The 224,713-nt window shown below is 58.5% G+C and carries 216 protein-coding genes, 1 tRNA gene, 1 pseudogene and 1 riboswitch (2 of these 219 only partly in view); of the genes and pseudogenes, 104 read left to right on the forward strand and 114 right to left on the reverse strand.

Annotated features, from left to right (window positions below):
• A protein-coding gene (locus tag ACZ5C3_RS19625; RefSeq protein WP_464032283.1) for a bifunctional acetate--CoA ligase family protein/GNAT family N-acetyltransferase crosses the window boundary here: on the forward strand, positions 1 to 1,543 show its 3' portion. Its footprint begins 1,151 nt before the window's first position; the window shows 1,543 of its 2,694 coding nt (coding positions 1,152-2,694); its start codon lies beyond the left edge, outside the window; the stop codon is at positions 1,541 to 1,543.
• Between the two features lie 129 nt (positions 1,544 to 1,672).
• On the opposite strand, the gene ACZ5C3_RS19630 is transcribed toward ACZ5C3_RS19625, so the two are convergent.
• Positions 1,673 to 2,725 carry an alcohol dehydrogenase gene (locus ACZ5C3_RS19630; protein ID WP_464032285.1) on the reverse strand — a complete coding sequence of 351 codons (1,053 nt, stop codon included), beginning with the start codon at positions 2,723 to 2,725 and terminating at the stop codon, positions 1,673 to 1,675.
• Between the two features lie 224 nt (positions 2,726 to 2,949).
• On the opposite strand from ACZ5C3_RS19630, the gene ACZ5C3_RS19635 reads away from it, so the two are divergent.
• Complete coding sequence (locus ACZ5C3_RS19635; RefSeq protein ID WP_464032287.1) at positions 2,950 to 3,858, forward strand: LysR family transcriptional regulator; 909 nt, start codon at positions 2,950 to 2,952, stop codon at positions 3,856 to 3,858.
• A gap of 13 nt (positions 3,859 to 3,871) precedes the next feature.
• Here ACZ5C3_RS19635 and ACZ5C3_RS19640 read toward each other — a convergent pair whose 3' ends face one another.
• Together ACZ5C3_RS19640 and ACZ5C3_RS19645 are read right to left on the reverse strand one after the other, a co-directional pair.
• On the reverse strand, positions 3,872 to 4,846 hold the full coding sequence (locus ACZ5C3_RS19640; protein WP_464032289.1) for a FecR family protein: 975 nt from the start codon (positions 4,844 to 4,846) through the stop codon (positions 3,872 to 3,874).
• A 10-nt stretch (positions 4,847 to 4,856) separates the two neighbouring features.
• Positions 4,857 to 6,221 carry a tetratricopeptide repeat protein gene (locus ACZ5C3_RS19645; RefSeq protein WP_464038381.1) on the reverse strand — a complete coding sequence of 455 codons (1,365 nt, stop codon included), beginning with the start codon at positions 6,219 to 6,221 and terminating at the stop codon, positions 4,857 to 4,859.
• A gap of 486 nt (positions 6,222 to 6,707) precedes the next feature.
• Between ACZ5C3_RS19645 and ACZ5C3_RS19650 the strand changes: the two genes are divergently transcribed.
• From ACZ5C3_RS19650 to ACZ5C3_RS19660, 3 genes are read left to right on the forward strand one after another with little or no spacing between them, the layout of a single operon-like run.
• On the forward strand, positions 6,708 to 7,118 hold the full coding sequence (locus tag ACZ5C3_RS19650) for a Zn-ribbon domain-containing OB-fold protein (protein ID WP_464032291.1): 411 nt from the start codon (positions 6,708 to 6,710) through the stop codon (positions 7,116 to 7,118).
• Between the two features lie 5 nt (positions 7,119 to 7,123).
• Entirely contained in the window at positions 7,124 to 8,263 is a 1,140-nt protein-coding gene (locus ACZ5C3_RS19655; RefSeq protein WP_464032292.1) for a thiolase C-terminal domain-containing protein, read from the forward strand.
• A 20-nt stretch (positions 8,264 to 8,283) separates the two neighbouring features.
• On the forward strand, positions 8,284 to 9,204 hold the full coding sequence (locus ACZ5C3_RS19660) for an SDR family NAD(P)-dependent oxidoreductase (RefSeq protein ID WP_464032294.1): 921 nt from the start codon (positions 8,284 to 8,286) through the stop codon (positions 9,202 to 9,204).
• A 33-nt stretch (positions 9,205 to 9,237) separates the two neighbouring features.
• Here ACZ5C3_RS19660 and ACZ5C3_RS19665 read toward each other — a convergent pair whose 3' ends face one another.
• The gene (locus ACZ5C3_RS19665; protein ID WP_464032296.1) at positions 9,238 to 10,032 is read right to left on the reverse strand and encodes a crotonase/enoyl-CoA hydratase family protein; all 795 of its coding nucleotides are present in this window, start codon (positions 10,030 to 10,032) and stop codon (positions 9,238 to 9,240) included.
• A 192-nt stretch (positions 10,033 to 10,224) separates the two neighbouring features.
• Between ACZ5C3_RS19665 and ACZ5C3_RS19670 the strand changes: the two genes are divergently transcribed.
• Entirely contained in the window at positions 10,225 to 11,520 is a 1,296-nt protein-coding gene (locus ACZ5C3_RS19670) for an O-acetylhomoserine aminocarboxypropyltransferase (RefSeq protein WP_464032297.1), read from the forward strand.
• A 3-nt stretch (positions 11,521 to 11,523) separates the two neighbouring features.
• Positions 11,524 to 12,318 (forward strand): alpha/beta fold hydrolase, encoded by a 795-nt coding sequence (locus ACZ5C3_RS19675; RefSeq protein ID WP_464032299.1) that lies wholly within the window; start codon positions 11,524 to 11,526, stop codon positions 12,316 to 12,318.
• Between the two features lie 5 nt (positions 12,319 to 12,323).
• On the opposite strand, the gene ACZ5C3_RS19680 is transcribed toward ACZ5C3_RS19675, so the two are convergent.
• A complete protein-coding gene (locus ACZ5C3_RS19680; protein WP_464032300.1) occupies positions 12,324 to 12,578 on the reverse strand; it encodes a DUF6894 family protein in 255 nt (84 codons plus the stop codon).
• Between the two features lie 154 nt (positions 12,579 to 12,732).
• Here ACZ5C3_RS19680 and ACZ5C3_RS19685 point away from each other — a divergent pair, with 154 nt between their 5' ends.
• Positions 12,733 to 13,491 carry a sulfite exporter TauE/SafE family protein gene (locus ACZ5C3_RS19685; RefSeq protein ID WP_464032302.1) on the forward strand — a complete coding sequence of 253 codons (759 nt, stop codon included), beginning with the start codon at positions 12,733 to 12,735 and terminating at the stop codon, positions 13,489 to 13,491.
• Between the two features lie 11 nt (positions 13,492 to 13,502).
• Here ACZ5C3_RS19685 and ACZ5C3_RS19690 read toward each other — a convergent pair whose 3' ends face one another.
• The 7 genes from ACZ5C3_RS19690 to ACZ5C3_RS19720 form a co-directional block, all read right to left on the reverse strand.
• Positions 13,503 to 14,342, reverse strand: coding sequence for an aldo/keto reductase (locus ACZ5C3_RS19690; protein WP_464032304.1), 840 nt, complete (start codon positions 14,340 to 14,342; stop codon positions 13,503 to 13,505).
• Positions 14,343 to 14,370: 28 nt separating this feature from the next.
• Positions 14,371 to 15,459, reverse strand: a complete 1,089-nt coding sequence (locus ACZ5C3_RS19695; RefSeq protein ID WP_464032306.1) for a lipocalin-like domain-containing protein — start codon at positions 15,457 to 15,459, stop codon at positions 14,371 to 14,373.
• Positions 15,449 to 17,908: an ABC transporter permease gene (locus ACZ5C3_RS19700; protein ID WP_464032307.1), complete on the reverse strand. Its 2,460-nt coding sequence runs from the start codon at positions 17,906 to 17,908 to the stop codon at positions 15,449 to 15,451. Before ACZ5C3_RS19700 ends, ACZ5C3_RS19695 begins: the two co-directional genes overlap by 11 nt.
• Positions 17,905 to 18,558 carry an ABC transporter ATP-binding protein gene (locus ACZ5C3_RS19705; protein WP_464032308.1) on the reverse strand — a complete coding sequence of 218 codons (654 nt, stop codon included), beginning with the start codon at positions 18,556 to 18,558 and terminating at the stop codon, positions 17,905 to 17,907. The genes ACZ5C3_RS19700 and ACZ5C3_RS19705 overlap by 4 nt, the downstream gene beginning before the upstream one ends.
• An 88-nt stretch (positions 18,559 to 18,646) precedes the next feature.
• Positions 18,647 to 21,730: a MexW/MexI family multidrug efflux RND transporter permease subunit gene (locus ACZ5C3_RS19710; RefSeq protein WP_464044231.1), complete on the reverse strand. Its 3,084-nt coding sequence runs from the start codon at positions 21,728 to 21,730 to the stop codon at positions 18,647 to 18,649.
• A gap of 22 nt (positions 21,731 to 21,752) precedes the next feature.
• A complete protein-coding gene (locus tag ACZ5C3_RS19715) occupies positions 21,753 to 22,946 on the reverse strand; it encodes an efflux RND transporter periplasmic adaptor subunit (RefSeq protein ID WP_464032309.1) in 1,194 nt (397 codons plus the stop codon).
• A gap of 1 nt (position 22,947) precedes the next feature.
• Positions 22,948 to 23,649, reverse strand: a complete 702-nt coding sequence (locus tag ACZ5C3_RS19720; protein ID WP_464032311.1) for a TetR/AcrR family transcriptional regulator — start codon at positions 23,647 to 23,649, stop codon at positions 22,948 to 22,950.
• Positions 23,650 to 23,983: 334 nt separating this feature from the next.
• Between ACZ5C3_RS19720 and ACZ5C3_RS19725 the strand changes: the two genes are divergently transcribed.
• Complete coding sequence (locus tag ACZ5C3_RS19725) at positions 23,984 to 25,999, forward strand: TRAP transporter permease (protein WP_464032313.1); 2,016 nt, start codon at positions 23,984 to 23,986, stop codon at positions 25,997 to 25,999.
• A 25-nt stretch (positions 26,000 to 26,024) separates the two neighbouring features.
• Complete coding sequence (locus ACZ5C3_RS19730; RefSeq protein ID WP_464032315.1) at positions 26,025 to 26,993, forward strand: TAXI family TRAP transporter solute-binding subunit; 969 nt, start codon at positions 26,025 to 26,027, stop codon at positions 26,991 to 26,993.
• A gap of 83 nt (positions 26,994 to 27,076) precedes the next feature.
• Here the strand turns inward: ACZ5C3_RS19730 and ACZ5C3_RS19735 are convergent, their stop codons facing one another.
• The 6 genes from ACZ5C3_RS19735 to ACZ5C3_RS19760 all read right to left on the reverse strand — a co-directional run bounded on the left by ACZ5C3_RS19735 (position 27,077) and on the right by ACZ5C3_RS19760 (position 34,727).
• A complete protein-coding gene (locus ACZ5C3_RS19735; RefSeq protein WP_464032316.1) occupies positions 27,077 to 28,333 on the reverse strand; it encodes an NAD(P)/FAD-dependent oxidoreductase in 1,257 nt (418 codons plus the stop codon).
• Positions 28,334 to 28,435: 102 nt separating this feature from the next.
• Positions 28,436 to 29,944 (reverse strand): tripartite tricarboxylate transporter permease, encoded by a 1,509-nt coding sequence (locus ACZ5C3_RS19740; RefSeq protein ID WP_464032318.1) that lies wholly within the window; start codon positions 29,942 to 29,944, stop codon positions 28,436 to 28,438.
• Positions 29,945 to 29,954: 10 nt separating this feature from the next.
• On the reverse strand, positions 29,955 to 30,440 hold the full coding sequence (locus ACZ5C3_RS19745) for a tripartite tricarboxylate transporter TctB family protein (RefSeq protein ID WP_464032320.1): 486 nt from the start codon (positions 30,438 to 30,440) through the stop codon (positions 29,955 to 29,957).
• Between the two features lie 78 nt (positions 30,441 to 30,518).
• Positions 30,519 to 31,493 (reverse strand): Bug family tripartite tricarboxylate transporter substrate binding protein, encoded by a 975-nt coding sequence (locus ACZ5C3_RS19750; RefSeq protein WP_464044232.1) that lies wholly within the window; start codon positions 31,491 to 31,493, stop codon positions 30,519 to 30,521.
• A 181-nt stretch (positions 31,494 to 31,674) separates the two neighbouring features.
• Positions 31,675 to 32,370: a sulfite exporter TauE/SafE family protein gene (locus tag ACZ5C3_RS19755; protein ID WP_464032322.1), complete on the reverse strand. Its 696-nt coding sequence runs from the start codon at positions 32,368 to 32,370 to the stop codon at positions 31,675 to 31,677.
• A gap of 62 nt (positions 32,371 to 32,432) precedes the next feature.
• Positions 32,433 to 34,727 (reverse strand): TonB-dependent receptor, encoded by a 2,295-nt coding sequence (locus tag ACZ5C3_RS19760; RefSeq protein WP_464044233.1) that lies wholly within the window; start codon positions 34,725 to 34,727, stop codon positions 32,433 to 32,435.
• A gap of 136 nt (positions 34,728 to 34,863) precedes the next feature.
• Here ACZ5C3_RS19760 and nikR point away from each other — a divergent pair, with 136 nt between their 5' ends.
• Genes nikR through ACZ5C3_RS19775 form a run of 3 tightly spaced genes read left to right on the forward strand, consistent with a single transcriptional unit; the run spans position 34,864 to position 38,774 of the window.
• Positions 34,864 to 35,316 carry a nickel-responsive transcriptional regulator NikR gene (gene nikR / locus ACZ5C3_RS19765; RefSeq protein ID WP_464044793.1) on the forward strand — a complete coding sequence of 151 codons (453 nt, stop codon included), beginning with the start codon at positions 34,864 to 34,866 and terminating at the stop codon, positions 35,314 to 35,316.
• Positions 35,317 to 35,367: 51 nt separating this feature from the next.
• Positions 35,368 to 36,636, forward strand: a complete 1,269-nt coding sequence (locus ACZ5C3_RS19770; RefSeq protein ID WP_464032324.1) for an allantoate amidohydrolase — start codon at positions 35,368 to 35,370, stop codon at positions 36,634 to 36,636.
• Positions 36,637 to 36,671: 35 nt separating this feature from the next.
• Complete coding sequence (locus ACZ5C3_RS19775; RefSeq protein ID WP_464032325.1) at positions 36,672 to 38,774, forward strand: S9 family peptidase; 2,103 nt, start codon at positions 36,672 to 36,674, stop codon at positions 38,772 to 38,774.
• Here the strand turns inward: ACZ5C3_RS19775 and ACZ5C3_RS19780 are convergent.
• Both ACZ5C3_RS19780 and ACZ5C3_RS19785 read right to left on the reverse strand, forming a co-directional pair.
• Positions 38,758 to 39,411, reverse strand: coding sequence for a hypothetical protein (locus tag ACZ5C3_RS19780; protein WP_464032327.1), 654 nt, complete (start codon positions 39,409 to 39,411; stop codon positions 38,758 to 38,760). The two genes, ACZ5C3_RS19775 and ACZ5C3_RS19780, sit on opposite strands and share 17 nt — an antisense overlap.
• 21 nt (positions 39,412 to 39,432) lie before the next feature.
• Positions 39,433 to 40,422, reverse strand: coding sequence for a hydroxyacid dehydrogenase (locus ACZ5C3_RS19785; RefSeq protein ID WP_464032329.1), 990 nt, complete (start codon positions 40,420 to 40,422; stop codon positions 39,433 to 39,435).
• Positions 40,423 to 40,629: 207 nt separating this feature from the next.
• Here ACZ5C3_RS19785 and ACZ5C3_RS19790 point away from each other — a divergent pair, with 207 nt between their 5' ends.
• On the forward strand, positions 40,630 to 41,346 hold the full coding sequence (locus ACZ5C3_RS19790; RefSeq protein WP_464032331.1) for an RraA family protein: 717 nt from the start codon (positions 40,630 to 40,632) through the stop codon (positions 41,344 to 41,346).
• A gap of 178 nt (positions 41,347 to 41,524) precedes the next feature.
• Here ACZ5C3_RS19790 and ACZ5C3_RS19795 read toward each other — a convergent pair whose 3' ends face one another.
• Complete coding sequence (locus tag ACZ5C3_RS19795; protein ID WP_464032333.1) at positions 41,525 to 41,854, reverse strand: hypothetical protein; 330 nt, start codon at positions 41,852 to 41,854, stop codon at positions 41,525 to 41,527.
• Positions 41,855 to 41,933: 79 nt separating this feature from the next.
• Between ACZ5C3_RS19795 and ACZ5C3_RS19800 the strand changes: the two genes are divergently transcribed.
• On the forward strand, positions 41,934 to 43,352 hold the full coding sequence (locus ACZ5C3_RS19800; protein WP_464032335.1) for a protein adenylyltransferase SelO: 1,419 nt from the start codon (positions 41,934 to 41,936) through the stop codon (positions 43,350 to 43,352).
• A gap of 50 nt (positions 43,353 to 43,402) precedes the next feature.
• Here ACZ5C3_RS19800 and ACZ5C3_RS19805 read toward each other — a convergent pair whose 3' ends face one another.
• The gene (locus ACZ5C3_RS19805) at positions 43,403 to 44,407 is read right to left on the reverse strand and encodes an NAD(P)H-dependent flavin oxidoreductase (RefSeq protein WP_464032337.1); all 1,005 of its coding nucleotides are present in this window, start codon (positions 44,405 to 44,407) and stop codon (positions 43,403 to 43,405) included.
• A 354-nt stretch (positions 44,408 to 44,761) separates the two neighbouring features.
• On the opposite strand from ACZ5C3_RS19805, the gene hemE reads away from it, so the two are divergent.
• Positions 44,762 to 45,805, forward strand: coding sequence for a uroporphyrinogen decarboxylase (hemE, locus tag ACZ5C3_RS19810; RefSeq protein ID WP_464032339.1), 1,044 nt, complete (start codon positions 44,762 to 44,764; stop codon positions 45,803 to 45,805).
• A gap of 61 nt (positions 45,806 to 45,866) precedes the next feature.
• On the opposite strand, the gene hemC is transcribed toward hemE, so the two are convergent.
• The 6 genes from hemC to ACZ5C3_RS19840 all read right to left on the reverse strand — a co-directional run bounded on the left by hemC (position 45,867) and on the right by ACZ5C3_RS19840 (position 53,695).
• Complete coding sequence (hemC, locus tag ACZ5C3_RS19815) at positions 45,867 to 46,835, reverse strand: hydroxymethylbilane synthase (RefSeq protein ID WP_464038382.1); 969 nt, start codon at positions 46,833 to 46,835, stop codon at positions 45,867 to 45,869.
• Between the two features lie 169 nt (positions 46,836 to 47,004).
• Positions 47,005 to 47,928: a 3,5-dioxohexanoate:acetyl-CoA acetone transferase gene (gene kce, locus ACZ5C3_RS19820; RefSeq protein ID WP_464044234.1), complete on the reverse strand. Its 924-nt coding sequence runs from the start codon at positions 47,926 to 47,928 to the stop codon at positions 47,005 to 47,007.
• A gap of 30 nt (positions 47,929 to 47,958) precedes the next feature.
• The gene (locus tag ACZ5C3_RS19825) at positions 47,959 to 48,900 is read right to left on the reverse strand and encodes a 3-hydroxyacyl-CoA dehydrogenase (protein ID WP_464032340.1); all 942 of its coding nucleotides are present in this window, start codon (positions 48,898 to 48,900) and stop codon (positions 47,959 to 47,961) included.
• Between the two features lie 17 nt (positions 48,901 to 48,917).
• Positions 48,918 to 51,437 (reverse strand): branched-chain amino acid ABC transporter ATP-binding protein/permease, encoded by a 2,520-nt coding sequence (locus tag ACZ5C3_RS19830; RefSeq protein ID WP_464032342.1) that lies wholly within the window; start codon positions 51,435 to 51,437, stop codon positions 48,918 to 48,920.
• Positions 51,438 to 51,445: 8 nt separating this feature from the next.
• Positions 51,446 to 52,324, reverse strand: coding sequence for a branched-chain amino acid ABC transporter permease (locus ACZ5C3_RS19835; RefSeq protein WP_464032343.1), 879 nt, complete (start codon positions 52,322 to 52,324; stop codon positions 51,446 to 51,448).
• Between the two features lie 114 nt (positions 52,325 to 52,438).
• Complete coding sequence (locus tag ACZ5C3_RS19840; protein WP_464032345.1) at positions 52,439 to 53,695, reverse strand: ABC transporter substrate-binding protein; 1,257 nt, start codon at positions 53,693 to 53,695, stop codon at positions 52,439 to 52,441.
• Positions 53,696 to 53,874: 179 nt separating this feature from the next.
• Here ACZ5C3_RS19840 and ACZ5C3_RS19845 point away from each other — a divergent pair, with 179 nt between their 5' ends.
• Both ACZ5C3_RS19845 and ACZ5C3_RS19850 read left to right on the forward strand, forming a co-directional pair.
• On the forward strand, positions 53,875 to 54,573 hold the full coding sequence (locus ACZ5C3_RS19845) for a GntR family transcriptional regulator (RefSeq protein WP_464032347.1): 699 nt from the start codon (positions 53,875 to 53,877) through the stop codon (positions 54,571 to 54,573).
• Between the two features lie 26 nt (positions 54,574 to 54,599).
• On the forward strand, positions 54,600 to 55,376 hold the full coding sequence (locus tag ACZ5C3_RS19850; protein WP_464032349.1) for an SDR family oxidoreductase: 777 nt from the start codon (positions 54,600 to 54,602) through the stop codon (positions 55,374 to 55,376).
• Between the two features lie 60 nt (positions 55,377 to 55,436).
• On the opposite strand, the gene ACZ5C3_RS19855 is transcribed toward ACZ5C3_RS19850, so the two are convergent.
• Positions 55,437 to 56,033: a TetR/AcrR family transcriptional regulator gene (locus tag ACZ5C3_RS19855; RefSeq protein WP_464032351.1), complete on the reverse strand. Its 597-nt coding sequence runs from the start codon at positions 56,031 to 56,033 to the stop codon at positions 55,437 to 55,439.
• A gap of 220 nt (positions 56,034 to 56,253) precedes the next feature.
• On the opposite strand from ACZ5C3_RS19855, the gene ACZ5C3_RS19860 reads away from it, so the two are divergent.
• The gene (locus ACZ5C3_RS19860; RefSeq protein ID WP_464032353.1) at positions 56,254 to 57,432 is read left to right on the forward strand and encodes an efflux RND transporter periplasmic adaptor subunit; all 1,179 of its coding nucleotides are present in this window, start codon (positions 56,254 to 56,256) and stop codon (positions 57,430 to 57,432) included.
• A gap of 82 nt (positions 57,433 to 57,514) precedes the next feature.
• Positions 57,515 to 60,715, forward strand: coding sequence for an efflux RND transporter permease subunit (locus ACZ5C3_RS19865; protein WP_464032354.1), 3,201 nt, complete (start codon positions 57,515 to 57,517; stop codon positions 60,713 to 60,715).
• Positions 60,716 to 60,850: 135 nt separating this feature from the next.
• Here the strand turns inward: ACZ5C3_RS19865 and ACZ5C3_RS19870 are convergent, their stop codons facing one another.
• Complete coding sequence (locus ACZ5C3_RS19870; RefSeq protein ID WP_464038383.1) at positions 60,851 to 61,981, reverse strand: iron-containing alcohol dehydrogenase; 1,131 nt, start codon at positions 61,979 to 61,981, stop codon at positions 60,851 to 60,853.
• A gap of 183 nt (positions 61,982 to 62,164) precedes the next feature.
• On the opposite strand from ACZ5C3_RS19870, the gene ACZ5C3_RS19875 reads away from it, so the two are divergent.
• The 8 genes from ACZ5C3_RS19875 to ACZ5C3_RS19910 all read left to right on the forward strand — a co-directional run bounded on the left by ACZ5C3_RS19875 (position 62,165) and on the right by ACZ5C3_RS19910 (position 68,126).
• Complete coding sequence (locus tag ACZ5C3_RS19875) at positions 62,165 to 62,974, forward strand: FadR/GntR family transcriptional regulator (RefSeq protein ID WP_464032356.1); 810 nt, start codon at positions 62,165 to 62,167, stop codon at positions 62,972 to 62,974.
• Positions 62,964 to 63,461: a 2,4'-dihydroxyacetophenone dioxygenase family protein gene (locus tag ACZ5C3_RS19880; RefSeq protein ID WP_464032357.1), complete on the forward strand. Its 498-nt coding sequence runs from the start codon at positions 62,964 to 62,966 to the stop codon at positions 63,459 to 63,461. The genes ACZ5C3_RS19875 and ACZ5C3_RS19880 overlap by 11 nt, the downstream gene beginning before the upstream one ends.
• The gene (locus tag ACZ5C3_RS19885) at positions 63,461 to 64,231 is read left to right on the forward strand and encodes an SDR family NAD(P)-dependent oxidoreductase (RefSeq protein ID WP_464032359.1); all 771 of its coding nucleotides are present in this window, start codon (positions 63,461 to 63,463) and stop codon (positions 64,229 to 64,231) included. The genes ACZ5C3_RS19880 and ACZ5C3_RS19885 overlap by 1 nt, the downstream gene beginning before the upstream one ends.
• 137 nt (positions 64,232 to 64,368) lie before the next feature.
• Positions 64,369 to 65,181: an ABC transporter permease gene (locus ACZ5C3_RS19890; protein ID WP_464044235.1), complete on the forward strand. Its 813-nt coding sequence runs from the start codon at positions 64,369 to 64,371 to the stop codon at positions 65,179 to 65,181.
• The gene (locus tag ACZ5C3_RS19895) at positions 65,178 to 65,984 is read left to right on the forward strand and encodes an ABC transporter permease (RefSeq protein WP_464032362.1); all 807 of its coding nucleotides are present in this window, start codon (positions 65,178 to 65,180) and stop codon (positions 65,982 to 65,984) included. The genes ACZ5C3_RS19890 and ACZ5C3_RS19895 overlap by 4 nt, the downstream gene beginning before the upstream one ends.
• Entirely contained in the window at positions 65,981 to 66,739 is a 759-nt protein-coding gene (locus ACZ5C3_RS19900; protein ID WP_464032364.1) for an ABC transporter ATP-binding protein, read from the forward strand. The genes ACZ5C3_RS19895 and ACZ5C3_RS19900 overlap by 4 nt, the downstream gene beginning before the upstream one ends.
• Entirely contained in the window at positions 66,736 to 67,068 is a 333-nt protein-coding gene (locus tag ACZ5C3_RS19905) for a hypothetical protein (protein WP_464032365.1), read from the forward strand. The genes ACZ5C3_RS19900 and ACZ5C3_RS19905 overlap by 4 nt, the downstream gene beginning before the upstream one ends.
• Positions 67,069 to 67,070: 2 nt before the next feature.
• Positions 67,071 to 68,126 (forward strand): ABC transporter substrate-binding protein, encoded by a 1,056-nt coding sequence (locus ACZ5C3_RS19910; RefSeq protein WP_464032367.1) that lies wholly within the window; start codon positions 67,071 to 67,073, stop codon positions 68,124 to 68,126.
• Positions 68,127 to 68,218: 92 nt separating this feature from the next.
• Here the strand turns inward: ACZ5C3_RS19910 and ACZ5C3_RS19915 are convergent, their stop codons facing one another.
• Positions 68,219 to 68,605 carry a c-type cytochrome gene (locus ACZ5C3_RS19915; RefSeq protein ID WP_464032369.1) on the reverse strand — a complete coding sequence of 129 codons (387 nt, stop codon included), beginning with the start codon at positions 68,603 to 68,605 and terminating at the stop codon, positions 68,219 to 68,221.
• A 321-nt stretch (positions 68,606 to 68,926) separates the two neighbouring features.
• Between ACZ5C3_RS19915 and ACZ5C3_RS19920 the strand changes: the two genes are divergently transcribed.
• The 6 genes from ACZ5C3_RS19920 to ACZ5C3_RS19945 all read left to right on the forward strand — a co-directional run bounded on the left by ACZ5C3_RS19920 (position 68,927) and on the right by ACZ5C3_RS19945 (position 75,285).
• Positions 68,927 to 70,237, forward strand: a complete 1,311-nt coding sequence (locus ACZ5C3_RS19920; protein WP_464032371.1) for an ABC transporter substrate-binding protein — start codon at positions 68,927 to 68,929, stop codon at positions 70,235 to 70,237.
• Between the two features lie 136 nt (positions 70,238 to 70,373).
• A complete protein-coding gene (locus tag ACZ5C3_RS19925; RefSeq protein ID WP_464032372.1) occupies positions 70,374 to 71,270 on the forward strand; it encodes a branched-chain amino acid ABC transporter permease in 897 nt (298 codons plus the stop codon).
• A complete protein-coding gene (locus tag ACZ5C3_RS19930; RefSeq protein WP_464044236.1) occupies positions 71,267 to 72,262 on the forward strand; it encodes a branched-chain amino acid ABC transporter permease in 996 nt (331 codons plus the stop codon). The genes ACZ5C3_RS19925 and ACZ5C3_RS19930 overlap by 4 nt, the downstream gene beginning before the upstream one ends.
• A complete protein-coding gene (locus ACZ5C3_RS19935; protein WP_464032375.1) occupies positions 72,259 to 73,011 on the forward strand; it encodes an ABC transporter ATP-binding protein in 753 nt (250 codons plus the stop codon). Before ACZ5C3_RS19930 ends, ACZ5C3_RS19935 begins: the two co-directional genes overlap by 4 nt.
• Positions 73,008 to 73,664, forward strand: coding sequence for an ATP-binding cassette domain-containing protein (locus ACZ5C3_RS19940; protein WP_464032376.1), 657 nt, complete (start codon positions 73,008 to 73,010; stop codon positions 73,662 to 73,664). Before ACZ5C3_RS19935 ends, ACZ5C3_RS19940 begins: the two co-directional genes overlap by 4 nt.
• A gap of 25 nt (positions 73,665 to 73,689) precedes the next feature.
• On the forward strand, positions 73,690 to 75,285 hold the full coding sequence (locus tag ACZ5C3_RS19945; protein ID WP_464032378.1) for a class I adenylate-forming enzyme family protein: 1,596 nt from the start codon (positions 73,690 to 73,692) through the stop codon (positions 75,283 to 75,285).
• A gap of 21 nt (positions 75,286 to 75,306) precedes the next feature.
• Here ACZ5C3_RS19945 and ACZ5C3_RS19950 read toward each other — a convergent pair whose 3' ends face one another.
• The 5 genes from ACZ5C3_RS19950 to ACZ5C3_RS19970 are packed head-to-tail and all read right to left on the reverse strand — an operon-like array spanning position 75,307 to position 79,868.
• A complete protein-coding gene (locus tag ACZ5C3_RS19950; RefSeq protein ID WP_464032380.1) occupies positions 75,307 to 76,146 on the reverse strand; it encodes a phosphodiesterase in 840 nt (279 codons plus the stop codon).
• 14 nt (positions 76,147 to 76,160) lie between these two features.
• Positions 76,161 to 77,222 carry an ABC transporter ATP-binding protein gene (locus ACZ5C3_RS19955; RefSeq protein WP_464032382.1) on the reverse strand — a complete coding sequence of 354 codons (1,062 nt, stop codon included), beginning with the start codon at positions 77,220 to 77,222 and terminating at the stop codon, positions 76,161 to 76,163.
• Complete coding sequence (locus ACZ5C3_RS19960) at positions 77,219 to 78,004, reverse strand: ABC transporter permease (RefSeq protein ID WP_464032384.1); 786 nt, start codon at positions 78,002 to 78,004, stop codon at positions 77,219 to 77,221. The genes ACZ5C3_RS19955 and ACZ5C3_RS19960 overlap by 4 nt, the downstream gene beginning before the upstream one ends.
• Positions 78,005 to 78,008: 4 nt before the next feature.
• Complete coding sequence (locus ACZ5C3_RS19965; RefSeq protein ID WP_464032386.1) at positions 78,009 to 78,824, reverse strand: ABC transporter permease; 816 nt, start codon at positions 78,822 to 78,824, stop codon at positions 78,009 to 78,011.
• Between the two features lie 36 nt (positions 78,825 to 78,860).
• A complete protein-coding gene (locus ACZ5C3_RS19970) occupies positions 78,861 to 79,868 on the reverse strand; it encodes an ABC transporter substrate-binding protein (protein ID WP_464032388.1) in 1,008 nt (335 codons plus the stop codon).
• Positions 79,869 to 80,246: 378 nt separating this feature from the next.
• Here ACZ5C3_RS19970 and ACZ5C3_RS19975 point away from each other — a divergent pair, with 378 nt between their 5' ends.
• A complete protein-coding gene (locus ACZ5C3_RS19975; RefSeq protein WP_464032390.1) occupies positions 80,247 to 81,254 on the forward strand; it encodes a hypothetical protein in 1,008 nt (335 codons plus the stop codon).
• A gap of 76 nt (positions 81,255 to 81,330) precedes the next feature.
• Here ACZ5C3_RS19975 and hisI read toward each other — a convergent pair whose 3' ends face one another.
• Both hisI and folE read right to left on the reverse strand, forming a co-directional pair.
• The gene (gene hisI, locus ACZ5C3_RS19980) at positions 81,331 to 81,765 is read right to left on the reverse strand and encodes a phosphoribosyl-AMP cyclohydrolase (RefSeq protein WP_464032392.1); all 435 of its coding nucleotides are present in this window, start codon (positions 81,763 to 81,765) and stop codon (positions 81,331 to 81,333) included.
• A 116-nt stretch (positions 81,766 to 81,881) separates the two neighbouring features.
• Positions 81,882 to 82,550, reverse strand: a complete 669-nt coding sequence (gene folE / locus ACZ5C3_RS19985) for a GTP cyclohydrolase I FolE (protein WP_464032394.1) — start codon at positions 82,548 to 82,550, stop codon at positions 81,882 to 81,884.
• Between the two features lie 265 nt (positions 82,551 to 82,815).
• Between folE and ACZ5C3_RS19990 the strand changes: the two genes are divergently transcribed.
• Positions 82,816 to 83,316 (forward strand): iron-sulfur cluster assembly scaffold protein, encoded by a 501-nt coding sequence (locus ACZ5C3_RS19990; RefSeq protein ID WP_464032396.1) that lies wholly within the window; start codon positions 82,816 to 82,818, stop codon positions 83,314 to 83,316.
• 4 nt (positions 83,317 to 83,320) lie between these two features.
• Here ACZ5C3_RS19990 and ACZ5C3_RS19995 read toward each other — a convergent pair whose 3' ends face one another.
• Complete coding sequence (locus ACZ5C3_RS19995; RefSeq protein WP_464032397.1) at positions 83,321 to 84,250, reverse strand: COG3904 family protein; 930 nt, start codon at positions 84,248 to 84,250, stop codon at positions 83,321 to 83,323.
• Positions 84,251 to 84,505: 255 nt separating this feature from the next.
• On the opposite strand from ACZ5C3_RS19995, the gene yidD reads away from it, so the two are divergent.
• Positions 84,506 to 84,844: a membrane protein insertion efficiency factor YidD gene (gene yidD / locus ACZ5C3_RS20000; RefSeq protein ID WP_464032398.1), complete on the forward strand. Its 339-nt coding sequence runs from the start codon at positions 84,506 to 84,508 to the stop codon at positions 84,842 to 84,844.
• Here yidD and ACZ5C3_RS20005 read toward each other — a convergent pair.
• Positions 84,841 to 85,989 (reverse strand): MFS transporter, encoded by a 1,149-nt coding sequence (locus ACZ5C3_RS20005; protein WP_464032400.1) that lies wholly within the window; start codon positions 85,987 to 85,989, stop codon positions 84,841 to 84,843. The two genes, yidD and ACZ5C3_RS20005, sit on opposite strands and share 4 nt — an antisense overlap.
• A 220-nt stretch (positions 85,990 to 86,209) precedes the next feature.
• On the opposite strand from ACZ5C3_RS20005, the gene thrS reads away from it, so the two are divergent.
• Entirely contained in the window at positions 86,210 to 88,207 is a 1,998-nt protein-coding gene (gene thrS / locus ACZ5C3_RS20010) for a threonine--tRNA ligase (protein ID WP_464032401.1), read from the forward strand.
• A 217-nt stretch (positions 88,208 to 88,424) separates the two neighbouring features.
• A complete protein-coding gene (locus tag ACZ5C3_RS20015; protein WP_464032403.1) occupies positions 88,425 to 88,994 on the forward strand; it encodes a nitroreductase family protein in 570 nt (189 codons plus the stop codon).
• A gap of 2 nt (positions 88,995 to 88,996) precedes the next feature.
• Here the strand turns inward: ACZ5C3_RS20015 and ACZ5C3_RS20020 are convergent, their stop codons facing one another.
• Positions 88,997 to 91,342 carry a sensor domain-containing protein gene (locus tag ACZ5C3_RS20020; protein WP_464032404.1) on the reverse strand — a complete coding sequence of 782 codons (2,346 nt, stop codon included), beginning with the start codon at positions 91,340 to 91,342 and terminating at the stop codon, positions 88,997 to 88,999.
• 311 nt (positions 91,343 to 91,653) lie between these two features.
• Positions 91,654 to 92,709 (reverse strand): hypothetical protein, encoded by a 1,056-nt coding sequence (locus ACZ5C3_RS20025; RefSeq protein ID WP_464044237.1) that lies wholly within the window; start codon positions 92,707 to 92,709, stop codon positions 91,654 to 91,656.
• 237 nt (positions 92,710 to 92,946) lie between these two features.
• On the opposite strand from ACZ5C3_RS20025, the gene ACZ5C3_RS20030 reads away from it, so the two are divergent.
• The gene (locus tag ACZ5C3_RS20030; protein WP_464032406.1) at positions 92,947 to 93,984 is read left to right on the forward strand and encodes a patatin-like phospholipase family protein; all 1,038 of its coding nucleotides are present in this window, start codon (positions 92,947 to 92,949) and stop codon (positions 93,982 to 93,984) included.
• Positions 93,985 to 94,015: 31 nt separating this feature from the next.
• Here the strand turns inward: ACZ5C3_RS20030 and ACZ5C3_RS20035 are convergent, their stop codons facing one another.
• A complete protein-coding gene (locus tag ACZ5C3_RS20035; protein WP_464032408.1) occupies positions 94,016 to 94,444 on the reverse strand; it encodes a CBS domain-containing protein in 429 nt (142 codons plus the stop codon).
• 175 nt (positions 94,445 to 94,619) lie between these two features.
• Positions 94,620 to 95,348, reverse strand: a complete 729-nt coding sequence (locus ACZ5C3_RS20040; protein WP_464038384.1) for a rhomboid family intramembrane serine protease — start codon at positions 95,346 to 95,348, stop codon at positions 94,620 to 94,622.
• 558 nt (positions 95,349 to 95,906) lie between these two features.
• On the opposite strand from ACZ5C3_RS20040, the gene ACZ5C3_RS20045 reads away from it, so the two are divergent.
• From ACZ5C3_RS20045 to ACZ5C3_RS20055, 3 genes are all read left to right on the forward strand, one after another.
• A complete protein-coding gene (locus tag ACZ5C3_RS20045) occupies positions 95,907 to 96,470 on the forward strand; it encodes a PAS domain-containing protein (protein ID WP_464032410.1) in 564 nt (187 codons plus the stop codon).
• 261 nt (positions 96,471 to 96,731) lie between these two features.
• On the forward strand, positions 96,732 to 97,346 hold the full coding sequence (locus tag ACZ5C3_RS20050; protein WP_464032412.1) for a PilZ domain-containing protein: 615 nt from the start codon (positions 96,732 to 96,734) through the stop codon (positions 97,344 to 97,346).
• 332 nt (positions 97,347 to 97,678) lie between these two features.
• Positions 97,679 to 98,299 (forward strand): transglutaminase-like cysteine peptidase, encoded by a 621-nt coding sequence (locus ACZ5C3_RS20055; protein WP_464032414.1) that lies wholly within the window; start codon positions 97,679 to 97,681, stop codon positions 98,297 to 98,299.
• 155 nt (positions 98,300 to 98,454) lie between these two features.
• On the opposite strand, the gene ACZ5C3_RS20060 is transcribed toward ACZ5C3_RS20055, so the two are convergent.
• Both ACZ5C3_RS20060 and ACZ5C3_RS20065 read right to left on the reverse strand, forming a co-directional pair.
• Positions 98,455 to 98,985 (reverse strand): gamma carbonic anhydrase family protein, encoded by a 531-nt coding sequence (locus ACZ5C3_RS20060; protein ID WP_464032416.1) that lies wholly within the window; start codon positions 98,983 to 98,985, stop codon positions 98,455 to 98,457.
• Positions 98,986 to 99,367: 382 nt separating this feature from the next.
• Positions 99,368 to 99,697, reverse strand: a complete 330-nt coding sequence (locus ACZ5C3_RS20065) for a DUF6949 family protein (protein ID WP_464032417.1) — start codon at positions 99,695 to 99,697, stop codon at positions 99,368 to 99,370.
• A 256-nt stretch (positions 99,698 to 99,953) separates the two neighbouring features.
• On the opposite strand from ACZ5C3_RS20065, the gene ACZ5C3_RS20070 reads away from it, so the two are divergent.
• Positions 99,954 to 100,667 (forward strand): hypothetical protein, encoded by a 714-nt coding sequence (locus ACZ5C3_RS20070; protein WP_464032418.1) that lies wholly within the window; start codon positions 99,954 to 99,956, stop codon positions 100,665 to 100,667.
• An 87-nt stretch (positions 100,668 to 100,754) separates the two neighbouring features.
• Here ACZ5C3_RS20070 and ACZ5C3_RS20075 read toward each other — a convergent pair whose 3' ends face one another.
• The 4 genes from ACZ5C3_RS20075 to ACZ5C3_RS20090 form a co-directional block, all read right to left on the reverse strand.
• Positions 100,755 to 100,973: a DUF3126 family protein gene (locus tag ACZ5C3_RS20075; RefSeq protein ID WP_464032420.1), complete on the reverse strand. Its 219-nt coding sequence runs from the start codon at positions 100,971 to 100,973 to the stop codon at positions 100,755 to 100,757.
• A 270-nt stretch (positions 100,974 to 101,243) separates the two neighbouring features.
• The gene (cysE, locus tag ACZ5C3_RS20080) at positions 101,244 to 102,068 is read right to left on the reverse strand and encodes a serine O-acetyltransferase (RefSeq protein ID WP_464032421.1); all 825 of its coding nucleotides are present in this window, start codon (positions 102,066 to 102,068) and stop codon (positions 101,244 to 101,246) included.
• A gap of 107 nt (positions 102,069 to 102,175) precedes the next feature.
• Positions 102,176 to 102,928: an alpha/beta fold hydrolase gene (locus ACZ5C3_RS20085; RefSeq protein WP_464044238.1), complete on the reverse strand. Its 753-nt coding sequence runs from the start codon at positions 102,926 to 102,928 to the stop codon at positions 102,176 to 102,178.
• A gap of 97 nt (positions 102,929 to 103,025) precedes the next feature.
• Complete coding sequence (locus ACZ5C3_RS20090) at positions 103,026 to 104,159, reverse strand: hypothetical protein (RefSeq protein ID WP_464038385.1); 1,134 nt, start codon at positions 104,157 to 104,159, stop codon at positions 103,026 to 103,028.
• Between the two features lie 284 nt (positions 104,160 to 104,443).
• On the opposite strand from ACZ5C3_RS20090, the gene ACZ5C3_RS20095 reads away from it, so the two are divergent.
• Together ACZ5C3_RS20095 and ACZ5C3_RS20100 are read left to right on the forward strand one after the other, a co-directional pair.
• On the forward strand, positions 104,444 to 104,689 hold the full coding sequence (locus tag ACZ5C3_RS20095; RefSeq protein WP_464032422.1) for a zinc-finger domain-containing protein: 246 nt from the start codon (positions 104,444 to 104,446) through the stop codon (positions 104,687 to 104,689).
• A 7-nt stretch (positions 104,690 to 104,696) separates the two neighbouring features.
• Positions 104,697 to 105,890, forward strand: a complete 1,194-nt coding sequence (locus ACZ5C3_RS20100; RefSeq protein ID WP_464032423.1) for an FAD-dependent monooxygenase — start codon at positions 104,697 to 104,699, stop codon at positions 105,888 to 105,890.
• 7 nt (positions 105,891 to 105,897) lie between these two features.
• Here ACZ5C3_RS20100 and ACZ5C3_RS20105 read toward each other — a convergent pair whose 3' ends face one another.
• On the reverse strand, positions 105,898 to 106,326 hold the full coding sequence (locus ACZ5C3_RS20105) for a hypothetical protein (RefSeq protein ID WP_464032424.1): 429 nt from the start codon (positions 106,324 to 106,326) through the stop codon (positions 105,898 to 105,900).
• Positions 106,327 to 106,780: 454 nt separating this feature from the next.
• Between ACZ5C3_RS20105 and ACZ5C3_RS20110 the strand changes: the two genes are divergently transcribed.
• On the forward strand, positions 106,781 to 107,542 hold the full coding sequence (locus tag ACZ5C3_RS20110; RefSeq protein ID WP_464032426.1) for a hypothetical protein: 762 nt from the start codon (positions 106,781 to 106,783) through the stop codon (positions 107,540 to 107,542).
• Positions 107,543 to 107,558: 16 nt separating this feature from the next.
• Here ACZ5C3_RS20110 and ACZ5C3_RS20115 read toward each other — a convergent pair whose 3' ends face one another.
• Entirely contained in the window at positions 107,559 to 108,377 is an 819-nt protein-coding gene (locus tag ACZ5C3_RS20115; RefSeq protein ID WP_464032428.1) for a hypothetical protein, read from the reverse strand.
• A 432-nt stretch (positions 108,378 to 108,809) separates the two neighbouring features.
• Here ACZ5C3_RS20115 and ACZ5C3_RS20120 point away from each other — a divergent pair, with 432 nt between their 5' ends.
• Entirely contained in the window at positions 108,810 to 109,013 is a 204-nt protein-coding gene (locus ACZ5C3_RS20120; RefSeq protein ID WP_464032430.1) for a hypothetical protein, read from the forward strand.
• A 65-nt stretch (positions 109,014 to 109,078) separates the two neighbouring features.
• Here the strand turns inward: ACZ5C3_RS20120 and ACZ5C3_RS20125 are convergent, their stop codons facing one another.
• The 4 genes from ACZ5C3_RS20125 to ACZ5C3_RS20140 all read right to left on the reverse strand — a co-directional run bounded on the left by ACZ5C3_RS20125 (position 109,079) and on the right by ACZ5C3_RS20140 (position 110,657).
• Positions 109,079 to 109,636 (reverse strand): hypothetical protein, encoded by a 558-nt coding sequence (locus ACZ5C3_RS20125; RefSeq protein WP_464032431.1) that lies wholly within the window; start codon positions 109,634 to 109,636, stop codon positions 109,079 to 109,081.
• Between the two features lie 104 nt (positions 109,637 to 109,740).
• Entirely contained in the window at positions 109,741 to 110,121 is a 381-nt protein-coding gene (locus tag ACZ5C3_RS20130) for a hypothetical protein (protein ID WP_464044239.1), read from the reverse strand.
• A gap of 57 nt (positions 110,122 to 110,178) precedes the next feature.
• Positions 110,179 to 110,385 carry a hypothetical protein gene (locus ACZ5C3_RS20135; protein ID WP_464032435.1) on the reverse strand — a complete coding sequence of 69 codons (207 nt, stop codon included), beginning with the start codon at positions 110,383 to 110,385 and terminating at the stop codon, positions 110,179 to 110,181.
• A 185-nt stretch (positions 110,386 to 110,570) separates the two neighbouring features.
• Positions 110,571 to 110,657 (reverse strand) — tRNA-Leu (locus ACZ5C3_RS20140).
• A 216-nt stretch (positions 110,658 to 110,873) separates the two neighbouring features.
• Between ACZ5C3_RS20140 and ACZ5C3_RS20145 the strand changes: the two genes are divergently transcribed.
• Positions 110,874 to 111,701 (forward strand): metallophosphoesterase family protein, encoded by an 828-nt coding sequence (locus ACZ5C3_RS20145; RefSeq protein WP_464038386.1) that lies wholly within the window; start codon positions 110,874 to 110,876, stop codon positions 111,699 to 111,701.
• Here the strand turns inward: ACZ5C3_RS20145 and ACZ5C3_RS20150 are convergent.
• Entirely contained in the window at positions 111,640 to 112,125 is a 486-nt protein-coding gene (locus tag ACZ5C3_RS20150; RefSeq protein WP_464032436.1) for a Crp/Fnr family transcriptional regulator, read from the reverse strand. The genes ACZ5C3_RS20145 and ACZ5C3_RS20150 overlap by 62 nt on opposite strands.
• Positions 112,126 to 112,288: 163 nt before the next feature.
• Here ACZ5C3_RS20150 and ACZ5C3_RS20155 point away from each other — a divergent pair, with 163 nt between their 5' ends.
• The gene (locus ACZ5C3_RS20155; RefSeq protein WP_464032438.1) at positions 112,289 to 113,200 is read left to right on the forward strand and encodes a crotonase/enoyl-CoA hydratase family protein; all 912 of its coding nucleotides are present in this window, start codon (positions 112,289 to 112,291) and stop codon (positions 113,198 to 113,200) included.
• Positions 113,201 to 113,210: 10 nt separating this feature from the next.
• Positions 113,211 to 113,897, forward strand: a complete 687-nt coding sequence (locus ACZ5C3_RS20160) for an alpha/beta hydrolase (protein WP_464032440.1) — start codon at positions 113,211 to 113,213, stop codon at positions 113,895 to 113,897.
• On the opposite strand, the gene ACZ5C3_RS20165 is transcribed toward ACZ5C3_RS20160, so the two are convergent.
• From ACZ5C3_RS20165 to ACZ5C3_RS20175, 3 genes are read right to left on the reverse strand one after another with little or no spacing between them, the layout of a single operon-like run.
• Complete coding sequence (locus ACZ5C3_RS20165; protein WP_464032442.1) at positions 113,898 to 114,869, reverse strand: NADPH:quinone oxidoreductase family protein; 972 nt, start codon at positions 114,867 to 114,869, stop codon at positions 113,898 to 113,900.
• A complete protein-coding gene (locus tag ACZ5C3_RS20170; protein WP_464032444.1) occupies positions 114,869 to 115,480 on the reverse strand; it encodes a DsbA family protein in 612 nt (203 codons plus the stop codon). The genes ACZ5C3_RS20165 and ACZ5C3_RS20170 overlap by 1 nt, the downstream gene beginning before the upstream one ends.
• Positions 115,477 to 116,184 (reverse strand): glutathione S-transferase N-terminal domain-containing protein, encoded by a 708-nt coding sequence (locus ACZ5C3_RS20175; protein ID WP_464032446.1) that lies wholly within the window; start codon positions 116,182 to 116,184, stop codon positions 115,477 to 115,479. The genes ACZ5C3_RS20170 and ACZ5C3_RS20175 overlap by 4 nt, the downstream gene beginning before the upstream one ends.
• A 139-nt stretch (positions 116,185 to 116,323) precedes the next feature.
• Between ACZ5C3_RS20175 and ACZ5C3_RS20180 the strand changes: the two genes are divergently transcribed.
• Together ACZ5C3_RS20180 and ACZ5C3_RS20185 are read left to right on the forward strand one after the other, a co-directional pair.
• Positions 116,324 to 117,346 (forward strand): methionine synthase, encoded by a 1,023-nt coding sequence (locus ACZ5C3_RS20180; protein WP_464032447.1) that lies wholly within the window; start codon positions 116,324 to 116,326, stop codon positions 117,344 to 117,346.
• 96 nt (positions 117,347 to 117,442) lie between these two features.
• Positions 117,443 to 118,384 (forward strand): YiiG family protein, encoded by a 942-nt coding sequence (locus ACZ5C3_RS20185; protein WP_464032449.1) that lies wholly within the window; start codon positions 117,443 to 117,445, stop codon positions 118,382 to 118,384.
• A 41-nt stretch (positions 118,385 to 118,425) separates the two neighbouring features.
• Here ACZ5C3_RS20185 and gpt read toward each other — a convergent pair whose 3' ends face one another.
• From gpt to ACZ5C3_RS20200, 3 genes are read right to left on the reverse strand one after another with little or no spacing between them, the layout of a single operon-like run.
• A complete protein-coding gene (gene gpt / locus ACZ5C3_RS20190; RefSeq protein WP_464032451.1) occupies positions 118,426 to 118,929 on the reverse strand; it encodes a xanthine phosphoribosyltransferase in 504 nt (167 codons plus the stop codon).
• A gap of 13 nt (positions 118,930 to 118,942) precedes the next feature.
• Positions 118,943 to 119,305, reverse strand: coding sequence for a hypothetical protein (locus ACZ5C3_RS20195; protein WP_464032452.1), 363 nt, complete (start codon positions 119,303 to 119,305; stop codon positions 118,943 to 118,945).
• A gap of 2 nt (positions 119,306 to 119,307) precedes the next feature.
• On the reverse strand, positions 119,308 to 120,042 hold the full coding sequence (locus ACZ5C3_RS20200) for a competence/damage-inducible protein A (RefSeq protein ID WP_464032454.1): 735 nt from the start codon (positions 120,040 to 120,042) through the stop codon (positions 119,308 to 119,310).
• Between the two features lie 225 nt (positions 120,043 to 120,267).
• Between ACZ5C3_RS20200 and ACZ5C3_RS20205 the strand changes: the two genes are divergently transcribed.
• The 7 genes from ACZ5C3_RS20205 (at position 120,268) to ACZ5C3_RS20235 (ending at position 127,475) form a co-directional block, all read left to right on the forward strand.
• The gene (locus ACZ5C3_RS20205) at positions 120,268 to 121,686 is read left to right on the forward strand and encodes a circularly permuted type 2 ATP-grasp protein (RefSeq protein ID WP_464032456.1); all 1,419 of its coding nucleotides are present in this window, start codon (positions 120,268 to 120,270) and stop codon (positions 121,684 to 121,686) included.
• Between the two features lie 3 nt (positions 121,687 to 121,689).
• A complete protein-coding gene (locus ACZ5C3_RS20210; protein ID WP_464032458.1) occupies positions 121,690 to 122,634 on the forward strand; it encodes an alpha-E domain-containing protein in 945 nt (314 codons plus the stop codon).
• A 41-nt stretch (positions 122,635 to 122,675) separates the two neighbouring features.
• Positions 122,676 to 123,500 carry a transglutaminase family protein gene (locus ACZ5C3_RS20215; RefSeq protein WP_464032460.1) on the forward strand — a complete coding sequence of 275 codons (825 nt, stop codon included), beginning with the start codon at positions 122,676 to 122,678 and terminating at the stop codon, positions 123,498 to 123,500.
• A 77-nt stretch (positions 123,501 to 123,577) separates the two neighbouring features.
• Positions 123,578 to 124,324, forward strand: coding sequence for a proteasome-type protease (locus ACZ5C3_RS20220; RefSeq protein WP_464032462.1), 747 nt, complete (start codon positions 123,578 to 123,580; stop codon positions 124,322 to 124,324).
• Complete coding sequence (locus ACZ5C3_RS20225; protein ID WP_464032464.1) at positions 124,324 to 124,860, forward strand: hypothetical protein; 537 nt, start codon at positions 124,324 to 124,326, stop codon at positions 124,858 to 124,860. The genes ACZ5C3_RS20220 and ACZ5C3_RS20225 overlap by 1 nt, the downstream gene beginning before the upstream one ends.
• A gap of 24 nt (positions 124,861 to 124,884) precedes the next feature.
• The gene (locus ACZ5C3_RS20230) at positions 124,885 to 125,637 is read left to right on the forward strand and encodes an SDR family oxidoreductase (protein ID WP_464032466.1); all 753 of its coding nucleotides are present in this window, start codon (positions 124,885 to 124,887) and stop codon (positions 125,635 to 125,637) included.
• Positions 125,638 to 125,891: 254 nt separating this feature from the next.
• Positions 125,892 to 127,475 (forward strand): EAL domain-containing protein, encoded by a 1,584-nt coding sequence (locus ACZ5C3_RS20235; protein ID WP_464032468.1) that lies wholly within the window; start codon positions 125,892 to 125,894, stop codon positions 127,473 to 127,475.
• Positions 127,476 to 127,544: 69 nt separating this feature from the next.
• On the opposite strand, the gene ACZ5C3_RS20240 is transcribed toward ACZ5C3_RS20235, so the two are convergent.
• Positions 127,545 to 127,844 carry an usg protein gene (locus ACZ5C3_RS20240; protein ID WP_464032470.1) on the reverse strand — a complete coding sequence of 100 codons (300 nt, stop codon included), beginning with the start codon at positions 127,842 to 127,844 and terminating at the stop codon, positions 127,545 to 127,547.
• A 794-nt stretch (positions 127,845 to 128,638) separates the two neighbouring features.
• Between ACZ5C3_RS20240 and ACZ5C3_RS20245 the strand changes: the two genes are divergently transcribed.
• The 4 genes from ACZ5C3_RS20245 to groL all read left to right on the forward strand — a co-directional run bounded on the left by ACZ5C3_RS20245 (position 128,639) and on the right by groL (position 134,012).
• A complete protein-coding gene (locus ACZ5C3_RS20245) occupies positions 128,639 to 130,477 on the forward strand; it encodes an arylsulfatase (RefSeq protein ID WP_464044240.1) in 1,839 nt (612 codons plus the stop codon).
• Between the two features lie 309 nt (positions 130,478 to 130,786).
• A complete protein-coding gene (locus tag ACZ5C3_RS20250) occupies positions 130,787 to 131,824 on the forward strand; it encodes an HAD family hydrolase (protein WP_464032472.1) in 1,038 nt (345 codons plus the stop codon).
• A gap of 172 nt (positions 131,825 to 131,996) precedes the next feature.
• Positions 131,997 to 132,314, forward strand: a complete 318-nt coding sequence (locus ACZ5C3_RS20255; protein ID WP_464032474.1) for a co-chaperone GroES — start codon at positions 131,997 to 131,999, stop codon at positions 132,312 to 132,314.
• Positions 132,315 to 132,371: 57 nt separating this feature from the next.
• Positions 132,372 to 134,012: a chaperonin GroEL gene (gene groL, locus ACZ5C3_RS20260; protein WP_464032475.1), complete on the forward strand. Its 1,641-nt coding sequence runs from the start codon at positions 132,372 to 132,374 to the stop codon at positions 134,010 to 134,012.
• A 168-nt stretch (positions 134,013 to 134,180) separates the two neighbouring features.
• Here the strand turns inward: groL and ACZ5C3_RS20265 are convergent, their stop codons facing one another.
• The 7 genes from ACZ5C3_RS20265 to ACZ5C3_RS20295 form a co-directional block, all read right to left on the reverse strand.
• Positions 134,181 to 135,521, reverse strand: coding sequence for an RtcB family protein (locus ACZ5C3_RS20265; RefSeq protein WP_464032477.1), 1,341 nt, complete (start codon positions 135,519 to 135,521; stop codon positions 134,181 to 134,183).
• A gap of 440 nt (positions 135,522 to 135,961) precedes the next feature.
• The gene (locus tag ACZ5C3_RS20270) at positions 135,962 to 136,993 is read right to left on the reverse strand and encodes a tetratricopeptide repeat protein (protein ID WP_464032479.1); all 1,032 of its coding nucleotides are present in this window, start codon (positions 136,991 to 136,993) and stop codon (positions 135,962 to 135,964) included.
• Positions 136,994 to 137,669: 676 nt separating this feature from the next.
• Positions 137,670 to 137,960, reverse strand: a complete 291-nt coding sequence (locus ACZ5C3_RS20275; RefSeq protein WP_464032482.1) for a hypothetical protein — start codon at positions 137,958 to 137,960, stop codon at positions 137,670 to 137,672.
• A gap of 652 nt (positions 137,961 to 138,612) precedes the next feature.
• Positions 138,613 to 139,068 (reverse strand): VOC family protein, encoded by a 456-nt coding sequence (locus ACZ5C3_RS20280; protein ID WP_464032483.1) that lies wholly within the window; start codon positions 139,066 to 139,068, stop codon positions 138,613 to 138,615.
• Positions 139,069 to 139,095: 27 nt separating this feature from the next.
• Positions 139,096 to 139,782, reverse strand: a complete 687-nt coding sequence (locus tag ACZ5C3_RS20285; protein ID WP_464032485.1) for a DUF899 family protein — start codon at positions 139,780 to 139,782, stop codon at positions 139,096 to 139,098.
• A gap of 142 nt (positions 139,783 to 139,924) precedes the next feature.
• Positions 139,925 to 141,448 carry a glycosyltransferase family 39 protein gene (locus tag ACZ5C3_RS20290; RefSeq protein WP_464032487.1) on the reverse strand — a complete coding sequence of 508 codons (1,524 nt, stop codon included), beginning with the start codon at positions 141,446 to 141,448 and terminating at the stop codon, positions 139,925 to 139,927.
• Positions 141,445 to 142,557, reverse strand: a complete 1,113-nt coding sequence (locus ACZ5C3_RS20295) for a glycosyltransferase (protein ID WP_464032489.1) — start codon at positions 142,555 to 142,557, stop codon at positions 141,445 to 141,447. The genes ACZ5C3_RS20290 and ACZ5C3_RS20295 overlap by 4 nt, the downstream gene beginning before the upstream one ends.
• Positions 142,558 to 142,849: 292 nt before the next feature.
• On the opposite strand from ACZ5C3_RS20295, the gene ACZ5C3_RS20300 reads away from it, so the two are divergent.
• The 3 genes from ACZ5C3_RS20300 (at position 142,850) to ACZ5C3_RS20310 (ending at position 145,676) form a co-directional block, all read left to right on the forward strand.
• Positions 142,850 to 143,653 carry a DUF72 domain-containing protein gene (locus tag ACZ5C3_RS20300; RefSeq protein WP_464032491.1) on the forward strand — a complete coding sequence of 268 codons (804 nt, stop codon included), beginning with the start codon at positions 142,850 to 142,852 and terminating at the stop codon, positions 143,651 to 143,653.
• Between the two features lie 45 nt (positions 143,654 to 143,698).
• Entirely contained in the window at positions 143,699 to 144,175 is a 477-nt protein-coding gene (locus tag ACZ5C3_RS20305; RefSeq protein ID WP_464032492.1) for a DUF488 domain-containing protein, read from the forward strand.
• Positions 144,176 to 144,386: 211 nt separating this feature from the next.
• Positions 144,387 to 145,676 (forward strand): MFS transporter, encoded by a 1,290-nt coding sequence (locus tag ACZ5C3_RS20310; protein WP_464032494.1) that lies wholly within the window; start codon positions 144,387 to 144,389, stop codon positions 145,674 to 145,676.
• Between the two features lie 16 nt (positions 145,677 to 145,692).
• On the opposite strand, the gene ACZ5C3_RS20315 is transcribed toward ACZ5C3_RS20310, so the two are convergent.
• From ACZ5C3_RS20315 to ACZ5C3_RS20375, 13 genes are all read right to left on the reverse strand, one after another.
• Complete coding sequence (locus ACZ5C3_RS20315; protein ID WP_464032495.1) at positions 145,693 to 146,841, reverse strand: ABC transporter permease; 1,149 nt, start codon at positions 146,839 to 146,841, stop codon at positions 145,693 to 145,695.
• On the reverse strand, positions 146,838 to 147,776 hold the full coding sequence (locus tag ACZ5C3_RS20320) for an ABC transporter ATP-binding protein (RefSeq protein ID WP_464032497.1): 939 nt from the start codon (positions 147,774 to 147,776) through the stop codon (positions 146,838 to 146,840). Before ACZ5C3_RS20320 ends, ACZ5C3_RS20315 begins: the two co-directional genes overlap by 4 nt.
• Positions 147,773 to 148,546, reverse strand: coding sequence for an HlyD family secretion protein (locus ACZ5C3_RS20325; protein ID WP_464032499.1), 774 nt, complete (start codon positions 148,544 to 148,546; stop codon positions 147,773 to 147,775). Before ACZ5C3_RS20325 ends, ACZ5C3_RS20320 begins: the two co-directional genes overlap by 4 nt.
• Complete coding sequence (locus ACZ5C3_RS20330; RefSeq protein ID WP_464032500.1) at positions 148,543 to 149,250, reverse strand: TetR/AcrR family transcriptional regulator; 708 nt, start codon at positions 149,248 to 149,250, stop codon at positions 148,543 to 148,545. The genes ACZ5C3_RS20325 and ACZ5C3_RS20330 overlap by 4 nt, the downstream gene beginning before the upstream one ends.
• Before the next feature lie 112 nt (positions 149,251 to 149,362).
• On the reverse strand, positions 149,363 to 149,758 hold the full coding sequence (locus ACZ5C3_RS20335) for a DUF4189 domain-containing protein (protein WP_464032501.1): 396 nt from the start codon (positions 149,756 to 149,758) through the stop codon (positions 149,363 to 149,365).
• Positions 149,759 to 149,880: 122 nt separating this feature from the next.
• A complete protein-coding gene (locus ACZ5C3_RS20340; RefSeq protein WP_464032503.1) occupies positions 149,881 to 151,485 on the reverse strand; it encodes an NTP transferase domain-containing protein in 1,605 nt (534 codons plus the stop codon).
• Positions 151,482 to 152,192, reverse strand: a complete 711-nt coding sequence (locus ACZ5C3_RS20345) for an XdhC family protein (protein WP_464032505.1) — start codon at positions 152,190 to 152,192, stop codon at positions 151,482 to 151,484. Before ACZ5C3_RS20345 ends, ACZ5C3_RS20340 begins: the two co-directional genes overlap by 4 nt.
• Positions 152,189 to 152,518 carry an XdhC family protein gene (locus ACZ5C3_RS20350; protein ID WP_464032507.1) on the reverse strand — a complete coding sequence of 110 codons (330 nt, stop codon included), beginning with the start codon at positions 152,516 to 152,518 and terminating at the stop codon, positions 152,189 to 152,191. The genes ACZ5C3_RS20345 and ACZ5C3_RS20350 overlap by 4 nt, the downstream gene beginning before the upstream one ends.
• Positions 152,519 to 152,529: 11 nt before the next feature.
• Positions 152,530 to 153,726: a vWA domain-containing protein gene (locus ACZ5C3_RS20355; protein ID WP_464032509.1), complete on the reverse strand. Its 1,197-nt coding sequence runs from the start codon at positions 153,724 to 153,726 to the stop codon at positions 152,530 to 152,532.
• A 21-nt stretch (positions 153,727 to 153,747) separates the two neighbouring features.
• Entirely contained in the window at positions 153,748 to 154,665 is a 918-nt protein-coding gene (locus ACZ5C3_RS20360; protein ID WP_464032511.1) for an AAA family ATPase, read from the reverse strand.
• 24 nt (positions 154,666 to 154,689) lie between these two features.
• A complete protein-coding gene (locus tag ACZ5C3_RS20365; protein WP_464032512.1) occupies positions 154,690 to 155,496 on the reverse strand; it encodes an FAD binding domain-containing protein in 807 nt (268 codons plus the stop codon).
• 23 nt (positions 155,497 to 155,519) lie between these two features.
• Complete coding sequence (locus ACZ5C3_RS20370; RefSeq protein WP_464032514.1) at positions 155,520 to 156,005, reverse strand: (2Fe-2S)-binding protein; 486 nt, start codon at positions 156,003 to 156,005, stop codon at positions 155,520 to 155,522.
• A gap of 183 nt (positions 156,006 to 156,188) precedes the next feature.
• Complete coding sequence (locus ACZ5C3_RS20375; RefSeq protein WP_464032516.1) at positions 156,189 to 156,638, reverse strand: SRPBCC family protein; 450 nt, start codon at positions 156,636 to 156,638, stop codon at positions 156,189 to 156,191.
• A gap of 144 nt (positions 156,639 to 156,782) precedes the next feature.
• Between ACZ5C3_RS20375 and ACZ5C3_RS20380 the strand changes: the two genes are divergently transcribed.
• The 3 genes from ACZ5C3_RS20380 to ACZ5C3_RS20390 are packed head-to-tail and all read left to right on the forward strand — an operon-like array spanning position 156,783 to position 159,341.
• Positions 156,783 to 158,135 carry a 3-carboxy-cis,cis-muconate cycloisomerase gene (locus tag ACZ5C3_RS20380; protein ID WP_464032517.1) on the forward strand — a complete coding sequence of 451 codons (1,353 nt, stop codon included), beginning with the start codon at positions 156,783 to 156,785 and terminating at the stop codon, positions 158,133 to 158,135.
• A gap of 19 nt (positions 158,136 to 158,154) precedes the next feature.
• Positions 158,155 to 158,937 (forward strand): 3-oxoadipate enol-lactonase, encoded by a 783-nt coding sequence (gene pcaD, locus ACZ5C3_RS20385; protein WP_464032519.1) that lies wholly within the window; start codon positions 158,155 to 158,157, stop codon positions 158,935 to 158,937.
• A gap of 11 nt (positions 158,938 to 158,948) precedes the next feature.
• Entirely contained in the window at positions 158,949 to 159,341 is a 393-nt protein-coding gene (locus ACZ5C3_RS20390; protein WP_464032520.1) for a carboxymuconolactone decarboxylase family protein, read from the forward strand.
• Here the strand turns inward: ACZ5C3_RS20390 and ACZ5C3_RS20395 are convergent.
• Together ACZ5C3_RS20395 and ACZ5C3_RS20400 are read right to left on the reverse strand one after the other, a co-directional pair.
• Positions 159,314 to 159,847 carry a hypothetical protein gene (locus tag ACZ5C3_RS20395; RefSeq protein WP_464032521.1) on the reverse strand — a complete coding sequence of 178 codons (534 nt, stop codon included), beginning with the start codon at positions 159,845 to 159,847 and terminating at the stop codon, positions 159,314 to 159,316. The two genes, ACZ5C3_RS20390 and ACZ5C3_RS20395, sit on opposite strands and share 28 nt — an antisense overlap.
• 191 nt (positions 159,848 to 160,038) lie before the next feature.
• Positions 160,039 to 160,212 (reverse strand): hypothetical protein, encoded by a 174-nt coding sequence (locus ACZ5C3_RS20400; protein ID WP_464032523.1) that lies wholly within the window; start codon positions 160,210 to 160,212, stop codon positions 160,039 to 160,041.
• A gap of 352 nt (positions 160,213 to 160,564) precedes the next feature.
• Here ACZ5C3_RS20400 and ACZ5C3_RS20405 point away from each other — a divergent pair, with 352 nt between their 5' ends.
• The 6 genes from ACZ5C3_RS20405 to ACZ5C3_RS20430 all read left to right on the forward strand — a co-directional run bounded on the left by ACZ5C3_RS20405 (position 160,565) and on the right by ACZ5C3_RS20430 (position 166,054).
• Positions 160,565 to 161,479, forward strand: a complete 915-nt coding sequence (locus tag ACZ5C3_RS20405; protein WP_464032525.1) for an ABC transporter permease subunit — start codon at positions 160,565 to 160,567, stop codon at positions 161,477 to 161,479.
• Positions 161,480 to 161,613: 134 nt separating this feature from the next.
• The gene (locus tag ACZ5C3_RS20410) at positions 161,614 to 162,891 is read left to right on the forward strand and encodes an ABC transporter permease subunit (RefSeq protein ID WP_464038388.1); all 1,278 of its coding nucleotides are present in this window, start codon (positions 161,614 to 161,616) and stop codon (positions 162,889 to 162,891) included.
• A complete protein-coding gene (locus ACZ5C3_RS20415; protein ID WP_464032527.1) occupies positions 162,888 to 163,736 on the forward strand; it encodes an ABC transporter ATP-binding protein in 849 nt (282 codons plus the stop codon). The genes ACZ5C3_RS20410 and ACZ5C3_RS20415 overlap by 4 nt, the downstream gene beginning before the upstream one ends.
• Complete coding sequence (locus tag ACZ5C3_RS20420; RefSeq protein ID WP_464032529.1) at positions 163,733 to 164,467, forward strand: ABC transporter ATP-binding protein; 735 nt, start codon at positions 163,733 to 163,735, stop codon at positions 164,465 to 164,467. Before ACZ5C3_RS20415 ends, ACZ5C3_RS20420 begins: the two co-directional genes overlap by 4 nt.
• The gene (locus ACZ5C3_RS20425) at positions 164,464 to 164,826 is read left to right on the forward strand and encodes a DUF6867 family protein (protein WP_464032530.1); all 363 of its coding nucleotides are present in this window, start codon (positions 164,464 to 164,466) and stop codon (positions 164,824 to 164,826) included. Before ACZ5C3_RS20420 ends, ACZ5C3_RS20425 begins: the two co-directional genes overlap by 4 nt.
• A 112-nt stretch (positions 164,827 to 164,938) precedes the next feature.
• Entirely contained in the window at positions 164,939 to 166,054 is a 1,116-nt protein-coding gene (locus ACZ5C3_RS20430; RefSeq protein ID WP_464032532.1) for a branched-chain amino acid ABC transporter substrate-binding protein, read from the forward strand.
• A gap of 67 nt (positions 166,055 to 166,121) precedes the next feature.
• Here the strand turns inward: ACZ5C3_RS20430 and ACZ5C3_RS20435 are convergent, their stop codons facing one another.
• Positions 166,122 to 166,856 carry a cytochrome c biogenesis CcdA family protein gene (locus ACZ5C3_RS20435; RefSeq protein WP_464032534.1) on the reverse strand — a complete coding sequence of 245 codons (735 nt, stop codon included), beginning with the start codon at positions 166,854 to 166,856 and terminating at the stop codon, positions 166,122 to 166,124.
• A 109-nt stretch (positions 166,857 to 166,965) separates the two neighbouring features.
• Between ACZ5C3_RS20435 and ACZ5C3_RS20440 the strand changes: the two genes are divergently transcribed.
• Positions 166,966 to 167,964 (forward strand): P1 family peptidase, encoded by a 999-nt coding sequence (locus ACZ5C3_RS20440; protein WP_464032536.1) that lies wholly within the window; start codon positions 166,966 to 166,968, stop codon positions 167,962 to 167,964.
• A 39-nt stretch (positions 167,965 to 168,003) separates the two neighbouring features.
• Here ACZ5C3_RS20440 and ACZ5C3_RS20445 read toward each other — a convergent pair whose 3' ends face one another.
• Complete coding sequence (locus ACZ5C3_RS20445; protein ID WP_464032538.1) at positions 168,004 to 168,759, reverse strand: EF-hand domain-containing protein; 756 nt, start codon at positions 168,757 to 168,759, stop codon at positions 168,004 to 168,006.
• A gap of 438 nt (positions 168,760 to 169,197) precedes the next feature.
• On the opposite strand from ACZ5C3_RS20445, the gene rpe reads away from it, so the two are divergent.
• The gene (rpe, locus tag ACZ5C3_RS20450) at positions 169,198 to 169,899 is read left to right on the forward strand and encodes a ribulose-phosphate 3-epimerase (protein WP_464032539.1); all 702 of its coding nucleotides are present in this window, start codon (positions 169,198 to 169,200) and stop codon (positions 169,897 to 169,899) included.
• A 47-nt stretch (positions 169,900 to 169,946) separates the two neighbouring features.
• Here rpe and ACZ5C3_RS20455 read toward each other — a convergent pair whose 3' ends face one another.
• Positions 169,947 to 171,893 (reverse strand): alpha/beta hydrolase domain-containing protein, encoded by a 1,947-nt coding sequence (locus ACZ5C3_RS20455; RefSeq protein WP_464032541.1) that lies wholly within the window; start codon positions 171,891 to 171,893, stop codon positions 169,947 to 169,949.
• A gap of 239 nt (positions 171,894 to 172,132) precedes the next feature.
• Here ACZ5C3_RS20455 and purB point away from each other — a divergent pair, with 239 nt between their 5' ends.
• The 5 genes and pseudogenes from purB (at position 172,133) to rpsD (ending at position 176,640) form a co-directional block, all read left to right on the forward strand.
• Positions 172,133 to 173,440 (forward strand): adenylosuccinate lyase, encoded by a 1,308-nt coding sequence (gene purB / locus ACZ5C3_RS20460; RefSeq protein WP_464032542.1) that lies wholly within the window; start codon positions 172,133 to 172,135, stop codon positions 173,438 to 173,440.
• Positions 173,441 to 173,444: 4 nt separating this feature from the next.
• A pseudogene (locus ACZ5C3_RS20465) lies at positions 173,445 to 173,983 on the forward strand (MOSC domain-containing protein).
• Between the two features lie 242 nt (positions 173,984 to 174,225).
• Entirely contained in the window at positions 174,226 to 175,017 is a 792-nt protein-coding gene (gene murI, locus ACZ5C3_RS20470) for a glutamate racemase (RefSeq protein ID WP_464044241.1), read from the forward strand.
• Between the two features lie 414 nt (positions 175,018 to 175,431).
• Positions 175,432 to 175,833: a cupin domain-containing protein gene (locus tag ACZ5C3_RS20475; RefSeq protein ID WP_464038389.1), complete on the forward strand. Its 402-nt coding sequence runs from the start codon at positions 175,432 to 175,434 to the stop codon at positions 175,831 to 175,833.
• Positions 175,834 to 176,022: 189 nt separating this feature from the next.
• Entirely contained in the window at positions 176,023 to 176,640 is a 618-nt protein-coding gene (gene rpsD / locus ACZ5C3_RS20480; protein WP_464032545.1) for a 30S ribosomal protein S4, read from the forward strand.
• A 75-nt stretch (positions 176,641 to 176,715) separates the two neighbouring features.
• On the opposite strand, the gene ACZ5C3_RS20485 is transcribed toward rpsD, so the two are convergent.
• Positions 176,716 to 177,960, reverse strand: coding sequence for a serine hydrolase domain-containing protein (locus tag ACZ5C3_RS20485; RefSeq protein ID WP_464038390.1), 1,245 nt, complete (start codon positions 177,958 to 177,960; stop codon positions 176,716 to 176,718).
• Positions 177,961 to 178,170: 210 nt separating this feature from the next.
• Here ACZ5C3_RS20485 and ACZ5C3_RS20490 point away from each other — a divergent pair, with 210 nt between their 5' ends.
• A complete protein-coding gene (locus ACZ5C3_RS20490; RefSeq protein ID WP_464032547.1) occupies positions 178,171 to 179,244 on the forward strand; it encodes a threonine aldolase family protein in 1,074 nt (357 codons plus the stop codon).
• 58 nt (positions 179,245 to 179,302) lie between these two features.
• Here ACZ5C3_RS20490 and grxD read toward each other — a convergent pair whose 3' ends face one another.
• Positions 179,303 to 179,638, reverse strand: coding sequence for a Grx4 family monothiol glutaredoxin (grxD, locus tag ACZ5C3_RS20495; RefSeq protein WP_464032549.1), 336 nt, complete (start codon positions 179,636 to 179,638; stop codon positions 179,303 to 179,305).
• Between the two features lie 302 nt (positions 179,639 to 179,940).
• On the opposite strand from grxD, the gene egtB reads away from it, so the two are divergent.
• Positions 179,941 to 181,194 (forward strand): ergothioneine biosynthesis protein EgtB, encoded by a 1,254-nt coding sequence (gene egtB, locus ACZ5C3_RS20500; RefSeq protein WP_464032551.1) that lies wholly within the window; start codon positions 179,941 to 179,943, stop codon positions 181,192 to 181,194.
• A 37-nt stretch (positions 181,195 to 181,231) separates the two neighbouring features.
• Positions 181,232 to 182,206: an L-histidine N(alpha)-methyltransferase gene (gene egtD / locus ACZ5C3_RS20505; RefSeq protein WP_464032552.1), complete on the forward strand. Its 975-nt coding sequence runs from the start codon at positions 181,232 to 181,234 to the stop codon at positions 182,204 to 182,206.
• A 123-nt stretch (positions 182,207 to 182,329) separates the two neighbouring features.
• Here egtD and ACZ5C3_RS20510 read toward each other — a convergent pair whose 3' ends face one another.
• Positions 182,330 to 182,566, reverse strand: a complete 237-nt coding sequence (locus tag ACZ5C3_RS20510; protein WP_424627287.1) for a BolA family protein — start codon at positions 182,564 to 182,566, stop codon at positions 182,330 to 182,332.
• A 135-nt stretch (positions 182,567 to 182,701) separates the two neighbouring features.
• Between ACZ5C3_RS20510 and ACZ5C3_RS20515 the strand changes: the two genes are divergently transcribed.
• Positions 182,702 to 183,070: a DUF427 domain-containing protein gene (locus tag ACZ5C3_RS20515; RefSeq protein ID WP_464032554.1), complete on the forward strand. Its 369-nt coding sequence runs from the start codon at positions 182,702 to 182,704 to the stop codon at positions 183,068 to 183,070.
• 173 nt (positions 183,071 to 183,243) lie between these two features.
• Here ACZ5C3_RS20515 and purL read toward each other — a convergent pair whose 3' ends face one another.
• Positions 183,244 to 185,454 carry a phosphoribosylformylglycinamidine synthase subunit PurL gene (purL, locus tag ACZ5C3_RS20520; protein WP_464032555.1) on the reverse strand — a complete coding sequence of 737 codons (2,211 nt, stop codon included), beginning with the start codon at positions 185,452 to 185,454 and terminating at the stop codon, positions 183,244 to 183,246.
• A gap of 320 nt (positions 185,455 to 185,774) precedes the next feature.
• On the opposite strand from purL, the gene ACZ5C3_RS20525 reads away from it, so the two are divergent.
• On the forward strand, positions 185,775 to 187,124 hold the full coding sequence (locus tag ACZ5C3_RS20525) for a protoglobin domain-containing protein (protein ID WP_464032557.1): 1,350 nt from the start codon (positions 185,775 to 185,777) through the stop codon (positions 187,122 to 187,124).
• Positions 187,125 to 187,233: 109 nt separating this feature from the next.
• On the opposite strand, the gene ACZ5C3_RS20530 is transcribed toward ACZ5C3_RS20525, so the two are convergent.
• The 3 genes from ACZ5C3_RS20530 to purQ form a co-directional block, all read right to left on the reverse strand.
• Positions 187,234 to 188,841, reverse strand: a complete 1,608-nt coding sequence (locus ACZ5C3_RS20530) for an ABC transporter substrate-binding protein (protein ID WP_464032559.1) — start codon at positions 188,839 to 188,841, stop codon at positions 187,234 to 187,236.
• Between the two features lie 287 nt (positions 188,842 to 189,128).
• Complete coding sequence (locus ACZ5C3_RS20535) at positions 189,129 to 189,866, reverse strand: hypothetical protein (RefSeq protein ID WP_464032560.1); 738 nt, start codon at positions 189,864 to 189,866, stop codon at positions 189,129 to 189,131.
• Between the two features lie 96 nt (positions 189,867 to 189,962).
• Entirely contained in the window at positions 189,963 to 190,664 is a 702-nt protein-coding gene (gene purQ, locus ACZ5C3_RS20540) for a phosphoribosylformylglycinamidine synthase subunit PurQ (protein WP_464032562.1), read from the reverse strand.
• 142 nt (positions 190,665 to 190,806) lie between these two features.
• Here purQ and ACZ5C3_RS20545 point away from each other — a divergent pair, with 142 nt between their 5' ends.
• Positions 190,807 to 191,838, forward strand: coding sequence for a fumarylacetoacetate hydrolase family protein (locus tag ACZ5C3_RS20545; RefSeq protein WP_464032564.1), 1,032 nt, complete (start codon positions 190,807 to 190,809; stop codon positions 191,836 to 191,838).
• 63 nt (positions 191,839 to 191,901) lie between these two features.
• On the opposite strand, the gene purS is transcribed toward ACZ5C3_RS20545, so the two are convergent.
• On the reverse strand, positions 191,902 to 192,141 hold the full coding sequence (purS, locus tag ACZ5C3_RS20550) for a phosphoribosylformylglycinamidine synthase subunit PurS (protein WP_464032565.1): 240 nt from the start codon (positions 192,139 to 192,141) through the stop codon (positions 191,902 to 191,904).
• Between the two features lie 3 nt (positions 192,142 to 192,144).
• Positions 192,145 to 192,912 carry a phosphoribosylaminoimidazolesuccinocarboxamide synthase gene (gene purC, locus ACZ5C3_RS20555; RefSeq protein ID WP_424627293.1) on the reverse strand — a complete coding sequence of 256 codons (768 nt, stop codon included), beginning with the start codon at positions 192,910 to 192,912 and terminating at the stop codon, positions 192,145 to 192,147.
• A gap of 290 nt (positions 192,913 to 193,202) precedes the next feature.
• Between purC and ACZ5C3_RS20560 the strand changes: the two genes are divergently transcribed.
• Complete coding sequence (locus tag ACZ5C3_RS20560) at positions 193,203 to 193,520, forward strand: DUF1476 domain-containing protein (protein ID WP_464032567.1); 318 nt, start codon at positions 193,203 to 193,205, stop codon at positions 193,518 to 193,520.
• 67 nt (positions 193,521 to 193,587) lie between these two features.
• Here ACZ5C3_RS20560 and cynS read toward each other — a convergent pair whose 3' ends face one another.
• The 3 genes from cynS to ACZ5C3_RS20575 form a co-directional block, all read right to left on the reverse strand.
• Positions 193,588 to 194,070: a cyanase gene (gene cynS / locus ACZ5C3_RS20565; protein WP_464032568.1), complete on the reverse strand. Its 483-nt coding sequence runs from the start codon at positions 194,068 to 194,070 to the stop codon at positions 193,588 to 193,590.
• A gap of 218 nt (positions 194,071 to 194,288) precedes the next feature.
• On the reverse strand, positions 194,289 to 194,780 hold the full coding sequence (locus ACZ5C3_RS20570) for a GlcG/HbpS family heme-binding protein (RefSeq protein WP_464032570.1): 492 nt from the start codon (positions 194,778 to 194,780) through the stop codon (positions 194,289 to 194,291).
• 208 nt (positions 194,781 to 194,988) lie between these two features.
• On the reverse strand, positions 194,989 to 196,197 hold the full coding sequence (locus ACZ5C3_RS20575; RefSeq protein WP_464032572.1) for a TrmJ/YjtD family RNA methyltransferase: 1,209 nt from the start codon (positions 196,195 to 196,197) through the stop codon (positions 194,989 to 194,991).
• Between the two features lie 53 nt (positions 196,198 to 196,250).
• On the opposite strand from ACZ5C3_RS20575, the gene ACZ5C3_RS20580 reads away from it, so the two are divergent.
• Positions 196,251 to 196,625, forward strand: coding sequence for a hypothetical protein (locus ACZ5C3_RS20580; protein ID WP_464032574.1), 375 nt, complete (start codon positions 196,251 to 196,253; stop codon positions 196,623 to 196,625).
• A gap of 57 nt (positions 196,626 to 196,682) precedes the next feature.
• Positions 196,683 to 197,897: an NADP-dependent isocitrate dehydrogenase gene (locus ACZ5C3_RS20585; protein WP_464032575.1), complete on the forward strand. Its 1,215-nt coding sequence runs from the start codon at positions 196,683 to 196,685 to the stop codon at positions 197,895 to 197,897.
• A gap of 118 nt (positions 197,898 to 198,015) precedes the next feature.
• On the opposite strand, the gene ybaL is transcribed toward ACZ5C3_RS20585, so the two are convergent.
• Entirely contained in the window at positions 198,016 to 199,689 is a 1,674-nt protein-coding gene (gene ybaL, locus ACZ5C3_RS20590) for a YbaL family putative K(+) efflux transporter (RefSeq protein ID WP_464032576.1), read from the reverse strand.
• A gap of 148 nt (positions 199,690 to 199,837) precedes the next feature.
• Here ybaL and ACZ5C3_RS20595 point away from each other — a divergent pair, with 148 nt between their 5' ends.
• On the forward strand, positions 199,838 to 200,815 hold the full coding sequence (locus ACZ5C3_RS20595; protein WP_464032577.1) for a glycerophosphodiester phosphodiesterase family protein: 978 nt from the start codon (positions 199,838 to 199,840) through the stop codon (positions 200,813 to 200,815).
• Positions 200,816 to 200,825: 10 nt separating this feature from the next.
• Here ACZ5C3_RS20595 and alaS read toward each other — a convergent pair whose 3' ends face one another.
• Positions 200,826 to 203,483 carry an alanine--tRNA ligase gene (alaS, locus tag ACZ5C3_RS20600; RefSeq protein WP_464044242.1) on the reverse strand — a complete coding sequence of 886 codons (2,658 nt, stop codon included), beginning with the start codon at positions 203,481 to 203,483 and terminating at the stop codon, positions 200,826 to 200,828.
• 207 nt (positions 203,484 to 203,690) lie between these two features.
• Positions 203,691 to 203,780: riboswitch (glycine riboswitch) on the forward strand.
• 135 nt (positions 203,781 to 203,915) lie between these two features.
• Between alaS and gcvT the strand changes: the two genes are divergently transcribed.
• From gcvT to gcvP, 3 genes are all read left to right on the forward strand, one after another.
• On the forward strand, positions 203,916 to 205,076 hold the full coding sequence (gene gcvT / locus ACZ5C3_RS20605; RefSeq protein WP_464032581.1) for a glycine cleavage system aminomethyltransferase GcvT: 1,161 nt from the start codon (positions 203,916 to 203,918) through the stop codon (positions 205,074 to 205,076).
• 9 nt (positions 205,077 to 205,085) lie between these two features.
• Positions 205,086 to 205,451: a glycine cleavage system protein GcvH gene (gcvH, locus tag ACZ5C3_RS20610; RefSeq protein ID WP_464032582.1), complete on the forward strand. Its 366-nt coding sequence runs from the start codon at positions 205,086 to 205,088 to the stop codon at positions 205,449 to 205,451.
• Positions 205,452 to 205,623: 172 nt separating this feature from the next.
• The gene (gene gcvP, locus ACZ5C3_RS20615; protein WP_464032584.1) at positions 205,624 to 208,488 is read left to right on the forward strand and encodes an aminomethyl-transferring glycine dehydrogenase; all 2,865 of its coding nucleotides are present in this window, start codon (positions 205,624 to 205,626) and stop codon (positions 208,486 to 208,488) included.
• A 221-nt stretch (positions 208,489 to 208,709) separates the two neighbouring features.
• Here gcvP and recA read toward each other — a convergent pair whose 3' ends face one another.
• Together recA and ACZ5C3_RS20625 are read right to left on the reverse strand one after the other, a co-directional pair.
• On the reverse strand, positions 208,710 to 209,798 hold the full coding sequence (recA, locus tag ACZ5C3_RS20620) for a recombinase RecA (RefSeq protein ID WP_464032585.1): 1,089 nt from the start codon (positions 209,796 to 209,798) through the stop codon (positions 208,710 to 208,712).
• Positions 209,799 to 210,028: 230 nt separating this feature from the next.
• Entirely contained in the window at positions 210,029 to 210,181 is a 153-nt protein-coding gene (locus ACZ5C3_RS20625) for a hypothetical protein (protein ID WP_464032586.1), read from the reverse strand.
• Between the two features lie 192 nt (positions 210,182 to 210,373).
• Here ACZ5C3_RS20625 and ACZ5C3_RS20630 point away from each other — a divergent pair, with 192 nt between their 5' ends.
• Positions 210,374 to 210,529: a hypothetical protein gene (locus tag ACZ5C3_RS20630; RefSeq protein ID WP_464032588.1), complete on the forward strand. Its 156-nt coding sequence runs from the start codon at positions 210,374 to 210,376 to the stop codon at positions 210,527 to 210,529.
• A gap of 230 nt (positions 210,530 to 210,759) precedes the next feature.
• Here ACZ5C3_RS20630 and ACZ5C3_RS20635 read toward each other — a convergent pair whose 3' ends face one another.
• Positions 210,760 to 211,485 (reverse strand): outer membrane protein, encoded by a 726-nt coding sequence (locus ACZ5C3_RS20635; protein WP_464032589.1) that lies wholly within the window; start codon positions 211,483 to 211,485, stop codon positions 210,760 to 210,762.
• 705 nt (positions 211,486 to 212,190) lie between these two features.
• Between ACZ5C3_RS20635 and ACZ5C3_RS20640 the strand changes: the two genes are divergently transcribed.
• Positions 212,191 to 212,385: a hypothetical protein gene (locus tag ACZ5C3_RS20640; protein ID WP_464032591.1), complete on the forward strand. Its 195-nt coding sequence runs from the start codon at positions 212,191 to 212,193 to the stop codon at positions 212,383 to 212,385.
• 106 nt (positions 212,386 to 212,491) lie between these two features.
• On the opposite strand, the gene ACZ5C3_RS20645 is transcribed toward ACZ5C3_RS20640, so the two are convergent.
• Positions 212,492 to 212,899, reverse strand: coding sequence for a YkvA family protein (locus ACZ5C3_RS20645; RefSeq protein WP_464032593.1), 408 nt, complete (start codon positions 212,897 to 212,899; stop codon positions 212,492 to 212,494).
• A gap of 716 nt (positions 212,900 to 213,615) precedes the next feature.
• On the opposite strand from ACZ5C3_RS20645, the gene oxlT reads away from it, so the two are divergent.
• Positions 213,616 to 214,947: an oxalate/formate MFS antiporter gene (oxlT, locus tag ACZ5C3_RS20650; RefSeq protein WP_464032595.1), complete on the forward strand. Its 1,332-nt coding sequence runs from the start codon at positions 213,616 to 213,618 to the stop codon at positions 214,945 to 214,947.
• 547 nt (positions 214,948 to 215,494) lie between these two features.
• On the opposite strand, the gene ACZ5C3_RS20655 is transcribed toward oxlT, so the two are convergent.
• Positions 215,495 to 215,749, reverse strand: coding sequence for a hypothetical protein (locus ACZ5C3_RS20655; protein WP_464032596.1), 255 nt, complete (start codon positions 215,747 to 215,749; stop codon positions 215,495 to 215,497).
• A 269-nt stretch (positions 215,750 to 216,018) separates the two neighbouring features.
• Between ACZ5C3_RS20655 and ACZ5C3_RS20660 the strand changes: the two genes are divergently transcribed.
• The 3 genes from ACZ5C3_RS20660 (at position 216,019) to ACZ5C3_RS20670 (ending at position 218,697) form a co-directional block, all read left to right on the forward strand.
• Entirely contained in the window at positions 216,019 to 216,258 is a 240-nt protein-coding gene (locus tag ACZ5C3_RS20660) for a PilZ domain-containing protein (RefSeq protein WP_464032598.1), read from the forward strand.
• A 274-nt stretch (positions 216,259 to 216,532) separates the two neighbouring features.
• On the forward strand, positions 216,533 to 217,756 hold the full coding sequence (locus tag ACZ5C3_RS20665; RefSeq protein ID WP_464032600.1) for a GNAT family N-acetyltransferase: 1,224 nt from the start codon (positions 216,533 to 216,535) through the stop codon (positions 217,754 to 217,756).
• A complete protein-coding gene (locus tag ACZ5C3_RS20670; protein ID WP_464032602.1) occupies positions 217,753 to 218,697 on the forward strand; it encodes a cupin-like domain-containing protein in 945 nt (314 codons plus the stop codon). Before ACZ5C3_RS20665 ends, ACZ5C3_RS20670 begins: the two co-directional genes overlap by 4 nt.
• A gap of 4 nt (positions 218,698 to 218,701) precedes the next feature.
• Here ACZ5C3_RS20670 and ACZ5C3_RS20675 read toward each other — a convergent pair whose 3' ends face one another.
• The 3 genes from ACZ5C3_RS20675 to ACZ5C3_RS20685 form a co-directional block, all read right to left on the reverse strand.
• Complete coding sequence (locus ACZ5C3_RS20675) at positions 218,702 to 219,361, reverse strand: DsbA family oxidoreductase (protein WP_464032604.1); 660 nt, start codon at positions 219,359 to 219,361, stop codon at positions 218,702 to 218,704.
• A gap of 78 nt (positions 219,362 to 219,439) precedes the next feature.
• Positions 219,440 to 219,997: a hypothetical protein gene (locus ACZ5C3_RS20680; protein ID WP_464032606.1), complete on the reverse strand. Its 558-nt coding sequence runs from the start codon at positions 219,995 to 219,997 to the stop codon at positions 219,440 to 219,442.
• An 80-nt stretch (positions 219,998 to 220,077) separates the two neighbouring features.
• Positions 220,078 to 220,899, reverse strand: a complete 822-nt coding sequence (locus ACZ5C3_RS20685; RefSeq protein WP_464032607.1) for a helix-turn-helix domain-containing protein — start codon at positions 220,897 to 220,899, stop codon at positions 220,078 to 220,080.
• A 112-nt stretch (positions 220,900 to 221,011) separates the two neighbouring features.
• Here ACZ5C3_RS20685 and ACZ5C3_RS20690 point away from each other — a divergent pair, with 112 nt between their 5' ends.
• Positions 221,012 to 221,413: a hypothetical protein gene (locus ACZ5C3_RS20690; protein WP_464032608.1), complete on the forward strand. Its 402-nt coding sequence runs from the start codon at positions 221,012 to 221,014 to the stop codon at positions 221,411 to 221,413.
• Positions 221,414 to 221,490: 77 nt separating this feature from the next.
• On the opposite strand, the gene ACZ5C3_RS20695 is transcribed toward ACZ5C3_RS20690, so the two are convergent.
• On the reverse strand, positions 221,491 to 222,156 hold the full coding sequence (locus ACZ5C3_RS20695; RefSeq protein WP_464032610.1) for an SET domain-containing protein: 666 nt from the start codon (positions 222,154 to 222,156) through the stop codon (positions 221,491 to 221,493).
• A 182-nt stretch (positions 222,157 to 222,338) separates the two neighbouring features.
• Between ACZ5C3_RS20695 and ACZ5C3_RS20700 the strand changes: the two genes are divergently transcribed.
• Positions 222,339 to 222,944 (forward strand): hypothetical protein, encoded by a 606-nt coding sequence (locus ACZ5C3_RS20700; protein ID WP_464038391.1) that lies wholly within the window; start codon positions 222,339 to 222,341, stop codon positions 222,942 to 222,944.
• Positions 222,945 to 223,515: 571 nt separating this feature from the next.
• Here ACZ5C3_RS20700 and ACZ5C3_RS20705 read toward each other — a convergent pair.
• The gene (locus ACZ5C3_RS20705; protein WP_464032612.1) at positions 223,516 to 224,151 is read right to left on the reverse strand and encodes a DUF6321 domain-containing protein; all 636 of its coding nucleotides are present in this window, start codon (positions 224,149 to 224,151) and stop codon (positions 223,516 to 223,518) included.
• Between the two features lie 35 nt (positions 224,152 to 224,186).
• Positions 224,187 to 224,713, reverse strand: partial view of a TetR/AcrR family transcriptional regulator gene (locus tag ACZ5C3_RS20710; RefSeq protein WP_464038392.1) — the 3' portion only. 232 nt of this gene lie beyond the right edge of the window; the window shows 527 of its 759 coding nt (coding positions 233-759); the start codon falls outside the window, past its right edge; its stop codon occupies positions 224,187 to 224,189.

The raw sequence follows: 224,713 nt of genomic DNA on the forward strand, positions 1-224,713 counted from the left end.
GGCGTCTCCAATTGAAAACGCGAAGTCCGTCGTGAATGCTGTGCTCAAGCACCGCAAGGAGACCTATTCCCGCAAGCCAGTATTTGCGGCCTGGATTGGTGATGATGGCGAAGCAGCGGCCGTGTTCGGCGCGGCTGGTATTCCTCACTTCTCCAGCGAAGCCGATGCTGTTCGCGGTTTCATGCACATCGTGCGTTACCGCGAAGGTTTGGATGTCGCCATGCAGACGCCACCCAGCCTGCCGGAAGACTTCGCACCTGACGTGATCGCGGGACGCGCCATTATCCGGGAAGCGCTGAGAGACAATCGGACCTGGCTAAGCCCGATCGAGATCACCGACCTGTTCGCGGCCTATGCCATCCCGATCGCATCCGCCATTCTGGCTCGCGACGCGCAGCAAGCTGTTCACGCGGCAGCGCCGCTCCTGGCGGAAGGCAAGACTGTTGTCGTAAAAATCAGCTCGCCCGATATTCCGACAAAGTCCGATGTTGGTGGCGTTCGGTTGAATCTCACCAGTGAGCGCGCCGTCCACGACGCGACCGCCGAAATCCTTGAGCGAGCACGCGCCATGAAGCCCGACGCTCGCATCGATGGCGTCACCGTCCATCCAATGATCCTGCGGCCTCGCGCTCGTGAGCTGATTGCAGGATTAGCCGATGACCCGACCTTCGGTCCGGTGGTGGTGTTCGGCCGCGGGGGCACCGCCGTCGAGGTCATCAACGACAAGGCACTTGCATTGCCGCCCCTCGATATGAACCTCGCGAAGGATCTGATTTCGCGGACCCGCGTGTCACGCATTCTCAAAAGCTACCGCGACGTCCCTGCCGCGAATGAGAACGCCGTCGCACTGCTGCTGGTCAAGCTGGCGCAGATGGCTTCTGATATCCCTGAGATCCGGGAGATGGATATCAACCCGCTGCTGGCCGACAGAGACGGTGTCATCGCTGCCGATGCCCGCGTTGTCATCGCACCACTAACCGAGTCCGTCCACGGATCGGGGCAATATCGTTTTTCGATCCGACCTTATCCCAAAGAATGGGAGCGGCATCAAACGCTCAAGGATGGCAGAAGGATTTTTGTGCGACCTGTTCGTCCCGAAGACGAGCATCTCTATCCTGAATTCTTTGAGCACGTCAGCCGCGAAGATGTTCGGTTGCGTTTCTTTTCCGCCATCAAGGAGCTGACTCATCCCTTCATCGCCCGCCTCACCCAACTTGATTATGCACGCGCAATGGCGTTCATTGCGATCGAGGAAACAACCGGAAAGATGCTTGGAGTAGTTCGCCTGCATACCGACGCGGATTTCGCGAGCGCCGAATATGCGGTTCTCGTGCGGTCAGACCTAAAGGGCTTGGGTCTCGGATGGATGCTGATGCAGATGATCATCGAGTACGCCCGTGTGGAAGGCGTCCGCACGATCCGCGGTCAGGTGCTGAACCACAACCACGCCATGCTCGACATGTGCAAAAAGCTCGGCTTTACCGTTGGCCCGGATCCACAGAACGGCGACGTCTCCCTCGTCGTTCTCCCCATCGTCAAATAAGTGTATAGACCTGTGCGGACCGTAGCGGAGATCCCATGTCGAGAATCATCATTTCAGCCGTGATTGCAGCAGCCCTCATTATTTGGGTCTATTTCGGCGTGTTTATGCACCAATAGCAGTTAGGTCCCATTACGGGACCAGCACCGCGCGCCCGACGAGCTTGCCCTGTTGCAAATCACGAAGCGACTCATCCGCCTGTGAGAGTGAACGACGCGTCACAGGGATCGGCGGAAGCTTCTTCTCGCGGACGAGATCAAGCAGTTCCTGCGTTTCTCGCAAATTTCCGACATAGCTGCCTTGGATCGTGACGGCCTTTATCGGGATCAGCGGCAAAGCCCAGGGAGCCCCACCACCGAACAGGCCAACAATGACAAGCTTGCCGCCCTTGGTGAGACAGTCGAATCCCAACGTCGCGGTCGCGGAATTACCGACAAGGTCAATTGCACCGCGAATGGGGCCACCGGCCTTTGCCATGATCTGTTGAAGGGCGTCAGGAGCTGCGCCATCCACAGTCGCCAACGCCCCCTCCTTCTCAGCGGCCGCGCGTTTGTTCGCATCGATATCGACCATGATGGCACCCTTGCCGCCCATCGCCTTCAGCAACGACAGTGCCATCAGGCCGAGACCACCGGCTCCGAAGATCACAATGGGCTGGTGGAAGTAAGCTTCGACCTTCTTGATCGCGCTGTAGGTCGTCACGCCCGAACAGGCATACGGTGCAGCCGTTACCGGATCGAGCCCCTTCAGATCGAGCAGATAACGTGAATGCGGCACCGTGATGTGGTCGGAATATCCGCCATCACAATAGACGCCGAGCGAACGCGGCTTGGTACACATATTCTCATCGCCAGCCTGGCAGACGTCGCACTTACCGCAACCAATCCACGGATAGATCAGCCGTACATCGCCGACGGACACACCACTCACCTCCGGGCCCCAAGCGACAACCTCGCCCACGGTCTCATGCCCCATGGTGAGCGGCAGATTCACGCCACGATCCTTGAGCGACAACGGCTTGCGGCCGTGCCCGAGATCGTAGCCGCCCTCCCAGATGTGTAGATCGCTGTGGCAGACGCCGGCGGCCTTTACTTTCAAAAGGACCTGCGAACCTGTCGGTTGCGGGGTCGCGATGTCGACCTCCTTCAACGGCCCCTTGAATTCGGTGACCTGAAAACTCCTCATCGCGTTTCTCCCTGATGTCTTCAGAATGTTTTTACGCAGCTCATTTGCAACAAGGCTGCGAATATCTGGTGGAATAGATGCGCGCAACGCTCCCACTGTCAATACGGGTGCGTCGAATGGCAGGCATCGACGGGACGTGAAACCTGACCGAAGATGCCGTATGGATGATCTAAGGATTGTCGCCGGCGCCAGCCCCCGCGGCAAAGGAAACTGAAAGCCGTGAGATGAGCGACCAATTTGACTGGAATCTTGTTAGATCGTTTTTGGCGATCACGCGTTCCGGCAGCATGACCGCAGCCGCGAAACGGTTGAAAGTCGACTATTCGACACTCAGCCGCCGCATAGCCGCGCTTGAAGCCTCCCTCGGGGCTCAGTTGTTTGATCGGCGGACAAGTGGTTCATCCCTCACCGAAGCCGGCGAACGCCTGCTGGAGATGGCCGAGCAGATGGATCAACTCGCCACATCGGTCGAACAATCCATCGGAACTGCAACGTTGCAGGCAACCGGCGCCGTACGGATCGGGACACCGGACGGCTTTGGCACGCGCTTTCTCGCCCCCCGCCTCGGCATTCTGTGCGACCGCCATCCCGACCTCACTGTTGAGCTGGTCGCGATGCCGCGCGAATATAATCTCTCGCGGCGCGAGGCAGACATTGCGGTGACGGTGACGCAGCCGAGCGAAGGCCGGCTCCATGCCCGCAAGCTGACAGACTACGAGCTGGGCCTCTATGCATCGCGCACTTATCTTGCCCATCATCCGGCGATCGACAGCACCGGCGATGTGCCGTCGCATCGCTTTATCTCGTACATCGAAGACCTAATCTTCTCGCCGGGGCTCGAATACACCCACTTCGTATCGCCAGACCTGCGTCCAGCGATCAAGAGCTCGAACCTTATCGCGCAGCTCAATTCCACCATTGCCGGCGCCGGGCTTTGCGTGCTGCCATGCTTCATCGCCAAGCACGAGCCGGAACTCGTCCGCGTTCTGCCGGGACGTTTCAAACTCATCAGATCATTTTGGCTGATGTTGCACAGCGATTTGCGAAATATCGCGCGCGTCCGCGTGACCGCGGACTTCATTGCCGAGCAGGCCGCAAAGGCACAGGCAGAGTTTCTGCCACCTGAATCGTGAGAATGAAACTCGGTCAGTGACCCACGTAGTTGTTTGTGTAGGTGTTCGTATAACCGTTGCTGTAATTATTCCCGTTGGTATTGCAACTGCCGCAGCCTGTTGGTGGTGGCTGTGTTGAAGGCGGCGGAGGCCGAACAACCTGCTGGGTCTGGTTGGCCTGCGATTTGTTCTTCGCGACCGCGTTGCCGCCGTCAAAGATTGAGAAATATCCGAGCGGATCGGTCCCCGGCGGTTTTGCCGGATCAGTCACAATCGTTCTGCCCAATCCAATACGTGCAGCCATTGCGTCGGTGGGCAGATCCTTGACGCCACCTGTCTGGCCCGGCCCGCTGGTCAGCGACGCCATGACCTGCTGAAGCAGGAAATCAGGTACGGGGAACGGCTCTGGAATTGGATCATTCGGCCCACTGACCCACGTCATATAGCCCGGCCTGACGATCGCCTGCCCTGCACCGTTCTTGATCGTAATCGTTCCGACGTGGCCGATGACAATTTCCCCATTGGCTTGCATCAGCTTCGGATCCGAGCCCGCAAATTCGGGCGGAATGGGATAGATGACGGTCGCAACACCACCGCGGATACCCAACGTTGCCACAGGCGTGTTGACGGTGACGCCCGCGGTATGACTAATCTGTCCGCCGACAAAGCGCATAATACCCTTGCTCACCGTGGCAACCATGTTTCCGGTGCCGGCCTTGGGATCATAGACGTATTCATCGATCACGATGTTGCTGTTTCGTCCGACATTTAGCGTGGAGGTGTCGGGAAACAGAATCTGCGTCGAGCCTTGCGCTGACGTCTGTACCCGTTCCTTGTAGATGATATTCGTTCCGATCGTCAGGGTTCGCGATGCCGCCCCCGGCGGCGTCCCTGTCGCCTCGATGTTGACGGCACCAACACGGCCGGAATCTTGCGCTTGAACCGGCGAGATCAACGCCCCAGCAACGCACAGGATCGTCGAGAACCAAATCTGCTTCTGAAGACTCATGCAGCTCTCCTCAGAATCGGGCCGTTGGCCCAAACATCACCGAGAAATTATCCAAGCGATAGTTCGGCAGCGTTGAATCGGTGCGATCGTATTGGATGGCGGTCGACAGACCGAAAGTCCTTGTCAGCGGCATATCGAACAATGCGCCGACTGACCAGGTGCCATCACGGCGGATCGTGAGAGGATCAATGAAAGGATTGGCCGCGTCGAAGCGCGTTTCGACATACCGGGCAAACGGCGCCACGCTCCAGTTTCGAGATATACTCTCAAACGGCGGCGCGAAGTCGAACGTCAGCGCAGCCTCGGCTCCCCACTGATCGAACGACTGAAACGCAAATGCAGACTCGCCGCGCCGATACAGGCCGCGCATGTCGAGCTTGATCTGCTGCGCGATCAACAGGCTGCCGGACATACCAACGGTGAACCAGTCACCCGAGTTGAAACCCGAAACCGGCGTCAGATCGCCATTTTTAAAATCGGCGCGGCGCCAGTCAAAATCCGGTCCAAACGAAAAGCGATTGTTGACCGGAAACTGCAGAGCCACGCCGGCGCCGACAGTCGAGAAATAGGATGAACCGCCGAGCCACGTGTTACCGCCCGTAACATACGGCTTGATGGTCGCTCCCGGAAAAAGTTCGGGAGCGAGCGCCAGTCGCGGCCCAAAACTGAGATCAAAGAAGCCGACATTCAAGTCAGATAAACGCGCCTGCTGCGTCAGGTAGCCGACCGCACGCGTCTCCAGAACGTCACCACGCTGATTTTGCAAATCATAGTCATGACTGACGCCGGCCAGGCCAAACCAGTTGACGTCGCTCTTCTGACGCGCTGTCGGAAGCAGTGCGAGATCGTTACCGCCAAGCCGAAGAACTCCGCCAGCCGGCGCAAAGCTCGCATTCGACTGCGACCGAATGCCGGTTTGTACGAATCCAGACAGCCTGCTCGGCTGAAGCTGCTTCTCCGTCTGCGGTAGGTAGGTCTCGATCCGTTCTTTCGTGACCGCATCGAGATCCGGACTGGCGAGAGCCTCGCGGAAATACCGCTGAGCCATCTCGTAAGAACCCAAACGAAAATAAAGCGCCCCCAATTCATACTTCACCCGCGTCAGTCGCGGATTGTAGAACAGCAAACGCTCGAGCGCGCCGATCGCCGCCTCATAATCGCTGCGCGCTGTCGCGACCCTTACGAACTCAAATGTCAGCTCGTGGTTTGCCGGATTTCGCACCATCTGTTGGAATAGCTGGTCCTGCTCCTGCGCGCTTTCGGCCTGCGCGGAATGATGCGCACCGAGAACGACTGCGAAAATTGCCAGGAAACCTGAACGGCAAATGAGCACCGCTCGACCGAAGAGCCGCCCCCGATGCGCAAAAATAAACATCAAGAAACATTCCAAACGCAGAAACTATCCGATCCAGAAACCATAAAATCTCCGCGTATTCAACGCCGTAAAGGCAAATTGCGTGACCGGATTGCTACAGATGTGGAGAAAGATAGCGTCGGATAAAACGACAAATTCAATAAGCCGAACGAGCCTCCATCATGGGTCGCCCGGATTTGTCGTTGCGAAGATGGACTAGGTTCAACTGGAAATGAATTTTGGCCACGGTCGGTAGGCTCCATTGCCGCGCGATCGCGGGGCATTCACTGGCGGCGAGCAGCCATACTGTGCGGCCCCATTGCAACACAGCAAACCTCCCGCAAGGACAAATATCGAGCCCTAAGGACTGCGGCTGTATCACTGCGGTACACCAGCGCCTTTTTCGCAACGCAGCCCTCGGCTTGCCCGCAAGGACGAATAATTGCATTGAGAAGATGCGCCGAAATAAGCAAAAAAGATCCAAGGCTTTCAGGGAGAAAACCGCACATGGCTGAACCCGCGCGTGCCCGCCCATTGCCCACGCCCGAAACCAAACACTTCTGGGACGGAACACAGGCCGGCGAACTGCGGCTTCAACGCTGCGACGATTGCTCCCACGTTTATTTTCCACCCCGTCCCTTCTGCCCGTCCTGTGCATCGCGCAAGGTCAGCATCTTCAACGCCAGCGGCAAGGCAACGCTCTACAGCTACGTCATTCATCATCGGCCCGCTCCTGGCTTCACGCCACCTTACGCCATCGCTGTGGTCGAACTCTCTGAGGGGCCACGCATGATGACCAACATCATCGACTGCCCGCAGACGCCAGAGGCTCTCGAGCTCGACATGAAGCTCGAGGTCGCGTTCGAGAGACTCGACGACAAGGTTACCCTCCCCGTGTTCCGCCCGGCGAAAGGGTAACGCTTATGCGCAGAAATCAAGTTGCCGTTGTTGGTGCGGCAGAGACCACAAAACTGGGCGTCATTCCTGATATGTCGCAGATCCAGCTGCACGCGGACGCCGCGCTGAATGCGCTGGCGGATGCCGGGCTGAAGCTGTCTGACATCGACGGCATTGCCACGGCTGTTGAGACCCCGCAGCAATTGGCCCACTATCTTGGCATTACGCCGACATGGGTGGATGGCACATCGGTCGGTGGCTGTTCGTTCATGCTGCACGTCCGCCACGCCGCCGCGGCCATCGAAGCCGGGCTTTGCAAAACCGTCTTGATCACCCACGCCGAGAGCGGCCGCTCGATGATTGGAAAGCCGCCTCGCCATGTGCCCGCCGACAGCCTGAATGGCCAGTTTGAGCAGCCCTTCGGCGCGTGGGGGCCGCCCAGCCTGTTTCCAATTCCCGTCCTTCGATACATGAAAACCTACGGCATCACCCATGAACAGATCGCGATGGTGTCCGTGGTGCAACGCGAGTGGGCGGCGAAAAATCCGCGCTCGACATACAAGGATCCGATCACCGTTGAGGATGTTCTTAATTCGAAGATGATCGCCTATCCGTTCCGGATCCTGCAGTGTTGCCTCGTGACCGACGGCGGCGGTGCATTGATCCTGACCAGCGCCGATCGCGCGAAGGACTTCCCGCAGAAGCCGGTCTACATTCTTGGCACCGGCGAGAGTGTCGAAACGCCGATGGTCAGCCAGATGGAGACATTTAACTCCTCACGGGCATTCAAGGTCGGGGGACCGACCGCGTTCCGTGAGGCCGGCATCGCGCACAAAGACGTCGATCATCTCATGATCTATGATGCCTTCGCTCATCTCCCATTGTTCGGCCTCGGTGATCTCGGGTTCATGCCGCACGAGGAAACCGGTAAATATATCGCAGATCGCAATACCGCCATCGGCGGCAAGCTGCCGATGAATACCAATGGCGGCGGGCTGAGCTATATGCACTCCGGCATGTACGGCATGTATGCACTTCAGGAGAGCGTGCGGCAGATGCGTGGTATCGCACCGGCCCAGGTGCCAGACGCAAAAATTTCCGTCTGCCATGGCGTCGGCGGCATGTTCGCCGCTTCGGGCACCATCATCTTTACCAATGAACGCTGAGACCAAAGGAAGTAAACGAGATGACAGATCAAAAGTCGCTGGATGGCAAAGTTGTCGTCGTCACTGGCGCGGGCCGCGGTATCGGGCGCGAAATCGCGATGCTCGCGGCAGCCGAAGGCGCGAAGGTCGTGGTCAATGATCCTGGCGTTGCCTCCGACGGATCGGGAACAAACGCGGCTCCTGCAGAAGAAGTGGTCGAGGAGATCCGCAAGCGTGGCGGCACAGCAGTCGCAAACTTCGAAACAGTGGCGGAAGCAATTCCCGCCAGCAAGATCATCAAGACCGCAATCGATTCATTCGGCCGCCTCGACGGTGTCGTGAACAATGCAGGCATCCTGCGTGATGCCATTTTCCACCGTATGAGCGTCGAGGCGTTCGAATCCGTCATTAAGGTGCATCTAATGGGTTCGTTCTACACGTCGCATGCGGCGGCGCGTATCTTCCGCGAGCAGCAGAGCGGCGCGTTCGTGCACTTCACGTCCACGTCCGGCCTCATCGGGAATTTCGGGCAGGCTAATTATTCAGCCGCGAAGCTAGGAATCGTTGGCCTGTCGAAGTCGATCGCTCTCGACATGAACCGCTTCAACGTTCGCTCCAACTGCGTATCGCCGTTCGCCTGGAGCCGTATGATCGGCACCATCCCGACCGAGACCGAAGAAGAGAAAGCCCGCGTCGCGCGCATGCAGCAGATGGGCCCAGAGAAGATCGCACCACTGGTAGTCTTCCTACTGAGCGATGCGGCGAAAGACGTCACCGGACAGATTTTCGCGGCCCGCATGAATGAAATCTTCCTGATGGGTCAGTCGCGCCCCTTACGGTCGATCCATCGCGCCGAGGGCTGGACCTGCCAGACGATCGCGGAGCACGGCATGCCCGCGCTGAAATCGTCGTTCTACAAGCTCGATCGCTCGGCGGACATCTTCGCGTGGGATCCGATCTAGCCCCTCACCGGGCGAGCTGATCGCACCTCGGACTCATTCATCCACGAACTTAGGTGCGCGCTTCTCGATATTGGCGCGCACCGCCTCGCGCTGGTTAGGCGATCCCAACACCTTCATCTGTTCCACGGATTCCGCCAGCAAGGCAGGACCAGGATCGACCGACAGGTTGTTCAGCATCCGCTTGATGGCGCGAATGGCATCCGGGCTCTTATTTGCGATCTCGCACGCAGCCTCCAGCGCAACAGCTCTCGGATCGTCGCAGATCCGCGTGGCGAGACCATAGGACATGGCCTCTTGCGCGGAGAATATCCGGCCGGTGAATGCCAGATCGCGAAGGATGTCGTCGCGAACGAGACGGCTGAGGATCGGCGTTCCGGCCATGTCAGGCACCAGGCCCCATTTTACTTCCATGATAGACATGCGCGCATCCGGTGCGAGAAAGCGCATATCCGCGCCAAGCGCCAGTTGAAACCCACCACCGAACGCAACGCCGTGAACAGCAGCAATCACCGGCACTGGAAGTTGACGCCAGCCCCAGACTGCCTGCTGTGAATGATTGGTCTGGCCATGGGTGCGTGCCGCGAGATCCCGCAGATCGCTTTTGCCTTCTCCCATGGCTGCAAAACGCCCCATATCCAGCCCCGCGCAAAATGCTTTTCCCTCGCCCGAGAGCACCACAGCGCGCAATCCCTTTTGGCTCTTGAGACGATCGGCGGTATCGACAAGCGCCTCGAACATTGCGGCATCGAGCGCATTCATTTTATCGGCGCGGACAAGGCGAACGTTGGCGACACCGTCCAACATCGAAACCGTGACACGATCGTTCATCGAAGAGCTCCCCTTGTCATTTTGATTACTGCTTTACACGCTAAAATCACCCTGCTCTAATCCACACATAAACAGAAGAAAATATCGAGCAACAACGTTCTTTCTCAAAAGATATCAGCCATGACCGCGCCGGGGGATTCGGCGCTCGTCGAAGGCCTCGCTTGAGAATGCAACGTGATGTGTGAGGAATAAATGGCCGCGCCGAAGCCCCCTGCGTTTGAAACACTGAGCCTCCATGCGGGCCAGCACCCCGACCCGGTAACCGGTTCCCGGGCTGTCCCCATTCACCAGACGACATCCTATGTCTTTCAGGACGCCGATCATGCGGCGGCGCTGTTCAATCTTGAGCGCACCGGCCACATCTATACGCGCATCTCGAATCCGACGATCGCGGTTCTTGAGGAGCGTCTCGCCGCACTGGAAGGTGGCGTTGGCGCGGTTTGCACCGCCAGCGGCATGGCGGCAATGCACCTTGCGATTGCGACACTGCTGGATGCCGGTGACCACATCGTCGCTTCGTCTTCGCTATATGGCGGCACGATCAATCTGTTGACCCACACGCTGCCGCGCTTCGGCATCACCACCACCTTCGTCAAGCCGCGCGACCTCGACGGCTTGCGCGCTGCCATCAAGCCGAACACCAAGCTCGTGATCGGTGAGACCATCGGCAATCCCGGTCTCGAAGTTCTCGATATTCCCGCGGTCGCCGATATCGCGCACAACGCAGGCATTCCACTTCTGATCGATAATACGTTTGCGACGCCCTATCTCGCGAAACCGATCGAGCTTGGTGCCGACATCGTCATGAACTCGATCACCAAGTGGATCGGCGGTCATGGCATTGCCATCGGCGGCGTCATCATCGATGGTGGCCGGTTTGATTGGGACAAGTCCGGCAAGTTTCCGACGCTGACAAAGCCCTATGCCGGATACCACGGCATCGTCTTCAGCGAGGAGTTCGGACCCGCTGCTTTTATTATGCGGGCACGTGCAGAAGGTCTCCGTGATTTCGGTGCATGTATCTCTCCGACCAACGCGTTCCAGATTCTGCAGGGCGTTGAGACGTTGCACGTTCGCATGCAGCGGCACATCGAAAATGCCAAGGCCGTGCTGGACTTCCTCGGATCGAACAAGGCCGTCGAGTGGGTGCTGCATCCCTCTCTCGAAAGCCATCCCGATCACGCCCTGGCGCAAAAGCTGCTGCCGCGAGGTGCCGGCTCGATCATCAGCTTCGGCATCAAGGGCGGCCGAAGCGCCGGACGAAGGTTTATCGAAGCACTGAAACTCGTGAGCCACGTTGCCAATGTCGGCGATGCCAAAACGCTCGTGATTCATCCGGCGAGCACCACTCATCAGCAGATGACCGCCGAACAACTTAAGACAGCCGGGATCGGTGAAGAGCTGATCCGGCTATCCATCGGAATCGAAGCCGCTGAGGATATCATCGGCGATCTCGGCCAGGCCCTCCGCTTCTCCCAGAAGGCGTAACCCATGCATTTGAATGTGAACGGAGCCGAGGTCTTCGCAGCCACGGGCGGAAAGACTTTCGATCCGAAATTGCCGCTGGTGATTTTCCTGCACGGTGCGGGCTTCGATCACTCCATGTGGGCGTCGTACAGCCGATGGTTTGCTCACCATGGCTACAGCGTGCTGGCTCCCGACCTTCCCGGGCATGGACGCTCCAAGGGGCAGCCGATTCCGACGATCGCGGGGATGGCGGACTGGGTCATCCGTTTGATGGAGAGCGCCAGAGCTCCCGACGCCAGGCTTGTCGGCCATTCCATGGGAGCACTGGTCGCGCTGGATGCTGCCGCTCGCTATCCTGAAAAGGTGAAAGGTATCGGCCTCATTGGCGTCGGCGCGGCCATGCCGGTCTCTGCAGACTTGCTCGCCGCGGCGCAGGCAAACGACCACGCGGCGATCGATATGGTCTCGATCTGGGGTTTTGGATTTGCCGCAGGTCTCGGTGGCTCACAGGCCCCCGGCCTTTGGATGATGAACGGCGGCCAGCGCGTCCTTGAACGAACCCCGCCGGGTGTGCTGTTCAGCGATCTCTCGGCCTGCAACGATTACAAGGCGGCGCTGGACGCTGCGGTGCGGATCAAGGTCCCTGCTACGCTCATTCTCGGCGAACGGGACATGATGACGCCGATGAAGTCCGGCAAGCAACTCGCTGCTGCGATTGCAGGCTCACAAGAGGTTATTTTGCGCGGGGCCGGACATATGCTGACCGACGAACGCCCTGACGATGTGCTGCTTGCTCTTGGGACGCATATCCCGAGATAGGTCTATCAGTGTCGGGATGGCGGTTCATCGAGAATGTCGAGTGCCTCGGTGAAGGGAAATTCGAGCACGATTTCGCCGTCGGCGTCGGTGACTTCAAGTATGGCTGACAGTAAGTCCGGCGTTTGCTCTTCATCGACGAGCAATTGCCGGATCGTTGCCCGTGCGACGCGCCATGCGTGATCAGGGTCCTGCAATTCCGCTCCCTCCGGGTCCGGAATCAATGTTTCGCCAATGCGCGTATGAAAGAAATATCTGGGCATGACCGGCATCTATAGCTGATTACCGTACAGTACAAGACCGTCCCCATCCTCGATTGGTCAAGCTGCAATATCGGAGGGGTGATCTGCACGAACCCGATTGATCTCGGAGTGCTTTTTAAGGCCTAACTGACCAACTGCCGCTGGAATCAATTTCGTGCCTGCTGTTTTCACTGATCCGTTGTTTTATTGCGCCGCCATTCCCGCCGTGATCCTTTTGGGGCTGGCCAAGGGCGGTTTTTCAGGCATTGGCACCGCGGCCACGCCGCTGGTTGCCCTCTACCTGCCGCCACTCGAAGCCGCAGCACTGTTGTTGCCGATTCTCATTACCCAGGACATCATTTCGGTTTACGTCTATCGGAAAGACTGGGATTCCTGGAATCTCAAAGTCATGCTGCCGGGCGCAGCGACCGGAATGGGCATCGGCTGGCTGCTGGCATCGCATTTGCCGGATTCGGCAGTGCGCATCCTCGTCGGCGCCATCGGCGTCGCGTTCATCATCAACAGTTGGCTCAAGCGCGCCAACGTTGATCCGCAAGAGAAAACCGCTGCAAGCGGATTTGTGTGGGGAAGCGTCTCCGGCTTCACATCGTTCATGACGCAGGGCGGCGCGCCTCCCTTCCAGATCCATGTGTTGCCGCAGCAATTGCCGAAGATGACGTTTGTCGGGACAGCGACGATCTTCTTCGCGATCGTCAACCTGATGAAGATCGTGCCCTACTTTATGCTCGGCCAGTTTTCATCGCAAAATCTGGCAACTTCGCTGGTTTTGCTGCCGCTGGCGATTCTCGCCAACTTTGCCGGCATCTGGCTGGTCAAGCATATGCCGACAAAGCTGTTTTATCAGATCTCCTACGTGCTCCTGCTGGCCGTGTCGCTTGGCTTGCTGTGGCAAGGCCTCACGGATCTCTTTTAAACGCAGCTCAACTAGAGCATCGGCAGGCTGCTCGGCTCCCGGCCGCGCGGAAACGCCTTGTCGATGACTTCGATATCCTGTTCGCTCAAATCGAGTTTGCCAGCACCCGCGTTGTCTGCCGCGTGAACTGCAGATGACGCCTTTGGAATTGTCAAAACGGACGGCTGGCGGGTCAAAAAGCTAAGCGCAATCTGCCGAGGAGTGGCGCCGTGCTTGTCGGCAATTTGCTGCAAGACTTTCCCCTTCGGTGACTGGGCGCTTGGAAAATCATCGTGCCCGAACGGTGAATACGCCACCACTGCGACGCCGTTTTCCTCACACCATGGAATGACGGAGTGTTCGATGGCCCGCTCATTGAGGTGATACAGCACTTGATTGCAGGCGATGCGCTCCTCACCCGCAACATCCAGCATCTCCTCAAGATCCGCTGCATCGAAATTGCTGACACCCCAGGACAGGATCTTTCCAGCTGCGACGAGATCCTCGAACGCCGCCACTGTCTCTTCCAGCGGATATTGTCCACGCCAATGCAGGAGGTAGCAGTCCAGACGATCCGTCTTGAGCCGCTTGAGCGAACGTTCACACGCCTGCATCGTGCCGCGCCGCGACGCATTGCTTGGCAACACCTTGGAAACCAGAAACACCTCGTCCCGCCGCTCGGATATCGCGTCTGCAATGACCAGCTCGGCATCGCCATACATCTCAGCGGTGTCGATATGCGCCATGCCGAGATCGAGCCCCTTGCGCAGCGCTCCAACTGCCGCCGAGCGATCTCCGTGGTCGAGATACCAGGTCCCCTGTCCAATCACGGAGGTCGTGTGTCCGGATTTTCCGAATGGCTTTTGCTTCATCCTTGGTATTCCTCACTCTAATTCTCGATTAATAGCCGGTCATTTCGAGATAGCCCATGCCGCTCTGGCTGCCTCTAAATGTGATGGGCCCTTCCCAATAGGAAAAACGCGTGCCCATCCAACTCTTGGCATTCAGCGGCATGCCCTCAATCTTCAGCCCACGATCCGCGAGAACGATGGCCCACGACGTCGGAAGCTTGCGGCCATCGATGTCCGTGAAACCAGTGGGTGTCATCGCAATCGAGCTCCCGGGAACAACTTCAGAGCGTCCGCCCTGATCAATCCAGTTGCCGGCGAAGTAATTGCCGCCGTCTTTTTGGCGAAGCCGAAACAGCATGACCTTCTCGCCGGTCTCCAAATGTAACGAAAACCAATCCCATCCCGTCTGATCGGATGCGAGCGGTTGGCTGCTCCATTCGCGGTCCATCCACGCCAGTCCTTCGACTTGAACCGTCTTATCATCGAGCGTGACAGAACCTCTGGCTTTGTAATATGGCTGGCTGAAGTAATAGGACGCCTGCCCACGTTCGGATTTCTTGCTGTAGCCGCCTTCCCCCTGCAGCACGAGCGGCTGATCCGCTTCGAGCTTCAGGGCGTAGCTGAAACTGTCTCCCGAAGCAGAGAGCTCGATCGGCGCAGCGGTTTGTGCGGAGAAACCGGCAGCCCCGCCCATTGTCCATGAATCAATCCACGCTCGAAATGAATTGGCTTTCGCCCCTGCCTGGCCTACACCACCGCGCGCAAAGCGCTCGGCGTAGCGATGCGTATGTGCGTTGGTGACGGCAGCATGTCCCATCCAGAGTTGCCGATTGTCCCAGCCGTCCTGCTCCGCTCCCGGAGACATGGCCTGCCGGAACAACGTCCACTGCGCCCCCCATGGCGTGCCGTTGGCTTCCTTTAAATTTGCCGTGAGATACCACCACTCGATGCGATAATCCGGATGCGGACCGAGATCGCGCGGAAACTCCAAAGCCTTGCCGGGCACGACCGCTGCAAACCCATCGCTCGCGCCACCCAACCCGGCGAAACCCTGCGCGCCGGCGAACTTGGTGGCGAACGGGACCAACAAGCTGCCACCCAGAAACGCACGTCGGTTGATGTGAAGGTCAGCGCTCATTGGTGAAAATCTTCACAAGCTCCGCTGGCTGCAACCGAGCCAGTCTGAGAATGGGCAAACACGTCGCTAACAGCGCGGCCAGCATAGCGATCCCGAGCAACTCCAGCAGTTGCACTGGAAATATATAGAGCGGCAGCCGCCAGCCGAAGGCCTTCACGTTCACCACCGCGACCAGACACCATGAAACGAGAATGCCCAACGGCAGCGCAAGCAGCCCGGTCAGGAATGCGACCGACATCGTCTTCAGCAATTCAATGGCTGCAAGCCGTCGTCGGGTGATGCCGAGCGCCCACAGCGGCGCCAGTTGCGGCAATCGGCTGTTGCTCAATGTCAGCAGGCTCGTCAACAATGCAATGCCAGCCACACCAAGTGTAAACGCATTCAGCGCCGAGGTGACAGCGAAGGTGCGATTGAAAATCCTTATCGAATCCGCCTTCAGTGTCGCCTGATCGATCAAACGTGTTGTATCGAGGCCGAACTTGCCGCGAAGCGCATTCACCAGTTCATCCACCTTGGCTGGCGTGACACGCAGGCCGAAGCGCGTATGCGTAACGGCTGGCCAGTGCGCTGCCAGTCTATCGATGTCGACGCCGATCTGGCCTCTTGGATTTCCATAGTCAGCATAGATGCCGACAACCTGCACAGACCAGGGACCCGTCGCGGTCGGGAGACGAACCCTGTCCCCGAGCTTGAGATTCAAGCGTCGCGCCAACTGCTCACTGAACATCGCGCTGTCGGTTTGAAAAATTTTATCCCAAACATCGGGCAAGGATTCCAGCAGAGGCCAGCTTTCCCGATATGTGGCGTGATTGGCGAAGCTCAGAACCTCAACAGGAAGACCATCGAGCGTCACATCCGTTCGCCACGCCGGCAGGATGGCATTCACCTCAGGCCGTTGCCGCAACCACGAGACGATGTCCTCACCCTGCTTGTCGCTAGTTGCATTGATGTAAACTTCCGCTCCCAAGCGGGTATCCAACCAATTTGTAAATGTCCGGCTAAAGCTTTGCACCATGGTGCCAACGCCGACGTTCACCGCAAGTGCAAGCAACAGTGCCATCAGCGCTAGCGAAAGACCGGGAAGCTGTTGCCTTCCGTCCGCCCAGAACCATTTCGCCAACGGCCGACCGCTTCGATGTTGGCCGAGCCACAGAATGGCACCCAAAATCACAGGCAAGATCAAGGCAGCCGCGAGCAGCAACGCCGCCAAAACGAGAAAGCCTGCGATGAGCGAGTCGCCCCAGTATAAGACGCCCGCCGCGACAAGCGCTATCACACCCGCAATGACGCCTTGGCGCATGAGCCAATGCTGCTGTGCCTGTTGCCATGCGTAAGGTTGCGCTGCTGCAAGGATGGGCAACCGATAGACCCGATAAAGGCCAGTTGCCGCTGCAAACAACGCGCCAAGAATGCTCATGCCGAGCCCCGACAGCCACCATTCAGGTTTGAGCGATAGCTCCCCCGGGATTTGTGCGCCGTAAAGCCCGCGCAAGCTTGCGGCAACGTCAGGCAGCAAAAACGCGGCGACGACATAACCGCAGATCAGCCCGATAAAACCCGAGGCAATGGCAAAGCACACCAGTTCAAGGACCAGAACGCCCGTGAGCGTGCGAGCGGACACGCCGCAAGCGCGCAACGTCCTGAGCGTCGGCAATCGTTGTTCGAGTGCAAGGCCGACGGCGGAGTGAACAATGAAAAGCCCGACAAAAAACGACAGCAGCCCAAACGCAGTCAGGTTGAGGTGAAAGCTACTGGTCAGTTGTTCGAGATCGCTTGGTGCCCCTGCCTCCACCAGCCGCAATTGGTCACCGACGACGTTTTCGAGTGGCGGTGTTGTGCCGGCTTGCTTGTCGACCAGCAGCCGCGAGATTTGTCCTGGCATTTTGAGGACGCGTTGCGCGACGCCAATATCGACCACCAGAACGCCGGGCGCGAGATTGTGCTGCAAACTCAGCGGCGGCAGCGGCGTAATCCCGTCGATCAGCGGCACGTCGCCGTCGCGCTGTTTCAGGTCTGCCAAGGTCTCCGGCGCCACCAGCGTTTGCCCGGGCGTGAAGAATTTCTGCAGATCGGCTTTCCCGATGTCAGGTGCAGACCCCGCTCCAGGCGGCAATGTGATCGGCTCGACGCCAATCAATCGATACGCGCGCCCTCCGATCAACACCCGGCCTTCAACGACCGGTGACACCAGCCAGTTAGCGCGGCGCAGATCAACGAATAGCTGTTGCGAAAACGACGGACCATCGCGACTGACCAGCATTGCCGTCTTGCCGCCGCCGAATGTCGCGGCGGCACGATCGTAACTGTTACGGGCCTGCTGATTGAGTGCCTGGACGCCGCTCCACAGCGCCGTTGCGGAGATCAAACCGATCAGCAAGGTCGCAAGCTGCATCCGGTGCCGCTTCCAGTGGCTCAGGAGAGTCACAAGAATCCAGACCGGATGCATCATGTGATCCGCCCCGCGCTCAAGTGCACCTGACGATCCAGCTTGCCGGCAAGCCGAGCGCTGTGCGTCACCATCAAAAACCCGCACCCGGTGCGCGCCACCAGATCGCGCGCGAGCGCGAGAACATCATCGGCGGTGGCCTCATCGAGATTTCCGGTCGGCTCATCGGCGAGCAGCACCAGCGGCTTGATGGCCAGGGCACGGCCGATCGCGACACGCTGCTGCTGACCACCGGATAATTGTTCAGGATAACGATCGAGTAGCGCACTTAGGCCAAGGCGCTCGACCAGTTCGGCCTGCCACTTGGCATCGTGCCGGCCGGCGATCCTCGCCTGAAAAGCGAGATTATCGCCAACCTGCAAGCTGGGAATGAGATTGAATTGCTGGAACACCAGCCCCAGCCGATCGCGTCGCATCGCCGCCCGATCGCTATCGGACAGGCCGGACACCAGCACGCCGTCAAGCCAGACCTCGCCCTCGTCGGCACGATCCAGGCCTGCGATCAGATGGAGCAGCGTACTTTTGCCACTGCCGGATTCGCCGGTGAGCGCAACGCTTTCGCCAGCCGCAAGCGAAAAATCAACGCCCCGCAGAACCGCAATCTGCTCTTCTGAGGTGCGATAGGATTTACGGAGGTTGCGAACGGTCAGCATGCATCCGCCAGCATATACGTTCGCTGCGAATGGGTAAAATGGACGACACCATCTGCTCCCTCCCACAGCGGGAGGGAGCAGATTGAAGTTACGTCAAGCTCAGTTCGTATTTCTCGATGTCCTTGGCGCGTTCGGATTCGGCAGCCGCCCTGTGGTCGGTTGCGAGCGTGGTATAAACCGCCGGCAACACGAACAGGGTGAACAGCGTGCCGATCGACATGCCGGCCACGACGACGATGCCGATGGAGAACCGGCTCGCCGCGCCTGCACCGCTCGCTGTGAGCAACGGCAACAGACCCGCGACCATCGCAGCGGTCGTCATCAGAATCGGACGCAACCGGACGCGGGCAGCCATCTCGATGGCCGAGCGCCGGTCGAGCCCTTCCTTTAACTGAAGTTCATTGGCGAACTCCACCATCAGGATGCCGTGCTTACTGATCAGGCCGATCAGCGTCACGAGACCCACCTGCGTATAGATGTTGATCGTCGCCAGCCCGAAGAACAGCGGAATCAACGCACCACTGATTGCCATCGGCACGCTGATCAGGATCACGAGCGGATCACGCAAGCTTTCAAATTGCGCGGCCAGCACGAGATAGATGATGATCAACGCAAAGATGAACGTAACGGTCAGCTGATTTCCTTCCTGCACATACTGGCGGGAGTCCGCCAGATAATCGTGCGTGAAGCCGGCCGGCAGTTGCTTGGCTTGGCTTTCAAGGAATTCCACCGCCTTGCCGACCGTGACGCCCGGCATCGGCACCGCCTGGAATGTCGCCGAGTTCAACTGGTTGAAGTGCGTCAGTGCGTTCGGGTTGGTCATCGTCTCGACCGACACGACCGTCGACAACGGCACCTGGCGACCGCCATTCGTTGGAACATAATATTTTCCAAGCGCCTCCGGCGACAGGCGCAGTTCACGCGGAACTTGCGGAATGACCTGATACGACCGTCCTTCGAGATTGAACCGATTGACGTAGTTGCCGCCGAGCAAGGTCGAGAGCGTATTGCCGACCGCCGCCATGTTGATGCCGAGATCATTGGCCTTCGACCTGTCGACGGTCACGCGGACCACCGGCTGGTTGAACTGAAGGTCGCTGTCCGCAACGATGAACAGGCCACTTTCGCGCGCAGCCTTTTTCAGCTTCTCCATTTCCTCAAAGACCGACTGGAAGCCGTTCGTGCTACTGATGACCATCTGCACAGGCAAGCCACCCGGCCCGCCTGGAAGCGGCGGCAGGTTGAAGGCGAACGCATTGACACCCTCCACCTTGCTCAGTCCGCCCTGCACAAGTGGCTTCAGAGCCAGTGACGATCGCTTGCGCTCATCCCATGGCTTCAGGATCATGCCGGCGATGCCGTTGGCGGGGCCGTTCGTGCCATTGATGATGAAGCGCAGGTCCGTTTCCGGGAATCCAGCAAACACCTTGTCGAGCTTTTCACCATAGTGATCGCTGTAGTCGATATTGGCGGATTGCGGTGCCTTCGTCACGGCGAACAGAATGCCTTGATCCTCTTCAGGCGCGAGTTCCTTGCTCGTATTCATGTACATGAAAGCGACGAGCCCAAGGATCGTGACCGCAAACAATGATGTGATCGGACGATAGTCCAGCGAGCGATCTAGTTTGCGTCCATACCAGTGCGTCACCCTGGTGAACACACGGTCCACGAGTTGGGCGAAGCGACCGTGATTACCTCCTCCCTTTAACAAGACGGAGCACATCATCGGCGAGAGCGTCAGCGCGATCACGCCTGATACGATCACCGAGCCGGCCAGCGTGAAGGCGAATTCGCGGAATAGCGCACCCGTCAGACCACCCAGGAACCCGATTGGCGCATACACCGCTGCCAGCGTGATGGTCATCGAAATGACCGGACCTACAATTTCGCGCGCCCCGATCAACGAGGCTTCGACGGGAGATTTGCCCTCCTCAAGATGGCGGTGAATATTCTCCACCACCACGATGGCGTCGTCCACCACAAGGCCGATGGCAAGCACCATCGCGAGCAGCGTGAGCAGGTTGAGCGTGAATCCCATCGCAAGCATCAGGATGCAGGCGCCGACCAGCGACAGCGGGATCGTGACTACCGGAATGATGACCGAACGGAACGACGCCAGGAACAAGAAGATCACGACAACGACGATAAGCACTGCTTCGATCAGGGTGTCGCGGACTTCGTCGATCGACGACTGAATGAACTTGGTGGAGTCGTAAGCCACCGTCATTTTCATCGAAGGCGGCAGGTTGCGCTCGATTTCAGGGAACAGCGCGCGTACCCCCTTCACGATGTTGAGCGGGTTGCCTTGCGGTGTCGACTGAACGCCGATGAAGATGGCGTGCTGGCCACTCAGTGACACGCTCGAATCCGTGCTCTGGGCGCCCAGTTCGACGACGGCAATATCCTCAAGCCTGACGAAACCACCGTCCTTGGCCTTCACCGTCATCTTCTTGAACTGATCGATGTTGGTGAGGTCGGTGTTGGTCGTCACGTTCGAGACGATGAAGTACCCCTTCGACTGACCAGCTGCGGCCTGAAAGTTGTTGGCCTGAATCGCTGCCTGCACATCAGCGGGCGATACGTTCCGGCCAGCCATGCGCGCAGGATCAAGCCAGATACGTGTGGCGAGTGTCTGCGCGCCGAGAATGTCGGCGGACGCAACGCCATCCACGGTGGACATAATCGGCTGGATCACGCGCGCCAGATAGTCGGAAATCTGCGGACCGCCGAGTTCATCGCTCGAGAAGCCGAGATACATCACCGCCGTGGTCTGGCCGGTCGATTTGGTGATGACCGGATCGAAAGCCTCCTTCGGGATCAGATACCGTACCGAATTGACCTTCGACATGACTTCCGTCAGCGCGAAGTCAGGCTCGACGTTCAGCTTGATATAGACCGAGATCGTGCTGGTGCCTTGCACCGAGGACGACGTCATGTAGTCGACGCCCTCAGCCGAGGCGACGGCCTGCTCGATCGGCTGCGTGATGAAGCCCTGCATCAGATCCGGCGACGCACCCGGATATGACGTCGTCACTGTAATCACGGTGTTCGACAATTTCGGGTATTGCCGAATGCCCAGACTGGTCACGGCCTTAAGGCCGATCAGCAAAATCAAAAGACTGACGACAACCGACAGCACCGGCCGCTTAATAAAGATATCAGTGAAAGCCATCTGGCTACACTCCGGTACGAGTTCAGTTGCGCGGCGGCTGAGCAGGGATTGCCGGCGGCGGATCATCCGAGATCGCAACCGGCGATCCCGACTGGAGCTTCAACTGCCCCACGGCGATCACACGATCACCCGGCTTCACGCCAGAGGTGATCACCACGCGTCCTTGAATACGCGAACCTGTCTTCACAAAAGTGCGATCCGCCGTCAGGTTGGTCTTGCCGTCTTCCGTCTTGTGCTCCTTAACGAGCCAGACGGAATCTCCATAAAGCGTGTAATCCACGGAAGTTTCCGGCACCGTCACCACGGCAGGCTTCGCCGGCAACTCAACGGTCGTCGTTGCGAACATGCCCGGCTTCAGAATGTGATCCGGATTTTCGAACGTTGCCTGAATGCGGACGTTGCGTGTATCGGCGCTGATCTGAGGCTCGATCGTGGTGATCTTTCCTTCGAATGTCCGTCCCGGATAAGCGTCGACCACAATGCGGACCGACTGTCCGACATTGAGAACTGAACGCTCCTTTTCCGTCGCCGTGAAGTTCAGATAGAGGCGCGACAAATCGGTCAGCGAAACAATCTGGGTGCCGGCACTGAGATACTGGCCGAGTTCAACGCGACGCACGCCGAGTTCGCCATCGAACGGCGCCAGAATGCGCTTTTGTGAGATGATCGCTTCGGTTCTCGACACCGACGCACTGGCTTGATCGAACGCGGCCTGCGCCTGGTCGACAGTCGCCTGCGTACCAGCCTGCTTCGCAACCAGCGCCTTAGCGCGATCGAGCGCAAGCGAAGCAGCAAGGGTCTGCGCCTTGAAGCTTGCAAGATCGCTCTGGTCGGGCGCGTCGAAGATCTGGATCAGCGGATCGCCCTTCTTCATGGAAGTACCGGGCGTGAACAGGATTTCAGTGACGCGGCCACTGACGTCCGTTGTCACGTCCACTTGATGAACAGCGGCAAGATCACCGACGCCGGTCAAGAGGTTCGGCAGCACTTCCGACTTCGCTTCAGCGACGCTGACGGATGTTGGCGGCGGCTTATTGTTCTTGAAGAACTGCGCAATCATGTGATTGCGGAATGCGTTGAAGCCGACGATCGCGCCGACGAGCAAAAGAAGCGCGGCGCCGACGATCATGAACCAGCGCGTCATGCGTACCGGCTTGGTACGCGACGTATCGCCAAGCGGCGGCATCTGTTGCGACGGTGAGGTTTTGGCGTCCATGTCATGCACTTTCCGAAAAACGAACCGACGCATGCGATGACGACGGTCCAGAATCTAAATATTTGGCGATAGCCGCTTCAGTCAGTCCGATTCCCCGAAGAATGAACTGGCAAATCTGTCGTTCGATGTCTGACGCATTGAGATACGCCAGTGAAGGTGTCGCTGGAAGCCGTGTGAGAGCAACCATGTGAACAACCTGATGAGCGAACCAGAAGAGATTGAGTGGTTCGATGTTGACGGGAACCGCGTCCCCAGCCGCAATGGCTTGCTCCAGCGACGCTTTGAAAAACGGACCGATCAGGTCGCCGATTTTTTCGTGGACCAAACGCGCGAACTCGCCATCCCCCAATTGGCTCGAAATCATCAACCGCATTCGCTGCGCGTCTTCCTCATCCGGCGCTTCGCTGGCCCGCATGAAATGCGCGACCATCTCGCGAATCAGGATCGCCAGCGTGGAGGTTGAAGGCTCCAGCTCAAGCAATTGATGCAGCTCTGGATCGGCCTCGCACTCTTCCGCGAGAATCTCCGCATACAGCGCCGCCTTCGTCGGGAAATGCTTGAAGAGCAATCCCTCCGATATTGAAGCTGCAACAGCGATGCTCTTCGTCGTTGTGCCGGCATAGCCGTAGCGCGCGAAACAGCGCTTGGCCGCGTCCAAAATCTGCTCGCGGCGTAAATCGCCGGTCAGTCTCAGGGTGCTCATGGCGTGAGTAAGCACTCACTTTGGGTCAAGTCAATTACCTCGTGCACCGCAACATCAGATTTCGAACCCCGAACCGCTCTTTAGGAAGCCGGTGTAGCGCTCGGACCACAGCATCAGCCCTGGATAAAAGTACGCAGAGCGAACGCAGCATCGAGCACCTACCTCTATCTGCACCGCAGCAAAGCCGCTCAGGGTGTTGATTCTTTTCATCTCGTCCGAATGTAGCCTTGCCTTGGGCGAGCAAACCCGCATGAATGCGCGCCGAACGAATGACCCCGCTTGCGCGGAAAGGTCGCACGCCCCGACATTTTAAAGAGGGGCCCGGAGGAAACGAATGACGACGGTGACGACACCGACCGGCGATGCGCCGATGACTATTTCTGACGAAGCACTCAAAAAGGCTGAAGAGTTCATCGAAGCCGATGAGGGCGCAACCAACCGGCTGGGTGGCTTCGCCGGTCAGGCAGTGACCGTCATTGCAGTGGCAATGACACTGTTCCACCTCTATGCCGCGTATGCCATCGTCCCGACGCAGGAGCTTCGCTACACCCACGTTGCATTCACGCTGGTCCTGAGCTTCCTCCTATTCCCCCTGGCGGCGCGTTTCCGCAATCACGTGCGCTGGTGGGACGTCATTCCCGCTATTCTCGCAGTCGCCACGATCGCTTATGCGCTCTGGGGCGGTGACGATTTCACCGATCGCGCCACGACACCCGATCATCTCGACGTCATCGTCGGTATCGTCTTCATCATTTTGGTGTTGGAAGCCACGCGTCGCACGACGGGCCTGATCATGCCGGTCGTGGCGGTGTTCTTCATCGCCTACGCAATGCTTGGACCGCACCTTCCGGCCCCTTGGACTCATCGCGGCTACGACGTCTCGCGACTCGTGGGCCATCTGTTCATCACGCTTGAAGGTATCTTCGGCGTCGCTGTCGACGTCTCCGCCACTCTGATCATCCTGTTCACGATCTTTGGCGCGTTCCTGCAACAGTCCGGCGCCGGTAAATTCTTCATCGATTTCTCGCTCGCACTGATGGGCGGCAAGACCAACGCCGCAGGACGCACCGTCGTGCTGTCGTCGTTCCTGCTTGGCGGCCCTTCCGGATCAGGCGTCGCCACGACCGTGATGATCGGCACCGTCGCTTATCCTATGATGCAGAAGGCCGGCTTTGAAAAGAATGCCGCCGGCGGCCTGCTCGCGGCCGGTGGCCTCGGTGCAATTCTGTCCCCGCCCGTTCTTGGCGCGGCGGCGTTCCTGATCGCCGAGTTCCTCAAAATCAGCTATCTCGACGTGATCTGGATGGCGACTATCCCGACCTGTCTTTATTATGCGTCGCTCCTCGTCATGGTTGAACTCGATGCCAAGCGCTTCGGCGCTCACAACGTCGACATCAAGCCGGACATGTCGCTCGGCGAGATGACCAAGCGCTACGGCTTCCACTTCATCTCGCTGGTCGCCGTTGTTGTCTTCATGATGCTCGGCTATTCGCCGATGCTTTCGGTCTTCTACGCGGTTATCACCACGTTCGCACTGAGCTTCCTGCGCAAGGAAACGGCGCTCGTTCCGAAAAAGCTCGTTCGCGCGATGGCCGACGGCTCGATCGGCGCACTCAACGCCGCAACCACCTGTGCGTCGGCTGGTATCGTGGTCGGCATCGTGACACTGACCGGACTCGGACTGAAGTTCTCGTCGATCGTGATCACCTATGCCGGTGGCAGCCTGCTGCTGACCGCGATCTACACTTCGCTGATCGTGTGGGTGATCGGCCTCGCTGTCCCTGTCACGGCCTCGTACATCATCTGCGCTGTGATCGCCGCGCCTGCGCTGATCAAGCTCGGTGTTCCCGACTACGCGGCGCACATGTTCATCTTCTACTATGCCGTTCTGTCGGAAGTCTCTCCGCCGACCGCCCTGTCTCCATTCGCAGCAGCGGCGATCACCGGCGGCGATCCCTACAAGACGACATTACAGTCGTGGAAATACACCCTGCCCGCATTCCTCGTTCCGTTCGTATTTGTGCTCGATCCGCAAGGCGTGGGATTGCTGCTCAATATTCCTAAGGGCGGCACGTGGGTCGATATTGTCGAAATCACGATCAAGACCACGCTTGGCTTGATGGCGCTGGCCGGAGCCGCGCAAGGCTGGGCCTTGCGTCGCACCACCGTGATCGAACGCTCTCTGCTGGTGTTGTCGGGCCTGCTTCTTGTCTTCCCGAGCTTGATCGAAGCAGTCCTTGAAGCGGCGATTGGCCGCGACATTAGCTACACGTATGTACCCGGCGTCCTGATCGGGTTAGGGGTATTGTTGTGGCAAGCCAAGGGACCGGCAATCGAACGACCGGCCTAAAATTTAACCAGGAGGAACACTGACAATGCTGAAAAGAACAAAAGTCACCGTGGCACTCGCGTTTGTGCTGTCGGTCGGGCTGGGCCTGGGCGCCTACGCGCAGCAAAAGACGATGTCGATCGGAACGGGTGGCACTGGCGGCGTGTACTACCCGCTCGGCGGCGCGATTGCCAACGTGCTCTCGAAGAACTTGCCGGGCGTGCAGGCAACGGCCGAAGTCACCGGCGGCTCCGTGGACAACCTCAAGCTCATCGGCTCGGGACAAAGCGAACTCGGCTTCGCCATGGCGGACGCTGCGCTGGATGCTTACAAGGGCGAAGACAAGTTCAAGAGCGGCAAGATTCCGCTGCAGGCGCTCCTGGTCGTCTATCCCAACCGCATGCACGTCGTCACTGTCGAAGGGACCGGCATCAACACGATGGCGGATCTCAAAGGCAAGCGCGTATCCACCGGCTCGCCAGGCAGCGCTACGGAAGTCATGGCCTTCCGTGTGATCGAAGCCGCTGGCCTCGATAAAGACAAGGACATGAAGCGCGAGCGTCTCGGCGTCGCCGAGTCAGTCAACGCGATCAAGGACGGCAAAATCGATGCGTTCTTCTGGGTTGGTGGTGTGCCGACGGCATCGGTGACCGATCTCGCAGCAACGCCCGGCGTCAAGATGAAGCTGATTGATCATGCCGATCTCGTCGACAAGATGAACGCCAAGTACGGCAAGCTCTACAGTGCCGGCACCATCAAGGGCGGCATCTATCCCGGCTATGACAAGGATAACAAGAACACCGAAGTCTGGAACATCATCGTGACAGGCAACAAGATGAGTGATGACGATGCCTACAAGATCGTCAAGACACTCGTTGAAAAGAAAGCCGACATTGTCGCCGTGCACAAGGAAGCTGAAAGCTTCTCGTTGGACAACCAGATCCAGGAACGTTCGCCTGTCCCATTCCATCCCGGCGCACTGAAGTATTTCAAGGAACAGGGCATCGGCAAGTAATTGCCGTCAGCCTCTCCTGCGTCAAATGCCCGGCTTTGCCGGGCATTTTTCTTTTCCGCGCGGGCAACACGAGAGCAACGTTCTCAAGATTCTTGAATGACGAACTTTGGCGCGTCCCTGTCGATTGCAAAATCATCAAACCATGACTGGCTGTTACCGGCGATCAACGCCGCGACAATGCGCGACGCCATGTAGCTGAAAGTGATGCCGTTGCCGCCGTAACCGTAAGCCGCATAGATGCGAGGATGTCCGGGAACGCGTCCAATCAGCGGCAAGCCGTCACTGGTCGTTCCAAAAGCGCCTGACCAGACAAAATCCGCAACGTTTATCGCTTTCGGCCACAGAGCGTGCAGCTTGGCGCGTATCGCCTCCGCTTTTGCGGGCATGAGCGCGTCCCGCGCGTCCTGCTCGATGATCTTATCATCGTCCTCCCCGCCCATAACGATCCGGTCGTCAACCGTGCTGCGTGCGTAGCTGTAGTTCTCAGAAGCCTCCCAGATAAGAGCCTCGTCGTGCCAGATTGCACCTGGTGGCTGAGGTGACGTGGCAATTGCCCAGCTTGATGCGACCTTGTGGAGATCCGACGCGACGAAATCCGGCATCACATAGCCGGTTGCCAGCACCACATGAGACGCTTCAATAACGTGTCCATCATCGAGACCGACAACAACGGCGTTGCCGCTGTTCTCGTAGCTTAAAGCCTCAGCATCGAACAAGACGGCGCCCTTTTGGATTGCAGCCGCAAGCAATGCCTTGGACAGAAGCAGCGGGTTTGCATCCGCAGAATTGGGGGAGACAATCGCAGCCTCGCGGAACACGTCGAACGCTTGCCCCAATGCGCGATGATCGAGGAAGTCGCCAGGCAGCCCCGCTCGCTTGCGGAGATTGTGTTCAGCGAGCAATTCACGCTCACCAATTTCGTTTCCTGCCAGATAGAGCGAATGCCTCTGGCGCAAGTCACAGGGTAGCCCTCGTGCCTTCACCATTTCCACAAGGCCGTTCGTCGCTGCCAAGCTGCGACGATAAATGGTCGCTGCCCGTTCAAATCCGTAGATATTCGTGAGGTCATTCAGCGAACGGTCAATCTCCCATAGCAGCATGGCCGTACTTGCTGCAGTGCTGCCCAGGCCGGGACGTTGCCGATCGATAACACAGACGTTGTGCCCTTCGGATATGAGATGTTCAGCCGCCAACGAACCTGTAATTCCCGCGCCGACAACGAGCACTTCGCAACGGAAATCTCTTTCAACTTCCGGTCTGACCAAGAGTTGCGGATAGTCCCCCCATGGCGGCATACCGCCGCGTAAGTCACCATGCCGCGCGCGTTCAGGATCAAACATCATTCGATCTTCGGTAGAGGCCTATCATCGCGGCACATAACCTTTGCTGCGATGACGACTCCGCGGATAACAATAAGTTCCGTTCGGAGTGAAGGAGCCAGGTCACGCTCCTTCATCGAGCGCGACGAGTTCACGCTTCTTGCGCAGCGATGGCAGCAGCGGGCCGATCAGAAGAACTGCGGCAAACGCAAGACAGACTGCGGAAATCGGACGTTGTAAGAACGTCATGAGATCGCCCTGCGACAGAATCAGCGATTTGCGCAGGTTGTTCTCCATCATCGGCCCCAGCACGAATGCCAGAACGAGCGGCGCCGGCTCATAGCCGAACTTGCGCATGAAATATCCGATGACGCCAAACCCAACCATGACATAAACGTCGAAGACATTGTTGCCGCTGCAATAGACCCCGATGATTGTGAACAACAGAATCAAGGGAAACAGTACGTTGTAAGGCAGCTTCAGCAATTGAACCCACATGCCGATCAGAGGCAGGTTCAAGATCAGCAACATGGCGTTGCCGATGTACATGCTGGCGATGATCCCCCAGAACAGCCCAGGATTTTGCGTGATCATCAGCGGCCCCGGTTGCAGACCGTGGATCACGAACGCGCCCAGCAGCAAGGCCATCACCACGTTCGGCGGAATGCCCAGCGTCATCAGCGGAATGAAAGCACCGCCCGCGGCCGCGTTGTTCGCAGCTTCCGGCCCCGCAACCCCCTCGATCGCTCCCTTGCCGAAACGCTCAGGCGTCGGCGACAAGCGCTTCTCAAGCGCATAAGACGCAAAGGCTGCGACCACTGCTCCACCGCCAGGTAAAATCCCGAGAAAGAAGCCAAGCAGCGTTCCGCGGCCAATCGGACCCGTGCTCGCCTTCCAGTCGGCCCTGTTGGGCAATAGCTGCGTGATCTTCGCGTCGATGACATCGCGCTTGATCACCTGCTCGATATTGAGGAGAACTTCGGCAACGCCGAACAACCCCATCACCACGGGCACAAGACCGATGCCGTCAATTAATTCGACGCGGCCGAACGTCAGCCGCGGCATAGCGGTGATGCTGTCGAGCCCGATCAGACCAAGCACCACACCCACACAGGCCATCAGCAACGCCTTGGCCATTGAGCCTTGCGTGAGGAATGTCAACACGACAAGACCCAGCACCATCAGGCTGAAATATTCAGCCGGGCCGAAAGCCACCGCCAGATTAGCGAGCGACGGCGCGATCAGCATCAACGCGACGAGCGCGAAAGTGCCCGCAATGAATGAGCCCAGCGCGGAAATGCCGAGCGCTGGCCCCGCCCTTCCCTGCTTCGCCATCTGGTGACCATCGAGACAGGTCACGACCGATGCGGCCTCACCGGGAATGTTGACGAGGATCGACGTGGTCGATCCGCCATACATCGAGCCATAATAGATACCGGCCATCATAATGATGCCGGACTCCGGACTGCTCGACAGCGTGACCGGCAGCAGCAGCGACATCGCCGAGATCGGACCAATACCCGGCAGCACGCCAACCAGCGTGCCGATAAAGACACCAATGAAACAGTAGAGCAGATTGATCGGCTGCAGCGCGACACCAAATCCATGCCCGACATTGAGAAGAACATCCATGGCGCAGGCCTCAACCGATATCGAACATGCCAACCGGCAATTGGATGAGAAGCCCCCTCTTCAGGATCCACCACATGACAAGCGGTGCGAGAACCGCGAGCGGAACTGCCAGCGTCCAGCGAACCGGGTCAATAATGCGCAACAGCACCAACATCAGCGGGATCGACGTCAGAAGAAAGCCGAGCGGCTCGAGCAGAAACGAGAATGCCGCGAGGCATACGATCACAAGGAGCGGCTTGGTCCACCGGGTGCCAGCCCACAACGATCCAAGCGTCGGTCCGCCCTCAGTAACAGCCGAGACGATGATCGTCCCTGCGAACAGGCACATCAGAATTCCGGTGTAGAATAGCACATAGCCCGATCCAGGATCATGGATGCTGCCGATGTTGAGGCTGTAGCCCGACCGGATCACGAACACACCAAGCGCAAACCCGACCACTCCGCCCCATAGCTCAGAGTTGTTCAGTCCATTTTTCGTATCGCCAGAACCGTTCATAGCGTACCGCCTCCCGCAAACATGCCAAATGCGAGACCCGTGACGGCAATGGCCGCAGGTCTTGCTCTGTGCGTAGGCTCAATTCGTCTTCTTGCTCAGTCCAAGGTTGTCGATCACCTTGCGCTCGGATTCGGTGACTTCGACGACGAACTTTTTATAATCTTCGGTGCTCTTGTAGTTTGGCACCATGTCATACTTCGCAAGTATTGCGATGACGGCAGGATCCTCGATGGCCTTCTTGAAAGCATCATGAAGCTTGGCAACGATCTTCGGATCCATGCCCTTCGGTCCGGCGATCCCGAAAGGTGAATCGTAGACCATCGGATAGCCGAGTTCCTTGAGCGTCGGCGCGTCCGGGAAGTTCGGTGAGCGCTTGTCGGTCCACACCATCAACAGACGAAGCTTGCCGGCATCGACCAACGGCTTCCAACCGGTGGAGTCAGCCTGCAGCATGGTGTGATTGCCCAGCACGGCCGCATTGGTCTCCGCACCGCCCTTGAACGGAACTTGCGTCAGCTTGATGCCAGCCATGCCGGCAATCTGCTCCATACCAATATGCAGCGACGTCCCCGCGCCCGGAGTCGCGTAAGTCACCTTGCCCGGATTTTGCTTGGCGAAATCGACGACGTCCTTCCACGTCTTGAATTGCGAGTCCGCATTGGTCGTCACGCCAAAGGTATAACCGGTCAGATGGACGATGTAAGTGAAGTCTTTGCTGGGATCCCACGACACCTGTTGCATCAGAGGCAGGCGAAATACCGTGATCGGAATCTGAGAGATCGTGTAACCGTCAGGCTTCGCAGCAGCAGCCATTGTCGCCGGGCCAACCGTCCCTCCGCCACCGGCCTTGTTATCCACGGCAATCGGCTGGCCGAGGTGTTTTGATGCCGCATCCGCTATGGCCCGCATCGCAATGTCCGTCGAACCGCCAGCCGGCCACGGCACGATTAGTGTGATCGGCTTGGTCGGATAATCCTGCGCCATCACGGCGCTGCCGAACAGAGCCAGCATTGCTGCCGCAATCGCGGTTTTCACACGTGTCTTGTGAATCATAGAGAGCGCTCCCCTTGCGGTTCGTGATCGATGTCAGAACCTGCCGTTGTTTTTTTGTCGTGGATCGATGATCCACGAAAACGGCGCGAAAGAAAAGCGATGAAACGTCCTGCTGTGTACTGCGGCGCAACGCATTGCCGCATGTGCGGCAATAGGTCTCAATTCTCAGAGAGATAGAGAATTACGAGAGAAGCGTCGCGTGAATCGTCATGGCTCCGATCGATATGGCGACGATCCCTACTACGGCTTGAAGCGCATGATTGGCCCAAGTGAGGAAACGCGCAGACACTGCCAACGGTAATGCGATAACCGTTGATAGTGCGCCCATCCCGATCATCGATCCGATCCCGAACAGCACGATATAGAGAACGCCCTGAAACGGCTTTTCGACCTGCGAAACGGCGAGCACGAGGAGCGCCGCAGATCCTGCCATGCCGTGCATGAGCCCCACAAACAGGGACCGCCAACGGAAACCATGCGCATGCGAATGTGTGCTGCGCGCGTGCGGCACCGTATCCTCGGCGTGGCTGTGTGCATGAAGATGCACCGTCCCATCACCATGACCGTGAGCGTGGAAATGCACGCGATCCCGCCACAGCCGCCAGAGCACATGGGCACCAAGTCCCACCATCATGATGCCGACGGCCCCCTCAAGCGGCTGCGCAAGATGCTCCGGAATTGCATGCCCCAGGAGAATGGCTGCACCAGCGAACAGAGAGAGCGTGATGGTATGGCCAAGCCCCCATGTCAGTCCGTGCCGGACAATGTCTCCAACATTGGTCCTGCGGGCCGCGATGCTGGACACGGCTGCGATGTGATCGGCTTCCAGCGCATGCTGCATCCCCAGCACGAAACCAAGCCCCAGAATTCCAAACATACCCGGCGTTCTCTCTTTGACGGCTGACCATATCCGAAAAGATGGTCTCGCGAAGTCCTTTGTCAGAATTGTCCCGCAAGGGTGAGACGGATTGCCAGCGGCTCGACCGGATGCAGCACGCGGTCCATGACACCGGTTTCACAAACAGCCGTGGGCGGCCGTCCTGCAGCCGGGCCAGTGCACTGAGCGTACAACGCGTCGGTTTTCAGCAAAGAGCCATAGGCATATGTGATCTGGTCGGACTTGCTGTCTGTCAGGTTGAAGGCATCCAATTGAATGCGCCATCCATTTTCGAAACGATAGCCAACTTGTCCATTTAGAAGCCCTGTCGCAGGCGACACGAACGCGCCATCTTCCGTCAGCGGCCGTGGACCGAAATAGCGATAGCGCAAGGCCGCAAACCAGCCGGTTGCTTCGCCTATTCTCATGCCGGCCGAGGCGATCATATTGGGTGCACCAGGGATGAAGTTTCCCGGGGCGTTTCCAATCTGGACCTGCGGATAGCCAGCCAGCTCCGCGTAGGCGGCCGCTTGAGCAGAATCGTCACCCCGGAAACGCGCATGCGTCACAGCGAGATCACCATCGAAACTCAGCCAGGAATATGGCTTGTAACGATTGGTCCACTCGACGCCGTAGCGGCGGCTCGGTCGACTGGGTTCGGTATCCCCCGCGTCGCCGACAAACAAAATTTCTGATGCGGAATCGAGCACAAACATGCTGACCGAGCTATCGAGGTTCGCAATAGCCCGTGTCCTGATCCCGACCTCCGCGCCGCGCGTCTTGACCAGAAACGGCGACGCGTCCACCGGCGACCCATCGGTTGGCGATTCCTTGATGGTCACGCCGCGCGCATCGTTGCTGTGAAAGCCCTCGCCTGCGTTGAAGAAAAACTCTGTCTTGGCAAACGGGCCGAACACGAGCCCAAACTTTGGACTGCCAATGGACGCATTGGCATTACCGGAGTTGACTGGATCGAGCAGCGAATTGACGTTGGCGTTATAGAAGTCGCCGCGATAACCCACATAGCTCCTGAACCAGTCCGTCCAATGGATCGTGTTCTGCACGAACACACCGGCACTTGCCTCTTTCACCTTGTCGCTGCGTGTGCCGGACAGGAACTGTCGCTGAAGCGTGTTGGACAATGACACATTGATATCATCGTAACGGCTCTGAATTCCGATTTCGGTCTGCATCGGAAGTCCAGCAAATAAGCTGTTGAACGTATGAGATGCGTCGACACCCGCGACCACCCGATCGTCGTGCTGGTGAAACTGGTCTCCATTCATCGGATCGCTGAGAAAAAATGTGAAATCGTTATAGAGGTTGAGCGAACTCTTGATTGCGTAAAAGTTGACCTTGGAGGAGCCCTCTTTGTCTGACTGGGCCCACCGACCGGAAATCGAGAAACGGTCGGAGTTGCCGCCATCGGTCGGATCGAGAGCCCCATAGAGCCCAATCAAGCCGGATGTAATGGCACGCAACGGCACTTGATCTGTTGCATTCCAGCGGTTGGAATAAGCCATGCCCGTCAGCGACAAGCCGTTGTCCGCAGTGCCTTCGGTGAAACGAACGACAGCATTCAGCTTTCGAAGCTTGTCGGGATAGTCCCAAGGACCGTTATAAGTGTTGACTTCACCAGCCACGAGCAAATTGCCCTCGCCCGCTTTGGCCGACGTAATTCCGAGAATCCGGCCGTATCCAAAGCTGCCCACGGTGGCCAGAGCCATGGATTTCTTGACGGTGTCGATAAGGCTAACGTTGACCGCGCCGACGGAGGAGAAATCCCCCTCATCCGCGAAGTATGGCCCCTTCTTCACATTCACCGATCCGATCAATTCGGGAATCAGGAAATTGAGGTCGGCGTAACCCTGCCCGTGCCCGTGGGTCCGCATGTTGACGGGCATGCCATCGACAGTAATCGCCAAATCCGTTCCATGATCCAGGTTGAAGCCGCGAAGGAAGTACTGATTGGCTTTGCCGTCACCGCTGTGCTGCGTGATAATCAGCCCCGGGACCACTTCGAGCGCTTCGGCCGGCCGGGAAAACGGCCGATCATTGACCTGCGTACCGGTGAAAGTCTTCTCGCTCGCGGACAAGACGGGGGGATTGGCCGTCGCATCCGTCGAGTCCGCAGGTGCGGACACCCCTTGATCAACTTGCTGGTTGGTGGCGGGCGCCACGCGCTGCCTGCTTGCGACCACATCTACGGTCGGCAGTGCTGTCGCGCCGGTCGAGGAATCCGCATCCTGTGCAGATGCAGAAGGCACGAAGGCGACAAATGAGGCAAGGACTGCAATTCCCGCGGGCCGCCATCGAACTGACGATGAACTATGAGTCGCCACGAGCGACACGCCCATGACTGACCACCTGATCTTTGACCTTGCCCACCACCCACAACGCTTCTTAAAAACAATAGCCCGGCGCGGGCAAGCTGACATGCCATGTATGACAATGTCAACAAATCATCATACTTTTCCAATGCGGAGTTTCTCCATGCAGCGTGTGACGATCACCCTTGACGACGATCTGGTGGAAGAGCTTGATCGCATGATCGAACAGCATGGCTATCAAAATCGCTCGGAGGCTATCCGCGACTTTACCCGCGCCGGCATGCAGCAGGCCGCTCAGGACGCCGGAAAATCCGGCGAATGCGTCGCTGCTCTGGTTTATGTCTACGATCATGCAGCGCGAGATCTCTCAAGCCGCCTGGTCAATAACTTCCATGATCACCACGACCTGTCGCTAGCAACGCTGCATGTCCATCTGGACAATGACAACTGCATGGAGATCACGGCCCTGAAAGGGCCGACATCAGAGGTGCAACATCTCGCCGATCACGTCATTGCAGAGCGTGGCGTTCGCTACGGGCGCGTGGTGATGATTCCTACCGACACCGACGGCAAGGCTGCCAAAGCCCGCAAACGCCCCGCCCACCGGCACACCTGATCCGCCTTTTCGCGGGATGTATTCCATCCAAACCTGGGTTATCGAGGACTCATGAGCAAGACAAAATCCAATCTTCAGATCGATTCCGCGCGCCTGTGGAATGACATTCACGAAACAGCGAAATTCGGTGGCACGCCTAAAGGTGGCGTGCGGCGCCTGACCCTCGGTGCAGAAGACAAGCAGGTGCGTGACTGGTTTCGCGCTGCCTGCGAAGCTGCTGGCTGCGAAGTTCGCGTTGACGCATTGGGCACCATGTTCGCCTTGCGTCCCGGCCGCGACATGTCGAAGGCTCCCATCGGAATCGGCTCGCACCTCGACACCCAGCCGACCGGCGGCAAATATGACGGCATCCTCGGCACATTGGCCGCGCTCGAAGTCGTCCGCGCCATGAATGACGCAGGCATCGAGACCGAAGCGCCCATTTGCGTTTGCAATTGGACCAACGAAGAAGGCTCACGCTACGCGCCAGCCATGATGGCCTCCGCCGCGTATGCTGGCGAGTACACGACCGAAAACATCCTCGGCCGTAAGGATATCGACGGCATCACTGTTGCCGAAGCACTCGACACTATCGGCTATCGCGGGGCCGAGCCGGTTGGGAAACAGAAATTCAGCGCCTTCGTCGAACTGCACATCGAACAGGGACCGATCCTGGAAGCCGAAAACAAAACCATCGGGGTCGTAGACCGTGGCCAGGGCATCATGTGGTACGACGGCGTGATCACCGGTTTCGCAAGCCATGCGGGGACGACGCCTATGCCGTTGCGTCGTGACGCGCTGGCGGCATTTGCGGAATTCGTTCTCACGGTCGAGAGACTGGCGAAGGAGCATGGGCCGAACGCAGCCGGAACCGTCGGTGAAATCATCATCGACAATCCCTCGCGCAACGTGATCCCAGGCGACCTCAAATTTACCGTCGACATCCGCAGCCCTGAAGCAGCGACGCTGGACAAGCTGCACAGCGGATTGCAAGCCGCGATTGAAGAGATTTCGAAGCGGCGCAAGGTGACGATCGACCTCAATCAGGTCTGGCGTAAGGAACCCACGATTTTCGACCCGAAACTTGTTGCCGCCGTCGAAAACGCGACCAAGGAACTAGGCTTCTCCAATCGCCGTATCACGTCTGGCGCGGGACATGACGCCTGTAACCTGGCAACTGTTATGCCCGCAGCCATGATCTTCGTGCCGTGCAAGGATGGCATCAGCCACAACGAGATCGAGGACGCGACACAGGCGGACTGCGCGGCGGGCGCGAATGTGCTGCTGCACACGGTTCTCTCCCTCGCAGGGATTGCATCCTCGGCAAATACGAATAGCTAACCTGTCCCATTGTCCCGGTTCTGAAGGCAGAACGCATGAACATTCGACAACCGGCTGCGGCGCCTACCGCGCCGCGCCGTCCGCACAGCTTCACCCGCCATGGCACCACCGTTACCGACAACTATGCCTGGCTGAAGGATGAGAACTGGCAGGAGGTCCTGCGGGATCCCTCTATTCTAAAGCCAGACATCCGGAGTTATCTGGAAGCAGAGAACGCCTATACTGAATCCGTTCTGGGACACACGGCTGAACTTCAGAAGACGCTGGTCGCTGAAATGCGCGGCCGCATCAAGGAAGACGATTCCAGCGTCCCCTCGCCTGACGGCCCGTTCGCCTATTTCCACAAATATCGAGAAGGCGGCCAGCATGAGATGATCGGCCGCTCGGCGCGCAATGGTGGCGATGAGCGCATCATTCTCGACGGCGACCAACTGGCGTCGCAAAGCGAATATTTTAATTTTGGCGGAGCAAGGCACTCCCCGGATCACAAGCTCGAGGCCTGGAGCGCCGATATTAAGGGCTCGGAATATTTCACCATCCGGGTCCGTGATTGGGAAACAGGCCAGGACAGCGACGACGTCATCGAGGAAACGGACGGCGGCGTGGTGTGGAGCCTCGACTCCAAATCATTCTTCTACGTCATGCTCGACGACAACCATCGTCCGATGCAGGTCTACCTTCATCGGCTCGGCACACTGCAATCGGACGACCTTCTCATCTATGAAGAGAAAGATTCCGGGTGGTTTACCCACATCCACGAGAGTGCCAGTGGCCGGTTCTGCGTCATCGCCGGTGGCGATCACGAAACCTCGGAACAGCGGCTGATAGACCTCGCCTATCCCGACGCGCCGCCGCGGCTGGTCGCGGCGCGCGAGGAAGGCGTGCAGTACTCCGTATCGGATCGCGGTGATGAGCTGTTTATTCTCACCAATGCAGACAGCGCGATCGATTTCAAAATCGTGACCGCACCGCTGAATGCGCCTGAGCGATCGAACTGGCGCGATCTGATCCCGCATCGCACTGGGATCTACGTTATCGACGTAGAACTTTACGCGAACCATTTGATCCGGCTGGAGCGGGCGAATGCTCTTCCCTCCATTGTCATCCGCGATCTCAGAACAAACGATGAGCACGCCATTGCCTTTGATGAGGCAGCGTATTCGCTCGGCACGTTAGGCGGCTACGAGTTCGACACAACGAACTTGCGCTTTTCCTATTCGTCCATGACCACACCGTCGGAAGTCTTCGACTACGACATGGTCAGCCGCGAACGTACCTTGCGTAAGCGCCAGGAAATTCCGTCCGGCCATAACCCAGCGGACTATGTGACCACTCGCATCATGGCGACGTCCCATGATGGCGCGCAGGTGCCGGTGTCCATCCTTCATCGCAAAGGACTGGTTCGTGACGGCAGCGCGCCGTTGCTGCTGTATGGTTACGGGTCGTACGGCCACGCCATTCCTGCGTCGTTCTCGGCAAATCGATTGTCGCTTGTCGATCGCGGATTTGTCTATGCCATCGCGCATATTCGCGGAGGATCGGACAAGGGTTGGGGCTGGTATCTCGACGGCAAGCGCGAGAAAAAGACGAATACGTTCGATGATTTTGCGGCCGCTGGCCGTGCACTGATCGAGCAGAAATACACATCCGCGAAAAAGCTTATCGGCCACGGCGGCAGTGCCGGCGGCATGCTGATGGGCGCCGTTGCCAACCGCGCGGGCGAATTGTTCGCTGGCATCGTCGCAGAGGTGCCGTTCGTCGATGTGCTCAACACGATGCTCGACGATACGTTGCCACTGACGCCGCCGGAGTGGCCTGAATGGGGGAATCCCATTCAGAGCGCGGACGATTTCAAAACTATCCTCTCCTACTCGCCCTACGACAACGTTGCGGCGAAGGACTATCCGGCCATTCTTGCGATGGGTGGTCTCACCGATCCGCGTGTGACTTATTGGGAGCCTGCGAAATGGATCGCGCGATTGCGTCCGACGATGACCGGTGGCGGCCCCGTTCTGTTGCGCACCAATATGGGCGCAGGCCACGGTGGCGCGTCAGGACGCTTCAACCGGCTTGATGAGATCGCGATCGCCTATGCGTTTGCGCTCTGGGCGGTGGGGCTGGCTAGCGGTTCTGCTTGACCGCGAGCGCTTCAGCGCTCGATAGAGCTACACTGGCGTGAATATCAGGACGATATCCCACCCGGAACGCATTCATGATGGATGGCGGCGTCAGCAGCCTTGTGTCATCGAAAGGCTCGGACGCGGGGCTGTAACCGGTAAATGACCACAGCCACGCTTCGCCGTTGGCGATGAGAAAGCTCTTCTCACCCGTGGTGATCATCGTGCCATTAGGCAACTCTCGCGCTGGCATTGGCAAAGGATGGTGACGCTTGACGTGGCGATCCAGCCGTTCACGGTGAAGGATTTCGTCGATCTCTTTGGCATAGGGCTGAGCGTGCCCGTTCCCTTCGCCCCACGCATCCCGAAACGCCACGGCATCCGCACGCCGGCAATAAAAACACGGCCGATGCCCCGCCGCGAACGCGGTTGCCTCATCGAGGAAGAATAATTCGGTCCAGCTTCTTCCACTCATGACCTTGCGTCTGCGGCCTTTGAACTCGCAGACGCAAGTAATCCACGCCTTCGACGACCAACGCCGGTTGAGTAACGTTCGCGTCGCCGGATCATGGATGATCCCGCGATTGCCGGTAAAGCGGCCGCGGTGCGGCGTGGAGACGATCTCGCCGAACGGCGTCACGCGATTTTGCAGCGGCATGTCACACGTCCAGTTAGGACGTCAGTTCAGGACGTCTTGATTGATGACGTTCTCGCGAATGGGAGCGCCATCCAGCGCGCTGATGATGTTGCGTGCAGTTTGCAGACCCATGCGATCAAGCGCTTCGCGCGTCACGCCCGCGAGGTGCGGCGCCGTGATCACGTTAGACAACGTTAGGAGCGGATTATCTGCTGGCGGCGGCTCCTGCTCGAATACATCAAGCCCTGCGCCGGCGATCATGCCTTCAGTCAGCGCGGTGTAGAGCGCCTTCTCGTCAACGATACCGCCACGAGCCGTATTGATCAGATACGCCGTGCGTTTCATCTGCTTAAGCTGGTTGGCGCTAATCAACCCGACCGTCGCCGGAGACTTCGGACAATGAAGCGATACAAAGTCGGCGCGAGACAGCGCGGCGTCCAGATCGGTCACGCATTCCGCGCCAGCGTTCTGGATCTCTTCATTCGTCTTGAACGGGTCATAGACCAGCACGTTCATTTCCATCGCCAGCAGCCGCTTGACCAGCCGGGTGCCGATGCGGCCAAAGCCAACGACGAGTGCCGTCTTGCCGAGAAGGTCGAACGGAATGGCGCCGAGCCGCTTGTTCCATTGATTGGCTTTCACCATCTCGTCGAGTTCGGCGGCACGTTTGGCCAGCGCCATCATCATGAACAAGGCAGCTTCAGCGACCGAGGGAGAGTTGGCAGTGCCCGCCGTCATCAACGGAATATTCTTGGAGCTCAGCGCGGGCACATCGACTGCGTCGTATCCGACACCGATGCGCGCAACCACCATCATTTCGCCTGATGACTCGATCTCATTCGGGCCAAACCGCGTTCCGCCCAGCGCAACGCCGTTGACCGGCGCATGCTGCCGCAGCATCGCATTGAAATCCGGAGCCGAGATGGTGTTGGGAAATTCAATCGCCTCGATGTCGCTGCGCTCCTTGAACAGCGCCCAGCCGCCCGGTGACATCGTCTCCACGATCAAAAGCTTCTTCTTGTTCGTTGCCATTTCATCCCCTGATATTTTTGTCAGTTTTCTATACCGCCGCGCCACCGATCCGGACATCATCGCATCGACGATATTTCACCCTACACAAAACATGGGATGGCGCCCGCGTCCATCCTTTCGAAAGCTTGCTGCCTGACGCGAGGAGCGGCAAACTCGCCCCGCGACCGTTCGTCCGGATCGGGACAGCAAACAAAATCAAACCAGGAGATGAAACCCGTGACCGAACCACTTCCTGCTGCATTGCTCGCAGAACTGGCCCGCTATGACACCCCCACGATTTGCAATGCGATGGAAGTTATCGCCCCTGAGCGCCGCCTGACCGGCTTTACCAGCAAGCCGTTCGTTTGCCCGTTCCCGGACCTGCCCCCGATGGTGGGCTATGCCCGAACCGCGACGATCCGCTCCGCATCGGCGTCCAGCCTGTCCCCGGCCGATGCACGGGCGCAACGGCTGGCCTATTATGAATATGCGGGCACTGGCCCTGGCCCCCGGATCAGCGTGATCCAGGATCTGGACGGCGCGAATATCGGCTTTGGCGCATTCTGGGGCGAGGTCAACAGCTCCGTCCACAAGGCCCTTGGCTGCCTTGGTGTCATCACGGACGGATCGATCCGCGACATCCCGCAATGGGCTCCGGGATTCCAGGCCCTCGCCGGAATGCTCAATCCATCTCACGCCTATGTTCATCTCGACGGTTTCGGCGACGACGTTTCTGTCCACGGCATGACTGTCCGATCAAATGATCTGATTCATGCCGATCAGCACGGAGCCATCGTGATCCCGGCCAATCTTGCAGCGAAACTGCCGGAAGCTGCGGAGCTTTGCGCACGCCGCGAGGAGCCAATTCTTGGTATCGCCCGCAGCCCCGAGTTCTCTCTAGAGAAGCTCAAAGAGGCACTGGCCCGCTCCGCCGAGATTCACTAAAAGCCAGGCGCGGACGAAGCATCGCTCGATCCGCGCCTGCAATGAGAGGATTGTTCGATGAAAGTCGCGCTTGGTGTTCTGGTCGGACTCGTGATCGGCTTTCTTGCCATGTACTACTTCAAGAGCGGCCACCTGCCGTTCTGAACCATTTTCGGCGGTTTAGGTTGCCTCGTGCGATCTAGATCGCCTCATAGGCGAACAGCATTGCGATGATCGTGATGCTGAACAGCCCCGTCAGAAAGAACTGATCGGCCAGCTTTTCGCACCGCGCACCCAGTGGCTTCCTATCTGCAAAGCGGATCGACAAGTACGACGCCGCCGCGCTCACAAGAAACAGTAGCGCAGCGAGCGCGGCATATTCATCGACGTGACTGGGACCGATTCTGGCTTCCACCAGTTTGACCAGACCGATGAACGTCGTGCAGATTCCAATCATGGTTGCCGATGTCGGCAGAATATGCCGTGACAGCTCCTGTGTGACCCGCAATTGCCCCTGATGATCCATCATTCCAGCCTTCTTTTTTGAACCCGAATACGGTTCTATCCGTTATGCTGGGGATTGGTATTGTCCATCATTCGAGCTTTTGATGCCCGCCTCTCCCCTGTATCGTGCCGCGACCAACCATTCCGCTCTCGGTCCCGACTTTTACGACATCGTCGCTCCGGCTTCGTTTCCCCAACACATTCTGCACTATCGCAACCAGCGCGCAGCCAAATCCGTTGGCCTGGACACGCTGACTGATGAAGAATGGATCGCGCATTTTGGCCGTTTCACGCCGCTGCCTGACAGCTTCGCGCAACCGTTGGCGCTACGGTATCACGGCCATCAATTCCGCGTATACAATCCCGAGCTTGGCGACGGACGTGGCTTCCTGTTCGCGCAATTGCGCGATGTGCGCGATGGCCGCCTGCTTGATCTCGCCACCAAAGGAAGCGGCAAGACACCGTGGTCGCGCACGGCCGACGGACGTCTCACACTGAAGGGCGGCGTGCGGGAAGTTCTCGCGACCTCGATGCTGCAGGCCTTGGGCGTGGACACCTCGAAATCGTTCAGCCTCATTGAGACTGGCGAGTCGCTCATTCGCGGCGATGAGCCATCTCCGACACGTTCCTCGGTGCTCGTTCGGCTCAGTCACTCGCATATCCGGATCGGCAGCTTTCAGCGCCAGGCCTTTCTCAAGGATAACGCCAACATCGAGAAACTGCTGGACTACACCATCCGCACCTACATGCCGAATATCTGGAAGGATGATACGTCGGCACGTGCGACAGCGTTTCTTGAAGAGGTCTGTCGTCGCGTGGCGCGAGTTGGCGCACAATGGATGGCAGCAGGCTTCGTTCACGGCGTCTTGAACACCGACAACATCAACGTCACCGGCGAGAGCTTCGACTATGGGCCGTGGCGTTTTCTACCCGTGCTCGATCCGGCCTTCACCGCCGCTTACTTTGACGAGACCGGGCTCTATGCTTATGGACGGCAACCTGACGCGCTGTTCTGGAATCTGACGCGCCTTGCCGAATGCCTGCTTCCACTCGCTGAACGCTCCGGCCTTGAAGAGGCGCTTGGGACGTTCGAACCGGTTCTGCGCCAGGAGTTCACCAGTGCCTTGCTCAAGCGGCTTGGCGTTGAATCAAAAGATCCTCAGCACGACGCGGAACTCGCACGTGCCGTCTGGATATTCCTGTCGGAAACGAAAGCGCCGTTCGAGCAGACGTTCTTCGATTGGTTCGGCGGCCTTGCGAGCGCGGATCGCGCTGCTAAAAGCCCGTCAAAAGATCACTATGCCAGCCCGGCCTTCGCGCCGGTCAAGGACATGCTGCAAAACTTCTCGCCTCGCGCGCACATCGATCTGGGCCATCCGTTCTTCAAGCGATCGGAAGCCTGCACAATGTTGATCGACGAGGTGGAAGCGATCTGGAAGCCGATCGCGGAAACCGATGACTGGTCGGCCTTCCACGCCAAACTCGACACCATCGACCAGATGGAAGAAGCTTATTCTCTCTAAGCAAAAACGAGAATGGCGGGACGCATCCCGCCATTTTGACTATCCGTCCCTCAGGCAACTTTCTGTGCCGCAGCGACGTTCCCATCAAGGAATCCCGTCAGGCGCCCGCGAATAATGCGTTCAGCATCAAGCATGATGCGATCGATCAACTCTTTCACTGTTGGGATATCGTGGATCAATCCAACCACCATGCCGCAGCTCCAGGCGCCTGCATCCATGTCGCCCTCGATCATCACCTTGGGATAGACGCCGGCGACCTCCTCGACAATATCTGCGATCTTGAGGTTCGCACCCTTCTCCCGCTCAATCTCCAGAAGGCGTTCAACATTCTTGTTGTTCAACACCCGCTCGGTGTTGCGAAGTGCGCGCATGATCAGACGCGTGTCGAGTTCAGAGGCCGAAACCAGCGCCTTCTTCACGTTGTCATGGACCGGCGCTTCTTTGGTGGCGATGAAGCGCGTGCCCATGTTCATGCCCTGAGCGCCCATAGCGAGCGCTGCCACAAGGCTGCGTGCATCGGCCATACCGCCTGACGCCACGAACGGAATTTTCAATTCCTCCGCAGCGCGCGGCAGCAAGATCATATTCGGCATATCGTCTTCACCGGGATGCCCGCCGCACTCGAAGCCGTCGACGCTGACTGCATCGCAACCAATCGCCTCGGCTTTCAGCGAATGGCGAACTGATGTGCACTTATGAATGACCTTGATTCCCGCCGCTTTCAGCGCAGGCATATATTGTTCCGGGCTGCGCCCGGCGGTCTCGACAATCTTGACGCCGCCTTCGCGAATGGCGGCGATGTATTCGGGATAAGGGGGCGACGTAAAGGCGGGAAGAAACGTGAGGTTCACGCCAAACGGCTTGTCCGTCATGTCGCGGCATTTCGCGATTTCCTTAGCAAGCAGCTCCGGTGTCCGCTGCGTCAGGCCGGTGATGATCCCGAGGCCGCCCGCATTGGAGACTGCCGAAGCCAGCTCCGCGAAGCCGACATAATGCATCCCACCTTGGATGATGGGATGCTGGATACCGAACAATTCCGTAATCGCCGTTTTCATACGTTCTCCTCCCTAGTGTGGCGGTTCAGAAGTCCGCATCATTCGCGCGGCGAGTCTGGAATGCGGACTTCTGAACCAAAGCCACACTAGGTCAATAACTTGGTAGTGTCCTTCGATTCCGAAGTTCGCAAACAAAGGTGCAGCGAAATGATGCGAACTTCGGAATCGGGACACTAGGTTCTTTCCCTATCGTTAGCGTAGCTTGCACGGGCGCGACAATGGCCAGAAAAGACGCCCCGGCTACGCCAGAACAGTGAAATTCGCCCCAATTTTCCGGTTTCAACTGGTGGCGTAAGCCGGTTTGCCGGTGTATCAGGGCCTCAATAACTCCATCTTCCAGCAGCGGAATTTCGTTTGACCCAGACCCCTTCCAAGCCATTTGTGGATGTTCTCACCGGCCATCGGCAGCCCGGACCTCCCGTCTGGATGATGCGGCAGGCAGGCCGTTACCTGCCCGAATACCGCGAGCTACGCGCGCGGGCGGGAAGCTTTCTCGATCTGTGCTTCACACCGGAGTTTGCGGCCGAGGTTACGCTTCAGCCGATCCGCCGCTTCAACTTCGACGCCGCGATCATTTTCTCGGACATTCTCGTCATCCCCCATGCGCTGGGGCGCGAAGTTCGTTTCGAAGTTGGCGAAGGCCCGCGCCTCGATCCGCTCGACACAATCGAGAAGATCAAGTCGCTCGCAGCAGTTGCCGACTTTGCAAAACTCGAACCGGTGTATGAAGCATTGCGCCGTGTTCGGAGCGAGCTCAGCCCGACAACGGCGTTGATCGGATTTTGTGGCGCTCCGTGGACCGTGGCCACCTACATGGTGGCGGGCAGAGGCACACCAGACCAAGCTCCCGCGCGCATGCTCGCCTATCGCGAGCCTGACGCGTTCACGCGGATCATCGACGTCCTGGTAGAAAATTCGATTAAATACCTGTTGGGACAACTTGCGGCCGGTGCCGACGTGCTGCAGATCTTCGACACTTGGGCGGGTGTGTTGCCGCCGCGCGAATTCGAACGATGGTCCGTCGAACCAACACGCCGCATTGTCGAGGGCGTTCGCAAGAAAGTCCCCGACGCTAAAATCATCGGTTTCCCCCGAGGCGCGGGCGCTCAGCTCCCGTCTTACATCGAGCGCACCGGCGTCAATGGCGTCAGTATCGACTGGACCGCGGAGCCTTCATTTGTTCGAGAACACGTGCAGAGCCGCGTCGCGATTCAGGGCAATCTCGATCCGCTCGTCCTGATCGCTGGGGGAGCTGCGCTGGATCGCGAGGTTGATGACGTGCTGGAAAATTTCGCCGGCGGGCGGTTTATCTTTAATCTCGGCCACGGCATTCAGCCGGAAACGCCGATTGCACATGTCGAACAGATGCTGAAACGAGTGCGCAGCTATAAGGGCTAAAGGCAAAAGCGTTTTCGAGCGAAGTGGCTTTTCCGGTTCGCGTGAAGAAAACGCGTCAACTCTAAGCGAGCCGCGAGCGTTCAATGATCGCTGACGCGCCTTTGTGCAGAAGATCGAATGCGACAGCGCGTCCGAGTTCTCGTGGCTTGTTGGCCGGTCCGCTGCGCGTTGCCTCGATCAGGTGACCGCCCTGCTCATCCAGCACCGACGCCGTGAGTGACATTTCCGAGCCGTTGATCGTCGAGAAGCCTGCAATCGGTGAGTTGCAGTGTCCGTTAAGAATCCAAAGCACCTCGCGCTCGGCATCCGAGCTCAAATGCGCTGCCGGGTCATCAATCAGCGAAAGGTTCAGCCGCGTCTGCCAGTCGTTCGCAGCACATTCCACCGCGACGATGCCCTGTCCCACCGCCGGCAGCATTTCCTGCGGTAAGAAATCATAGGCGATGCGATCCGCAAGACCGACTCGCTCAAGCCCCGACCTTGCCATGATCAGCGCGTCGGCCGGTCCGACTTCGCCACCGCCGACGAGCCGCTGCATCTCACGCCCGTCAAGCTTGCGAACCCGCGTGTCGGCCGCCCCACGAAAGTGAATGACTTCGATCTCCGGAAACAGACGCCGCACATAGGCTGCGCGCCGCACGGCGTTGGTGCCGATCTTGAAGCCCTTGCCCTTCGAGCGCTGCAAATCTTCCAACGACAAGCCCTTGCGCAAAACCAATGCGTCCGTGGCTGGATCGCGCGCCAATGTCGCGCCGATCACCAGGCCGGGCGTGTCTTCATTGCCCGGCATATCCTTCAGGGAATGCATCGCCGCGTGCAATTCGCCCGCGATCACCGCCTGACGGATTTCGGCCACAAACGCCCCGCCCTTGCCGCCATGGGACAGCAATTTGCTGGTCTGATCGGTGTCTCCGCGGGTCTCGAATTTAACGATTTCGACCTGGACGTTGGGGGAAGCAGCCGTCACGCGGCGCGCGATTTCCTCCGTCTGCGCGAGCGCCATGGCGCTCTTGCGCGTGCCGATCCGCATTGAAACTGATGTCACGTCCGCTCCATTCAAAACCGCGCGAAAGGATCCCGACGCGTTGAAGGGCGGAGAATACGGCGAGCCGTGCCGCAGTGCAAATATCTCAGATTAAGCAAGTTCGCCCCCTCTCCTGAAAAGGAGAGAGGGCAAAGTTGCGAAAAAATTCGGCCAATTAGACGTTCAGCGTGTCGCCGCCCTTGAGATCCAGAATTTCGCGGGCCTCGTCCGGCGTTGCGATCTTAAGACCGAGACCCTCGACAATCTGTTTCGCGAGACGAACCTGCTCGGCATTGGATTCCGCCATCCGGCCTGGGGCGGCCCAGAGGGAGTCCTCCAGTCCGACGCGGATATTGCCGCCCATAGCAACCGCCATGGCCGCAATCGGCAACTGGTTGCGTCCGGCACCAAGTACCGACCACTCATATTTATCGCCAAATAGCCGATCCGCCGTCCGCTTCATGTGCATCACGTCTTCTGGATGCGCCCCGGTGCCGCCTTGCAAGCCGAACACCGTCTGAACAAACAGCGGCGCCTTCACGAGCCCCTGATCGAGGAAGTACTTGAGATTGTAGAGATGCGCCGTATCGTAGCACTCGAATTCGAAACGCGTGCCGCTGCCCGACAACGTCGTCAGCACGTACTCGATGTCCTGGAACGTGTTGCGGAAGACGATGTCCTTGTTCTCGACATGCTTGCGCTCCCATTCGTGCTCAAACGTCTTGAAGCGATTGAGCATGCCGAAGAACGCGAAGTTCATCGATCCCATGTTGAGCGATGCCACTTCCGGCTTGTAGACAGCTGCTGGGCGAACGCGCTCATCGACCGTCATAGTCGGCGAACCACCGGTCGTAAGATTGATCACCGCGTTGGTGCGCTGCTTGATCACCTTGAGGAAGGGCGCGAAAGCCTCCGGGCTCTGGTCGGGCTGGCCAGTCTTCGGATTGCGCGCATGAAGATGGACGATCGCTGCTCCAGCTTCTGCCGCACCGATGGCTGCATCGGCGATTTCCTCTGGCGTCACCGGCAAGGCCTTCGACATCGATGGCGTATGGATGGCGCCGGTCACGGCGCAGGTAATGATGACTTTACGGCTCATTTTCTTCTCTCTTCTTTGCGGGCGGTTAAATCAGGACTTCTTCTGTTTGGCCTTGTGTGCGGCCAAAGCCGCAAGACGTTCGTTACGCCACGTCGTCAGCTTGGCAATGCGCTCTGGTGTTGGCTGGTGCGGCCAGGCTTTGATGACGCGATCAGCATTGGGACTTACGTAGACATCAGGTCCGGCGGACGCTGCGGCGAGCTCTTTGTAAAAGCCGGTGTAGCGCGCGCAATAATCGGGAATTCCACCTGGCGCATTGAGTTCAATCGTCTCCAGCGGTCCCATGAACGACCAACGTGTGCCGAGGCCATCCTTCACTGTGTAGTCGAGATCTTCCGCGGAGATGTACCCCTCACCGACGAGACGAAATGCTTCCGCGAGCAAGGCGCCCTGCAGGCGATTGAGAACGAAGCCATTGATCTCGCGATTCACCGTGACGGGCACCTGTCCGATCTCGCGGTAGATTCCGCGGGCGCGCGATACGGCCTCTGGCGAGGTCCATGGCGCGCCGCAAAGCTCGACCAGCGGAATGAGATGGGGCGGATTGACCGGGTGCCCCACCAGGCACCGCGCTCGCCCCTTCAGGTTTTCGGTAAAGCGCGATGCAACGATCGCCGACGTCGAAGACACCAGCAGCGCGTCAGGTCGCGCAAGCTGGTCGAGTTCGGCGAACATCGCGATCTTATCCTCGACCTTCTCTGGGCCGTTCTCCTGCACAAAAGAAACGTCTTTCACCGCCTCTGCCAGACTCCCAGCCACCGTGATACGTGCCGCAGCACCTTCAGGATCATCAGCAAGGCCGTGTCGATTTAGCGCGTGGAGCTCATCGCGGATCAGACCTGGAGCTGCCTTCAAGGTCGGCGCGTGCGGGTCGGTCAGCCGTACATTCCAGCCGGCGCGAGCGAAGATCGCCGACCACGCCCGGCCGATCAGGCCAACACCGACGATCGCTACATTTTTATTATTCGACATGTTTTTCTTCTCTGTTCTTACAACCACAGCACTTTGCGTCGCAAATCGAGATCGTCTCTCAAGGCCTTTGACGGACCTTCATGAATGATCCGACCCCGCTCAAGCGCCACTGTGGTATCCGACAATGCCAGCGCCAAGTCGAGATGATGATCGACGATGATGATCGCAACTTCGTTACGCAAGCGGTCGAAGGTCTCGAACAATTGTTCAACCACCGCAGGCGCTAATCCCTCGAACGGTTCGTCGAGCAGCAGCACACGGACGTCGCCCGAAAGAGCGCGCGCGACGGCGACCATCTGCTGCTCGCCGCCCGAGAGATAATCCGCTGGACTATCGAGGCGCTCTTTAATGCGTGGGAAGTACTCGTAGATGCGCTCCCGCGTCCAATGCACGCCATTTCCGGTCTGCCGCTTCAAGCCGCCAAGTTCGAGATTCTGTTCAACGGTCATGCCGGCGAACAGACCACGCCCCTGCGGCACGTAACCGATCCCGAGGCGCGCGCATTCAGCCGAAGAGCGTCCGACGAGTTCGGAGCCCGCAAGCTTGATCGAACCATGCGACGCGGGCGCGATGCCGACCAGCGTCTTCAGCAACGTTGATTTTCCGGCGCCGTTACGGCCCAGCAGCGCGATGATCTCGTTCTTATGCAGCGTGAAGCTCACGTTGTTGAGAATGTGGCTCTTGCCGTAAAACGTATTGATGCCTTCAACGGTCAGCAGCGCCTCGGCCTTTGCGGACGTCTCTCGCGGACGTGCTGCAACTGCTGCTGCGCCGGAACCGATGTAGATCTCCTGGACCTTCTTGCTGCTGCGCGCATCCTCAACCGTTCCGTCGAGCAGAACGCGCCCCTCGTTCATGACGGTGACGTGATCAGCCAACGCGAACACGCGATCGATATCGTGCTCCACCAGCAGCACCGGCAGGTCAGCAGAAATACGCTTGATGATGGCGCCGATGCGTTCACGCTCCGCTGCTGCAAGTCCCGCAAGCGGCTCATCCAACAGTAGAACGCGTGGCGCAGTAGCAAGAGCCACGCCCATGTCGAGCAGCCGTTGCCCGCCGTAGGACAATGCTCCGGCCTGCGCCTTCTCGATCCCCGCAAGGCCGAGATAGCGAATGACCTCGTCAGTCTCGCGGTTGATCTCTTCGATCGATAGCGCGTTTGTGAACGGATCGAATCTGTGCGGATTGCGCGCCTGGACGGCGAGGCGAATGTTCTCCTCGACGGTCAGCTCAGGAAACAGATTGGTGATCTGAAAAGACCGGCCGATGCCTGCGGTCGCAATCTCTTCCGGTGTATGTCCCGCGATCGGCTTGCCCATCAATGAGGCTTCGCCCTCATCCGGTGGAAACATGCCAGACAGCAAGTTGAAGGCTGTTGTCTTTCCCGCCCCATTCGGACCAATCAAGGCGTGCAGAGTCCGATCTACAATCGAAATATTGACACCCTGCACCGCCTTGATACCGCCGAAGCTTTTCACCATGTCGCGCGCGGCAAGCACCGGACCATTGGCTATAGTTTTTGGCCGTAAAAATTCCGGCAGAGGCAAGGCTTCAACCTTGCGCGCGGACATTGCGGCCTCTTCTGTGACTTTCTTGCGGAATGGCGCCAGCAACTTCTCTCCGACACCGACGAGGCCCGTGGGTGAGAAGACAATGAATCCAACGAATACGAGGCCGAGCCAGAGCAACCAATTCTCGGTGTAGATGCTGAGGAATTCACGGAACAGAATATAGAACAGCGCGCCAAGCGCTGGACCAAGGAAACTGCGCATGCCGCCGATCACGACCATCGCCAGCAATTCACCTGAGAACGCCACCGACACCGGGTCTGCCGAGGTCATCCGATTCTTGTAGAGCAGCAGAATGCCCGCGAGTCCGGTGAGCGCTGCCGACAGCGTGAAAGCGACGAGTTTGTAGCGGTTGGTCGGATAGCCGAGGAAGCGCGCGCGCTGCTCGTTCTCACGAATCGCGACAAGGACGCTGCCGATAGTTGAATTGTGAAAGCGCCATAGCAGGAACAATACTGCGAACGCGATCAACGCGACGAACCAGTAATAGGTCGTTTGCGAGTCGAGATCGAAACCAAGGATTGACGGTCGCGTAATGCCGCCCAGCCCATTCTCGCCACCGGTCACATCCGTCCAGCGGAAAGACACCGTGTAAAGCATTGCGGCCAGCGCAAGCGTCAGCAGCGAGAAGTACACACCTCGCCTGCGGAGGATCAGATAACCGAGGGGAATGGCAACAGCGCTGGTGACCAGAACGCCGAGAATGGCCGGACCGAAAAACGATCCCGGCATCAGTTTGAGCTGGATCAGCGCCGCGGCATAGGCTGCGAACCCGAACCATGCGCCGTGGCCGAACGACACCAGCCCGGTGTGGCCAACGAGAATATTGAGCGCCATGCAGGCGATGCCGAACACCACGACTTCCGTCGCGGACGTCATCGTCAAGCCGAGCGCCAGCAAGATCGGCGGCAGGATCAGAAGACCAACTGCAGCAACCGCCAATTGAACAGGAAAACGCGTGAACATTGCGAGCCTCACTCGAAGCGGGTGATACGCTCGCCGAACAGACCACGCGGCCTGAACAGAAGCACCAGAAGCATGAGAAGGTAGATCGCGGCGGTCGAGGCAGCGGAATAGCCGATGCCGACCATCACGCCCTTGACGACGCCGACGAGGATCGCCGCCGCCACCACCCCCCAGAACGATCCGAGGCCACCGATCACCACCACCACGAAGGCCGGCGTGATGATCTCATTGCCCATCGCAGGATGGATTGCGTAAATCGGCGCGAGCAACACGCCCGCCAGTCCCGCGAGACCGATACCAAGCGCAGCAATACCTGCCATGTATGGCTGGAGCGAAATACCCAGCGCGCCCACCATGTCAGGATTTTGCACGCCTGCGCGAACGACACGACCGAACGGCGTCAGCCGCAACAACACCCACAACCCTGCGATACAGCCCGCCGCAATGCCGAGCAGCACGACGCGGTAGAACGAGTAGATGAAACTCCCAATGAACACTTGTCCGCGCAAGGCCTGCGGGATCGAATATGACAACGGCGGCGCGCCAAAGATCATGCGCAACGCCTGTTCGGCGACCATTGCCAGGCCGAATGTCAACAGCAGCGACAGGATCGGATCAGCCCGATAGAAGCGCTGGAACAGCAAGCGCTCGATGACAATACCAAGCAGTGCGACCACCACGGGCGACAACACCAGCGCACCGCTGAATCCGAGATACGGCGAAATGACCAGCGTGAGGTATGCGCCGATTGCGAAGAAGGCGCCGTGGGCAAGATTGACGATGCCGCCGAGCGAGAAGATCAGCGACAATCCCAGCGCGATCAGCAGATAGTAGACACCGTCAAGCAGTCCGTTGAGGACCTGCTGTGCAAGTAGCATAGCGGACATGGCAATCGCCCCGCGACCAATGGACTTCGCGCCGAGCGCGTGTCGGGAAAATCAATGAACTCGTGAATTAAGGCCGTGGTCTTCAGGAATACTGCTGAAGACCACGGCAATTGCTCACGTCGGGAAGACGCAGGTGTTTTCTTCCTTGGTGGCTGCGATCACTTCGAGGTCCTCATTCGGACCAGGCACCGGTCCACTCGAGGTGAAGATGTCCCACTGGTTCTTGATCTTCTCTGGCGGCAGCGCAGTGATGGCGTACATCTCGTGCATCAGCTGATGGTCTCCCGCGCGGAAATAGCCCTGGCGGGTCTTGAGCACGTCGAACTTCGCGCCCTTCTCGAAGTGTTCAACCACCTTGGTCGAGTCGGACGACTTCAATTCGTTGAACGACTGCGCCACGATCTTGGTCGCAGTGTAGTCACCCCAAGCCTGGTTCTCCGGCGGCTTGGAATACTTCTTGGTGAAGGCCCCAACGAAGGCCTTGGTGCCTGCGGTATCGATCATGTGGTGCCAGACCGACGGCCAGGTGCCGACGAAGTTGCCCTTGCCTGCGGCCCAAGCGAGCGCGGTATCGAAGCCAAAGCCGCCCACAGGGAAGGTCAGACCGAATTCGGCGTACTGCTTCAAGAAGTTGGTGATCTGGTTGCCGGAGAGATTGATGGCAACGAGATCCGGCTTCGCATCGCGGATTTTGAGGAGATAAGCCGAGAAGTCGGTGGCATCCGTCGGCACCAGATCGTCGCCAGCGAACTGACCACCATTTGCTTCCATGAAACGCTTGGCGACACGCAGCAAGTCGTGACCGAACGCATAGTCCGCCGTGAGTGAGTACCACTTCTTGCCCTTGACCAATCCGTCTTGCATGAACGAGCGACCAACGGACTTCACATACATCGAGTTCTGTGATTCGACGTGGAACATGTAACGCTTGCAATCCGAACCACGCAGCGCGTCAGAGTTCGCGCCGGTATTGATGAACAGCGTCTTGTTGCGCTGAGCGACCTGCGCGATGGTCAGCGCCGAAGCCGACGAAATCTCACCGATGATGCATGTCACCTTGTCGCGCTCGATCATGCGCTCGGCCTTGGTCGACGCTGTCTGCGGATTAACCGAGTCTTCCTTCAGCAGCTCAACCTTCCGGCCCATGATGCCGCCCGACGCGTTGATTTCTTCGACCGCAAGATCCGCTGCCATCACACCGTATTCACCCAATGGGCCGAGGAATCCGGTCCGCGGCGTCAAATGCCCGATACGGATCACGTCCGATGACTGCGCCCGCAAAATCGATGGAGCTGACACGCTCGACATCACCGCCAGTCCACCAGCGGTCTTCAGCAAAGCACGTCGCGTGAATTGATTCTTGAAAGACATTGCCTTCTCCCTGTGACGGCCGCATCGCGCGGCGCTTTTTCTTTCCGGTCGAGCGTCGCGCTTCTTTTTGGCGCTTATACCGCTTGCCGTGATCTGTGATCACACTTAAGCTCGCAAACCGTGACGACCTTGTCTAGTCCTTTGTTTCAGTTTTGGTCGTCGGTCAGGATTTGCCGGTGATGAACCGTCCCGCTGCACTCAATCTCGTCGAGCCGCTTGATCGGCAAACGCTGGGTGAGCGCGCTTATGCACAACTATCAGACCTTTTGTTTTCGGGACGCATGGCGCCGGGCGATAAGCTTTCGCTGCGCCAGGCTGCGGATGTCCTTGGTGTGTCCATCATGCCCGTGCGCGAAGCAGTATCGCGCCTCGTCGCCGACAAAGCACTCGAGGTAACCCCCAACCGAGCCATTCGTGTGCCGTTGATGAGCGCGGCACAATTTCGCGACCTGACGCAGGCGCGCATCGAAATCGAAGGGCACGTGGCTGCGATCGCCGCACGCACACGCAGCGATGAAGACCTCAAGTCGATCGCAAAAGCGGAGGCGGCTATGCGCGCCGAGAGCCTCGCCAGTAATCCAAACCTTCCGCAAGCGGTCGAATTCAACAAGACATTTCACTTCGCGGTCTATGAAGCCGCCCACTCCCCGACTTTCGTAGAGATCATTCGCGCGCTGTGGCTCAAAGTGGGCCCCGTCATCAATCTCGACCTGCGTGCAAATCCAGAACGCTTAGCAAAAGGCGACGCAATCCGCTTTCACGCCCAAGTCCTCACCGCCATCAAAGATGGTGACGAGGCTGCAGCAAAAGCCGGCATCAGCGCGGACATCAGCTCCGCTGCGAACGTTATTCTGTCTCGCGGCGGCCTCGCCGAATAACTCTCAAAAGCAAAACTGGAGCCCTTATGGATCTCGACATCAAAGGATTGCGCGTGCTGGTGACCGCAGGCGCCAACGGCATCGGATTGGCCATCGCCCGTGCGTTTGTCGCCGAAGGCGCAAAGGTTCACATCTGCGATGTGGACACTGCCGCTCTCTCCGCGCTTAAGACGAGCGATCCAACATTGACGCAAACCGTTTGCGATGTGTCCGATCGTGCATCCGTCAAAAACCTGTTTGCGGAAGCCACTACTGTGCTCGGCGGTCTCGATGTGCTTGTCAATAATGCCGGCATTGCGGGACCGACCTCGAAGGTCGAGGAAATGAATCCCGAAGACTGGGATCGTTGCCTCGATATTTGCCTGACCGGACAGTTCAACTGCACGCGCCTCGCTGTGCCGCTGCTGCGCCAGAGCAAGAACGCGTCCATCGTCAACATCTCATCTGCTGCAGGACGGCTCGGCTTTGCGATGCGCTCCCCCTATGCGGCAGCCAAGTGGGGCGTCATTGGCTTTACCAAATCATTGTCGATCGAACTTGGCCCCGACAACATTCGTGTCAACGCGATCCTCCCCGGCCTGGTCGCAGGCGATAGACAGCGTCGTGTGCTGGAAGCAAAGGCTCAGCAACGCGGCATCTCGTATAGCGAAATGGAAAAGATCGCGTTTTCTTACACATCGGTCAAAGATTACGTCACGCCGCAGCAGCTCGCCGACCAGATCGTCTTTATGGCGAGCCCCCGCGGCCGCACAATTTCAGGTCAAGCCATCTCGATCTGCGGCGATACGCAGATGCTCGGATAACACTTGCATTGTGAAGTGAACACAAGCGCGTCGCAGAGATATCTGCGGCGCGCCTGACCGTTAGCTCGCGACTGGCGGCCAGGTTATCAGGACCATATCGACGAGCTTACGCAGTTCGACACGCTTGGCGCCGCTAACCGCCTGGACGGCCATTCCCTGCAGGATGGTCTGGACGTAGCGCGCCAACCCTGCGACATCCGCTGTTTCCGGCAAATCACCTTCCGCCTTCGCCTGCTCGAAGCGCTGGCGAAGATCGTCCTCGGCCTTTGCGCGACGCGACATCAGCTCTTGTTTGATGGACTCGGCCGCGTCGCTACAGGTCAGCGCCGCGTTCACCGACAGACATCCCGGCGGATACTCCGGATCGGTGACCGCATCGGCTTCGCCATAAAGAAGGTGCTCAACGACAGCACGCGCGGTCGGTTGCTGGAGCGCGATTTTCACAAAGCCACCAGGGCCATCGACGTAACGATCGAAAGCCTTGCGGAACAACTCTTCCTTGTTGCCAAACGCGGCGTAGAGCGACGGCTTGGTGATGCCCATGCTTTCCGTCAACTCGGCAATGGACGCGCCTTCATATCCCTTGCGCCAAAACACCTCGAGCGCCTGCTCCAGCGCCTGATCGAGGTCGAATTCACGCGGGCGTCCCATACCCATCTCACCGGCCTTTCAGTTTTGTACCTTTCGTTAGATATGTCTCTTGACAGGGGTTGTCCACTTTCTATCTATACCGCTCGTTACAGATTTTTGCGATGCAGCGTAGCGTTAGAGATTTGGAACTGGAGCCGAGATTGCTGGTGGAGCGGATCTCAAATACATCCAAGCCTCTGTTTTGCAAGGCTGAATCGCATTTCTGGCAGATGATTGGGGACACACCATGAAACAGTTTTCACTCAAAACCGGCCTTCTGAGCGCCGCAGCCGGTATCGCCATTCTCGCAGCCGCGGGAACGGCCTTCCTCCCAAGTTCCAACGGAGGCGCTAAGGCCGATGCCGTGGCGGCAGCACCCGCAGCGATTCCTGTTTCGGTCGCCACGGTTGAAGAGCACGACGCCACTGTCTGGGATGAATTCTCCGGCCGCCTCGAAGCTATCGAACAGGTCGAAGTTCGCTCTCGCGTGGCAGGCGCCATTCAGGAAATCCGCTTCCGTGAAGGCGCGATGGTCAAGGAAGGTGATGTTCTCGTCGTCATCGATCCAGATCTCTACGCAGCAGAGGTGGCTCGCGCGGACGCCCAGGTTGCAGCGGCACAGTCACGCCTAGTGTACGCCAAAAGTGATTTCGAGCGTGGCCAGCAACTGACTGGATCGCAAACCATTTCGCAACGCGACCAGGACAATCGCATCAATGCTTATCGCGAGGCGGAAGCCAACCTCAAAGGCGCTCAAGCCGCTCTCAAGACCGCTCAACTCAATCTCGGTTACACCGAAGTCCGCGCACCGGTGACCGGTCGCGTCGGAAAGCGCGAAATCACGGTCGGCAATCTGATTGCAGCGGGTCCAGGCTCGCCGCTTCTGACGACGATCGTTTCAACCTCGCCGATCTACGCCAGCTTCAACGCGGACGAACAGGTCGTCTTGCGTGCGCTCAACTCCTTGGGGAAAGATGATGCGGCGGCGAAAACCGGCCGCATCCCGGTCAAGATGGGAACTGCTACCAGCGAAGGCGCTCCTTTCGAAGGTCAGATGCAGTTGATCGATAATCAGGTTGATCCCCGCACCGGCACTGTCCGCGTGCGCGCCGTGTTCGACAACAGCGATGGCCATCTGATTCCGGGGCAGTTCGTCCGTCTGGCGATGGGCCAACCGAAAACCGCTCGCGTGATGACAATCAATGAGCGCGCCGTCGGCACCGACCAGAACAAGAAATTCGTGATGGTCATCTCCAAAGACAACAAGGCTGAATACCGCGAGGTGACGCTCGGTACGTCGATTGACGGGCAGCGTGCTGTCACGAGCGGCCTCAAAGTCGGCGAACGCATTGTGGTCAAGGGACTGCAACGTATTCGTCCGGGTGCAACCGTTGCACCACAAGTCATCGAGATGAGTGCCAACTAATCGAAATACGACTTCTTCTTTCCGCACCGATTCCGTCGACGCCATTGGTGCGTCGGCATTCAAGACCAAATGAGATAGTGCCATGAATATCTCGAAGTTCTTTATCGACAGGCCAATTTTCGCTGGCGTTTTGTCGACGCTGATCTTCCTCGCCGGACTGTTGTCCCTGCCTGCGCTGCCGATCTCCGAGTACCCGGAAGTCTCTCCGCCGACGGTCGTTGTTCGTGCGACATATCCGGGTGCGAACCCGAAAGTCATCGCGGAAACAGTCGCGACGCCAATCGAAGAGCAGATCAACGGCGTTGAAGACATGCTCTACATGAGCAGTCAGGCGACAACCGACGGCGTGATGACGCTGAACGTCACGTTCCGCCTGGGCACAGACCCTGACAAAGCGCAGCAGCTGGTGCAGAACCGAGTGTCACAGGCCGAGCCTCGCCTGCCGCAGGAAGTCCGCTCGCTCGGCATCACCACCATCAAGAGCGCGCCCGACCTGACCATGGTCGTGCATTTGCTCTCGCCTAACGACCGCTACGACATGACGTATCTGCGCAATTATGCAGTGTTGAACGTCAAGGACAGGCTCGCGCGCATTCAAGGCGTCGGTCAGGTGCAACTGTTCGGCTCCGGCGACTATTCGATGCGCATCTGGCTTGATCCGCAGAAAGTCGCCGAGCGGGGCTTATCCGCCAGCGACGTCGTTCGTGAAATCCAGGCGCAGAACGTGCAAGCCGCCGCCGGCGTGGTGGGCGCGTCGCCCAGCGATAGCGGTCTCGACCTCCAACTGTCGATCAACGCGCAGGGCCGTTTGAAGGACGAGGAGGAATTCGGCGACATCATCGTCAAGACCGGCGCCAACGGCGACGTTACCCGTCTGCGAGACATCGCACGCATTGAGCTCGGCGCCGCTGACTATTCGCTCCGCTCCCTGCTCAACAACAAGTCGGCAGTGGCCATTCCGATCTTCCAGTCGCCCGGATCGAACGCGATCCAGATTTCCGACAACGTCCGCAAGACAATGGCGGAACTGAAGGAGAACATGCCTGACGGCATGGACTACAGCATCGTCTATGACCCGACTCAGTTCGTTCGTGCATCGATCGAGGCGGTCATACATACTCTGCTGGAAGCGGTGGCCCTCGTCGTGCTGGTCGTCATTCTGTTCCTGCAGACATGGCGCGCTTCGATCATCCCATTGATCGCTGTTCCGGTGTCGATCATCGGCACCTTCGCCGTGATGTTCCTGTTCGGATTCTCCATCAACGCGCTGAGCCTGTTCGGACTGGTGCTCGCCATCGGCATCGTGGTCGACGACGCCATCGTCGTGGTGGAGAACGTCGAGCGCAACATCGAGCAAGGCCTGTCGCCTGTCGAGGCGAGCTATCAGGCCATGCGCGAGGTGACCGGACCGATCATCGCCATCGCGCTTGTGCTCGTCGCAGTGTTCGTACCATTGGCATTCATCACCGGCCTCACAGGACAGTTCTACAAGCAGTTCGCCCTCACCGTTGCCATCTCGACTGTGATCTCCGCATTCAACTCGCTGACGCTCTCCCCGGCACTGGCGGCGTTGCTGCTGAAATCGCACGACGCTCCAAAGGATGCCCTGACCAGGGGAATGGAAAAGAGCCTCGGCTGGTTCTTCAAACGTTTCAACCGCGTCTTTCACGTTGCCTCGGAAGGGTACAGTGGCGGGGTCAGGCGAGTCATATCTCGCAAGACAATCGTCATGGGCGTCTATGTGGCCCTGGTTGCGGTGACTTTCGGCTTGTTCAAGACAGTTCCGGGTGGCTTCGTCCCGGGACAGGACAAGCAGTATCTCGTCGGCTTCGCGCAGTTGCCGGACGGCTCAACGCTTGATCGCACCGAGGAAGTCATTCGCCGCATGGGTGACATCGCCCTCAAGCAGCCTGGTGTTGAAAGCGCGGTCGCCTTCCCCGGCCTTTCGATCAATGGCTTCACCAACTCGTCGAACGCTGGCATCGTGTTCGTTACCCTGAAGCCGTTCGAAGAGCGCAAGGACCCGAGCCTCAGCGGCAATGCCATCGCCATGGCGCTTAACGGCAAGTTCGCGACGATCCAGGAGGCGTTCATCGCGATGTTTCCGCCGCCGCCCGTTCCGGGTCTCGGCACCATCGGTGGTTTCAAGTTCCAGATCGAGGATCAGGCGGGGCTTGGCTATGCCGCGCTGAATGATGCCACCAAGGCGTTTCTTACAAAGTCCACCACCGCGCCTGAATTGGCGGGACTGTTCTCCAGCTATCAGATCAACACGCCACAGCTTTATGCCGATATCGATCGCACCAAGGCGCGCCAGTTGAGCGTTCCGGTGACAAGCGTGTTCGATACGATGCAGATCTATCTGGGTTCGTACTACGTCAATGACTTCAATAAATTCGGGCGTACCTATACCGTGCGCGTACAAGCGGATTCCAAATTCCGCGCCCGCGCCGAAGATGTCGGTCTGTTGAAAGTCCGTTCGAGCACCGGCGAAATGGTCCCTCTGTCGGTGTTGCTGAAAGTACAGGCTAGCTCCGGCCCAGAACGCGCCATGCGCTACAACGGCTTCCTGACCGCCGACGTTAACGGTGCGACTGCTCCGGGTTATTCAACCGGACAGTCGCGAGCTGCGGTCGAACGGATCGCCAAAGAGGTCTTCCCGAAAGGCATCGGTTATGAATGGACCGAATTGACCTATCAGGAGATCATTGCCGGCAATTCGTCGCTGTACGTCTTCCCGATCGCGCTGTTCCTGGTGTTCCTGGTGCTGGCAGCTCAGTACGAAAGCCTGACGTTACCGCTGGCGATCATCATGATCGTACCGATGGGCCTGCTGGCCGCGATGTTCGGCGTCTGGTTGACGCGTGGCGACAACAACGTGTTTACGCAGATCGGTCTGATCGTGCTGGTGGGATTATCGGCCAAGAACGCGATTCTGATCGTCGAATTTGCGCGAGAGCTCGAGTTCGCCGGACGAAAGCCGATCGAAGCGGCCATCGAAGCCAGCCGTCTGCGGTTACGCCCCATCCTGATGACGTCGATGGCGTTCATTATGGGCACCGTGCCACTGGTGACGTCGACGGGCGCAGGTTCCGAAATGCGTCATGCGATGGGTGTGGCGGTGTTTTCCGGTATGATCGGCGTCACCGCCTTCGGCATCTTCTTCACGCCGGTGTTCTATGTGCTGCTTCGCGCGCTGGCGGGCAACCGTCCGCTGACGCAGCACGGAGAGTCATCCGTGGGACACGCGCCTGCAGCCGCACATCACGCTCCGGCGGAGTAAAAGTCCTTAATTCGAGACCTGAAAATGGCGCTGCAACACTGGTTTCGGCGCCATTTTTCTTCTTAATGTATTACTTCAAGCGCTTCGCCAGAGCCCGGAAGGCTTCGAGCTGGTCGGCCTTCAGAGCGACCGACCCTACAGTGCCGCCCGCAGCAACGCTTCGAACTCTTCCGCAGTCGCCTTGCGCGGCGTTGTCGCATTAGAGTGATCGGCAAGCGCGCGCTTGACCGTCTCCGGAATATGCTTTTCCTCAAATCCCATCTGACCGAGCGTCAGCGGCAAACCGAGTGACTTGACGAGATCGGACACTGCCGCAGCGAGATCGGCCTTTGCATCTAGTCCGAATACCTCACGGAGCTTGTCGTACTTCTTCTTGCCAACGCTGTCGGAGTTGAACCGCAGGATGTGCGGAAGAAACACGCCGTTCAGCATGCCGTGATGAAGCGTCGGCTGCCGCAAGGCACCGGCAGCGTGGGACAGGGAGTGTACCGCGCCCAATCCCTTTTGGAAGGTCATGCCTCCCTCCAGCGCGGCCATCATCATTTCCCAGCGGGCCTCGCGATCAGACCCATTTTCCGTGGCGCGCTTGATGAAGTGCCACGCGCGATAAGCACCGTCGAGTGCAATGGCTTCCGCCGGTGGATTGACGAGCGGCGACAGATACGTCTCGATGCAGTGCGTCAGCGCGTCAATTCCGGTTGCGGCGGTTAACACTGGAGGAAGGCCGAGCGTCAATTCGGGATCGCAGATCGCGCGCTTCGGGATGAGATGCGGACTGATCAATGCGAGCTTCGAACCATTGCTGAGATTGATCAGCGCACCGCGCCCCACTTCACTGCCGGTGCCAGCCGTGGTCGGGATCGCGATCACTGGCGCAACGCTCGCCGTGATCTTGCCAACGCCATTGCGGATCGCTGCATAGGTTTCAAGCGGTTCCGCATGCGTGGCGGCCAGCGCAACCCCCTTCGCAAGATCGATCGGTGACCCACCTCCGAGTGCGATGACACCGTCGCAATTCCCACTTCGGTAGGAGGCGACGCCCTCTATCACTGCCTCTTCGGTCGGATTGGCTGGCGTCTTTGCGAAGACCGTCACGGCCACTCCGTCGAGCTGCGCGAGCACCTTCGCTGCAATGCCCGCGGCTTCCACGCCCGGATCCGTGACAAGCAAGGGCCTGCGGATGCCGAGGGCATCGACTTCATTCTTCAGGCTTTTGATCGCGCCAAAGTCGAAAAGAGTGGTTGTCAGATAACCGATGGTCGCCATGGATTTGCGCTGCCTCGCCTGTGATTTGTCGTTGCTGTCTTTATAATGTTGATCGGCCTCGCGCCACGCGAATGAATTTCGCACCGCAACAATTCCGTCAATCATCCGATGTTTAACATCGGATGATTGCATCCACAATCCTGACCGTGCTAGCGTCCCCGTACGTTGCCGTCAGAGCAACGAATGGGAGAGATCACCTTGGTCAAGGCACGTCCGAAGACAGCCGACAAGCGCGTCAAGCCGGGGCGTATTCACGCCGTGCTGACGACGCTCGGCAGCGAGATCGCGCAAGACCTGATCCCGGTCGGTGCTGCGCTGCCCCCGGAACATGATCTCGAAGTGCGGTTCGGCGTCGGGCGTGGCGTGATCCGTGAAGCCATTAAAACGCTCGCTGCCAAGGGTTTGGTCAGCGTCCGCCCGCGCCATGGCACGCATGTCCGCCCGCGCCGCGACTGGAGCCTGCTCGACCGCGACGTTCTGACTTGGTTGGTCGGCAAAGACGAACCGGATCGTGAACTTCTGCTTGCCATTCAGGAAGTTCGGTCGATCATCGAACCCGCCGCAGCCGCAATGGCAGCCAAGCGCGCGACCAAGACCGACCGGCAGCGCATCAACGCCGCGCTTACCGCGATGGAAACCTCGCACGATCAGGCCAGCGCTATCGACGCTGATAAAGCCTTTCACCTGGCGATTCTCGACGCCACGCACAACCCTGTACTGCAGGGGTTCCGGAGCGCGATCGACACCATTCTGAGCACGGTTTTCCTCGTGGCCATCGGCAGCACCGGCTGGTTCGAAGACAACTTGCCGAACCACGCCATTGCCGCGCGTGCCATCGACGAAGGCGACGCCGACAAGGCTCGCGCCGCGATGGAACAGGTGCTTGGCTACACCGAATTCAAACTGTCAAAGCGAAGGACTGCGGCTGCGAGATCCGCCGCTGCAAAGCCGGCCACAAACGGCAAGGCCAAAAGGAAGCGCAATGTATCGTGATATGAAGGGGTCGACCCACGTTCTCGCATCGCCGGAGATTGCCGTCGTTGCAATCCCGGAGGACGAGCGCGTATGGGTCCCCCAGGCCCCTGACGTGTGGTTCAGGCCGCTGATGCTCAACACCCGGCAGGGCCAGTGGTGCAACTTGCTACGCGTGCGGCGGGCCGGTGTCCTGTCGCGACATCTGCATCCCAACCCCGTTCACGGCTTTGTCCTGAAAGGAAAGTGGTTCTATCGCGAACACGACTGGGTCGCCTCCGAAGGTTCCTATGTGTTCGAACCGCCGGGTGAAATTCACACGCTGGTGGTGCCGGAAGACACCTCAGAGATGATCACGTTCTTCAATATTCAGGGATCGATGGTCTATCTCGATGAGCAGAATAGGCACACCGGCTACGAAGACGTCTTCACCAAGCTCGACATGTGTCGCGCGCACTACACATCGGTTGGCCTCGGCGCCGATTACGTCGATCAGTTCGTGCGCTGATGAGTGATGGTCCCACCAATGACGCGACATCTGGCGCCTGGGCATCGATGTGGTATGCGGGCAAGCGCGTGCTTGTGACCGGAGGTACATCGGGCATCGGCGCAGGCATTGCACGCGGCTTCATCGAGGCCGGCGCCAACGTGACCGTCGCGGGCGTTAGCGATGCTGAGATTGCCGCTCTTGCCTCAGATCCGGTCCTGAAGAAAGCGAACGCCCAGCTTCTCGATGTGCGGGACAGCGCTGCGATCAAATCATTGATTGGCTCGTTCGATAGCCTCGATGTGGTCGTGAATTGTGCCGGCGTAATCCGGCGTGGCGACGAACTTGACCCCAGCGTCTTCGAGTCCGTCGTCGACATCAATCTCAATGGAACGATGCGGGTTTGCGCGACGGCCCGCCCGCTGCTCGCGCAATCGAAAGGCGCCATCGTCAATCTTGCTTCGATGCTGTCGTTCTTCGGTGGCGGTCTGGTTCCAGGATATGCCGCCAGCAAGGGCGGCATCGCGCAACTAACAAAGTCACTTGCCATCGCCTATGCGAGCGATGGAATCCGCGTCAACGCCATTGCGCCGGGCTGGATCGCCACCCCCCTCACCTCAGCACTGCAAGGCAATCAGGAGCGTAGCGAGGCCATTCTGGGCCGGACGCCGCTCGGCCGCTGGGGACAGCCCTCTGATCTGCTCGGTGGCGTTCTCTATCTCTGCTCACCTGTCGCGTCTTTCGTGACAGGCGCGGTGCTCGTCATCGACGGAGGTTACGCCGTTGTGTGAGGCAATCGCGAGACGTGTGGCGACGTGCCACGCTTCCAAGCGACGATGTCGCCGCTGATAACTTAAGTCAGCCAACAAGAAGAAACGACAAAAAGTCTCGATCAGAAGCCTGATCACAAGGAGGTTGCGTGCTGGTCATGTCCAGTCAAAAAGTCCAACCGCGATGGGTCACGCGAGGGATTAGCTCTCTCGCAGGGGCAGCCGTGTTCGTGGCACCGCTGCTTGCGCTTGTCGCCATCTGGGCTGTCGTCGTACCGCTTTTCAATGTCAATCCGCGGATATTCCCATCGGTCGGCTCCGTCGGGACCGCCGCCATTGAATCGATCAAGGACGGCACTCTCCTCAACCATATCGGTGCCAGCCTGCTGCGCGTCGGTCTCGGCACGTTGATCGGCATTGTCACGGCCGTTCCGCTCGGCATCGCCATGGGCGTCAGCCCCGGCGTCTCCGCATTCCTGACACCGCTCTTCCGCTTCTTCTCGGTGCTCGCCGGTATCGCGTGGATTCCGATTGCAACGCTGTGGTTCGGATACGGCTTCGGCGCCATCATTTTCGTCATTTTCAACGCGGTGTTCTTCGTCGTCGCCTACAATACCCTGCTCGGCGTTTCGACGATCCCTCATGCCTTGCGCAACGCTGCCGCTTCACTCGGCGCCGGCCGCTGGGCGGTGCTGACACAGGTTCTTCTGCCCGGCGCATTGCCGAACATCGTCACAGGTATCCGTACCGGTCTCGGCTTTGCCTGGCGCGGACTGATTGCAGCCGAAATGATCGCGACCAATGTCGGCCTTGGCTACATGCTGTTCGTGGCCCGCGATTTCTACCGCACCGAAGTCATCGTCCTCGGCATGATCGTCATCGGCGTGCTGTGGCTCCTGATCGACCGGCTGCTGCTTGTTCCACTTGAGCGCGCGACCATCGAGCGCTGGGGCTTGGTGAGGCGCGCATGAATTTCGCTCTGAAAACTTGGGGGGCCTACACCCGCATGACGGTCCGATGGCCGGCGCATGCCGCCATCATCCCGTTCATACCCGTCGTGGCGCTGTGGACTGCAGTCGCCGAATCCGGTGTGTTTCCACGCGCGTTTTTTCCCGGCCCGGCAGAAGTCATGCGGTCGTTCATCACGCTGACCTACAAGGGCATTCTGCCGGATTATCTACAAGATAGCCTTGTCCGCCTGTTCGCGGGCGCGGCCGTCGGTATGGCGCTCGGCATTCCGCTTGGAATTCTGATCGGCACCAACAAGACTGCCCATCGCATTTTCTGGCCCATCCTCCTGTTCTTCCAGGCCATCGGCGACATTGCATGGCTTCCGATCCTGCTGATCTGGTTTGGCTTCGGCCTCACCACCATGACGTTCGTCATCGTCTACACCGTGCTGTTTCCAGTGGTGCTCAACACGGTGCTTGGCGTGGAATCAGTGCCTCGGGATCTTGCTCGCGCGGCGCGTAGCCTTGGCGCTTCACGCGCACGCGTCCTCTTTGAAGTGACATTGCCGGGTGCGCTGCCTAATATCATTACCGGACTCCGCAATGGCCTCGGCTACGGCTGGCGCGCACTGATCGCCGTGGAGATGATCGTTGGTACCAGCGGCATCGGCTTCATGATGTTCGATGCGCGCCGCGCTGGTTCAACCGTCGAAATCCTGCTCGGCATGATCATTCTTGGACTGCTTTGGTACATCGTAGACGCCTGGATCCTCGCGCCGATCGAACGCGCGACCGGCCAGCGTTGGGGACTGGTGACATCATGAAAACGCTCTCGATCCGTAATCTGCAGAAGACCTATTTCGATCCTTACGCCGGATCGCACGTCACCGCTGTTCACGACATCTCGCTCGAGGTCGAACAAGGAGAATTCATTTCCGTGGTCGGACCGTCCGGTTGCGGCAAGACAACGGTGCTCAATATGATCGCCGGCTTCATCCCCTACTCAGGAGGTGAAATTCTGCTCGACGGCAAGGCGGTCAATGGTCCCGGACCTGAGCGTGGCGTCGTGTTTCAATCGTTCGCGCTGTTTCCGTGGAAGACCGTGCTCGACAATGTCGGCTTTGGTCCAAAGATGCGTGGCGTCCCGAAGGCCGAGCGCGACAAGATCGCTCATGAATATCTGGCGCTGGCCGGTCTTTCCCATGCGGCCAATCGCTATCCCAACGAATTGTCGGGCGGTATGCAGCAGCGCGTCGGCGTGGTGCGCGCTCTCGCCAACAATCCAGCCGTCCTGCTGATGGACGAACCCTTCGCAAGCGTCGATGCGCAGACCCGCATGACGCTTCAGGAGGAGCTCACCCGCATCTGGCAGGAGCGCAAGCCGACCGTCATCTTCATCACCCACGACGTGCCGGAAGCTGTGTTTCTCGCCAACCGCGTGGTCGTTCTGTCGAAGGGCCGCGTGCTGGATCAAATCAAGGTCGATCTGCCACGCCCGCGCGTCTGGGACGATCTGATTGAGGACGATACCTTCAAGCGTTTGTCCGCGCAGGTGCTGCAAATGGTGCGCGCCGCATGAGTCTGTTGTCAGCAATCCTGCGCTCGAACAAAGGCCGTTTTGTTCTCGGCGTCATCGCCGCGTGGGCCGGATTCCAAATCTGGCTGACGCTTGCAGCCCCAGGAAAAATTTCGCCGGAGCTAGCAGGGACTTCGGAAAAGGTGAACGTGCAGATCGAGCTCCCCTTCACCCCGGAGCGCTTTCACGTCCTTGCATTCCAGAAATTTGGACGGGTTTCCGGCGCGGATGATCATTCGATCGAACTTCGTGGCGTCAAACGGGTGGATCTCACATCAGTGGCGCGGCCGTATTGGGTGACGAGCGTAGGACCAATTAAAACGGGAGGATGATAATGAAACGAATTTTATTGCTGGGCGCAGCCCTGGTGCTGGTCTGTATGCCGGCTCAGGCGCAGAACCTGATCAAGCTTAAGGCCGGCATGGTCAGCAGCATCGACCAGATCGGATTGCCGATCGCACTGGAGCGTGGCTTCTTCGAGAAGTACGGCCTCGATGTCGACATCGCCCGCCCCTACGCTACTGGCGTGGACTCGCTCAACGCTCTTCAGGCTGGCGAGAGCGACATCGTTCAGGTCGGCGTGCCCATGATCGGCGCTGTGCTGCGCGGCATGGATCTCGTTGCGCTCGGCAACTACAGCGGAAACGCTACCAAGGCGGGCTCGGACGCGACGATGGCAATCATCGCCCGCGAAGGTTCGGGGATCGTCAAAGGCGACACCAAGAGCCTCAAGGGCAAGAAGATCGCCGCCTCCTTCGGCACGATCAATCACCTTTACATTCTGGCCACCCTCGAGAAGGCCGGGCTGAAGCCGGAAGATGTCACGCTGGTAAATACTCCGCCGCCGGACATGACGGTTGCGCTGCTCGCCAAAGGCATCGATGCCTTCGCGGGCTGGGATCCATGGCCGATCGTGGCCCAGAAGGATGTGCCGGGCGCCTTTGAAGTGGTGCGTGGGGGTGACGTGATCTCCTATCTGGGATTCAACGTCGCGTTGCGCTCATGGGTTGAGAAGAATCCCGACACCGCTGTCAAGTTTATGGCCGCCGTGTCAGAAGCCGACCAGTGGATGCGTAAAAATCCGAAGCAGGCCGCACAGGTTGCAACCCGTTGGATCCCCGGCCTCAAGCTGGACATCGCGGAAGCCGCGATGCAATTCAACATCCAACAGGCTGACCGTCGCCTTTCGGCCAACAACTATCGCGCACTCTGGAGTGCAGAGGATCGGCTCCAACGCCTCGGCATGCTGAAGTCAACCTTCGACGTCAACAAGCACATCGATCCGAAACCGATCCTGAAGGTGATGAAGGATCATCCGGAAGTGTTCTCCGATCTGCCGCCAATCCCGGCAGATGTGGCGATCGGTCCGGACTTCGCCTTCAAACCGTAACTCAGCAAAACAGACTACTAAAAGCAAAGGCGGGCGGAATTTTCCGCCCGCCTTTTACTTTGGATCTCGCGCTGATCGGCGGTAATGCCGGATCACTTCTTCTTGCCGTCCTTGTCAAACTGCTTGAGGAACGCGGTGAGATCCTTGATCTCCTGCTCGTTCTTGATGCCTGCGAAAGCCATTTTCGTGCCCGGGATCTTGCCCTTGGGGTCTTTGATGTATTCGGCGAAGGTCGCCTCATCCCAAGTGATACCGGACTTCTTGTTGGCCTCGGAATAGTTGTAGCCTTCCACCGAACCGGAATGGCGGCCGATCAGTCCGTTGAGTTCAGGACCAACGGCGTTCTTGGCGGTTTCCCCGATCTGGTGACAGGCGCGGCACTTGGCGAACGATTTCTCGCCGGCTGCGGCGTCCTGAGCATGAGCGACGCCGGCCATGGCGACCAGCGAAAATGCTGCGAAAAGCGAACGAATGATCATGTGCCTTGTACCTTTGAACTGAGGGGAATGCTTGGCGCCGAAGATCGCCCGAAAAGGAATCGACCCGCAGCAAACCGGTGGGTTGGTCGCGTACTTAATGCACAGCCTCGTTAATCAAATATATCGCTCCGGTGTCCGTACACCACCCCATATTTTCGGTTCGAGTGAGCGGTTGCAGCATCTGCGGCTTTTCGTCCTTCGCAATGGATTGGTGCTAGCTCCATAGACGGACCAAAAAACCCCGCCTAAGCTTCCGATTCCAAGATGTCCGGCAAACGGACGCGGGAAAAGCCGGCAAGACCGGCCATTTGGGAGGACACAATGAATTACCTTTCGCGTATCAAGCGCTCGTTCGCGCTGTTCGCCACATGCTCTGGCGCAGTGCTGACATTTGCAACCCCCACGCCAGCTCAAGACAGTTTCAAGCTCGGCATCGTCACATTTTTGTCAGGCCCCGCGGCCGAAAGCTTCGGCGTACCGGCCAGCAAAGGCGCTCAATTTGTCATCGACGAATTGAACAAAGGCGCCGCACCAGCGCCCTACCAGAAAGGCGGCTTCGGCGGCATGAAGATCGAGCCGGTCGTGATCGACGAAAACGGCGGTGCGACAAAACAGGTCCAGGAGTTGCGCAACCTCTACCAGCGCGACAACGTCGATGCCGTGATCGGCTATATAGGTTCCGGTGATTGTCTCGCCGTCGCACCTATCGCCGAAGAGCTCAAGAAGCTGCTGTTGCTATTCGATTGCGGAACGCCGCGCATCTTCGAAGAAGCAAAATACAATTACGTGTTCCGCACGGCAGCGCATGCCACGATGGATAACGTCGCGCTCATTCGCTACATGAAATTGCGCAACATCAAGATGGGCAGCTTCTCGGCCATCAACCAGGATTATGCCTGGGGCCAGGACAGCCGGGCCGACTTCGTCGGAGCTGCAGGACAGCTCTATCCTGATGCCAAGCTCAACGCTGACCTGTTGCCGAAGTTCGGTGCCGGCCAATACGGCACGGAAATTTCGGCTCTCGTCAGTGCGGGCTCAGACGTCGTGTATTCCAGTCTCTGGGGCGGCGACCTGCAGGCATTTGTGCTGCAATCGGTGCCGCGCGGGCTCTCCAAGCGCAGCCAGCTTGTGTTGAGCGCCGCCGATCACGTCCTCCCGCCGCTCGGCGACAAAATGCCTGACGGTGTGATCATCGGTGCTCGCGGCGCTTACGGATTGATGTCGCAAAAATCACCCCTCAATGACTGGTTCTTCCAGGGCTATGAGAAGGCGAATGGCGTTTATCCGGTGCAGGCCGCCTATCGTGTGACGCAGTCGATCCTCGGATTGAAGAACGCGATCGAAAAGGCGATGGAGAAAAACGGCGGCAAGAAGCCAACTACAGACGAGATCATCACGGCGTTGACCGGCTCGGAATGGCAAAGCCCCGGCGGTTTGATTCAGATGAAGAATGGCGACGGTCATCAAGCCATCCAGCCGATCGCCATCAGCCGTACGAAGTACGATCCAACGAAGAAGCGGGTCGAACTAGTCGACATTCAGCTTTTCCCCGCAGAGTGCGTGAATCCGCCGCCGGGCATCAAGTCGGTCGACTGGATCAAGGGCGGGATGACCGGGGCGAAGTGCAACTAACCAGTGCTTTGTCTGACAGTGCACGCGGTGCGACGCTTTCGCTGCACCGCGTGACTGTCGCAAGCCATGTTCGCTCAGCCAGATTACCGCCAAACGCCAGTAGTCGTGCCCTTCGACAACCGCCTTAAAGAGACCGATGAATTTCTTTCTGACAATCATTCTCGATGGCCTGATCGAGGCATCATGGCTTTTCATTGTGGCGCTCGGACTGACACTCGTCTTCGGCGTCCTGAAAATCCTCAACATTGCGCATGGCAGCTTTTATGCGCTGGGAGCTTACCTTGCAGCGACTGCGGTGACGTTTGTTGCGGCACGCGGCCTCCCGCCGGCCGTGGGCTTTGTCGTGATGTTGGTCTCGGTCGCCGTCATCGCCGCTCTGATCGGCCTTCTACTCGAACGCGGCCTGCTCAAGATGTTTTACGGCCGCGACGAAGTCGTCCTGCTGCTGGTGACCTATGCGGTCTTCCTGATGCTGGAAGACATCACCAAACTGATCTGGGGCGTCAATCCGATCTATGCCAATCAGCCCTACGAGCTGTTCGGCAATGTTGAATTCGCCGGACTGTTCTATGTCGGCTACGATCTGGCGCTGATCCCGATGTCGATCGCGATCGGCCTCGCAGTGTGGTTTGGCCTCAACCGCACCGTGACCGGCAAGATCGTATCCGCCGTGATCCATAACGCCGAGATGAGCGCCAGCATGGGCGTGCGGGTCAATCGCGTCTACGCGATCGCATTCGCCATCGGCGTCCTGCTTGCCGCATTAGCGGGCGCCCTCACCGCGCCAAAAATTTCAGTCCAGCCTGGCTTGAGTTCAGAAGTCATTATTTTGAGTTTTGCGATCGTCGTTATCGGCGGGCTTGGCAGCGTCGAGGGTGCGGCTGTCGGCGCCATTCTTGTGGGCATGGCGAGAGCCGCGTCGGTTCACCTGCTGCCTCAAGCGGAATTGTTCATGATCTATCTGATCATGGCGGCGGTCCTTGTGTTTAAGCCCGAAGGGTTATTCCGCCGTGAAACCGCGAGGCGGATATGATGACGAACCGGAGCAATTACCTTTTCGGTCTGTTTAGTCTCATTATCGCAGCGGTGTTGTTCGGCCGTGTCATTCCGGCATGGACATTGTCCCTCGCAACCGTCGCAGCCTCAAATGCGCTGATCGCGCTCGGCATCGTCGTGCTTGCGCGAACTGGAAACGTCTCTTTTGGTCAGGGCCTGTTTTTTGCTGCTGGCGGTTATGGTGTCGCCCTGCTCGCTCATTCCTGGGGCCTTACGGATGCAGTTATACAAGTCTTGATTGGAGCCGTGTGTGGCGGCCTGCTCGGACTGATCATCGGACCGTTGATCGCGCGCTACACTGGCATCTTCTTCGGCATGCTCACCCTCGCGCTGTCCATGGTGCTCTATGGCGCGCTCGTTAAGACAACGATCCTCGGCGGTTCGGACGGCTTCAACGTCGGCCGCCCTACGCTGTTCGGCACGGCTTTCAATGATCCGCGTGAAGCGGACTTTATGCTTTACGCCGTGTCCGTCGTTGCCACCGGCCTCGCAGGCATCGCTGCAACGGTGTTCTTCCGTTCACAACTCGGCCTCATGAGCCTTGCCGTGCGGGAGAATAACCTGCGGGTCGAATATCTCGGGACATCCGCCAATCGTATCGTCACCATCAATTTCGTCATTGCTGCGATCTTTGCCGGTGCCAGCGGAGCCCTCAGCCTGATGGCGCAGCGCCACATCGACCCGCAATTCGCTTACTGGACGACGTCCGGCGAGTTCGTGTTCATCGCGATCCTTGCCGGAAGCCAGAGCGTTGCTGCCGTGTTCGTTGCGTCCCTTGCACTCGAACTGGTGCGCTCGTTTTCCAACCTGTATCTGCCGAACACCTGGCAACTTGTGCTTGGCTTGTTTCTGCTGGCCGTCATCCTGTTCCTGCCGCGCGGCATCGGTTCGCTCTGGACCAGCGTCAAACGCAAGCCAAGCGAGCCCCCACCGAGTCCGGTGATCGTTGAGAAAGGATCGGCAACATGACAACGCCTATTCTTTCCGTGCGTGGACTGGAAAAGCGCTTCGGCGCAGTTGTTGCCGCCGACAATATCAATATCGACATTCCCGCGGGACAGAAGGTGAGCCTGATCGGCGCGAACGGCGCGGGTAAGACCACGTTCGTCAATATGGTGACGGGCTATACCAAGGCCAACAGCGGGCAGATCGATCTCGATGGCTCGCCGATCGGCAGACGTTCACCCCGCGATGTCGCCAAGCTCGGCATCTCGCGGTCGTTCCAGATCCCACAGCTGTTCATCGAACTCACCGCTGCGGAGAACCTGACAGTCGCGGTCTCCAGTGCCACAGGCGGTTCGCTCTCCGGCATAGCAGCCGCTGAAGCAGATGGCCGCCACGAACAAGCTCTGGCACTCCTCGATCGCTTCGGCCTTGCAGCTCATGCCGACCGCCCGGTCTCCGAACTGGCGGGCGGCGTTCGCAAGCTGGTGGACATTGCCATGGCCCTGGCGCGGCGCCCCAAACTGTTGCTACTCGACGAGCCAACGTCAGGCGTCTCGACGGAAGAGAAATTTGCGACCATGGACCGGGTCATCCACGCTGTGTCTGGCGGCGCAGCGACCATTGTCTTTGTCGAGCACGATATGGATATCGTCAGCAAATATGCCGACCGCGTCATCGCCTTTTATAACGGGCGTATCCTCGCGGATGGCATCCCGGACCAGGTGCTGAAAGATGCGGAAGTGCGCCGTTATGTGACGGGAGGCGCACGATGACTCACCCCCTGATGGAAGTCGACAACCTCGCCGTCGAGATCCAGTCGATGCCAGCATTGCGTGGATTCAGCATGCAGCTGCCGGAAGGCAAGATGATCAGTCTGGTCGGCCGCAATGGGGCCGGTAAAACCACGCTGATGCGATCGATTATGGGGCACCTCACGCCACGCCTGGGGACCATCCGGTTCGACGGCGAGGATCTCTCTGCCCTGCCGCGCCATGCTCGCGCGGGTCTCGGCATCGGCTATATGCCTGAGGACCGCGGACTTGTCCCGCAATTGACCGTCGAGGAAAACATCCTGTTGCCGCTCTGGGTCTCGAAAGAGATCGATCGGAAAGCCAGACTTGAATTGGTTTACGATGTGATCGGCGAACTCACCACGATGCGCGACCGCAAGGCATTACTTCTCAGCGGCGGACAGCAGAAACTCGTCGCACTCGGCCGAGCGCTCGGCATCGGCACCCGATGCCTTCTGCTTGACGAGCCATTCGAGGGCATCGCACCTGCCCTGTCCGAACGCATTTCGGAAGTTTTGGCATCGCTCAAGGGAAAAGGCTTAACTGTCTTGATGTCACAATCCGATTTAAATCATTCGCGCACGCTGTTTGATCGAGAGTTCGTGATCGAACGCGGCGCAAATCTGGCAACCTGACACCTGAGATCAGGGAGGAAACACGATGGACTGGTCAGAATATCCTATTCCCGCCATGCGCCTGGAAGCACGCTTCGGCGATCGTGTTATTCCCCTTTTCGAGAGCAGACCGTCCGACCTCTGGACGATGATCGCCGAAGCTGCCGCGCGCAATCCCGATGGCGAAGCGCTGATCTGCGGCGACCAGCGGATGACTTGGCGCGAAGTGGTGCACGCCTCTGCGCAACTGGCTACCGGCTTCAAGGAAGTGGGATTGCAGCCTGGCGATCCTATCGGGCTGTTGCTCGGAAATCGCCTGGAATTCGTGCTGGCCATGTTCGGGGCCGCGCATCTCGGCCTCATCACCGTCATGCTGAGCACACGGCAACAAAAGCCGGAGATCGCCTATGTCCTGACCGACTGCGGCGCCAAGCTCATCATTCACGAAGACTATATGGCAGACCGCCTGCCAGACCCCGGCGACGTGCCGGAATTGCTCCATCGTGTTTCGATGGGAACGACGGCGGGATCACTGCACTTCCAGGACTTGATCGCGACCGAACCCGCGCGAACACCTGCGAAAGTCAGCGAAGAAGATACGGCAATGATCCTTTACACGTCCGGCACTACCGGACGTCCAAAGGGCGCAATGCTGTCCCATTGCAATATCATCCATTCCTCGATGATCTACGAAGCGTTTATGTCGCTGACGGAAGAGGATCGGTCGATCGCAGCAGTCCCGTTGTCTCACGTTACCGGCGTTGTTGCGAACGTGACCACTATGGCCCGGTGTGCCGGGACATTGATCATTATTCCGGATTTCAAGGCAGGCGAATATATGAAGGTCCTCTCGCGCGAGCGAGCGACACAGTCCGTCATGGTCCCGGCTATGTATAACCTGTGCCTGCTGCAAAGCGATTTTGATTCCTACGATCTATCATCCTGGCGGATCGGTGGCTTCGGCGGGGCGCCGATGCCGATAGCGACTATCGAGAGATTGGCGCAAAAAATCCCTGGGCTACAGCTCATCAATGTCTACGGCTCGACGGAGACCACCTCCCCGTCGACAGCCATGCCGCCAACACTCACCGCGACGCATATCGACAGCGTTGGGCTTCCCTGCCCCGGCGTCCATATTACTGTGATGGATGCCGATGGCCGCGAGTTGCCACGCGGCGAAGTTGGAGAAATCTGGATCCAGAGCGGCTCTGTCATCAAAGGTTACTGGAACAATCCGCGCGCGACGGCGGAAAGCTTCACCGGCGGCTATTGGCACTCCGGCGATCTGGGGTCGATCGACGACAACAATTTCGTTCGCGTCCTCGACCGTCAGAAAGACATGATCAACCGGGGCGGCTTGAAGATCTTCTCCGCCGAAGTGGAATCCGTCCTTGCAAGCCATCCGGCTGTAGTGGAGAGCGCTGTGGTGGCACAGCCCTGCCCGGTGCTGGGCGAACGTGTTCACGCCGTCGTCGTCACGCGCGATGACACCGACTCACCAACGCTGCGCGCTTGGTGCGCAGAACGCCTCTCCGATTACAAGGTCCCGGAAACGATCACGCTGAGCACCAAACCGCTGCCACGCAATGCCAACGGCAAGGTTATGAAGAAGGTCATCCGCGACGCGCTGGCAGGCGTTTAAAAAGCGCCTGCAGAAGCTCGCTTAAAGTAACTTCCCGTCCGGCCCGAAAAAGGGATGCGGCCCACCGAACTCACCGATTGGTACGGTGTGCGTAACGACACGGCCAAACTTGTCGCCGGGAAACCAGCTGTGCAGATGGAAGGCCGGCGGCTCGATCTTGAAAGACGGCTCACGAAGTTTACCCAGATCGAGATCAACTGCATGGTTCGGCGCCGGGCAAATCGTCGCAACAGTCCCGGCAAACATCGTGAAGGCCGTGCGATGGACATGCCCTGCAGCAACAAGCTGCACACGGGGATGTTGCCGAACGATCGCTTCCAGTTCACCCGCGTTCAAAAGATTTTGCCTGTCCATGTGCCAGATGCCGGCAATGAAAGGCGGATGGTGGAGAAAAAGCAGCGCAGGCCGTTCTCGCGACGAAGCCAATGTTTGATCGAGCCACTGCAACGTCGGTGCTTCGAGCTCGCCGTGAGGTTTTCCGGGAACACTGGAATCTAGCAGCACGAGATCAAGCTCACCGAGCTGGATGACTTGATTGAGCGCTCCGGACGAGAATGCGTAGGCCTGCTCAGGAAATGCAGATCGCATCATCTCGCGCGAGTCGTGATTTCCCGGAATACCGACGAATGGCAATTCGAGCGATGCGAGAAGCCGCTTGAGATGTTCGTATTCGCCCACTGCGGGCGTATCGACGAGATCGCCGGATATCACGACAAGATCCGGCTTCGGATTTAACGCATTCAGTACGGCGATGCAGCGATCAAGCGCCTTCGCTGTATCGACCCGTCCATAAGCAAGATCGCCCGGCGATTTGATATGCAGATCCGAGAGCTGTGCAATGAGAACTGGTTTTTGCGACATCTGGACTCAACCTCTCACTTGTCTGCCGGCAGCAGACGTATGGCATCCTGCGCAATCGACAATCCAACGCGCTCCCCGGGCTGGGCCCTGATCGTATTGGGCGCGTCGATCGCCAGCAATTTGTCCGAAGCATTCCTAACAACGATGCGCTGCCGATCGCCAGTGAAGCCCACGCTGTCAATCACCCCCGCGAGAGGCGCCCCCTCGGCATGGATAATCTGGATCGTCTCCGGCCGGATCATGGCAACCGCACTGGCCAGATTTTCACCACCACCGATTGCCAATCTGCCGCCGGGCAAAACAAAATGGCCATCCACAAGCGGAGCTTCGATGATGTTGGCCGCTCCAATGAACTCAGCGACGAAACGGCTCTGTGGTGCGAAATAGATATCGCGCGGCGTACCAATTTGAGCAATGGCACCCTTCCGCATCACGACAACCCGGTCACCAAGCTCCATGGCCTCAGCCTGATCATGAGTAACATAAATCGCCGTGATACCGAGGGCGCGCAGCAAGCGGTTAAGCTCACTGCGCAAACGGTCACGCAGCGCCGCGTCAAGCGCTGTCAGCGGTTCATCAAGAAGCAAGATGCCGGGACGGATGGCCACGGCCCGCGCCAAGGCCACACGTTGACGTTGGCCGCCGGAGAGCTGATCTATGCGGCGATTTTCCAGCCCACCGATATTGGTAAGCTCCACCAGCTCGGCGATGCGGCGCGCGCGTTCGGCTTTACTAACGCCCCGGATCTTCAGGCCGTATCCGATGTTATCGGACACGGTCATGTTCGGAAACAGAGCATAAGACTGGAAGACCATCCCGACGTTGCGCTGCTCGATCGGCACCGGCGTCATATCCTTGCCGTCGAACAGCACGCGCCCACCGGCATCCGGCAACTCAAGGCCGGCAATAATCCGCAGCATCGTGGTCTTGCCGCAGCCGGATGGACCGAGCAGCACCAGCGTCTCTCCGCGCGCGATATCGAGTGTTGCCGGTTCGAGTGCGTGTGTGCCGTCCGCGAACGTCTTGCCGCAGTTCTCGATCCGGACCGCCACGCCGTGTCCTTCAACCACACTCATTTCTTCCGCCTCTCATCGGCCAGAATCTGCATCGCCACCAAAAGCGGAACGATCATCACAAAGAAGATCAGCGTGTAAGCCGAAGCAACCTCCAGCCGCATCGACGCATAACTATCTGCGAGCCCGACCGGCAACGTCTTGGTCAGTGGGGTGTGGAGCATCCAGGTGAGATTGAATTCACCGAGTGACAGCGTCACCACCATCAAAGATCCGGCGAGAATGCCGGGCATGGCATTGGGCACGATCACGTCGAGAAAGCGCCGCCACGGGGAAGCGCCCAGCGAGGCCGCCCCTTCGTCCAAGGTCTTGATATCGATCGTGGCGAATACCGCCATGATCGAGCGCACCATGAACGGCAGCGTAAACACGACGTGGCCGACAAGGATGAACAACCAGGAGCGGCGGAAGCTTCCAAAACCTCCGTAAGTCAGCAACAGCCCCAGCGCGATGGCAAGACCGGGAATGGCTAACGGGAGGGTGATGATTTCCTCGATAATGCGCGACAGTCGCCCGCCCCGCACATGCAGCGCGTAAGCTGCCGGCACGCCTACCAGCAGCGTCACCGCAAGCGTCGCAAACGCGATGATGAACGACAGCAAGATCGTTCCGGCATAGAGATCCCAAACTTGGAATACCCATTGCAAGGTCACGCCGGATTGGATGCCTCGAAAGTAATTGACCGTCACTCCGGCTGAAATCGACAGGATTGCAGGCACGACCAAAAACGCCGCAACGAGCAGCGTGAAGATCAGTTGTCCGGTGAAGATCAGGCGATCACGCATGGCGTCACCCAGCCGCGGCGACAGTGCCGCCAGTAAATGAGCGCGCAATCGCCAGCATCGCCCACGCGATGATTCCGAGGCCAACCGACAGCGATGCTGAAGTTGCAAGGTTCGCCGCAAGGGTGAACTCGGTATAGATCAGCATCGGCAGCACATCGATGTTGGTGGCAAGCGTGAACGCCGTGCCAAACGCACCCATTGCCGTTGCAAATGCAATCGCACCGGAGGCTACGAACGCCGGCGCCAACGCAGGCAACACCACGTCGCGTTGCACAGCCCAAGGGCTGGCGCCGAGCGAGCGCGCGGCTTCTTCCAGACCAACGTCCAGTTTCTGAACGGCGGCCATAATGGTTAGAATGACGCGTGGAATAGAGAAGTACAAATAGCCCAGCAGCAAGCCATAGATTGAGTATGCAAAGACGATCTTGTCTCCGGTCAAGCGGTTTGACAGATCACCGATCAAGCCCTGCCGTCCAGCGAGCAGGATGATCATGAAGCCGACCACCACTCCGGGAAATGCCAGTGGAAACGTCAGCATCGCGATCAGGATTGCGCGGCCAGGAAAGCGATGGCGCTGAAGAAACATGCCGGCGATGGTTGAGATCGCAAGCGTCAGAACAGTCGTCGCCGCGGCCAGCAGCACGGTGTTGATCAACGTCGCGCGATAGCGCGGCTCCGTCAAAATCGCGAAGTATTCGGCAAAACCGCGCGGCCCTTCCATCCCCGCCACGACCAGCCGTGTCATCGGCAACAGAAAAAATGCCGTGGTGACCACGGCGAGCGGCAGCAAACACAGCCAGACGAAGGATCGATGCGACATGGAGAAATGGCGCCCTTATTAGAGCGCCATATTGCCTCAGCGAACTTCCGCGAGATAGCGGTCAGTAAAAGCTTTCTGCACGCTTTCCATCGCGCCCCAATCCACGCTCTTGGCCCGTGCGTAGTCGCTGTCAGGCAAGAACTTGGACTTGACCGCTTCCGGGAGCTCGATCTTGCGCGCCGGACGCAGATAGGCGTTGGTCCAGATCGCCTGTCCCTTGTCGGACAGGAGATAGTCCATCACCTTCTTGGCCTTTTCCTTGTCGGGCGCGTTCTTTACGAGACCCACGACATAGGGAAACACCACCGAACCTTCGCACGGAATGACAAACTCAAAGTTGCCCTTCTCGGTGTACTTCGCGCGGTAGGCGTTGAAGTCATAGTCGAACAGAATCGGCATTTCGCCAGACACAACACGGGCATAGGACGTTTGCTTCGGCACGATTGGCTGGTTCTTCTGCAATTCCTTGAAGAAGTTCAGACCGGGGTTGAAGTCCTGTGCCGAGCCGCCGAGCGCGAGGTTGACGGCGACCGCGCCGACGTAACCGACCGCAGCCGACGACGGATCGAGGTACCCGACCATGCCCTTATAGTCGGGCTTCAGCAGGTCCTTCCAGCAGGCAGGCACCGGCTTGCCGCCGAGCGCATCCTTGTTCACGAACAAGCCGAGGGTGCCGGAATGGATCGTGGTCCAGTAACCATCGGGGTCCTTCAGACCCGCATCGACCTGATCCCAATGCGCGGGCTTGTACGGCTCCAGTGCATCCTGCGTTTTCGCCTTCATGCCGAAGGTCACGCCAAAGTAGCCGATGTCGGCGACCGGATTGGCCTTCTCAGCAAGGATCTGCGCGAGAGCCTGCCCGGAATTCTTGTTGTCGTGCGGAATATCGTAGCCAAGATCGGTCTTGACCGACTTGAGCATCGTGGCCCAGTCAGCCCACTCAGGTGGGCAGTTGTAGCAGATCACGTCGGCGGCCTGAGCGGCATGCCACGGGGCAAAAATCGACAGCACCATCGCCGCCAAAATCGCGCGGAAAACCTTCATTGCTCCAGCTCCATCGTACGTGAATTCAGTATGGTCGGGCCTGCGCGCCATGCACTATACGCGGCGTATGAACGATTTGCGACAGTGCTAGTGTCCGCTTCCGAAGTTCGCATTATTTCGCTGCACCACCGTTTGCGAACTTCGGAATCGAAGGACACTAGCAAGTTATTGACCTAGTGTGGCTTTGGTTCAGAAGTCCGCATTCCGGACTCGCCGCGCAAACGATGCGGACTTCTAAACCGCCACGCTAGTGGTTTTTGCTCCGCAACAGTTGATGACATAAGATCGGTATTCGGGACATTGTTGAATGTCACCGTCACGTCATTCCGCTCACCCGCGCACCAGTCATCAGCCGAACGTACTCAAGGACAACTTCGCATGATACGCGCCCTTCGCCGCCTCGCCTTATCGCTGCCCGCAGTCGCGCTTCTGATCTCGCCATCCCTCATCACTCCCGCGACCGCTGCAGAAAGTGTCGGTGGCGACAACGCCTTCTCGTTCGTGGCGCTCGGCGACATGCCCTACAACCTTCCCGGCGACTACGCGAAGTTCGATCGTTTGATTGCCACCATCAATGCGATGAAGCCGGCGTTCACGCTGCACATGGGCGACATCAAATCCGGCGGCGTCCCCTGCAGCGATGAGATCTTGAAGAAATCCTACGATCAGATCCGGACGTTTGCGGGCGCGCTGGTTTACACCATTGGTGACAATGAATGGACCGATTGCCACCGCAAGTCGGCGGGAGGCTTTGATCCGCGCGAGCGATTAGCAAAGGTGCGCGAGATGTTCTTCGCCACTCCGAACAAGTCGCTCGGCCAAAAGCCGATCGACATCGAGAGTCAAGCGCAGATCATGCCGGAATATTCCACCTTCGTGGAGAACGCACGCTTTGCCAAAAACGGCGTGCAATTCATCAGCGTACACGTCGTCGGCTCAAACAACGGTTTTGAGGCCGAAGATCCCGAAGCCGCCAAGGAGTTCTTTCCCCGCGACAAGGCAAATATCGCCTGGATCCGGGCAAGCTTCGCGAGGGCAAAGGAAAGCAACGCAAAAGCCGCCGTCATCTTCATGCAGGCTGAATTCGATCAGGCTCGCTTCCCGAATGGCTCAATGCCGCGCCAATCCGGCTTCACGCATGTGCTCGACGCCATCGAGGCCGGCGCAAAGGAGTTCGGCAAGCCCGTGCTCGTGATCAATGGCGACGAACACTTCATCGAGCTGACGCCGCTCAGGAACAGTCGCGGCAAGCCAATCCCGAATGTGCTGCGCCTAATGGTTTATGGCGATGGCGACGTCCACGCTATTCGTGTGCTCGTCGATCCCGACAGTGCGGGTGTATTCGGCTTCGTGCCGCTGATCATTCCGGAGAACCTCAACAAGTAAAAGCGTTTTCAAGCGAAGTGGGCACCGGTTCGCGTGAAGAAAACGCGTCAAAATAATTGAGGCTCTCCGCTCGGTTTCAGCGATAGACCTTCGACGGGTCAAACATTCTGTCAGCGTCCACAAACACGAGCTTTGCTGAGCCAGTATCATTCGTCACTGCGCGATAGAAGCACGAGCGTCTGCCGGTGTGGCAGGCGCCGCCTCCCGCTTGCTCGACACGTATCCAGACCGCATCCTGGTCGCAATCCATGCGCATCTCGACAACACGCTGAACGTGACCGGAGCTTTCGCCCTTGCGCCACAGCGCCTTGCGTGAGCGGCTGTAATACCAGGCTTGCCCCGTCTCGATGGTTTTGCGGAGCGCTTCGTCGTTCATATGCGCAACCATCAGCACATCGCCTGAGGCCGCATCTGTTGCGACGCAAGTGACAAGACCGGCCGCATCGAATTTGGGCTGGAACGTCACCCCTTCCTCGATGTCGAGCGCCTGAGATGAATGTGCTTCAGTCACGGGTCATGTCCGATAGATTTCTCTGCCGCCGCGAGAACAACTCAACGTCCTCGCCAGCGACCTGATGTTTCAGATCATAGCTAGCAATTCTAGGAGTCAGACGCCAAGGGTTGGCGTCACACTCCGCGGACCATATTGAGGAAACGCGCCTGCTCTTCAGGATTATCCTGGAACACCCCGGTGAAGCGCGACGTGAGAGTCTTGGCGCCTTCCTTGCCAATGCCGCGTACCGACATGCAGGTGTGCTCGGCTTCCATCACCACCGCGACACCGCGCGGCTTGAGGATGGCGTTGATTGCGCCGGCAACCTGCGCCGTCAGATGCTCCTGGGTCTGCAGGCGATGCGCGAAGATATCGACCAGACGCGCAAGCTTGGACAGCCCCACAACGCGGTCCACCGGCGCGTAAGCGATATGCGCCTTGCCGTAGAACGGCATCATGTGATGCTCGCAATGCGAGTTGAAATTGATATCGCGGATCAGGACGAAATCGTCGTAGCCCGCTGTCTCGCCAAAGGTGCGGTTGAGCACCTCGGCTGGGCAAAGCGCGTAGCCCTGGAACAACTCGTCATAGGCTTCCACCACGCGCCGCGGGGTATCGAGCAGGCCCTCACGGGCGGTGTCCTCGCCGATATAGGCCAGCAACGTCTTCACGGCATGCTCAGCCTCCTCGCGCGATGGGCGCACCACGTCGGGGCGGATGGCTGAGGCCATGTAGTCGGAAGCAGGAATTTCGGACTTGTCCGCAGGCTTGGCAGTGCGGATAGGCTTGATGATCGCGTCCATATCGTCTCCGTTCGACCGTCCCTCTTGCCGCAATAACCCTTACGGAGGGCCGGAGTGTCACCGGTCAGCCGCGGCAGCCCAACTTGCTGCTGGACGCCTCACCTTGCGGATTGGCAGCTAATTTCAGGAAAATCGCCGCGATTTCCCCGCATTGCTGAGATGCAGGCGGTTTATTCCTGCGTCTATGACACTATATAGGAACCGGGTACCGACCGCCAAGGGTTGCCGGCCGGCAAGGGTCTTATGCAAGAGCGAATTTGATCGCATGCTGAACGACATCTACAACAAGAAAATCATCGAATTGGCGGGGAATACTCCACGTCTGGGCCGCCTTTCCGACCCGGACGCCTCCGCGACCGCCCACTCGAAACTGTGCGGATCCACCGTCAAGGTCGACCTCAAGATGAAGGACGGCGTGGTGAGCGACTTCGCCCACGACGTGAAGGCATGTGCCCTGGGGCAGGCCTCCTCCTCCATCATGGCCCGCCACGTGATCGGCTCGAACGCAGCCGAATTGCGCGAACTGCGCGAAACCGTGCGCAAGATGCTCAAGGAAAACGGGGCGCCCCCTGAAGGAAAATGGGGCGACATTGCGCTGCTCGAACCAGTCCGCGACTACAAGGCCCGCCACGCCTCGACGATGCTGACCTTCGACGCAGTCGTCGATGCGATCGGCCAGATCGAGGCCAAGACTTCCCCTCAGCAGACTTCCGCTGAGCAGGCATCCGGCCAGCCGGCTGAAAACCTCGCATCAATACAAAATTAACGAGTTACTTGCGGTCAACGCTCGCCGGAGCTGCGCCACCTGTCGGCGGCTCAGCCGTCGCTGTTTTAGTCGGCTGCGGACTCAGCTGCGTGCTCTTGGCTGCCGTATCGACGGCACTGACAAAACGATCCTGAACCTGCTTGGAAGCGACCTCGGCAGCACCGCTCTTCGTTTCAGGAACGGCCTTCACCTCGGCGACCGCATCCGTCGTGATCAGATTGGTGAGACGCAACTCCGTTGCCGACAACTCATGCAGCGGCTCCCAAGGCGGCACGCTCAAAGCAAGCGACAGCAGATCGCCCGACCCACCCATATCGAAGGTATATTTTGCGAGGCGGCCAACATCGCGCTGGACGATCATCAAATCCTGCGCGGAGTAGCTCGACGCCTTCGCATCGTCAGCACGATCTCCCATCCAGATCTGATGCACGCGAACGTGCGCGCCAGCCGGAACCTGGCGCGTATTCCCGGAGAGCAGCAAGAAAACGCACATCGACTCGCAATAAGCGTCCGACGCAATCGTGCGCTTGGCGTTGCCGGCTTCGGCCTTCTCTACGATGGTACCGACAGTGGTGCGAAGACCGAGTTCTCGCCAACGCCGTCCGAGCGTGATCGCATCGAGCACGGAGCCGCCGCTTGAATCGAGCACGACGGTGCTGCCCTTCAGCTTCCGCTGCTTGGAAAACTCATCGAACTTGGCGGGCGTATCCGACGTGATGATGCCGACCGCAGCAATCCAGCCGTTGCAATCACGATCACACGTGGTTGACGCCTCGTGCCAGGCGAAGGTCATCGGAAGCTTGCGGACTTCCAGACTTGCGTCGGCTCGCGTTGTTGACACGCCGAGCATAGCCGGGCCTGTCAGCGAAAGACAAAAGACGCTGGCGCAAATTCGCACCCAGCCGCCGAGAGTAAGCGACTTCACGAGCTGCAAGTTTGGTTCCTTCCCCGCCCGATTGAGCAACGGCATCGGCCCCTTACCGCGTGACGATTCCGTCACGTGGACGTTATGAAAAAGTAACCGTGCGAACGGTCAGCGTCTATTACACTTTTGCTGCGACGCAGCCTCAGCTGTGCAATAATTCGCGAGGTGTGGCGCGAAAGACAGCCGGTTCCAGTTCCTCGCGAAGGAACCTGCCAATTCGGCGCCCGCGGATTCTACAAACGATGGAAAAGTCGCCAAAATAAGATGAGGCATTCGATTCATTGTTCTGATTGCGGTGGCGCACTTCATCGCCTGCCGCGCAATGCAGGGCGCGGGCTGATCTGGATTTATCGCCATACCCTGTCGCCCCTCGTCGGCTACAACTGCCGACACCTTCCGACATGTTCGGTCTATGGCGATGAAGCGATCGCGAAGTTCGGCCTATGGGCAGGCGGATGGATGACGTTGGCACGTTTGCTGCGCTGCCAACCATGGGGCACATCCGGCATCGACAACGTGCCCAATGTTACGCCCGCCGATGCGCGGTGGTATCTGCCATGGCGCTACGCGCGATGGCGCGGTGTTAACAACGGCTCGAGTTAGTTCGCGCCGGCCCGCGGCTTCGTCAACACGATCAGGACAAGAGCGACGACGATGAAAGCGATCGCAGCATAGTTCATCGCTGCAAAGGCACTGCGGACATAGAGCATACCTCCAATCGCAGAGCCAATCCCCTGACCGATGTAGAGCATCGAGGTATTGAGCGACACGGAAGCACTGGCGAGCGACGGCTTTGCAGCGACCAATCGCACCTGCTGCATTGAGTTGATGGCAGCGAAGCCAAAGCCCCAGAAGACGATCGCAGCAAAGATGGCGGGCACTGTTTCCGATCCGATCGCCCAACCAATGACACCAGTCAGCAGCGATACCGTAAACAACAACGATGACCGCCATGCTCCCCAGGAATCCACAATCCTGCTTGCGAGCATGTTGCCGACAAAACTCGTCGCGCCCCATGTCAGGAATACAAACGCGATCGTCTCGGGGCTGGCGTTCGCCAATCGAGTCATCAACGGCGCGGCGAAGGTAAAGATGACGTACTGGCCCGCCATGTGACAGGACGTGATGACAAGCAGCATCAAAACGAGAGGATTGCGGCCGAGCACGGTCCAGGTTTTGAGATCTACCAGCACCCCAGACAATCCGGCGGGCAACCGCCAGGCCACGAGCAATGAGCTGACAAAGGCGATGGCGGCGATGCCGGCATAAGCAAACCGCCAGCTGCTATGGCTTGCAACATAAGTTATGGCCGGCAAACCCAGCGCAGCCGCGAGCGACCAGCCGAGAAACACGTAGGACATCGTGCCCCCACGCCTTTCGGGCGGCACAATCATTGACGCGGTGCCGGCAGCCTGCGGCGTAAACAGAGCTCCCACCGCCAGCATCACCAAACGAAACGCGAGCAGCGCCATATAATTCGGAGCAAATGCGGAGGCGAGATGCGCCGCCGACATGAACATCAGTGTTCCGGCAAGCAAAAGTCTGCGATCAAAACGGCTGGTGAGCCAGGCCGTGAGGGGCGATCCAATGCACAGCACGACGGCCCCGAATGTCACAAGCAGACCAGCTTCTCGAATCGTGACATCGAGCCCTTCGGCCAGTTGCCCGAGCATGCCGGCAGGCGCCATCACGCTTACACCCGTGACGAAATTGCCAAGCATCAGAGCTGTGGGCGCAAAGCGTTTCATAGTGCCTTGTAGCAGGCGAACATTTAAATGCAACTGCATGAAAATACATGCCTGCGTACCGAGCGCCCGTCTAGCCTTAGGCCCAGCCTATTCGTATCCGCGCCTTCGCAGTGATGTAGCAAAACGTGCATATCTGATCGTTGCAGCGCCCGATTCGGCTGCTATACAACCGTATCGCTTACCTGCGCCCGTTCGCAGGAGTGAGCCAAAGGAGCAGATGATGTCTGATAAACCATTCACGTATTCTGTCGCGAATCTGAAGCCCGTCGATAGCAGCAACGTCACGGTGACCTTCCCCGACGGCGCCAAGCGCGATTTTCCCAAAGGCACCACCGGCCTCGATATCGCCAAAGGCATTTCGCCTTCGCTTGCCAAGCGCACCGTCGCCATGGCGCTCGATGGTGAAGTCTTGGATCTTGTTGACCCGATCGGACGCGACGCCAAGATCGAATTCGTCAATCGCGAGGATCCCCGCGCGCTGGAGCTGATCCGGCACGATGCCGCGCACGTGCTCGCCGAAGCTGTGCAAACGCTGTGGCCCGGCACGCAGGTGACCATTGGTCCGGTCATCGACAATGGCTTCTACTACGACTTCTTCCGCAACGAGCCGTTCACGCCGGAAGACTTTGCCGCCATCGAAAAGAAGATGCGCGAAATCATCGCGCGGGATCAGCCCTTCACCAAGGACGTTTGGTCGCGCGATAAAACCAAGCAGGTTTTCCGCGACAAAGGCGAAGCGTTCAAGGTCGAACTGGTCGACGCCATTCCGGGCGATGAACCGATCAAGATTTACTATCAAGGCGACTGGTTCGACCTCTGCCGTGGCCCGCACATGACGTCCACTGGCAAGATCGGCAACGCCTTCAAACTGATGAAGGTTGCAGGTGCCTACTGGCGCGGCGACGCGAACAACCCGATGCTGACGCGCATCTACGGCACGGCGTTCGCGAAGCAGGAAGACCTCGATGCTTATCTCAAGCAGCTCGAGGAAGCCGAAAAGCGCGACCATCGTCGTCTCGGCCGCGAGATGGATCTCTTCCACTTCCAGGAAGAAGCGCCCGGCTCCGTGTTCTGGCATCACAAGGGCTGGACCCTGTTCCAGATGCTGGAGAACTACATCCGCCGCCGCCAGACGCAGGCCGGCTACCAGGAGGTCAACTCCCCGCAATTGATGGATCAGCAATTGTGGGTCACGACGGGTCACATCCCGACCTACGCCGAGAACATGTTCATGACGGCCAAGCGCGAGGACGACAATCGCGTCTACGCCATCAAGCCGATGAACTGCCCCGGCCACGTGCAGATCTTCAAGAACGGCCTGAAGTCCTATCGCGAATTGCCGCTGAAGATCGCGGAGTTCGGCAAGGTCCATCGCTTCGAGCCGTCAGGCGCGATGCATGGATTGATGCGCGTGCGCGGCTTCACACAGGACGACGCGCACGTCTTCATCACGCAGGAGCAGATCGCCGACGAATGTCTGGCGATGAACAACCTGATCCTGTCGATCTACAAGGACTTTGGCTTCGACGACGTCCACATCAAGTTCTCGGATCGTCCCGAGAAGCGCATCGGCGACGATGCGGTGTGGACGATTGCCGAAAACGCCCTGATGAAGACGCTGGAGGCGACCCAGCACCCCTGGACGCTGAACAAGGGTGAAGGTGCGTTCTACGGACCGAAACTCGAATACACCCTGCGCGATGCCATCGGCCGCGAATGGCAGTGCGGCACCATTCAGGTCGACCTCAATCTGCCGGGCCGTCTCGGCGCGTTCTACATCGACGAGCACTCCAACAAGGTCACTCCGGTGATGCTGCATCGCGCGATCCTCGGCTCGCTCGAACGCTTCACCGGCATCCTGATCGAACACTTTGCCGGCCACTTCCCGCTCTGGCTCGCGCCATTGCAGGCCGTCGTCACCACCATCACCTCCGATGGCGATGATTATGCCCGCGAGGTCGTTGAAGCTTGCCGCCGCGCAGGGCTGCGGGTCGAGATCGATCTGCGCAACGAGAAGATCAACTACAAGGTGCGCGAGCACTCGCTGGCCAAGGTGCCTGCTCTTCTCGTGGTCGGCAAAAAGGAAGCAGAGAACCGAGCGGTTTCGATCCGCCGCCTCGGCAGCGAGGGCCAGACCGTGCTGCCGCTTGATGAAGCCCTCAAGGCGCTCGCCGATGAGGCGACGCCACCGGATATCAAGCAGGCGCGCAACGCCTAAGACGAAACGGTTCAATGAAAAGAAAACCCTCCGCTTAAATTGAGCGGAGGGTTTTTGTTTTCGATGGCTTGATGCTACCGCGCTCCGAGGCGGAGTTTCCCAAACGCGCCAAGTCGCAAGCGAAATGAGTTTAGAGACCTCGTAAGCCGGCTCGCCTTGCCATTCGTTATTGCATCCCGATATTTGGACCGAATTGCACTATTCCCGCGGAGACCGAATGCCCGACGCCCTCGACCTTCTGAAAACTCGCCGCTCGCTCAAGCCGCTCGAAATGACGGGTCCTGGCCCTTCGCCCGCGGAGCTTGAGACAATCCTCACCATCGGTTCACGCGTGCCGGATCATGGCAAGATCTCGCCGTGGCGATTTATCGTTTTTGAGGGTGATTCCCGGATGAAAGCCGGCGAGATTTTCGCCCGCATTTTCCGGCTGAAGAACGTCACCGCGACACCGGACCAGGTCGATGTCGAGAAGAAGCGATTTACTCATGCGCCGCTGGTCATCGCCGTGGTCAGCAAGACGACAAACCATCCCAAGGTTCCACCGTGGGAGCAGCAGATGTCCGCCGGTGCAAGCGCAATGAACATTGTGCACGCCGCCCACGCGCTTGGTTACGTCGCCAACTGGCTCACGGGCTGGATTGCGTTCGATCGTGACGTGCTAACCGCGCTGGGACTGCAGCCCGATGAGAAGATTGCCGGCTTCATCCATATCGGACGATCAGAGCGCGCCATTGAGGACCGCCCTCGCCCGGTTCTGAATGAAATCGTGACGCGGTTCGGTGAATAGCGTCAGGCCGCTTTCGACGATCGTTTTCCGAAATTGGAAATCAACCCTGGAATTTCCGACGCAGGCTGTGCCGCACTGAACAGGAAGCCTTGCACCTCGGTGCATCCTTCTGCCCGCAATGCGTCGAGCTGATCCTCAGTTTCTACGCCTTCCGCCGTCGTCGAAATGTTCAGGCTGCGGCCAAGACCGGAAATAGCCCTGATAATCGCAGCACAATCGGAACGGCCGGCAAGATCACGCACGAACGAGCGGTCGATCTTGATTTTGTCGAAGGGAAAGCTGCGCAGATAACTCAACGACGAATACCCAGTACCGAAATCATCCATCGAAATCCGGACGCCGAGTTCACGCAACTGGTGCAGGATCGCAAGGTTGGCTTCGGTTTCCGCAAGGAAAATGGATTCCGTAATCTCGAGTTCGAGCCGGAATGGCGACAGGCCCGAACGCGCCAGCGCTCCAATGACGGCAGGCACAAGGTTGCGGCTACGGAACTGCACTGGCGAGAGATTGACTGCGACCTTGATATCCTTTGGCCACTTCGCTGCTTGCTCGCAGGCTTCCTTTAGAACCCATTCGCCTAGTTGAACGATCAAACCGATATCTTCCGCCACCGGAATGAAGTCGGCGGGCGAGATCATTCCCTTCTTCGAGTGGTTCCATCGCACCAGTGACTCGAACGCGACAATGCGGTTCTCGGATACATCGACCAATGGCTGGTAATGAAGTTCGAACTCGTTGTTCGCGAGCGCGTAGCGCAGATCCAGTTCCATGTCCCGGCGCTTCTGTGCAGCACGGTCCATCTCTTTCTCGAAGAAACGGTGTACACCACCGCCCTCGGACTTGGCGCGATAGAGCGCCATATCTGCATTGCGCAGGAAATCCTCTCCGGTCTGGCCGTCTCCGGGCGAGATCGCAATGCCGACGCTGGCGCCGATAACGATTTCGAGGCTGTCGATGCTGTAAGGCTCACTCAACCGCTCAATCAGGCGTACCGCAAAATTACTGATCTCGTTGGGCGAGGACTCCACTTCCAGGATCATCGCGAATTCGTCGCCACCGAGTCGTGCGACGAGATCCGTTGCGCGCAGATTTGTCGCCAACCTGTCCGACACCATCTTCAGCAAGCGGTCGCCCATCGGATGACCGAATGAATCATTAACGTGTTTGAAGAGGTCAAGATCGATACACAGCACTGCGATGCGCTTATCGATCTGCTTACTACGCGCCAGATCGCTTTGCAGACGGTCCTGGAACATCACGCGGTTCGGCAATCCCGTCAGGGCGTCGTGGTGCGCCATGAAAGCGACACGCGCTTCGGCCTTACGGCGTTCAGTGATATCGACGGCGGAAACAAGGAAAGCATCGCGACCATTGAAAGGAACACGGCGCCCGAATGTCAGTACCTCGATCTGGCTGCCGTCCGCCTTCAGATGCCGCCAATTTGTGCCGGATTGATAGACATCGCCAATGTGGTCGAGCGCGCGACTGTGCTCCTCCCATTCATCGCGAGGCCAGATGTCCTGCAGCTTCATCGCCAGAAAATCGGAGCGGTCATAGCCGTAGTGCTTCACCGCGGCATCGTTGACGCTGAGAAATTTCTTCGTCTCAGCATCGAATACCCACATCGGCATCGGGTTGCTTTCAAACAGCAACCGAAACGACTGCTCGCGCCGCTTGAGATCCGTGACATCGGTCAACGAGACCGAAATCAGCTCTCCGACAGGCGCCGCATTGATCTTCAAAGTGTTGGAGCCAACACTGACCTCGAACTGGTCGCTGCAGTTGCCGTTGATAACCGCGATCAACTTTTCCACGATCTCCGACGCACACAGGGCGTGATTACCGGCACTCAAGCGGCGCCAGCGCAATTCGTCAGGTTGAACCCCGAGCAATTTTGCGGTGCCCTGATTGAGATGGACAATCTGAAAATCAAACGGCCGTTCCTGTGCATCGCGAATGGTCGCCAGCGAGAGGATGCCGTCGTTCGTTGCGTAGAAGATTGCATCGAGCAAATTGTATTGCAGTCCACGCTGGTTCACATACGCGCCAACCAGCGTTTCGCCCCAGCGCGATGTCATCGGCAAAGCGAAAATGTCGTATGCGTGAACCAAGCCATCACGCACGCAATGAGCAGATGTGAGATGCGGCTTGCCATTCCGGCAAGCACTTGCAACAGCCTCTTCCAGGATCAGCGCGCAATCCGGCGGCAGCATGGTCAGAGGCGTGTCCCACACCTCCATGTCCAGCCAGGTTTCCACATATCGACCGGCGCGAGAGATTTCGAGGTCGGCGTTCGCTCCCTTGATCAGCATGACATGGTCGGACAGGCGGCCAAGGCTGCCCAACATGACGTCTTCAAACGAAGGCAGCCTGGTTCCCGGCTTGAGGGCTGCATGCCATTTGCGGCGCAGGACTGCGACATCAGAGAATTGATCCGAGTCCGAGCCGGTCACTGTCCGTGACACTCTTTCGACGGCAACCACAACGCACCTCTACCGATCAACGCGACGTCCTGTCGTGTCTGCACAGCATCCAATGCCGCGCCACTTAAAGCCGCGTAAACAGGCCTTCTGGATAGGGAGAATGCCGCGATTGTGAAAGTTATAAGTCGATCGATGGTTAGTGCTGGTTAGCAACTATGACAGTTTCGCGACAGAATTTATCGTGCGATAACTTCGATCTCGCCATCCACGCCATTGGTGACGTTGAAGGGGCGCTCGAATACCTTTCCCTCGTTCTTCGCGATCACGCGATACTCACCTTCGGACAGCACGACACGCGGAAACGCGCCGTTGTATTCCTTGATGACGTCGCCGGCGGGCGTGATGACAGACCAGGCGGTATTCGCCAGCGCTTCGCCCCCTTTGTCGCTCACGAGCTTGAGCGTGATGACAGCGGCGCGGTGGGTCACGGTCACATCGGTAAGCTTGCCGGACTGGACACGGATGTCTGAGCGCACCACCGAGTTCGCATCACCGTAGTTTGAGATGATGTAGTAGACGCCTTCAGGCACCAACAGCACATCGCCTGCGGCAACGTTCTGTGCAATCGGGGCACGCTCACCGACTTCGAACTGGCTGCCCTTGTAGAGTGAAAACGTAATCTGTCCCTGCGGAATCTTGCTGCTGCCGACTCTGCCTTCGATGCGAAGACCACCGGCAGGAAGTTCAAATGATTCGCGCAGGGTTTCCTGGCGCAGGGTCACCGGACGGACCGCGCTGACGAGACCAAGCGAGGCATGAACGACGTAACCGCCCGGTGCGAGGACGATATTGGGTGTCGCACTGCGCTCTTCACGGACCAGTTGAAATGCACCGTTCGCATCCGGCTTGTCGGAATAAACGCGCCAGATAATACCCGCATTGACAACGGGAAGATCTTTTCCGAAGCGGGCGCTGAGTGCCAGCACAGCCTGTCCCGGCACGTTCGCCGGTGTCGTCGGCGCCGGGGGTGGTGCGGTCGTGACCGGCGGCTGGGTCAGCGTCGCCGGCAGGCCGGGCGTCGTGGCTGGACCGGACGACGGCGGCGCAAGGCTGATCGCGGGTCCGGACGGCGCTGGCGCTTCCGGAACATTATTGGGCGGAACCGGCGGCGGGTTTTCGTTGAAAAACTGCGCAGCGGCGGGTTGCGTCACCAACAGACATGACAGCACAAATAGCCATGCCAAGCGCACAACACGCCTGACGGGCCGGCCATCATGTCGGAGGATTGTCATGCGGTTGGTTTTTCACTGAAAACGCGGCAAATTCAAGCCTCAGAACAGGCTTGACGAACCTTATCAAAGCCCCGGTGAACCGCCTGATCCCTGCAAAATCAACATAGGTCGCGGTTCAGTCATAATTTCTGATTACCCCAAGGGGCGTGTTCAGGCACAATCATTCACATTTCACGCTTTAATGGCCTGGTCAGGCGTACGGCCGATTCGCGGTCGTAACTGTCAGGGAGACCGCCAGTGTTGGAAAGTTTGATCGGGTTCGGCCAGAACGGCTCCCGCAGCAAAACCGGAATCGAAACCAGCGTCACCAAAAAGCCAGTCATCGGATTAGCTCTTGGCGGTGGTGCCGCTCGCGGCTTCGCGCATATCGGCATTTTGCGCACGCTTCTGGCGAACGGTATCGTTCCTGACATCGTGGTGGGCACCTCGATCGGTGCAGTGGTTGGCGCGTCCTACGCCGCAGGTCATCTCGACACGCTCGAGCTCTGGGCGAAAAGCCTCCTGCCCCGCAATATCTTCAGCTACCTGGACATCCGACTCAATGGCTCGGGCTTGATCGGCGGCAGCAAGCTTGCGTCCCAACTCGAAGCGTCGTTCGGCCGCATCCTCATCGATGAACTTCCGCTCAAATTCGCTGCGGTCTCTACCGAAGTCAAAACGGGACACGAGATCTGGCTCACCGACGGGCCACTCGTCGATGCAGTACGTGCGTCCTATGCCCTGCCCGGCATCTTCGAGCCGGTCCTGATCGAAGATCGCTGGCTGGTGGACGGCGCGCTCGTCAATCCAGTGCCGGTCTCTGCAGCGCGTGCGCTTGGCGCGGAAATCGTCATCGCCTGTAATGTCAGCACAGACGTCTTCGGACATGGCACGATCATTTCGGCCCACGGCAAGCGACCTGCGGAGCCCGAAGCACCGGCCGAACCAGTCGTGGAGAAGCGAGGTTTCGGAAAATTCTTCTCGGCAGAGAAGACCGTGAAGCGGGAATTCTTCGGCAGCGCCAGCCGGCCTGGTATCTCCACGGTGATGGTCGAAGCCTTCAACATCATGCAGGACCGCATCACGCGATCGCGGCTCGCTGGTGATCCGCCTGACGTCCTGATTTCACCGCGCGTGGGACGCATCGGATGGTTCGACTTCCATCGCGCGGAAGAGACCATCGGGCACGGTATTCGTGCCGCCGAACGTAACATCGAGTCGATTCAAGAAGCGATCAACCTGCTCACATCGACTGCCAGCCAGCCGCCTGGAACCGCGCAGCCGACGTCTCCTTGAGAGAAGAAAAAGTCGGCTGTCGCGAAATATCTCAGGCGGTCTTGATGTAGTCGTGGAGCGCTTCCTGCTCCCGCTCATATTCGGCGACGCGCCATTTCACGACGTCACCGATCGAAATCAGGCCGACGATCCGCTCGTTTTCGACGACCGGCAGATGCCTGAACTTGCCCGACGTCATGACCTCCATGATCGCGCCGACGGTGTCTGCCTCCCTGCAAGTGATAACCTTTTGCGTCATCACGTTGCGGACAGGTTCATCGAGGGCGCTTGCACCGCGCTCGCCGAGCACGCGCACAACGTCTCGTTCTGAGAGAATGCCATCGATGCGCTGTCCGCTCATCACCAGCACTGCACCGATGCGGCGCTCGGATAGAATTTTCACCGCCGCCGAAAGTTTGGCGTCCGGCGATACGCTGACAACCTGATGGCCTTTGGAGTCCAGAACAGCTCGAACCGTCATTGTCGTCTCCCCGAAGATAGCCGCTCGGGTTGTACCGGCGGCCTTTTGCTCTTGAGTCAAACAACGCAGCATCAATTTGGTTGCGCTCGATCCGCGAAGAGAAAGCGGTGTCAGCGCAAATCAATGATGTCCCAAATGATATGAGCCCGCAAGGTAGACGTTACCGCAGGGCTGTTCAGCGCAAATCAGGTCCGCCGGCCGGAGGCAGCGCACCGGCGCGGTTGTCCTGCACAATTGCCCGCGGCACGGGGTCGAACAGCGAGAACAACAACAATCCCGCGAGAAATCCGCCGATATGCGCCTGCCATGCAATGCTTTGCGAGCCAGTGCCGATGGCAATCGCCCCGAGACCCGTGACGATGTTGAGGCCAAACCAAACTGCAAGGAAGCCCAGCACCCGCGAACTCTGCAGCGACTGCACCAACGAAAGCGCAGGCACGTGTGCAGCGGTCGCGACATCCCGTCCGAACGACAGGAAGCTGCCCCGCTGAAACGCAAACCGAATTGCTGCCGCCATGGCGCCCGATACCGCCGCTGATGCCCCGATCATGGGAGCGACTTGATGCTGGTGCGTCAAAAGGTGTGCGACGGCGCCAGCGATGGCCGTCACGGCGAAGAATGCGAAAAATCTTACCGGCCCGAAGCGGCGGGCCACCGCACTGCCGAACGGCAACATCCACAGCATGTTGAACGCAATGTGGGTGATGTCGGCGTGCAGGAACGCATAGGTCAGGAAGGTCCAGATTTGCGCACCAACCCCGCCTGGAAATTGCCCGGCAAGTACGGATGTATCGTAACGCGCAGGCACAAAGCCGAACATCCAGATCACTTCCTGATCGACATCCAGCGGCAACATGGTGCGCACGGCATGAATGCCCACCATGATGACAAGCAACAGCGTCATCGCCCCAGGAATGGTCAGGATCGGCTCGCGAGGCGGCTCGGTCGGCTCAAGAGATGGGTCTGGAGAATCCAAGGGCGCACAGGTCCAAAGTGGCGGGGACAAAGACGGTCGCGTCCCCTGAGATAGGCGGCTTTAGCGGGGTGGTGCAAGCGGGCACTGCAAAAGAAAAGGGAGGGCTAAAAAGCCCTCCCTCCGGTTTTGTCGGTCTTTTGCGCGCCTTACGAGTAAGAGCGCTGTGGCGCTCGGGCAATCCCCACCCCTCCCCGCGCAATGACCAAATTGTTTTCCGCCACCTGTAACTTCAACTCAAAGTTCGACTTGCCACCGCCAGTCCCTGGAGAAGACCGGCGACATCGAGTGCGAGGACCTTACCCGCGCTCCTCATATTCACAAAGCTCATGGTAAATTTAACGTTAACGCGACAAACACCTGTCTACTCCTCGCGTCAGGCATGGACGCTGCACCTCTGCTCCCGCACAACAACGAAGGGGCCGCGTAACGGCTGAAGCGGGACAACTCTGTCCCATTTTGGTTCAGGCGCGGGGCAAGGGTTCAGACATGAAACATCCTGCGAGCCGTGAGTTCTTCGGCTATTGGGACGAAAAGCGTGCCGGCGATGCTGCGCCGGAACGGAGCGATCTTGCGCCCGAAGAAATTCGCCACCTGTTGGGCGACACATTCGTCCTGTCCTACGACGCGGCAGCAGCCTATCCATTCCGCGTCGCAGGTACGCGAGTGTGCGCCCTGTTTGGCCGAGACCTGAAGAGCCAAAGTTTTACCGGCCTGTTCAATGACGACAGCCGGCACGATGTTGAGGACATCGTCGGCATCGTCGCCGAAGAAACGCTGGCGACGGTCGCGGGTGTTACCGCGCGTGCAGCGGATGGCACACTCGCTCATCTGGAGTTGCTGCTGCTCCCGTTCAGCCCACGCTCGCATTCGCCAGTCAGTATAACGGGAATGCTGGTGCCATTCGGTGCTCGCGAAGCGCAGGCCTACAGCGCTTTGAAGGATCTCAATCTCACGTCGTGGCGACATGTCGGCCAGGAACGGCGCGGGCCACGAACGTTGCGCAAGTGGTCGGTGGTACGCGGTTTGACCGTTTACGAAGGCTTGCGATAACTCATAGAGTGGATCTCACATTCGCTCCCCACCGGCCGCGAATTCGCCATGCGAATGTCAAATCCAAAACTCCACTAGAAATTTATACTTGCTAGTGGTCCTTCAATTCTAACATTCGCAGAGGTGCCTGCTGAAACGGGATGCGAATGTTAGAATGGGACCGCTAGCGCGAAGGCTGCACATGCAGCCTCGCTAACGCACCATTAACCCTGCGCGCCCTAAGGTTAACCGAAACCGAACGGCCGGTTGACTGGTGTGATGATGGCGTTGGTACAAAGACAAATCATTCGGCCATCCGCTGAGGAGCGGAGGCGCTTTCAGCGCGTGAAGGTGCACCTGCTCGGTCGCTACATGCTGGCGGACCGGCGTGAATTTCCATGTCAGATTATCAATATGTCGCCGGGCGGCCTCGCGATGTTGGCGCCTGGCATTGGCAACGTGGGCGAGCGCGTGGTCGCCTATCTCGACCATATCGGCCGCGTCGAAGGCAAAATCACCCGCCTGCTCGATAACGGCTTTGCCATGACCGTTGCCGCGACACCGCGCAAACGGGACAAGCTTGCGGCCCAGCTCACCTGGCTCGCCAACCGTCAGATCCTCAACTTGCCGGAAGACCGTCGCCACGATCGTATCGTGCCGCGGAATCCGATGGCCCTGCTCAAGTTCGATGATGGCCGCGCCATGCCGTGCCGGATCATCGACCTCTCGCTGTCGGGTGCGGCCCTTGGAGCGGAAATGCGCCCCTCGGTCGGAGAACAAGTCACACTCGGCCGTGTCCGGTCTCGCGTCGTCCGCCATCTCGAAGAGGGCTTCGCGATCGAGTTCATTCACCCGCAGCTTCCTGACACTGTCGAAGACAACGTAAGCGCCCGGTAAAGAGCCGAGGTTACCAACTTCTGATTTTGCAGGCTCATCAAGGCGATATCCGGTACCGGATATCGCCTTGATGCGTTTTGGACGTGTGCGGCAGCCATCAGCCGCGAACTCCACTCCTCTTAAAAAAATTCGCAATATCAATCGCTTGGAAAGGGTTCGATAAAATTTGAATCAAATCCAAGTATTTCAAATTTTATGCTTATTCTACTCAAATAAAACTCGATTTATCCTCGGTTTTTACTTGTAATTGCTTCAATTGTACTTGGTACACTTAGCCCACCCGCAAATCCTTTGTGGGAATGATGGCCCCAACAAAAACAAAGGGGGCCACAATGTTCTCAATACGTGGACAGGGACTGGGCTTGGCAGTTGTTGCCAGCCTCATCGGCATGACTGCCGCCGCAAACGCGGCAAGTGAACGCGCGCTTTATGCAAGCCTGGGTGATTCCGCACGATCGCCGATCGGCTGGATCGAATTCTGTAACGATAATCCCGCTGACTGTCAGAGCGGCCCAACACAAGCCCGCGACATCGTGATGACGCAGGCCGCCTGGAAAGACCTGGTGCGCGTCAATCGCTGGGTCAACGACACCGTCAAGCCGATTACCGACATGGATCATTGGGGTGTCATCGAGAAGTGGTCGTATCCGACGGACGGATATGGGGACTGCGAGGACTACGTCCTGCTCAAGCGCAAGATGCTGATCGATGCCGGATGGCCACGCGAGGCTCTCCTGATCACCGTGGTGCGCGACAAGAAAGGCGAAGGCCACGCAGTTCTGACCGTGAAGTCGGACAAAGGCGAGTTCATTCTCGATAACCAGAATGAGGACATCGTTGCCTGGACTGACACGGGCTACCGCTTCGTCAAACGGCAGTCTCAGACTGATCAGAATGTCTGGGTCTCGCTTGGCGACACACGTCCAGCCGTTGCGACCGCAAGCGCACGCTGACCTTTAAACAAGATCAACGGAGATACACGGCCCGGTCATAAACCCACCCCTCCCCGTCCCAGACCGGTTCGTGCGCGGCCAGCTCTCCCCCAGGGCTGGCCGCAACTCATTTGGTTCATGCTAACGTTTGGTGAGGTCAGGCGGAGCCGGACTGGTCAGCCGATCTTCTTCAGCCCGGCCTTGAAGCGCTTGCTGTTGGACACGTAGTGCGGCGCGCCCTGGGTCAGCGCACTCACCTGCTCCGGTGTCAACGCGCGGATCACTTTTGCCGGCGCGCCGACGACGAGTGAGCGCTCCGGAAATTCCTTGCCCTCGGTGATGATAGCGCCTGCGCCAACGACACAGCCTTTGCCGATACGCGCGCCATTCATGATGATCGAGCCCATGCCGATCAAAGCACCATCTTCGATCGTGCAACCATGCAGGATGACGTTGTGCCCAATGGTACAATTCTTACCGATGGTCAGCGGAAAGCCGGGATCCGTGTGAAAGGTGCAGTTGTCCTGCACGTTCGAGCCTTCGCCAATCTCGATCAGTTCGTTGTCGCCGCGCAGCACTGACCCAAACCAGACGCTTGCATTGTTTTTCAAGCGCACGTTGCCGATGACGGTTGCAGTTTCAGCGATAAAATATTGTCCGTCAGCGGGAAGTTCAGGGGCCTTACCGTCAAGTTCGTAGAGCGACATTCACTGTCTCCGGTCAGCGCGTTTCAGGCGAAATGGGATCGGGTTCGCGTGAGAAACGCGGGACACCTAGTGTGGCGGTTCAGAAGTCCGCATCATTCGTGCGGCGAGTCTGAAATGCGGACTTCTGAACCAAAGCCACACTAGATCAATATAATTTGCTAGTGTCCTTCGATTCCGAAGTTCGCAAACGAACGTGCAGCGGAATGATGCGAACTTCGGAATCGGGACACTAGCCGACAATGCCATGAATGGGCTGGCTCTGGCGAGGGCTAGAGCATATCCGGTTCCGATTGAGTCAGAACCGAGGCGCTCATAAACGCTCTATTCCCGTTTGACGCGTTTTCTTCACGCGAACCGGTAACCACTTCGCTCGAAAACGCTTTTATGCAAGCAGGCCGGAAACCTCCAGCAGCATGATCAGGACCGTGCCTGACATCATGCTCCAGAAGCCGGCAATGATCGTCGCCAACATCACGAACTCGAAGCGCCGGTTTTCAAGCTGACGGCCGCGCACGGTGTTGCGCATGATGATGAAAGGCGCCGCGAACACCAGGAACGGGATCGCTGCAACCGCTTTGGCCGTCGCCTCATGAGACAGAAGACCAAATCCGGCAGGCCGCTGGACGAAGGCCTGATATCCGCTCGTCAAAGCACCCGCGAGTGCAAAGCCAACGAGAATGGCGAAAAACGAATTGAACGCTTCGGGCGACATCGAACACTTCCAACACAACGAGATGATTGAACCGATCTGGCCTTGGCGCAGGCGCCAACAGGACCTCTGGTTCACGCCGGCTACGCTCGCAAAATGCCGCCGCTACCGCCAGCTTATCCTTAAAGAAAGGTTAACGGGCGCCCGGTACCTCCCCTGCGCAATAAAATGTCCCGGACCTCATAGAAACATGATCTCCGTGGCATACTCGGCGCCGATTCGCGGCCTAGCCGCCTGTATGGAAAGTTCTTGTTGGTTCATGGCCCTGTATTCCCCGACCTCAAACCCGAGGCCTGCCGCGCGACGCGTTAAGCGCAGTCTTCTCTCCCCGTTTTTCGTGATGGGGGGAATTGGGGCCGCAGCCATCAGCGTCGTGACCTATTTGCTGTGGCCAACCTGGAACCTGGAAAAACCCAGCGATCCGTCGCGCCTGCCGATCAGCATTGGCAACACGCTGTTCAACGTTCCAACCAAGGCCATCCGGGTGAAGATCCAGAAACGCACAGGTCCGCAGGAACGGATTGATCTTGCGTTTGTCTACCCCTCGCTCAATCCGCCAGACGCCCCACGTCATGTCAGCGCCGAGACCGTTGAAGAGAACCTCCCGGCGATCGACCGCATTTTTCTATCTATTGCCGCGCATCACGATGCGATGCCGCCTGATGAGCGCTTGAAAACCATCTATCCGCGCTATCTCGACCCAAACGCTCAACGCGTCGAGGACGGTCTCGACATCCGGGCGTTTCGCAACAACACTCCCTACGCCAGCGAAGATCTGGTTTACGCCGAAACGCCTCGGCTGGTGGCACGATGTACGCGTGACGCTGCGACGCCCGGCATGTGCCTGAGCGAGAGACGCATTGAAGGGGCAGATCTGATTTTCAGATTTCCACGCGATTGGCTCTCGCAATGGCGCAACGTCTCCGGCGCCATGGAGCAGATCGTCAACACAATGCGGACACCGCGGAGTTAGTATGCAAACCGCGGTCTCGCCACAACACATCTATCGCGGGTGCAGGGGAAGCAGGCTGGCACAATCAAAGTGCCAGCCTAAAAATTCTCAGACTTCTTCCTCGATGTCAGTCTCGAGGATCGCCATCTGGAACTGATAGGAGCGATCATCGTCCTCGTCGTCGACGAACAACACGCCGATGAACTCTTCGCCGATGTACACCTCGGCCGAGTCATCCTTCTTGGGCCGCGGCACGACTCGGATTTTTGGATTCCCGAACACGCGCTTGAGATAAGCGTCGAGCTTCCTGACTTCCTGAACGTCCACGTGCATCTCCTCAAGTGATCGAAATTTGCGATAGCTTTAATGCGGGACGACGCGACACGCCAGAGCCCGTGAGCGGACAATCAAAAGAAAATCTAGTGTCCCGAATCCAAAGTTCGCCTAGTTGTGCGGCACTCCCTAGCGAACTTTGGATTCCAAAGGACACTAGTAAAATCAAAATGCTAGTGTGGTTTAGGTTTAGAAGTTCGCTTGAAGGACTCGCGGAAAAGATGAAGCGAACTTCTAAACCACCACACTAGAATTTTTTTTATGTCAGGTGCCGAGTGCGTTGAGCATCTGGTTCATTGTCCGCGACGGCTCGGCGCAACCTGCTTCACCGACAATTTTCGCCGGCACGCCTGCAACTGTTACGTTGTTCGGAACAGGCTTAACGACCACTGAACCAGCAGCAATACGGGCACAATGTCCGACCTCGATGTTGCCGAGAATCTTGGCGCCCGCTCCGATCATGACGCCGTGACGAATTTTAGGATGACGATCCTCGTTTTCCTTCCCCGTTCCCCCAAGCGTCACGCCGTGAAGGATGGAAACATCGTCCTCGATCACTGCAGTTTCACCAACAACGAAACCCGTCGCGTGGTCGAGGAAAATACCGCGACCAATCTTCGCCGCAGGATTGATATCGGTCTGGAATTCAGCAGATGCGCGGCTCTGGATGTAGGACGCGAAATCCTTGCGGCCTTTGTTGTAGAGCCAGTGCGCCAGACGGTGCGCCTGGATCGCGTGGAAGCCCTTGAAGTAAAGCAGCGGATCGATGAAGCGCGACGTTGCGGGATCACGATCAAACACAGCCACCAGATCAGCTCGGAAAGCATTGCCGAAATCCGGCTCTTCACGAATTGCTTCGTTGTAAGCCTGACGGATTAGATCGCCAGACAACGCGGAGTGATCCAGCCTCTCGGCGATGCGATGCACGACTGCAGCCTCGAGCCGGTCATGATGCAACACCGTTGAGTAGATAAACGTCGCCAATTCCGGTTCGCGCCGAACGATTTCTTCGGCCTCGTCACGAATGCGAGTCCAGACTGGATCGACAGTCTGGAGAGTGGACTTCGTATCGAGTTGATGCTTGACCATGGTGATATCCGGCTGATCCATTTAGGAAGATATTACCACATAATCGGCCGAAGGAAGGCCGCAATGCCCGCAAGGTTGACGCGCGAATAATATTCTACCTTCCCCGTCTAGGGCCGATTTGCCAGAAACTCCATCACGCCGTCTTTATAAACGCGGTCCCCGACCGCGCGCATGTGATCGCGATTTGGAATATCAAGCACTTGCGAGCCCGGTATCACCTCCGCCAGCCGATGTGACGATCCTGCGACATCATCGGTGGTGCCGACTGCGATAAGCGTTGGAACACTGATTGCCGCGGCTTCATCGCGGGTCATCAAGCGGCGCGAACCTCGCAAACAAGCTGCCAGCGCCCTGCGGTCCGAGCGGGTCTGATCTGCAAAGGCGCGAAAAGTCTTTCCCATCGGGTCGGTCACATCATCGAGTGAATCCGCCTCAAGCGCGGTCGCGACATTCTCCCCGGGACCGCCGCCTTCGATCAGGCCCATGCCGATGCCGCCGAGGATTGCTGAGCGCAAACGCTCAGGATTACGTTGGCCAAGGTAAGCGGTGATCCGCCCTCCCATCGAATAGCCCATCATGTCCGTACGCGCGATGTCGAGATGATCCATCAATGCGCGCACGTCACCAGCCATAATGCCGATATGGTATTCCTCAGGATCGTAGAGCTTGCTCGACTCTCCATGCCCGCGATTGTCGAGCGCAATGACACGCCGCCCAGCTTTAGCCAGCGTTGACACCCACGTCGGATACACCCAGTTTACGTTCTTGGTAGACGCGAAGCCGTGCACGAGCACGATCGGATCGCCCTCGCCTTCATCGAGGTACGAGATTTCCACGGAGCCGTTGTGAAAGCTCGGCATCACTTTTATTCCATTTTTGTTGGGGATGGTTCTTAGAGCGGGACAATAGGGAAAGAAGATGGAGTTTAACGGAGCCTGACGCAGATCACCAGCACCTCTAAATGGCTTGTATCGGACCAGGTGTCTGCGCCACCACCATATCTCGTAGCGCGCGTTTGCGTTTTGACCGCTGTAGCGACCAGAGCGCGAGCCGCTCGGTCGCAGACTTGATCGACGACAGAAAACCGAACACCGCAAGACATGCTGCGAATATCCACGACGCAAGATTGAAGGTGCCCATGGTAAGCAGTAGCGCGCCGCGGCCAAGTATTTTCAAGATAGCGCGTGTCTGACTGCCCTTCTTTTCCGCGAGGCGCGCAGCACGAGCGACATCCGTCGGACCGTCGGCAATGCGAAGTACATCGAGCGCACCACGTGTCCCTGCTTTTTCACCGACGCGTCCAACATCCTTAGCGAGGCGAACAAGAGCACCTGCCTTTTCCGCCTTGAATGCGGCTTTCATGGCGGTGATGGCCTGACCGGGGTGAGCAATCGAAGCCGTCGCGACGGCCTGCTGTAATGCTGGCGCATCCACCACGCCGCGCGCGGAACGGCCCGCCCACTCGGTCAGGCCTGCACCCAATCGGCCCAACTTACGCGCATCCTTCACCATTGAGAGACCTGCGCGAATAGGCACAGCGCCACCAGCTGAAACATAGGTGGCGGCGGTCACCGCAAGACCAGCCCCCGCGAGCCCAAGCACCAGCCGATCGGCATCCTCCCCCATGGCAAGCCGCTTGCCCTCGCGGACCACATCGCGAATGTCTCCGAACACAAACAGATCGCCTGCGACCGTCCCCGAAAGGCTGACAACGTCATCGGCCTCGCCCGTCACCAGACCGGTCGCAAACCGGCGCGCCATATTGGTCGTTGAATTTTCCTCGGCAACGGCCGCGTCGACACGCTCCGACAATCCTGCTGGAAGCGAAATATTTTGGTCCTTTGCCAGATCGGTAAAACTTTTCGCAAGGTCTACGTCCCCTGCGTCCAGCGCCGCGGTCACATTTTCCGCGATGGAATTCCCGCGATCCCGCAAGGCGGCTCCGAGTTGGAGATCAGACAATTTCGCCGGGTCATCCTGCGCCAGAAGCAATGCTGCGGCGTCATGGGCGCGTGGCCACACGACAACAAACACGGCAGCCGCAGCTGCCGCGCCCATCAACGCTACACCGATACGCCATGACACTTTCACACCGAACCGCAGCTCCAAATTGCTTCCGTTGGCCCTAACCGGTACCGACCTTGAGATGGTGTGCCGCTTTTCAGACACAACCTCCCCAACGAAAGAAGGGCTTTCCCAAAGCGGCGGGATTGTGTCGAATCCACACGACGACTTTATCGCGGATTGGACGAATCCAGAGCCGCGACCTATGAATTCGTTGCATCGCTCAGTATGGTGCAGCCGGCGACGCAGGTTGTGCTGTGCCGCTACTGCATATGGGCATTTGGACTTTTTGGACCTCAAGGTGACTTACTATGGCGGATCACGTCGTTCCCCACTTTCAAAACGATGCAGGCGTGGCCATCATCGAAATTGGCTCGCGTGAATTCATGTGCATCGGCGCCAATCCGCCTTTCGACCACCCGCACGTGTTTCTCGACCTCGGCGACGACAACGAGATCATCTGCCCGTATTGCTCGACGCTCTACCGCTACGCGGCCGATATTGCCCCCGGCTCGGCACGCCCTCCGGAATGCGTGGTGAAGGACAAGGTGGCCTGAGGCCCTTGTGGCCACCTCGCGCACCGTCGTCATTGCTGGTGCCGGCATCGGAGGCCTGACCGCCTCCCTCGCGCTTGCCAGACAAGGGTTCCGTGTCGTCATCATGGAGCGGGCCGAACGGCTTGAGGAAGCCGGTGCGGGGCTCCAGCTGTCCCCCAACGCCAGCCGTCTGGCCATTGAACTCGGCCTCGAATCTCTTCTTGCCCCCCATGTGATCGCCCCCGACGCGATCAGTATCTCCACGGCCCGAACCGGTCGAGAGATCGGTCGCATCCCCTTGGGCGCGGCTGCCATCCTCCGCTACGGCGGCCCCTACTGGATTGTTCGCAGAGCGGACCTCCAATCTGCTCTGCTGACCCTCGTGGCGGACCATCCCGACATTGACCTTCGCCTTGGCGCGCAATTCGAGGACGTCGCCACCTACCCCAAGGGCGTCACCGTCGTCCAACGCAAGGGGGCCGCTCGCCAGCAGGAGCCGGCGCTCGCGCTGATCGGTGCTGACGGGGTGTGGTCCACGGTCCGTCACCAGATATTTCCGGAGGTCCGGCCGCAATTCACAGGCCGCATCGCATGGCGCGGCACCATCGACGCAAAGCAGCTCCCTCGGGAATTCGCGACCGGACGCGTCCAGCTCTGGATGGGAACGAACGCTCATATCGTCGCCTACCCCATGTCCGGCGGGCAGCGGATCAATGTGGTCGCGATCACATCCGGCAAATGGAGCCGGCCAGGCTGGAGCGAACCCGGCGATGTCGTGGAGATCGCCAATCACTTCTCTGCACCCCAATGGCCGATCGCCGCGCGCATGATGATCGGCGCTGTCGACAGCTGGCGGAAATGGGCCCTGTTCGCGATGCCCGACGGCGGCGCATGGAATAAGGGCAAAATTGCCCTGCTCGGAGATGCATCGCACGCCATGCTGCCGTTCGTGGCTCAGGGCGCGGGGATGGCAATTGAGGACGCCATGGTCATCGCGAAATGTTTGGCGGACGCGCAGGGAAATGCAGACAGCGCCTTCGCCCAATACGCCAAACTCCGTGCGCCACGCGTGACGCGGGCGCAGCGCACCGCGCGTCAAACGGGACAGATTTATCATCTCGGCGGGCCGATCGGTTTCGCCCGCGATCAGGTCATCAAGGTACTGGGCGGATCGCGCCTGCTCTCACGGCAGGACTGGATTTACAATTGGCGAATGCCTTGATCCGCGATCAACGTTTTCGCTTCGCTGGGGGCGGCTCGGCCGGCGTTGTAGTCGCTGCCGGAGTTGGCGGAGTCGCAGGGCAATTATCCTGAGCTAATTTTTCATCGATCTGGTCACGCTCGGCGCGAGCGGCTCGATAGTCGGTCTGATAGGCAAGACCGGATACGAGGCTACCGGCAGCGCCCGTTTCCGCTTTCGCCATCAACCTCTCAAGTTCGACGACGCGCGCGTTCGTCGCGGCACGCGCGGTCGCGAGTTGCTGACAATTATAGAGCGAATATTTCGCCGGATTAACGAACATGCTGGACGAAGCACTGGATGCACAGCCGCCGAGCGCAAGCGCGACAAAGCCCATGGTCGCCAATTTGAGACTGGCCATCGCTGACGGTTGTCCACGATGCATTCCCTGACCGGGATCGTTTAGAAATTCAGCCATGCACCGGCATTCCATGATCTTCGTGTTGATTGTGTGGTGGTGCGGACGGCGAGAATCGGACCCGCACGACATCGCCATCGAGAGATTTTAAGTCCTACGACATAATCCTAATAGGTTGATTTTCTGGGTATATCGAGCCTGCATCGGTGAGTCCTGAATCAAAGGTAAACAGCCCTTCCCGCACGTCGGAAATAAAGGATGGGACTCAGGCGGTGGAATCGCGGCATGGCTTCCTCGACAGCAAACACCGGCCGAAAGGAAAGCAAATGCTCTTGCCCGTCACGCTTGTCCTCACCGCAGCGCTATCGCTGAACGCCGCAGTCCTTTGGGGAATGTTTTAAGACATTACGGCCGCGACGACGTGCCCAGCACTTTAGAATGACGCAGCAAGATGCCAAAGCGATTCTCGACTAAGCTCTAGCTTAGCAAACCGCCTATATTTACCTGGTGCGCCATGATCAAAGAACATTCGAGCTTTCCGCCGCCAGAAGACCGGGATGTGTCAATTTGGCGATATATGGACCTCGTCAAATTTCTTTGGATGATTCAGAACAACGCCTTATATTTTTCGCGCAGCGATCGCTTAGGCGACCCCCACGAAGGACACTACACAAAGCTTCTTGCGGGCTACGACGGTATTCTTGAAGCAATCCGACAGCAGAAGCTTACCGGCGAAGATGATCAAACATTTATAGATAATGTCAAAGAGACGCTGCACTCGAAATGGACAAACTACATAGCGGAATCCAAGAAACGTTTTTTTGTAAGTTGTTGGCATATGAATGACGAAGAATCTGCGGCGATGTGGAAATTGTATGGGGCGCAGCAGCAGTCGGTATGCGTTCGATCAACCTACAACAGATTGGCACAGGCGCTTCCTAATCGATGCCATCTTGGGTGCGTCCGATACATTGACTATCGCACCGATGCCATCTCAGTGCAGAACGTTCTCAACTTCATCACGCACAAAAGAAAATCTTACCAGCACGAGAACGAACTCCGCGCGGTATGGGTCGATTGGCGGGGCGCCAAAAACGGATCGCCAGCGCAATTTAATGAATCTGTATCGGTAAATCTGAATGACGTAATTTCTGACGTTTACGTAAACCCGGCATCTGACCAATCTTTTCTCGAAATAATTACACGGCTCTGTGAAAAATATGACATCGCGGCCCCGGTGCTTCAATCCGAAGCTAACGCACCACCAGCCTATTGATGCCGAAAATTGGGAGCTAAACGCCGTTTCCGAACCGTTTTCTTACTGCGGAATTAACCCGCGTTACATTTCGACCCCACTCAGTCTCTTCTTCAAAGTATTTGATTAGCTCTTTGTGTCGCTTGAGTTCGATTACCTTCAGCGCCGGGTTGAGCGGCTTTCGGATATCAACGACATACCCCGGAAAAAGCGCACCGACCAACAATTGCTGCATCTGCACGCGAAAATCTTCGACATAACTTTCAATATTTGAAAGTGCATCCAGGATCTGCTCGCCTGACCGCTCTAGCTTTAACAGAGATTCACTATTTGGAGGAGACCACGGAAACGTCTTATCCGGACTGTCTAAACGCGGAGCCGGAAAGATCGGCATCGAGGCGTCAATATAGTTCGCGTAAGCTTTTTGAGCATCGTAGAGTGCAGCATTGAAGGCAACTTGAAAGACCTTCATTCTAGGATCAACAATACCCCATTCTTCAACGGTGATGACAACATTCACAGCTTTTGTGTGAGCAGCGCTCCACTTCTCATTGAATGTCGAAAAGCGCTCTCTTGGCAAAACGGGGGTGTAACCAAGCGACAGCGTGCCCTTCGCGGATCGAATAGATATGGGAAACATGCGAATAAAGTTAGAGACATCAAGTTTCGCGTCGAGCGCCTCTCTGCACACCGACAAGATTGATCGATAGATTTCGATTTTGAGCTTGAGCTCTTCACCGCTCCTATCATTTTCCCGCGCTTTGCCGGCTTGACGACCAATCTGAAGAAAGACGACCGTGGCTGCTAGAATTGCGCCGGTGACAGTAGCGGTCGCGGTGATCATTGCGGCTTTCACAGGAGCCTCCAGCGAGCTAAGCCAAATCCAAAATTCCCTGCCCATGACTCTTTGGCCCTATTCCCATTTCGACTTTGACCGCGCGACTTCCCGCACCTTAGTTGGTGGCGGTTGAAACATCACCGCTACGTCCCAATTGCCGCACACCGGGCACATCAAGCGACTGCCTAAACGAGCAAGCGGAAAACCTCCGCCCTTCGATCAGACTAATGTTTGCATATCCAACTCAGCGCTGTTCTCGCATTTCGTGATCTTGGTCGGGCTTTCCACATATCCCCGCTAGCAGTTCACGCGGATGCGCCAGCTAAGCCTGTAAGCCTCTCCAAGGGTCGAAATTGACATAGAAACAAAACAAGAACATACTCCGTAACGGTCAACGACAAATTGATAGCGAGGAAGCTGGTGACACAGGTGACTGTTTACAAAGTCCGCATGTATGACATTTCGACCGACGAGTGGACCGTTTCACGCCGCTACGCGACCGAGCGCGGTGCAGAAAAAATGGGCGCTGAAATTATCGCGGGATCAGATCTCAAAGTTGATGTTAGCGATCTTGAACCCGGCGAGGAATGGACACCCAGAAATTTCACGCCATGGGGACGTGGTGGCGGTTTTCAGACACAAGTGACTAGCTGAAACGATCTTGCTTCGGGCCCGGCATATGGACGGTCCGCTGCATTAGCGTGACGATGATTGAGGCGTTACACCTCAGCTTTTAAGCTCACCGGACCTTTGTTGAAGAAGCTATTAACATCGGGGATATATTGCCTCGCCTCAGAAACAATAGAGAGCTTCAATTTATCAGACCGTTTTCCGAGAACTAGGAAGTTATCGGAAAACGGCTCGACCCAGTTCTTGAAAATATCTTCGCCAAGGGCATTCGCCTTATATTTTCGCTTATGCAGCAGCAAGAAACTATTCAGCTCATCGCGGCACTTTAAATATTCTGACAAGCTCGCCTCAAGCCTCGGAAAATAAATTCCAATGAGCATCTGTGTTTCAGAGAGCGCTTGCTTGCTACCCGTCTCCTTAGAATTCCTTTTCAGTTGCTCATCAAGGAAACTGTTATAGTCCTGCTCTCCCCTCAGGACGGAAAAGTAAGGAAGAAAATGTCCTCCTAGAACATGATCGTATCGTTCGAATGCTCGATACAGTTCTTCGGCCTTTTGCCGCATAAATATGTTTTGATCTTTCTTGAGGTTCAGCCAATAGGAAACGAGCGCAGATGTTACACCGCTAGCTGCAACCGTTCCCAACACCGAAAACATCCAACTAGCGTCCATTATTCATCCCTACGGGTATCTTGTTGCCCCGCATACAAACGGCACTGCAAACCACTTGCTGATTAACGTTGCGCCTTCATCTACCGCCGACTAATGGATTTCCAAATCTGCACGACCCAGTCCCATACCGTTCCTATTGTCAGGTCTGAAAGCGAGGGCGATTTCTGATCTTTTTGCGTTTCCGCCACCGGCTCGGGTTTTGATCGTAATTTACTGCATACATTTTCTGGCGTTGCGGCCTCTATCCTTGTAATTTCCCAATAGCTCGCCACGACAAGATCGCCACGAAATCGATAGACTACCTGTGGCGCCGCTGTAGCAACTCCTTCGGGAGGCGAACACGTAACGACGAGAACCTTGTCTCTTTCGAATTCCTTAAAGAGCGCTTCTTTCTCTGGATCGCGCTTCTGGGCTGAACAACCAGCTAATAAAAGCAAAGATAGAGTCAGAACGTATTTCATAGAAAATCCCCCGCACTCAATTATGAACGCAGGGGATCGGCGGTTGCAAGGGTCTGACTACTTTAGCGATTGCTTCGCCACATATTCACCTAAGAACCACTCAGCGCTTCCGTCCAACGTTTTCCCCGCAAGAGGCCTTGCCGCCGAGATGCGCTTGCCATTCACTTCCATATACATCAAGCCGTCGTCTACACGATATCTGAGGCAATAGCCCATACCGTCGTAACTTCGAAGCACCTCGCCATCCCATTTCTCTTTGGCCATTACTCCACAGCCTCCAGACCTATTAGATTTCGATGAAAGAGCAAAAGCACTTCAACCGGCCATTAGGCAATGAGCAGAACCTTCACCTGACAATATCGACGACGGCCAGATATTCCCGCCCTCGCCTAATCAAATCGACGTACAGGTGACGAGTTAACCAATTGATCTTATATCGAAATTCTCGATGGTGCGGACGGCGGGAATCGAACCCGCACGACGTTGCCATCGAGGGATTTTAAGTCCCTTGCGTCTACCAATTCCGCCACGTCCGCGCGACGGCCTTGTAACACCGCTTTGGCCCCGACTGAAAGCCGCATCAGACACTTATCCTGATTGCGCTAGCGTCGACAAAGACGCTTTTGGCACAACGCCGGTGCAGGCTCCGGCGAATCGACCGGACGAATCGCGACATCCCGGATTGCGGTAAAGGCCATTCTCTGCACAGATGGTCCGGCCGGGACCCTTTGCAAACGATTGTTTGAATGGCCATGCGCTGTCTCGTGGTTGCCGATCTGCATTATTCCTTGCCCCAGTTCGACTGGCTGCTGCGCGCCGCGCCGTATTTCGATGTGGTGATCATCGCAGGCGATGCGCTGGACATCGGATCGATTGTCGACTTCCGCGCGCAGATTGTTGTCGTGCGCAAGTATCTGGCTCTTTTGTCGCAAGCGACGCGCGTGATCCTGTGTTCGGGCAATCACGACCTGGATGAACGCGACGCGACGGGTGAGAAGGTCTCGCGCTGGATCAGCGAAACCGAGAACCTCGGAATCGCGCGAGACGGCGATAGCCTCGCCATCGGCGACACATTCTTCACGATCTGTCCGTGGTGGGACGGCCCCCGGGTCAAGGAGAATATCGGCGCTCAACTGCGCGAAGCGGCTACGACCCATCATGGTCGCTGGATTTGGGTCCATCACGCACCGCCAGCCGATTCGCCAACGAGTTGGGCCGGCTCTCGCTCCCAGGGCGATATCGAACTGGCGCAGTGGATCGAAGCCTACCGGCCGGATTTTGTGCTATCCGGCCATGTCCATCAGTCGCCGTTCACACGCGACGGCTCCTGGTTTGATCGGGTCGGAGAGACGTGGGTGTTCAATGCCGGCCATCAGTTCGGCAGTCCGCCCACCTTTATCGCACTCGACCTCGATGCCGGCACGGCATTCTGGCTGTCCGCGGCCGGTGAACAATACATCGATCTGAATGCGCCGCTGCAGCGCCCGGCGAAGGATGTCGTGGACTTTCCGGATTGGCTTATAGCCGCGGGTCGGGCTGCCGATCCGATCCCGGCTCAGCCTTCGCAGGCGGTACGTTGACAAGACTCTCAAGCACATCGCCGACCATGGCCAGATGGGTGCCGTGCCCTGCGTACTGCTGCTTGATGTCCGCCAGATAAGTCGTCGCGGCGTTGAGCCGTTGCGCGAGCTGCGTAGCCACCATCATCGCAACTTCCGGCTGCTTGCGTAGAAAGCGCGCCGCATCGTTGATCTGATAAATCTCGGTATCGACGGCAGCGCGCACCGTTGCTGTATGGGGCTGTTTGAGCAGCACCGACATTTCACCAAGAATCGCACCAGGTTCAGCAACGGTTGCGACGACAGTGTCACCCTTTATGACATCGAGCCGGCCATCGACCAGCACATACAGATGACCCGTGCTCTCACCCTGCCGGATCAGCAGTTGGCCAGCCGCGAGGAGCATTTCCTGTCCGCCGGTAAAATGATCCAGAATTGCTCGCATCCGATGCCATCCAACTGCAATGAAACGCGATCGAAAAACTAGGCCTCGCCACAGCCGCCGTCCACCGCATAGTGGCTATTCGGCGGCGCAAATTGCCAGCACTTTCCATCAGGCGCCCCATAAGATCAAATCAACGACAAACAACAAAACGAGAGGATTCGCGATGGCGCAGGCAATAACCAGCTTCGAGACCATCAAATACGAGATCCAAGACAACATCCTGACCATCACGTTGAACCGCCCGGACAAGATGAATGCGTTCACCTGGGTCATGCGGGATGAATTGATTGCAGCATTTGATGCCGCCGATGCCGACGACGATGTCCGCGCTATCATTGTCACCGGAGCCGGACGCGCATTTTGCGCAGGCGCCGATCTTTCCGAAGGCGGCAAGACGTTCGACCGCGCAGCACGTGCCGACCACAAATCCGCGCCACTCCGCCCCAACGGCGAAATCGAATGGAGCGACGATGCAGTCCGCGACGGCGGCGGGCGCGTAACCTTGCGCATCTTCAAATGTCTCAAGCCGGTGATCGGCGCCATCAATGGCGCCGCTGTCGGCATCGGCGTGACCATGCAGCTGCCGATGGATATCCGCATCGCATCTGAAGATGCACGGTTCGGATTCGTGTTCGCGCGGCGCGGCATCGTACCCGAAGCGGCCTCAAGCTGGTTTCTCCCCCGTCTCGTCGGTATTTCGCAGGCATTGGCATGGTGCTACTCCGGCAAAGTGTTTCCCGCGCAGGAGGCGCTCGAAGGCCGCCTTGTCAGCAAGGTCGTTCCCGCGGATGAACTCCTGCCGACCGCACGCACAATCGCCCGCGACATCGTCGAAAACGCCGCGCCCGTCTCAATCGCACTGATCCGGCAAATGATGTGGCGCATGCTCGGCGCGGACGATCCCATGGAAGCACACAAGATCGACAGCCGGGGCATCTATTCGCGTGGCGCATCGGCCGACGTGCGCGAAGGCGTGATGTCCTTCCTTGAGAAGCGTCCCGCGAACTTCAAGCAGACCGTATCGCAGGATATGCCCTCCTATTTCCCGTGGTGGACGGAGCGAGAGTATAAATAGCGCCATCATCATGGTCGTTGCGCGAAAAAACCAGCCGCAGGACGGCGTTGTTCTCCTGCACGGCATCAGCCGAACGTTTCGATCCATGAACAGGATGCAGCATGCGATCGAAGCAGCTGGATTCAGGACGCTGAATGTCGACTATGCGAGCCGCCGCAAGCCGCTCGAAATGCTCGCCGAAGACATTCATCCGGCCATCATCCGCTTTGCCGAGACCATCGAGGGATCAACGCACTTCGTATGTCACTCCATGGGCGGCCTGCTGGCGCGTGTCTATCTCGCCACGCACCCGCCCAAGCGTCTTGGTCGCGTTGTGATGCTCGGCACGCCGAATGGCGGAAGCGAAGTTGCCGATCACCTGAAGAACTTCATTGGCTATCGCAAATTTTTTGGACCTGCCGGCCAACAGCTCGTCACGGTACGGGATGAGACGACAGAGGCGCTGTTTCAGTCTCCCAATTATCCTCTCGGCATCATCGCAGGCAATCGGTCCATCGATCCCATCTCATCATCGTTTTTCCTTGTGGGGCCGAACGATGGGCGTGTGACCATCGCAAACACGAAGGTCGAAGGGATGTCCGACCACATCGTCGTCGACGCGTCCCATCCGTGGTTGATCAGACATCGACCAGCGATCGATCAAACCATCGCATTTCTTCGACAAGGCCATTTTAATAACAACGGCCGCAACGCCTAATCACGTTATCAGCGCTACCCGTCCGATGGCACGGCGATCCATCAGCAGGCGCATCGCAGCTGCGTAATTATCCAGCGGCAGGCGATGCGAAATATTGGGGCTGATGCGGCCTTCGTTGGCAAGGCGCGAAAGCATCTCCTGTCGCGCCACACCAAGTAAAGGATTCTTCCGCACGGCCTCACCGGCCCGCACGCCGAGCACACTCGCCCCCTTGATCAAGACCAGATTGGTACGCGCACTGCCGACGCCGCCGGTGAACCCGACCACAAGAATTCGGGCTCCCCAAGCGATGCAGCGCAAGCTTTCCTCGAAGATCTCGCCGCCCACGGGATCGAACACAACGTCGACGCCGCGCCCTTCGGTGACGCGCTTGACGGCATCGCGAAACGGCTCGCGAGCGTAGGGCACCGTGTGATCCGCACCTCTCGTCTGCGCAACTGCAAGTTTCTCTTCGCTCGAAGCCGCGGCAATCACGGTCGCGCCCAGTACCTTGCCGAGTTCAACGGCGGCAAGGCCGACGCCACCGCCCGCACCATGCACCAGAAGTACTTCGCCCGGTTTGATCTGTGCACGATCCACCAACGCATGGTACGCGGTGCCGTGGGCGGCCAGAAAGGTCGCGCCCTGCGCGTAATCAAACGTTGCAGGTAACGGCACGAGTTGATCCGGCGAGACGACGATCTCATTGGCGTAGCACCCGAAGCGCGCCTTCACGATGACCTTGTCGCCGATGCCGACACCGGGTGTGTCTGGGACCTCGATCACCTCCCCTGCCGCTTCCATACCCGGAATGAACGGCAGCGGCGGCTTAAGTTGGTATTGCCCGGCCACCATAAGGATATCCGGGAAGTTGATTCCGGCCGCGTGGATCGCCACACGTACTTGCCCGGATGTAAGCGCAACAGACTCCACATTTTCGAGGCGCAATATCTCCGGTGAGCCAAGCTCGCGACAGACGACAGCTTTCACCATTACGCAGCTGTCTTCTTTCGCATCAATGCCTCGCGGATCAGCGGCAGACGATCATTGCCAAAATACATGTCGGTCTTGTCGAGATAGATGGTCGGCGATCCAAACGCGCCACGCTGGATTGCTTCATCAGTATTGGCCTTGAGCTGATCCTTGACGGATTGCTCGCCGATGCCGGCAAAGAATTTCTGCGAGTCAATGCCAACCTTCTCGCAAATCTTAGTCAAAACGGCATCCTGCGAGATGTCCTGGTCATCGCCCCAATAGGCTTCGAATACCGCAGTCGCGAATGGAATGAGTTTCCCTTGCGGCTGAACCCAGAGGCAACCGCGCATCGCCTTGACGCTGTTCACCGGAAACACCGTCGGCGGCATCTTGATCCTAATCCCAGCAAGACGCGACCAATCCGAGAGGTCCTTGTACATGTAGTTCTGCTTGGCCGGGACCGGGCGCTCACGTGCCTCATACTGGCTGCGATTCACAGTGTTGAAAACGCCGCCAACCAGAAATGGCTTCCAGGTGATCTCGACACCGAGCTCCTGGGCTAAGGGCTGGATGTTGTGAAACGCAAGGTAAGTCCAGGGGCTAGAGCAGTCGAAAAAGAACTCGATCATGATGGCGTTTCCTTTTGCATTTGTTTTGCCGCCTGCCCGAACATATTGCGGCGCGTTTCCTCATCCATCGGCGTCTTGTCGAACTTGCCGACTGCCAACCCCTTCTGGACTTCCGGCCGCGCACGCACCTGCGCGTACCAGCGTTTGATGTTCGGATAGTCATCAAGCGTGAAACCCTGCGCCTTGTGCGTCATGGTCCACGGGAAGCAGGCGATGTCGGCGATGGAATAGTCGCCCGCCACATAGGCCTCCGTTTTGCCAAGCTGCTGGTCGAGCACACCATAAAGGCGCGCGGCCTCGTCGCGATAGCGTGCGATGGCGTACGGGATCTTATCGGTGGCATAGAGAGCGAAGTGCCCATGCTGACCAAGCATTGGGCCGAGGCCGCCCATCTGCCACATCAGCCACTGCATGACGTCGAAGCGCCCACGCAGATCCTGAGGCAGAAAGCGCCCGGTCTTTTCAGCGAGGTAAAGCAGGATCGCGCCACTTTCGAAGATGGTGACCGGCTCGCCACCGTCCGCCGGCGCGCGGTCGATGATTGCCGGGATGCGGTTGTTCGGGCTGACCTTCAGGAAGTCTGGCTTGAACTGATCACCGTTGCGAATATTAATCGGGAAAACCGTGTAAGGCAGCCCGAGCTCTTCCAGCATGATCGAGATTTTCCACCCGTTGGGCGTCGGCGCGTAATAAAGTTCAATCATGGATGGTCCGGTCACAAGATGGGCGGCGCAATAATCCTAGTCCCGGCCCGGGTCACATTCCATCCTGCAAACGCGAACATCTTGTATGAAACATGCCGAACATGGCAGATAGTCGCGCAAATCAATGAGAGGATACGCCATGCTGTTTCCAACGACGATCGCCGGCTCCCTGCCAAAGCCCGAGTGGCTGGCCGAACCAAATACGCTCTGGGCGCCATGGAAACTTCAGGGCGCTGAACTTGCCAATGCCAAGCGCGACGCAACGCTGCTGGCAGTCAAGATCCAGGAAGATGCCGGCATTGATCTCCTGACCGAAGGTGAACAGGCGCGGCAGCACTTCGTCCACGGCTTCCTCGAACGCGTCGAAGGCATCGACTTCGCTCACAAGGTCGAGATGGGAATCCGCAAGGACCGCTATAAGGCGATGGTGCCGCAGGTGGTCGCGCCGCTCAAACTGAAAGGCCGCGTCCACGCCGACGAAGCGCGCGCCGCTCGCGGTCACACGACGCGCAAACTGAAGTTTACGATGCCCGGTCCGATGACCATCATCGACACTATCGCCGACAATTTCTATGGCGATCGGATCAAGATGGCATTCGCGTTCGCCGATCTCCTCAACGAGGAGGCCAAGGCGCTTCAGGCCGACGGCGTCGATATGATCCAGTTCGACGAACCTGCTTTCAACGTCTACATGAGCGAAGTGAGCGAATGGGGCATCGAGGCGCTGACCCGTGCCGCAAAGGGCCTCACCTGCCAGACCGCAGTTCACATCTGTTATGGTTACGGCATCAAGGCCAACACAGACTGGAAGGAAAGCCTCGGCGCCGAATGGCGGCAGTATGAGCAGATTTTCCCTGCCATCGATGCGAGCCCCATCCAGCAGGTCGCCATCGAGTGCCGCAATTCACACGTTCCGCTGGAGCTTCTTGGTTTGCTCAAGAACAAGGTCGTGCAGGCCGGTGTGATCGATGTCGCCAGCGACACTGTCGAGACGCCGGAAGATGTGGTGAAGGTGATCGAGGCCGTGATGAAATTCGTGCCAAAGGAACGGATCACCGCCACCACAAACTGTGGCATGGCCCCGATGCGCCGCGATATCGCAGAGGCCAAGCTTCGGGCGCTCGGCGCAGGTGCAAAGCTGGCCCGTGAAAAACTGGCGTAATATTCTCCGGTCAGATTGAACCCTGTTGCACGGGGCTGCGACGAAAGGCCTATGCGGCCGCGTCGCGGCCCCAAAGCATTTGGATGGGGATTCGTCATGATCAGGGCTCGGACTATCAAGATTCAGATTTTCGCCGCAGCGATCGCGCTCGGCCTCCAGAGCGCAGTCGCATTCGCTCAAGAGCCAGCAGCAGCTCCAAGTCTAGGGCTAACCAGCATCTCGGATTCGGAGTTGGACCGCTACGTTGCAAAATCCAACGCCGTGGTGGGTCTGCTCAACTCCTCCCTGCGCGGCTCGGAATCATGGAATCGGTATCTGAGCTGGGTCGACGTCAAGCGAGGCCCCACCGGCAAGGAACGCATCATTTATGGTCTCTACTCAGTCGGCTCCATCAAGGATGTGATCGAGAAGGCGCGGCAATCAGCCTCTGCTGACCCGGCTATTCCCGCGCTCGATGGCGCCACTAAAGATCTGGCTTCCGCATTCGAAAAACTGGCGCCTATCCTGACTGAGGCCGAAGCCTATTACGACCGCAAGGACTACATGTCCGACAACATGACAGGTGGTCAGGCGCTGCATGCGAAGCTCGTTCCAGCTGCCCTGGAATTTCTCGCCGCGCGCGAACGCACGAACGCGTTGCAGGACCAGTTCAAGGAACTGATCGATCGTCAGCAACTCGCCAAGATCGAAAAGGCCGAAGGAAAGAGCGTGCGGTGGCATGTCCGGAACACAATGATGCTGGCAAAGAAAACCGTCGATCTAATGCCGGACAGCCCGAAGCGTGGGACCGACCTCACACAGTTCGATGCAGCACTTGCGAGCTACGGCGAAGCCGTACGGGACTTCGACAACGCGGTCCGCGAATCCGGAAAATCGACATCCGTCGATTCCTATCCGCGCGATATTCTCGGAAAATTGCGTGAGATGCGCGACAACATCGCCAAAGGACGCGCCGACGGCATGACCTTCCAAATGGACCATCGCGGCGTTATCACCAGCTATAACATGATGGTCCAGATGTCGAACGTATTCCGGTGAGATACAGCGCTAGCCCCGTTGCGCGGGGCGAGCCGTAAGGCTCAAGCCGCGCCGTCGCGGATCGGCGGCTGGAACGACAATCCCGTGTCCCACGGAAAGAAGATCCAGGTATCCTGCGACACTTCCGTGATGAACGTATCGACCAGCGGCTTGCCCATCGGCTTGGCGTAGATCGCAGCGATGTGTGCCTCCGGCAATAGATCGCGCACGACGCGCGCGGTCTTTCCGGTATCGACAAGATCATCGACGATGAGCAGACCTTTTCCCGTGCCACCGCCAAGCCGACTGACCGTATCGGACACGTTCTTGAGGACCTGCATCTCGCCTTGCGCCGTGTGATTGTAGCTCGCCACACATAGGGTATCGATCATGCGCATGCCGATTTCCCGCGCAATGATCGCGGCCGGCACCAGCCCTCCACGGGTCACTGCCACCAGCGCGTGGAACGGCCCCACACCATTGAGCCGCCACGCCAATGCGCGCGCATCGCGATGAAACTGGTCCCATGAGACGGGAAAGGGTTTGCGTGCACCTTCGTCGTTCATTCTTCGATCCTAATTACGACAACAGCTTCCTGAGCGCAGCAAAGACAGGGCCCATTAAAAGAAAAAAAACCAAGTAGATGAGAACGGCCCTGTTCAGATAACGTATGCGCCGCCGCACAATTTGGACATGGGCCTTGAAGTCGGCGGGCTGCTTAGCCAGTTCAGCTTCAAGTACATTGGGGCCGGGAAACGATATGCCCGGATACGCCAATTGCCAGTGAAACGCGCTCAGTCCGATCGAATAATTGCCGATGCTTTTGTATATCTGACGGCTCTGCCACCCAACATAGAAGCTCGACAACCATAAAACTCCGCCAAGCGGCTCAAAAATGCTTCCCGCGATGATCTGTAGTTTGTCGAGAGCCGAAGCAACCATACTTACCTTGTAACTTTAAGCCCCGCGAGCATCGCCTCAACCTCTGCCATTGCCGCGCGAAGTTTCTCGGCGTCGCGTGATCGCACCACGATATTGGTGTTGGGTTTGCTGTTTTCGTCAAGAAACGGATAGCTGCCGATGTTGGTGTCGGGATGCGCGGCGGCAATATCGCGCAACGGACTGCCAATATCTCCTTCACGCGCATTGGCACGCACCGACTCCGAAAGCATCCGCACACCCGACTTCAGTTTCGGTGAAATGATGTCCATCATCGCCTGCATGATTGACGGTACCCCAGCCATCACGATGACATTCCCGAGCTTGAAGCCCGGCGCAAGGATGGTCGCGCTCGAGATCAATTCCGCACCATCGGGAATACGCGCCATCCTCAGCCGCGCCTCGTTAAGGTCGGCTCCGAAACGTTCCTTGAACCGCGCCACGACATCTGGGTGATGGTCGATCTTGACCCCGAAAGCCTTCGCTACACTGTCGGCGGTGATGTCGTCGTGAGTTGGGCCGATGCCCCCTGTTGTGAACACGTAAGTGTAACGCTCGCGCAAAGCGTCCAGAGCCTCAATGATGGCCGTCTCGTCGTCCGCAACGACACGGACTTCTTTCAGATCGATGCCGATATTGGTCAGGTACTCGGCTATGAACCCGATGTTCTTGTCCTTGGTGCGTCCAGACAGAATTTCGTCGCCGATCACCAGAATGCCGGCTGTCACGATCTCAGTCATCTCAAGTCTCCCTGACCTCTCTCGGAACCTTTGCTCAGCCAAGGCACCTGTGTCTACGGCCAATGCCGCACCAATAAGCAGTTCTCCGCCTGTTTTCCGGGCAGAAGCAACGGATATCCTCACCAATTGCCTTTCGACAATGCATATCCCGTTGGCCCGAGCCTTGCTACCATCACTTTGAGCACGGCATCATGCTCGCGCGGTCTTGAAAACAGTCTGGGGTTTATGACACTCGCGTTCGACGAAATGAATGGGTCCGGTGGCGACCCTCGCCCCGCGTACCAAGAACTCTTCCGGTGGTTGAAGGAAACGCCGCCGGACGCACTGGAGTATCGGCGACAGGAAGCCGAACTGCTTTTCCGGCGGATTGGCATCACTTTCGCCGTCTATGGCGAGGCGGCATCCACAGAGCGCCTGATCCCGTTCGATGTCATCCCACGGATTTTGTCAGGTCCGGAGTGGACAGCCCTCGAACAGGGGCTGAAGCAGCGTGTCAAAGCGCTCAACCTGTTCTTGAAGGACATTTATCACGGCCGCGACATTCTCCGCGCCAAGATCATTCCGGATGACCTGATCTTTCAAAATCCCGTCTTTCGGCCCGAAATGAATGGCCAGGACGTTCCGCACGATATCTATGTGCACATTGCCGGCATTGACATCGTCCGGGTCGATTCGCAGAATTTCTACGTGCTGGAAGACAATGCCCGCACGCCGTCCGGCGTCTCTTACATGCTGGAAAACCGCGAGATCATGATGCGGCTATTTCCGGATCTGTTTGCACGGCATCGCGTCGCGCCAGTTGAGAATTATCCTGATGAATTGCTCGCCGCGCTGCGCTCTGTGGCGCCGCTGACTGCGAAGGGCGAGCCCACCGTCGCGCTGCTGACGCCAGGCGTCTACAATTCAGCCTATTACGAACATTCGTTTCTGGCCGACAAGCTCGGTGCCGAACTCGTCGAAGGACGCGACCTCGTCGTCAAGAACGACGAAGTGTTCATGCGCACCACCGAAGGGCTGAAGCGCGTCGATGTCATTTACCGGCGCGTCGATGACGACTTCCTCGACCCTCTGACCTTCCGCCCCGATTCCGCGCTCGGCGTGCCGGGACTAATGTCCGCTTACATGGCCGGCAATGTCACCCTCGCCAATGCGGTCGGCACCGGCATCGCCGACGACAAAGCTGTCTACAGCTACATGCCGGACATCGTGAAATTCTACCTCGGCGAAGAACCGATCCTGAAAAACGTGCCGACCTGGCGCTGTCGCGAGCCGAAAGATCTGGCTTACGTGCTCGACAACCTTCACGAACTTGTCGTGAAGGAGGTCCATGGCTCCGGTGGCTACGGCATGCTGATTGGCCCGGCTTCAACCAAGGATATGATCGAGTCGTTCCGCGCCAAACTCAAACACGAGCCCGAAGGCTTTATCGCGCAGCCCACGCTTGCCCTTTCGACGTGCCCGACCTGCACAGCGTCCGGCCTGGCGCCGCGCCATGTCGATCTGCGGCCGTTCGTGCTGACGGGGCGTGACCATGTCACCGTGGTACCCGGCGGACTCACACGCGTTGCACTGAAGGAAGGGTCGCTTGTGGTCAATTCGAGCCAGGGCGGCGGCACCAAGGACACTTGGATTCTGGACGAATAGAACATGCTGTCGCGCACCGCAGAAAATCTATACTGGCTGGCCCGCTCCATAGAGCGCGCGGAATATCTCGCGCGCGCCATCGAGGCGACGTTGCGTGCCACCGCCTTGCCCGATGCCTATGTCGGAAAAACCAATGAATGGGAGTCCGCGCTGCTGACAGCAGGCATCCGCAACGAATTCTATCAGCTCCATGACGAAGCGAACGAGAAGACAGTTGTCCATTTTCTGTCATTCTCGCGTGACAATCCCTCCTCCATCCGCAACTGCATTGAGAATGCACGGCTGAACGCGCGCTCCGTCCGCACCGCCTTGACCGGCGAGATGTGGGACACCATCAACGGAGCGTGGATCGAACTGCAGCAAGTCTGGCAGTCCGGCACCAAGACCCGGGACGATCTCGCGAAATTCCTGCGCTTCGTTCAGGAAACATCCCTACGCTTCGACGGCTCGGCTTACCGCACCATGCTGCGCAACGACGCCTACTGGTTCTCACGGCTGGGCTTGCATCTGGAACGCGCAGATAACACCGCGCGCATCCTCGACGTCAAATATCACGTACTGCTGCCTGAAAAGGAACACGTTGGCGGACCGCTCGACTACTATCAATGGACATCAATCCTGCGCTCGGTCTCGGCGCTAACGGCCTATCACTGGGTCTATCGTGAAACGCTGAAACCATGGCTGATCGCCGACCTGCTTATCCTAAACGAGTCGCTGCCCCGCTCGCTGGCGAGTTGCTACAGCAATCTGGTCCGCAATCTCGATCAGATCGGCGTTGCCTACGGACGCCAAGGCCCCTCGCAACGTCACGCCCGAGGCATGCGCAACCGGCTCGAACACAGCAACATGGATGATCTGTTCCAGCGCGGGTTGCACGAATTCATCCAGGAGTTCCTTGCAGATAATAGCCGCCTCGGCGATATCATTTCCAAACAATACCTCATCTGAGCTAGCTTCCAGCGCGCTCAAGGATTCGGACATCTCGCGCCATGCGCTTGCGAATTTCCCACTCAACCACTTACCGCTACGAGCCGCCCGCCAGTGGGGTGATCCAGATCCTGCGCGTCACGCCTCGTAGCCATGACGGACAATACATCGCCAACTGGCAGATTGACGTGTCGACGGACTCCCGCCTTGACGCTCGCCAGGACGCCTTTGGCAATATCACCCACGTGCTGACGCACGGGACGTTGACGGACTTGACCGTTCATGTCGAAGGAACTGTTGAAACCCACGATACCGGCGGCGTTCTCAAAGGCACAGACGAGCGGTTTCCACCCAGCCTGTTCCTGCGCACCACGCCCCTGACTGAAGTCAGTACGGACATGACGTCGTTCGCCCGAAATCTCTACATGGAATCCGACGGCGACCAGCTCGGATTTCTGCACACATTGCTCGGGCAAATTCATGACCATATGACATTCGACGTCCAACCGACCGATTCCGCGACAACGGCCCGGCAAGCATTCGAACTGAGGCGCGGGGTCTGTCAGGACTACGCCCATATCTTTATAGGCTGCGCGCGCAGTACAGGAATTCCAGCCCGTTATGTCTCCGGACATCTGCTGCGGGCCGATGGCATGGTGGTCCAGGACGCGGGCCATGCCTGGGCGGAAGCCTATATTCAAAATCTTGGTTGGGTAGGCTTCGACGCGGCCAACGCCATCAGTACCACGGACGCCCACGTCCGGGTCGCCATAGGCCTCGACTATCTCGGTGCCGCCCCGGTCCGCGGCACCCGTTACGGTGGCGGATACGAAACCCTGTCGGTGGCCGTCACCGTGGATCAGGCCGGGCGCCAAAGCCAATCCTGAACAGAGCCGCCCTGTTGCCCTCCCCTGTTGCCCCGACAATCTCCGCCGCGTAGAAATGGCCGTCTGGAGAGTCTGGAATGACCTATTGCTGCGGAATCCTGGTGCGCGACGGCCTCGTCATGATGGCCGATACCCGCACCAATGCCGGTCTCGACAACATTTCGACCTTCCGCAAGCTCCATGTCTTCAGCAAGCCCGGCGAACGCATCCTGGCGATCGCCAGCGCGGGCAATCTCGCGATCAGCCAGTCGGTCATTTCCACGTTGACCGAGGGGGTCGAAAACGTGGACACCGGCGAAATCGAAACGCTGATGAATGCGCCCACCATGTTCAAGGCCGCGCAGCGTATCGGCAACGCCATTCGAAGCGTCCATCAGCTCGAGGGCAGCGCGCTGCGCGCCGAAGACATCAATTTCGACGTCTCCTTTCTGTTTGGCGGCCAGATCAAGGGCGAGCGCATGCGCATGTTCATGGTCTACCCGGCAGGCAACTTTATCGAATGCACCACCGACACACCCTACCTGCAAATCGGCGAGCACAAATACGGCAAGCCGGTGCTCGACCGGGCGATCTCCTACGACGTCGATCTTTACGACGCGCTCAAGGTTGGCCTCGTCTCCATGGACTCGACGATGCGATCCAACCTCGGAGTCGGAATGCCGATCGATATTCTGCTGGTGCGCCCCGACGTCTGCGATGCGGATTTGAACTACCGCATCGAGGCGGGCGAGCCGTATTTCCACGATCTGCGGTCGCGCTGGTCGGCAGCCCTTCGCGCCGCGCATCAGAACATCCCGCGTCCCCCGTACGGCAATAAAACCTGATGCGCACACTGGCAGTTGCGGCGATAACGATTGCGCTCGGCTCAACAATGGCGATGGCGCAGCCCGTTCAGTTCGACGACGTCACGATCAACAAGAGTGACATTCCCAAAACCGTTGCAGCGAAAGTCGGCTGCGGGACCACGCCGGAATCCATTGTGCGCAAGCCATTTGCGGATGGTTTTATTTTCCGTTGGCCCTGCGCCAGCAATCACGCCAACCAGATCGAAGCCCTCATCTACGCAACGAATGTCAGCGGCACCGATGCACGATTGTTGCAATTTCCGATGCCCGGACAGCCGAGCAAGGTCAAACCGGCCTCCGAAATCGCTAATGTGACGTGGTTTCCCGAGAAACGCGAGCTGACGTCGGTCTTCGTCGATCCGGAAACGCGCATCTGCCGCCGCGAAGGACGCTGGCGGCTTGATGGGAAAAAACTCACACCGCGCTTGATTTTCTGGCGAGAAACACGTGATTGCGATGGCAAGCGCGGTTGGCGTACCGTGCTAGATCAAACCCGCAGCCTCAAATCCAAATAACCAAGACTTGAAAGGGAGATACGAATGTCCGGCCAAAAGATCGCAATCGTCACAGGTGCAGGCTCGGGAATTGGGCGCGCCTGCTCGCTGGGACTGATGAAGGCCGGCTTCACCGTCGTGCTGACGGGCCGCCGCAAGGAAAACCTTGAAGAAACCGCCAAGGCCGGCAAGGAGTTCGGCCAGAGCCTCGTGGTCCCGTCCGACATGACCGATCCGGCCTCGATCGCGGCGCTGTTTGCCAAGACGGTGGAGGCCTTCGGCCGTCTCGACGTGCTGTTCAACAACGCCGGCATCGGCGCGCCGGCGATTCCTCTGGAAGACCTGACCCTCGCGCAGTGGCAGGCTGTGGTGGATACCAACCTCACCGCGCCCTTCCTGTGCACCCAGCACGCCTTCCGCATCATGAAGGATCAGAAGCCACAGGGCGGTCGCATCATCAACAACGGCTCGATCTCGGCCTATGCGCCGCGCCCGCTGTCGTCGCCCTACACCGCGACCAAGCACGGCATCTCGGGCCTGACGCGCGCAACATCGCTCGATGGCCGTGCCTATAACATCGCTTGCGGCCAGATCGACGTCGGCAACGCCGCAACCGAGATGACCGAACGCATGACCGCCGGCGTCAAGCAGCCGCGGGGCGACACCATGGTCGAGCCGCGCATGGACGTGCAGAACGTCGCCGACGCACTGGTATTCATGGCGACACGTCCGCTCGACGCCAACGCGCTGTTCCTGAACATCATGGCGACCCAGATGCCGTTCGTCGGACGCGGGTAAAGCGATCCCCGTCACGCCTGCCTGGCCGATCTTCAAAAAATTTCGGCGACGCCTCAACGGGCGTCGCCGAAAATTTATGACCGATCACCAATCGCTAAAATGCCACCTTATTTGAGAGCCATCGCTTAACCGCGATTGGTAGCACTCTGTAGGGAGTTCCCCGCCTACCCTTTCGTAAGCAACCGTCTCGCCAGCCTCATCCTGTCGGATGTTGGGGCTGAATCGGCTTGCATGCGAAACCGCGGGAGCGACTGGTGCATCGAAAACGTGTGATCGTGACCGCGATCCTGTTTGCAATTCTCGGCGGTGCGCTACCGATGGCAGCGATGTACTACGTGTCCTGGACACGTGCGGTTCATAAAGAACAAAAGCAACTGAGGATCGTCGCCGAGCGCGTGCTTGTCCGTGCGAGAACGTCGTTTAAGCAAGCGAGCGACGTGTTGAAAACTTTGGATCAATTGAACATCCAACCGTGTTCACCTGTCCATATCGCGCAAATGCGAACGCTGACGATCAACACCAGAGCGGTGGATGAAGTCGGCTACTTCGAAGACGGTTTCCTGAAATGCACGTCGTGGGGACCGACGGAGCAAACAATCAAGCAACTCCCCGGAGACTTCGTAACGAAGGACGGCATCCATGTGAAGCTGCGGATGTCGCCACAGGTCACCGGCGGCAATCCGATGATGGCGCTTCAGTACAACAAGTACAATGTCCTGATGGACCCTGCCCGCCTTGTTGATGTCATTACAGATGAAAACGTTCAACTCGGGGTAGGCACCGGCAATGGAGAATTGATCGCGGCATCGAACGGGACAAACGCAACTGAATTAGCCTGGTTTCTGGCGAAATCGGAAATATCCGTCAGCGACAAATATATCGTCGGTCAAGCGGGTGACGCCGCATGGACGGCGGCGGCTCTGATGCCGCGTGCGGATATTTACGCTAGCTTACGCCGCGAGCAAATGCTGCTGCTTCCGATCGGCGCGGTCATCGCAGCAGCCTTGATCGCCATCGTTGTTTGGTTATCGCGTCGGCGACTATCTCCGCTCGGAGAACTTGAAATCGCGATCCAAAAGCGGGAGTTCGTCGTCCACTATCAGCCGATCATCGAGCTCGACACGGGTGCGTGCGTTGGCGCGGAGGCGTTGGTGCGCTGGAAGCGTCCGGATGGCTCGATGGTGCGGCCCGACCTGTTCATTCCGCTTGCGGAAGACAGCGGCTTGATCGCTGCCGTGACGGATCAGGTGGTCGAAAGCGTGGTGAAGGATCTTAAACGCGTGTTGGCTGCAGATCACACCCTGCATGTTGCGATCAACATCTGCGCCGACGATATCGAAACGGGCCGCGTTCTACCTGTCGTGCACAAAGCGATTGAAGGCACCGGTATCGATGCAAGCCAGATCTGGCTCGAGGCAACCGAGCGTGGCCTTATCGACCAGGAATCCTCTCGCATAACGCTCGCGCGCGCGCGGGATCTTGGATTCACCATTGCCATCGACGACTTCGGCACCGGCTATTCGAGCCTGTCTTATCTGCAGAGCATGCCGGTCGATATCCTCAAGATCGACAAGTCATTCGTCGACACAATCGGCACAGATTCCGCGAAAAGTTCGGTGACGCCTTACATCATTGATATGGCAAAGGCCCTGAACCTCAAAATCGTTGCCGAGGGCATCGAAACCAAGGAGCATCAAAATTATCTGCGCGAGCATGGCGTGCAATACGGCCAGGGGTGGCTGTTCGCCAAGGCCCTTCCAGCGAACGAATTCACCACGTTCTGCGAACGTCACCGCAGACTCGAACGCAATCGAAGCCACTTTCAGCTTGTTGCCTGACGTATAAAAATAGCAGCAGAGATCCGTCGCCGAAGGTCTCGCTAAGCAAAGCGACCGATTTGAACGCCGCTAGTGCAATCGCAGTACGCCGTCCACGGCCTTCACCTCCGCAGGCTTGATCAACTTGGAATGTGCGATGGTGACGGATACCAGTGGCCCCTCCAGCTTGTCCTGCCAAAAGGCGAGAAAGTCTTTCAGTGCCGGGAAGTTCGGAAATAAATCGTAGTTCTGCCAAACATAGGACTGCAGCAACCAGCGATGATCCGGACGGCGATAAAGAATCTCAGCCGTCGTCAATCCATATCCCGCAAGCTGTTTCACGAAGTCCGGAGATACTTCACCGCGTGAAACCGGGCGACTTGAAGCCATGCCAACCTCCATTTCTGGGGCGCATTGCTCAAAAACCGCACCGAGCGTCACGTCGAACAGCGGCCGATGCCGTTTCTTTTGACAACGCGCTTAGATTGAAATTTGACGCAGTACATCGCCTCATCACAAGCCTAAAGATTAAATAAACTGTTACCAATCAATGCACTAGCAGCACAGGCAATCGAGTGCTGATAATACCTTTTTATGCGTGGTCACCGGCGTCCGTTCTGATAATCTTGTTTGGTCAAGAACTGATATTTTGTTTACTGCGCGGTATCGCGCTGTCCTTGAAACGAACGCGATACTCGCGGTCCATACGGACGATATATTTTTGTGGTGCACGGACTGGCGGAAGATTGCGTGCCTCTGATCCCGCCGGCAAGCGACAAGATGCCTCCTCATTGAGGCATGTCCCGTAGAACTACACGGAAAAGCCAAAGCAGTTGTGCAGGCCCTGACCTTTCAGTGCCGAGTCCAGCTCAGTGAAGCTGGAACGTAACGTCGTCCGTTTCGATAGGGAGTGCATCCCGATGCTTCGAGATCGACGTACTCCGTTCGTGAATGTCGACGTCCTGTCGTGGCGCTGCTGCTCCCTTCCATTCGGTACGGTGGCAGAGGGTGGCGCTCGCCTGCGTCACTGTTGTCTTTCCATCTTCCACCGGCCGCCGAACAGTTTCGATTTCTGCCTATCAACCGCGTTGTCGTCAGGAGAAGTGAAATGAGACTGAAACCGATCGGCGACGCGTAGCGGAGCCGATCGATACATCCCACAAGCATCAGGCGAGTAACCTCTGATGCACAAACAGGAGGGTGACGTCATGGTTGGCTGTGTACTGAAGAACAATCGATCGACCATCCGGGGTGGTTTACGCAAGACGAAGGAGGGTTGGTACAAACACTCCTGCGCGGCATTGGTCGCAACGACACTGATGTCTGTGCCATTATCTGCGCCTCCCATTTCACCAGCGCTGGCACAGCAACAACAACAACAGCAGCAACAACAAAGACCCAACATCCTCTTCATCATGGGTGACGACATCGGCTGGATGCAGCCGAGCATCTACCATCAGGGCCTGATGGTCGGCGAAACGCCCAACATCGACCGCATAGGGCGAGAGGGCGCGAAGTTCATGACCTACTACGCCGAGCAAAGCTGCACGGCCGGGCGCACAGCTTTCTTCACCGGCATGACGCCGCTGCGCGCCGGCATGATCCCTCCGCAATTGCCCGGCAGCCCGTCCTTCCTGCAGCCCGGCACACCGTCGATAGCCAGGTTCCTGCTCGACCTGGGCTACAACACCGGCGAGTTCGGCAAGAACCATCTGGGTGACCACTCGGCGGCGCTGCCAACGGCGCACGGCTTCCAGGAATTCTGGGGTTACCTCTACCACCTCGACGCGATGCAGGGCGTGAGCTTCCCCGACATCAATAGATCCCCGACCGACCAGGCCATCGTGCCGCCGTGCAAGAACACGCCGGTGCCCGGCCTCAGCGACCCGCCGGGGGCGGTGGATGCAAAGACGGCGCTATGTATGATGCCGCCGCGGCCGGTGATCGCCTGTAAGTCTTCCGACGGCACCGAGAAAAACCAGCGCTGCAGCGACGAGGGCCCGCTGACGCTGAAGCGCTCTGAAACCGTGGATGAGGAAATCTCGTCCAAGGTCATCGACTTCCTCGACCGCAACGACCCGAAGAAGACCAACAAGCCCTTCTTCGCCTGGTACAACCCGGCGCGCATGCACATTACGACCCAGCTGTCTGACAAATACAAGGCGATGGTGGGTACACCCGGCGGCAAGGATTGGGGCGTCAATGAAGCCGGCATGAAGCAGATGGACGACAACATCGGCTCTGTGATCAAGAAGCTGGAGGACATGGGCCAGCTCGACAACACCATCATCGTCTTTACCACTGATAACGGCGCTGAAGTGATTACCTACCCCGATGGCGGCAACACGCCCTTCAAGGGCGGCAAGCTGACTACTTGGGAAGGCGGGATGCGCGCTCCGGCAGTGATCCGCTGGCCGGGCGTCATCAAGCCGGGGACAGTCCTGAACGACATCTTCGCGTCGTACGACTGGATGCCGACTTTTGTTGAAATCGCCGGCGGGCCCAAGGGCAACGATCTCAACAAGCAGATCATGGAAGGCAGATATCCAGGCATCGTCAAGACCAAGCTTCAAGGCGTCAACCAACTCGACTATCTGACCGGCAAGTCGGAGACATCGGCACGCGATACGTTTTTCTACTACGGAGGCGCTGTCCCATCGGCAGTGCGTTACAAGAACTGGAAGATTTACTTCGCGATGGCGTCCGAGGCCGCGACCGGTGGTCTGATGGGGGTCCATACCTTCCATTGGCCCTTGGTCAACAACATCAAGCGAGATCCATTCGAAGGTTCCGTCGGCTTCGAGCCGAAAACTCTCTTGGGCCAGGGCGGCGCACTTGCCGGACCCGTTACTGCCTACATCTACGACTGGAACATCATTCCCATCGGCCAGGCGCTGTGGTTGCAGGAGCTTGAAAGCTACGGGCCGTACCCGGCGCTGCAGTCCCCTGCGTCCTACAGCCTGGCCCAGGTTCTGACGGAGGTAAAAGAACAAATGGCGAGAACTCGCACCAAGGGAGACTAGTGGTCCGATTCTAACATTCGCATCCCGTTTCAGCAGGCATCTCCTGCGAATGTTAGAATCAAAGGACCACTAGCAAATATAAGTTTCTAGTGGAGTTTTGGATTTGACATTCGCTTGACGTACTCGCATCCGGGCAAGTAGCGAATGTCAAATCCACTCCACTAGTCGTCGCGAGCCAAACTGCCTGACAAGGCATTTGTAATGCGGCGGGCGTCTCGGCGCCGGCCGCGGTTGGTCAACACCGCCCCGCTCCCGCTGCTTCTCGTTGAACACTGCTCGTCATCGCGTTTGTTCGTCAGGAGAAGTGAAATGAAACCGAACCGGTTTTCTACCCATGACCTCAACCGCCGTGCCCTGCTCTCGGCATTCGCCGCGCTCCCAGCTCTCGGGGTGCTACGCCCCACATCGGCACTGGCGCAAACCGATCCATTGCCCTCCTGGAACGATGGCGCGGTGAAAGACTCGATCAAACAATTCGTGACGCGCGTGACCACTCAGGGGCCAGACTTCGTCCCTGAAAATCAGCGCATCGCAACTTTCGATAATGACGGCACGCTCTGGGTCGAACAGCCGATGTACGTCCAGCTCGCGTTCGTTCTCAGCCGCGTCAAAACGCTGGCACCGCAAAATCCGAGCTGGAAAACCAAACAACCATTCAAGGCGGTGCTGGACGGCGACATGAAGGCACTGGCTGCATCCGGCGAAAAAGGGCTGATGCAGCTTGTGGCGGTGACACACGCCGACATGACCGCGGATGAATTCACGACGATCGTCACCGACTGGCTCGCGACCGCGCGCCATCCACGTTTCAAGCGCCCTTACACCGAGCTTGTCTATCAGCCGATGCTGGAGCTGCTCGCCTATCTGCGCGCCAACGGCTTCAAGACCTTCATCGTGTCCGGCGGCGGTGTCGAGTTCATGCGTCCATGGACCGAGAAGATCTATGGCGTTCCGCCTCAGCAGGTCGTCGGCTCATCGATCAAGACAAGGTTTCAGATGCGCGGCGATGTGCCGACGCTGTTCCGTCTGCCTGAGATCAATTTCATCGACGACAAGGCGGGCAAGCCCGTCGGCATCTACGAATATATCGGCCGGCGCCCAATCGCCGCGTTCGGCAACTCGGATGGCGATCTGGAGATGCTGCAATGGACCACCCTGGACGGCAACCGGGCGCGCTTCGGGCTCATCGTTCATCACACCGATGCGGAACGGGAATATGCCTACGATAGGCAATCCCACTTCGGCCGGCTGGATAAGGCACTGGACGCTGCCGCTATTAACAATTGGACGGTCGCGGACATGAAACGGGACTGGAAGCGGATTTTCCCATTCGAGCCCGCCAGTTAACGCTGCTTAACGAATGTTGGCAGTCGCCATTTTGGAGTGCCAAAAAGTTTGCTAGACCCCCTTGCCCGCGCTGCGGGTCCAGCCTATGTCCGGGTCAGGTTTCGATAGCACTCTCTTATCGAGACTGCCAACCCACAAAACCAAAGCATCTTCATATACTTAGGAGGACTGCATGAAATTCCGTCCGCTTCACGACCGCGTCGTGGTTAAGCGTATCGACGCCGAAGAGAAGACCGCTGGCGGCATCATCATTCCCGACTCCGCGAAGGAAAAGCCTTCCCAGGGCGAAATCCTGTCGGTGGGTCCGGGCGGCCGCGATGAGGCCGGCAAGCTCATCCCGATCGACCTCAAGGTCGGCGACATCGTCCTGTTCGGCAAGTGGTCGGGCACCGAGGTCAAGATCGACGGTCAGGAAGTCCTGATCATGAAGGAAAGCGACATTATGGGCGTCATCACCGATGGCGGTTCATCCAAGAAGAAGGCCGCTTAAGCGCTTCTCTCTCCCGACTGATTTTCAAAATCTTCCTGAACTCTAAGGAAACCCAATATGTCAGCCAAAGAAGTTAAATTCGGCGTAGACGCACGCGACAAGATGCTGCGCGGCGTCGACATCCTCGCCAACGCAGTGAAGGTGACGCTCGGTCCGAAGGGCCGTAACGTTGTCCTCGACAAGTCGTTCGGCGCTCCCCGCATCACCAAGGACGGCGTCACCGTCGCCAAGGACATCGAACTTGAAGACAAGTTCGAGAACATGGGCGCCCAGATGGTGCGCGAAGTGGCCTCGAAGTCGGCCGACCTCGCCGGTGACGGCACCACCACCGCAACCGTGCTCGCTCAGGCGATCGTGAAGGAAGGCGCCAAGTCGGTCGCCGCCGGCATGAACCCGATGGACCTGAAGCGCGGCATCGACCTCGCGGTTGAAGCTGTCGTCGCAGACCTCGTCAAGAACTCCAAGAAGGTCACCTCGAACGAGGAAATCGCCCAGGTCGGCACCATCTCCGCCAACGGCGACGCCGAAATCGGCAAGTTCCTTGCCGACGCGATGAAGAAGGTCGGCAACGAGGGCGTCATCACGGTTGAAGAAGCCAAGTCGCTCGAGACCGAACTCGACGTCGTCGAAGGCATGCAGTTCGATCGTGGCTACATCTCCCCCTACTTCGTCACCAACGCCGACAAGATGCGCGTTGAATTCGACGACGCTTACATCCTCATCAACGAGAAGAAGCTCTCCTCGCTGAACGAACTGCTCCCGCTGCTCGAAGCCGTGGTGCAGACCGGCAAGCCGCTCGTCATCGTTGCTGAAGACGTCGAAGGTGAAGCCCTCGCAACCCTCGTGGTCAACCGTCTGCGTGGCGGCCTGAAGGTTGCTGCCGTCAAGGCTCCAGGCTTCGGCGATCGCCGCAAGGCCATGCTGCAGGACATCGCGATCCTGACCGGCGGCCAGGCGATCTCGGAAGACCTCGGCATCAAGCTCGAGAACGTGACCCTGCAGATGCTCGGCCGCGCCAAGAAGGTGATGATCGACAAGGAAAACACCACGATCGTCAACGGTGCCGGCAAGAAGGCCGACATCGAAGCTCGCGTTGCCCAGATCAAGGCGCAGATCGAAGAAACCACCTCGGACTACGACCGTGAGAAGCTCCAGGAGCGTCTCGCCAAGCTCGCAGGCGGCGTCGCGGTGATCCGCGTCGGCGGCGCGACCGAAGTCGAAGTGAAGGAGCGCAAGGATCGCGTTGATGACGCGATGCATGCAACCCGCGCTGCGGTTGAAGAAGGCATCGTGCCGGGCGGCGGCGTCGCTCTGCTCCGTGCTTCCGAGCAGCTCAAGGGCATCCGCACCAAGAACGACGACCAGAAGACCGGCGTCGAGATCGTGCGCAAGGCGCTCTCCGCTCCGGCCCGCCAGATCGCCATGAATGCTGGCGAAGACGGTTCGGTCATCGTCGGCAAGATCCTCGAGAAGGATCAGTATGCTTACGGCTTCGACTCGCAGTCGGGCGAATACGTCAACCTCGTCTCCAAGGGCATCATCGACCCGACCAAGGTCGTGCGTGCAGCGATCCAGAACGCAGCTTCGGTTGCTTCGCTCCTGATCACCACCGAGGCGATGATCGCCGAGCTGCCGAAGAAGAACGCTCCGGGCGGCGGCATGCCTCCGGGCGGCGGCATGGGCGGCATGGACTTCTAAGTCCAACGTCTCCGCTTCAAAGCGATACAAAATACAAAACCCCGGCAGCGATGCCGGGGTTTTTGCTTGCGCCAGCAAAGCGAACCGCAAAGCAAAAAGTCTGCCATGGAAAAAAGGGCGCGGTGCAACCGCGCCCTTCAGCTTTTCGAAAATGCGAGCCGCCAAAACTCAATCCTTGAACGGATCGAATTCTTCCTCGCCTGCCATCGCGACAGCGAAGGGACGCAGTGTGTGCAGCACCCTGATCGACCCGGCATGCTCTGCGAGCACCTCGGGCAAACGGCGGTAGGCCATTGGGCTCTCATCGAGATCTGCCCCGACGAGTGTGACGCCTCGCGAGTGAAGCCACGTTTCCATCTGCACTCGCGTGAAGCGCCGCTTTGCCTCCCTGCGCCCGAACAAGCGGCCTGCGCCGTGGACCGTGGAGTAAAGCGAGGCCTTCGCTTCAGGAGAATCCACTCCCTCGATAATGACAGCATCATCTCCCATCGACCCACCGACAAAGCCGCGCTGCCCGGGAAACGCCGGTGTCGCGCCCTTTCGCACCACCCACAGATCACGGCCATCATGCGTCTCACGCCACGCATAGTTATGATGGTTATGAACCATGTCGGTCACGCTTCCGCCAATGATCTTGCGGACGCGATCGACGACCCACTCGCGACCGGCATATGAATAGCGGCCCGCTAGCTGCATCGCGGCGATATAGCGCTTCCCGATCTCGCTATCCTCGTCGATGACGGCAGGAGGAACATTCATCCCGTCCTTACCGCCCGCGGCCTTCAGATAGCGTGTCGCGCTGGTGTGACCAAGACCGCGGCTTCCGAAGTGGACCCCGATCCAGACAAACCCGTCCCCATCGTGCATCAGATCGACATAGTGGTTACCTGAGCCCACCGTGCCGAGCTGCGACACCGCCTTCTGACGGTAAGCCTGCATATCGGATTCACGCCAGGCATCGCCATCGTCGAACAATTCATGCTCGACGCGTTCATCGTTGCGCCGTCCGACACCAAACGAGATCGTACGATGGACATCCTTGATGATGTCACCGACCTTGTCCTTGATCGCATGGAAAGGGGTATCGAGCCGGACCGCCATGTTACCGCAGCCGATATCGAAGCCGACTCCAGAGATGCTGATCTGCTTCTCATAGGCGATCACACCACCGACAGGCTGCGCATAACCAAGATGACCATCGGCACAGATCACGCCGGCAACTGCATTGCCGATCGACATACAGTTACGCATCTGAGCGATCGTGGCATCTTCGTGCTTTCCGAAGATCTTCAGCGGACTATTGCGGTACTGCGGAGCTTGTTGCCTCGTGACGACATCTGCGCTCAGTGCTTCAGCCTCGCGCACGAGATGCTCCTTCCGCGCAGCATCGCGGAACGTACACCACAGCGGCATTGGACGCTGACCGGGCCTATCGATCTTGGCATCGGGATCAAGTCCCGCCTCCACAGCCAAAGCCCGCGCACGCTCCCGGTAAGGATCAGACCTCATTTCTCAAACTCCTAAGTTGCCTCAAGCGACATCGATCCGGCACCGCGATGACGGTGCAAGTCGACAGGCATACGACCCCGCGAGGCATGCCAGCTCGCATCACTGAGGCAGAGAAATTTGGAGAACGCAGGTGTCTGTGGACGCAGTGCGGATTTCTCTCTGCCGACACGGCAGAGGAAAAGTTGCTGCCGCTTATTTCGTAAGATTGACTGCTGGTCTCGCCGCATTGACTGGCGCTTGCACGCGCGAAAGAGCCTGCCGAATATTCGGCAGACGCATCGTGCATGCAGGATTGGTCGTGCGGTTCAACATGGTCATCTCGTAGGCGGAGTATTCCGCAGAGTTGAAAAGGACAAATACAGCAATTTTCGTTCTTGTAAATAGCTAGCTATAGCGCACCGTCGCACGCACGCAGCGATGCCGGTTTTTTTTGCTATCGCCTAATGCCCGGAGCGCTGGCGCCAGTTGGCGACACCGGGGTCGAGCTTCTGCGCGGAGGCCATGTCCGCAGCGCTGCCCTCGATATCGCCCTTGCGCTCTTTCGCGATGCTGCGCCCGTAGAACGCAAGCGCGTAGTTAGGACTGAGTTGAAGGGCCGCGGTATAGTCGGCGATGGCGCGGTCGTATTCGCCCTTCTCAGAGAGACTTCCGGCGCGATTGATATAGTACGGGCTGCCCTTCGGATTGAGACGGATCGCCTCGTTGAAGTCCGCGATGGCGCGGTCGTTATCCCCTTTGTTGCTCCACGCAAGACCGCGATTCGAAATTGCGGCGGCGTAGGTCGGCTGCAGGCGAATGGCCTCGTTGTAGTCCGCGATGGCACGATCGTAGTCGCCTTTGGCATCCCACGCGCTGCCCCGATTGTAGAGAGCGCAGGCGTCTTTCGGATTGAGACGGATCGCCTCGCTGTAATCGGCAATGGCACGATCATCGTCGTGCTTCAGATGCCAGATATTGCCGCGGTTGGAGAAGCCGTCAGGATCAGTCGGTTTGATACGGACGGCTTCGTTATAATCCGCCATGGCGCGGTCGTAGTCGCCCCGCATGAGCCACACACTGCCGCGGTTGTTGTAGGAATCCGCGTCCTTCGGGTCGAGACGAATAGCTTCGCTGTAATCGGCAATGGCGTGATCGTCGTTATGTCTGTCCGCCCAGACATTGCCGCGAGCATAGAAGGCACGTGCATAATTAGGATCGAGACGAATGGCTTCGTCGAGATCTGCGATAGCGCGGTCAATATTTCCCTTATGCTTGAACTCTATGGAGCGTCCGTAGAGCAGATACGCCAGCGCATGGCCCTGAGCAGTACCCGCATCGATCGCGCGCGTACATGCCGCAATCGCCGGATCGCCGGAGTCCTCGATGCAAGTCTTGGCATCGTCTGTCTCTGCCAGCGCCAAGGATGGCGCCAGGATGGCGGCGCCAAACGACAGTGCGATTGTACAGACTATGAAAAAAGCATTTTGGCGCATGGCTCCAGCCCTTCGCGACGACAATCAAGAGAAATCTGAAAGCAACTCAAATGTTAGTCGGCGTGCCATCCAGCTAGGTTCAGCAGCAAGCGGCGGCCCATATAGATTTCAGACGGATTACACTTTGAAGTCGATGCGCCGGGGAAGCAGAAAGATTCAGTCTCCACCGCCGCCGCCGCCTCCGCTGTCGCCACCACTATCGCAGCTGCCACCGCCTCCGTCGCTGCCGTTCTCACTGCTACTGCATGACGAGCTGTCGCTGGCATCCGCACTTCCGCGGCTCTCAGCCAATACGCCATAGTCGATTGGGAACAAGCTTCCAGTGCTGGAAGTATCAAATCCAGAAGCGGCGGTGTTGCTCCGTGCAACCATGTTATGTTTGCGCGCAAAGCCATTGCGGATTGCCAAGATTACAAGTGCGAGCGGCGCCAAAGCGGCGAGCAATAAAATAAACGTCATCATTCAACTCGATAAGGGACAGCGGCGACATGCCTATAGGACAGCGACGACGGCGTGAATGTCGTATTGACCGGCTTACGGTCGAAGCAAGCGCGAGAAACGCCGCGGTCCAAGCTCCAAGTGGCGCGTAACACCCGTGGGTCGCGACATATCAGGGATCCGGTTCAAACGCCCTCACACCAAATTTGGGAGGCTGCCGATGAAGAACTGACCATAATTACTCAGTGTCATAACGGAGGTCGCCCGTTTCGGGATCGATCCAGGTGCGGTCGCGCGGCGTACGGATAGTTTTTTGATAGAGCCAGCCAAAGCGTCTCATGCATTTGTTATAGGCAGCCGACGGGATCGTCCCGTCTCTTACGGAACCGATCTGTTGATCGCAGGTTCGTGTCGCCGCCTGGAGTTCGGCATCGCTTTTGTCTGGCCGCGAGACATAAACTGACGCGTCGGCAAAAGCAGCCACACTGCCGGCGAGCAGCAGTGCTGCTGCAGTCACGAGGCGCTTCATGATCGGGCTCCACTAAGGTGCGAGTTTACACCTGTGGGTCGCCCTCACCTGAGCAGCGGTTCAAACGGCCCGATTACAAATTCTACGGAAGATCCGCTGAAGACGGGATGACACCCCTTAATCGTCATCGTTATCGTCTTCATAGCGGGAAGGCGGTGGAGATTGCGGTGGCGGCACATACCTGCGACGCCCAGAGCGCTGTGAAGAATCGTCACGCGGCGGGTTGAAAACCACGTAACAGGCGGGACTTAGCCTCGGTCCTGCATTTCTCAAACACGCCTCGACACGCCCCGCATCCGGCATGAACTGTCCGCACAGGCGGAATGCGTCCGGCGTACAAGCTTCGCGTTGTTGATCTGTGCCTTGCGCAAAAGCGAGCGTCGACCCGCCAGAAAGTACGGCAACCGCCGCAACCAAACCGAGAATCTTTCGTGATGCCATGGTCTTTAGTCCTCCGATAGCAACGAGAAAACTCATCGGCCATTGGAGGAGTTCCGATCGATATCTTCACATCTGAAGTGATCGACGACTGGCTCGCGTGCGCGGACTGCATGCCTGTGTCGGCTTAGGCCTGCCGACGCCACAATATTTGCAAGATTCATCGGAAAGCGATGAATCTTGCTTGCACAGCGGACGTTTCGCGAGAAAACGCTTAGGCGGCGTTGTCTTTGAACATAATGTCGGCACGCTTTTGTAATTCTTCCGGCGCGATGTCCTCGATGCGCGTGCCGATGAACCATTGATTGCCCGCGATATCGGTGACACCGCCACTGCGGTCGCCGTAGAACATGTCCGAAGGTTCCATGATCGAGGTGCCCCCCGCTGCGATCGCGGATTGATAAACGGCATCGACGTCCGGAACATAAACATAGAGCATCACGGGTGATGCCATCGCACGATCGGACGAATCCGCAATCATCACCCGCGACGAGCCGATCCGCATCAACGCGTGCATGATCTTGCCATCCGGGCGCATCGTCGGCGGATGATCCAGCTTTGCACCGAACGCCTTCTGCATGAAGGCAATGATGGTCTTGGCGTCATCAGCTACGATGTACGGCGTGACCGTATCGAATCCTTCCCGAATGGGTTTTGCTTTCCGGGACATGAGCATCCTCCCTCATGTAGATGGCCACTAATAGTTCAACTTCGGATACCAGTTGCTTCCGCGCCCTTCCGGCGTGGTGTCAAGAATAGTCCAAAGCGTATCGAGATCTGGGGCCCCCCGGGGATCCTGACCAGGATCGGCCGTACCCGCGCCCATCTCGCTGCTCCAGAAATGGCGGATCGTCCCGTCTCGGCGCGTAAAAACGTTATAGGCCGGGATGTCCGCGTCTTCGGCGCTGACGTAGTCGCGAGTGAAATCACCACTACTGTCAGAGTAGACTGCCAGCTTGTGCCAACCACGTGCTTCCTTGGCTGCAGCCAATCGCTCGAACGGTGAACGGGCAATACAAACAAATGCAATGCGCTGCTCGATGCCGGGAACCACGTTCTCCCACGCGCCCATCAGGGACGTGCACATGGGGCATAGCTCCTTGCGCTGCGGGCCGAACATATAAGAGTAAATCGCAAGCGTTTGCTTGTCGCCGAACAGCTGCCTGAACGAGACCTGTCCGCTCTCGCCGTGGAAACTGTAATCTTTTTGCACTGCGCCGCCCGGCGGAAGCGCCCGGCGCATCTCAGCGACACGCTCAATACGGCGACGCAGATCAATCTCCTCCGCGAGCAACGCGGTGCGCGCCCTACGGTAGGCCTCACTTTCATTAGGATAATGCGTGCCGTGGGCTTTCGCGAGTTCTGCAGCAGGTCTGACGTTCATCGGGGTCTCCCTTATCGGGGAGATAACGCCCGCGCGGAGCTTCGGTTCGGGTGCTTGAGCTCGGTGATCGAAACGAATTGATGAGAAATCACGCAATCCTGCGTCTGCGAGCGGCTCTTGGCGCCGCCTCAGCGGCGACCACCTAACGCAGCGGTCCGCCAAGCTCGGGAGGCAGCGAGCGGTCGAGCGGGTCACCTTTTGCGGTATCCAGAACAGCAAGCTGGTAAGTTTCGACCGCAACCCCGCTTCGCTTGCGCTCAATATTCCCAAGCTTCTCGACGTGCTCGTATTTTCCCGCCAGGTGCTCCGGACCATCCGGATAAACATCGCCGACCAAAAGGATCTTGCCCTTCAACGAGGCAAGATCAGGCTCTGGCATGTTGACCCAGCGAATTCGCTGGTTGCGCTGTGCAACACACGTTTCCTTGGGCAGATAGAACCTAAGCAACGATGTGGTGCCATAGTCTTCCGCCACCACGCAGCTTGCGCCAATGCGAATACGCGTCGCTTCAATTTCATTCGCCAGTTCGCGCCAGCCCACGGCAACAGCACGGACGGTCGGATCACGACGGAAGCCGGTGAAAACTCCGGTATTGGTCTGCACGATCAGGGCAACGAACAGCGCTACTCCGATGGGCAACGCCCAACGGCGCGACAGATCGATTGTGCGCTGTTCGCGGGCGGCCCAGGTCCTGCCGAATGCGGCATAGGCCGCGGCGATCGAAAACGCGGGATAGACCGGCCCCAGCCAATTCGCTTCGACACGAGCGTGCAGAGAATGCCAGATGAAATAGATGAAGATGATCCAGCAACTCGTGTTGATCAGCGTCCGTGCTGCAGCATCTTTGTCAGACGTACTTTCACTGCGTTTCAACAACGCATAGAGGCCAAAGATACCGAGAATAAAGACCGACGGTGTTGCAAAGGCGATTTGTGCAGGGATCGTCTCCGCGAGGAATTTGAGAGTCATTCCCTCGACGCGCGCGCGCCCTAATTGCTTGATGAACGAGACCCATTGATGATCAGCGTTCCAGAGCACCACCGGTGAGAAGATCGCAAAAGCCAGCACACCACCGAGATATGGCCACGGTGACATCAGCCAGCGGCGCATGTCCTTTGCAAATACCAGCCACAACAGGATCTGCGCGCCGAAGAACAGCGCGGTGTATTTCGATACCAACGCACATCCCACCGCCGCGCCGACTGCAAGCCACCAGACACCCCGGCCAGTTTGCAACACCTTGGCCTGGAACAGCAGAACAAACGCCGATGCCACCATCAGCGGCGCATCAGGGGTCACGATGACTGTCCCCGCCGCGACCATCATCGTTGCGTTGAGAAGAATGGTCGCAAGAGCCGCGATCCGCACATCACTGAACAGAATCTCAGCCGTCCGATACACAGCCCAACTCATGGGAAGCGCCAACAGGATGGACACGAGACGAACGCCGAACGTGGTGTCGCCCCCGATCATCGTGCCAAGGCGAATTACGAGCGCGACCGCCGGCGGATGATCGTAGTACCCGCCCGCGAGGTGCTTGGACCAAGTCCAGTAGTAGGCTTCGTCGAAGGTCAGTGGCGTGACCGCGGCGACCACAAGCCGAAGCAGCACCAAGGCGCCGACGATCAACGCCGCGCTACGAGGCTTCAACACGTCCGAAGTCATTTGGAGCGCCAGACGAACAGGCTCGACACGCCATAATTCCACACCACACCCATCAGCGCGCCGGCAATACCCGCGAGCCACCAGATTGGCTCCTGGTTATAGACGGAGAACGCAACGCCGACGTTGGCGAGAAGCCCGACGCTACAGACAAGATAAAACAGCAACAGACCCCGGATCAGCGCGAAGCCCTTCAGTCGTTGATCCCGGTAAGTCAGGCGATTGTTGAGCAGGAAGTTTCCGGTCATGGCGACGAGCGCGGCAAAGCCCTGCGCATGCGCGAACGGAACGGAGAGTGCAAGCGCAGCATAGAGCGTGATGAGATGGACCAAGAGGCCAAGCGATCCCACCAACGCAAATAGGACAAATCGGAGCGAGACCAGATCTCGCGTCACCTTCGCGAGGACAAGTCCGAGGAAGTCCAGCACCACTCTGGAATCCAGCTTGCTCTCACCATACAGACGCTCGCCAAAGGAATAAGGAACCTCGACGACGCGCAGCTTGCCATGAGCCGACGCGATAATATCGAGAAGAATCTTGAAGCCTTGCACAGACAGTGCGGGCGCCAGCTGCTCGAAGCGGTCCCGCCGGATCATGAAAAATCCGCTCATAGGATCAGCGATATCGATATGCAGCGCCTTCTTCGCGATTGTCGTCGCAAAGACGCTTCCACCAAGCCGCGTGCTGTCGAAATTACCCGTGTCACCACCACTGACATAGCGGCTGCCGACGACGAGTTCGGCCTGCTTGTCCTGCAGCAGTGCAAGCATCTTCGGAAGCTGCGTTTCATCGTGCTGCAGGTCAGCGTCCATGACCGCCACGAACGGCGCAGACGACGCCAGGATGCCTTCGATGCAGGCCCCGGACAATCCGCGCCGGCCGATACGGCGGATACAGCGCACCCGGGGATCGGATTGCGCCAGGCTCCGCGCCACATCCGAAGTGCCGTCCGGCGAGTTGTCATCAACGAAAATGACTTCCCATGAAATGCCGACGAGCGCCGCCTCCAGCTTTGCAAAAAGCTTGGGAACATTATCGCGCTCGTTAAAGGTCGGCACCACCACGCACAATTGCCGTGCGGTCGCTGCCCCAGGGACGGAAGCCTCGGTCATGGGAGAGCGTATATCCGGGGCGCCGGGGGATGCCAAGATATCCCACAGGGCTTATCAGCGTGTATAACCACCGGAAAACGGGTCGGAATAGCCACGAATGGGGCCCAGAAATGCCAACGACCACGAAGGGACCCGCCTGGAGATCTAAGACTGCGCGTACATCCGGCGCGCTCAAGTCTCCCGCGGTATCTTCTCGTGGTCGTCTCGACAACGGAGCTGAGGCTGCAACGTCGCCGCTGAAACGAAGATAGGTACGACTAGTATATTCCGCAAGGGTCAGGGAAGAAGCGAAATGGCTAAGAAATCAGGGGAAATTTATATCGGTATCGGCGGATGGACCTTCGCCCCCTGGCGGGGCGTTTTTTACCCCGAGAAGCTCACCCAGGCGAAGGAGCTTTCCTACGCGGCGTCCAAGCTGACATCGATCGAGATCAACGGCACCTATTACGGTTCCCAGAAGCCGGAAAGCTTCCGCAAATGGGCTAGTGAAGTCCCCGACGGCTTCATCTTTTCACTGAAGGGACCGAGATTCACCACCAATCGACGGGTGCTGGCCGAGGCCGGCGATTCCATCAAACGCTTCTACGATTCCGGCGTCCTGGAACTGCGCGACCGGCTTGGCCCTGTGCTGTGGCAATTCGCGCCGACCAAGAAATTCGATGAAGCCGACTTTGGGGCCTTCCTTGAACTGCTCCCGCGCGAGCTCGACGGCCGTAGTCTGCGTCACGTCGTTGAAGTGCGGCATGACAGCTTCTGTACGCCAGACTTCATCGCTCTGCTACGCAAATTCGAGGTTGCAGTTGTCTATGCCGATCATGCGAAATATCCGGCCATCGCCGATGTCACCACGGACTTCGTGTATGCGCGGCTGCAGACGGGGAACGATGAGCTGAAGACCTGCTATCCGCCGAAGCAACTCGATGCGTGGGCAAATCGCCTGAAGCTTTGGGCGCAAGGCGGCGAGCCATACGATCTGCCTCGCTCCGGCGAAACCTCCGCCAAGAAGCAGCCTCGGGACGTCTTCGCCTATGTTATTCACGAGGGGAAAATCCGCGCGCCGGCAGGCGCCATGGAATTGATTGAACGCGTGAAATGAGGCGATACTGAAAGGATATCATCACCCGGCGGCGCGAGGCGGCATATGGCCAGAGCCAAGAAGCTTTTCACCATTGGTTATGAGCAGACCCCGGCCAAAGCCGTGCTCGACGAACTCGAACAGGCCGGTGTCAAACTGCTGATCGATGTTCGGGCCGTCGCCTCCTCTCGCCGTCCCGGATTTTCGAAGTCACAGCTCGCGGCTGGGCTTGATGCACGCGGCATCTCCTATCTTCATCTGCGCGGTCTCGGCACCCCGAAAGAGGGCCGCCTAGCTGCGCGCAGCGGCGACATGAAAGCGCTCTCGAAAATCTATCACGCCCATCTCAAGACGCCGCAGGCCCGCGCAGAGATGGACGAACTTGATACGCTGATCATGAAAGCCGGGCCTGTCTGCATTCTCTGTTATGAACGCGACCACAATGCATGCCACCGCAAGTTCATCGCGGAGATCATTGCGGATCGCGAAGGCGTCAGAATCGACAATCTCGTCGCTTCGCAATTTGACCCAGACCTTGCCTGATCGAGCCGCTCGCGAACTCCTGACACTGCAATAGCCTACAAGACATAGGTGTTTATCGACTGCTAATCCGCGTAGACGCCTGAAATCACAGAGATTTCATCCCCTTCCGGAAAATACATGCGATTGCCTTGAATTATATGATATAGATCATATCAAGAGACTTCGCATTCGTCGGGTGGTACCACACCGCCAAAACCAGCCAGGATCAGCAATGATATCGTCATGGGTCGCCACACGCCTCGCCAAGCGGGACATTCACTATGGTTGGGTGGTCGTGGGCGTGACGTTTTTAACGTCGCTGATCAGTTCGGCTTCGGTCGGTGCCCCGGGCGTCTTCATCTTGCCGCTTGAAAAGGAATTCGGCTGGTCCACGACGCAGATATCGTCCGCACTGTCGATCCGCCTCTTGTTGTTCGGCCTGATGGCTCCCTTTGCCGCCGCGCTGATGGAGCGGTTCGGACTGCGCAAGGTTGTTATTTCGGCATTGACGATTATCACGGCGGGCCTTCTCGCCTCGCTTACGATGACGCAGGCGTGGCATCTGATTGCGCTGTGGGGATTCGTCGTCGGCTTTGGAACAGGCATGACGGCGATGGTGCTCGGCGCGACCGTCGCAGCACGCTGGTTTGTTGCGCGACGCGGCCTTGTGGTCGGCATCCTGTCTGCCAGCGTGGCAACCGGGCAGTTGATATTCTTACCCATCCTCGCGCATGTGACCGACGCCATGGGCTGGCGCACGGCGTTAGGGCTGATGTGCGTGATGCTGCTCGTCGCCGCGACGCTCGTCTTTCTGTTCATGCGCGACCGGCCGTCCGACCTGAAGATGCTTCCCTTCGGTGACGATGGCACTACTCCGGTTGCGAAGCCCGCGCATCCGCCTACGATCTCGACCGTCTTCACGGTGTTGAAGGATGCGTCCCAAACCCGCGTGTTCTGGGTCCTGTTCGGGACGTTCTTCATCTGCGGCGCGAGCACCAACGGCCTCGTCCAGACGCACCTGATCCCGATGTGTGCCGATTTCGGCATTCCAGCGACCACGTCCGCGACCCTGCTGGCTGCCATGGGCATCTTCGACTTCTTCGGCACCATCATGTCCGGCTGGCTGTCGGACCGTTACAACAACCGCTGGCTGCTGTTCTGGTACTACGGCCTGCGCGGGCTTTCGCTGGTGTTCCTGCCGTTCACGGACTTCTCGTTCTACGGGCTGTCCCTGTTCGCGATGTTCTATGGTCTCGATTGGATCGCGACGGTCCCACCAACAGTCAAACTCTCGGTCAAGAACTTTGGCCCGGAGCGTGCAGGCATGGTGTTCGGCTGGGTGTTCGTGGGTCACCAGATCGGATCTGCGTCGGCCGCCTTCGGCGCAGGACTGACACGGACGCTGCTGGACAGCTACCTACCCGCTTTCTTCTTTGCCGGCGCGCTGTGCATTGTCGCCGCCATCGCCGTGATCTCGGTGAAGCTGCCTCCCAAACAGACGGCCGTTCCCGCGACCGCGTGACCATAAGGCGCACGCTTTAGTCGAGCGTGCGCCTGAACCGTGTGACAGCAATCAGCATTGCGACCAGCATCAGGCCGCATAAAGCGATTGCGTCATATTGCAGGCTCTCGATCGAGGCCCCCTTCAGCATGATGGCGCGCACGATGCGAATGTAGTGCGTCAGCGGGAGCGCCTCCCCGATCCACTGCGCCCATTGCGGCATGCCTGCGAACGGGAACATGAAACCGGACAGCAGAATGTTCGGCAGGAAGAACATCATCGACATCTGCATCGCCTGCAGCTGGTTCTGCGCGATGGTCGAGAACGTATAACCAATCGACAGGTTTGCCGCGATGAACAGCGTGGACAGAATGGCGAGCATCGTCAGGCTGCCGAGGATCGGCACGCCAAATAGAAAATACCCCAGCGCGATGATGATGGTCGCCTGCAGGAAGCCGACAAGAATGTAGGGAATGATCTTGCCGAGCATCACCTCGACTGGCGTGATCGGCATGGCGAGCAGATTTTCCATCGTGCCGCGCTCGATCTCCCGCGTGACTGATAGAGCAGTGAAGATCAGCATGGTCATGGTGAGAATGGTGCCAACAAGGCCCGGCACAATGTTCAATCGCGAAGCTGCCGCGGGATTGTAACGCGCATGCGTGCGGATTTCGAACGGCATGGCTGGCGGGGCTCCGACGTTCAAATCGTTCTTGAGAGCGGTCTGTACCAGTTGTCCCAATGCAGCCAAGGCAGAACCTGACGCAACTGGATCGGTCGCATCGGCGGCCACCAGCAGCGCAGGCCTGTCCCCGCGCCGCACACCACGCTCAAAGCCGCGTGGGATCTCAACGCCGAACAGGACCTTGCCGGATTCCAGAAGCTGGTCGAATTCGGCCACAGTGTGCACTTCTTGCGTGAAGCGAAAATAGGCGGTGTTCTGGATTGCTTTGAGAATTGAGCGTCCGAGATCGCTATCCTCCTGCAACAATACAGCGGTTGGGAGATGACGCGGCGTGGTGTTGATCGCGTAGCCAAACAACAGCAGCTGCATGATCGGAAGCATCACGATCATCGCAAAGGACACGCGATCGCGGCGCAGTTGGATAAATTCCTTGGTCAGCATTGCGAAGGTGCGCTGCCAGAAGCCGCGCACGCCGCCATTCGTGACTTCGGTTGCGCTCATTGGAAGTTATCCTTTGAACGGCTCATCAATTCGATGAAAACATCCTCCAGCGACGGTTCTGATTTGTGCCAGATAAGGCCGTTTTCGTTCCTGTAATGCGCGATTGCAGCTTCTAACGCGGCTTCATCGCGACCGGACACATGCAGATTGTTACCGAAGGGCGCGACCATATCCACACCCGGCTTGTCCGTGAGATCAGCCGTCAGCTTGTTTAGGCCATCTCCCGTCACGGTGTAGGTCGTCAGTGCGGACTTGGCGATGACGTCTTCGACGGTGCCGTGCGTCAGCAGGTTGCCGTAGGCGATATAGGCGATCTCGTGACAACGTTCCGCTTCATCCATGTAATGCGTAGACACCAGCACGGTCAGGCCTTCAGCGGCCAGTGCGTGAATCTCATTCCAGAAATCACGCCGCGCCTTGGGATCGACACCTGCCGTCGGCTCATCAAGCAGCAGCAGTTGCGGACTAGGTAAGGTGCAAGCCCCCAGCGCAAGACGTTGCTTCCAGCCGCCGGACAATTCACCCGCGAGTTGTTCTTCGCGCCCCGTCAAGCCGATCCTCTTGATCATGTCACGCGCCGCGGCCCTCGGCTCGCGCACGCCATAGAGACGCGCGACGAACTCGAGATTCTCGCGAACCGACAGATCCTGATACAGACTGAAGCGCTGCGTCATGTAGCCGACATGCCGCTTGATCTTGTCGGCATCGCGCCGAATGTCATAGCCGAGGCAGGTCCCCTCACCGCTATCCGGTGTCAGCAAACCGCACAGCATACGGATGGTCGTGGTCTTGCCCGAGCCGTTGGGCCCGAGGAAGCCGTAGATCGAGCCGCGCTTCACCTGCATCGACAGATCATGCACGACCTCGCGCCCGTTGAACGATTTCGACAGGCCGGTCACTTCAATGGCGATGTCGGACGCGGTCTCGCTGGTCACGATGCTTTGCCATTCATGAAGATACTCACCGGCTGGCCGACGCGAAGGCTGTCCGGTTTGTTGGGACGGGCCTGGATGAGATAAACAAGCTTGGAGCGCTCATCGAGGCTGTAGATCACCGGCGGCGTATACTCCGCCATGGTGGCAATGAAATAGATGGTTGCCTTGAGGTCATCTGCGCAGCCATCGCACGTCACACGAACCTCGTCGCCGACTTTCAACTTCGGCAGCTCCGGCTCCGGAACAAAGAAACGGACCTTCATGTTGCCGGGCGGCAAAATCGAAATCACCGGCCGCTGGGCGGGCACCGTTTCACCCTCGCGAAAATAAATCTGCTGAATTGTGCCGGAGATCGGCGCATTCATTCGTCGACGGGCAAGTTTGGTTTGCGACGTGTTCACGCGCGCCTCCGCCACCCGCAATGCAGACTCCGCGGAATCGAGGCTAGCCTGCGTGCCGGAGCCCGTCTTGATCAGCGACGCCGCGCGGTCATAGGTCTGCTTCGCGTTTGCAAGCGTTGCTTTGCTCTGATTGAGATCGGCCTGCTGCAGATCGTCATCTACCGAATAAAGCGGCGCACCGGCTTCAACATGATCGCCTTCACGTACGTTGAGTTTAACAACGCGCCCCTGCTCGTCAGGACTGACGAAGATAAGATCCGCCTCCACCCAACCCTGATACCCGGGGTTCTTGTCGCTGTCGCAGGCGGTGAGCAGCGCCATCAAGGCCAGCACACCCACGCCGCGTAAAATCTTTCGAGCCGCTGTCATGGCGCGTTCCGTTCACTGAAAATCAGATCGAGATGGACATGCAGCATCGCTTTTGTGTCGAGCGGCGCAATTGTCCCGAACAGCGCCTGCCAGACGATGGACAGGATCACCGGTGCGATGACGAGTTGCGGAAACTCAAGCAGTCCTTCGTTGCGGATCTCGCCGCGCACTATTCCGTACTCGACCAGTTTGCGCATTCCGGCGACGCCGTGCGCCACAACCTCGCGGTAATAAAACTCCGCCAGTTCAGGAAAGCGTGTCCCTTCAGAGATAATCAGCCGCACGATATCGCCACGTTTCGTGCCAACGACTTCACGCGCCAGCATCTCCGCGAAGCCTTCCATCATGCCGCGGACCGAACCTCCCATCGCCGGAGGATTGGACAGGCTCGCAATCAGCGGCACGAGCGCCGTACGCACGAGCTCCTGAAACAGGGCCTCCTTGTCCTTGAAGTGCAGGTAGATCGTGCCCTTCGCGACCCCAGCGTGTTTAGCCACATCGTCAAGGCGCGTCGCGGCAAAGCCGCGCGCCGTGAATTCCTCGAGAGCCGCCGCGACGATTGCCTCGCGCCGCTCACTCGCTCCAACGGCTCGCTTCGATGGGCGCCCAGCGGCAACCCGATCGGTAGCACCCTCGGCTGAGCCCCTACGCCCAGTCGCTGACGGCTTTGAAGATTCACTGATGGATTTTGGCTCTCTGCTCATGGAATTTAATATGACTGACTAGTCAGTCATTTTCAAGAGAGAAATTATCCCCCGGAAGCTAAATCATTCAAGTCATTGTTTTTATGCCATTTTATTGGCGAAAGACTTGTGTTCAGCCCTTGGCATCGCAAACCCAGGCCCGGATGACACATTCCTTGCCGCCAAATCCGTAGCACTTCTTCGTTGCCTCATTCAGCGCATTGGAAATGCGCGGCGCCACCGCGTAGCCATGGGGGCCGCAGGGATTTTTCATATCGATGGATAAAGCCGCACAGGCGCGCTTCATTGGCACGGCGGTGCAGCCACCGCCCTTGCACTGTTGCAGCGCGGCGGCCCGCGCAGCATCCTCGCGCGGGTAGTCAAAGGCCTGGCCATAGGCACCGCATTTGCCAATCGCCAACGCACCGGCTGCAAATGCCGGCGACGACGCCGAAACAAAGGCAATAAAGGCCGAGACACAGGAAGCCACAAAAAACGCGCAGGCGCGCGCGGCAACGCGATCGAACACCAATCCCCTCCCCCGAGGCTTATCCCGCAACTCTAGGGGAAGGCGCGTTTCAACTTGGTGAACGAAATGGAAATGCGTGCGGTCGACAGATCCGCAACACCTGATTGTGATAAGAGGACAAGCTAAGCCCGCTGAGCCTCAGCCAGCATTTCCGGTGTGTCGATATCGAGAAACGCGCTTTTGCCCTCGACCTCCACCTCAGCCACCGCCTCGGCGTGCTGCGCGATCAAACGCCGTGCACCGATATCGCCATCGAGCGCCATTAATTCCGCGAAGAAACGCCGCGACCAGAGCACTGGATTTCCCCGCCGTCCGTCAGCCACTGGCGCCACGATCAATGCACCATGATCCGGCGCGAATGCATCGATCAGCCTGTCGATCAGCTTCGCATCGATCAACGGCATATCGCCAAGACAGATGATCGCACCGTCAATCCCCTCAGGCATAGCCGCAATCCCGGCCTTGACCGACGTGGCAAGTCCATCCGCGAATTTCGGGTTCGTCACGAATGTCACATCAAGACCAGCCAATGCAGCTTTGACCTCCGCGCTCTGGTGACCGGTCACCACGATCACCGGGGAAGCTTTCGACGCCAGCGCTTGCTCGACGGCAATCCGCACGAGCTTCTTACCGTTCAATTCGGCCAGCATCTTGTTCGGACCGTTCATACGGGTGGAACGGCCAGCAGCAAGAACTACAGCAGCGACGCTGCGGCTTTCATCACTGCCGACGGGGACGCGTGGTTGCGGCCGAGTGACGATTTCCATCAACAATCCGCCGACACCCATGCCGGTGATGTCAGCGCGTGTTACCTCAAGCCCTGCGAGCAGGCGCATCAACACCCAGTCGAAGCCGTTTTCTTTCGGTGAGCGTGCACACCCCGGCGCGCCAAGGACCGGCACATGATTGACGTTGCCGACCAGCATGAGATTACCGGGATCGACCGGCATGCCGAAATGTTCGACCGCGCCCCCGATACCTTCAATCGCTGCCGGGATGACATCGCGCCGGTCAGCGATCGCGGATGCACCAAATACCAGCACCAATTCAGCGCCGAGCTTGAGCAACTCTTTGATAGCAGGCGCCAGCGCCGCGTCATCATGCGGGACCCGTCGCTCGGCGATGATGCTCGCGCCAGCCGGTGCAAGGCGCTCGGCTGTCACCCGCAGTGTTTTGTCGACCACCTTCGACGCAAGGCCCGGCAGGATCGTGGAGACTATACCCACGCGCTTGATCTTGAACGGAGCGACACGCATCTGCCCGGCAGCTGCCGCTTTAACAGCGGAATCCCGAAGCGAGGCTTCGACGCCAAACGGAATGATCTTGACGGTGGCGATCATCTCACCCGCGACAACCGCTTTGAATGCCGACAGTGTTGCAAACGTAATCGCCTCATCGACGCGGTTGATGCGATCGACCGCATCGCGGTCGACGACCAACACGCCTGCTTCAGCGGCGAACAAATTGGCGCGCCCGGTGAACGCACGCTCGACACTGACGCCCTCACCGGCAATCGCAGCCGCGACGCTGGCCGCGGCTTCGTCTTCAGAAACGTCGCCCTCATCGAGCCGCGCGACGACGATTTCAGAAACACCGGCCTGTTTCAGCGCTGCAACTTCTGCAGCTCCAATCACAGTGCCCTTCTTCAAAACCAGCGAGCCCTGACGGATGGCGTGAACGGTCACGCCGCCCAACCCCTCTTCCGGTGCAACAGGACCGAATTTCATGCTGCAGACTTCGCTTTTGGCTGCATTGCAGCAGGCAGCCGCAGAACGGCGGTGATCTCCGCCATGATCGACACCGCAATTTCCGACGGGGACACCGCGCCGATGGCGAGGCCGATCGGCGCGTGAATCCGCGCCAAAGCTTCCTCAGACGCGCCCTGCGCTTTCAACCGATCAAGACGGTTGGCATGGCTCTTCCGCGATCCGAGCGCGCCAATATAAAAGCAGTCACGTGACAATGCATGCAGCAACGCAGGATCATCAATCTTCGGATCGTGGGTGATGGCGACAAACGCCGTATAGCGATCGACGTTCAGCGGCGGCAATGCGACGTCGGGCCAATCGGCGAACAGCGGGATGTCGGGAAATCGCTCAGGCGACGCAAACGCCGTCCGTGGATCGACCACGAACACATCATAACCAAGCGACTGCGCCAGCGGCGCCAGCGCCTGGCTGATGTGGACCGCGCCGATGATCACAAGCCGAGCCGTCGGCGCATAAACGTTCAGGAACAGCTTTTTGCCGTCCACCTCGATCATACCGCTCTTGCCCATCCGCAGACTCTTGTCGAGTTCGACATGGAGCGGATCGGCGGGAATGTCAGCCGCCTTCACCAGACGTTGGTCGCCATTCGACACATCGGTGATGACAATGACAGCGCGACGCGCTGCGCGTTCGCTGTTCAGCTCGGCGAGCGTATTCTGTTTCAAGAGTTGCCCACCTTCTCAACAAACACACGGATCGTACCGCCGCACGACAAGCCGACATTCCATGCTGTTTCATCGGCGACACCGAATTCAAGCATCTTGGGCTGGCCGCTGGCGATCACGTCGAGAGCTTCGGTCACCACCGCGCCTTCAACACAGCCACCGGACACTGAACCAAGGAAGGTGCCATCGTCATTGATCACAAGGCTCGATCCCGCCGGACGAGGTGCCGACCCCCACGTCTGCACCACAGTGGCCAGCGCCACACCGTGACCGGCCTTGGTCCAGTCCTCGGCAGCCTTCAAAATATCTTCGTCACGATCGAGCATTTGGATTGTCCTCAGGCGGCAGAACGAGAGTCGAGGCGCCGGTTCGTCAATGGCGACGAGAGCGCCGCGATCAGGTTCTCCATCGAGTTCAAGTTATGTACCGGGCGGAATTCATCAACATGCGGCAGCATCATTTTGATGCCTTGAGCCTTGGCCTCAAACCCGTCGAAGCGCAAGAGCGGATTGAGCCAGATCAGCCGGCGGCAGGACCGATGCAGCCGGTCCATTTCGAATTCCAGCTTGGAATCAACCTCACGTTCCAGCCCATCGGAGATCAGCAGAACGATCGCGCCCTGGCCCAGCACCCGCCGACCCCAGAGGTTGTTGAAGTTATGCAGCGAGGTGGCGATGCGCGTCCCGCCAGCCCAATCCTCGACACAGGACGAACAGGCCGCCAGAGCCTCGTCAGGATCGCGGGCCCGTAATGCCCGCGTCACATTGGTCAGACGGGTCCCGAACAGAAAGACTGATACGCGTTTGCGGGCATCCGTGATCGCATGCAGGAATTGCAGAAACAGACGCGTGTACTCGGTCATCGATCCGGAAATGTCGAGCAGCGCGACAATGGGCGCCGGCTTGTCGATCCGCCCCAGCCGCTGAAACTTCACGATCTCGCCGCCGGTGCGCAAACTGCCGCGCAAGGTGCGCCGCAGATCGAGCCGCTCACCGCGGGCATCCGGCGCAAATCGGCGCGTCCGCAACTCTGCCTGCGGCAACTTCATCTGCGCGATCGCCCGTGTGACCTCGGCGATCTCGTCGGCGCTCATCTGGGCGAAATCTTTTGATTGCAGAACCTCGCGATCCGATACCGAGAGTTGAACGCTCTTCTCTTCGATCTCGTGGGATTCGACGTTCTTGCTCTGCGCGAAAGCTTCTTGCACCCGGCGGGATGCCGGCGGAGGCGGCTTTTGTGCCTCGGGTGGCAGCGGCACCGAGTCGAGCATGTTGTCTGTGCCTTCCGCGCGGCGAAAGAACAGATCGAACGCCTGCGCGAAGATCAGCGCATGCTCATGTCGTTTGACGAAAATCGATTCTAGTGTGGTAAACAGGTCGGCGCGGTTACCGATATCGATCAACTGCATCGCGTTCAGCGCATCGATCACCAAACCAGGACCGATCGGCAATCCGGCAATGCGCAACGCCCGCGCAAAGCCAATGACGTTGTCGGCAATCAATCCGGTCGTTGGGGTCTCGACGCCATTGGGCATGACAATTCCCGGCTCATCGTCTCACGCAGACGGATCGCTGACAGCTTCCTTGATCACCTTGTCGAGCGTGTCGCCCTGCATGCGACCAATATCATCCTGATACTTCAACAACGCACCCAGCGTGTCCCCCACCACCTGAGGTGTCAGTGAACGCGCATCAAGTTCGGTGAGCGCAGTCGCCCAGTCGATAGTTTCGGCCACGCCAGGGACCTTGAACAGATCCTGCTCCCGCAGTGCCTGCACGAAACCAACAACCTGCTGCGACAGCTTGGCGCTGATGTTCGGTACACGGGATTTGACGATAGCCAATTCACGCTCGGCCGATGGATAGTCAACCCAGTGATAAAGGCAGCGACGCTTCAGCGCGTCGTGGATTTCGCGCGTCCGGTTCGATGTGACGATCACGATCGGTGGCTGTGGCGCCTTGACCGTGCCGAACTCAGGGATCGACACCTGAAAGTCGCTGAGAATTTCGAGCAGATAAGCCTCAAAAGCTTCATCCGCCCGATCGAGTTCGTCAATCAGCAGCACCGGCGGCCCGCCAACGTCCGGCTCCAACGCCTGCAAAAGCGGACGTTTGATCAAATATTTTTCCGCGAAAATATCCGCGGACAGTTGCTCGCGATCGATATCCCCACTCGCTTCCGCAAGACGGATGGCAATCATCTGCGCGGCGCTATTCCACTCATACACAGCGGACGCGACGTCGAGACCTTCATAGCATTGCAGGCGGATCAGTTTGCGGCCGAGCGCGGCTGACAGAACCTTGGCGATCTCGGTCTTTCCGACGCCTGCTTCTCCTTCGAGAAACAGCGGACGGCCCATTCGCAGGGCAAGATAAACCACGGTCGCGAGCGAGCGTTCTGCGAGATAGCCACGGCTGGTGAGCAGGTCGAGCGTTGCATCGACAGATGCGGGAATCGCTGCAACCTTACTCATGCCTGCTCCAGATCCTTAAGCAATTCAGGCTTTCGCCGTGGCGGCTTCAACCGCACGACGGGCGAGCACCTGGATCAAATGCGCACGGTATTCGGCGCTGCCGTGAAGATCGCTGTTCAGCCCCTCAGCCGAGACCGTGAGACCATCCAGCGCTTTTGGCGAGAACCGCTTCTTCAGCGCCTCTTCAAACGAGTCAACGCGGAAGACGCCATCGCTTCCAGCGCCCGTCACTGCGACGCGCACGTCCGACGGGCGTTTGGCGACAAACACACCAACGAGTGCATAACGCGACGCCTGATTGCGGAATTTCTGATACGCAGCCTTCTTTGGCAACGGGAACATCACACGCGTGATGATCTCATCCGGCTCAAGCGAGGTCGAGAACAGCCCCTGGAAGAATTCTTCCGGCTTCAGCTTGCGCTTGTTGGTGACGATGGTTGCGCCCAGCGCCATGGCAGCTGCCGGATAATCCGCCGTCGGATCATTGTTCGCGAGTGAACCGCCAATCGTGCCCTTGTGACGAACAGCCGGATCGCCGATCAAGCCAGCCAATTCCGCGAGAGCGGGAATGGCTTCACCCACCACCGCCGAATTCGCAACTTCAGCGTGGGTCGCGGTGGCGCCAATCACCAGATTGCGCCCCTTCATCTCGATGCCGTTGAGTCCTTCGATGTGGGACAGATCAACAAGATGCGGTGGACTGGCAAGCCGCTGCTTCATCACCGGCACCAGCGTATGGCCACCAGCAATCACTTTGGCATCTTCATTCTTGATCAGAAGGTTGGCGGCCTGCCGCACAGTCCCCGGACGATGATATTTAAATTCGTACATAACCGGTCCTTCAGGGATGCTCGTTACGCGAGATCGGATTTAGCCATCGCCTTGGCACCAGCCGCGATGGACAGGACGATGTTCTGGTAGCCTGTGCAGCGGCAAAGGTTGCCCTCGAGCTCCTCACGAATAACCTCGTCACTCAGATCGTGGCCTTTGCGGTGAACCAGATCGACTGCCGTCATGATCATACCGGGCGTGCAGAAACCACACTGCAGACCATGATGTTCGCGGAATGCCTCCTGCATCGGATGCAACGGAGCACCATCGGCAGCTAGTCCTTCGATCGTCTTGACCTCATGCCCGTCCGCCATCACGGCGAGCGTAGTACAGGCCTTCACGGCCTTGCCGTCGAGATGCACGACACACGCGCCGCACTGCGAGGTATCGCACCCGACATGCGTACCTGTCAGCCTAAGGTTTTCACGCAAAAACTGGACCAGCAGCATGCGCGGATCGACATTCGCTGTCACAGGATTGCCGTTCACGATCAGTGAAATCTTGGCCATCAACACTCTCTATATTTATCGGCTGGGCGCTCTGACGCAACGCCGCGGGAACGGCGCAGCCCCGTTTATAACGGTTCCAAACTTATAATATGAGCCTGCACCGTAATGAGCAACCTCATGCCGCAACGCGTTGCACAAGAAGACTTGATCAGTGTGAGGACCTGATATGCCGAAATAGAGACGTCAGCCGGCCTTCACCGCGTCGGCAAATTTCGCAAAAAATTCATCAGCCACTTTTTTGGCCGAGCCGTTGATCAATCGCTGTCCGAGCTGGGCCAGTTTGCCACCGATCTGTGCTTCGACATTATATGTCAACAGCGTGCCGCCATCCTTGTCAGCCAGCGCGACGGTTGCTCCGCCTTTGGCGAAGCCGGCGACGCCGCCCTCACCTTCACCCGAAATCTTATAGCTGTTCGGTGGATCGAAATCGCTCAGCGTAACCTTGCCTTTGAAGCGCGCGGAGACCGGACCGACTTTCATCTTCGCCACGGCCTCGAACTGATTTTCGCCGGACTTGGTCAACTCTTCGCAACCGGGGATGCAGGCTTTGAGGACCTCCGGATCATTGAGCTTGTCCCAAACCACCTGGCGAGGGGCTGAAAGCTGGACTTCACCGGTCATCGTCATCGCCATGGATATCTCTCCGAATTCAATGGGGCCGCGTCCGGCGGCCAGCAGTCCTCAATTAGGCCCCGAAAGCAGTAAAGAAAAGAGGTTCGTACAATATTGATGCGGCCTATTGGCACGTTCAGGCGCGGCGGTTAGGGTCCGCGAGTCATGAGCACCTCCCTGTCGCCCTTGCTGGCTCCCATGCTGTCCAGTCCCGCCATGCGCGAGGTCTGTAAAGATAGGACCTATTTGCAATACCTGCTGGACTTCGAGGCCGCGCTGGCGCGGGCGGAAGCCGCGACGGGCACCATTCCGAGCTCCGCAGCAAAAATCATATCCGACGGATGCAAAGCCGAAAATTTTGATATTGCTGCCTTAGCCGATGCAGCCAGCAAATCAGGCAATCTCGCCATCCCCTTGGTCAAAGCTCTTACGGCTCAAGTTGCCAAAGCAGATCCCGAAGCGGCGCGCTACGTCCATTGGGGCGCCACAAGCCAGGACGTCATCGACACCGCGACAATGCTGCAATTGAGAGCAGCAACAAGCGCGCTGCTGAACGATATCGATCGTGCCATCAAAGCTTTTGCCGCACTCGCAGATACGCATCGTCACACCGCGATGGTCGCACGGACGTGGCTGCAGCACGCGTTGCCGATGCCGTTCGGGCTGAAGCTCGCAGAATATGCCGCAGCCTTGCACCGTTCACGATTGAGGTTGAAACGGCTGCAAACCGAGTCGATCGTGCTGCAGTTCGGTGGCGCCGCCGGGACACTCGCAGCCCTTGGCGACAAGGGAATGAACATCGCCGCGCAGCTTGCGAAGGAGCTATCACTCGCGCTGCCTGAAGCTCCATGGCACACGCACCGCGACCGGATTGCAGAGATTGCGTCGGTCCTGGCGATCCTGGCAGGCACTTGTGGCAAGATCGCTCGCGACGTCTCACTGATGATGCAAACCGACGTTGGCGAGGCTTTTGAACCCTCCGGCGCAGGCCGTGGCGGCTCATCGACGATGCCCCATAAGCGCAACCCCGTTGCCGCAGCAAGCGCCCTTGCAGCAGCAACCATGGCCCCCAATCTGGCAGCGACGATTTTTGCAGCCCAAGTTCAGGAACATGAGCGCAGCGCGGGTCCGTGGCACGCGGAATGGCCAACGCTCCCCATGCTGCTGCTGGTGACTTCGGGCGCACTCGCCGCCATCGTCGATATCGCCGAAGGAATCGAGGTCAATGCCGACCGCATGCGCGCCAATCTTAACACCACACACGGCCTCGTCATGGCGGAAGCCGTCGCCATGGCATTGGCCGAGAAGATCGGCAAAAGCGAATCGCATTATGTTATTGAGGCGGCGAGCCGCAAATCAGTCGAGACCGGACAGCATCTGCTCGACGTGCTTAAAAACGACAATCTCGTGACCAGCCACATCAGCGCCGAAAAACTCGATGACCTGTTCGCGCCAATGTCCTATCAGGGCGCATCGCAACAGCTGATCGACCGACTGCTCGCATCGCTGAAGACATAAGAAATTACGGAGAAGTTTGATGCCTATGATCGATGCCGACGGCTGCCTCCTGAACGTTTCAGTTGAAGGCCGCGACAGTGGCCCCACGATCATGCTGTCCAATTCGCTCGGCACCACGATGCAGATGTGGGAGCCGCAGATGGCTGCCCTGACGAAATTGTATCGGGTTGTCCGCTACGACCGGCGCGGTCACGGCAAGTCCGGCGTACCCGCCGGTCCTTATTCAATGGAGCGTTTCGGCAAAGACGTGCTGGCCATCCTCGACGACCTCAACATCGAGAAAGTGCATTGGTGCGGCGTGTCGATGGGCGGCATGGTCGGCCAGTGGTTGGGCGCGAATGCGCCCGAGCGTGTCGGCAAGCTCATTCTCGCAAACACAGCTTGCTACTATGCAGACCCGACCAACTGGTTAAATCGTATCAAAGCCGTCAATGAAGGCGGTCTTTCTGCGATTGCCGACACCGTGATTGCCGCATGGTTGACCGCGGACTTCCGCGAGCGTGAGCCACAAATCACTGCTCGCTTGAAACAGATACTGCTTGATAGCCCGGCACAGGGCTACATCGAATGCTGCAAGGCGCTGAGCACGCTCGATCAACGCGATCTGCTGCCACGTATCACAGCGCCAACGCTCGTGATTGCCGGACGCCACGACGTCGCAACACCGGTAGAAGCAGGCGAATTGATCCGCAAAAGCATTCCTGGCGCGAGCATGACCCTGCTCGATGCCGCGCATATCTCCAACGTCGAACAGTCGCACAGCTTTACGGAAGCCGTGGTTGGCTTTCTGACGCAGCGCTAAGGACGATCGCGATGGAAGAACAAGCTCGCAGCGAACTCGGCACGAAACAACGCCGCAAGGTCCTGGGTGACGCCTGGGTCGATAAGTCAGCCGCGGGTCGAAATTCATTCAACGCGGATTTTCTGGACCTGATCAGCCGCTACGCCTGGGGCGAGATCTGGACGCGGCCGCATTTCGACGAGCGCACCCGGCGTGTTCTTGTGATCGGCACAATGATGGCGCTCGGACACTGGGACGAATTCCGGATGCACGTGCGCGCTGCCCTCAATGAGGGCGGCTTCACGCCGGATGACATCAAGGAAATTTTGCTGCAGCAGGCGATCTATTGCGGCGTACCCGCCGCCAATCACGCGATCAAGGAAGCTGCAGCGATCATTCAAGAACTCGGGCTGCTCGACAGATAAACTTGCCGAGGCATGTCCGCCGTGCCAGCGTCTGCTGCGGACGCCGCAACCTTCTTGTCATTGTCGATGACCAGCAAAATTGTCGCGCCGAGCAGCAACAGCGCCTCGCTGGCGTGCAGGTAAAGCGCCGCCTGCTCGCCGACCTTGGATGCCGCGATCAGGCTTGCCATGCTGATGAACGCTCCCAAGCCAAGCGCAAAGCTGAGAGCCTCTTCACTCCCACCCTTCTTGCGAATGGCTTCGCGGATGATCAGCAGCAAAAAGATCATAAAGAATGCCGCGACCATGACCTTGCCGAGCGCCAACATCCACGCGAAACGAGTGGTACCGAGCGCCGACAGGCTCATGAAGTCGCTGACATACATCGCCGGACCGATATTGGAGCGGTCATAAAGGCCGCGGATCGGCGAGACCCAAATCTTCATCGCGGAAATCGTCCACGACGGAATGAAGTAGGATGCCAAGAGCACGCCGTTGAACGTGCTGATCCGCCAATCTCTGGCCATGCTGCCCCGCCGAATCCGATGAATGTTTGCGGAGCTAACTCCGCGCGACTGCGCGGGACAATTTAAACTCTTCTTTAACGTTAACGCAGCGGCCCGCGCGGTGGATCACTGTGGACAACCGACCTGGACAAAAGAAAAATCCCGCCTCGCGGCGGGATTTTCCAAAACCTGAGCAAAAGGTTCCGGCCACTCTAATGGCCGCCCTTTTGCCCCTGCTGACCTGATTGTTGCTGGCCTGGCTTCTGGCTGGGATCCTGCTGCTGCTGGCCGGGCTTCTGTCCGCCGCCCTGCTGCTGACCAGGCTTCTGGTTCGGATTCTGGCTCTGCTGGCCGGGATTTTGATTCGGATTATTCTGGTTACCCATAGTGACGTCTCCCTTGTTGGGTCGCGAGAGGTAACGGTCGCGCCTATGGTTGGTTGCAAAGGAACTCCAATTCCTTGCCCGTCTTTTGGACCTTTCGACCGCCCCGCGCAGGAACTTCGCAGCGCAACGCAACTCCGCGTGGATGACGACCCAAAGCCGCAGTCCCCATGGTTGCCGCCCCCTGTTCCCGCTGTTAGAAAATGGGACGACGCGACGATCCGGCTGCCGGAGCCCTCGACGTGTTGATCGTTGTGCGTGAGCGGGGTCAGGTCACGCCGGTACAGGATAAACGCAGCAAATTCGGATACATCCGGTATCCCCTTTTGCCGGATTTGCTCAAACGCGGCAGCCTATGGACTACTTCGCCCAGCAACTCATCAACGGACTGGTGCTCGGTTCGATTTATGGCCTTATCGCCATCGGCTACACGATGGTCTACGGCATCGTCGGCATGATCAATTTCGCCCACGGCGATATTTTCATGATTGGCGGCTTCATCGCCCTCATCACGTTTCTCATTCTGGTCTCGATCGGCCTGACGGCTATTCCCGTCATTCTGCTGCTGGTGCTGGTGGTCGCGATGGCCGTGACTGCTTTGTATGGCTGGACGGTCGAGCGGATCGCTTATCGCCCACTCCGCCAATCCTTCCGCCTCGCTCCCATGCTGTCGGCCATCGGGATGTCCTTCGTCCTGTCGAACTACGCACAGGTCGCGCAAGGTGCACGCGTCAAACCCGTGCCTCCCATCATCACTGGCGGACACACCTTGTTCGAACGCGACGGCTTTGTGGTGCAACTTTCGAACATTCAAATCATCGTCGTGGTCACCACGGTTATCCTGCTTGCGATCTTTTCCTGGCTGGTCGCGCGGACGCGCCTCGGCCGCGACATGCGCGCTTGCGAGCAGGATCAGACCATGGCCGCACTCCTGGGCGTCGATGTCGACCGCACCATCTCCATGACCTTCGTCATTGGCGCGGCGCTCGCCGCCGTCGCCGGCATGATGTACTTGCTCTACTACGGCGTGGTCGATTTCTTCATGGGCTTCGTCGCCGGAATTAAAGCTTTCACGGCGGCCGTGCTCGGCGGCATCGGCTCTCTTCCGGGCGCCATGCTGGGTGGCCTCGCCATCGGCCTGATCGAGACCTTTTGGTCAGCCTACTTCTCGTCGGAGTACAAGGACGTTGCGGCGTTTTCGATCCTGATCATCGTCCTCATCTTCCTTCCGACCGGCCTGCTCGGCCGTCCGGAAGTCGAGAAAGTCTGAGGTCACGCGTGGCGCAAGTTTCAAATCCAACCACGCGTGCGCCATCTTACAAGGCCGCGTCGGATCAGGGTTTTGCATTCATCTTCAAAAAGGCAATCCTAAGCGCTTTGGTTGCGCTGGTGCTGTTTTCACTGATGATCGGCATCCGCACCGAGGCCGGGCCTGCGGGGCAACTGATCTACTGGACGCGCTTCGGTGAGCTCGCGGCCCTCGTTGCGGTGGTATTCTTCGGCAGCATCGCGGTCGAGTTGCTGCGGCAATGGATCGGGCCGACCAAGCGAATTTTCGTCCTGCCCACAACCGTCAGCGACAGCTTTGCCTCAGTGCGCCATCTGCTTGCTCCGGCACTTCTGGTGCTCACCTGTCTGGTGCCGGTGGCCTTCTATGATCAGCGCTACATTCTCGATCTCGGCATTCTGGTGCTGACTTACATCATGCTGGGCTGGGGCCTGAATATTGTAGTCGGCCTCGCAGGCCTGCTCGATCTCGGCTATGTCGCATTCTACGCTGTCGGCGCATATTCCTATGCATTGCTGGCCAAATTCGGTCTGCCGTTTCTGAGCGTGCTTTCAACCTATCCCTACGTATCCATCGACTTCGTACAGCTTGGTCCGTGGGCATTCTGGGTGCTGCTTCCGATCTCAGGCATCCTTGCCGCCTTCTGGGGCATGCTCCTCGGCTTTCCGGTGCTTCGATTGAAAGGCGATTATCTCGCCATCGTGACACTGGCGTTCGGCGAGATCATCCGTCTTGTTCTGCTGAACTGGCAAAACGTCACTGGCGGACCGAACGGCATCGACGGCATTCCCCGCCCGACCTTCTTCGGAATCCCGCTCACCAACACCGACGATGGCCTCGCCGCCCTGCTCGGCATCGAGTTCTCCGCCACGCATCGCGTGGTGTTTCTGTTCTACCTCATCCTCGCGCTCGCACTGCTGACAAACTGGGTGACCATTCGCTTGCGGCGCCTGCCCATCGGCCGCGCATGGGAAGCTTTGCGTGAAGACGAAGTCGCCTGCCGCTCACTCGGCATCAACACGACGATAACGAAGCTGTCCGCCTTCGCGACCGGCGCGATGTTTGGAGGTTTTGCCGGCGCATTTTTCGCAACCCGCCAGGGCTTTATCAGTCCAGAGTCATTCACGTTTCAGGAATCCGCGCTCGTCCTTGCAATCGTCGTGCTCGGCGGAATGGGCTCGCAATTGGGCGTCGCGCTGGCTGCAGTTGCGATGATCGGTGGCTTCGAGCTGTTCCGAGGGTTCGAGCAATTCCGCATGCTGGTTTTCGGTTCAGCGATGGTCCTGCTCATGATCTGGCGCCCGCGCGGCCTCGTCGGTCATCGCACACCATCAGTCTTTCTGGAGAAGCGGACAGAAATTTCATCCTCGATGGTCAAGGAAGGCCACGGATGAATCTGACGACGAGCGCGCCCGACGACATTCTTGTGGTGGATCACCTTTCGATGCGTTTCGGCGGCATCGTCGCGGTGAGCGACTTATCATTCGCAGCAAAACGCGGCGACATCACCGCGCTGATCGGACCCAACGGCGCCGGCAAGACTACTGTGTTCAACTGCATCACGGGTTTCTACAAGCCGACCACTGGCATGATGCGTCTTGTGCACGACGACGGCCAGGAATTCCTGCTGGAGCGGCTGTTTGACTACCGCATTTCCAAGGTCGCGAAGGTTGCCCGCACCTTTCAGAATATTCGCCTGTTTGCCGGAATGACCGCGTTGGAAAATCTGATGGTGGCTCAGCACAACACGCTGATGGGCGCGTCAGGCTACTCGTTGCTCGGGCTGCTCGGCACACCAGGCTTTCGCAGTGCCGAGGCTGCAGCCATCGACCGCGCACGCTATTGGCTCGACCGGATCGGGTTGACCGATCGCGCGGATGATGCCGCCGGCAACCTCGCCTATGGCGACCAGCGACGGCTTGAGATTGCGCGCGCGATGTGCTCTGAGCCGGCCCTGCTGTGCCTTGACGAACCCGCCGCTGGACTGAACGCACGCGAGAGCGACGAGTTGAGTAAGCTGCTGCTTGCGATCCGCAAGGATCACAGCACGTCGCTGCTTTTGATCGAGCACGATATGTCCGTGGTGATGGAAATCTCCGACCGCATCTTTGTGCTTGATCATGGCATCAGGATCGCCGCCGGCACCCCACGCGAGATTCGTGACGATCCCCAGGTCATTGCGGCTTATCTCGGTGCCGACGAGCAGACCGCCCTCAAGGTCATGGAGGGTGATTCATGACCACACCGCTGCTCGCCATACGTGGGCTCGTCGCAGCTTATGGACACATCGAAGCGCTGAAAGGCGTCGATCTCGACATCAACGCCGGCGAGATCGTCGCGCTGATCGGCGCCAACGGCGCCGGCAAATCGACGCTGATGATGTCTATCTTCGGCCGGCCGCGCGCCAGGTCCGGGACCATCGAGTTCGACGGACAGGACATTACCGGCATACCAACGCATCACGTTGCACGCCTGCGGATTGCACAATCACCAGAGGGACGCCGGATATTCCCACGCATGAGCGTGGCCGAAAATTTGCGTATGGGCGCAGACGCGGCGGTCGATGGCAGCGAAGCCGAGTACAACGCGACGCTCGAACGTGTGTTTGCGTTGTTCCCGCGCCTCAAGGAGCGCATCACCCAGCGCGGTGGCACGCTGTCCGGTGGCGAGCAGCAAATGCTCGCGATCGGTCGAGCACTAATGAGCCGCCCTCGCCTTCTGATGCTGGACGAGCCGTCGCTCGGCTTGGCACCATTGATCGCACGCCAGATTTTTGACGCTATTCGCGAACTCAATAAACAAGATGGTCTGACGGTTTTGATCGTGGAGCAGAACGCCAATCATGCACTGAAACTGGCGCATCGCGGCTATGTGATGGTCAACGGCCTGATCACGCTCAGCGGAACCGGCACCGATCTGCTCGCACGCCCGGAAATCCGCGCGGCCTACCTGGAAGGCGGACGGCATTGAGCGATCTGTATTCCAATGAATCCATCTTTCAGGTGCTGTTCGTCACCCTCGTGCTGGGCGGCGGCTGCGCGATCCTCGCCGGACGCGCGATTGCACTGACATGGCGCAGCATCTGGGTCGTTGTCGCCGCGATGATCCCGATGGGGCTCGCGGTACGCTTCGTACACTTCGCGCTGTTTAACGAGACGTTGCTGGCACCCAAGACTTATCTCGTCGAAACGGCCGTTCTCCTTCTTGTTGCCTGCCTGTCATTCCAGCGTACACGCGCGCGTCAAATGGTCCGGCAATATTACTGGCTATACGAATCAAGCGGCCCGCTCGGCTGGCGACTGCGGCAAGATGCGCCAGTTAAGTCTTGAACCCGGCTGAAAATTGCCCATGACTTGCCGGTAAAATCAGCCGACAATAGCCGCGATTTGTTCCGAAAGGCCCGCCCGGCCATGCTTTCACGAGCTTCATGAGGACTGTTCTATGAAACCAATCAACATCCTTGGCCTTGCATTCGGCGCGTCGATGTTCTTGTCGACCGCGGCGTTTGCGCAAGACATCTCGGTCGCCGTCGCCGGCCCGATGACGGGCAGCGAATCTGCCTTCGGCCGCCAGATGAAGAACGGTGCCGATATGGCTGTCGCTGATCTCAATGCCGCCGGCGGTGTCATCGGGAAGAAACTGTCACTGCAGACCGGCGACGATGCTTGTGATCCAAAGCAGGCGCGCTCCGTCGCCGAGAAGCTTGCCAGCTCAAAGGTCGCAATGGTCGCCGGGCATTTCTGCTCGTCTTCGTCGATCCCTGCATCGGAAGCCTATGCAGAAGGAAATGTGCTGCAGATCACGCCAGCATCGACCAATCCGGTCTTCACCGAGCGGAAACTCTGGAACGTGCTCCGCGTTTGCGGTCGCGATGACCAGCAGGGTCTCGTTGCCGCGCAGTACATTCTGAAGGCGTATGCGGGCAAGAACGTCGCGATCCTCAACGACAAGACGACTTATGGCAAAGGTCTTGCCGACGAAACCAAGAAGGCGCTGAACGCGGCCGGCTTCAAGGAGAAACTGTTCGAGTCCTACAACAAGGGCGACAAGGACTTTAACTCCATCGTCTCGCGTCTAAAGCGAGAGAACATCGACCTTGTCTACGTTGGCGGCTATCATCAGGAAGCTGGCCTCATTCTGCGCCAGATGCGCGATCAGGGCATGAAGACCGTGCTGATGGCAGGCGACGCCATGAACGACAAGGAATTCGCCTCGATCACTGGCGCAGCTGCGGAAGGTACACTCTTTACGTTTGGCCCCGACCCGCGCAACAAGCCGACTGCAAAAGCCATCGTCGAGAAGTTCAAGGCAAAGGGCATCGATCCCGAAGGCTATACGCTCTATACCTACGCCTCGTTCCAGATCTGGTCGCAGGCGGTGGCAAAGATCAATAGCACCGATCCGAAGAAGGTCATCGAGGCGATCAAGGGCGGCGAATGGGATACCGTTCTTGGCAAGCTGTCCTTTGATGCCAAGGGCGACATCAAGCTGATCGATTACGTCGTCTACAAATGGGATGCCAAGGGCAACTACGCGGAGCTCGATAAGGGCTCCTGAGCGCGCCAGCGTATCGTCACTAATAATCAACAGGCCGCTCCAGAAATCGGAGCGGCCTGTTTCATTTTCAACCGAAGTTCTGCAGCGCCGGGAACGTCTCCAGCAGCCAGATGCTTGCGGACGATACGGCTCCGGTGAGAAACGCGACGCCGGTGAGCACCATGAGCACGCCCATGACGCGCTCGACGGTGGCAAGGTGTTTCTTCATGCGGGACAGCATCGATGAGAAACGCTCGACCATGAAGGCGGCGAGCAGGAACGGAATGCCGAGACCGGCCGAATAAACTGCCAACAGCCCCGCTCCTTTGGTGACTGTCGCCTCAGACGCCGCCACCGACAGGATCGCTGCGAGGATCGGTCCGATGCATGGCGTCCAGCCGAACGCAAACGCGAGCCCCATTACATAGGAGCCCCAGAGCCCAACAGGCTTCGGAATTGGCAGCCTGCCTTCGCGCATCAGGAAGCCGATGCGCGTCAGCCCGAGGAAATGCAGGCCCATCAAGATAATCACGATGCCCGCGACAATCGACAACTGCGCCGACCAGACGCGGATCAATCCGCCGATCAGGCTAGCACTGGCACCCAGGGCGATAAATACCGTGGAAAATCCGAGGACGAAGACAAGCGCAGACATCATGACGGCACGCCGAGAAGCCCGGGGCTCTTCTTCGCTCGCGACATGCTCGATCGTCGCCCCCGTCAGGTAGACAAGGTACGGCGGCACCAGTGGCAACACGCACGGCGACAGGAAACTGATAAGGCCGGCCAGCAGCGCGGCGGGGATCGAAACATCATGGATCATGCCGCTTATTGCACCGTGGCCGGTGTGCTATGCAAGCTCCGCTCTGCTCGTTCCGCGTGTTGTGATCGGAGCGAGGCGGACGTTCATCTCGGACACTTGGGACTTACGGATGGAAAACCTGCTCACCGACATTGCCGGCGTCAGGGTCGGCCACGCCGAGGACGCAACCGTCGCATCGGGCGTGACAGCAATCATCTTCGATGAACCGGCGGTCGCTTCAGCTGACGTTCGTGGCGGGGGACCGGGTATGCGGGACGGTGCCCTGCTGGAATTGCCGAACACAGTCGAGCGTGTGGATGCAATTGCGCTATCCGGGGGCTCGGCTTTCGGCATCGAAGCTGGCGGTGGGATCCAGGCCTGGCTCGCCGAACATGGCCGCGGCTTTCCAGTTGGTGACGCGCTCATTCCGATTGTGCCCGGCGCCGTCATGTTCGACATGCTGAACGGCGGCAACAAGAAATGGGGCCGCTTCCCGCCTTACCGAGATCTGGGTTACAGCGCAGCCGCCAACGCGAGCACAACCTTCGCACTGGGCAGTGTCGGTGCGGGGCTCGGTGCCACCACGGCGAATTTCAAGGGCGGCATCGGGTCAGCGTCCGCGGAGACTCCAGGCGGCGTGAAGGTCGCAGCCATCGCATCGGTCAATGCGGTTGGCAGTGTCAACGTCGGCGATGGGCCGTGGTTCTGGGCGGCGCCCTTCGAGGTCAACAACGAATTCGGCGGGCGCGGACTGCCGCCCACTTTTTCGCCGGACATGCTGGCCATGCGCTTGAAGGGCGCTCCGGCGACGACCGCGATCGAGAACACCACGCTGGCTGTTGTCGTGACCGACGCGATCCTGACCAAGCCACAGGCGAAACGTCTTGCGATGATCGCGCAGACCGGATTTGCGCGCGCGATCTATCCGGTTCACGCGCCGCTCGACGGTGACGTCGTCTTCACTGCAGCGACCGGCGTCAAACCGATCGATCCACTGATTGGATTGACCGAACTGGGCGCTCTCGCAGCGAACGTCGTGGCACGCGCGATCGCGCGTGGCGTCTATGAGGCCGAAGCACTTCCGTTTGCTGGCGCACCGCCGGCATGGAAGCAGAAATTCGGAAAATAGCGTGGGCTGCACGCGATGACAGCGAACAGCCGCGCGTCATCACGCACGCATGGAGAGTGACTGCTTCGCTGCTGTCGAAAGCGAGTCCGTGCGATACTGCGTCATCTTGTCGACCAGATTGTAAGTTGAAGCCGCCTTGCTCGGCGTGTTGCTTGCCGGAGCCGCTTGGCTCGTCGTAAGGGTCGTGCCGTCGGCGTAAGTCATCGTGGTCGTGATCGAACCATCGCTGTTCGTCGTCGACGTGGTGGTCGCTGCCTGCAAGGCATCCATCAGCGCATCCGCGCCACCTCCGCCCTTGCCGCCGCCTCCGCCGTGCGCATGCTGGGCGCCGCCGGCCTTGCCCTTCAGCGCCGAAGCCATTTCCTCGAGGCTCACCGAGCCGTCGCCGTCAGTGTCCATTTGGTTGAAGACATTGTCGGCAGCCGCGGTATTGGTGCCGCCGGCACCGAGCTTGTCCTCGAATTCGGACTTGGTGATCTTGCCGTCGCTGTTGCCATCGATCTGCGAGAACAGGTCCTTGAGTGCATCGGACGGCTTGCTGGGATCTTGCTGCGCAAGCAGTGCATTAAACGTCTCGGGCGATAGGGTTCCGCTGGTGCGGGCAGCGCTGCTCGACAGGATTTGCGTTGAACCAGATGTTTTGCCCAGATTAGTCAGGCTAAACGGGCTTGAGCTGCTTTGCGTGCCGCTCGTGTTTGTCGCGCTGGACTTTGGCTTGACCAGCGACGACAGAAAATCGACAGCTCCCGCGGCTGCGCCGGCGGCGGCGCTTGCGGCACCCATGGCAAAAAGCATCGTAACACTCCCCGAATGCCGCACAGCGTGCGGCTCAGATGATCCCGCAAATCATCCAGCAAATGCCGTGCCGCACATCAAACCGAGTAAAAACAGGCACTTCCGGGACTGGGGATCGCTGTCTGGTACGGCAAGTTCTGCCGTTGCGGCAGAACTTGCCGTGCCTTTTTGACCGCTAGTGCGGTGTATCTGACGTTCGTATCAGCACTAACCAATGGTCCATCTTACGAACGTCAGATACAAAACCGCACTAGAAACATAGCTTTGCTAGTATCCCTTGGGTTCTGACATTCGTAAACGAGCTAGCCGCGAACTGATACGAATGTCAGAACCGGGACACTAGAGTCTGTGTAAGGCTCGTACCTCGCGTTGCGAGCCGTACGCCCGCGTGTTAGGCGAAACGAGCTTGCCGCAGCCGGTGAACCACTGGAACCAACGATGTCCCAACCCTTCACGTCACGCCCTTTGATCATCGCCCCCTCGATCTTGGCGTCCGACTTCTCAAAGCTTGGCGAAGAAGTCCGCGCTGTCGATCAGGCTGGCGCGGACTGGATGCACCTCGACGTGATGGATGGCCATTTCGTGCCGAACATTTCCTACGGGCCCGACGTCATCAAGGCGATGCGCCCCTATTCGAAGAAGATCTTCGATGCGCACCTGATGATCGCGCCCTGCGATCCATACCTTGAAGCCTTCGCGAAGGCCGGCTGCGATCATATCACCGTCCACGCGGAAGCCGGCCCTCACCTGCATCGTTCGCTGCAGGCGATCCGCGCGCTCGGCAAAAAGGCCGGCGTCTCGCTCAACCCCGCGACACCCGCGAGTGCGATCGAATATGTGATCGACTCCATCGACCTCGTGCTGGTGATGTCGGTCAACCCGGGCTTCGGCGGTCAGTCGTTCATCCCTGCCGTGCTGGAAAAAATTTCGCAGGTTCGTGCGATGTGTGCAGGCCGTCCGATCGACATCGAAGTCGACGGAGGCGTGACCGCTGCCAATGCGGCAGAGATCGCTGCGGCCGGCGCCAATGCGTTCGTCGCAGGCTCCGCCGTATTCAAGGGCGGCACCATGGAAAGTTACAAGGCGAACATCGCCGCGATCCGCAATGCGGCCGCGTCTGTTCGTGGAGAGGCGATCTGATCCTTACGACATTCCGGGCTGCCGGTCCGGCAGCCCGGTGTGTGCCGTTAGTTTGTGGCTTGCGTGAAGATCTTCACGTCCTCTTCCAGCAACAACCTGTCTTTCACAAGTTGCTGCGCGGCCTTCTCGATGGCCGCTGCACGATCCCCTTCATGAGGATATCGCTCCGCCATCGACAGACGCGGATCGCCGGTCTTCAGCCGCTCTTCTTTGGTTGCCGCGAACGGAATGATCGATCCGTTGTTCTCGCACAACTCCCCTTCTGAATAGCCCGCCTTGCGGACATTCCATCCTGTGTGCGTCGCGGCTGGTGCTTCCAGCGTCGGCAGGTGGACGCCCGCGATCGCGCGGCCGCCCGCATCCGTCTTCGGCAGAAACGCCGGATAAGGTTTGCCCTTGCGTGGCGGCATGACGCTAAAATCGATCAGCACCGGTTTCGTCATCGTGCCCTTGTAGGGAAAGCCAGGAATCGCCGGAAAGCCGACGGCCTCGATTGTCGGCTCGACCAGCGTCCCGTCAGCCCGGCTCGGATACCTGCTCGCCGGCGGCTCCGTTCCGTTCGTCATCCAGGCATCGAGCGCGACCAACAGAGCCCGCACCGATGGACCGGCATTGAGCGGGTTGGTCGGGAACTGACAGGTCTTGGTCGTTTCCGGTTTCGAATTGGCCAGAGCGAAGTGCTGCAGATTGGACAGGAAGTACAATCGCACATTGTCCGGCATTGTGATCGCATTGCCTTGCGTATCGGTCACCACCAGGGAAGCGCGCTGCTGATAGAACTCGATCTCGCTGTCGGACTTGATGATCTTGGGACAGTTCTTCGCGGCGAGGCATCGCGCCAGCAAACCGTCGCTCTTTCCTGTCAATGCGTCAGTCGTGACCGGATAGGTGAACGGAAATTCCGATCCCGGATAGAGCATGTCGGCGTGCTGATAGGGAGAACGCCCAGGCTGGCTGAAGCGGTAATTCGTGAACGTCTTCTTGCCGCCCGAGATATGCGGCATCAGGCCTTCAAACACCACCCGATCGGATTCATCTCCGTTGAAACCGAGATAGATGAAGTCGTGCAGATAGCGGCCACTCTGCGACAGGCCAAATCCGATCGCCTTGTCGATGCGCCCATCCAGCACGTTGGCGTTGCCTGCAGCGTCCGCCTTCTCGTAACGCAGGAACGAAACGACATCGCGCGTCGCTGCTAAGCCAAGCCCCATCACTTTGGGGTCTTTCGCGGGATAGACGAGTTCGTAGATCGCACCGGCATCGAAGTTCGCCGGACGTGTAATCGAGACCTTGCTGTCCCCATCATATTTGAACGACAGATCCGCAGGCGCGCTCCGCTCGTCTGCTTCACGCTCACGAACTGTGAGCTTGGCCTGCGCCGGATCGAGATCGACGGCAGGATAGCTGAGCGTGCCGCTGGCCGGATTGTCCATGTTGTCGAACACGAACTCCTCACGCGCGGCTCCTGTGATGCCCGGCACGACCGGCGGCGTGAACGTCATGCGTCCGCCGCCCGGCATGATGTCGCCCTGCCATCCACTCCAGACCAACGTATAGCCGCGGTTCATCAGGAAGCCGTTTCCTGCGTCGCCCGCCTTTACCAGATCATTGACGACGGGGTTGTCGTCGTTGAACAGCGCGAAACCGAGCTTGCCGCCGCGGTTCAGCGCTTCATAGAACAGCCGGCGGTTTCCATTGGCTGCATTGGTCGGACGAAGAATCTCGACGTCGGTTGTCGCTTCCACCTGCCCTTGCGGATTCCGCGGCGCCTTGTCGACGTCCACGATGATGGTGTTGTGCGGATCGCCCGGGGCAACCGCGATGGTGGCGCGAGCGATAATCCTGTCGTAGGTCCCGACACTGCCGAACGTACGCCCTTCAAAGGCGGGCGATTCCGTCCGGACAACTTCAAATTTCACGACCTTGGCGGATGCCACACCGGCGGGCGCAGCAAAAGCAGCGGCAGCCAGCGCCACCGCAACAGAGCGTTTCATAGTATCTCCCCATTTTTGCCGGGACTTTGCGCCCGGTTGAACGTGAGGCTATCAGCCGGCTTGCACGCCGGGAAGATGCGCCGAGGGAACAACGCTTCGCTACGCCACTCTCCCCACAGGACTCGTGAATCCTCTGCATCGCGAATCGGTCGAAAGCCGCGGAAAATGCTGCAAAAACGGCCCGTTTTGTTTGTCTCCGGCGGCGGCTTCTGGTACAGCCTCCGCGAAAGGACCCCGACATGATCCCACGCTATTCCCGCCCCGAAATGGTCTCCATCTGGGAGCCTCAGTCACGCTTCAAGATCTGGTTTGAGATCGAGGCCCATGCCGCTGATGCGCTGGCAGATCTCGGTGTGATTCCGAAGGAAGCCGCCAAGACCATCTGGGCCAAGGCAAAGGATGCCACCTTCAACGTCGAACGGATCGACGAGATCGAGCGCGAGACCAAGCACGACGTCATCGCGTTCCTCACCCATCTGGCGGAGATCGTCGGGCCCGAAGCGCGCTTCGTGCACCAAGGCATGACCTCTTCCGACGTGCTCGACACCTGCCTCAACGTGCAACTCGCACGCGCCGCAGACCTGCTGCTGGCCGACATCGACAAGCTGCTTGAGGCGCTGAAGCGCCGCGCGTTCGAATACAAGATGACGCCGACCATCGGCCGCTCGCACGGCATCCATGCCGAGCCGGTGACCTTCGGCCTGAAACTCGCCTACGCCTATGCCGAGTTCACCCGTGCCCGCGCCCGCCTCGTCGCGGCCCGCAAGGAAGTCGCGACCTGCGCCATCTCCGGCGCCGTCGGCACCTTCGCGCAAATTGATCCGCGCGTTGAAGAACATGTTGCCAAGGCGATGGGTCTGGAAGTCGAACCAATCTCGACACAGGTCATTCCGCGCGACCGCCACGCGATGTTCTTTGCAACGCTCGGCGTGATTGCATCCTCGATGGAGCGGCTTGCGGTGGAAATCCGCCACATGCAGCGCACTGAAGTGCTCGAAGCCGAGGAGTTCTTCTCCGAGGGCCAGAAGGGCTCCTCCGCGATGCCGCACAAGCGCAATCCCGTGCTGACGGAGAACCTCACCGGTCTGTCGCGCATGGTCCGCGCCTACGTGACGCCGGCTCTGGAAAACGTCGTGCTCTGGCACGAGCGCGATATCTCGCACTCCTCCGCAGAACGCATGATGGGTCCGGATGCGACGGTGACGCTCGACTTCGCGCTCAATCGTCTTGCCGGTGTGGTCGACAAGCTGCTGGTCTATCCGGCCAATATGCAGAAGAACCTGGATCGCCTCGGAGGCCTTGTTCACTCGCAGCGCGTGCTGATCGCATTGACGCAAAAAGGCGCGTCACGTGAGGACGCCTACAAGCTGGTGCAGCGCAACGCCATGCCGGTGTGGCGCGGTGAAGGTGAATTCCTGCCGCTGCTGAAGAAAGACGCCGACGTGAAGAAGTATCTCACGGATGTCGAACTCGAAGAGCAGTTCGACCTCGGCTATCACTTCAAGCACGTCGACACGATCTTCAAGCGCGTGTTTGGAGCGGCCTGACCTGATGGGAATTGTCACCACCGTCAGCCTGAGCAAGAGCCATACTTTCAGCAAGCCGAACAGCCTGAGCATCCGCCTGCTGAAAGGTCTTGGCGTCGTTGGCGACGCGCATATGGGTGAGACGGTGAAACACCGCTCACGCGTTGCGCGAGATCCCACCCAGCCCAATTTGCGGCAGGTCACCTGATGCACGAGGAGCTGTTCGACGAACTTGAAGCCAGGAGCTTTATCGTTCGTCCCGGCGACATGGGTGAGAACGTCACCACGCGCGGCATCGACCTGCTTGGCCTGCCGACTGGGACGCGGCTTCACATCGGCGACCACGCCATTGTCGAGGTCACCGGATTGCGAAATCCATGCATCCAAATCGACCAGTTTCAGAAAGGTCTGATGGCGGCAACGCTGGATAAGGATGCCGACGGCAACCTGATCCGCAAGGCGGGCGTGATGAGCATCGTGCTTACCGACGGTGACATCCGCCCGGGCGACGCCATCCGGATCGAATTGCCCGAAGCACCGCATCAGCCGTTGAAGCCGGTTTAACTCACACGTCTGCGCAGTACATCTGCCGGGATATTCGCTGGAATTGGGGTTCCAACCCATCATTTTGCCATTGATGCAAACGACGGTGTTCGAGATCCACACGCCGGATACGTGGGATCAGGCCAAAGTCTTGAATCATTTCAACGCGATGGTAAGGGATGCGGCAACCGGATGCCCCCCAAACTTTCGCGGCTCGCAGATAGCAACCCAATTGTAACCGCTGGTCCGTTAGCCTGTTTCCCGTGTCACACACACCGACCATTCTTGTGTTCGATTCCGGCCTTGGGGGTCTCACCGTCTTCCGTGAGATCGTCCGGATGCGGCCGCTGGCGCATTATATTTACGTCGCCGACGACGCCTATTTTCCCTACGGTCAGCACACTGAAGAGGAAATCATCTCACGCGTCGTGCCGTTGATCGGTGAACTCATCACGGCTCATCGGCCCGATCTCGTCGTCATCGCGTGCAATACTGCTTCCACATTGGTCATGGCGCATCTGCGTGAGGCCTACAGCGTGCCTTTCGTCGGCACGGTGCCTGCGATCAAGCCTGCCTGCGCATCATCAAAAACCAAACGTGTCTCTGTGCTCGGCACCAAGGGCACTGTAAAACGCGAATACACCAAGGCGTTGATCCGGGATTTCGCGCAAGGCTGCGACGTCACGCTGGTCGGCGCTGAGAACCTCGCCAGCCTCGCAGAAGCCGCGCTGAAGGGCGAAAGCATCAGCGACGAGGCAATCGCCGCCGAGATCGCACCATGCTTCCTCAATGGCGACGCGCGAACCGACACCGTCGTACTTGCCTGCACCCACTATCCGCTTCTCAACGATCGGCTGATCGCGTTGGCGCCCTGGAATGTCGACTGGATCGATCCTGCACCGGCGATTGCGCGGCGCGTAAACGATCTGCTCGGCGCATCGAACAGTGGAACGCACACATCGCCTGCCCAATTCATCTTTACGTCCGGGCAAGAGCCGTCGCCGGTTCTTGCAAATGCACTTCAGCCGTTTTTGGCACCAGTGGCCCGATTCTAACGTTCGCATCCTGACTCGGCGAGCACTCTTACGAACCTTAGAATCGAAGGACCACTGGCAAATATAGGATGCTAGTGGAGCTTTGGATTTGACGTTCGCATCACGAATTCGTTGCATGTAGGATAGCGAACATCAAATCCGCTCTACTAGTCTGGTTGCCTCAACGGCCACTTCTTCCGCTGCCACAACTTCACTGCTAGCCTTCTAGTGTCCTGAATCCGAAGTTCGCCTCATAGTGCAGCACACCGCGTAGCGAACTTCGGATTCGAAAGGACACTAGCAAACTTATGATTCTAGTGTGGTTCGGTTCAGAAGTTCGCTTGAAAGACGCGCCGAGAAAATGAAGCGAACTTCTGAACCACCACACTAGTGATCCATTCCACAAAGAGAATGGCATGGGAGAATCCAATGTTGATGTTCAGAAAGTCGCTGCTTTGTGTTGCCGTTATTGCCCTCACAGGCATAGGCGCAGCCATTGCCCAACAACCACCGGCAGGCATCAAGCGCACGCCGCTGCAGAAGATCGATTTCCCTGACGGTTACACGACCATTACCGGCATTGCCGAAATCGCCCCGGGCGGAGCTGCTGGGCGGCATACGCATCCCGGCATCGAAACCGGATACGTGCTCGAGGGAGAAGGCAACCTCATGATCGACGGTCAGCCAGCTCTGCACCTAAAAGCAGGCGATTCCTACGATATCCCGGCCGGCGTGGTGCACGACGCCAAGGTTCTTGGCGACAAGCCCATGAAAGTGCTGGGGATTTATGTCGTCGACAAAACCAAGCCGCTGGCGACGCCAGCCCCGGCAAAGTAGTAGATCTGTTTGACATTGTGGGGGTTTTTCCATAGAACCCCCTTGCTCGCGGGCCGTCTTCGGCCCGCGTTGTGTTTCGCGACCCGTGGTCTTCCTCATCAAGCTTATGGGGCGGATCTGTCGGCGCCGGAATTTCCGGTGCACAGGAGGGCGCGTTTCCTCAAAACCTTAAACTTGAAAGAGGACGCGATGACTAAGCGCAGTGAGGCGAAGTATAAAATCGATCGCCGTATGGGCCAGAACATCTGGGGCCGCCCGAAGAGCCCCGTCAACAAGCGCGAATACGGCCCAGGCCAGCACGGCCAGCGCCGCAAGGGCAAGCTATCCGACTTCGGCACGCAGCTGCGCGCCAAGCAGAAGCTCAAGGGCTACTACGCCAACATTTCCGAACGTCAGTTCTACGCAGTGTACGTCGAAGCGACCCGCCTCAAGGGTGACTCGGGCGAAAACCTGATCGGCCTGCTCGAGCGCCGTCTGGACGCTGTCGTCTACCGCGCGAAGTTCGTCTCCACGATGTTCGCTGCCCGCCAGTTCATCAACCATGGCCACATCAAGGTGAACGGCAAGCGCGTCAACATTGCCAGCTACAAGGTGAAGGTCGGTGACGTCATCGAGGTGAAGGAAGCTTCCAAGCAGCTCACCTTCGTGCTCGAAGCCAACCAGCTCGCAGAGCGTGACGTTCCTGACTATCTGGAAGTCGATCACGGCAAGCAGACCGCAAAGGTTGTTCGCATTCCGGGATTGTCGGAAGTGCCATTCCCGGTGCAGATGGAACCCCATCTGATCGTCGAATTCTATTCGCGCTAATCTCTCCAGCGCGATTTGCGAAAAACGAAAGGCCGCCCGATGGGCGGCCTTTTTGTTTGGCCCACAACGATCGCGCTACTTCTCGATCGCCCCGTAGATCATGCCCTTCACCGCCGATTGAATGCGGCCACGCTGGGATGACGATTGGATCATCAAAATAGCGAACATGTCTTCCTTCGGATCGACGAGGAAGTACGTTCCGCTGCCGCCGCTCCATTCGTATTCGCCGATCGATCCGGGCCAATGGGCGACGCCCGCCTCGGTGCGCACAGCGACGCCGAGACCGAAGCCGTAGCCCGCGCCCGGGAAATAATAGGCCCAGGGTTTGACACCAGCCGCTTCGCCGATTTGGTTGGACGTCATGAACTCCACAGTCTTGGGGCTCAGAATGCGCTTGCCGTCGAGTGTTCCTTTGTTCAACAGCATCTGCAGGAAGCGCGCATAGTCGCTGATGGAGGCGACCATTCCGCCGCCGCCGGACTCCCATTTCGTGACGATCCGCGGATCACGATCCAGCTTCTCTTTCGGCAATGGAAAGGCAAGCAGGTCTTGTTTTGCAGGATCAGTGACGAAAAAACTCGTGTTCGTCATGCCGAGCGGATCGAGCAGGTTTTCTTTTTCGAACTGATAAAGCGACTTTCCTGAGATGACTTCAATCACCCGTCCCAGCACATCGCTCGCATGACCGTAGACCCAAACTTCGCCTGGCTGTGCGATCAGTGGCAACGCCGCAATCTTGTCGGCGACCTCGGCATTGGTGAAATTGCCAGATATGAGATTGGCGTCATCGTAGGGCTTCTTCACCACTCCATACGCCAGCGACGCGTAAGGAATACCGGCGGTGTGCCGCATCAAATCGTGAATCAGCATCGGGCGATGCGGAGCAACCAGATCGAGAACCGGCTGGCCATCAGGGCCCATCTTCTCGGCGCCGACCTTCACGTTGTAAAAGCCATGAATGTATTGGCCCACCTCGTGATCGAGAGCGAGCTTCCCCTGCTCCACCAGCATCAATGCGGCAACCGACGTGATCGGCTTCGTCATTGAATACAGCGTGAAGATAGTGTCTGCCGTCATGGGCGCTTTGGTCGCAACGTTACGTACGCCGAACGATCCGTAATAAGCCGTCTCACCATGCCGCTTGATCAGAACGATCGCGCCGGGAATCTTTCCGGTCCTCACCTCGTTCTGAAAATAGTCAGTGACACGCTGCAGCCCCTGCAGTGAGAAACCGGCTTGCTCCGGTTTGGGATCGCCGATGATCTCGGCAGCCTTCACAGTCGAAATCAACAGTGTCGCTGCGACGGTTGCAGCAATCAGGATAGAGGCAGTCTGACAACGGCGGAATATACGGGGAGACAAGTGAGACCTCAGGGGTTAGTGGCCCCGCAGACTTTAGCCAGCGATCACGGTCGCGCAAGTCTGCGTGTCTTGTTACTTTAAGGCCATTCGAAAGCTGGATTTTTCCCATGCATGGTCATCTCGCCTTCGCTAAATTGTCGTCTCACGGTTGATCAAGAGAAGTTACGCATGACGTTTACTCCCGCTCCGCGCGACCCTGCGCTTCCGCCAATCCGCATCAACCTGCTGTCGGATACGCAAACCCGCCCCACACCTGCCATGCGCGAGGCCATGGCGCGGGCCGAAGTCGGCGACGAGCAGATCGGGGATGATCCAACCGTCAATCTGCTGTGCGAACGCGTCGCTGACCTGCTTGGCAAGGAAGCTGCAGTGTTCATGCCATCCGGCACGATGTGCAACGTCGCCGCAGTGCTGGCGACGTGTCGGCCAGGCGATGAAATCCTCGCGCACGAATCCGCGCATATCCTCACCCGCGAAGGTGGCGCCCATGCCGCGCTGGGTGGCATCCAGATCACGCCATTGGTGGGCGCCAACGGACAATTTACGGCGGACACATTGCGGGCCGCGATCCAGCCGCCGTCGCGCTATGCGGCTGCGCAGACGCTCGTCAGCGTCGAGCAGACGGCCAATATTGGTGGCGGGACCATCTGGCCCCAATCCATCCTCAGCGAGGTCGCGGCAATCGGCAAGGCGAATAAGCTCGCGACCCATATGGACGGAGCCCGGCTGCTCAATGCCTGTGTTGCGACAGGCATCTCAGCACGTGAAATGTCTTCCGGATGGGATTCCGTCTGGATCGATTTTACCAAGGGCCTCGGCGCTCCGCTTGGCGCCGTGATGGCCGGTTCACACGACTTCATCGATGCTGTCTGGCGCTGGAAACAACGGCTGGGCGGTGCCTTGCGCCAGGCAGGAAATTCTGCGGCAGCCTGTATCTATGCGCTTGATCATCACGTCGATCGCCTCGCGGATGACCACGCTAATGCTCGCGCACTCGCACGAGGTCTCGCGCAAATTCAGGGCGTCGTGGTTCAGCAGCCAGGGACGAACCTTGTGTTCTTTGAAACAAGTGGTGCGGGACTGCCACCGCAGCAACTGGTGACAAAACTGCGCGAGCACGGCGTCTTGATTTCGATGCTGGATAGCCGCCGGATCAGAGCTTGCACCCATCTCGATGTGAGTGCGGCGATGATCACGGAGACGATCGATCTCGTGCGTGAAATACTGCGACGAGAGGCCTGATAAAACGAAAGGCCCGGACGCTCAGCGCCCGGGCCTTCAAAACTCTTAACCGATCAGATCAGCCCGCTGGTTGCTGAATCGCGACACCCTTGTCGGCGAGCAACTGCTGCAGCTCACCCGCCTGGAACATTTCGCGGATGATGTCGCAACCGCCAACGAATTCGCCCTTCACGTAGAGCTGCGGAATGGTTGGCCAGTTCGAATAGATCTTGATGCCGTCGCGTAGTTCGCCCGATTCGAGAACGTTGAGGCCCTTGTAGGCGATGCCCACGTGATCGAGGATCTGGACCACCTGGCCCGAGAACCCGCACTGCGGAAACTGCGGCGTGCCCTTCATGAACAGCACGACGTCGTTGGACTTCACTTCGTTCTCAATGAATTGCTCAATGCTCATAGTCGCATCCTTTAGGGGTCCACCCCCGCCAGAGGGCGCGGGATTCGCTCATCTACCTGTCACTTTAGGCATATATGTAGACCGAAATGGTTCCGCATCCCAATCAAATTGGTGAGGAGGAGCCATGCTTTCCCATGAATCCCCCGCCGGTTGACGGTCGCCCCTCCCAATTTTCCCGGCCCGGCTTAGGGCACTGAATAGGTAATATCGTCTTTAATTCTCTCGTATCTCCCCTATCTAGGGCAAACTGTTCCTGGAACCGATCCATTGGAGGATCGTTCTCCCCTGAACCGGAGATTTTCGTGACGAAGCCAGCTTCCTCGACCACCGCCGCGACACCCCTCTCCGTTTCCCAGGCCCCCCATAGCGATCTCGCGGCCCGTTTGCTGGCTGCCTACCGGACCGTCCGGGACGAAACCGAGCGCCGGGCCGCCCCGCTATCTCCGGAAGATCAGCTTGTGCAGTCCATGCCGGATGCTAGTCCGGCCAAGTGGCACCGTGCCCACACCACCTGGTTTTTCGAGCAGTTTCTGCTTGGTGAGCATTGCCCGGGCTACACGCCCTATCATCCGGACTACGCCTTCCTGTTTAACTCTTATTACGTCACCGCCGGGCCACGGCACGCGCGCGCCCAGCGCGGCCACCTAACCCGCCCCGGCGCAGAGGACGTTACGGCTTATCGGAAGCACGTCGATGCGGCCGTCGCCAAATTCTTTAACGAAGCGAGCGAGGATAAACTCGCCTCTCTCCAGCCACTGATCGAAGTCGGCCTCAATCACGAGCAGCAACATCAGGAATTGATGCTGACGGATATCCTGCACGCCTTCGCGCAAAATCCGATTCCGCCTGCCTACGATCCGGCCTGGACGTTTCCCACCGCATCCCAAACCGGTGCAGAATGGCTGACCCTGACCGAGGGCATCCACACCATCGGCCACCCGAACGATACATTCCACTTCGACAATGAAAAGCCGGCACACCGCGCACTCGTGGGGCCAGTCAAGCTGGCGCGCAACCTTGTGACCAACGGTGAGTGGCTCGCCTTCATGAAGGACGGCGGCTACAGCACGGCCACGCTCTGGCTGATGGACGGCTTCGCGGCCGCCGCCAAGGAGGAATGGCAAGCGCCCGGTCACTGGCGCGACATCGACGGCGTTTGGCACATCATGACGTTGGGCGGTCTTCAGCCGGTTGATCCGTCGGCCCCCGTCTCGCACGTGAGCTACTACGAAGCTGATGCGTTTGCGCGCTGGAGCGGCAAGCATCTCCCGACCGAAATGGAGTGGGAGGTCGCAGCCCGTGCGGGACATCTCAACGATCCGTTCGGCATCGTCTGGCAATGGACACGCAGTTCATACTCACCCTACCCAGGTTATCGGGCCATTGAGGGCGCGCTGGGCGAATACAACGGCAAGTTTATGGTCAATCAACTGGTGCTGCGGGGCTCGTCACTGGCCACGCCAGAGGGTCACAGCCGCATCACCTATCGAAATTTCTTCTATCCTCACCATCGCTGGCAATTCACGGGGCTGCGCCTCGCCGACTACGCCGTTTGATTGATGAATAGGCGCAGTGCGCCTCGGGAGATTCCTTATGAATGTACACGCGACCGCGTTGGCCAGCACGCCTCTTGTTGACCAAAAGGACACCACATTTGCGCAGGACGTAATCGCCGGGCTGACGCAGCAACCGAAACGGCTCTCCCCGAAATATTTCTACGACGAGGCTGGCTCCAGACTGTTCGAGCAGATCACTTTGCTGCCGGAGTATTACCCGACCCGTACTGAGTTGCGCATCCTGCGTGATCGCGGCGCGGACATCGCAGCCGCGATTCCCCCGGGAGCCGCACTGGTTGAGTTCGGCGCCGGTGCGACAACCAAAGTTCGTTTGTTGCTGAACGAAAGCACCTTCGGCGCTTACGTCCCGGTGGATATTTCCGGTGATTTTCTCAATGGACAGGCAGCCGCCCTGCGGCGTGATTTCCCGAATCTCGCCGTTTATCCGGTGACGGCAGATTTCACCAAACCGTTTGCGCTGCCGATTGAGGTCAAGGATATGCCAAAGGTCGGGTTCTTTCCCGGCTCAACCATCGGCAACTTCGATCCGCACGAAGCATGTGCATTCCTGCGCAGCGCGCGCGAAATTCTCGGCGAAGGCGCAATACTGATCGTTGGCGTCGATCTGGAAAAGGATGAGCGCGTCCTTCACGACGCCTACAATGATAGCGCCGGCATCACAGGAAAGTTCAATCTCAACGTGCTGGTGCGCATCAACCGCGAGCTTGGCGGGAATTTCGATCTCTCGGCGTTCACCCATCGTGCGATCTACAACCGCGAGCGCCACCGCATCGAAATGCATCTCGTCAGCCTGAAGGCCCAGACGATACGCGTACTGGGCCGCGCCATTTCATTCCGGGCAGGCGAAAGCATTCACACCGAGAGCAGCTATAAATATAGCATTGAGCGCTTCATCGCGCTGGCCCGCGGCTCTGGCTGGGACTCGCGCGCGACCTGGACCGATCCAAATGACATGTTCTCGGCTCACGCCTTGATCGCTGAAACGGATTGACGCGCGCTGCGCACGTCTATTCGACGTAAGTGACGCGATGATGGTCACGCGCGGATCGCTTGCACAACAATGTCTCACCGTGTTTCAGTTGCGACACCGCTCGTCACACAGCGCGGAGTTGAGCTATGACTCTGGCACGCCGGTTTGCAGCGCCAAAGCATGAAGCACACCGCCCATCTGCCCCTTCAGCGACTGATAGACAATCTGGTGTTGCTGGACACGGGATTTGCCACGGAATGACTCTGATATGACGGTGGCCGCATAGTGGTCCCCGTCTCCGGCGAGGTCTCGGATTGTCACCTGGGCGTCGGGCAATGCGGCCTTGATCATCGTTTCGATGTCCCGCGCATCCATCGGCATTTTCTCGGTCTCCTGGTCATCTCGTGCTGGCAATGCACCAAATATGCCCGATTCTACCTCACGCAACATGCGAGGTCACGCGAGCATTGCGGCGGATCGTCCCTATATGTCCGATCTCGACAGGAGATATCGTCTATGAATCCTCGAATGAAAATTCCAGGCCCGGATCATCCGATCACCGTCACGCTCAACCCGAAACGGGTCCGGGTCAGCGTCGGCGGAGAAGTCATTGCCGAAACGAGCCAGGCTCTCACTTTAAAGGAAGCGAGCTATCCAGCGGTTCAATACATTCCGCGTACGGATGCCGATGCTGCCAAGCTCGAGCGCACCAGCCATGCCAGCTATTGCCCTTACAAAGGTGACGCGAGCTATTTCAGCATCGCAGCGAACGGAAAGACGCTGGAAAACGCGATTTGGACCTACGAGACACCCTACGATTCCGTGAAAGAGATCGCCGGGCACCTCGCATTCTATCCTGACAAAGTCACGATTGAGGAGCTCTAGTGGAGCGGATTTGACGTTCGCTACCCTGCTTGCCGCGAATTCGCGATGCGAACGTCAAATCCCAAAGCTTCACTAGAATCTTATGTTTGCTAGTGGTCTTTCGATTCTAACGTTCGCAAAAGTGCTGCCGAGACAGGATGCGAACGTTAGAATCGGACCACTTGAGCCGTTCCTCAGCTTTTCCCCGCCATATAACCCGGCAGCCAACCTTCAAAGCCAGCCTTGAGCGAAGCGATCGACACAGGCGCTTCACCCTCAACGACGATGTCGTGCCCGCCGGTCTTGCCGATGACGTGGCACGGTACATCGACCGCTTTCAGCTTGCTCAGAACGGTCAGGAGATGGGCTTCTGGGACGGTGACCACGTACCGCGCCTGATCCTCACCGAACCAGTAGCCATGAGGGACGAGCTCCTCTGGCGGCGCATCGAGAATGGCGCCGATACCGCTAGCCATGGCCATTTCGGCCAGCGCCACCAGCAGGCCGCCGTCGGAAATGTCATGAACGGCGGTTGCCGTACCGCCCTTGATCATTCCGCGAACCACGTCGCCGTTACGCTTTTCGGTTGCAAGGTCGACCGGCGGCGGAGCCCCCTCTTCACGGCCGCAGATGTCCCGCAGATAGATCGACTGGCCGAGCCAGCCATGGGTGTCGCCGATCAGCAGAATGGCTTCGTCCGCAGCCTTGAACGCCAATGTTGCGGATTTGGTGAAATCATCGAGCAGCCCGACGCCGCCGATCGAGGGTGTCGGCAGGATGCCGCGGCCGTTGGTTTCGTTGTACAGCGAGACGTTGCCGGACACGACCGGGAAGTCCAGCGCCGTGCAGGCTTCCGCAATGCCCTTCAGGCAGCCGACGAACTGGCCCATGATCTCGGGCCGCTCGGGATTGCCGAAGTTCAGGTTGTCGGTGATGGCAAGCGGACGGCCACCGACCGCCGTGATATTGCGCCAAGCCTCGGCCACCGCTTGCTTGCCGCCCTCAAACGGATCGGCCTCGCAATAGCGCGGCGTCACATCGACGGTGAGCGCAAGCCCCTTCGGACCATCCTGCACGCGCACGACGGCGGCATCGCCGCCCGGACGCTGCAATGTGTTGCCGCCGATAACGTGGTCGTACTGCTCCCAGACCCAGCGCTTCGAGCACAATTCCGGCGTCGCAATCAGCTTGGACAACGCTTCGGAGTTGGAGAGCGGTGCCTTGACGTCCTGGGCGCGGATCACCGGCAGCTGCGGCGACGGCACATGAGGACGGTCATAGAGCGGCGCTTCGTCACCCAGCTCCTTGATCGGCAGATCGGCCATCACGCTGCCACCGTGCTTGACGACGAAACGCTTGGACGGCGTGGTGTAACCCACCACTGCGAAATCGAGACCCCACTTCTTGAAGATCGCCTCGGCCTCTTTTTCCTTCTCGGGCTTGAGCACCATGAGCATGCGCTCCTGGCTTTCCGAGAGCATCATCTCGTAGGCGCTCATCCCGGTTTCGCGGGTCGGCACGGTATCGAGATCAAGGTCGACGCCAAGGTCGCCCTTCGCGCCCATTTCAACTGCAGAACAGGTCAGACCGGCTGCGCCCATATCCTGGATCGCGATCACGCAGTCCGCTTCCATGATTTCGAGGCAAGCCTCCAACAGAAGCTTTTCCGCGAACGGATCGCCGACCTGCACGGTCGGGCGCTTCTCCTCGCTCGCATCGTCGAATTCGGCCGAGGCCATGGTCGCACCATGGATGCCGTCGCGGCCCGTCTTGGAGCCGAGATAGACGATCGGCATGTTCACGCCGCTCGCCGCCGCATAGAAAATCTTGTCAGCTTCCGCGAGCCCCACCGCCATCGCATTGACGAGAATGTTGCCATCGTAGCGCGTATGGAAGCGCATCTGACCGCCGACGGTCGGCACGCCGAACGAATTGCCGTAGCCGCCGATGCCTGCAACCACGCCGGAGACCAGATGGCGGGTCTTCGGGTGTGACGGATCGCCAAAGCTCAACGCGTTGAGGCACGCGATCGGCCGCGCGCCCATGGTGAAGACGTCGCGCAGGATGCCGCCGACGCCCGTGGTCGCGCCCTGATAAGGCTCGATGTAACTGGGGTGGTTGTGGCTCTCCATCTTGAAGACCACCGCCAGCCCGTCCCCGATATCGATCACACCGGCGTTTTCACCCGGCCCCTGGATCACCCACGGCGCTTTGGTCGGCAGGCCGCGCAAATGAATGCGCGAGGACTTGTATGAGCAGTGCTCGTTCCACATCGCCGAAAAGATGCCCAGTTCCGTGAAGCTCGGAACGCGCCCGATCAGTTTGAGGATGCGCTCGTACTCATCCGGCTTCAGGCCGTGGCTGGCGACGAGTTCGGGGGTGATCTTGGGTTCGTTGGAAATCATGAGCTCGCGGGGTGCTGTTGAAGCCCCTGTTTAAGGAGAACAACGAAGGGCGGAAAGGGCTTTTTGGTGGTCAATTTCTCAAGGGGCGGCCAAAGCTGGGGACAGCCCTGAACCTCTTTTTTTCCGGCCTGAGAACGCCCGGAAACCCTGTATTTAGAGTGCATTAACCAAAGCGCAATAACCATTGATTTGCCAGCGCTTCTTGACCGCGTCCCGGCATTTCAGACAGCCCTTTCCATCCGGACAGTGTGGCCAGCCCCGCCTTTGATCAGGTGGCGGCGTGCGACCACGCATTCCCTCGCCATGCAGGTCCCGTTGCCATGAATTCCTCTGCTGCCCTCGCCTCCAGAATTGCTTTCAACGGGATCGACGAAACCTCGCGCGCTGCGCTCCGCGAGATTCGCCCCGTGGCGATGAAGGCCCTGCCCGGCATCCTCGACGCCTTCTACGTGTCGATTTCCAAGTTTCCAGACGTGCAGAAGCTGTTTCCGCGTCCAGAAATCGTCGCGCACGCCAAAGCTGCCCAGCTCGCCCATTGGGACATGATCCTGTCAGCGAAATTCGATGAGGCTTACGTGCAGTCCGTGAGCCAGATTGGAGAAACCCATCATCGCCTTGGTCTCGAGCCGCGCTGGTACATCGGCGGCTACAAGAAGATCATCAGCGGCTTGATCACCCATATTGAGACGACCGTTACCTCCCGTTTCCCGGGCCGCGCGATGTTTGAAAAGAAGGCCAAGATCATGGACGCCATTGTCGGTGCCGCGTTGCTCGACATGGACTTCGCGATTTCGGTTTATCTGGACGCCGGCAAACGCGACAAGCGCAACGCTTTGGAGGGTTTGGCGGGCCAGTTCGAGCAAAGCATCGCTCAGATCGTCCAGCGGGTCGGAACGATGTCCGAAAGCCTCAAGTCGGCGGCCGATACGCTGAAGGCGACAGCGGAGGAAACCAGGACATTGTCGACGTCTGTCGCGGCCACATCCGGACAGGCATCGACAAATGTGCAGTCGGTTGCTTCCGGCACCGAGGAAATGGGCTCGTCGGTTTCCGAAATCTCGCGGCAGGTTCAGGAGTCGCTGAAAGTCGCGAACGACGCCGTGAAGCAAGCCGAAAGCACGAACGGCCGCATTGCCGAACTCAGCAATTCCGCGAGCCGCATCGGCGACGTGATCAAGATCATCAGCGCCATTGCCGAACAGACCAATCTGCTTGCGCTCAATGCAACGATCGAAGCCGCGCGCGCGGGCGAAGCGGGCAAAGGTTTCGCCGTTGTCGCATCGGAGGTGAAGGCCCTCGCCTCCCAAACAGCGAAAGCGACCGAAGAGATCTCCACACAGATCAGCGAGATGCAGGCTTCAACCGGCGAAACGGTCACCGCTATCTCCGAGATCGGTACCACCATCGGCTTCATCTCCAAGATCGCCAATGCGATCTTCGAGGCTGTCGATCAGCAGAATGCCGTCACCAAGGAAATCGCGCACAATATTCACGTGGCTGCGACGGGTTCGTCGGAAGTCGCGGCGAATATCGTGCGGGTCAACAAGGGCGCCGAAGAAACTGGACACGCCGCCGCGAACGTCCATGGCTCAGCGCTCTCGCTCATAAAAGAAAACCATCAACTGCGTACCGAGGTCGACAAGTTCCTCAAGACGCTGCGTACGGCGTAACATCCATCGCAGCACCCCTGTCCTCGGACAGGGGCACTGTTTGCAGACCGCCGGGACCATTACGCGCGTGAAGACACGTGGATCAGAACCCGCCAGCCCGGCGGAATGATCACTGCATACTGACCAACGTCATATCCAGGAACCACGATTGCGGTGAGATGAATCCTTTGACCTTGGTGCTCATCGCCCGCGGATTGAGATCGTGGACGATAAAGAGCCAGGGCGGATTGTCGACCAGACGCTCGTGTGCCTTGCGGGTGGCCGCGGAGATCACTGCGGGATCGGTGGCCTCCCCCAGCGTCTTCAGAGCGCTTTCGAACTCGTCATCCTTCCATTGTTCGAAATTGAAGCCATTCGGCGAGAAATAAGCGACCGAAAAATAACGCGCCATGAGACTGACGTCGGATGATGGTGAACTGATATTGAGTGCCATCGCACCTTTCAGGCTTGGACTATCCGGCGTCGCACGGGCATTCGTCAGCAGGACCTGCCATTCGACCACGTCGAACTCGACATTGACGCCACATGCTTCCTTGAGATTTTGCTGAAGAAACTCGTTCATCGGTAACGGCAACATCTGCCCCGATCCAGAGCTTGAGATCTGTACCTTGAACGATAGTGGCTTGGCGGCAGTGTAACCGGCCTCTGCGAGCAACGCCTTGCCCTTAGCCGGATCGAATTTGTAGCGATTGACGGGGTTTCCGAAATTAGGGTCGCTGGTCTTGAGCCAGCCGGCTGACGGTTCGGCGTTGCCGCCGACCAGCGAGATCAATCCTTCTCGGTCAACGCAGTAGTTGAGCGCCTGACGAACCTTGACGTCCTTAAACGGGCTGTTGGTCGCGCCGATGTTGTAGAACCACGGCCAGACATGGGGATAGGAGCCAGTGGTGATGTTGAAGCCCGCCGCTTTCAGCGACGCGACACCGTCCGGCGGCGGCACTTCGATCCAATCAACCTGCCCCGAGCGCAGCGCGGCCAGCCGCGCATTAGCCTCGGGGATCGGCATCAGCACCACTTTGTCGACCTTGGCTTTCTTGGACGCATCCCAGTAGCCATCGAAACGCGCGAGCTCGACACGTTCACGCGGCACAAGTTTGGTGATGCGGAACGGACCTGTGCCCGCTGCAGGCAATAACGCAACCTTGCTCCAGTCGTGCCCGGCCTTCTCGAACGACGCCGGCGACGTGAACAACAGATAAGTTGCCATATAAGGAAAATACGATGCCGCGGTGGTCATCGTGATCGAGACGGTATAGTCATCGATCTTCTTGTAGGAGCTCATCATCGGCACGCGTGCCCGTGACATTGCCGAACTCGCTGCCTCGAATTGAGGACTGTCGTTCTTGAAGAAGCGATCGAGATTCCAGATCACGGCGTCGGCGTTGAAGTCAGTACCGTCGTGAAATTTCACGCCATGACGCAGATGGAAGACCCAGGTTTTGTTATCGTCGGGTGCCTGCTCCCACTTTTCCGCAAGGCCAGGACGAAGACCCGCCAGTTGGTCGGTCTTGGTCAAATCCCACAACACGAGTCCTTCAAAGATCGGATAGCCGAGGAAGCGCAAGCCCTCGAACCCGTTATTCGGAAGGCCGGTCGCGGTAGGAATGTCGGCCGCCGTCATACCGATCCGCAAAGTGGTCTCGGCCATCACGGGCTTGGCTGAAAGACCGAGAGCGGCTGCGAAGGCTAAAGCGTAACAAACTGAAAATTTGGACATGTGATCTCCTGCAGCGCGCGACTGGATAGCTTCACGCAACGGGCTGCAGGAATTGACGGAGCAAGTTTCAGGCCAGCGCGGCACGAAGCCGGACCACCGGAGATGCTGAAATTTTGGGCCGCCTCAATGTCTTCGGAGATAAAAGAACAGCAATTGAAGCGTTCGGGCGCTCTCGATGCACGGATCGTGACACCCTGCCCGCGACAGCTCGGACAAAATTCCTTTCTGCACCGCAGACGATTGCAGCGACGTGCCCTGAATTCAGGCAGGTTGCGATCGTGGACGTGTCACGCAGCCAGATATTTTTCCGCAATCGAAAGCCAATCTTTTTGCTTATCGCGGAGGTATTTCGGTGCCCGGTTCATTTGAATCAGCAACTCGGTAAACACCACCTTGGCTTCTGTCTTAAGGCCTTGTTGATCGAGCAGCAGACCATAGCGAACCCGAGCCTCCGCGCCGGGATAGTAGTGAGACAGTGCTTCGAACTCTTCCAGGGCTTCATTGATGCGCCCGCCCTCGGTCAATGCGCGAGCGTACAACAAATGACCTTCGGCGGATTCGAAATCGGGCCATCTGCTGCGTAGGGCATCAAGCGTTGCGATCACGTCCGCATATTGACGCAAGCCGAACTCTGCCTTCGCTTCTCCGAGCGCATAAGCCGGATCGTCTCCAGACTGCAGTGTCAGGATGTGGGCATAATGCTGCCTTGCCTCTTCGAAGCGGGCCACCTCAAGGCATTCGGCGGCAAGGGCCGCTCGATTGGCAACCGTATCGGCAATTTGGAGTTGATCGCACAGTGCCCGATATTGCTTTTCCGGATCGAGCTTGTTGGCAATTCGCTGCCGCGCCCGCTTTGCATCCGGGCTGCTAAAGATCTCCGGAATGAGTTCGACGACAATGTAGGCAAGACCGCCGATGCCAGGAGCCATCAGGATGATAAAGGCCCAGGGCCGCGCACGCCCGGCCCTGCACGCGTGATACACCAGGGTGATATCAAGCAGAACAATGATCAGCGCGAGCGGCATCCTCAATCCCCGAGGTTCAATTTCCTTTTTGTCGCACCGCTGAAGCGGTGCGTTCGGGGATTATGAGAGAAATTTTGTCAGCTGTTCCGCGGTCGATCAGGCGGCGCGCTTCAAATGCTCGGCGAGACCGGCGAACAGCCCGCGGCCGTCGGTGCATCCCATGATGTCTTCAACATGGTTCTCGGGATGCGGCATCATCCCGAGCACATTGCCCTTCTCACTGACGATGCCTGCGATCGATGCGGCTGCGCCATTGATGTTGTGCGTGTCGCCGACTTCACCGTTGGGCGAGCAGTAACGATAGAGCACGCGCCCATCGCCTTCCAGCCGACGAACGGTTTCTTCGTCAGCGGCATAATTTCCTTCGCCATGCGCCACCGGCACGCGGATCACCTGCCCCGCGTTATAGCCGCGCGTAAACGGCGTATCGGAGCGCTCGACGCGAAGATGCACATCGCGGCAGATGAACTTGAGCTGCGCGTTACGCATCAGCACACCGGGCAACAACCCGGTCTCACACAGGATCTGAAAGCCATTGCAAACGCCGAGCACAAGACCGCCAGCAGCGGCATGAGCCCGCACCGCGTCCATGATCGGCGCGCGCGCGGCAATCGCCCCACAGCGCAGATAGTCCCCGTAGGAAAATCCGCCCGGGACGACGACCAGATCCGTCCCCTTCGGAAGGGAGGTCTCGGCGTGCCACACCATCGCGGCATCGTTGCCGGAGGCCAGTTTCAACGCCCGCGCCATGTCGCGTTCGCGGTTGATGCCTGGGAATACGAGAATGGCTGATTTCATCGAGGTTCCGATCAATAAAGCGCGCGAGCGTCACGCCTTCTCCGCATGACTTACCCATTTGAGGGGCCATTTTCCAGTGTTAGCTTGGCCTTTCAGCACTGCAAAATCGTGCTGACCAACAAAAAACAGGGATGGAAGAACAATGGATAATGACCGCCGCAAATTCCTGAAGTCCTCTGCCGCAGGCGTGGTCGCAGGTGGCCTGCTCTCTACCAGTGCCGGCGAGGCCTTCGCTCAGGCCAAAAGCGCCGCCCCGGCGCCCGGCCAGCCGCCCAAGCTCGAAACGACAAAGAACATGACCTTGGCGATGCTGCAGACCCCGATGGGGCTGGCGCTCGGCGTGCGCACCGACAAGGGCATCGTGAATGTGTCGGCAGCCGAACAGGTCTTCAAGCTTGGCGCACCGCTCTCCACCGATCAAGTGATCAGCGGCGAGTACAATGCCGCCGCGCTGAAGTCGACCATCGACAAGGCGAAAGCAGCTGGCGACAAATATTTGGTCGCGGAAAAATCAGCCAAATTCGCTCCCTGCGTCACGGAGCCCAGCAAGATTATCTGCGTCGGCCTGAACTACAGAGCCCATGCGGCGGAAGCCAACGAGACGCTCCCAAAGGAGCCGATCCTGTTCAACAAATACAACTCCACCCTCAACCATCACGGCGGCACGATCTCCGTCTCAAAAGAGCCCGGCAAGAATTTTGACTATGAGACCGAGCTGGTAACCGTGATCGGCAAGACGGCCCGTAACGTCAGTGAAGCCGATGCGCTCAACTACGTGTTCGGTTACTGCACGGGTCAGGACTTCTCCGAACGCGATCAACAATTACGTTCGGGCCAGTGGATGCTTGGCAAGACCGGCGACGGCTGGGGGCCAATCGGTCCATGGTTGGTGACCGGCGATCAGGTTGATCCGGAAAACCTCAACCTGAAGACCCTGGTCAACGGCGAGCAGCGCCAGTCCACCAACACCAAGAACATGATCTTCAACGTCAAGCAGCTCGTCAGCTATGCCTCGCGCTACATGACGCTCGAGCCTGGCGACCTGATTTTCACCGGCACACCCGAAGGCGTGATCCTCGGTTACCCGCCTGAGAAACGCGTGTGGCTCAAGGCAGGCGACAAGATCGTCTCCAGCATCGACAAACTCGGTGACCTTGAATTCACCCTGACCTGAGAGACCATCCAAAACAAAACCACCGGCCGTGAGGCCGGTGGTTTTCATTGAATTCACAGAAAATCAGACGATCTCGACGCGATAGTTCTCGATCACTGTATTCGCCAGCAGCTTATCGGCTGCAGCCTTAAGCGCCTCTTCAGCCTTCGCCTTGTCGGCAACGGCCAACTCGATGTCGAACACCTTGCCCTGACGAACGCTGGCAACACCGTCGACGCCAAGGGATTTCAAAGCGCCTTCAATAGCTTTGCCCTGGGGATCGAGAATGCCGTTCTTCAGCGTAACGGTAACACGTGCTTTCATCGATCAGCTCTTCACAAGCACTGGACCGGAGCCAGCCGGACGCTCGTTTTCGATCAGGATGCCGAGGCGCTTCGCGACTTCGGTGTAAGCTTCGAGCAGACCACCGAGATCGCGGCGGAAGCGATCCTTGTCGAGCTTCTCGTTTGACTTGATGTCCCACAGCCGGCACGAGTCGGGTGAGATTTCGTCGGCGACGATGATGCGCATCATGTCGTTTTCGAACAGGCGTCCGCATTCCATCTTGAAGTCCACAAGACGGATGCCGATGCCGAGAAACAGTCCGGTCAGGAAGTCGTTGACGCGGATGGCGAGCGCCATCATGTCGTCGATCTCCTGCGGCGTGGCCCAGCCGAATGCTGTGATGTGCTCTTCCGAGACCATCGGATCGCCGAGCTGATCGTTCTTGTAATAGAACTCGATGATCGAGCGTGGCAGCTGCGTGCCTTCCTCGATTCCAAGACGCTGCGACAGCGAGCCTGCGGCGACGTTGCGCACGACGACCTCGAGCGGCACGATCTCGACTTCGCGGATCAACTGCTCGCGCATATTGAGACGCTTGATGAAGTGCGTCGGTACGCCAATGTCGTTCAGATGCTGGAAGACGTATTCCGAAATCCGGTTGTTGAGGACGCCTTTGCCCTCGATCACCTGGTGTTTCTTGGCATTGAACGCGGTGGCGTCGTCCTTGAAATGTTGAATCAGGGTGCCGGGTTCGGGACCTTCATAGAGGACCTTGCCCTTGCCTTCGTAAATCCGACGCCGACGGCTCATAGGGATGTACCGTGTGTTGTTGAAATCCATGGATTGGGGTGCTCCGGGTGATTACGCGACCCGCGGCGGAGCTGCCACGAAGCCCAGAATCGCGAAACAAACCGCGAACCAGACTCCAAGGCAACCTAACCTATTGATCTGACCGATACAACGTAATGACAGGGGTTTTACCGGCCTCTTTGGTCCCACCTGCGACCTCTCGTCCGTTGCCTCCGGGGTCCCGCGAACGGTATCCAAAAGCCTCGCGCAACCAGACCCGGCGGCGCAAATTCAGCTGATGGAACAGATATATGTCCAGTTTCGACAAGCGCCAGGAAGGCTTCGAAAAGAAGTTCGCCCTCGACGAGGAACAGAAGTTCAAGGCGGAAGCCCGCCGGAACAGGCTTTTGGGCCTTTGGGCCGCCGAAAAATTGGGCAAAACCGGCGATGACGCCGCTGCTTATGCCAAAGAAGTGGTGTCTGCCGACTTCGAAGAGGCCGGCGATGGCGACGTCCTTCGCAAGGTTGCGAAGGACCTCGCTGACAAAGGGGTCACCGAAGCCGAAATTCGCCAGAAAATGGATGAACTGGTCGCGGTCGCGGTCGCCCAGGTCAAAGCGGGCCAGTAACGGTCTCAGACCTCAAACTGAATTCTGACCGGCCCGCGAGATCATCCTCGCGGGCCTATCTTTTCGATCAACCTTCCTTGAACCCGTATTCAGGCACGTTGCCCGTGGCGCCGTAATACTTGTACGGCAGGAACTTGCCCGACATGGTGATCTTGACGCGATCGCCCTTCGGATTGGGCAAGCGCTCCATCACCATGTCGAAATCGATCGCGGACATGATGCCGTCGCCATACTCTTCCTCGATCAGCGCCTTCCACGCCGGACCATTCACCATCACCAGTTCGTAGAAGCGATAGATCAGCGGGTCGGTTGGCGGCATTGGCATTCCGCGCATCGGCGTTTCGTTGAGCATGGCAATTTCGGATTTCGACAGCCCGAACAGCTCGCCAGCGTTGGCCGCCTGCGGCTTGGTGAGCTTCATCTGACCGAGGATCGCGCCGACGACGAGAACCTCCGAATAGCCGCCGATCTGCTCGCAGATGTATTTCCACGTCCATCCCTTGTCGCGCTTGATATCGAGCAGCTTCTCGGTGAGATCGGATCGTTTCATGACTTTCTCCTAAATGAGTTGAATCGCTCAGAAGATCATCAGCAACAGCCATGCCAACCGTCATCGAAGGAAAAACGCCGGGTTTCCCACGCATGGTGCCGCAAAAGCTTGCAGCGAACGCCACGAAATTGCGCAAACAAAATTATATTCAAAGAAAACGGCGAGCGTGACATGCACATCACGCTCGCCGGATACACTAAGCTTGTCGCTCGATCCAATTATTTCAGCGAGTCAGCAACCTTGGCGATGCCGGCAAGAACGCAAACTTCGTCCTTCTCACCACCGGGTGCGCCGGATGCTCCAACCGCGCCGATGACCTCGTTGCCAACCTTGATCGGAGCACCGCCACCGACAGCAACCACGCCTGGAATCTGACGCAGGTAGGCACTTTCAGGATTAGACGTCAGCTTCATGAATTCCTGCGACGTCTGGCCTCGGGTACGCGAGGTGTAGGCCTTCAGGCGGCTGAATTCCATGGTATGAGGATTGGTACCGTCGCCACGGATCTGGGCTGCAACGTTACCCGCCTTGTCGATGACCGTGACCGAGACCTTGTAGCCATCCTTCGCGCACTGCTCGAGAGTGCCCTGGATGATGGCCATCGCCATGCCCATCGATACGTTTTTCTCGGTAAGCGGTGCCTGCGCATAGGCAGAACCGCAGGCGAAAACCGAAACAGAGGCAAGCAACGCAAGACCTGTGAAACGCATAGATAAACCTCCCCTATATGTTTGTTTTGAAACAACCCTTCCTAGCGCACTTTAATCCACGCGATGGGGAATAATTGTCGGGAGGTATGTTGCGGCCGCGAAGCGACGGGCGTCACTTCAAGGTAATCTGAAACCTCATCGATCCGGTGATTACGGAGTAGCCTTCAGCTTGAGGAAAACCGGTCACTGAAATAGAGACACCGCGCGATCAAGCGCCGCTAACTGACGACCTCTGAATTGCACTCACGATCTGAACGAGCACCGCTTCCACATCCTTTTCGATCTGGTCGGATAACAGATCCACGACGTAATAGCCGCGCTGAGCAAGCCATTCGCGGCGAGACGCTCGATCGCGCAAAACCGTCTCATTCTCGCCCGGATGCACGATCTCGATGGCGACGCGTCGCGTAAACGATACAAAATCCGGGATATGCTTTCCCACCGGTGTTTGCCGCTTGAATTGCGCTGCAAAGCGGCGATCGGTGGTCAGAGCCTGCCACAGGATGCGCTCGGCATCGGTCGGATTGCGTCGCAGCAGCCGCGCTAACCCTCGCACGGTGCCGCTCTCGGACGATGATCGCGCCTCACTGTGTTCGGCAAGTAACGCGCGCAGCCGCGTCGCATCACTGCCATCGAGGACACCGCCCTTCGCGGGGCCCTTGCGGCCCTCGGCAATCGCCATGACGACGCCGTGCAGCGTGTGCATGTCCTGCTTGCTCGGCTCCATCCGGGTGAAGATGTTGCGCAAATTCACCAGCATTACCTCGCGCTTTTCTGGCGGACGGAGGAATTCGACCTTGTCGAGTTCGCTGACCAGATTGTCGAAGAAGCTCTGCATCTGATTGTTGGAAGCTCGTTCCGAGCGCTCCGGCATATCGAACGGCAGCTCATTCGCGGTCGCGAGCTTGAACCACTCATAGCCCATCAGCAACACGGCCTGGGCGAGGTTCAGCGAGGCGAAGCCCGGGTTGACCGGAAAGGTGATGATGCGGTTGGCAAGCGCGACTTCTTCATTCATCAGCCCCCAGCGTTCCCGCCCGAACAGGATCGCGGTTGTCCCCTCGGCTGCCGTCTCTTGCGCGATCTGTTGTGCGGCCTCCTCGGGACCAACCACCGGCTTGGCCTGATCATGCGCCCGCGCCGTGGTCGCAAACAGCAGCGAGCAATCGGCGACTGCCGCTTCAACGGTATCGAACAGTTCCACGCCGTTGAGAATATGATCCGCCCCAGCCGCTGCGCGCTGGGCTGCCATGTTCGGCCAACCGTCGCGGGGATTGACGATGCGCAACCGCGTCAACCCGAAATTGCCCATGGCGCGGGCGCACATGCCGATGTTCTCGCCGAGCTGTGGCTCCACCAGAACCACGATAGGTCCAGTCAATTCCCTGCCGGCTTTGGTCTTGTCCGTACCGGACATGGGCTCACTTTCCGATTCGATAACTGAATGCGCTGATTCAGACTGCAAACGTCTTGAATCAAGTCCTGAAGAGCTTGATTCAACGACCTACGATTTTGATTCAAGCACTGAAGAATTTGATTCAGGATGTGAATTCTTTGAATCAACATCTGAAGACATCGATTCAAGCGCCTGAAATTTCGCATATAAATCAACCAGATAGAGACTTCACTTCAATCTGGTGCAAAATCCGAGGCTTGCTGAAGGCGGTCACCCTCGAAGATCGTTCGGCGCCCCGCGCGAGGGCGACAAAGCCAGACTTCGGCCCCGTCCGTCAAGATGCTCCGGTCACCCGACGCCGCTGGGTGAGAGCGGTTCTGATCGATCCTCAAAAATGGGCAGCCGTGATGCTTTCGCTGACTTTCGCCGCCTTCTTCGCGGTGCTATAGCCGCCCGCGTAAACCATTCCTGTTGCCTAAACTTCCCTCAAAAAGGCCCGATCCCACATGGCAAAAATCAAGGTGACCAACCCTGTCGTCGACCTCGACGGCGACGAGATGACCCGGATCATCTGGCAGTACATCAAGGACAAATTGATCCATCCGTTTCTTGATATCGACCTGATGTATTTCGACCTCGGGATGGAGCACCGCGACAAGACCAACGATCAGGTCACCATCGACGCGGCTACCGCCATCAAGAAGCACGGCGTCGGCGTCAAGTGCGCGACCATCACTCCCGACGAAGCGCGCGTGAAGGAATTCAACCTCAAGGAAATGTGGAAGTCGCCGAACGGCACCATCCGCAACATCCTCGGCGGCGTCGTGTTCCGCGAGCCGATCATCTGCAAGAACGTGCCACGCCTCGTTCCGGGCTGGACCAAGCCGATCATCATCGGCCGCCATGCTTTCGGCGATCAGTACCGCGCCACGGATTTCAAGTTCCCGACCGCCGGCACCATCAGCATCAAGTTCGTCGGCGATGACGGCAAGGTCATCGAGCGCGAAGTGTTCAAGGCCCCCGGCCCTGGCGTCACCCTCGGCATGTTCAACCTGGATGAATCGATCCGCGACTTCGCCCGCGCTTCGATGAACCTCGGCCTCGCCCGCGGCTATCCGGTCTACCTGTCGACCAAGAACACGATCCTCAAGCAGTACGACGGCCGCTTCAAGGACATCTTCCAGGAAGTGTTCGACACCGAGTTCAAGAAGGACTTCGACGCCAAGGGCATCACCTACGAGCACCGCCTGATCGACGACATGGTCGCCGCAGCGATGAAGTGGTCCGGTGGTTACGTCTGGGCCTGTAAGAACTACGACGGTGACGTGCAGTCCGACACCGTTGCCCAGGGCTACGGCTCCCTCGGCCTGATGACCTCGGTCCTGCTGACGCCAGATGGCAAGACGATGGAAGCTGAAGCTGCGCACGGCACCGTGACCCGCCACTTCCGCGAGCACCAGAAGGGCAAGGAGACCTCGACCAACTCCATCGCCTCGATCTTCGCCTGGACCCGTGGCCTCGGCCATCGCGCCAAGCTCGACAACAATGCCGAATTGGCAAAGTTCGCCAATACGCTTGAGAAGGTTTGTGTCGAGACCGTCGAAGCCGGCTACATGACCAAGGATCTCGCGCTGCTCGTCGGCGCCGATCAGCGTTGGCTTTCCACCACGGGCTTCCTCGACAAGGTCGCGGAGAACCTGACCAAGGCGATGGCGGCTTAAGCCCTTATCGACAAAGACAACGAAACGAAAAGGCGCGGAGCAATCCGCGCCTTTTTTGTTTTTTTATTCTGACGCGTTTTCTTCACGCGAACCGGTACCCACTTCGCTCGAAAACGCTCTAGGAGTGCACCGTGCCGATCTGGGCAATCATCGCCTTGGCGATTTCCTGTTCGCCCATGATGACCGAATTCGCGCCATGGTGTTTCAGATGGGCGATTTCCTCCTCGGAATGGGCGCGCGCAATGATCGGCAGGCTGGCGCTCAGCGCACGCGCCTTGGCCACGATCTGCCCGCCTTCGAAGGCATCCGGGATCGCAACCAACAATCCGCGGGCGGCACCGACATTCGCAGCCTGCAACATATCAGGTGCGGCGGCATTGCCGGTAATGACTTCCACACCTTCCTGCCGCAGCCGCTCGACCGCGCCCGGCGTATCCTCGATGACAAGCAGTGGCGTATTGGCTTGCCGCAACGCCTTGCTGACGACGCTGCCAACGCGACCATGCCCAACCAGCACCACGTGATTGGACAGCTGCGACACCGGCAGTGGGACGCGGGGAACAGCCGCCTCCTTCTTTTTCGATGGCTTTGATGTCTCGTCAAAGCCCGCCAGCACGTGATCGAGCATCGCGAAGAATAGCGGGTTCAGCATGATCGAGATGATCGCCCCCGCGAGCACCAGATCGCGCCCACGTTCCGGCAACAAAGCAAGACTGACACCGAGACCGACGAGGATGAAGGAGAACTCGCCGATCTGCGCGAGGCTCGCCGAAATGGTCAACGCGGTTGATGTGGGATAGCCGAACAGCCGCACGATCGCGAAAGCCGCAACGGATTTGCCGAGAATGATGATGAGCACGGTTGCGAGTAACGGTAACGGTTCACGTACCAGGATCGCCGGATCGACCAACATGCCCACCGACACGAAGAACAGCACCGCAAACGCATCGCGCAATGGCAAGGTCTCGTTGGCGGCACGCTGGCTGAGTTCGGACTCGCTCAGGATCATGCCGGCAAAAAACGCGCCCAGCGCGAACGACACATCGAACAGAACCGCCGCACCGAATGCCACACCGAGCGAGATCGCAAACACGGCGAGACGAAACAGCTCCCGTGAACCGGTATGAGCGACATAATGCAGGATCCACGGGATCACGCGGCGCCCGACCACCAGCATGAAGATCACGAAAGCGGCGACCTTGCCGAGCGTGATCGCAATGGGCATCGCCAGCGCAGCAAGGCCTGCACCATTGGTTGCCTCGCCCTTTAGCAGACCGGCCATTGCCGGCAGCAACACCAGTGTCAGGACCATGGCGAGGTCTTCGACGATGAGCCAACCGACCGCAATACGCCCACGCTCGGTGTCGATCAGGCGTCGCTCCTGCAACGCCCGCAACAACACGACTGTACTTGCGACGGACAACGCAAGCCCGAACACCAACCCGCCACCTAGCGGCCAACCGAGTAGCCATGCCAGCGCGATGCCGAGCAGCGTCGCAACCGCAATTTGAACTGTTGCCCCTGGGATTGCGATGCTTCGCACCGAGAGCAAATCTTTCAGGGAGAAATGCAGCCCAACGCCGAACATCAGGAGGATGATCCCGATTTCGGCAAGTTCGTTGGCGATGTTCTGGTCCGCGACGTAACCGGGTGTAAACGGCCCCATTAGGACGCCGGCGACCAGATAACCGACCAGCGGTGATATACGAAAACGCTGCGCCACCGCGCCAAGCACAAAAGCCAGCACGAGGCCAACGACGACCGTGGAGATCAGAGGTGTGTTGTGATTCATACCGCAGTTTGCGGCGCGGATGAACGAGATACCAGCGGGTTCGAGGTGACGCATCGCCGCAGCGCGCGCATGTTCTCGGTAGACTTGTTGTGACCTGCCTCGGTTTGGCCGCACTGGATTGCGCACTGATGTATCAAGGAAACATCGCATGCGACGATTCGGTCTTGGATTTATGATCGGTGCCTTGATCGCAGCTGCGATCTGGCTGAACAACACGTCGCTATGGAGCACGCCCTCTGCGAAGCCGCTGCTGCTTGCCCATCGCGGGCTCGCACAGACCTATGATTCAACTGGATTGACTGCTACGACCTGTACGGCGGCGCGCATTCATCCGCCCGAACACCCTTACATCGAGAATACCATTCCCTCGATGCAGGCTGCCTTCTCGGCCGGCGCGGACATCGTCGAGCTCGATCTTCATCCAACCACCGACGGGCAATTCGCTGTCTTTCATGATTGGACGCTGGACTGCCGCACTGACGGACGCGGCATCACGCGCGAACAGAGCATGGCCGATCTGAAAAAGCTCGATGTCGGCTACGGCTATACATCTGATGGCGGCGAGACATTCCCGTTCCGGGGCGAGGGCATCGGACTGATGCCGACACTTGATGAGGTTCTCGCGCGCTTCCCTGACAAGCGCTTTCTCATTCATGTCAAAAGCAACGACCCGGCCGAAGGTGAAACGCTCGAGAGACGCTTGGCCGCTTTGGCGCCCAATCAGCTCGAAAAGCTCATGGTGTATGGCGGAGATCGTCCAGTTGCAGTGATCCGCGCAAGACTTCCCAAAATTCAGACCATGTCGAAGGCAACACTTAAATCATGCGTCATTCGCTATGGGTTGATCGGCTGGGCCGGGTTCCTGCCGGCTGACTGCAAACACAGTCTCATACTGATGCCGTCCGATTATGCGCACTGGATGTGGGGCTGGCCGAACCTGTTCGTTGCGCGCATGAAGCGCGCGAGCTCCGATGTTTTCATCATGAGCCCGAATGAGGGCGAGCCGTTCTCGCGCGGGATCGACACCCGCGATGATCTTCGAAACGTGCCGAAGCCGTTTTCAGGAGGCATCTGGACCAACCGCATCGACCGGATCGCGCCGCTTCTCGCATCCGAGAAGCAGTAGCCCCCATCGATCAGCCGCCCATTGCGGTCTCGATCGCCTTCAAAGCAGCATCCGCCTTGGTACCATCGGGACCGCCAGCCTGCGCCATGTCAGGCTTTCCGCCACCGCCTTTGCCGCCAAGCACTTCGGATGCCTTGCGCACTAGGTCAACCGCTGAGAAGCGCTGCGTAAGATCCGCCGTCACACCGACGACCACACTCGCTTTGCCGTCCTCGCTCGTCGCAATCAATGCAACGACACCAGAACCGACTTCTTTCTTACCCTGATCGGCAAGACTCTTGAGGTCCTTGATCTCGATGCCCTGCACAGCGCGGCCGAGGAACTTCACATCACCAATGGTGCGGATGTCGGAGCCGGCACTGCCAGCGGACGCGCCGCCACCCATCGCGAGCTTCTTGCGCGCATCCGACAGATCACGCTCGAGCTTCTTGCGCTCCTCGATCAATGCAGCGACGCGCGCCGGCATATCTTCAAGCGTCGTCTTCAATTCGGCCGCGGCTGTCTTCGCAGTCTGAATGCTCGCATTTGCTGTCTGCCGCGCGATCTTGCCGGTCAGCGCTTCGATACGACGAACGCCGGACGCGACCGCGCTCTCACCGGAGATCGAAATCAAACCAATGTCACCTGTACGCTTGACGTGGGTGCCACCGCACAGTTCGACGGACCAACCAAGGGTGTTGCCTGAGCCTTTGCCCATGGACACCACGCGCACTTCGTCGCCGTACTTTTCACCGAATAACGCGCGCGCGCCGGAAGCACGCGCATCGTCCACCGCCATCGAACGTGTGACGACTTCGCCGTTCTCGATAACGATATCGTTGGCGATGTCCTCGATGCGGCGCAGCTCATCCGCGCTGATCGGCTTATTGTGTGCGAAGTCAAACCGCAGACGTTCGGGAGCAACCATCGAGCCACGCTGTGCGATGTGATCGCCAAGCACCTGGCGCAGTGCTTCGTGCAGAAGATGCGTTGCAGAGTGATTGGCGCGGATCGCGGACCGCCGCGCGTGGTCCACTTCAAGCTGCAACGCCATGCCGGGCTTCAGCGTTCCCTGCTCGACCGTGCCGAGATGCACGAACAGGTCGCCGCCCTTCTTCTGCGTATCCGTGACGCGAATGCGCACGCCCTCGCCGGTCAGCACGCCGGTGTCGCCGACCTGACCGCCGGACTCGCCGTAGAAGGGCGTCTGGTTCATCACAACAGCGCCGCTGTCGCCTGTCTTCAGGCTGTCGACTTCCGTACCGTCCTTCACAAGTGCAGTGACAACGCCTTCTGCGATCTCGGTGTCGTAACCGAGAAACTCAGTTGCTCCCAGCTTCTCGCGCAGCGGAAACCAGACCTTCTCGGTCGCAGTGTCGCCTGAGCCTGCCCACGCCGCGCGTGCCTTGGCGCGCTGCTGATCCATCGCATCGGTAAAGGATGCAATATCAACGCTGATGCCACGGTTACGCAGCGCATCCTGTGTCAGGTCGAGCGGAAAACCATAAGTGTCATAGAGCGTGAAGGCCGTTTCGCCGTCGAACATATCGCCCTTTTTCAGCGAACTGCTCTTCTCATCGAGAATCGTGAGGCCACGCTCGAGCGTCTTGCGGAAACGGGTTTCCTCGAGCTTCAGCGTTTCCTCAATGAGGTTCTCAGCGCGGACGAGTTCCGGGTAGGCTTGGCCCATCTCGCGCACCAGCGCCCAGACCAGGCGATACATCAGCGGCTCTTTGGCGCCGAGCAACTGGCCGTGGCGCATGGCACGGCGCATGATCCGGCGCAGCACGTAGCCGCGGCCTTCATTTGATGGCAGCACGCCATCGGAGATCAGGAACGACGATGCACGCAGATGGTCCGCGATCACGCGCAGTGACGCCTTTTGCGGGCCGTGCGGATCAGCGCCTGTCAATTCCGAGATCGCGCGGATGAGTGCGACGAACAGATCGATTTCGTAATTGTCGTGCTTGCCCTGAAGCACAGCGGCGATGCGCTCCAGACCCATGCCGGTGTCGATCGAAGGCTTCGGCAGTGGCACGCGGTTACCCGGCTCGATCTGGTCGAACTGCATGAACACGAGATTCCAGATCTCGATGAAGCGGTCGCCATCCTCATCCGGCGAACCGGGAGGACCACCGGGAATCTTGTCGCCATGGTCGAAGAAGATTTCCGACGACGGCCCGCAGGGGCCGGTATCGCCCATCTGCCAAAAGTTGTCCGAGGTCGCGATGCGGATGATCTTCGATTCAGGCAGGCCCGCGATTTTCTTCCAAAGACCGAATGCCTCGTCGTCTTCGTGATAAACGGTGACGAGCAAGCGGTCCTTCGGCAGGCCGTAGTCCTTGGTGATTAAATTCCAGGCAAGCTCGATGGCGCGCTCCTTGAAATAGTCGCCAAACGAGAAGTTGCCGAGCATCTCAAAGAAGGTGTGGTGGCGGGCGGTGTAACCGACGTTATCGAGATCATTATGCTTGCCGCCGGCCCGGACGCACTTTTGCGAGGTTGTGGCCCGCTGGTAGGGGCGATTCTCAAGCCCGGTGAATACGTTCTTGAATTGCACCATGCCCGCATTGGTGAACATCAATGTCGGGTCATTGCGTGGAACCAGCGGCGACGAAGGCACGATCTCGTGGCCATTCTTCGCAAAATAATTCAAATACGCCGATCTGATCTCGTTAACGCCGCTCATAATCGTCCAATCGCGCCTAAATACCGCCCGCGATCATGACGCGTGCAATGGGTGTCCCGCACTGCTTTTAGACGCGGGAATTTCGCATGTCCAGAAAGTGTGTCCCGGATCAGGGGGTTGCAGCAAGGGGCTGCAAGCGGCCGTTGATAGTTCGTTCAGCCGCGTTGACAGCCCCTCGAAACCGGTGTTCTCCTCACCATGTATTCGATACGTCGCGTCGGGAGAGACCGGCTTTGTGCCGGCGCCGAAGGAGCAACCGCCCCGGAAACTCTCAGGCAAAAGGACCGCGCGACGACCTAAAATCTGGAAAGAGATGCGGCCGGACATGTCCGGAGCGGCATCCGCCGACGGGATAATACTCTCAGGCGCAGCGACAGATGGGGCTTCGACAGAGTTTCGGGAACTGGTCCCGAATCCGTCTGGAGCCTCGTGATGCAAGCCGCCGAACGCGATCAATCCTCAGCCAATAGCCTCAAGCGCGTTCCACTGCACGACCTGCACGTGTCGCGTGGAGGCAAGATTGTCCCCTTCGCGGGCTATGAAATGCCGGTGCAATATGCGGCTGGCGTGCTGAAGGAACACCTCCACACCCGCACGTCTGCCGGCCTGTTCGACGTCTCCCACATGGGCCAGATCGCCCTTCGCCCGAAGTCCGGCAAGGTCGAAGACGCTGCCATCGCTCTCGAACGGCTGGTGCCGCAGGATATTCTGGGAGTTGCACCGGGCCGCCAGCGCTACGCGCAGTTCACCAACGACCAGGGCGGCATCCTTGACGATCTGATGGTGGCAAACTTTGGCGATCACCTGTTCTTGGTGGTCAATGCCGCCTGCAAGGCCGAAGACGAAGCGCACCTGCGCGCGCAGCTTTCCGATATCTGCGACATCACGCCATTGCCGAATCGTGCGCTGATTGCGCTGCAGGGACCGAAGGCGGTCGAGGTGCTGGCGAAACATTCACCCACCGTTGCAGCAATGCGCTTCATGGATGCCGGCCCGCATCGTGTGCTCGACATCGATTGTTTTGTTTCGCGGTCCGGTTACACCGGTGAGGACGGTTTCGAGATTTCGGTGCCTGCCGATCAGGCCGAGCGACTCGCAACAACACTGTTGGTTGATCCTGCTGTGCTGCCGATTGGGCTCGGTGCACGCGATAGTTTGCGGCTCGAAGCCGGGCTCTGTCTCTATGGTCATGACATCGACACCACCACGACGCCGGTCGAGGGCGCACTGGAGTGGTCGGTTCAGAAGAGCCGCCGCACCGGCGGCGCACGCGCCGGGGGTTTTCCCGGCGCGGATATCATCCTCAAGCAGTTCGAGAACGGCGCGGCACGACGCCGTGTCGGCCTGAAGGCGGAAGGCCGCGCACCGGTGCGTGAAAATGCGCCGCTTTTCGCCAATGAGACATCAACAGAAGCAATCGGCGTCGTCACCTCCGGCGGATTCGGCCCGAGCGTGAATGCACCGGTCGCGATGGGCTATGTACCCTCCACTTCCACTGCCGACGGCACCGTCATCTTCGCTGAAGTGCGTGGGCAGCGTCTGCCCATGCGCGTCGCCCCCATGCCTTTCGTTCCCAATGGTTACAAACGCTGAGGACTGTTCATGACCACACTTTTCACATCCGATCACGAATGGCTCCAGATCGAGGGGGATGTCGCCACCATCGGCATCACCGACTACGCACAAACCCAGCTCGGCGACGTGGTGTTCGTTGAACTGCCGAAGGTTGGCCGCTCGCTCAAGAAGGCGGAAGCTGCCGCCACTGTCGAGAGCGTGAAGGCCGCGTCGGACGTTTACGCGCCGGTCACCGGCGAGGTGATCGAGATCAACGATGCGCTCGTTGCCGATCCATCCCTTATCAACTCCGATCCCGGTAACGCCGCGTGGTTTTTCAAACTGCGCCTTGCCGACAAAAGCGAACTCGACGGCCTGATGGATGAGGCCGCCTACAAGGCCCACACGGCCTAGTGCGCTGGATTTAACGTTCGTACACCGTGGGCGGCGTGTCCTACAAACGAACGTTAAATTCCGAAGCGCACTAGCTTCATAGAGTTGCTAGTACCCTTCGCTTTCCGAAGTTCGCAAGGCGGGTGCTGCGACGTGTTACGAACTTCGGAAAGCGGGTACTAGGGAGATTGTCATGACCGCGCATCGCAAAGCCGCCGAGCCTGCTATCGATTTTGTACGGCGACATATTGGTCCCTCGCCGCGCGACATCGATGCCATGCTGGAGAGCGTGGGCGCCTCGAGCCTGAGCGCGCTGATGGGCGAAACTCTGCCGTCAACCATCCGCCAGAAGGCACCGCTCGATCTCGGAACACCGCTGAGCGAAACTGGTGCGCTCGCGCATATGCGCGATATCGCGGCACGCAATCAGGTGTTCACATCGCTTATCGGTCAAGGTTATTCCGGCACGATTCTCCCCGCGGTGATCCAGCGCAACATCCTGGAAAATCCTGCATGGTATACGGCCTATACACCGTACCAGCCGGAAATCAGCCAAGGCCGCCTGGAAGCGCTGTTCAACTTCCAAACCATGGTTTGTGATCTGACCGGCCTCGATGTGGCGAATGCGTCGCTGCTTGATGAAGGTACGGCAGCCGCAGAAGCGATGGCTCTGGCCGAACGCGCGTCGTCCGTGAAGACAAAAGCGTTCTTCGTCGATCATGAGGTCCATCCGCAGACGCTCGCGGTGCTACGCACCCGTGCCGAGCCGCTTGGCTGGTCGCTCATTGTCGGCGATCCTGCGCGCGATCTCGATAAGGCCGATGTGTTCGGTGCGTTGTTCCAGTATCCAGGCACGCATGGCGCATTGCGCGATCCGCGCGCGGCCATTGCTGCATTGAAGGCAAAAGGCGGCATCGCGGTTGTGGCCGCTGATCCGTTGGCGCTGACGCTAGTGGCGTCGCCCGGTGACCTCGGCGCTGACATCGCGGTCGGATCAACGCAGCGCTTTGGCGTGCCCATGGGATATGGCGGCCCGCACGCCGCCTATATGGCCGTCAAAGACGCACTGAAGCGCTCGCTCCCCGGACGCATCGTGGGGCTGTCAGTAGATTCACGTGGACAGCCGGCCTACCGGCTCGCCCTGCAAACACGCGAACAGCACATCCGCCGCGAGAAGGCGACCTCGAACATCTGCACCGCGCAGGTGCTGCTCGCGGTGATCGCGTCGATGTACGCGGTCTATCATGGTCCGGAAGGACTGACGCATATCGCCCGCACCGTGCACCGGCGCACATCAGTATTCGCTGCCGGATTGAAAAAACTCGGTTTTGAACCGCACGACGCGGCCTATTTCGATACCGTCACAGTGACCGTCAACGGCGACCGCCATGACATCATTGCGCGCGCCGCGCATGAGAAAGTTAATCTGCGGCTCAATGGGACGACGGTCAGCATCGCGCTGGACGAAACCACAACGCCTGACATCGTCGAAGCGGTATGGCGCGTATTCGGCAGCAAGCTGGCCTACACCGACGTCGAGGGCGAGGCACGCGAGGCGTTGCCCGCTGAGCTCAAGCGCACAAGCCCGTTCCTCACCCATCCGGTGTTCCACAGCCATCGCTCGGAAACCGAGCTACTGCGCTATATGCGCAAGCTCTCGGACCGAGATCTGGCGCTCGACCGCGCCATGATTCCACTTGGCTCGTGCACGATGAAGCTGAACGCCACCACCGAAATGATTCCGGTGACGTGGCCGGAGTTCGGTCATTTGCATCCGTTTGCACCCAAGGAGCAGGCCGCCGGCTATCACGCCATGTTCGCTCAGCTCGAAAAATGGCTGGTGGACATCACCGGTTATGATGCTGTGTCGCTGCAGCCGAATTCAGGCGCCCAGGGTGAATATGCCGGGCTGCTTGCCATTCGCGCCTATCATCAGTCCCGGGGCGAACCACATCGCACAGTCTGCCTCATTCCTTCGTCTGCCCACGGCACCAACCCGGCGTCGGCCAGCATGGTTGGTATGGATGTTGTCGTTGTCGCTTGTGACGCGCGCGGCGACGTGGATGTCGAAGACTTGCGCAAGAAGGCAGCACAACATGCCGACAACCTTGCCGCCGTGATGATCACCTACCCATCGACGCACGGAGTGTTCGAGGAACACATTCGCGAGATCTGCGACATCGTTCATGGTCATGGCGGACAGGTTTATCTCGACGGCGCCAATATGAACGCACAGGTCGGACTGGCCCGGCCAGGTGATTATGGTGCGGATGTGAGCCATCTGAATCTGCACAAGACCTTCTGTATTCCCCACGGCGGCGGCGGACCGGGCATGGGTCCGATCGGGGTCAAGGCGCATCTCGCCCCATTCCTGCCGGCAGACATAACTGGTGGCGACAAGGCGGCGGTCGGTCCTGTCAGCGCCGCGCCCTATGGGTCAGCGTCGATCCTGGTGATTTCCTACATCTATATTCTGATGATGGGCGGCGAAGGTCTGACACGTGCCACCGAGGTCGCCATCCTGAATGCGAATTACATTGCCAATCGGCTCGATTCCCATTTTCCGGTTCTCTATCGCAACGCCAAGGGACGCGTCGCGCATGAATGCATCGTCGATCCGCGTGGGCTAAAAACATCGAGCGGTGTGACTGTGGATGATATCGCCAAGCGCCTGATCGATTACGGCTTCCACGCGCCGACCATGAGCTTCCCTGTTCCGGGAACGTTGATGATCGAGCCTACGGAATCGGAAGCCAAGGCCGAGCTCGACCGCTTCTGCGACGCCATGATCGCGATCCGCCGCGAGATCGCGGATGTGGAGAGTGGCCGCTGGAGCATCGAGACGTCGCCATTGCGAAACGCCCCGCATACGGTGCACGACATCGCGGACGACAACTGGTCACGGCCCTACTCCCGTGCCGACGGCTGCTTCCCAGCCGGGACGTCGCGTAACGACAAGTACTGGAGTCCCGTCGGACGCGTGGACAATGTCTATGGCGACCGCAACCTGGTCTGCTCATGCCCACCGATCACGGACTACGCGCAAGCAGCGGAGTAATAAAACAAAACGGGTGCTGAGGACGTCGGCAACTCAACGTCCGCAACACCCGCTTGCTTCCGAAGGCATGATTGTGTCCCGAAAGGATTCCCGTCTTTCGGGATCATGCTCAAACTCAAGCTGCTACGAACTCAAGTCTCAGAATTTTATACTTTGCGTGTTTCTCGGGGCGAACCGGGACTCCAGGTCTTGCCCGAAGCTCCAGTTGCTCGGAAACGCTCTTACTCTTCGACGGGCTCTTCGCCCTCAGCGTCGCTTTCCGGCGATCCAGCCAAAATCTGTTCCGCGATCAGACCAGAGTTCTGACGGATCGAAGCTTCGATCTTCGCGGTCATCTCAGGGTTAGCCTTGAGGAACGCCTTCGAGTTTTCGCGACCCTGACCGAGGCGTTGGCTGTCATAAGAGAACCAAGCTCCAGACTTCTCGACTACGCCGGCCTTGACGCCGAGGTCGAGGATCTCGCCCATCTTGGAAACGCCTTCGCCGTACATGATGTCGAATTCGACCTGCTTGAACGGCGGCGCCAGCTTGTTTTTCACCACCTTGACGCGGGTCGAGTTGCCTACGACTTCGTCACGTTCCTTGATCTGACCGATGCGGCGAATGTCGAGACGAACCGAGGCATAGAACTTCAGCGCGTTGCCACCCGTGGTGGTTTCCGGCGAACCGTACATCACACCGATCTTCATGCGGATCTGGTTGATGAAGATCACCATGGTGTGGGATTTGTTGATGGAGGCGGTCAGCTTGCGCAGCGCCTGCGACATCAAGCGTGCCTGCAGACCAGGCAGTGCATCACCCATCTCACCTTCGAGTTCAGCGCGTGGCACCAGAGCCGCTACCGAGTCGATGATCAGCACGTCGACCGCGCCGGAACGAACCAGCGTATCTGCGATCTCGAGCGCCTGTTCGCCGTGGTCCGGCTGAGAGATCAGCAACTCATCGACATTGACACCGAGCTTGCGAGCATAAACCGGGTCGAGCGCATGCTCGGCGTCGATGAAGGCGCAGATACCGCCCTTCTTCTGAGCCTCCGCCACGCAATGCAGGGCCAGCGTGGTCTTGCCCGATGATTCCGGCCCGTAGATTTCAACAATGCGCCCCTTCGGGAGACCACCGACACCAAGCGCGATATCGAGCCCCAGCGAACCCGAGGAAATCACCTCGATATCCATGGAGCGATCGGACTTGCCGAGCTTCATCACGGACCCTTTGCCGAATTGACGCTCTATTTGTGAGAGCGCTGCGGACAGGGCTTTGCTTTTGTCCATGGACGATCCTTCAACGATACGCAGGGCGGCGGGGGCCATCAGTCTTCCTCCTTATGGACGGGATTCGCCGGCCGGACAAACAGGCTTCAAGTCAGGCTTCCCTGGGCGGCGGACCGGAATCAGGATCGATCCGATGGACTAAACGTACCCCATTTGTTCCTTGTTCGCAATATGTTCTTTTCTCGGGTGAAGAATTTTGGCCATGACGGAGGTTAACTTTCACTACGGCAGCGCTTCTCTTGAAGAGCTTAACTCGCGGTTAGATCTGACTAATCCGGCTTCCCAGCGTCGTCTTCATCGAGCAGCCGCGCAAGATCAGCCATCGTAGAGCGATCTTCACCATCGTGGGGATTATCAGGAGTGGTATCAGGTTCCGGGCTGAGCCAATGCCGCAAATAGTCCCACCATGCAGATAAACTCATGGCGCCCTCCCCTGCGTCTTCGATTACGACGCCGGACAGTGATCTTGGTTTCCAGCCGGGATCAAAAATATATGACTCGTCAGTGGCCAAAGGTGCGCGCTCCACCCGACATCACCCTTAGCCTTGGTGGCGCTCGTCGGTGACCGGAGAGACCTATGTGCTCCCGCATGTTTCGAACAGCGAAGCTTCTCTATGACCACCGTTCAATCTACGACCCAGACCGAACTGCAACGCCAGGCAGATGATGCTCGCAACGAGGCAAGCAATCTGCCTCCGTGCAAGAAGCGCGACACGCTTCTCGAAAAGGCGCGCGAACTTGTTTCATCGCAAATCTGGAAGGGTGGCTGAATTCTTCGGAACTGCAGCCGCCAAGCGGAAAATGAGCCGCACGATGAGTGCCGTCTTTCTGCGCGCGTCAAAATGCTGATGATATTTGCTGTCTGCATAATATCGTCGTCAACGACTGCGGAATTCCATAGCGAGCCGACATCGCATCTGCGAGCCAGATTTAAAAAAGGGCCCCATTTGCGGGGCCCTTTAGAGTTGAACTGGAGATTTCAGGCTCAGTCACTATTCCATCAGTATCTCGCCAGAACCGGGTTGCCCCAGTTGAAGCGATAGTTGAGGCCGACCTTCACGGTATGGAAATCGTCTCGATAGCTCAGGCCCGTGCCCGTATTAAATCCAAGCGTGGTAATGGTGGTATTGTCAAAGTTGAAATATTGATACTCCACCTTTGCCGACCAATTCGGCGAGAACATGTATTCGAGACCGCCGCCGACGGTGTAACCGGTGTCACTACGATCGACAAGGAACGTCGGATCGAAGACGGAGACCATGGTCAATCCGCTGTTATCACGGAATGCAACACCACCCTTGGCATAAAGCAGTCCCGGTCCCCATGAATAACCGAGCCGACCCGTGACCGAACCGAGCCAGTCGCTGCGATCCCTGAGAGTGCCGAACCCATCCGAGAAGGTGCGATCGCCGTTCGAGATACCACTGATCTGCGCTTCGATACCGATCACCCAGTTCGACGCGAATTGATAGTCTGCACCGATCTGGCCGCCACCCATAAAGGCAGCGTCACGATTGCCGGTCGTGAGACCGAAGACATCGGTGTTGAAACTGTCGTTGCCCGAAAACGCAGCACCAACGTGGCCGCCGATATAAAATCCGCTCCAATTCCAAACTGGCGCCGGCGGAACATAAGCAGGAGCCTTTGCAGGCAAATCGGCTGCCATAGCAGAGGTCGAAACCACTGCTGCAGTAACCGCAATCATACTTGCAATTCTCAAACGCATCGAGGTCGCTCCCCTAAATGGATGAAGCCAAATCCTAGGACAGCGAAAATTATTGGAAAGATGGAACTCAATCTAAACGGGGTTATCGGCGCGAGTTTCTCGTGAGCGTGTTATTTTCAACACGATTATTCAACTGAAACGCGATTTATTTCGGTCAGCATCGGTGACTCTGTCAGCATCAATGACATTGTTTGATGCGCACATCGAAAGATTTTTCCCGCACTAAATTACCACTGCACAACGACTCATATCGCGCAGAGCCACGGAGCTCATCGGAGTGTTTGACTTCATCAATTGTCGAACTCCGGAAAAATCCTGCTCGCGTTCGGATCCACTCTCACCTCAATGATCACCATCAGATCGTACAACACGTCAGCCCCCGTAACTGAGAGGCGCGATGTCTCCTCATGCTTGCGCGCAACGATTGTCGAAGTCTGCGAGCTTTCAACTGCAGAGTGGCACGCGTGAAGCAGGCGATGAACAACGCGCCACGCCTAAATCGCGAGCATCCGGAAGACATCACTCATTGGCGGGAAGCCAACAACGAAGGACATCGAAGATTAGAAAGATTTTCGAATAACCGACTTGACTAAAGACTCGCTATTCAAAAAAAATGAGCGCAAGCTTGATCATCACCACGCTGAACCCGGCAACGTAGTGACGAAGTGTGCTCCATGCTCCCGCATCACCGGAAGGGAGTGCGTCATGACAAAATCGACACAGGAAAGCATCGAACTGAAATGGAAATTACTGGCGGCTCAGGCTCGCGAACAAGCGCAGTCACTGCCCGCTGGAAAAGAGCGCGACGAACTGAACAAGAAAGCGCGCCAACTGGACACCGCGTCGCAGATGAATCTCTGGCTTACGTCGCGGGGGCTTCAGCCGCCAACAGGCAGGTAACCTGCGACTGCGCGACACGTTAGATTGATATTCAATTATCGATAAATGCAATCATCAATGAATAAAAGCGAGGCTGCCACGTTCATCGTGGTCACCTCGCTGTTGTTCAAGCTGGCTGCGTATCGGGTTGTTTCGATTCAACACCGAAAGCCAAAAATATCCAGATCATCGCTGCTGCACTCACGAGCCAGATCGAAACGATGGCGATCGCCCCCGCCTTACTGACCGGCCGTTCTTCCGCTTCGGTAGCCAATGCGCGGCAATGCGCCATCACATCAGATGGAATGAGGGCGACAACAAGCCAGATTCCGATCGGCACAAGAATCAGATCGTCGAGATAGCCAAGGACAGGAATGAAGTCGGGGATCAGATCGATCGGCGACAACGCATATCCCGCTACGGTGAGTGCCAGCGCCTTAACGTACCAGGGCACGCGTGGATCACGAGCTGCGAAATAAATCGCGTGAACGTCGCGCTTGAGCGCCCTGGCCCACGTTCTTAAATCTGCAAGCATTCAATGCCTCTCCCTGCAGCTTCGTCCGCATCCAGCCACGCTGGTCTTGTAGGAACGCCTGCCACATGCCGCACGTCATCAGTTGCACCGCCAACCATCGAGGCAACGGCCATAACTTTCAACTGCGCAAATCGGGATTGGGGAAAGAGGGTCCCGTCCATGATGTCTCAGGAACGGGACCAAGGTCAGTTAGGAACGCTCGGCGGCTGATACAGCCGAACGGCGTGGAGCTATAGCGAAGACGCAGACGCAGCGTGATTCAAGTTTGGCTTTTACGCTCTCATATTTTTGTGACCCACAATCGAGAGCACAAATCACCGTTAAATCTTGCGAACGGTGATGTATCGTGAAACGATAGATGAACCTGAGCTGGGCAACACGTGTTGCTGTTGTGGCTGCCGCCTTCAACTTGCAGAATCCAGCGGGCCGTCGATCCCTTCAAAAATGCTTAAAATGACCGCGGCGACGACGCCTCTCTTTGACGTGTCCATTCCGAATAATGTCGCAAGCTTGTTTCAGCGCCGTTCGAGCGCAGCCGCCGTTTTTGAAAAAGACCCGATATTTCAGCAACTTAATTGAAATGTGACCGCCCGCAGACCAATTATCACGTTTTCGTGAGGTAGGTTGCCTGTTGGCATCTATTATACCAGACTTTCGCCTCACGCAGCGTCACGGCCCCGAGCCATTGAAAAAACGCGCGTCGGGAGAAACATCGTATGACCGTTCAAGCACAAGCAGCTACGCCAGAGGTCCGGGGCGGGGGTTTCCGTTGGCTCCAACTCGCCATGGGTATCGTCTGTATGGCGATGATCGCCAACCTCCAGTACGGATGGACACTGTTCGTCGATCCGATCGATGCAAAATACCACTGGGGTCGCGCCGCCATCCAGCTGGCTTTCACCCTCTTCGTCCTCACTGAAACTTGGCTTGTGCCTGTCGAGGCCTGGTTCGTCGACAAATACGGACCGCGCATTGTCGTCATGTTCGGCGCCGTGATGATCACCATCGCATGGGTGCTGAATTCGTACGCCGACTCGCTGACCATGCTCTACCTCGCTGCGATCTGCGGCGGCCTCGGCGCCGGTTCAGTCTACGGAACGTGCGTCGGCAATGCGCTGAAGTGGTTTCCGGATCACCGCGGTCTTGCCGCTGGCGCGACTGCAGCCGGTTTCGGGGCCGGCGCGGCACTTACCGTGGTGCCTATCGCGCAGATGATTGCGTCGAGCGGTTATCAGACCGCGTTCTTCAACTTCGGAATTGGTCAGGGCATCATCGTCTTCCTGGTCGCTTTCTTTCTTCGCAAACCAGATCGAGCCATTCCTGTTGTCCGCAAGAAACTCAACCTGCCACAAACCAAGCACGACTTCACGCCGCCACAGGTATTGCGCTCACCCATCTTCTGGGTGCTGTATCTCGTCTTCGTGATGGTTGCTGCAGGTGGCCTTATGGCTGCAGCACAGATCGGACCAATCGCGCATGACTACAAGATCGCGAATGAGCCGGTCAGCATGTTCGGCTTCCAGATGGCAGCGCTGACATTCGCAATCTCGCTTGACCGTATCTTCGATGGCTTCGGACGGCCATTCTTCGGCTTTGTGTCTGATAACATCGGCCGTGAACCGACAATGTTCATCGCGTTCGGAACAGCTGCGGTGATGCTGCTGACGCTATCCGCCTATGGCCACAACCCGATCGTGTTCGTGCTTGCAACCGCTGTCTATTTCGGTGTGTTCGGCGAAATCTACAGCCTGTTTCCCGCCACAAGCGGTGACACCTTCGGCTCCAAGTTTGCGACGACGAATAACGGCATGCTCTATACCGCTAAGGGGACAGCAGCTCTGCTGGTGCCCATCGCGAGCCTCGTCGCATCACACTACGGCTGGCAGGCTGTGTTCGTGATCGCGGTTGCGTTGAATGCCACTGCAGCGTTGATGGCGCTGTTCGTCATCCGGCCGATGCGACGCGCGTTCATTCTCGGCAGCGAAACAATTGCCACAGACGCCTCCGAAGCAGTGACTGCGGGGGTGCGACAAAGCGGCCCAGGCTGAGTACAAGCAAGGGACACGCTCGCTTCAAACAGCTCAACGAAACGAAAAATGAAGCTCCGGCTGAGGTCGGAGCTTCATAACTTGGGCAGACGAAAGCTTTGTCGAGCCTGATGTTTGGCGAAATCATGTCGGCATCGCGACGAGGTTCCCGAAACGGTACCGAGACGTGTTCAGCTCTGATCAAAACAACTTCCAAGGCTTTGCGCGTTTCACCGCGACTCAGTTACGATTCGCATCAATTGCTGGAATGCACTGGGGGTGACTACGGCAACCTAGGGGAGGTTCGCCAATGGAAAGCGCTCAGCCGCGACCACGAAAGCACGAACGAGAGCACATTCATGGTCTATCGTCTCATCAACGCGACAGCGACGACCATCCTGACATTGACGCATTGCTCCAGGAAAATGCACGACTGAAAGAACTCGTCGTCAAACTTTCCGGTCTCGTTCTAAAAACCGTCGTTGATCAGTCGTGAACAACCAAGACGCTGAAATCAAAAAAGGCCGCTCTGCTGAGCGGCCTTTTTCATTACGCCAATCCTACGCAGTTATTTCGTTTTCGATTTTGCGTGCTTGGCAGGTTCGGTCGTTCGCACCGTTGCCCATGGATCAGAGCTCGCCTTGCCGTCCGGAATCGTTGAACGGGCGGCCTTGGCGGCCTCTTCGTTTGCCTTGTTCCGCGCAATCTCTTCGTCCGTGAGCTGCTTCTCTTCGTTCAGCCGGAACCCAGGCATCATCGATTGAGCATAAGCCGTTGGCACCGTCATCAACCCGATCAACACCGCTATCCGAACCACACGCATCCCAATACTCCCCGAAATCTTGCTATCCCCGTCCGGCCCTACGCCAGCCCAAACTGGCGGGACAATACTCCGAAGCGAAACGCGGGCCAAGACTGTGAAAAGGCCTGAAATGGGCGGCAACCCCGCTGCTTTTGCATGGTTTCGAGCGGGCTTTACCGTCTTTCTGAATCAATCCTGAACGTGAACCCGATTGGTACGCAGGATCGATTTATCTGACGGCAACGTCGCACTGCTAGGCTCCGGACAGTTACCCAGGCAGGACTGTTACCATGGTCGAGAGACGATCGGAGCCACGGCGGCGCGTCTTCAAAGGCGGCCTGATCTCATTTGGCGGTGCGGGCATCGACTGCACCGTCCGCAACATCTCGCCAAACGGCGCGGCTCTCGACGTCGCAAGCATCATCGGGATTCCGAGATCATTTCAACTCGCGATCGAGACGGATCATTTTCTTCGCCGCTGCCGGCTGGTGTGGAATAACGACCATCGTCTCGGCGTTACGTTCGAGTGATCGCGGGCGCTCCCTGCCCGATTTGCGTGAAGGCATCATCCGCCGACAAACCACGTAAAACATCGTCCGGTGCTCGTTGAACAGGGACGCCCTATCCCCTGATTTTGTGCGGGCTGACCATCGTTAACAATGCGTCAAAGCCAAGCGACGCATTTAACCCAAATCCCAAATCCGATTTTGATGTTTGATCCGTAGGTTCCTACCCAAGACGCGAAGAAAATCGCGAGGCTGTGCGCTGCCTCGTGCAACAGCGCCGTGGAATTGGGACAGGGACGTGGTCGAAATTGTCAGCACACAAACCGCCGCTTCGCGCAGCGACGCTCGTTTTGCGCCTGCAAGCAAACCCGAACCCGCGCGTACGAGCCCCACTGTAGCTCCTCTGGCTACTGTTTCCATCGACCAGTGGCGGCGATTGAGCGACAACGCGGTCGAACCTAACGGCTACTATCTGCCGGAATGGGAAACGTCGGTAAACGCATTCGCCCAGGGACGGACCGGCGTGTCCGCTCTCACGGCGGAGATTCCGGAAGTGGATGGCAGCCCGCGCCTAATCGGCTTGATGCCCGCGATTTCCGCTTGGCGGGCTTACAAACTGCCCGTCCCTGCCCTGGTCACCGCGGATCCGTACGGCGCGCTGGGGACACCAATACTCGATCGCGAACTCGCGGACGTGGCCGTGTCGCATCTGATGCAACAGGCGCGCGATGCGGGCGCACATGCATTGATCCTGCGCGATCTGCCGCTCGACGGCCCAGTCATGGCGGCATTTTCCCGCGTGCTCGAAGAGAACCGGCTGCGTCCACGCATCCTGCAACCACATGCGCGGGCATGTCTCGACGCCACGCTGAATGCAGATGAATTGCTGCGCGATGCGCTGGGCCCGAAGAAGCTGAAAGAACTACGCCGCCAGCGCAACCGGCTCGCGGAACATGGCGAGGTGATTTTCACGATCGCCACGATGCCCGATGAAGTCGAACGCGATCTGGAGATTTTTCTCGCACTTGAGTCCAGCGGCTGGAAGGCCAAACGCGGCACGGCACTCGCCCAGAACGAGGGTGACTCCGCCTTTGTCCGCCGCGCGGTGCGCGATGCCGCGGCACGCGGAAAATGCGAGATCGTCACGCTGTACGCAGGTGAGATTCCCGTGGCGGGCGCCATCGTGCTTCGCCATCTTGATCGCGCCTTTTACTTCAAACTTGGCGTCGATGAGAATTTTGCCAAGCTCTCGCCCGGCGTACAGCTGACGCTCGAATTGACGCGCCACCTGTGTGAGGACGAGACAGTCAAAACGGTGGATTCCACGGCTATCGCCGGTCATCCGATGATCGACCCGATCTGGAGAGGACGGCTCGCGATTGGCGACGTACTCATTCCGCTCAACCGCTACGATCCGCTCGTTCCCCTCATTCGTCTTGCCCTCACCGGGCGCAAGTCGGTCCGCGAACCACTTCGCCGTATCGTTCATTCCATCAGGAAATTTCAGGAGAAGCGCCCGTGAACGCGACCTCGACCATTTCCCCCGTCATCACCGCGGACAATCAGTCGCTGCAGAATGACTTTCCGCTGAAGCCCTTCGCGATTCATCACAAGCTGTCAGGCCACCCGCTGCTGACATTGCCACGGATCGCCCAGCTCGCGTCTGAAATGCCGCGCGACTTGATCGAATATAACTCCGGTGATGCCGCGATCAGCCAGGATCCGGATAAGGTCAAGAGTGTCGACCTCGACCCGGTTGAAATCGTCAACCGCATTCAGACCGCCGGTGCATGGATGGTGCTCAAGCGCATCGAAAACTCGCCGGAATACCGCGCGTTGCTCGTGGATGCACTCACCTCCGTGGCCCGTGCGCGCGGCTTCAAGAATGTTCGGGATGCCGGCTTCGAACAGATCGAAGGCTTCCTGTTCGTCTCGTCGCCGAATTCGACCACGCCATTCCATATGGACGCCGAAGATAACTTATTTGTGCAGATCCACGGCGAGAAATTCTTCCGCGTCTACGACAACCGCGACGGCTCTATCGCCGACGACGCGCAGGTCGAACACTCCACCGTGAAGCACCGCAACGTAAAGTACGACGAAAGCTTCAAGTCACGCGGCATCGAATTCCATTTGTTCGATGGCGACGGATGCTATGTGCCCTATCAGTGGCCGCACTGGGTGCGTACCGCAGGCTCATATTCGATCTCGATGGCGATCACCTGGAAGACAAAGGAAGTGCGCCGGCTGAACGACCTGCATCGGTTCAACTCAATGCTGCGTGGGCTCGGCCTACCGCAGGCTGCCCCCGGCGCCCGTCCCGCGTTTGATCACATCAAACTCGCCGCGTACCGCACTATGGCCGCCGCCGTTCAGCCGCTGCGATCATCTGAGGCCATGCGCCGCGTCATTCGCCGCGTCGCGCTGGGCAAGAACGCCAACTACTATCTGAAGAAGGCGTGAGAGCCTAAACCTTAGCGTCCATTTCCGCCGCCACCTGCCGGATGGCTAACGCAAGCTGGTCCGCCGGTTGCGCGCCGGAAATGGCGTATTTGTTGCCGAGAATGAATGTCGGCACGCCGGAAATTCCTTTGTCCGAAGCCTCTTTCGCCTGCTCGGAAACGAGATCGACATCGTCGTTCGTGCCGAGACGTTGACGCACGACATCAGGGTTCATACCGATGTCGGCAGCTGCCTGCACCAGCACGTTGATATTTGTCAGATCGCCCCCGTCCCGGAAATAAAGCTCCATCAGACGCTGCTTCATCGCCGCGGCCTTGCCTTCCGACTCGGCCCAATGGATCAGGCGATGGCTATCGATGGTATTGGGCTGACGCTTCATCAAGTCCGAATTGTATTCAAGCCCCTCTTCCGCCGCAGCGGCACCCACACGGCCTGCAATTCCCTTGTAGGCGTCGACCGAGCCGAACTTGGTCTCGAGATACTTGTCGCGGTCGATGCCCTCGCGGGGCACCCACGGATTGAGGAAGAACGGCCGCCACCGAACCTCCACAGGGACATCCTTCACCTGAGCGAGCGCATCCTCGATACGACGCTTGCCGATGTAGCACCAGGGGCACACAACATCGGATACGATATCGATCTGTAACGGCTTAGCGGCGCTCATAGGAAACCTCCGGAAGGTGAACGGGAGATAGGACCTTGTCGGCTTGAAGCAAGGCTGGAAGCCTCTGTAAGGCCCGCTTCAGCGATCCGGAGCGATCGGTCGGGAATGTTTGACAAAGGCTTCCAGTCTTCCGAAGCCTTCCGTCCGGGGCATATCTTTCACAGCCTCCTCAGGCATGCACCAGGGATAAGGCAGCTTGGCGAGCCAGTTCATGGTCGGAACGAGCGTGGCCTCCGGCAGGCTTTCCATCACATCGATCGTGATGACGAGCTTCTCGACTAACCCTTGATGGGTGCCTGAGAAAAACCAGTCATAGCGCCCGCAGCCGACGCGCACCTTGCCATCTGCCTTGGCGGACATTCCGACTAGCCAGTGGCACGGAAAATGGCGCAGGTTCGCCTCCGTGGGGCGCGATAGACAGACCGTATAGACATTCTCGTAGTCGATGCCGAAACGCCGGATCAGAACGTTCTCGATCTCGCTCAATCCTTTGGCCGAGCTCGGAAAGGAGATGGTGTCGGTCTTCAGCAGCATTTCAAGGCTGGCATCCTCGGCAAAGGCGTGCCGCATCAGGAACGGCCGGTTGTTGTCTTTGGCGAGAATATAGGTCGCAACGGCATCTGAAGGCGTGGGCATTGCAATGGTCCGGTGGCGCGGGAATGGTTTAGAGTACAAACTTCTTTTAGACGATGCCGGACGAGATGCAAACGACGTGCTCAGCGCGACTGCATGGCTTGCAAGGCTTCTGCCGTCACGTCATCGGCCGGAAAGAAGGCCTCCAGAGCAAGCTCGGACAGGGTGACGTCCACCGGCGTACCAAAAACCATCGTGGTCGAGATGAAGCTCAGGACGTCGTTATTGCCCATGCGAATTTGCAGAGGCACGAGAACCGCTTCGCCTGCTCCGTGGCGTGGCGTCTTGCGCGCCGGGATAGGATAGGCCCTCAACTCTTCATGCAGTGCGATGAGCACTGGATCTGCGGTCGCCTCACACTGACGGTGCAGCCGCTCGAGAAGATGCGCGCCCCACTCCGCAAGATTGACGATGCGTGGTGCAATGCCTTCAGGATGAAGACTGACACGCAAGACATTCAACGGTGATGTCAACAGCGATGGCGCAACACCGTCGAGCAGTGGATTGACCATCTGGTTGGCCGCAACCAGATTCCAGTGGCGGTCGATCGCCAGTGCGGGATACGGCTCATGCGCCTGCAGCACGGTCTCCATCGCCTGACGCGCCGCGGTGAGCGCCGGATCATCAAGCGCACGATTTGGAAATGCCGGCGCAAAACCTGCCGCGACCAGAAGCACATTGCGTTCGCGCAAAGGGATATCCAGGCGCTCAGCCAACCGCAGCACCATGTCACGCGATGGCGCAGCGCGCCCCGTCTCCACGAAGCTCAAATGCCGCGCTGAGATCTCCGCATCGCCCGCAAGATCAAGTTGACTGAGATGACGGCGCTGCCGCCATTCGCGCAGGTGTTCGCCGATGTGAGCGGGCTTTGCCGATCGGCGCGCTGCTAGCTGTGTTGCCATCATAACGAAAACCTAGCACGCGACTTTCACAGGTTCCATTACCTGAGAGGTAATCGCTTTCGGTCGCTTCGCCCCGCATCATGAGTCCACTGCAAACCGATATCAGGAGACTCTCATGATCAATCCGTCGCTCTTTCTTCGCCGCGCCATCCAGGCCGATGCCCTTGTCAGTGGCGCAATGGCGCTTCTACTGGTCGCTGGTGCCGGCGTACTCGCGTCCCTCCTCAGCTTGCCTGAAGCATTTCTTCGCAACACCGGGCTTGTTCTGGTGGTCTATGCGGCGCTGGTCGGCTTCCTCGGCGCGCGCAGCGTGATGCCAAAAATAGCCATCTGGGCCGTGATTGCCGTCAACGCGGTGTGGACCGTGGACAGCATCGCGCTTTTGCCGAGCGGCTGGGTCTCACCCAATCTGCTTGGCCAAGCCTTTATCGTGATGCAAGCCATCGCCGTCGGTGTGTTTGCCGAGCTGCAGTTTATCGGCTTGCGCAAGAGCAGCGCCCCTCTCGCAATTGGCTAAACAGTCCGCTCAAAAGAAAATCGCGTTCGTGATATCCGGTCACGAACGCGATTTTGTGTGAAGGACTGGTGCGACAGTCAGCGCTCGACGCGATTTCCCCGCACCGTACTCTTTGATGAGCGGCGAGTCGCCAGCGGACCGGTTCGCGAAGCCTTGGTCTTGGTCGGCTTGCCGGTGCCACGCGCATGCGCGTTCGCGACATTTGCCGCAGCCTTCGACGTCACCTTCTTCGCTTTGGGTGCCTTGGCCTTCTCCGCAAGCTTTTGGGCCTTCTTCTCAGCCTTCAGCTTCAGCCGGAGTTTTTCGGCACGCTCTTCAGCGCGCTTCTTCTTGCGCTTTTTCTCGCAGGAATCGCACTTGCAGCCGATCGGTTTCAGGAAAATCTTGAAGTAGTCCGTGCCGTAATCGTAGTTGATCTCTTCGCCCGGTTCGATGCTCTTGACCGCGCGAATGACGACCTTGCGCTTGCGGGCATTGACGTCCGACTCTGCGTTCGGCTTGCACGAGTGATTGATGTAGCGCGCGATGTTCTTGCGGGTAGAACCATCGATGGTCCACCGATTGTTGATTTCGAACAAATACTTGTTGTCGATGTCGTCGTGTTTTTTGTTCTTCGAGTCCAGCAATGGCCCCATGTAACGGATGATCTTGTCACCCTTCTTGATCTTTTTCGTCGCGAAAAGACCAAGGCCGGTCTTGGAGCGGCCAATGCGATAAGGCTTATTCGGGGAAATTTCGGGCATGGATCACTGAACTATTGACGAGGGATGCTAGGTTTCGTTGTAGAGCGATTCCGAACATGAGTCATGTTTTTCGCGTCAAAACACCGAACGATTCACACGTGAGAGCGACAAATAACTGCAATAGGCGTCAACACCGTCCTCTGAAGCGGGTTCCATTCATGTCTCATAAATCCGTAAAACTCATGACGACGGCTGCCATTGCGCTGACACTTGGCAACGGGAGCCCGTCAGGCGCAGCTTCCGCGCAAGGCGCCCCAAACGTCAGCACTTACACATCGACTGCTGAGAGAGACTGCCGGAAGATTTCAAGGGGCCAAACACCTGATGATGGCGGGACATGGCTTTGTAAGGGGCTTTCAGGACTGATTGTCGTCCTGAGCGAAAGCGACTTGCGTGAAACGGTATCCGCCGGTCGTAATCGAAAGGCCGCGGAGGATGAGCCCGCAGCCAGCGCTTGGTTCGGCCCGTTTAGTTCGACTACGCCAACGATTGAGTGGCGCTCACCCAAGGAGGGACGGCCATTTGCAATGATCCAGCGCTGGCATCTCGCGGACATTGCGGATGAGGACAAGGCGGGCCGCCCGATCTCCAAACAAATGCTGGTCGTGACGAGACTTCCGCCCGGCGCGGTGTGCCACGTCGCCTATATCGACGTAAAAGCCAATGCCAATGCCAACGACCTGGCCCGGGAAGCCGCCGATAGGCTCGCGCGCGATTTCAAATGCGGGGCAGATAAGGTCAAGGCGTTCGGCACAAGCGGGCGCGCAACCGAACTGGCGTTGCCGTAGCTCCTTTCTGGCGCCTTCTGCCGCCTCACGCGGTTGAAGCAGCCAGATCTGGAGTGACGCCCCCCTGAGACTAATGAGCATATTATTGACACTTATAGACATTAAAAAGATCAAATAACGCCTTAGGGTGACACCTGCATTCGTTGCTTCCCTTCAACAAAGGAGTGTCACCATGTCCCGTATTTCTTCCTTGTCTCGCAGCCACCATGCAGCGCTGATTGCAGCAACTCTCATCATCGGTTCAGCAGCGCCAGCGCTGGCCGCAGACCACAACAATGGATCCAGAATTGTGCTGGCAGATGCACGCGTCAACGGTGCTGCCGAACAAAGTCGTGAAGTCGCCAGCGTAGCGCCTTTTCCTAACGAAAATGGCGCCCACCGTCTTCCGGTGCAGAGGCCTTGGCCCGCACCAGTTGGTCACCGCCAACCTCGCGTGAGTGACGTTCCCGTCAATATCCAATTGTCATCGACCGAACGTGAAGAACAACGACGGGACAGAGAGCTCGACGCAAAGCTCGTCATCTGCCGCGGTTGCTGAAGATGACACCTGCCAAACAGATCGCACGCGCTTTTATCGCTTTGATGATCGTGCGTGCGGACCTTTCTTGATGCGCTGATAGCGTGCCAGCAACCTCTCTCCTCTTGCGGCGATCTTTCTTGCTTCAGCCACCGTCCTTGGCACCGGCTCCCCCCATGCGTGAGCCGACAATGCGTGTCGCGTCGATTTTCCGTTGGCGTCCACAAGGGGCGGCAGCTTTTTGCGGCCATAAAATCGTACGGCCCAGCTGCCTTTGCGCCTCATATCCGATGGCGTCATTTCCGACGCCTTCTTCTTCACACCTGACTTGAGATGAGCACCCTCCTTCTTTGCAAAAGCCCTGCGACCAGCCGCAGTCAGCCCCCCACGCGGATCTTTTTCCCGCGAGGTGCTGGAGCGTTTGCGAACGGTTTTTCGGATAGCGGATTTATGAGCCGCACGTTTGCGCCCTACACGCTTCTTGCTCGCCTTTTTCGCTGACTTTTTGCCGGATGACTTTGATGCCGACGCCATGCGCATGTTGTCCACGAGATTGGGATAGCGCCGTCCGGCCTTGCGCGCGCGTGCCTTGGCAGCGGCTTTCTTGGCTGGCGTCAGGTGCTTGGACGCCTTGCCTGCTCGCTTGCGCGGATTGGGCCGTTTCCAGGGAGCTCGCGCCTTCCTTGCCATACCCCTTCAACGCACGAATGCGTGAAGGGTTCGCATCACGATTCGGCAGGCCGATCCGATTTGAGCATCGCCGCCAGCAACATCTCTTCGGTCGTCCCCGGCGGCAAAGCATTCAGAATGTGACGCAGCCTTCCGTCCAGATGCAACATGGCGAAGCCGTGCACCATGGACCAGATGCGCGCGATGTCCGCAGCCTGCGCCAAGGTCAGATGGTCCGTCGAAATGTCTTCATGACGCCTGGCGCTGACGATCGAAGCCAGCTTCGTGAATGCGTTTTCACGCGCCTCGTGGAGCGCGGGCCGGTTGTGATCCAGGCGTTCAGCGCGAAACATCAACTGAAACATGCAGGGATTGTTTTGGGCAAATGCAACATAGGCGTTAGCCCTGCCCTCGGCCTGAGCATCCGGGGTGGATCCTGCGGCTTGCGCTCCCGCATCCAGAGCGTCGGAGAACCGCTTGAAGCCGATGGCTGCCAGTTCGCTGAGCAAGCCCGAGACGTCGCCGAAATGATGGGCAGGCGCCGCATGCGAAACGCCGGCCTCGCGCGCGACGGCGCGCAATG

It is taken from the genome of Afipia dichlorophenoxyacetatis (assembly GCF_055386385.1).

What these genes read in the sequence shown, in the direction of transcription:
- ACZ5C3_RS19630 (WP_464032285.1), bottom strand. Translation starts at nt 2,725, where the DNA reads ATGAGGAGTTTTCAGGTCACCGAATTCAAGGGGCCGTTGAAGGAGGTC.
- ACZ5C3_RS19635 (WP_464032287.1), top strand. Translation starts at nt 2,950, where the DNA reads ATGAGCGACCAATTTGACTGGAATCTTGTTAGATCGTTTTTGGCGATC.
- ACZ5C3_RS19640 (WP_464032289.1), bottom strand. Translation starts at nt 4,846, where the DNA reads ATGAGTCTTCAGAAGCAGATTTGGTTCTCGACGATCCTGTGCGTTGCT.
- ACZ5C3_RS19645 (WP_464038381.1), bottom strand. Translation starts at nt 6,221, where the DNA reads ATGTTTATTTTTGCGCATCGGGGGCGGCTCTTCGGTCGAGCGGTGCTC.
- ACZ5C3_RS19650 (WP_464032291.1), top strand. Translation starts at nt 6,708, where the DNA reads ATGGCTGAACCCGCGCGTGCCCGCCCATTGCCCACGCCCGAAACCAAA.
- ACZ5C3_RS19655 (WP_464032292.1), top strand. Translation starts at nt 7,124, where the DNA reads ATGCGCAGAAATCAAGTTGCCGTTGTTGGTGCGGCAGAGACCACAAAA.
- ACZ5C3_RS19660 (WP_464032294.1), top strand. Translation starts at nt 8,284, where the DNA reads ATGACAGATCAAAAGTCGCTGGATGGCAAAGTTGTCGTCGTCACTGGC.
- ACZ5C3_RS19665 (WP_464032296.1), bottom strand. Translation starts at nt 10,032, where the DNA reads ATGAACGATCGTGTCACGGTTTCGATGTTGGACGGTGTCGCCAACGTT.
- ACZ5C3_RS19670 (WP_464032297.1), top strand. Translation starts at nt 10,225, where the DNA reads ATGGCCGCGCCGAAGCCCCCTGCGTTTGAAACACTGAGCCTCCATGCG.
- ACZ5C3_RS19675 (WP_464032299.1), top strand. Translation starts at nt 11,524, where the DNA reads ATGCATTTGAATGTGAACGGAGCCGAGGTCTTCGCAGCCACGGGCGGA.
- ACZ5C3_RS19680 (WP_464032300.1), bottom strand. Translation starts at nt 12,578, where the DNA reads ATGCCCAGATATTTCTTTCATACGCGCATTGGCGAAACATTGATTCCG.
- ACZ5C3_RS19690 (WP_464032304.1), bottom strand. Translation starts at nt 14,342, where the DNA reads ATGAAGCAAAAGCCATTCGGAAAATCCGGACACACGACCTCCGTGATT.
- ACZ5C3_RS19695 (WP_464032306.1), bottom strand. Translation starts at nt 15,459, where the DNA reads ATGAGCGCTGACCTTCACATCAACCGACGTGCGTTTCTGGGTGGCAGC.
- ACZ5C3_RS19700 (WP_464032307.1), bottom strand. Translation starts at nt 17,908, where the DNA reads ATGATGCATCCGGTCTGGATTCTTGTGACTCTCCTGAGCCACTGGAAG.
- ACZ5C3_RS19705 (WP_464032308.1), bottom strand. Translation starts at nt 18,558, where the DNA reads ATGCTGACCGTTCGCAACCTCCGTAAATCCTATCGCACCTCAGAAGAG.
- ACZ5C3_RS19710 (WP_464044231.1), bottom strand. Translation starts at nt 21,730, where the DNA reads ATGGCTTTCACTGATATCTTTATTAAGCGGCCGGTGCTGTCGGTTGTC.
- ACZ5C3_RS19715 (WP_464032309.1), bottom strand. Translation starts at nt 22,946, where the DNA reads ATGGACGCCAAAACCTCACCGTCGCAACAGATGCCGCCGCTTGGCGAT.
- ACZ5C3_RS19720 (WP_464032311.1), bottom strand. Translation starts at nt 23,649, where the DNA reads ATGAGCACCCTGAGACTGACCGGCGATTTACGCCGCGAGCAGATTTTG.
- ACZ5C3_RS19725 (WP_464032313.1), top strand. Translation starts at nt 23,984, where the DNA reads ATGACGACGGTGACGACACCGACCGGCGATGCGCCGATGACTATTTCT.
- ACZ5C3_RS19730 (WP_464032315.1), top strand. Translation starts at nt 26,025, where the DNA reads ATGCTGAAAAGAACAAAAGTCACCGTGGCACTCGCGTTTGTGCTGTCG.
- ACZ5C3_RS19735 (WP_464032316.1), bottom strand. Translation starts at nt 28,333, where the DNA reads ATGTTTGATCCTGAACGCGCGCGGCATGGTGACTTACGCGGCGGTATG.
- ACZ5C3_RS19740 (WP_464032318.1), bottom strand. Translation starts at nt 29,944, where the DNA reads ATGGATGTTCTTCTCAATGTCGGGCATGGATTTGGTGTCGCGCTGCAG.
- ACZ5C3_RS19745 (WP_464032320.1), bottom strand. Translation starts at nt 30,440, where the DNA reads ATGAACGGTTCTGGCGATACGAAAAATGGACTGAACAACTCTGAGCTA.
- ACZ5C3_RS19750 (WP_464044232.1), bottom strand. Translation starts at nt 31,493, where the DNA reads ATGATTCACAAGACACGTGTGAAAACCGCGATTGCGGCAGCAATGCTG.
- ACZ5C3_RS19755 (WP_464032322.1), bottom strand. Translation starts at nt 32,370, where the DNA reads ATGTTTGGAATTCTGGGGCTTGGTTTCGTGCTGGGGATGCAGCATGCG.
- ACZ5C3_RS19760 (WP_464044233.1), bottom strand. Translation starts at nt 34,727, where the DNA reads ATGGGCGTGTCGCTCGTGGCGACTCATAGTTCATCGTCAGTTCGATGG.
- nikR (WP_464044793.1), top strand. Translation starts at nt 34,864, where the DNA reads ATGCAGCGTGTGACGATCACCCTTGACGACGATCTGGTGGAAGAGCTT.
- ACZ5C3_RS19770 (WP_464032324.1), top strand. Translation starts at nt 35,368, where the DNA reads ATGAGCAAGACAAAATCCAATCTTCAGATCGATTCCGCGCGCCTGTGG.
- ACZ5C3_RS19775 (WP_464032325.1), top strand. Translation starts at nt 36,672, where the DNA reads ATGAACATTCGACAACCGGCTGCGGCGCCTACCGCGCCGCGCCGTCCG.
- ACZ5C3_RS19780 (WP_464032327.1), bottom strand. Translation starts at nt 39,411, where the DNA reads ATGCCGCTGCAAAATCGCGTGACGCCGTTCGGCGAGATCGTCTCCACG.
- ACZ5C3_RS19785 (WP_464032329.1), bottom strand. Translation starts at nt 40,422, where the DNA reads ATGGCAACGAACAAGAAGAAGCTTTTGATCGTGGAGACGATGTCACCG.
- ACZ5C3_RS19790 (WP_464032331.1), top strand. Translation starts at nt 40,630, where the DNA reads ATGAAACCCGTGACCGAACCACTTCCTGCTGCATTGCTCGCAGAACTG.
- ACZ5C3_RS19795 (WP_464032333.1), bottom strand. Translation starts at nt 41,854, where the DNA reads ATGATGGATCATCAGGGGCAATTGCGGGTCACACAGGAGCTGTCACGG.
- ACZ5C3_RS19800 (WP_464032335.1), top strand. Translation starts at nt 41,934, where the DNA reads ATGCCCGCCTCTCCCCTGTATCGTGCCGCGACCAACCATTCCGCTCTC.
- ACZ5C3_RS19805 (WP_464032337.1), bottom strand. Translation starts at nt 44,407, where the DNA reads ATGAAAACGGCGATTACGGAATTGTTCGGTATCCAGCATCCCATCATC.
- hemC (WP_464038382.1), bottom strand. Translation starts at nt 46,835, where the DNA reads ATGCGGATCGGCACGCGCAAGAGCGCCATGGCGCTCGCGCAGACGGAG.
- kce (WP_464044234.1), bottom strand. Translation starts at nt 47,928, where the DNA reads ATGAGCCGTAAAGTCATCATTACCTGCGCCGTGACCGGCGCCATCCAT.
- ACZ5C3_RS19825 (WP_464032340.1), bottom strand. Translation starts at nt 48,900, where the DNA reads ATGTCGAATAATAAAAATGTAGCGATCGTCGGTGTTGGCCTGATCGGC.
- ACZ5C3_RS19830 (WP_464032342.1), bottom strand. Translation starts at nt 51,437, where the DNA reads ATGTTCACGCGTTTTCCTGTTCAATTGGCGGTTGCTGCAGTTGGTCTT.
- ACZ5C3_RS19835 (WP_464032343.1), bottom strand. Translation starts at nt 52,324, where the DNA reads ATGTCCGCTATGCTACTTGCACAGCAGGTCCTCAACGGACTGCTTGAC.
- ACZ5C3_RS19840 (WP_464032345.1), bottom strand. Translation starts at nt 53,695, where the DNA reads ATGTCTTTCAAGAATCAATTCACGCGACGTGCTTTGCTGAAGACCGCT.
- ACZ5C3_RS19845 (WP_464032347.1), top strand. Translation starts at nt 53,875, where the DNA reads ATGAACCGTCCCGCTGCACTCAATCTCGTCGAGCCGCTTGATCGGCAA.
- ACZ5C3_RS19850 (WP_464032349.1), top strand. Translation starts at nt 54,600, where the DNA reads ATGGATCTCGACATCAAAGGATTGCGCGTGCTGGTGACCGCAGGCGCC.
- ACZ5C3_RS19855 (WP_464032351.1), bottom strand. Translation starts at nt 56,033, where the DNA reads ATGGGTATGGGACGCCCGCGTGAATTCGACCTCGATCAGGCGCTGGAG.
- ACZ5C3_RS19860 (WP_464032353.1), top strand. Translation starts at nt 56,254, where the DNA reads ATGAAACAGTTTTCACTCAAAACCGGCCTTCTGAGCGCCGCAGCCGGT.
- ACZ5C3_RS19865 (WP_464032354.1), top strand. Translation starts at nt 57,515, where the DNA reads ATGAATATCTCGAAGTTCTTTATCGACAGGCCAATTTTCGCTGGCGTT.
- ACZ5C3_RS19870 (WP_464038383.1), bottom strand. Translation starts at nt 61,981, where the DNA reads ATGGCGACCATCGGTTATCTGACAACCACTCTTTTCGACTTTGGCGCG.
- ACZ5C3_RS19875 (WP_464032356.1), top strand. Translation starts at nt 62,165, where the DNA reads ATGGGAGAGATCACCTTGGTCAAGGCACGTCCGAAGACAGCCGACAAG.
- ACZ5C3_RS19880 (WP_464032357.1), top strand. Translation starts at nt 62,964, where the DNA reads ATGTATCGTGATATGAAGGGGTCGACCCACGTTCTCGCATCGCCGGAG.
- ACZ5C3_RS19885 (WP_464032359.1), top strand. Translation starts at nt 63,461, where the DNA reads ATGAGTGATGGTCCCACCAATGACGCGACATCTGGCGCCTGGGCATCG.
- ACZ5C3_RS19890 (WP_464044235.1), top strand. Translation starts at nt 64,369, where the DNA reads ATGTCCAGTCAAAAAGTCCAACCGCGATGGGTCACGCGAGGGATTAGC.
- ACZ5C3_RS19895 (WP_464032362.1), top strand. Translation starts at nt 65,178, where the DNA reads ATGAATTTCGCTCTGAAAACTTGGGGGGCCTACACCCGCATGACGGTC.
- ACZ5C3_RS19900 (WP_464032364.1), top strand. Translation starts at nt 65,981, where the DNA reads ATGAAAACGCTCTCGATCCGTAATCTGCAGAAGACCTATTTCGATCCT.
- ACZ5C3_RS19905 (WP_464032365.1), top strand. Translation starts at nt 66,736, where the DNA reads ATGAGTCTGTTGTCAGCAATCCTGCGCTCGAACAAAGGCCGTTTTGTT.
- ACZ5C3_RS19910 (WP_464032367.1), top strand. Translation starts at nt 67,071, where the DNA reads ATGAAACGAATTTTATTGCTGGGCGCAGCCCTGGTGCTGGTCTGTATG.
- ACZ5C3_RS19915 (WP_464032369.1), bottom strand. Translation starts at nt 68,605, where the DNA reads ATGATCATTCGTTCGCTTTTCGCAGCATTTTCGCTGGTCGCCATGGCC.
- ACZ5C3_RS19920 (WP_464032371.1), top strand. Translation starts at nt 68,927, where the DNA reads ATGAATTACCTTTCGCGTATCAAGCGCTCGTTCGCGCTGTTCGCCACA.
- ACZ5C3_RS19925 (WP_464032372.1), top strand. Translation starts at nt 70,374, where the DNA reads ATGAATTTCTTTCTGACAATCATTCTCGATGGCCTGATCGAGGCATCA.
- ACZ5C3_RS19930 (WP_464044236.1), top strand. Translation starts at nt 71,267, where the DNA reads ATGATGACGAACCGGAGCAATTACCTTTTCGGTCTGTTTAGTCTCATT.
- ACZ5C3_RS19935 (WP_464032375.1), top strand. Translation starts at nt 72,259, where the DNA reads ATGACAACGCCTATTCTTTCCGTGCGTGGACTGGAAAAGCGCTTCGGC.
- ACZ5C3_RS19940 (WP_464032376.1), top strand. Translation starts at nt 73,008, where the DNA reads ATGACTCACCCCCTGATGGAAGTCGACAACCTCGCCGTCGAGATCCAG.
- ACZ5C3_RS19945 (WP_464032378.1), top strand. Translation starts at nt 73,690, where the DNA reads ATGGACTGGTCAGAATATCCTATTCCCGCCATGCGCCTGGAAGCACGC.
- ACZ5C3_RS19950 (WP_464032380.1), bottom strand. Translation starts at nt 76,146, where the DNA reads ATGTCGCAAAAACCAGTTCTCATTGCACAGCTCTCGGATCTGCATATC.
- ACZ5C3_RS19955 (WP_464032382.1), bottom strand. Translation starts at nt 77,222, where the DNA reads ATGAGTGTGGTTGAAGGACACGGCGTGGCGGTCCGGATCGAGAACTGC.
- ACZ5C3_RS19960 (WP_464032384.1), bottom strand. Translation starts at nt 78,004, where the DNA reads ATGCGTGATCGCCTGATCTTCACCGGACAACTGATCTTCACGCTGCTC.
- ACZ5C3_RS19965 (WP_464032386.1), bottom strand. Translation starts at nt 78,824, where the DNA reads ATGTCGCATCGATCCTTCGTCTGGCTGTGTTTGCTGCCGCTCGCCGTG.
- ACZ5C3_RS19970 (WP_464032388.1), bottom strand. Translation starts at nt 79,868, where the DNA reads ATGAAGGTTTTCCGCGCGATTTTGGCGGCGATGGTGCTGTCGATTTTT.
- ACZ5C3_RS19975 (WP_464032390.1), top strand. Translation starts at nt 80,247, where the DNA reads ATGATACGCGCCCTTCGCCGCCTCGCCTTATCGCTGCCCGCAGTCGCG.
- folE (WP_464032394.1), bottom strand. Translation starts at nt 82,550, where the DNA reads ATGGACGCGATCATCAAGCCTATCCGCACTGCCAAGCCTGCGGACAAG.
- ACZ5C3_RS19990 (WP_464032396.1), top strand. Translation starts at nt 82,816, where the DNA reads ATGCTGAACGACATCTACAACAAGAAAATCATCGAATTGGCGGGGAAT.
- yidD (WP_464032398.1), top strand. Translation starts at nt 84,506, where the DNA reads ATGAGGCATTCGATTCATTGTTCTGATTGCGGTGGCGCACTTCATCGC.
- ACZ5C3_RS20005 (WP_464032400.1), bottom strand. Translation starts at nt 85,989, where the DNA reads ATGAAACGCTTTGCGCCCACAGCTCTGATGCTTGGCAATTTCGTCACG.
- thrS (WP_464032401.1), top strand. Translation starts at nt 86,210, where the DNA reads ATGTCTGATAAACCATTCACGTATTCTGTCGCGAATCTGAAGCCCGTC.
- ACZ5C3_RS20015 (WP_464032403.1), top strand. Translation starts at nt 88,425, where the DNA reads ATGCCCGACGCCCTCGACCTTCTGAAAACTCGCCGCTCGCTCAAGCCG.
- ACZ5C3_RS20020 (WP_464032404.1), bottom strand. Translation starts at nt 91,342, where the DNA reads ATGTTGGGCAGCCTTGGCCGCCTGTCCGACCATGTCATGCTGATCAAG.
- ACZ5C3_RS20025 (WP_464044237.1), bottom strand. Translation starts at nt 92,709, where the DNA reads ATGACAATCCTCCGACATGATGGCCGGCCCGTCAGGCGTGTTGTGCGC.
- ACZ5C3_RS20035 (WP_464032408.1), bottom strand. Translation starts at nt 94,444, where the DNA reads ATGACGGTTCGAGCTGTTCTGGACTCCAAAGGCCATCAGGTTGTCAGC.
- ACZ5C3_RS20040 (WP_464038384.1), bottom strand. Translation starts at nt 95,348, where the DNA reads ATGACGCTGTTGCTTGTCATCATGGTGGGCATTCATGCCGTGCGCACC.
- ACZ5C3_RS20045 (WP_464032410.1), top strand. Translation starts at nt 95,907, where the DNA reads ATGAAACATCCTGCGAGCCGTGAGTTCTTCGGCTATTGGGACGAAAAG.
- ACZ5C3_RS20050 (WP_464032412.1), top strand. Translation starts at nt 96,732, where the DNA reads ATGGCGTTGGTACAAAGACAAATCATTCGGCCATCCGCTGAGGAGCGG.
- ACZ5C3_RS20055 (WP_464032414.1), top strand. Translation starts at nt 97,679, where the DNA reads ATGTTCTCAATACGTGGACAGGGACTGGGCTTGGCAGTTGTTGCCAGC.
- ACZ5C3_RS20060 (WP_464032416.1), bottom strand. Translation starts at nt 98,985, where the DNA reads ATGTCGCTCTACGAACTTGACGGTAAGGCCCCTGAACTTCCCGCTGAC.
- ACZ5C3_RS20065 (WP_464032417.1), bottom strand. Translation starts at nt 99,697, where the DNA reads ATGTCGCCCGAAGCGTTCAATTCGTTTTTCGCCATTCTCGTTGGCTTT.
- ACZ5C3_RS20070 (WP_464032418.1), top strand. Translation starts at nt 99,954, where the DNA reads ATGGCCCTGTATTCCCCGACCTCAAACCCGAGGCCTGCCGCGCGACGC.
- cysE (WP_464032421.1), bottom strand. Translation starts at nt 102,068, where the DNA reads ATGGTCAAGCATCAACTCGATACGAAGTCCACTCTCCAGACTGTCGAT.
- ACZ5C3_RS20085 (WP_464044238.1), bottom strand. Translation starts at nt 102,928, where the DNA reads ATGCCGAGCTTTCACAACGGCTCCGTGGAAATCTCGTACCTCGATGAA.
- ACZ5C3_RS20095 (WP_464032422.1), top strand. Translation starts at nt 104,444, where the DNA reads ATGGCGGATCACGTCGTTCCCCACTTTCAAAACGATGCAGGCGTGGCC.
- ACZ5C3_RS20105 (WP_464032424.1), bottom strand. Translation starts at nt 106,326, where the DNA reads ATGGCTGAATTTCTAAACGATCCCGGTCAGGGAATGCATCGTGGACAA.
- ACZ5C3_RS20110 (WP_464032426.1), top strand. Translation starts at nt 106,781, where the DNA reads ATGATCAAAGAACATTCGAGCTTTCCGCCGCCAGAAGACCGGGATGTG.
- ACZ5C3_RS20120 (WP_464032430.1), top strand. Translation starts at nt 108,810, where the DNA reads ATGTATGACATTTCGACCGACGAGTGGACCGTTTCACGCCGCTACGCG.
- ACZ5C3_RS20130 (WP_464044239.1), bottom strand. Translation starts at nt 110,121, where the DNA reads ATGAAATACGTTCTGACTCTATCTTTGCTTTTATTAGCTGGTTGTTCA.
- ACZ5C3_RS20135 (WP_464032435.1), bottom strand. Translation starts at nt 110,385, where the DNA reads ATGGCCAAAGAGAAATGGGATGGCGAGGTGCTTCGAAGTTACGACGGT.
- ACZ5C3_RS20145 (WP_464038386.1), top strand. Translation starts at nt 110,874, where the DNA reads ATGCGCTGTCTCGTGGTTGCCGATCTGCATTATTCCTTGCCCCAGTTC.
- ACZ5C3_RS20150 (WP_464032436.1), bottom strand. Translation starts at nt 112,125, where the DNA reads ATGCGAGCAATTCTGGATCATTTTACCGGCGGACAGGAAATGCTCCTC.
- ACZ5C3_RS20155 (WP_464032438.1), top strand. Translation starts at nt 112,289, where the DNA reads ATGGCGCAGGCAATAACCAGCTTCGAGACCATCAAATACGAGATCCAA.
- ACZ5C3_RS20160 (WP_464032440.1), top strand. Translation starts at nt 113,211, where the DNA reads ATGGTCGTTGCGCGAAAAAACCAGCCGCAGGACGGCGTTGTTCTCCTG.
- ACZ5C3_RS20165 (WP_464032442.1), bottom strand. Translation starts at nt 114,869, where the DNA reads ATGGTGAAAGCTGTCGTCTGTCGCGAGCTTGGCTCACCGGAGATATTG.
- ACZ5C3_RS20170 (WP_464032444.1), bottom strand. Translation starts at nt 115,480, where the DNA reads ATGATCGAGTTCTTTTTCGACTGCTCTAGCCCCTGGACTTACCTTGCG.
- ACZ5C3_RS20175 (WP_464032446.1), bottom strand. Translation starts at nt 116,184, where the DNA reads ATGATTGAACTTTATTACGCGCCGACGCCCAACGGGTGGAAAATCTCG.
- ACZ5C3_RS20180 (WP_464032447.1), top strand. Translation starts at nt 116,324, where the DNA reads ATGCTGTTTCCAACGACGATCGCCGGCTCCCTGCCAAAGCCCGAGTGG.
- ACZ5C3_RS20185 (WP_464032449.1), top strand. Translation starts at nt 117,443, where the DNA reads ATGATCAGGGCTCGGACTATCAAGATTCAGATTTTCGCCGCAGCGATC.
- gpt (WP_464032451.1), bottom strand. Translation starts at nt 118,929, where the DNA reads ATGAACGACGAAGGTGCACGCAAACCCTTTCCCGTCTCATGGGACCAG.
- ACZ5C3_RS20195 (WP_464032452.1), bottom strand. Translation starts at nt 119,305, where the DNA reads ATGGTTGCTTCGGCTCTCGACAAACTACAGATCATCGCGGGAAGCATT.
- ACZ5C3_RS20200 (WP_464032454.1), bottom strand. Translation starts at nt 120,042, where the DNA reads ATGACTGAGATCGTGACAGCCGGCATTCTGGTGATCGGCGACGAAATT.
- ACZ5C3_RS20205 (WP_464032456.1), top strand. Translation starts at nt 120,268, where the DNA reads ATGACACTCGCGTTCGACGAAATGAATGGGTCCGGTGGCGACCCTCGC.
- ACZ5C3_RS20210 (WP_464032458.1), top strand. Translation starts at nt 121,690, where the DNA reads ATGCTGTCGCGCACCGCAGAAAATCTATACTGGCTGGCCCGCTCCATA.
- ACZ5C3_RS20215 (WP_464032460.1), top strand. Translation starts at nt 122,676, where the DNA reads ATGCGCTTGCGAATTTCCCACTCAACCACTTACCGCTACGAGCCGCCC.
- ACZ5C3_RS20220 (WP_464032462.1), top strand. Translation starts at nt 123,578, where the DNA reads ATGACCTATTGCTGCGGAATCCTGGTGCGCGACGGCCTCGTCATGATG.
- ACZ5C3_RS20225 (WP_464032464.1), top strand. Translation starts at nt 124,324, where the DNA reads ATGCGCACACTGGCAGTTGCGGCGATAACGATTGCGCTCGGCTCAACA.
- ACZ5C3_RS20230 (WP_464032466.1), top strand. Translation starts at nt 124,885, where the DNA reads ATGTCCGGCCAAAAGATCGCAATCGTCACAGGTGCAGGCTCGGGAATT.
- ACZ5C3_RS20240 (WP_464032470.1), bottom strand. Translation starts at nt 127,844, where the DNA reads ATGGCTTCAAGTCGCCCGGTTTCACGCGGTGAAGTATCTCCGGACTTC.
- ACZ5C3_RS20245 (WP_464044240.1), top strand. Translation starts at nt 128,639, where the DNA reads ATGCACAAACAGGAGGGTGACGTCATGGTTGGCTGTGTACTGAAGAAC.
- ACZ5C3_RS20250 (WP_464032472.1), top strand. Translation starts at nt 130,787, where the DNA reads ATGAAACCGAACCGGTTTTCTACCCATGACCTCAACCGCCGTGCCCTG.
- ACZ5C3_RS20255 (WP_464032474.1), top strand. Translation starts at nt 131,997, where the DNA reads ATGAAATTCCGTCCGCTTCACGACCGCGTCGTGGTTAAGCGTATCGAC.
- groL (WP_464032475.1), top strand. Translation starts at nt 132,372, where the DNA reads ATGTCAGCCAAAGAAGTTAAATTCGGCGTAGACGCACGCGACAAGATG.
- ACZ5C3_RS20265 (WP_464032477.1), bottom strand. Translation starts at nt 135,521, where the DNA reads ATGAGGTCTGATCCTTACCGGGAGCGTGCGCGGGCTTTGGCTGTGGAG.
- ACZ5C3_RS20270 (WP_464032479.1), bottom strand. Translation starts at nt 136,993, where the DNA reads ATGCGCCAAAATGCTTTTTTCATAGTCTGTACAATCGCACTGTCGTTT.
- ACZ5C3_RS20275 (WP_464032482.1), bottom strand. Translation starts at nt 137,960, where the DNA reads ATGAAGCGCCTCGTGACTGCAGCAGCACTGCTGCTCGCCGGCAGTGTG.
- ACZ5C3_RS20280 (WP_464032483.1), bottom strand. Translation starts at nt 139,068, where the DNA reads ATGTCCCGGAAAGCAAAACCCATTCGGGAAGGATTCGATACGGTCACG.
- ACZ5C3_RS20285 (WP_464032485.1), bottom strand. Translation starts at nt 139,782, where the DNA reads ATGAACGTCAGACCTGCTGCAGAACTCGCGAAAGCCCACGGCACGCAT.
- ACZ5C3_RS20290 (WP_464032487.1), bottom strand. Translation starts at nt 141,448, where the DNA reads ATGACTTCGGACGTGTTGAAGCCTCGTAGCGCGGCGTTGATCGTCGGC.
- ACZ5C3_RS20295 (WP_464032489.1), bottom strand. Translation starts at nt 142,557, where the DNA reads ATGACCGAGGCTTCCGTCCCTGGGGCAGCGACCGCACGGCAATTGTGC.
- ACZ5C3_RS20300 (WP_464032491.1), top strand. Translation starts at nt 142,850, where the DNA reads ATGGCTAAGAAATCAGGGGAAATTTATATCGGTATCGGCGGATGGACC.
- ACZ5C3_RS20305 (WP_464032492.1), top strand. Translation starts at nt 143,699, where the DNA reads ATGGCCAGAGCCAAGAAGCTTTTCACCATTGGTTATGAGCAGACCCCG.
- ACZ5C3_RS20310 (WP_464032494.1), top strand. Translation starts at nt 144,387, where the DNA reads ATGATATCGTCATGGGTCGCCACACGCCTCGCCAAGCGGGACATTCAC.
- ACZ5C3_RS20315 (WP_464032495.1), bottom strand. Translation starts at nt 146,841, where the DNA reads ATGAGCGCAACCGAAGTCACGAATGGCGGCGTGCGCGGCTTCTGGCAG.
- ACZ5C3_RS20325 (WP_464032499.1), bottom strand. Translation starts at nt 148,546, where the DNA reads ATGACAGCGGCTCGAAAGATTTTACGCGGCGTGGGTGTGCTGGCCTTG.
- ACZ5C3_RS20330 (WP_464032500.1), bottom strand. Translation starts at nt 149,250, where the DNA reads ATGAGCAGAGAGCCAAAATCCATCAGTGAATCTTCAAAGCCGTCAGCG.
- ACZ5C3_RS20340 (WP_464032503.1), bottom strand. Translation starts at nt 151,485, where the DNA reads ATGAAATTCGGTCCTGTTGCACCGGAAGAGGGGTTGGGCGGCGTGACC.
- ACZ5C3_RS20350 (WP_464032507.1), bottom strand. Translation starts at nt 152,518, where the DNA reads ATGCTCGATCGTGACGAAGATATTTTGAAGGCTGCCGAGGACTGGACC.
- ACZ5C3_RS20355 (WP_464032509.1), bottom strand. Translation starts at nt 153,726, where the DNA reads ATGCCCAATGGCGTCGAGACCCCAACGACCGGATTGATTGCCGACAAC.
- ACZ5C3_RS20360 (WP_464032511.1), bottom strand. Translation starts at nt 154,665, where the DNA reads ATGAGTAAGGTTGCAGCGATTCCCGCATCTGTCGATGCAACGCTCGAC.
- ACZ5C3_RS20365 (WP_464032512.1), bottom strand. Translation starts at nt 155,496, where the DNA reads ATGTACGAATTTAAATATCATCGTCCGGGGACTGTGCGGCAGGCCGCC.
- ACZ5C3_RS20370 (WP_464032514.1), bottom strand. Translation starts at nt 156,005, where the DNA reads ATGGCCAAGATTTCACTGATCGTGAACGGCAATCCTGTGACAGCGAAT.
- ACZ5C3_RS20375 (WP_464032516.1), bottom strand. Translation starts at nt 156,638, where the DNA reads ATGGCGATGACGATGACCGGTGAAGTCCAGCTTTCAGCCCCTCGCCAG.
- ACZ5C3_RS20380 (WP_464032517.1), top strand. Translation starts at nt 156,783, where the DNA reads ATGAGCACCTCCCTGTCGCCCTTGCTGGCTCCCATGCTGTCCAGTCCC.
- pcaD (WP_464032519.1), top strand. Translation starts at nt 158,155, where the DNA reads ATGCCTATGATCGATGCCGACGGCTGCCTCCTGAACGTTTCAGTTGAA.
- ACZ5C3_RS20390 (WP_464032520.1), top strand. Translation starts at nt 158,949, where the DNA reads ATGGAAGAACAAGCTCGCAGCGAACTCGGCACGAAACAACGCCGCAAG.
- ACZ5C3_RS20395 (WP_464032521.1), bottom strand. Translation starts at nt 159,847, where the DNA reads ATGGCCAGAGATTGGCGGATCAGCACGTTCAACGGCGTGCTCTTGGCA.
- ACZ5C3_RS20400 (WP_464032523.1), bottom strand. Translation starts at nt 160,212, where the DNA reads ATGGGTAACCAGAATAATCCGAATCAAAATCCCGGCCAGCAGAGCCAG.
- ACZ5C3_RS20405 (WP_464032525.1), top strand. Translation starts at nt 160,565, where the DNA reads ATGGACTACTTCGCCCAGCAACTCATCAACGGACTGGTGCTCGGTTCG.
- ACZ5C3_RS20410 (WP_464038388.1), top strand. Translation starts at nt 161,614, where the DNA reads ATGATCGGCATCCGCACCGAGGCCGGGCCTGCGGGGCAACTGATCTAC.
- ACZ5C3_RS20415 (WP_464032527.1), top strand. Translation starts at nt 162,888, where the DNA reads ATGAATCTGACGACGAGCGCGCCCGACGACATTCTTGTGGTGGATCAC.
- ACZ5C3_RS20420 (WP_464032529.1), top strand. Translation starts at nt 163,733, where the DNA reads ATGACCACACCGCTGCTCGCCATACGTGGGCTCGTCGCAGCTTATGGA.
- ACZ5C3_RS20430 (WP_464032532.1), top strand. Translation starts at nt 164,939, where the DNA reads ATGAAACCAATCAACATCCTTGGCCTTGCATTCGGCGCGTCGATGTTC.
- ACZ5C3_RS20435 (WP_464032534.1), bottom strand. Translation starts at nt 166,856, where the DNA reads ATGATCCATGATGTTTCGATCCCCGCCGCGCTGCTGGCCGGCCTTATC.
- ACZ5C3_RS20440 (WP_464032536.1), top strand. Translation starts at nt 166,966, where the DNA reads ATGGAAAACCTGCTCACCGACATTGCCGGCGTCAGGGTCGGCCACGCC.
- ACZ5C3_RS20445 (WP_464032538.1), bottom strand. Translation starts at nt 168,759, where the DNA reads ATGCTTTTTGCCATGGGTGCCGCAAGCGCCGCCGCCGGCGCAGCCGCG.
- rpe (WP_464032539.1), top strand. Translation starts at nt 169,198, where the DNA reads ATGTCCCAACCCTTCACGTCACGCCCTTTGATCATCGCCCCCTCGATC.
- ACZ5C3_RS20455 (WP_464032541.1), bottom strand. Translation starts at nt 171,893, where the DNA reads ATGAAACGCTCTGTTGCGGTGGCGCTGGCTGCCGCTGCTTTTGCTGCG.
- purB (WP_464032542.1), top strand. Translation starts at nt 172,133, where the DNA reads ATGATCCCACGCTATTCCCGCCCCGAAATGGTCTCCATCTGGGAGCCT.
- ACZ5C3_RS20475 (WP_464038389.1), top strand. Translation starts at nt 175,432, where the DNA reads ATGTTCAGAAAGTCGCTGCTTTGTGTTGCCGTTATTGCCCTCACAGGC.
- rpsD (WP_464032545.1), top strand. Translation starts at nt 176,023, where the DNA reads ATGACTAAGCGCAGTGAGGCGAAGTATAAAATCGATCGCCGTATGGGC.
- ACZ5C3_RS20490 (WP_464032547.1), top strand. Translation starts at nt 178,171, where the DNA reads ATGACGTTTACTCCCGCTCCGCGCGACCCTGCGCTTCCGCCAATCCGC.
- grxD (WP_464032549.1), bottom strand. Translation starts at nt 179,638, where the DNA reads ATGAGCATTGAGCAATTCATTGAGAACGAAGTGAAGTCCAACGACGTC.
- egtD (WP_464032552.1), top strand. Translation starts at nt 181,232, where the DNA reads ATGAATGTACACGCGACCGCGTTGGCCAGCACGCCTCTTGTTGACCAA.
- ACZ5C3_RS20510 (WP_424627287.1), bottom strand. Translation starts at nt 182,566, where the DNA reads ATGCCGATGGATGCGCGGGACATCGAAACGATGATCAAGGCCGCATTG.
- ACZ5C3_RS20515 (WP_464032554.1), top strand. Translation starts at nt 182,702, where the DNA reads ATGAATCCTCGAATGAAAATTCCAGGCCCGGATCATCCGATCACCGTC.
- purL (WP_464032555.1), bottom strand. Translation starts at nt 185,454, where the DNA reads ATGATTTCCAACGAACCCAAGATCACCCCCGAACTCGTCGCCAGCCAC.
- ACZ5C3_RS20525 (WP_464032557.1), top strand. Translation starts at nt 185,775, where the DNA reads ATGAATTCCTCTGCTGCCCTCGCCTCCAGAATTGCTTTCAACGGGATC.
- ACZ5C3_RS20530 (WP_464032559.1), bottom strand. Translation starts at nt 188,841, where the DNA reads ATGTCCAAATTTTCAGTTTGTTACGCTTTAGCCTTCGCAGCCGCTCTC.
- ACZ5C3_RS20535 (WP_464032560.1), bottom strand. Translation starts at nt 189,866, where the DNA reads ATGCCGCTCGCGCTGATCATTGTTCTGCTTGATATCACCCTGGTGTAT.
- purQ (WP_464032562.1), bottom strand. Translation starts at nt 190,664, where the DNA reads ATGAAATCAGCCATTCTCGTATTCCCAGGCATCAACCGCGAACGCGAC.
- ACZ5C3_RS20545 (WP_464032564.1), top strand. Translation starts at nt 190,807, where the DNA reads ATGGATAATGACCGCCGCAAATTCCTGAAGTCCTCTGCCGCAGGCGTG.
- purS (WP_464032565.1), bottom strand. Translation starts at nt 192,141, where the DNA reads ATGAAAGCACGTGTTACCGTTACGCTGAAGAACGGCATTCTCGATCCC.
- purC (WP_424627293.1), bottom strand. Translation starts at nt 192,912, where the DNA reads ATGAGCCGTCGGCGTCGGATTTACGAAGGCAAGGGCAAGGTCCTCTAT.
- ACZ5C3_RS20560 (WP_464032567.1), top strand. Translation starts at nt 193,203, where the DNA reads ATGTCCAGTTTCGACAAGCGCCAGGAAGGCTTCGAAAAGAAGTTCGCC.
- cynS (WP_464032568.1), bottom strand. Translation starts at nt 194,070, where the DNA reads ATGAAACGATCCGATCTCACCGAGAAGCTGCTCGATATCAAGCGCGAC.
- ACZ5C3_RS20570 (WP_464032570.1), bottom strand. Translation starts at nt 194,780, where the DNA reads ATGCGTTTCACAGGTCTTGCGTTGCTTGCCTCTGTTTCGGTTTTCGCC.
- ACZ5C3_RS20575 (WP_464032572.1), bottom strand. Translation starts at nt 196,197, where the DNA reads ATGTCCGGTACGGACAAGACCAAAGCCGGCAGGGAATTGACTGGACCT.
- ACZ5C3_RS20585 (WP_464032575.1), top strand. Translation starts at nt 196,683, where the DNA reads ATGGCAAAAATCAAGGTGACCAACCCTGTCGTCGACCTCGACGGCGAC.
- ybaL (WP_464032576.1), bottom strand. Translation starts at nt 199,689, where the DNA reads ATGAATCACAACACACCTCTGATCTCCACGGTCGTCGTTGGCCTCGTG.
- ACZ5C3_RS20595 (WP_464032577.1), top strand. Translation starts at nt 199,838, where the DNA reads ATGCGACGATTCGGTCTTGGATTTATGATCGGTGCCTTGATCGCAGCT.
- alaS (WP_464044242.1), bottom strand. Translation starts at nt 203,483, where the DNA reads ATGAGCGGCGTTAACGAGATCAGATCGGCGTATTTGAATTATTTTGCG.
- gcvT (WP_464032581.1), top strand. Translation starts at nt 203,916, where the DNA reads ATGCAAGCCGCCGAACGCGATCAATCCTCAGCCAATAGCCTCAAGCGC.
- gcvH (WP_464032582.1), top strand. Translation starts at nt 205,086, where the DNA reads ATGACCACACTTTTCACATCCGATCACGAATGGCTCCAGATCGAGGGG.
- gcvP (WP_464032584.1), top strand. Translation starts at nt 205,624, where the DNA reads ATGACCGCGCATCGCAAAGCCGCCGAGCCTGCTATCGATTTTGTACGG.
- recA (WP_464032585.1), bottom strand. Translation starts at nt 209,798, where the DNA reads ATGGCCCCCGCCGCCCTGCGTATCGTTGAAGGATCGTCCATGGACAAA.
- ACZ5C3_RS20625 (WP_464032586.1), bottom strand. Translation starts at nt 210,181, where the DNA reads ATGAGTTTATCTGCATGGTGGGACTATTTGCGGCATTGGCTCAGCCCG.
- ACZ5C3_RS20630 (WP_464032588.1), top strand. Translation starts at nt 210,374, where the DNA reads ATGACCACCGTTCAATCTACGACCCAGACCGAACTGCAACGCCAGGCA.
- ACZ5C3_RS20635 (WP_464032589.1), bottom strand. Translation starts at nt 211,485, where the DNA reads ATGCGTTTGAGAATTGCAAGTATGATTGCGGTTACTGCAGCAGTGGTT.
- ACZ5C3_RS20640 (WP_464032591.1), top strand. Translation starts at nt 212,191, where the DNA reads ATGACAAAATCGACACAGGAAAGCATCGAACTGAAATGGAAATTACTG.
- ACZ5C3_RS20645 (WP_464032593.1), bottom strand. Translation starts at nt 212,899, where the DNA reads ATGCTTGCAGATTTAAGAACGTGGGCCAGGGCGCTCAAGCGCGACGTT.
- oxlT (WP_464032595.1), top strand. Translation starts at nt 213,616, where the DNA reads ATGACCGTTCAAGCACAAGCAGCTACGCCAGAGGTCCGGGGCGGGGGT.
- ACZ5C3_RS20655 (WP_464032596.1), bottom strand. Translation starts at nt 215,749, where the DNA reads ATGCGTGTGGTTCGGATAGCGGTGTTGATCGGGTTGATGACGGTGCCA.
- ACZ5C3_RS20660 (WP_464032598.1), top strand. Translation starts at nt 216,019, where the DNA reads ATGGTCGAGAGACGATCGGAGCCACGGCGGCGCGTCTTCAAAGGCGGC.
- ACZ5C3_RS20675 (WP_464032604.1), bottom strand. Translation starts at nt 219,361, where the DNA reads ATGAGCGCCGCTAAGCCGTTACAGATCGATATCGTATCCGATGTTGTG.
- ACZ5C3_RS20680 (WP_464032606.1), bottom strand. Translation starts at nt 219,997, where the DNA reads ATGCCCACGCCTTCAGATGCCGTTGCGACCTATATTCTCGCCAAAGAC.
- ACZ5C3_RS20685 (WP_464032607.1), bottom strand. Translation starts at nt 220,899, where the DNA reads ATGATGGCAACACAGCTAGCAGCGCGCCGATCGGCAAAGCCCGCTCAC.
- ACZ5C3_RS20690 (WP_464032608.1), top strand. Translation starts at nt 221,012, where the DNA reads ATGATCAATCCGTCGCTCTTTCTTCGCCGCGCCATCCAGGCCGATGCC.
- ACZ5C3_RS20695 (WP_464032610.1), bottom strand. Translation starts at nt 222,156, where the DNA reads ATGCCCGAAATTTCCCCGAATAAGCCTTATCGCATTGGCCGCTCCAAG.
- ACZ5C3_RS20700 (WP_464038391.1), top strand. Translation starts at nt 222,339, where the DNA reads ATGACGACGGCTGCCATTGCGCTGACACTTGGCAACGGGAGCCCGTCA.
- ACZ5C3_RS20705 (WP_464032612.1), bottom strand. Translation starts at nt 224,151, where the DNA reads ATGGCAAGGAAGGCGCGAGCTCCCTGGAAACGGCCCAATCCGCGCAAG.